At 42.8% G+C, this 230,686-nt stretch carries 185 protein-coding genes, 4 tRNA genes and 3 rRNA genes; 75 read left to right on the forward strand and 117 right to left on the reverse strand.

Translation table 11 applies throughout. The annotated features are described in order from the left end of the window. Window positions 1-45: 45 nt before the first annotated feature. From rrf to ACNURT_RS00025, 5 genes are all read right to left on the reverse strand, one after another. Window positions 46-157 (reverse strand): 5S ribosomal RNA (gene rrf, locus ACNURT_RS00005). Between the two features lie 238 nt (window positions 158-395). Further along, window positions 396-3,276, reverse strand: a 23S ribosomal RNA gene (locus ACNURT_RS00010). 262 nt (window positions 3,277-3,538) lie between these two features. Then, window positions 3,539-3,612: transfer RNA gene (locus ACNURT_RS00015), tRNA-Ala, on the reverse strand. A gap of 96 nt (window positions 3,613-3,708) precedes the next feature. Continuing rightward, window positions 3,709-3,783: transfer RNA gene (locus tag ACNURT_RS00020), tRNA-Ile, on the reverse strand. Between the two features lie 205 nt (window positions 3,784-3,988). Next, window positions 3,989-5,510, reverse strand: a 16S ribosomal RNA gene (locus ACNURT_RS00025). Together the 16S, 23S and 5S rRNA genes with 2 tRNA genes alongside form the textbook arrangement of a ribosomal RNA operon. An 824-nt stretch (window positions 5,511-6,334) precedes the next feature. On the opposite strand from ACNURT_RS00025, the gene ACNURT_RS00030 reads away from it, so the two are divergent. After that, a complete protein-coding gene (locus ACNURT_RS00030; protein WP_419700000.1) occupies window positions 6,335-7,738 on the forward strand; it encodes a methyltransferase RsmF C-terminal domain-like protein in 1,404 nt (467 codons plus the stop codon). Between the two features lie 92 nt (window positions 7,739-7,830). On the opposite strand, the gene ACNURT_RS00035 is transcribed toward ACNURT_RS00030, so the two are convergent. From ACNURT_RS00035 to ACNURT_RS00045, 3 genes are all read right to left on the reverse strand, one after another. Next, window positions 7,831-8,196, reverse strand: a complete 366-nt coding sequence (locus tag ACNURT_RS00035) for a CoA-binding protein (protein ID WP_370998555.1) — start codon at window positions 8,194-8,196, stop codon at window positions 7,831-7,833. Window positions 8,197-8,295: 99 nt separating this feature from the next. Then, complete coding sequence (locus ACNURT_RS00040) at window positions 8,296-8,781, reverse strand: DinB family protein (RefSeq protein ID WP_419700001.1); 486 nt, start codon at window positions 8,779-8,781, stop codon at window positions 8,296-8,298. Continuing rightward, on the reverse strand, window positions 8,778-10,328 hold the full coding sequence (locus ACNURT_RS00045) for an NAD(P)/FAD-dependent oxidoreductase (protein ID WP_419700002.1): 1,551 nt from the start codon (window positions 10,326-10,328) through the stop codon (window positions 8,778-8,780). The genes ACNURT_RS00040 and ACNURT_RS00045 overlap by 4 nt, the downstream gene beginning before the upstream one ends. A gap of 403 nt (window positions 10,329-10,731) precedes the next feature. On the opposite strand from ACNURT_RS00045, the gene ACNURT_RS00050 reads away from it, so the two are divergent. From ACNURT_RS00050 to ACNURT_RS00075, 6 genes are all read left to right on the forward strand, one after another. Further along, window positions 10,732-11,301, forward strand: coding sequence for an RNA polymerase sigma factor (locus tag ACNURT_RS00050; RefSeq protein ID WP_419700003.1), 570 nt, complete (start codon window positions 10,732-10,734; stop codon window positions 11,299-11,301). 431 nt (window positions 11,302-11,732) lie between these two features. Continuing rightward, on the forward strand, window positions 11,733-12,311 hold the full coding sequence (locus ACNURT_RS00055; protein ID WP_419700004.1) for a LemA family protein: 579 nt from the start codon (window positions 11,733-11,735) through the stop codon (window positions 12,309-12,311). A 121-nt stretch (window positions 12,312-12,432) separates the two neighbouring features. Continuing rightward, a complete protein-coding gene (locus ACNURT_RS00060; RefSeq protein ID WP_419700005.1) occupies window positions 12,433-12,867 on the forward strand; it encodes a TPM domain-containing protein in 435 nt (144 codons plus the stop codon). A 12-nt stretch (window positions 12,868-12,879) separates the two neighbouring features. Then, window positions 12,880-13,683, forward strand: coding sequence for a TPM domain-containing protein (locus ACNURT_RS00065; RefSeq protein WP_370998549.1), 804 nt, complete (start codon window positions 12,880-12,882; stop codon window positions 13,681-13,683). A gap of 192 nt (window positions 13,684-13,875) precedes the next feature. Beyond that, the gene (locus ACNURT_RS00070; RefSeq protein WP_419700006.1) at window positions 13,876-14,421 is read left to right on the forward strand and encodes an NUDIX hydrolase; all 546 of its coding nucleotides are present in this window, start codon (window positions 13,876-13,878) and stop codon (window positions 14,419-14,421) included. A gap of 83 nt (window positions 14,422-14,504) precedes the next feature. Then, on the forward strand, window positions 14,505-14,825 hold the full coding sequence (locus ACNURT_RS00075; RefSeq protein ID WP_419700007.1) for a hypothetical protein: 321 nt from the start codon (window positions 14,505-14,507) through the stop codon (window positions 14,823-14,825). A 280-nt stretch (window positions 14,826-15,105) separates the two neighbouring features. On the opposite strand, the gene ACNURT_RS00080 is transcribed toward ACNURT_RS00075, so the two are convergent. Then, window positions 15,106-15,564 carry a nuclear transport factor 2 family protein gene (locus ACNURT_RS00080; RefSeq protein WP_419700008.1) on the reverse strand — a complete coding sequence of 153 codons (459 nt, stop codon included), beginning with the start codon at window positions 15,562-15,564 and terminating at the stop codon, window positions 15,106-15,108. Between the two features lie 34 nt (window positions 15,565-15,598). Between ACNURT_RS00080 and ACNURT_RS00085 the strand changes: the two genes are divergently transcribed. Then, window positions 15,599-15,826 (forward strand): DUF433 domain-containing protein, encoded by a 228-nt coding sequence (locus ACNURT_RS00085; RefSeq protein ID WP_419700009.1) that lies wholly within the window; start codon window positions 15,599-15,601, stop codon window positions 15,824-15,826. Beyond that, window positions 15,823-16,161, forward strand: coding sequence for a DUF5615 family PIN-like protein (locus ACNURT_RS00090; protein ID WP_419700010.1), 339 nt, complete (start codon window positions 15,823-15,825; stop codon window positions 16,159-16,161). Before ACNURT_RS00085 ends, ACNURT_RS00090 begins: the two co-directional genes overlap by 4 nt. Before the next feature lie 332 nt (window positions 16,162-16,493). Here ACNURT_RS00090 and folP read toward each other — a convergent pair whose 3' ends face one another. Continuing rightward, the gene (gene folP / locus ACNURT_RS00095; RefSeq protein WP_419700011.1) at window positions 16,494-17,357 is read right to left on the reverse strand and encodes a dihydropteroate synthase; all 864 of its coding nucleotides are present in this window, start codon (window positions 17,355-17,357) and stop codon (window positions 16,494-16,496) included. A gap of 156 nt (window positions 17,358-17,513) precedes the next feature. Here folP and ACNURT_RS00100 point away from each other — a divergent pair, with 156 nt between their 5' ends. From ACNURT_RS00100 to ACNURT_RS00115, 4 genes are all read left to right on the forward strand, one after another. Continuing rightward, a complete protein-coding gene (locus ACNURT_RS00100; protein ID WP_419700012.1) occupies window positions 17,514-17,996 on the forward strand; it encodes a DUF1599 domain-containing protein in 483 nt (160 codons plus the stop codon). A gap of 127 nt (window positions 17,997-18,123) precedes the next feature. Then, window positions 18,124-19,275, forward strand: coding sequence for a BT_3928 family protein (locus tag ACNURT_RS00105; protein ID WP_419700013.1), 1,152 nt, complete (start codon window positions 18,124-18,126; stop codon window positions 19,273-19,275). A gap of 2 nt (window positions 19,276-19,277) precedes the next feature. Beyond that, window positions 19,278-20,336 (forward strand): ABC transporter permease, encoded by a 1,059-nt coding sequence (locus ACNURT_RS00110; RefSeq protein WP_419700014.1) that lies wholly within the window; start codon window positions 19,278-19,280, stop codon window positions 20,334-20,336. Window positions 20,337-20,444: 108 nt separating this feature from the next. After that, window positions 20,445-20,951 carry a shikimate kinase gene (locus tag ACNURT_RS00115; protein WP_419700015.1) on the forward strand — a complete coding sequence of 169 codons (507 nt, stop codon included), beginning with the start codon at window positions 20,445-20,447 and terminating at the stop codon, window positions 20,949-20,951. Here ACNURT_RS00115 and ACNURT_RS00120 read toward each other — a convergent pair whose 3' ends face one another. From ACNURT_RS00120 to ACNURT_RS00155, 8 genes are all read right to left on the reverse strand, one after another. Then, window positions 20,952-21,461: a phosphoribosyltransferase family protein gene (locus tag ACNURT_RS00120; protein WP_419700016.1), complete on the reverse strand. Its 510-nt coding sequence runs from the start codon at window positions 21,459-21,461 to the stop codon at window positions 20,952-20,954. A gap of 113 nt (window positions 21,462-21,574) precedes the next feature. Continuing rightward, a complete protein-coding gene (locus ACNURT_RS00125) occupies window positions 21,575-21,970 on the reverse strand; it encodes a hypothetical protein (RefSeq protein ID WP_419700017.1) in 396 nt (131 codons plus the stop codon). 138 nt (window positions 21,971-22,108) lie between these two features. After that, window positions 22,109-23,518 (reverse strand): 23S rRNA (uracil(1939)-C(5))-methyltransferase RlmD, encoded by a 1,410-nt coding sequence (rlmD, locus tag ACNURT_RS00130; protein WP_419700018.1) that lies wholly within the window; start codon window positions 23,516-23,518, stop codon window positions 22,109-22,111. Window positions 23,519-24,073: 555 nt separating this feature from the next. Then, window positions 24,074-25,426: a cell envelope integrity protein CreD gene (creD, locus tag ACNURT_RS00135; RefSeq protein WP_419700019.1), complete on the reverse strand. Its 1,353-nt coding sequence runs from the start codon at window positions 25,424-25,426 to the stop codon at window positions 24,074-24,076. A gap of 155 nt (window positions 25,427-25,581) precedes the next feature. Further along, window positions 25,582-26,163, reverse strand: coding sequence for a TetR/AcrR family transcriptional regulator (locus tag ACNURT_RS00140; protein WP_370998534.1), 582 nt, complete (start codon window positions 26,161-26,163; stop codon window positions 25,582-25,584). Between the two features lie 8 nt (window positions 26,164-26,171). Next, window positions 26,172-26,585, reverse strand: coding sequence for a hypothetical protein (locus ACNURT_RS00145; protein WP_419700020.1), 414 nt, complete (start codon window positions 26,583-26,585; stop codon window positions 26,172-26,174). Further along, window positions 26,582-27,616: a phenylalanine--tRNA ligase subunit alpha gene (gene pheS / locus ACNURT_RS00150; protein WP_419700021.1), complete on the reverse strand. Its 1,035-nt coding sequence runs from the start codon at window positions 27,614-27,616 to the stop codon at window positions 26,582-26,584. The genes ACNURT_RS00145 and pheS overlap by 4 nt, the downstream gene beginning before the upstream one ends. Before the next feature lie 437 nt (window positions 27,617-28,053). Continuing rightward, complete coding sequence (locus tag ACNURT_RS00155) at window positions 28,054-30,615, reverse strand: galactose oxidase (RefSeq protein ID WP_419700022.1); 2,562 nt, start codon at window positions 30,613-30,615, stop codon at window positions 28,054-28,056. A gap of 406 nt (window positions 30,616-31,021) precedes the next feature. On the opposite strand from ACNURT_RS00155, the gene ACNURT_RS00160 reads away from it, so the two are divergent. From ACNURT_RS00160 to ACNURT_RS00170, 3 genes are all read left to right on the forward strand, one after another. Next, window positions 31,022-31,909 (forward strand): oxidoreductase, encoded by an 888-nt coding sequence (locus ACNURT_RS00160; protein WP_419700023.1) that lies wholly within the window; start codon window positions 31,022-31,024, stop codon window positions 31,907-31,909. Window positions 31,910-31,988: 79 nt separating this feature from the next. Continuing rightward, a complete protein-coding gene (locus ACNURT_RS00165) occupies window positions 31,989-32,795 on the forward strand; it encodes a helix-turn-helix domain-containing protein (RefSeq protein WP_419700024.1) in 807 nt (268 codons plus the stop codon). A 472-nt stretch (window positions 32,796-33,267) separates the two neighbouring features. After that, entirely contained in the window at window positions 33,268-33,678 is a 411-nt protein-coding gene (locus ACNURT_RS00170) for a DUF1348 family protein (protein ID WP_419700025.1), read from the forward strand. Window positions 33,679-33,693: 15 nt separating this feature from the next. Here ACNURT_RS00170 and ACNURT_RS00175 read toward each other — a convergent pair whose 3' ends face one another. Beyond that, a complete protein-coding gene (locus tag ACNURT_RS00175) occupies window positions 33,694-33,969 on the reverse strand; it encodes a hypothetical protein (RefSeq protein ID WP_419700026.1) in 276 nt (91 codons plus the stop codon). Between the two features lie 18 nt (window positions 33,970-33,987). After that, complete coding sequence (locus ACNURT_RS00180; RefSeq protein ID WP_419700027.1) at window positions 33,988-34,158, reverse strand: hypothetical protein; 171 nt, start codon at window positions 34,156-34,158, stop codon at window positions 33,988-33,990. Window positions 34,159-34,308: 150 nt separating this feature from the next. Here ACNURT_RS00180 and ACNURT_RS00185 point away from each other — a divergent pair, with 150 nt between their 5' ends. Further along, window positions 34,309-35,709, forward strand: a complete 1,401-nt coding sequence (locus tag ACNURT_RS00185; RefSeq protein ID WP_419700028.1) for a serine hydrolase — start codon at window positions 34,309-34,311, stop codon at window positions 35,707-35,709. Here ACNURT_RS00185 and ACNURT_RS00190 read toward each other — a convergent pair. Further along, the gene (locus tag ACNURT_RS00190; RefSeq protein ID WP_419700029.1) at window positions 35,698-36,387 is read right to left on the reverse strand and encodes an ArsR/SmtB family transcription factor; all 690 of its coding nucleotides are present in this window, start codon (window positions 36,385-36,387) and stop codon (window positions 35,698-35,700) included. The two genes, ACNURT_RS00185 and ACNURT_RS00190, sit on opposite strands and share 12 nt — an antisense overlap. A gap of 10 nt (window positions 36,388-36,397) precedes the next feature. Next, window positions 36,398-36,868, reverse strand: coding sequence for a DinB family protein (locus tag ACNURT_RS00195; protein WP_419700030.1), 471 nt, complete (start codon window positions 36,866-36,868; stop codon window positions 36,398-36,400). A 296-nt stretch (window positions 36,869-37,164) separates the two neighbouring features. On the opposite strand from ACNURT_RS00195, the gene ACNURT_RS00200 reads away from it, so the two are divergent. From ACNURT_RS00200 to ACNURT_RS00210, 3 genes are all read left to right on the forward strand, one after another. Beyond that, window positions 37,165-38,457, forward strand: a complete 1,293-nt coding sequence (locus ACNURT_RS00200) for a serine hydrolase domain-containing protein (protein ID WP_419700031.1) — start codon at window positions 37,165-37,167, stop codon at window positions 38,455-38,457. 24 nt (window positions 38,458-38,481) lie between these two features. Next, on the forward strand, window positions 38,482-39,375 hold the full coding sequence (locus tag ACNURT_RS00205) for a helix-turn-helix domain-containing protein (protein WP_419700032.1): 894 nt from the start codon (window positions 38,482-38,484) through the stop codon (window positions 39,373-39,375). A 67-nt stretch (window positions 39,376-39,442) separates the two neighbouring features. Beyond that, window positions 39,443-39,853: an ester cyclase gene (locus ACNURT_RS00210; RefSeq protein ID WP_419700033.1), complete on the forward strand. Its 411-nt coding sequence runs from the start codon at window positions 39,443-39,445 to the stop codon at window positions 39,851-39,853. Between the two features lie 379 nt (window positions 39,854-40,232). Here the strand turns inward: ACNURT_RS00210 and ACNURT_RS00215 are convergent, their stop codons facing one another. The 9 genes from ACNURT_RS00215 to ACNURT_RS00255 form a co-directional block, all read right to left on the reverse strand. Further along, entirely contained in the window at window positions 40,233-41,405 is a 1,173-nt protein-coding gene (locus ACNURT_RS00215; RefSeq protein ID WP_419700034.1) for a glycoside hydrolase family 130 protein, read from the reverse strand. Between the two features lie 309 nt (window positions 41,406-41,714). Continuing rightward, the gene (locus ACNURT_RS00220; protein WP_419700035.1) at window positions 41,715-43,049 is read right to left on the reverse strand and encodes a vanadium-dependent haloperoxidase; all 1,335 of its coding nucleotides are present in this window, start codon (window positions 43,047-43,049) and stop codon (window positions 41,715-41,717) included. A 74-nt stretch (window positions 43,050-43,123) separates the two neighbouring features. Then, window positions 43,124-45,157, reverse strand: a complete 2,034-nt coding sequence (locus tag ACNURT_RS00225; protein ID WP_419700036.1) for a glycosyl hydrolase family 95 catalytic domain-containing protein — start codon at window positions 45,155-45,157, stop codon at window positions 43,124-43,126. Between the two features lie 239 nt (window positions 45,158-45,396). Further along, window positions 45,397-48,684, reverse strand: a complete 3,288-nt coding sequence (locus tag ACNURT_RS00230) for a VCBS repeat-containing protein (protein ID WP_419700037.1) — start codon at window positions 48,682-48,684, stop codon at window positions 45,397-45,399. 13 nt (window positions 48,685-48,697) lie between these two features. Beyond that, a complete protein-coding gene (locus ACNURT_RS00235; RefSeq protein WP_419700038.1) occupies window positions 48,698-49,627 on the reverse strand; it encodes a GyrI-like domain-containing protein in 930 nt (309 codons plus the stop codon). A gap of 123 nt (window positions 49,628-49,750) precedes the next feature. Continuing rightward, window positions 49,751-51,283, reverse strand: a complete 1,533-nt coding sequence (locus ACNURT_RS00240; RefSeq protein ID WP_419700039.1) for a RagB/SusD family nutrient uptake outer membrane protein — start codon at window positions 51,281-51,283, stop codon at window positions 49,751-49,753. 32 nt (window positions 51,284-51,315) lie between these two features. Further along, window positions 51,316-54,261 (reverse strand): SusC/RagA family TonB-linked outer membrane protein, encoded by a 2,946-nt coding sequence (locus tag ACNURT_RS00245; protein WP_419700040.1) that lies wholly within the window; start codon window positions 54,259-54,261, stop codon window positions 51,316-51,318. Between the two features lie 595 nt (window positions 54,262-54,856). After that, window positions 54,857-56,482, reverse strand: a complete 1,626-nt coding sequence (locus ACNURT_RS00250) for a DUF6377 domain-containing protein (RefSeq protein ID WP_419700041.1) — start codon at window positions 56,480-56,482, stop codon at window positions 54,857-54,859. Window positions 56,483-56,592: 110 nt separating this feature from the next. Continuing rightward, window positions 56,593-56,724, reverse strand: a complete 132-nt coding sequence (locus ACNURT_RS00255) for a trehalase family glycosidase (RefSeq protein WP_419700042.1) — start codon at window positions 56,722-56,724, stop codon at window positions 56,593-56,595. A 434-nt stretch (window positions 56,725-57,158) separates the two neighbouring features. Between ACNURT_RS00255 and ACNURT_RS00260 the strand changes: the two genes are divergently transcribed. Beyond that, the gene (locus ACNURT_RS00260) at window positions 57,159-57,635 is read left to right on the forward strand and encodes a YybH family protein (protein WP_419700043.1); all 477 of its coding nucleotides are present in this window, start codon (window positions 57,159-57,161) and stop codon (window positions 57,633-57,635) included. 416 nt (window positions 57,636-58,051) lie between these two features. Here ACNURT_RS00260 and ACNURT_RS00265 read toward each other — a convergent pair whose 3' ends face one another. From ACNURT_RS00265 to ACNURT_RS00285, 5 genes are all read right to left on the reverse strand, one after another. After that, a complete protein-coding gene (locus ACNURT_RS00265; protein ID WP_370998507.1) occupies window positions 58,052-58,522 on the reverse strand; it encodes a carboxymuconolactone decarboxylase family protein in 471 nt (156 codons plus the stop codon). 307 nt (window positions 58,523-58,829) lie between these two features. Next, window positions 58,830-60,860 carry a PAS domain S-box protein gene (locus ACNURT_RS00270; protein ID WP_419700044.1) on the reverse strand — a complete coding sequence of 677 codons (2,031 nt, stop codon included), beginning with the start codon at window positions 60,858-60,860 and terminating at the stop codon, window positions 58,830-58,832. 218 nt (window positions 60,861-61,078) lie between these two features. Beyond that, window positions 61,079-62,599: a RagB/SusD family nutrient uptake outer membrane protein gene (locus ACNURT_RS00275; RefSeq protein ID WP_419700045.1), complete on the reverse strand. Its 1,521-nt coding sequence runs from the start codon at window positions 62,597-62,599 to the stop codon at window positions 61,079-61,081. A 10-nt stretch (window positions 62,600-62,609) separates the two neighbouring features. After that, window positions 62,610-65,945, reverse strand: a complete 3,336-nt coding sequence (locus tag ACNURT_RS00280) for a TonB-dependent receptor (protein ID WP_419700046.1) — start codon at window positions 65,943-65,945, stop codon at window positions 62,610-62,612. Between the two features lie 204 nt (window positions 65,946-66,149). Then, a complete protein-coding gene (locus ACNURT_RS00285; RefSeq protein ID WP_419700047.1) occupies window positions 66,150-67,316 on the reverse strand; it encodes a FecR domain-containing protein in 1,167 nt (388 codons plus the stop codon). Between the two features lie 139 nt (window positions 67,317-67,455). Here ACNURT_RS00285 and ACNURT_RS00290 point away from each other — a divergent pair, with 139 nt between their 5' ends. After that, window positions 67,456-68,040: an RNA polymerase sigma factor gene (locus tag ACNURT_RS00290; protein WP_419700048.1), complete on the forward strand. Its 585-nt coding sequence runs from the start codon at window positions 67,456-67,458 to the stop codon at window positions 68,038-68,040. Between the two features lie 65 nt (window positions 68,041-68,105). Here ACNURT_RS00290 and ACNURT_RS00295 read toward each other — a convergent pair whose 3' ends face one another. Next, window positions 68,106-68,516, reverse strand: a complete 411-nt coding sequence (locus ACNURT_RS00295) for a hypothetical protein (protein WP_419700049.1) — start codon at window positions 68,514-68,516, stop codon at window positions 68,106-68,108. A gap of 3 nt (window positions 68,517-68,519) precedes the next feature. Then, window positions 68,520-69,068, reverse strand: a complete 549-nt coding sequence (locus ACNURT_RS00300) for an RNA polymerase sigma factor (protein WP_370998498.1) — start codon at window positions 69,066-69,068, stop codon at window positions 68,520-68,522. 113 nt (window positions 69,069-69,181) lie between these two features. Here ACNURT_RS00300 and ACNURT_RS00305 point away from each other — a divergent pair, with 113 nt between their 5' ends. The 6 genes from ACNURT_RS00305 to ACNURT_RS00330 all read left to right on the forward strand — a co-directional run bounded on the left by ACNURT_RS00305 (window position 69,182) and on the right by ACNURT_RS00330 (window position 78,776). Further along, complete coding sequence (locus ACNURT_RS00305; protein WP_370998497.1) at window positions 69,182-69,529, forward strand: hypothetical protein; 348 nt, start codon at window positions 69,182-69,184, stop codon at window positions 69,527-69,529. A gap of 122 nt (window positions 69,530-69,651) precedes the next feature. Further along, window positions 69,652-72,084, forward strand: coding sequence for a TonB-dependent receptor domain-containing protein (locus ACNURT_RS00310; protein WP_419700050.1), 2,433 nt, complete (start codon window positions 69,652-69,654; stop codon window positions 72,082-72,084). 149 nt (window positions 72,085-72,233) lie between these two features. Further along, window positions 72,234-72,986: an MBL fold metallo-hydrolase gene (locus ACNURT_RS00315; protein WP_419700051.1), complete on the forward strand. Its 753-nt coding sequence runs from the start codon at window positions 72,234-72,236 to the stop codon at window positions 72,984-72,986. Between the two features lie 552 nt (window positions 72,987-73,538). After that, window positions 73,539-74,774: a TolC family protein gene (locus ACNURT_RS00320; protein WP_419700052.1), complete on the forward strand. Its 1,236-nt coding sequence runs from the start codon at window positions 73,539-73,541 to the stop codon at window positions 74,772-74,774. A 1-nt stretch (window position 74,775) separates the two neighbouring features. Further along, window positions 74,776-75,723, forward strand: a complete 948-nt coding sequence (locus ACNURT_RS00325) for an efflux RND transporter periplasmic adaptor subunit (protein WP_419700053.1) — start codon at window positions 74,776-74,778, stop codon at window positions 75,721-75,723. Continuing rightward, complete coding sequence (locus ACNURT_RS00330; protein ID WP_419700054.1) at window positions 75,720-78,776, forward strand: efflux RND transporter permease subunit; 3,057 nt, start codon at window positions 75,720-75,722, stop codon at window positions 78,774-78,776. The genes ACNURT_RS00325 and ACNURT_RS00330 overlap by 4 nt, the downstream gene beginning before the upstream one ends. A gap of 124 nt (window positions 78,777-78,900) precedes the next feature. Here ACNURT_RS00330 and ACNURT_RS00335 read toward each other — a convergent pair whose 3' ends face one another. The 5 genes from ACNURT_RS00335 to istA all read right to left on the reverse strand — a co-directional run bounded on the left by ACNURT_RS00335 (window position 78,901) and on the right by istA (window position 83,695). Continuing rightward, window positions 78,901-80,343: a nucleoside hydrolase-like domain-containing protein gene (locus ACNURT_RS00335; protein ID WP_419700055.1), complete on the reverse strand. Its 1,443-nt coding sequence runs from the start codon at window positions 80,341-80,343 to the stop codon at window positions 78,901-78,903. A gap of 107 nt (window positions 80,344-80,450) precedes the next feature. Further along, window positions 80,451-80,723, reverse strand: coding sequence for a nucleotidyl transferase AbiEii/AbiGii toxin family protein (locus ACNURT_RS00340; RefSeq protein WP_419700056.1), 273 nt, complete (start codon window positions 80,721-80,723; stop codon window positions 80,451-80,453). Continuing rightward, entirely contained in the window at window positions 80,723-81,151 is a 429-nt protein-coding gene (locus tag ACNURT_RS00345) for a hypothetical protein (RefSeq protein WP_419700057.1), read from the reverse strand. Before ACNURT_RS00345 ends, ACNURT_RS00340 begins: the two co-directional genes overlap by 1 nt. A 248-nt stretch (window positions 81,152-81,399) precedes the next feature. Continuing rightward, window positions 81,400-82,146 (reverse strand): IS21-like element helper ATPase IstB, encoded by a 747-nt coding sequence (istB, locus tag ACNURT_RS00350; protein ID WP_128533444.1) that lies wholly within the window; start codon window positions 82,144-82,146, stop codon window positions 81,400-81,402. 19 nt (window positions 82,147-82,165) lie between these two features. Continuing rightward, window positions 82,166-83,695, reverse strand: a complete 1,530-nt coding sequence (gene istA / locus ACNURT_RS00355; RefSeq protein WP_419699087.1) for an IS21 family transposase — start codon at window positions 83,693-83,695, stop codon at window positions 82,166-82,168. A gap of 68 nt (window positions 83,696-83,763) precedes the next feature. On the opposite strand from istA, the gene ACNURT_RS00360 reads away from it, so the two are divergent. After that, entirely contained in the window at window positions 83,764-84,507 is a 744-nt protein-coding gene (locus ACNURT_RS00360) for a DUF4917 family protein (RefSeq protein WP_419700058.1), read from the forward strand. Window positions 84,508-84,667: 160 nt separating this feature from the next. On the opposite strand, the gene ACNURT_RS00365 is transcribed toward ACNURT_RS00360, so the two are convergent. The 5 genes from ACNURT_RS00365 to ACNURT_RS00385 form a co-directional block, all read right to left on the reverse strand. Continuing rightward, window positions 84,668-85,366, reverse strand: coding sequence for a nucleotidyl transferase AbiEii/AbiGii toxin family protein (locus ACNURT_RS00365; protein ID WP_419700059.1), 699 nt, complete (start codon window positions 85,364-85,366; stop codon window positions 84,668-84,670). Next, window positions 85,324-85,824, reverse strand: a complete 501-nt coding sequence (locus ACNURT_RS00370) for a DUF6922 domain-containing protein (protein ID WP_419700060.1) — start codon at window positions 85,822-85,824, stop codon at window positions 85,324-85,326. The genes ACNURT_RS00365 and ACNURT_RS00370 overlap by 43 nt, the downstream gene beginning before the upstream one ends. A gap of 69 nt (window positions 85,825-85,893) precedes the next feature. Beyond that, window positions 85,894-87,114, reverse strand: coding sequence for a site-specific integrase (locus tag ACNURT_RS00375; protein ID WP_419700061.1), 1,221 nt, complete (start codon window positions 87,112-87,114; stop codon window positions 85,894-85,896). Between the two features lie 750 nt (window positions 87,115-87,864). Then, window positions 87,865-88,956 (reverse strand): DUF5677 domain-containing protein, encoded by a 1,092-nt coding sequence (locus ACNURT_RS00380; protein WP_419700062.1) that lies wholly within the window; start codon window positions 88,954-88,956, stop codon window positions 87,865-87,867. Window positions 88,957-88,958: 2 nt separating this feature from the next. Continuing rightward, window positions 88,959-92,255, reverse strand: coding sequence for a reverse transcriptase domain-containing protein (locus tag ACNURT_RS00385; protein ID WP_419700063.1), 3,297 nt, complete (start codon window positions 92,253-92,255; stop codon window positions 88,959-88,961). Between the two features lie 402 nt (window positions 92,256-92,657). Between ACNURT_RS00385 and ACNURT_RS00390 the strand changes: the two genes are divergently transcribed. The 18 genes from ACNURT_RS00390 (at window position 92,658) to ACNURT_RS00475 (ending at window position 108,605) form a co-directional block, all read left to right on the forward strand. Further along, complete coding sequence (locus tag ACNURT_RS00390; protein WP_419700064.1) at window positions 92,658-92,867, forward strand: helix-turn-helix transcriptional regulator; 210 nt, start codon at window positions 92,658-92,660, stop codon at window positions 92,865-92,867. Beyond that, window positions 92,849-94,159: a hypothetical protein gene (locus ACNURT_RS00395; RefSeq protein WP_419700065.1), complete on the forward strand. Its 1,311-nt coding sequence runs from the start codon at window positions 92,849-92,851 to the stop codon at window positions 94,157-94,159. The genes ACNURT_RS00390 and ACNURT_RS00395 overlap by 19 nt, the downstream gene beginning before the upstream one ends. Window positions 94,160-94,171: 12 nt before the next feature. Further along, the gene (locus ACNURT_RS00400) at window positions 94,172-96,007 is read left to right on the forward strand and encodes an ATP-binding protein (protein WP_419700066.1); all 1,836 of its coding nucleotides are present in this window, start codon (window positions 94,172-94,174) and stop codon (window positions 96,005-96,007) included. Beyond that, window positions 96,004-96,918: a hypothetical protein gene (locus tag ACNURT_RS00405; RefSeq protein ID WP_419700067.1), complete on the forward strand. Its 915-nt coding sequence runs from the start codon at window positions 96,004-96,006 to the stop codon at window positions 96,916-96,918. Before ACNURT_RS00400 ends, ACNURT_RS00405 begins: the two co-directional genes overlap by 4 nt. Then, entirely contained in the window at window positions 96,911-97,663 is a 753-nt protein-coding gene (locus ACNURT_RS00410; protein WP_419700068.1) for a DUF5131 family protein, read from the forward strand. Before ACNURT_RS00405 ends, ACNURT_RS00410 begins: the two co-directional genes overlap by 8 nt. A gap of 5 nt (window positions 97,664-97,668) precedes the next feature. Continuing rightward, on the forward strand, window positions 97,669-99,207 hold the full coding sequence (locus tag ACNURT_RS00415; RefSeq protein WP_419700069.1) for an RNA-binding domain-containing protein: 1,539 nt from the start codon (window positions 97,669-97,671) through the stop codon (window positions 99,205-99,207). Window positions 99,208-99,578: 371 nt separating this feature from the next. Further along, on the forward strand, window positions 99,579-100,340 hold the full coding sequence (locus ACNURT_RS00420) for a hypothetical protein (protein WP_419700070.1): 762 nt from the start codon (window positions 99,579-99,581) through the stop codon (window positions 100,338-100,340). 174 nt (window positions 100,341-100,514) lie between these two features. Continuing rightward, window positions 100,515-100,784, forward strand: coding sequence for a helix-turn-helix domain-containing protein (locus ACNURT_RS00425; RefSeq protein ID WP_419700071.1), 270 nt, complete (start codon window positions 100,515-100,517; stop codon window positions 100,782-100,784). 14 nt (window positions 100,785-100,798) lie between these two features. Continuing rightward, window positions 100,799-101,062 carry a helix-turn-helix domain-containing protein gene (locus ACNURT_RS00430; protein ID WP_419700072.1) on the forward strand — a complete coding sequence of 88 codons (264 nt, stop codon included), beginning with the start codon at window positions 100,799-100,801 and terminating at the stop codon, window positions 101,060-101,062. After that, a complete protein-coding gene (locus ACNURT_RS00435) occupies window positions 101,059-101,367 on the forward strand; it encodes a hypothetical protein (protein WP_419700073.1) in 309 nt (102 codons plus the stop codon). Before ACNURT_RS00430 ends, ACNURT_RS00435 begins: the two co-directional genes overlap by 4 nt. 198 nt (window positions 101,368-101,565) lie before the next feature. After that, window positions 101,566-101,943: a plasmid mobilization protein gene (locus tag ACNURT_RS00440; RefSeq protein WP_419700074.1), complete on the forward strand. Its 378-nt coding sequence runs from the start codon at window positions 101,566-101,568 to the stop codon at window positions 101,941-101,943. Continuing rightward, window positions 101,933-102,913 carry a relaxase/mobilization nuclease domain-containing protein gene (locus ACNURT_RS00445; protein WP_419700075.1) on the forward strand — a complete coding sequence of 327 codons (981 nt, stop codon included), beginning with the start codon at window positions 101,933-101,935 and terminating at the stop codon, window positions 102,911-102,913. The genes ACNURT_RS00440 and ACNURT_RS00445 overlap by 11 nt, the downstream gene beginning before the upstream one ends. Window positions 102,914-102,955: 42 nt before the next feature. After that, complete coding sequence (locus ACNURT_RS00450; protein ID WP_419700076.1) at window positions 102,956-103,558, forward strand: hypothetical protein; 603 nt, start codon at window positions 102,956-102,958, stop codon at window positions 103,556-103,558. Between the two features lie 162 nt (window positions 103,559-103,720). Beyond that, window positions 103,721-103,924, forward strand: a complete 204-nt coding sequence (locus ACNURT_RS00455) for a helix-turn-helix transcriptional regulator (protein WP_419700077.1) — start codon at window positions 103,721-103,723, stop codon at window positions 103,922-103,924. Next, window positions 103,917-104,240, forward strand: a complete 324-nt coding sequence (locus ACNURT_RS00460) for a HipA N-terminal domain-containing protein (protein WP_419700078.1) — start codon at window positions 103,917-103,919, stop codon at window positions 104,238-104,240. Before ACNURT_RS00455 ends, ACNURT_RS00460 begins: the two co-directional genes overlap by 8 nt. A 3-nt stretch (window positions 104,241-104,243) precedes the next feature. Then, the gene (locus tag ACNURT_RS00465) at window positions 104,244-105,167 is read left to right on the forward strand and encodes a HipA domain-containing protein (protein WP_419700079.1); all 924 of its coding nucleotides are present in this window, start codon (window positions 104,244-104,246) and stop codon (window positions 105,165-105,167) included. 338 nt (window positions 105,168-105,505) lie between these two features. After that, window positions 105,506-107,299, forward strand: a complete 1,794-nt coding sequence (locus ACNURT_RS00470) for a DUF262 domain-containing protein (protein ID WP_419700080.1) — start codon at window positions 105,506-105,508, stop codon at window positions 107,297-107,299. Between the two features lie 13 nt (window positions 107,300-107,312). Next, window positions 107,313-108,605, forward strand: coding sequence for a hypothetical protein (locus ACNURT_RS00475; protein ID WP_419700081.1), 1,293 nt, complete (start codon window positions 107,313-107,315; stop codon window positions 108,603-108,605). Between the two features lie 149 nt (window positions 108,606-108,754). Here the strand turns inward: ACNURT_RS00475 and ACNURT_RS00480 are convergent, their stop codons facing one another. The 10 genes from ACNURT_RS00480 to ACNURT_RS00525 all read right to left on the reverse strand — a co-directional run bounded on the left by ACNURT_RS00480 (window position 108,755) and on the right by ACNURT_RS00525 (window position 123,515). Continuing rightward, a complete protein-coding gene (locus tag ACNURT_RS00480) occupies window positions 108,755-109,972 on the reverse strand; it encodes a site-specific integrase (protein WP_419700082.1) in 1,218 nt (405 codons plus the stop codon). Between the two features lie 253 nt (window positions 109,973-110,225). Further along, a tRNA-Asp gene (locus tag ACNURT_RS00485) sits at window positions 110,226-110,299 on the reverse strand. 210 nt (window positions 110,300-110,509) lie between these two features. Further along, window positions 110,510-112,900 carry a hypothetical protein gene (locus ACNURT_RS00490; protein ID WP_419700083.1) on the reverse strand — a complete coding sequence of 797 codons (2,391 nt, stop codon included), beginning with the start codon at window positions 112,898-112,900 and terminating at the stop codon, window positions 110,510-110,512. A gap of 50 nt (window positions 112,901-112,950) precedes the next feature. Beyond that, the gene (locus tag ACNURT_RS00495) at window positions 112,951-114,120 is read right to left on the reverse strand and encodes a DUF4249 domain-containing protein (RefSeq protein ID WP_370999083.1); all 1,170 of its coding nucleotides are present in this window, start codon (window positions 114,118-114,120) and stop codon (window positions 112,951-112,953) included. Between the two features lie 92 nt (window positions 114,121-114,212). Continuing rightward, window positions 114,213-117,008 carry a carboxypeptidase-like regulatory domain-containing protein gene (locus ACNURT_RS00500; protein WP_419700084.1) on the reverse strand — a complete coding sequence of 932 codons (2,796 nt, stop codon included), beginning with the start codon at window positions 117,006-117,008 and terminating at the stop codon, window positions 114,213-114,215. 91 nt (window positions 117,009-117,099) lie between these two features. Then, a complete protein-coding gene (locus ACNURT_RS00505; protein ID WP_419700085.1) occupies window positions 117,100-117,849 on the reverse strand; it encodes a hypothetical protein in 750 nt (249 codons plus the stop codon). Between the two features lie 311 nt (window positions 117,850-118,160). After that, the gene (gene infB / locus ACNURT_RS00510; protein ID WP_419700086.1) at window positions 118,161-121,187 is read right to left on the reverse strand and encodes a translation initiation factor IF-2; all 3,027 of its coding nucleotides are present in this window, start codon (window positions 121,185-121,187) and stop codon (window positions 118,161-118,163) included. Window positions 121,188-121,246: 59 nt separating this feature from the next. After that, entirely contained in the window at window positions 121,247-122,482 is a 1,236-nt protein-coding gene (nusA, locus tag ACNURT_RS00515) for a transcription termination factor NusA (RefSeq protein ID WP_370999087.1), read from the reverse strand. 3 nt (window positions 122,483-122,485) lie between these two features. Then, window positions 122,486-122,950 carry a ribosome assembly cofactor RimP gene (gene rimP / locus ACNURT_RS00520; RefSeq protein WP_419700087.1) on the reverse strand — a complete coding sequence of 155 codons (465 nt, stop codon included), beginning with the start codon at window positions 122,948-122,950 and terminating at the stop codon, window positions 122,486-122,488. Between the two features lie 133 nt (window positions 122,951-123,083). Further along, window positions 123,084-123,515, reverse strand: a complete 432-nt coding sequence (locus ACNURT_RS00525; RefSeq protein ID WP_419700088.1) for a hypothetical protein — start codon at window positions 123,513-123,515, stop codon at window positions 123,084-123,086. 121 nt (window positions 123,516-123,636) lie between these two features. Here ACNURT_RS00525 and ACNURT_RS00530 point away from each other — a divergent pair, with 121 nt between their 5' ends. After that, a complete protein-coding gene (locus ACNURT_RS00530; RefSeq protein WP_419700089.1) occupies window positions 123,637-123,966 on the forward strand; it encodes a DUF2185 domain-containing protein in 330 nt (109 codons plus the stop codon). Between the two features lies 1 nt (window position 123,967). On the opposite strand, the gene ACNURT_RS00535 is transcribed toward ACNURT_RS00530, so the two are convergent. Continuing rightward, window positions 123,968-126,331 (reverse strand): prolyl oligopeptidase family serine peptidase, encoded by a 2,364-nt coding sequence (locus tag ACNURT_RS00535; RefSeq protein WP_419700090.1) that lies wholly within the window; start codon window positions 126,329-126,331, stop codon window positions 123,968-123,970. 88 nt (window positions 126,332-126,419) lie between these two features. Between ACNURT_RS00535 and ACNURT_RS00540 the strand changes: the two genes are divergently transcribed. Then, window positions 126,420-126,938 (forward strand): GNAT family N-acetyltransferase, encoded by a 519-nt coding sequence (locus ACNURT_RS00540; protein ID WP_370999092.1) that lies wholly within the window; start codon window positions 126,420-126,422, stop codon window positions 126,936-126,938. Window positions 126,939-127,047: 109 nt separating this feature from the next. Here ACNURT_RS00540 and ACNURT_RS00545 read toward each other — a convergent pair whose 3' ends face one another. Continuing rightward, complete coding sequence (locus ACNURT_RS00545; RefSeq protein WP_419700091.1) at window positions 127,048-128,874, reverse strand: FAD-dependent oxidoreductase; 1,827 nt, start codon at window positions 128,872-128,874, stop codon at window positions 127,048-127,050. A gap of 89 nt (window positions 128,875-128,963) precedes the next feature. Here ACNURT_RS00545 and ACNURT_RS00550 point away from each other — a divergent pair, with 89 nt between their 5' ends. Then, window positions 128,964-129,521 carry a YfiT family bacillithiol transferase gene (locus ACNURT_RS00550; RefSeq protein WP_370999094.1) on the forward strand — a complete coding sequence of 186 codons (558 nt, stop codon included), beginning with the start codon at window positions 128,964-128,966 and terminating at the stop codon, window positions 129,519-129,521. A gap of 105 nt (window positions 129,522-129,626) precedes the next feature. Here the strand turns inward: ACNURT_RS00550 and ACNURT_RS00555 are convergent, their stop codons facing one another. The 4 genes from ACNURT_RS00555 to ACNURT_RS00570 all read right to left on the reverse strand — a co-directional run bounded on the left by ACNURT_RS00555 (window position 129,627) and on the right by ACNURT_RS00570 (window position 135,507). After that, on the reverse strand, window positions 129,627-133,358 hold the full coding sequence (locus tag ACNURT_RS00555) for an ATP-binding protein (RefSeq protein ID WP_419700092.1): 3,732 nt from the start codon (window positions 133,356-133,358) through the stop codon (window positions 129,627-129,629). A 105-nt stretch (window positions 133,359-133,463) separates the two neighbouring features. Continuing rightward, window positions 133,464-134,348, reverse strand: coding sequence for an ACP S-malonyltransferase (fabD, locus tag ACNURT_RS00560; protein ID WP_419700093.1), 885 nt, complete (start codon window positions 134,346-134,348; stop codon window positions 133,464-133,466). 88 nt (window positions 134,349-134,436) lie between these two features. Beyond that, the gene (gene folE, locus ACNURT_RS00565; protein ID WP_370999097.1) at window positions 134,437-135,081 is read right to left on the reverse strand and encodes a GTP cyclohydrolase I FolE; all 645 of its coding nucleotides are present in this window, start codon (window positions 135,079-135,081) and stop codon (window positions 134,437-134,439) included. A gap of 9 nt (window positions 135,082-135,090) precedes the next feature. After that, the gene (locus ACNURT_RS00570; protein ID WP_076373999.1) at window positions 135,091-135,507 is read right to left on the reverse strand and encodes a 6-pyruvoyl trahydropterin synthase family protein; all 417 of its coding nucleotides are present in this window, start codon (window positions 135,505-135,507) and stop codon (window positions 135,091-135,093) included. A gap of 184 nt (window positions 135,508-135,691) precedes the next feature. On the opposite strand from ACNURT_RS00570, the gene mqnB reads away from it, so the two are divergent. Together mqnB and ACNURT_RS00580 are read left to right on the forward strand one after the other, a co-directional pair. Continuing rightward, window positions 135,692-136,312 carry a futalosine hydrolase gene (gene mqnB, locus ACNURT_RS00575; protein ID WP_370999098.1) on the forward strand — a complete coding sequence of 207 codons (621 nt, stop codon included), beginning with the start codon at window positions 135,692-135,694 and terminating at the stop codon, window positions 136,310-136,312. 96 nt (window positions 136,313-136,408) lie between these two features. Beyond that, window positions 136,409-137,269, forward strand: coding sequence for a menaquinone biosynthesis family protein (locus ACNURT_RS00580; protein ID WP_419700094.1), 861 nt, complete (start codon window positions 136,409-136,411; stop codon window positions 137,267-137,269). A 153-nt stretch (window positions 137,270-137,422) separates the two neighbouring features. On the opposite strand, the gene ACNURT_RS00585 is transcribed toward ACNURT_RS00580, so the two are convergent. The 8 genes from ACNURT_RS00585 to ACNURT_RS00620 all read right to left on the reverse strand — a co-directional run bounded on the left by ACNURT_RS00585 (window position 137,423) and on the right by ACNURT_RS00620 (window position 144,394). Continuing rightward, complete coding sequence (locus tag ACNURT_RS00585) at window positions 137,423-138,118, reverse strand: fatty acid desaturase (protein WP_419700095.1); 696 nt, start codon at window positions 138,116-138,118, stop codon at window positions 137,423-137,425. Window positions 138,119-138,148: 30 nt separating this feature from the next. Beyond that, complete coding sequence (locus ACNURT_RS00590; protein ID WP_419700096.1) at window positions 138,149-139,000, reverse strand: 4-hydroxy-3-methylbut-2-enyl diphosphate reductase; 852 nt, start codon at window positions 138,998-139,000, stop codon at window positions 138,149-138,151. Between the two features lie 107 nt (window positions 139,001-139,107). Then, a complete protein-coding gene (locus ACNURT_RS00595) occupies window positions 139,108-139,764 on the reverse strand; it encodes a carotenoid biosynthesis protein (RefSeq protein ID WP_419700097.1) in 657 nt (218 codons plus the stop codon). After that, window positions 139,761-140,849, reverse strand: coding sequence for a glycosyltransferase (locus tag ACNURT_RS00600; protein ID WP_419700098.1), 1,089 nt, complete (start codon window positions 140,847-140,849; stop codon window positions 139,761-139,763). Before ACNURT_RS00600 ends, ACNURT_RS00595 begins: the two co-directional genes overlap by 4 nt. A 2-nt stretch (window positions 140,850-140,851) precedes the next feature. Continuing rightward, window positions 140,852-141,478: a 1-acyl-sn-glycerol-3-phosphate acyltransferase gene (locus ACNURT_RS00605; RefSeq protein ID WP_419700099.1), complete on the reverse strand. Its 627-nt coding sequence runs from the start codon at window positions 141,476-141,478 to the stop codon at window positions 140,852-140,854. A gap of 128 nt (window positions 141,479-141,606) precedes the next feature. Beyond that, window positions 141,607-142,230: a lysophospholipid acyltransferase family protein gene (locus ACNURT_RS00610; protein ID WP_419700100.1), complete on the reverse strand. Its 624-nt coding sequence runs from the start codon at window positions 142,228-142,230 to the stop codon at window positions 141,607-141,609. Window positions 142,231-142,233: 3 nt separating this feature from the next. Then, window positions 142,234-143,043 (reverse strand): alpha/beta fold hydrolase, encoded by an 810-nt coding sequence (locus ACNURT_RS00615; protein ID WP_419700101.1) that lies wholly within the window; start codon window positions 143,041-143,043, stop codon window positions 142,234-142,236. Window positions 143,044-143,152: 109 nt separating this feature from the next. Beyond that, window positions 143,153-144,394: a 3-deoxy-D-manno-octulosonic acid transferase gene (locus ACNURT_RS00620; RefSeq protein WP_419700102.1), complete on the reverse strand. Its 1,242-nt coding sequence runs from the start codon at window positions 144,392-144,394 to the stop codon at window positions 143,153-143,155. 173 nt (window positions 144,395-144,567) lie between these two features. On the opposite strand from ACNURT_RS00620, the gene ACNURT_RS00625 reads away from it, so the two are divergent. The 4 genes from ACNURT_RS00625 (at window position 144,568) to ACNURT_RS00640 (ending at window position 148,561) form a co-directional block, all read left to right on the forward strand. Beyond that, window positions 144,568-145,554, forward strand: a complete 987-nt coding sequence (locus ACNURT_RS00625) for a UDP-glucuronic acid decarboxylase family protein (protein WP_419700103.1) — start codon at window positions 144,568-144,570, stop codon at window positions 145,552-145,554. Between the two features lie 14 nt (window positions 145,555-145,568). Further along, window positions 145,569-146,588: a UDP-glucose 4-epimerase GalE gene (gene galE, locus ACNURT_RS00630; RefSeq protein ID WP_370999109.1), complete on the forward strand. Its 1,020-nt coding sequence runs from the start codon at window positions 145,569-145,571 to the stop codon at window positions 146,586-146,588. Between the two features lie 125 nt (window positions 146,589-146,713). Continuing rightward, window positions 146,714-147,766, forward strand: a complete 1,053-nt coding sequence (gene rfbB / locus ACNURT_RS00635) for a dTDP-glucose 4,6-dehydratase (RefSeq protein ID WP_419700104.1) — start codon at window positions 146,714-146,716, stop codon at window positions 147,764-147,766. Window positions 147,767-147,814: 48 nt separating this feature from the next. Further along, window positions 147,815-148,561 carry a tyrosine-protein phosphatase gene (locus tag ACNURT_RS00640; protein ID WP_419700105.1) on the forward strand — a complete coding sequence of 249 codons (747 nt, stop codon included), beginning with the start codon at window positions 147,815-147,817 and terminating at the stop codon, window positions 148,559-148,561. A gap of 82 nt (window positions 148,562-148,643) precedes the next feature. On the opposite strand, the gene ACNURT_RS00645 is transcribed toward ACNURT_RS00640, so the two are convergent. Together ACNURT_RS00645 and ACNURT_RS00650 are read right to left on the reverse strand one after the other, a co-directional pair. Next, window positions 148,644-149,882 carry an ABC transporter permease gene (locus ACNURT_RS00645; protein ID WP_419700106.1) on the reverse strand — a complete coding sequence of 413 codons (1,239 nt, stop codon included), beginning with the start codon at window positions 149,880-149,882 and terminating at the stop codon, window positions 148,644-148,646. Window positions 149,883-150,049: 167 nt separating this feature from the next. Then, on the reverse strand, window positions 150,050-150,397 hold the full coding sequence (locus ACNURT_RS00650) for a HesB/IscA family protein (RefSeq protein ID WP_166092793.1): 348 nt from the start codon (window positions 150,395-150,397) through the stop codon (window positions 150,050-150,052). Between the two features lie 91 nt (window positions 150,398-150,488). Here ACNURT_RS00650 and ACNURT_RS00655 point away from each other — a divergent pair, with 91 nt between their 5' ends. From ACNURT_RS00655 to dnaA, 3 genes are all read left to right on the forward strand, one after another. Continuing rightward, window positions 150,489-151,019, forward strand: coding sequence for a hypothetical protein (locus tag ACNURT_RS00655; RefSeq protein WP_419700107.1), 531 nt, complete (start codon window positions 150,489-150,491; stop codon window positions 151,017-151,019). A 4-nt stretch (window positions 151,020-151,023) separates the two neighbouring features. Beyond that, entirely contained in the window at window positions 151,024-152,571 is a 1,548-nt protein-coding gene (locus ACNURT_RS00660) for an acyl-CoA mutase large subunit family protein (protein ID WP_419700108.1), read from the forward strand. A gap of 434 nt (window positions 152,572-153,005) precedes the next feature. Then, window positions 153,006-154,430: a chromosomal replication initiator protein DnaA gene (dnaA, locus tag ACNURT_RS00665; protein ID WP_076371801.1), complete on the forward strand. Its 1,425-nt coding sequence runs from the start codon at window positions 153,006-153,008 to the stop codon at window positions 154,428-154,430. Window positions 154,431-154,641: 211 nt separating this feature from the next. On the opposite strand, the gene ACNURT_RS00670 is transcribed toward dnaA, so the two are convergent. The 4 genes from ACNURT_RS00670 to recJ all read right to left on the reverse strand — a co-directional run bounded on the left by ACNURT_RS00670 (window position 154,642) and on the right by recJ (window position 159,608). Beyond that, complete coding sequence (locus tag ACNURT_RS00670; RefSeq protein WP_419700109.1) at window positions 154,642-155,172, reverse strand: transposase; 531 nt, start codon at window positions 155,170-155,172, stop codon at window positions 154,642-154,644. Between the two features lie 174 nt (window positions 155,173-155,346). Beyond that, the gene (locus tag ACNURT_RS00675) at window positions 155,347-156,870 is read right to left on the reverse strand and encodes a GH3 auxin-responsive promoter family protein (protein ID WP_419700110.1); all 1,524 of its coding nucleotides are present in this window, start codon (window positions 156,868-156,870) and stop codon (window positions 155,347-155,349) included. 207 nt (window positions 156,871-157,077) lie between these two features. Further along, on the reverse strand, window positions 157,078-157,818 hold the full coding sequence (gene lptB, locus ACNURT_RS00680) for an LPS export ABC transporter ATP-binding protein (RefSeq protein ID WP_370998465.1): 741 nt from the start codon (window positions 157,816-157,818) through the stop codon (window positions 157,078-157,080). A gap of 92 nt (window positions 157,819-157,910) precedes the next feature. Continuing rightward, complete coding sequence (gene recJ / locus ACNURT_RS00685; protein ID WP_419700111.1) at window positions 157,911-159,608, reverse strand: single-stranded-DNA-specific exonuclease RecJ; 1,698 nt, start codon at window positions 159,606-159,608, stop codon at window positions 157,911-157,913. Between the two features lie 132 nt (window positions 159,609-159,740). Between recJ and ACNURT_RS00690 the strand changes: the two genes are divergently transcribed. Beyond that, complete coding sequence (locus ACNURT_RS00690; protein ID WP_419700112.1) at window positions 159,741-160,508, forward strand: MBL fold metallo-hydrolase; 768 nt, start codon at window positions 159,741-159,743, stop codon at window positions 160,506-160,508. On the opposite strand, the gene ACNURT_RS00695 is transcribed toward ACNURT_RS00690, so the two are convergent. From ACNURT_RS00695 to ACNURT_RS00705, 3 genes are all read right to left on the reverse strand, one after another. Further along, window positions 160,505-160,903, reverse strand: a complete 399-nt coding sequence (locus ACNURT_RS00695) for a response regulator (protein ID WP_370998462.1) — start codon at window positions 160,901-160,903, stop codon at window positions 160,505-160,507. The two genes, ACNURT_RS00690 and ACNURT_RS00695, sit on opposite strands and share 4 nt — an antisense overlap. A gap of 633 nt (window positions 160,904-161,536) precedes the next feature. Then, a complete protein-coding gene (gene gcvP / locus ACNURT_RS00700) occupies window positions 161,537-164,428 on the reverse strand; it encodes an aminomethyl-transferring glycine dehydrogenase (protein ID WP_419700113.1) in 2,892 nt (963 codons plus the stop codon). A 280-nt stretch (window positions 164,429-164,708) separates the two neighbouring features. Then, a complete protein-coding gene (locus tag ACNURT_RS00705) occupies window positions 164,709-165,440 on the reverse strand; it encodes a pyridoxine 5'-phosphate synthase (protein ID WP_419700114.1) in 732 nt (243 codons plus the stop codon). Between the two features lie 70 nt (window positions 165,441-165,510). Between ACNURT_RS00705 and ACNURT_RS00710 the strand changes: the two genes are divergently transcribed. Then, window positions 165,511-166,032 carry a hypothetical protein gene (locus ACNURT_RS00710; protein ID WP_419700115.1) on the forward strand — a complete coding sequence of 174 codons (522 nt, stop codon included), beginning with the start codon at window positions 165,511-165,513 and terminating at the stop codon, window positions 166,030-166,032. Next, window positions 166,013-167,014 (forward strand): polysaccharide deacetylase family protein, encoded by a 1,002-nt coding sequence (locus ACNURT_RS00715; protein ID WP_419700116.1) that lies wholly within the window; start codon window positions 166,013-166,015, stop codon window positions 167,012-167,014. The genes ACNURT_RS00710 and ACNURT_RS00715 overlap by 20 nt, the downstream gene beginning before the upstream one ends. Before the next feature lie 15 nt (window positions 167,015-167,029). Here the strand turns inward: ACNURT_RS00715 and ACNURT_RS00720 are convergent, their stop codons facing one another. The 5 genes from ACNURT_RS00720 to ACNURT_RS00740 all read right to left on the reverse strand — a co-directional run bounded on the left by ACNURT_RS00720 (window position 167,030) and on the right by ACNURT_RS00740 (window position 171,738). After that, window positions 167,030-168,025, reverse strand: coding sequence for a serine hydrolase domain-containing protein (locus ACNURT_RS00720; protein ID WP_419700117.1), 996 nt, complete (start codon window positions 168,023-168,025; stop codon window positions 167,030-167,032). A gap of 170 nt (window positions 168,026-168,195) precedes the next feature. Then, the gene (locus tag ACNURT_RS00725; RefSeq protein WP_419700118.1) at window positions 168,196-168,753 is read right to left on the reverse strand and encodes an REP-associated tyrosine transposase; all 558 of its coding nucleotides are present in this window, start codon (window positions 168,751-168,753) and stop codon (window positions 168,196-168,198) included. 153 nt (window positions 168,754-168,906) lie between these two features. After that, the gene (ahcY, locus tag ACNURT_RS00730; RefSeq protein WP_419700119.1) at window positions 168,907-170,223 is read right to left on the reverse strand and encodes an adenosylhomocysteinase; all 1,317 of its coding nucleotides are present in this window, start codon (window positions 170,221-170,223) and stop codon (window positions 168,907-168,909) included. A 181-nt stretch (window positions 170,224-170,404) separates the two neighbouring features. Continuing rightward, window positions 170,405-170,785 (reverse strand): bactofilin family protein, encoded by a 381-nt coding sequence (locus ACNURT_RS00735; RefSeq protein ID WP_370998453.1) that lies wholly within the window; start codon window positions 170,783-170,785, stop codon window positions 170,405-170,407. Window positions 170,786-170,874: 89 nt separating this feature from the next. Continuing rightward, the gene (locus ACNURT_RS00740) at window positions 170,875-171,738 is read right to left on the reverse strand and encodes a M23 family metallopeptidase (protein ID WP_419700120.1); all 864 of its coding nucleotides are present in this window, start codon (window positions 171,736-171,738) and stop codon (window positions 170,875-170,877) included. Between the two features lie 211 nt (window positions 171,739-171,949). Between ACNURT_RS00740 and ACNURT_RS00745 the strand changes: the two genes are divergently transcribed. After that, a complete protein-coding gene (locus tag ACNURT_RS00745; RefSeq protein WP_370998467.1) occupies window positions 171,950-172,360 on the forward strand; it encodes a BrxA/BrxB family bacilliredoxin in 411 nt (136 codons plus the stop codon). A 63-nt stretch (window positions 172,361-172,423) separates the two neighbouring features. On the opposite strand, the gene ACNURT_RS00750 is transcribed toward ACNURT_RS00745, so the two are convergent. The 6 genes from ACNURT_RS00750 to ACNURT_RS00775 form a co-directional block, all read right to left on the reverse strand. After that, window positions 172,424-173,962, reverse strand: coding sequence for an alpha/beta hydrolase-fold protein (locus ACNURT_RS00750; RefSeq protein WP_419700121.1), 1,539 nt, complete (start codon window positions 173,960-173,962; stop codon window positions 172,424-172,426). Window positions 173,963-173,973: 11 nt separating this feature from the next. Next, window positions 173,974-176,349: an ABC transporter permease gene (locus ACNURT_RS00755; RefSeq protein ID WP_419700122.1), complete on the reverse strand. Its 2,376-nt coding sequence runs from the start codon at window positions 176,347-176,349 to the stop codon at window positions 173,974-173,976. Window positions 176,350-176,394: 45 nt separating this feature from the next. Beyond that, complete coding sequence (locus ACNURT_RS00760; RefSeq protein ID WP_419700123.1) at window positions 176,395-178,767, reverse strand: ABC transporter permease; 2,373 nt, start codon at window positions 178,765-178,767, stop codon at window positions 176,395-176,397. 83 nt (window positions 178,768-178,850) lie between these two features. After that, window positions 178,851-181,232: an ABC transporter permease gene (locus tag ACNURT_RS00765; protein ID WP_419700124.1), complete on the reverse strand. Its 2,382-nt coding sequence runs from the start codon at window positions 181,230-181,232 to the stop codon at window positions 178,851-178,853. Between the two features lie 49 nt (window positions 181,233-181,281). Next, window positions 181,282-183,678: an ABC transporter permease gene (locus tag ACNURT_RS00770; protein ID WP_419700125.1), complete on the reverse strand. Its 2,397-nt coding sequence runs from the start codon at window positions 183,676-183,678 to the stop codon at window positions 181,282-181,284. A gap of 88 nt (window positions 183,679-183,766) precedes the next feature. After that, the gene (locus ACNURT_RS00775; RefSeq protein WP_419700126.1) at window positions 183,767-186,139 is read right to left on the reverse strand and encodes an ABC transporter permease; all 2,373 of its coding nucleotides are present in this window, start codon (window positions 186,137-186,139) and stop codon (window positions 183,767-183,769) included. A 295-nt stretch (window positions 186,140-186,434) separates the two neighbouring features. Here ACNURT_RS00775 and ACNURT_RS00780 point away from each other — a divergent pair, with 295 nt between their 5' ends. Beyond that, complete coding sequence (locus tag ACNURT_RS00780) at window positions 186,435-188,939, forward strand: M1 family aminopeptidase (protein ID WP_419700127.1); 2,505 nt, start codon at window positions 186,435-186,437, stop codon at window positions 188,937-188,939. A 230-nt stretch (window positions 188,940-189,169) separates the two neighbouring features. Here ACNURT_RS00780 and pyrH read toward each other — a convergent pair whose 3' ends face one another. From pyrH to rplM, 6 genes are all read right to left on the reverse strand, one after another. Next, window positions 189,170-189,874: a UMP kinase gene (pyrH, locus tag ACNURT_RS00785; protein WP_090469938.1), complete on the reverse strand. Its 705-nt coding sequence runs from the start codon at window positions 189,872-189,874 to the stop codon at window positions 189,170-189,172. A gap of 229 nt (window positions 189,875-190,103) precedes the next feature. Next, window positions 190,104-191,225 (reverse strand): N-acetylglucosamine-6-phosphate deacetylase, encoded by a 1,122-nt coding sequence (gene nagA, locus ACNURT_RS00790; protein ID WP_419700128.1) that lies wholly within the window; start codon window positions 191,223-191,225, stop codon window positions 190,104-190,106. Between the two features lie 173 nt (window positions 191,226-191,398). After that, window positions 191,399-192,250: a translation elongation factor Ts gene (tsf, locus tag ACNURT_RS00795; RefSeq protein WP_370998439.1), complete on the reverse strand. Its 852-nt coding sequence runs from the start codon at window positions 192,248-192,250 to the stop codon at window positions 191,399-191,401. 216 nt (window positions 192,251-192,466) lie between these two features. Then, on the reverse strand, window positions 192,467-193,327 hold the full coding sequence (gene rpsB, locus ACNURT_RS00800; RefSeq protein WP_370998438.1) for a 30S ribosomal protein S2: 861 nt from the start codon (window positions 193,325-193,327) through the stop codon (window positions 192,467-192,469). A gap of 18 nt (window positions 193,328-193,345) precedes the next feature. Beyond that, window positions 193,346-193,732: a 30S ribosomal protein S9 gene (gene rpsI, locus ACNURT_RS00805; RefSeq protein WP_076371737.1), complete on the reverse strand. Its 387-nt coding sequence runs from the start codon at window positions 193,730-193,732 to the stop codon at window positions 193,346-193,348. Window positions 193,733-193,757: 25 nt separating this feature from the next. Further along, complete coding sequence (gene rplM / locus ACNURT_RS00810; protein WP_370998436.1) at window positions 193,758-194,195, reverse strand: 50S ribosomal protein L13; 438 nt, start codon at window positions 194,193-194,195, stop codon at window positions 193,758-193,760. A gap of 603 nt (window positions 194,196-194,798) precedes the next feature. On the opposite strand from rplM, the gene ACNURT_RS00815 reads away from it, so the two are divergent. After that, entirely contained in the window at window positions 194,799-196,043 is a 1,245-nt protein-coding gene (locus tag ACNURT_RS00815) for a BamA/TamA family outer membrane protein (protein WP_419700129.1), read from the forward strand. A gap of 106 nt (window positions 196,044-196,149) precedes the next feature. On the opposite strand, the gene ACNURT_RS00820 is transcribed toward ACNURT_RS00815, so the two are convergent. Next, window positions 196,150-196,560, reverse strand: coding sequence for an SPW repeat domain-containing protein (locus ACNURT_RS00820; RefSeq protein WP_419700130.1), 411 nt, complete (start codon window positions 196,558-196,560; stop codon window positions 196,150-196,152). A 316-nt stretch (window positions 196,561-196,876) separates the two neighbouring features. Between ACNURT_RS00820 and ACNURT_RS00825 the strand changes: the two genes are divergently transcribed. After that, the gene (locus ACNURT_RS00825) at window positions 196,877-197,014 is read left to right on the forward strand and encodes a hypothetical protein (RefSeq protein WP_419700131.1); all 138 of its coding nucleotides are present in this window, start codon (window positions 196,877-196,879) and stop codon (window positions 197,012-197,014) included. A gap of 119 nt (window positions 197,015-197,133) precedes the next feature. Here the strand turns inward: ACNURT_RS00825 and ACNURT_RS00830 are convergent, their stop codons facing one another. Both ACNURT_RS00830 and ACNURT_RS00835 read right to left on the reverse strand, forming a co-directional pair. Then, a complete protein-coding gene (locus ACNURT_RS00830) occupies window positions 197,134-198,987 on the reverse strand; it encodes a TonB family protein (RefSeq protein ID WP_419700132.1) in 1,854 nt (617 codons plus the stop codon). 2 nt (window positions 198,988-198,989) lie between these two features. Then, the gene (locus ACNURT_RS00835) at window positions 198,990-199,361 is read right to left on the reverse strand and encodes a BlaI/MecI/CopY family transcriptional regulator (RefSeq protein WP_370998429.1); all 372 of its coding nucleotides are present in this window, start codon (window positions 199,359-199,361) and stop codon (window positions 198,990-198,992) included. Between the two features lie 168 nt (window positions 199,362-199,529). On the opposite strand from ACNURT_RS00835, the gene ACNURT_RS00840 reads away from it, so the two are divergent. Then, window positions 199,530-200,933 (forward strand): MBL fold metallo-hydrolase RNA specificity domain-containing protein, encoded by a 1,404-nt coding sequence (locus tag ACNURT_RS00840; RefSeq protein ID WP_419700133.1) that lies wholly within the window; start codon window positions 199,530-199,532, stop codon window positions 200,931-200,933. 53 nt (window positions 200,934-200,986) lie between these two features. On the opposite strand, the gene ACNURT_RS00845 is transcribed toward ACNURT_RS00840, so the two are convergent. Next, entirely contained in the window at window positions 200,987-201,316 is a 330-nt protein-coding gene (locus ACNURT_RS00845; RefSeq protein WP_419700134.1) for a hypothetical protein, read from the reverse strand. Between the two features lie 141 nt (window positions 201,317-201,457). Next, on the reverse strand, window positions 201,458-203,020 hold the full coding sequence (locus ACNURT_RS00850) for a M28 family metallopeptidase (protein ID WP_419700135.1): 1,563 nt from the start codon (window positions 203,018-203,020) through the stop codon (window positions 201,458-201,460). 215 nt (window positions 203,021-203,235) lie between these two features. Here ACNURT_RS00850 and ACNURT_RS00855 point away from each other — a divergent pair, with 215 nt between their 5' ends. Continuing rightward, window positions 203,236-203,739, forward strand: coding sequence for a hypothetical protein (locus ACNURT_RS00855; RefSeq protein WP_419700136.1), 504 nt, complete (start codon window positions 203,236-203,238; stop codon window positions 203,737-203,739). A gap of 96 nt (window positions 203,740-203,835) precedes the next feature. On the opposite strand, the gene ACNURT_RS00860 is transcribed toward ACNURT_RS00855, so the two are convergent. Further along, on the reverse strand, window positions 203,836-204,489 hold the full coding sequence (locus ACNURT_RS00860) for a metal-dependent transcriptional regulator (protein ID WP_419700137.1): 654 nt from the start codon (window positions 204,487-204,489) through the stop codon (window positions 203,836-203,838). A gap of 124 nt (window positions 204,490-204,613) precedes the next feature. Here ACNURT_RS00860 and ACNURT_RS00865 point away from each other — a divergent pair, with 124 nt between their 5' ends. Further along, on the forward strand, window positions 204,614-207,079 hold the full coding sequence (locus ACNURT_RS00865) for a TonB-dependent receptor (protein ID WP_419700138.1): 2,466 nt from the start codon (window positions 204,614-204,616) through the stop codon (window positions 207,077-207,079). Between the two features lie 63 nt (window positions 207,080-207,142). On the opposite strand, the gene ACNURT_RS00870 is transcribed toward ACNURT_RS00865, so the two are convergent. The 5 genes from ACNURT_RS00870 to ACNURT_RS00890 all read right to left on the reverse strand — a co-directional run bounded on the left by ACNURT_RS00870 (window position 207,143) and on the right by ACNURT_RS00890 (window position 211,985). After that, entirely contained in the window at window positions 207,143-207,766 is a 624-nt protein-coding gene (locus ACNURT_RS00870; protein ID WP_419700139.1) for a hypothetical protein, read from the reverse strand. Between the two features lie 219 nt (window positions 207,767-207,985). Beyond that, window positions 207,986-208,495, reverse strand: a complete 510-nt coding sequence (locus tag ACNURT_RS00875; protein WP_419700140.1) for a hypothetical protein — start codon at window positions 208,493-208,495, stop codon at window positions 207,986-207,988. Between the two features lie 121 nt (window positions 208,496-208,616). Next, entirely contained in the window at window positions 208,617-210,356 is a 1,740-nt protein-coding gene (locus tag ACNURT_RS00880; protein ID WP_419700141.1) for a S41 family peptidase, read from the reverse strand. Window positions 210,357-210,424: 68 nt separating this feature from the next. Next, window positions 210,425-210,640 (reverse strand): hypothetical protein, encoded by a 216-nt coding sequence (locus ACNURT_RS00885; protein ID WP_090472749.1) that lies wholly within the window; start codon window positions 210,638-210,640, stop codon window positions 210,425-210,427. 703 nt (window positions 210,641-211,343) lie between these two features. Further along, a complete protein-coding gene (locus ACNURT_RS00890) occupies window positions 211,344-211,985 on the reverse strand; it encodes a pyridoxamine 5'-phosphate oxidase family protein (RefSeq protein ID WP_419700142.1) in 642 nt (213 codons plus the stop codon). A gap of 463 nt (window positions 211,986-212,448) precedes the next feature. Between ACNURT_RS00890 and ACNURT_RS00895 the strand changes: the two genes are divergently transcribed. Both ACNURT_RS00895 and ACNURT_RS00900 read left to right on the forward strand, forming a co-directional pair. After that, window positions 212,449-213,948: a PLP-dependent aminotransferase family protein gene (locus tag ACNURT_RS00895; protein ID WP_419700143.1), complete on the forward strand. Its 1,500-nt coding sequence runs from the start codon at window positions 212,449-212,451 to the stop codon at window positions 213,946-213,948. Between the two features lie 263 nt (window positions 213,949-214,211). Next, on the forward strand, window positions 214,212-214,784 hold the full coding sequence (locus ACNURT_RS00900) for a porin family protein (RefSeq protein ID WP_370998415.1): 573 nt from the start codon (window positions 214,212-214,214) through the stop codon (window positions 214,782-214,784). 417 nt (window positions 214,785-215,201) lie between these two features. Here the strand turns inward: ACNURT_RS00900 and ACNURT_RS00905 are convergent, their stop codons facing one another. Together ACNURT_RS00905 and ACNURT_RS00910 are read right to left on the reverse strand one after the other, a co-directional pair. Continuing rightward, window positions 215,202-218,630: a ThuA domain-containing protein gene (locus ACNURT_RS00905; RefSeq protein ID WP_419700144.1), complete on the reverse strand. Its 3,429-nt coding sequence runs from the start codon at window positions 218,628-218,630 to the stop codon at window positions 215,202-215,204. Window positions 218,631-219,176: 546 nt separating this feature from the next. Beyond that, window positions 219,177-219,288 (reverse strand) — tRNA-Asp (locus ACNURT_RS00910). A gap of 152 nt (window positions 219,289-219,440) precedes the next feature. On the opposite strand from ACNURT_RS00910, the gene ACNURT_RS00915 reads away from it, so the two are divergent. After that, on the forward strand, window positions 219,441-219,917 hold the full coding sequence (locus ACNURT_RS00915; RefSeq protein WP_076373882.1) for an Lrp/AsnC ligand binding domain-containing protein: 477 nt from the start codon (window positions 219,441-219,443) through the stop codon (window positions 219,915-219,917). 108 nt (window positions 219,918-220,025) lie between these two features. On the opposite strand, the gene ACNURT_RS00920 is transcribed toward ACNURT_RS00915, so the two are convergent. The 4 genes from ACNURT_RS00920 to ACNURT_RS00935 form a co-directional block, all read right to left on the reverse strand. After that, a complete protein-coding gene (locus tag ACNURT_RS00920; RefSeq protein ID WP_419700145.1) occupies window positions 220,026-222,299 on the reverse strand; it encodes a Tex family protein in 2,274 nt (757 codons plus the stop codon). Window positions 222,300-222,380: 81 nt separating this feature from the next. Further along, entirely contained in the window at window positions 222,381-222,974 is a 594-nt protein-coding gene (locus ACNURT_RS00925; RefSeq protein WP_419700146.1) for a hypothetical protein, read from the reverse strand. After that, window positions 222,975-223,757 (reverse strand): GDSL-type esterase/lipase family protein, encoded by a 783-nt coding sequence (locus ACNURT_RS00930; protein ID WP_419700147.1) that lies wholly within the window; start codon window positions 223,755-223,757, stop codon window positions 222,975-222,977. Between the two features lie 410 nt (window positions 223,758-224,167). After that, window positions 224,168-226,288: a prolyl oligopeptidase family serine peptidase gene (locus ACNURT_RS00935; protein ID WP_419700148.1), complete on the reverse strand. Its 2,121-nt coding sequence runs from the start codon at window positions 226,286-226,288 to the stop codon at window positions 224,168-224,170. A gap of 416 nt (window positions 226,289-226,704) precedes the next feature. Here ACNURT_RS00935 and ACNURT_RS00940 point away from each other — a divergent pair, with 416 nt between their 5' ends. After that, window positions 226,705-227,457, forward strand: coding sequence for a hypothetical protein (locus ACNURT_RS00940; RefSeq protein WP_370998409.1), 753 nt, complete (start codon window positions 226,705-226,707; stop codon window positions 227,455-227,457). A gap of 75 nt (window positions 227,458-227,532) precedes the next feature. Here the strand turns inward: ACNURT_RS00940 and ACNURT_RS00945 are convergent, their stop codons facing one another. Together ACNURT_RS00945 and ACNURT_RS00950 are read right to left on the reverse strand one after the other, a co-directional pair. Next, on the reverse strand, window positions 227,533-227,874 hold the full coding sequence (locus ACNURT_RS00945; RefSeq protein ID WP_419700149.1) for a hypothetical protein: 342 nt from the start codon (window positions 227,872-227,874) through the stop codon (window positions 227,533-227,535). A 209-nt stretch (window positions 227,875-228,083) separates the two neighbouring features. After that, window positions 228,084-228,332, reverse strand: coding sequence for a hypothetical protein (locus ACNURT_RS00950; protein WP_419700150.1), 249 nt, complete (start codon window positions 228,330-228,332; stop codon window positions 228,084-228,086). A gap of 115 nt (window positions 228,333-228,447) precedes the next feature. Here ACNURT_RS00950 and ACNURT_RS00955 point away from each other — a divergent pair, with 115 nt between their 5' ends. Together ACNURT_RS00955 and prfA are read left to right on the forward strand one after the other, a co-directional pair. Further along, on the forward strand, window positions 228,448-229,197 hold the full coding sequence (locus ACNURT_RS00955) for a UDP-2,3-diacylglucosamine diphosphatase (RefSeq protein WP_419700151.1): 750 nt from the start codon (window positions 228,448-228,450) through the stop codon (window positions 229,195-229,197). Between the two features lie 276 nt (window positions 229,198-229,473). Further along, the gene (prfA, locus tag ACNURT_RS00960; RefSeq protein ID WP_370998404.1) at window positions 229,474-230,547 is read left to right on the forward strand and encodes a peptide chain release factor 1; all 1,074 of its coding nucleotides are present in this window, start codon (window positions 229,474-229,476) and stop codon (window positions 230,545-230,547) included. Window positions 230,548-230,686 lie beyond the last annotated feature (139 nt).

A 230,686-nucleotide genomic window follows, 5' to 3' on the forward strand; every position in this document is an offset into this window, starting at 1 on the left:
ACACAAAAAAGCCCTTGACTGTTTCCAGCAAGGGCTTGATTTAAGATTGGGCACCGACCTACTCTCCCACGTTTTACCGCAGTACCATCGGCTCTGGCGGGCTTGACTTCTCTGTTCGGAATGGGAAGAGGTAGACACCGCCGATATAGGCACCTGAATATTTTATAGTTTACTATTGGAGTAAGGATTCGGGGAGTAAGGAGCAAGGATTATTTGTCCTTGATCTTTGTTCCATTCATCTTTTATCCTCAATAAACAATGACATATTATTGAAAGAAGTGATTGAGTTAAGAGAAAACAACAGACATTGTTGTTTAGTTTGTGGTTGATAGTTCATGGTTCATGGCACATATTACTATGATCTATGTTCCATTTGCTATCAACCCTTTTTCTATCTGAAGAAAGCTTCGGGCAATTAGTATTACTCGGCTATGATGTCACCACCTTTAGACCTGTAACCTATCAACGTAGTAGTCTCCTACGACCCTCAATGGAAGTCTCATCTTGTGGCTAGTTTCGCACTTAGATGCTTTCAGCGCTTATCTATTCCCAACGTAGCTACTCTGCAATACAGCTGGCGCCATAACAGATTCACCAGAGGTTAGTCCAACCCGGTCCTCTCGTACTAAGGTCAGCCCCACTCAAACTTCCTACGCCCACAACAGATAGGGACCGAACTGTCTCGCGACGTTCTGAACCCAGCTCGCGTGCCACTTTAATGAGCGAACAGCTCAACCCTTGGGACCTTCTCCAGCCCCAGGATGTGACGAGCCGACATCGAGGTGCCAAACCTCCCCGTCGATATGAGCTCTTGGGGGAGATCAGCCTGTTATCCCCAGCGTACCTTTTATCCTTTGAGCGATGGCCCTTCCATGCAGAACCACCGGATCACTATATCCGTCTTTCGACCCAGCTCGACTTGTCTGTCTCACTGTCAAGCAAGCTTATGCTATTGCACTCCACGTACGGTTACCAAGCGTACTGAGCTTACCTTTGAAAGCCTCCGTTACCTTTTTGGAGGCGACCACCCCAGTCAAACTACCCGCCAAACAATGTCCTCCGCTGTGCAGAGTTAGACACCAAATACAGAAAGGGTGGTATTTCAACGTTGACTAACCGACTCCTAGCGAAGCCGGATCACAGTCTCCCACCTATCCTACACATCCTGTATCCGATATCAATGTTAAGTTGTAGTGAAGGTGCATGGGGTCTTTCCGTCCCGTTGCGGGTAACCGGCGTCTTCACCGATACCACAATTTCACCGAGCTCATGGCTGAGACAGCGCCCAGATCGTTACACCATTCGTGCAGGTCGGAACTTACCCGACAAGGAATTTCGCTACCTTAGGACCGTTATAGTTACGGCCGCCGTTTACCGGGGCTTCGATTCAATGCTTCGCCTTGCGACTAACATCCCCTCTTAACCTTCCGGCACCGGGCAGGTGTCAGGCCATATACGTCATCTTTCGATTTTGCATAGCCATGTGTTTTTGTTAAACAGTCGCCTGGGCCTTTTCACTGCGGCTGACATTGCTGCCAGCGCCCCTTCTCCCGAAGTTACAGGGCCATTTTGCCGAGTTCCTTAGCCATGATTCACTCGAGCACCTTAGGATTCTCTCCTCGACTACCTGTGTCGGTTTACGGTACGGGTTTTTATAACCTGAAGCTTAGCGGGTTTTCTTGGAAGTCTGATTACCTGAACTATCACCTCGTCCGAAGATTTGGTGTACTATCAGCTTTCAGCAAGGTCTGCGTACTTAACTACAAACCCTATACCTACGGCCTTTAACGAACTATTCCGTCAGTTCGCGTCAGTGTCACTACTCCGTCACCGCATCGCAGTTATAAAAAGTACTGGAATATTAACCAGTTGTCCATCGGCTACGCCCTTCGGCTTCACCTTAGGCCCCGACTAACCCTGATCCGATTAGCGTTGATCAGGAAACCTTAGTCTTTCGGTGGGCGGGTTTCTCTCCCGCCTTATCGTTACTTATGCCTACATTTGCTTTTCTATAACCTCCACAGTCAGTTGTCCTTCCTGCTTCGCCGGCATATAGAATGCTCCCCTACCAGATGCATTGCTGCAAATCCATAGCTTCGGTATACTGCTTGATGCCCGTTTATTATCCATGCCCGATCGCTCGACTAGTGAGCTGTTACGCACTCTTTAAATGAATGGCTGCTTCCAAGCCAACATCCTAGCTGTCTGTGCAATCGGACCTCGTTAGTTCAACTTAGCAGTAATTTGGGGACCTTAGCTGATGGTCTGGGTTCTTTCCCTCTCGGCCCTGGACCTTAGCACCCAGAGCCTCACTCCAGCGTATATTAATAAGCATTCGGAGTTTATCTGGATTTGGTAGGATTTGACTCCCCCGCACCCAATTAGTAGCTCTACCTCTTATTAACTCAACCGCCAGGCTGTTCCTAAAAACATTTCGGGGAGTACGAGCTATTTCCCAGTTTGATTAGCCTTTCACCCCTACCCACAAATCATCCGGAAACTTTTCAACGTTTATCGGTTCGGTCCTCCAGTACCTGTTACGGCACCTTCAACCTGTCCATGGGTAGATCACAAGGTTTCGCGTCTACCTCCCCTGACTATACGCCCTATTCAGACTCGCTTTCGCTTCGGATCCGTGTCTTAAACACTTAACCTTGCCAGGGAAGAGTAACTCGTAGGCTCATTATGCAAAAGGCACGCCGTCACACATTACTATGCTCCGACCGCTTGTAAGTACACGGTTTCAGGTTCTATTTCACTCCCCTGTTCGGGGTTCTTTTCACCTTTCCCTCACGGTACTGGTTCACTATCGGTCTCTCAGGAGTATTTAGCCTTACCAGATGGTGCTGGTAGATTCCCACAAGGCGTCTCCGACCTCGCGGTACTCAGGATCCCACTATCCTATCATTACTTACCCGTACGCAGCTCTCATGCTCTATGGCCGGGTTTCCCACCCCGTTCCGGTTCATTTTGATATTCATATTGTGGTCCTACAACCCCTGCTATGCCGTAACATAACAGGTTTGGGCTTCTTCCATTTCGCTCGCCACTACTCTGGAAATCACTATTGTTTTCTCTTCCTCTGCTTACTTAGATGTTTCAGTTCAGCAGGTTCGCGCATTTATGCAACTAGTCTTCAACTAGTTAGGTTTCCCCATTCGGAAATCCGCGGATCAATTCATATTTGCTGATCCCCGCGGCTTATCGCAGCTTATCACGTCCTTCATCGCCTCTGAGAGCCAAGGCATCCCCCGTGTACCCTTTCTTACTTTCTTCTACTCTTGCGCCTTTTGCGCCGCAAGGTATGTCTTTATTTTAGTTAGTTATGATTCGGAGCAAGGATTTCTGGAGCAAGGAATAAGGACCGAAGTCTTTTATCCTTGTTCTTTCCGTCTTTGTTCCAAAGTCCACAACGTCCCTATTCTGTTGTTTTCTCTTGTTTCAATTACTTCTTCCAATATGTCAAAGAACTTTACCCCATTCCAATTAAATGGTCATTTGCATGATATCCTATCCTTTTCAGGAAACGGAGGGTGTGTGGAGAATAACGGATTCGAACCGTTGACCCCCTGCGTGCAAGGCAGGTGCTCTAGCCAGCTGAGCTAATCCCCCTAAAAGATGTGTTTGTAGTGAGTGGTTTATTAAGTGAGTGGTTTTAACTACTCTCTATTCAACCATTCTCTATGAACCCGCAGCTGTGCTGCGTTGTAGTCCCGAGCAGATTTGAACTGCTGACCCCTACATTATCAGTGTAGTGCTCTAACCAAGCTGAGCTACAGGACTTTTTTGATTTCGGATGTCGGATGTTCGATTTCGGATTCTTCTCGTCAATTCGGCAATCGTCTATCGTAATCGCTTACAATCCAGCCTCTCAGATGATCAAAGCCGCTATGCTGGCTTCATCTTTTGGGTTTTCTTTTGTTTTTTATTTAAGAAATAATCATGTAGGTAACACTTGTTATAGTACTTACTGTGGAAACTGCTCCAGAAAGGAGGTATTCCAGCCACACCTTCCGGTACGGCTACCTTGTTACGACTTAGCCCCAGTTACCGACTTTACCCTAGGACGCTCCTTGCGGTTACGCACTTCAGGCACTTCCAGCTTCCATGGCTTGACGGGCGGTGTGTACAAGGCCCGGGAACGTATTCACCGCGTCATTGCTGATACGCGATTACTAGCGAATCCAACTTCACGGGGTCGAGTTGCAGACCCCGATCCGAACTGTGAACAGCTTTAAGAGATTGGCATCCTGTTGCCAGGTAGCTGCCCTCTGTACTGCCCATTGTAGCACGTGTGTAGCCCCGGACGTAAGGGCCATGATGACTTGACGTCGTCCCCTCCTTCCTCTCTATTTGCATAGGCAGTCTGTTTAGAGTCCCCACCTTGACGTGCTGGCAACTAAACATAGGGGTTGCGCTCGTTGCGGGACTTAACCCAACACCTCACGGCACGAGCTGACGACAGCCATGCAGCACCTAGTTTCGTGTCCCGAAGGACTAAAGCGTCTCTGCTTTATTCACTAACTTTCAAGCCCGGGTAAGGTTCCTCGCGTATCATCGAATTAAACCACATGCTCCTCCGCTTGTGCGGGCCCCCGTCAATTCCTTTGAGTTTCACCCTTGCGGGCGTACTCCCCAGGTGGAATACTTAACGCTTTCGCTTAGACGCTGACCGTATATCGCCAACATCGAGTATTCATCGTTTAGGGCGTGGACTACCAGGGTATCTAATCCTGTTTGATCCCCACGCTTTCGTGCCTCAGTGTCAATCAAACCATAGTAAGCTGCCTTCGCAATTGGTGTTCTGTGACATATCTATGCATTTCACCGCTACTTGTCACATTCCGCCTACCTCTAGTTCATTCAAGTTCTTCAGTATCAAAGGCACTGCGACAGTTAAGCTGCCGTCTTTCACCCCTGACTTAAAGAACCACCTACGCACCCTTTAAACCCAATAAATCCGGATAACGCTTGGATCCTCCGTATTACCGCGGCTGCTGGCACGGAGTTAGCCGATCCTTATTCTTACTGTACATTCAGCTTGATTCACGAATCAAGGTTTATTCCAGTATAAAAGCAGTTTACAACCCATAGGGCCGTCTTCCTGCACGCGGCATGGCTGGTTCAGGCTTCCGCCCATTGACCAATATTCCTTACTGCTGCCTCCCGTAGGAGTCTGGTCCGTGTCTCAGTACCAGTGTGGGGGGTCATCCTCTCAGATCCCCTAAACATCGTAGCCTTGGTAAGCCGTTACCTTACCAACTAGCTAATGTTCCGCATGCCCATCTTGTTCCTATAAATATTTGATTATTAAACGATGCCATTCAATAATGTTATGCGGTCTTAATCTCTCTTTCGAGAGGCTATCCCCCTGAACAAGGTAGGTTACATACGTGTTACGCACCCGTGCGCCACTCTCATGGAAAGCAAGCTCTCCAATCCCGTCCGACTTGCATGTATTAGGCCTGCCGCTAGCGTTCATCCTGAGCCAGGATCAAACTCTCCATTGTAAAATGTTTTGTTTGTCTCTGACCCTATTATTAATAATAGAATCTGTATGGTGAGCTGGCAGTTGGCAGTTGTCAGTTTGCACTAACCACTATCTCTTTTCCACTCACCCTGTTATCTTTATACAGCTTCCCGCTTTCTTATAACGCACCGGAAGGGTTTAGTTTCCGATCGTTACGCTACATGATTTTCTATTTCTTAAAAGAACTTGGCGCTTCACTATCTCAGATCCGCTTTATAATCTTGAAGTTTTTATACTCCTTAACTTTTCATTTTTGTCCGCCGGAATCGCTCCGGCCTCTCTTTTGTTACTCGCTTCCTTTCGTCCGCTTTCTCTCTTTTGTTACTCATTAACCTTCGTTAACTTTCTCTTTGTTTTGCTACCAAAATCGCTTTGGCTTTTCCCCTTATCTCTCTCAGCGTTTCCGCTTTTTTCTTTCCTTCGTTTCGGGAGTGCAAAGGTAGAAACCTTTTTCTATTTTCCAAAACTTTTTTTTCTTTTTTTTATTCTAAAGTTTTGACCGCCTTTCCTCTCTTTTCTCTTCCTCCCCAGCGGGCTGCAAAGGTGCGAATCTTATTTCAATTTACCAAGTGAAATTTTCACTTTTTTAAACTTTTTTTTATTCGCTAAATCTTCAAAAAACAACGCCCTTTTTCCTTGAGCGGCCACAAATGTACAGAGAAAAACACTTACGCTCCAAGAGAAATTTTGAAATAATTAAAACTATTTTACAACTACCTGTAAACTAACCCTAAATTCATTCACCACACCCTTACTTCAGCCCATAATAATAGCATTTACCTTATTTGTATATTTGAAAAGTATATGAACAAGCACCCATTTCCCGAAAACTTCCTGGCCTCATTGAGCGCAGAAAACGGATTTGATGAGCAAAATTTTATAAATGCTCATGAAAATTCTGATGCGCCTACATCTATAAGGTTAAATCCTTTTAAACCTTCGGCCTTAAAAACGGGCGCGCAAGTGCCCTGGTGCGCCGATGGTTTTTATTTAGATACCCGCCCGTCCTTCACTTTTGATCCGCTTTTTCATGCCGGATGTTATTATGTACAGGAAGCATCATCCATGTTTATTGATCATATCATCAAACACATCAGGCAAAACAAGCAGCAACCTGTTAAGGTGCTCGATCTTTGCGCGGCGCCGGGCGGTAAAAGCACCCTGCTTAATTCAGCTATCGGGGCCGACGATCTACTACTGGCTAATGAGATCATTAAAACACGCGTACCTGTATTAACAGATAACCTGAGCCGCTGGGGTCAAAGCAATGTGATTGTTAGTAATAACGACCCGAAAGACATCGGTCGTTTGAAAAGCTTTTTTGATATCATCCTGGTTGATGCACCCTGCTCCGGCTCCGGCATGTTCCGGAAAGATCCGCAGGCCATGAACGAATGGTCTGAGGCCAACGTCAATCTTTGTCATCAACGGCAGGAACGTATTCTGGCCGATATATTACCCGCCTTAAATGAGGATGGCTACCTTATATATAGTACCTGCTCTTACTCACACCAGGAAAACGAGGATATACTGGATTGGCTTTGCCAGGAATTTGACCTCGAAAGTATTCGCATACCTATATATAAGGACTGGGGTATTGTTGAAACCGAATCGCCCCTGCAAAAAGTATGGGGTTACCGCTTTTATCCGGGCAAAGTAAAGGGCGAAGGTTTATTTGCCTCCTGCCTGCGCAAGAAAAACAATACCGGCGAACTGGGCAATTTTAAAAACAACATGCAGCAAAAAATAAGCAGCAAGGAAATTGACCAAATAAAGGCCTATCTTAATAACCCCGAAAGTTTTTATTATTTTAAAGTGAATGAAGACTGGCTGGCCATTAACCGCGCTCATAAAGAAAGCCTCAATATTTTGCAGCGCCATCTGTATCTTAAAAAATCCGGCGTGCGCGTTGGTAAACTGATGGGGAAAGATCTGATACCCGATCATGAACTTGCCCTAAGTACTATTATAAATAAGGACGCGGTTTTACAAACAGAGCTTAACTATGATCAGGCTATCCAATACCTGCGCCGGGATAACATCGATTTGAATCCTACCCAAAAAGGATGGAGCCTCATGACCTTTGAAGGCCATACGCTGGGCTGGGCCAAGCTATTGCCCAATCGTATTAACAATTATTTCCCAAAAGAGATCAGGATCATCAATCAGGCTCAAGCCCCCCAGCCCCCTAAAGGGGGGAGCTTTTGATTAGCATGATCCCTAAAAAAAAGAGACACATATAATGTGTCTCTACATAAAAAATCATTTGCTAAGAGTTCCCCCTTCAGGGGGCTAGGGGGTTAATAATCACCTATAGATAACAACACCAGCGTACAGGCATTCTCTGTTTGGATACCTTTCTCGTTGGCCAGGCGGCGCAGTTCGGAGTTTTCGGTGCCAGGGTTAAATATGATGCGTTTGGGATTGGTATCTAATATATAATTATACAGCGGCGGTTGGTTTTGCGGGCCAACGTATAAAGTTACCGTATCAATATCGTGATGGATGGTTTCGGGCTTTTCAATGGGTACCCCTGCTACCTCACCTGTTTTTATCCCTACGTTTACTATGGTGTGTCCTTTGCTTACCAACCGGTTCGAGGCCAGGTAAGCGTATCTGCTGGGATCAGGTGTAGCACCCAATACCAATGTTTTTTTATTATCCATATAATTGAGGCGATTTCACTGATTGCTTTTTGATTACACCGACAATCAGTGTAATCTTTCCAAAATCAGTGTAATCTTATTTAATCGGTGAAATCCTGCTTAATTAGTAATTATCCTTTTTAATAGCGCTATCTGGGCCGAGTGGTATATATGATGTTGTATCAATCCGTTGATCAGTTCTTCATAGGTAACACCGGTTCCCTGTTCGCGGTTCCTTTCGTCGTTTGTTGGCTCATTCCATTGATCCGGAGGGAAGTTTTGGATGATGCCAATCAAATTTACGTTAACCAGCTTCAAATCTTCAACATAATTCTGCCATTTTTGCTCCTCAGGTTTCCCGGTTGTGGGCCAGTCGCCACTGGTGGGTACGCCAGATGGCAAACCGTTCATCCTGTCCATAACTTCTTCTGTCCAGGCAATCATATGCAGTACTATTTCGGCTATGTTATGTACGGAACCCGGCGGCTTTTCGTAAGCAGTTTCAAAACTGATGCTTTTTAGAATGGTATAAACCGGGGAGCCATACCAGGGATCGCCTGACAATACGTTTTGCAATTCATGCGAAAGATTTTCTGAGGTGCTCATGCTAATATTTTTAAAGTTGCCAAAGCGCAGTTGATACCATCAATAGCAGCAGAAATAATGCCACCCGCGTAACCGGCACCTTCGCCACAGGGAAATAAGCCCTGGACCTGCGGGTGCTGCAGCGTTCCTTTATCGCGCGGAACTTTTACCGGCGATGATGTGCGCGACTCTACGCCTACTAATATAGCTTCATTTGTATAATAACCTTTCATTTTGCGGCCAAATGCAGGCAAGGCTTTTTGCAACCGTTGGTGTATCCATAAAGGTAACACTTCTTTCAGCTCCGTACTTTTGGTTCCGGGCAGGTAGGAGTTTACTGGCAGATCATTTGATAGCCGTCCTTCTACAAAATCAACCATGCGTTGCCCGGGCGCAACCAGGTTACCGCCGCCAGCTACAAAAGCTGCTTTCTCAATCTCCTGCTGAAAACGCAGCATCTTGAACGGATCCGCATCATCACCGGCCACATCTTCCATATTAATTTGTACTACCGTACCGGAATTAGCGAAAGGATTGTTCCGTTTGGATGGGCTCCAGCCGTTCACTACAATTTCATCAGGCTCTGTAGCACAAGGTGCTATGATACCACCGGGGCACATGCAAAAAGAGAACACCCCCCTATCCTCCACCTGCTCCACCAGGTTATAATAGGATGGCGGCAGATCCGGACCGCGGTATTCGCAATGATATTGAGCACGGTCGATAATTTCCTGCGGGTGTTCTATCCTCACCCCTAAAGCGAAAGGTTTAGCCTCAATCAGTATATTTTGATGATGCAGCATTTCAAAAACATCACGTGCCGAGTGACCCGTAGCCAGTATCACCGCGTCGGCTGTCAGCTTTTCGCCATTGGCCAGTTTTACACCTTTTATTTTACCAAATTCCACCAGTAAACTGGTCACTTTGCTATCAAATAAGATTTCTCCACCAGCGTTCAGTATGGTTTCGCGCATGGCGGTAATGATCTGCGGCAGCTTATTGGTGCCGATGTGCGGCCGGGCATCTATCAATATATTCTCTTCAGCCCCGTGTGCCACAAACATTTTCAGCACCTGGTTCACATCACCGCGCTTGGTAGACCGGGTATATAATTTACCATCGGAGTAAGTACCCGCTCCCCCTTCGCCAAAACAATAGTTCGATTCGGGATTAACCAGGCCTTGTTTGTTGATATTGGCCAGATCACGGCGGCGCTGTTTTACATCTTTACCGCGTTCCACAATAATGGGCTTTAATCCCGATTGGATACATTGCAGTGCAGCGAAGATCCCCGCCGGGCCCGCGCCTACTATAATAACAGGCCGGCCAAACTGCACATGGGGATAATTAACAGTAAATATTTCGGGCTGATACGGCTGGTCTAAAAACACCTGCACCTGCATCCGGTAAACCACCTTACGGCCGCGCGCATCGATAGATCGTTTTAAAACTTGTACCGCCGAAACTTTTTGGGGTTGAATATTTAAAGAAGCCGCCGCTAAGCGGGTTATTACGGCTTCGTCTTCCTGGTGCCCGGGAGGGCATATTATTTCTACTTCTTTGATCATAATTTATTGCCGGGTTTTTATCCCGGATCGGTGCAAAGGTAGTGAAAAAAGGCCTCACCAAAAGGGTCGACTCACCCCGTCTTCGCTCCGCTCGACACCTCTCTCTGCTACGCATAGAGGGGAACAGAATTAGTTACATTTTTCTCCCTCTTTCCGCCGAAGGCGAAGAGAGGGATGACGAGCGAAGCGATGTCAGGGTGAGTCTAAACCGCGGGGCATTCCCCTCCCCCCAAAAGGGTGATATTCGCTAAATCACCAGAAAATAAACTGTCCGCCCGTGCACATTAACCGTCCGCTATCGAACAGTTTCAAATGGCCATTAAAATTTATTTCTCTGAAAATCAATAATTTATGATATGGCATTCATATTGGCATAGGCTCGTTATAAAAATTACAACACAAAATGAATATCGCCGAAGACCGCTTGATGACCCTATGGGAAGGATGTTTGAAAAACGACCGCAAGCAACAGGAACAATTATACAGGGCCTTAGCCCCAAGAATGCTGGCAGTTTGCATGCGTTATGCAACTGATAAAGACGGAGCGCAGGATATACTGCAGGAAGGTTTCATAAAAATGTTCAAAAACATGAACAACTATCGTGGCGATGGCAGCCTCGAAGGATGGATCCGCCGCATCATGGTACATTGCGCTATATCACGTTACCGCAAATTAAAACCCATGGTTTTGGTTGAAGATTTTGCTGCCGAAAACAACATGCCCATGAGCAAATCATACAACGATAACGGCCTGGAAGCAAAAGACCTGATGAAACTGATCCAAAAACTACCCAAAACTTACCGCTCAGTATTTAGCATGTATGCTATTGAGGGCTATTCACATCAGGAAATTGGTAATTCATTGGGCATGACCGAGTTGTTGTCACGCACTACCTTATATCGTGCACGTAATATTTTAAAAGACATGATCAGCCAGCTTACCATGCGTGAACAGCATTGCCTGGCAGGGTAATCAGCCTCTTACCCTGCCTCCTTTTTGAACCTCCAATTCTGAATCAACCGCTAATTCAGTTATACACTTATCACCGCCGCAGTTCAGGCAACCCGCCTGAACTTATCCTCAGTAACAATAAAAGCTCATTTCATAATCACCATACTTGTTTGTCATCCTGAGGAACGAAGGATCTATTCTACAATTGAAAAGTTCAATAATAGATGCTTCACTCCGTTCAGCATGACAAATCTATTTTTCTATCAACGAAATGCCGAGGGGCGAGACATCCCCTATCATAAAATCATATCAGTCCTTTAATCGTGTACCACAAATGTTTTGACTATCTTTAGCAATGCGTATCTTGTCATGTTGTCATAACTATTAGCTGTTGTAACAACGGTACGCCTTTTGTAATCTAAAATCCAAAACATCACTAAAAACATCATTAAATGAAAAAGTTATTCTCGGTAATATTAATTATAGCGGCGGCTATGTCATTAAGCTCATGCAGTTATAACAGCATGGTTAAAATGGACGAAAACGTAAAAACCAAGTGGGCGGCCGTTCAAAGCCAGTATCAGCGCCGCAGCGATCTGATCCCTAACCTGGTAAATACCGTTAAAGGAGCTGCCAATTTTGAAAAAAGCACTTTGACCGCCGTTGTGGAAGCACGCGCCAAAGCAACATCCGTACAGGTTGACCCTACCAAGCTAACTCCTGAATCTATCAAAGCTTTTCAGGCAGCACAGGGTGAATTGAGTACCGCATTGGGCCGCTTACTGTCGGTAACCGAAAACTATCCAAACTTAAAAACCAACGAAAACTTCCTGGGTTTGCAGGCGCAGATAGAAGGTACCGAAAACCGCATACAGGTAGCCCGTCAGGATTTTAATACTTCTGTGCAGGAATTTAATACCAAGATCCGCTCATTCCCGGCCAATATAACTGCCAAAATGTTTGGCTTTAGCGAAAAAGGCTATTTCACCGCCGAACCCGGAGCTGATAAAGCGCCAAAGGTTCAATTTTAATTATTATTGAATTACTGAGTTATTGAATTAGTGATTTGGGCTTCAGCAATACGTCCAGTCACTAATTAATTACCTCTTTAATTCAATAACTCAGTAATTCAATAATTCAGTAATTAAAAAGATGGCAGTATTTACCGATGAAGAGCAGTTGCGGATACGCAAAGCTATACAGGAGGCCGAGAACCGCAGCTCGGGCGAGATCCGGGTATGCATCGAAAAAAAATGCAGCGAGGATGTGCTTGACCGTGCCGCTAAATATTTTTACCAGCTTAATATGCACAAAACCAAACTGCGCCATGGCATATTGATTTATGTAGCTACTGTCGACCGTAAGTTTGCTATTATAGGCGATGCCGGTATCAATTCTGTAGTACCTGCCGATTTCTGGGACGCTACCAAGGAGGATATGCTGCAGCATTTTAAGTATGGGGATATTATAGAAGGCATTGTTACCGGTTTAAAAATTGCCGGCGAACAGTTGCAGAAATATTTTCCGCATACGCAGGACAATAACAATGAATTGCCCGATGACATTGCCTTTATGGATGGCGATTAACCCTTAAAACTCATGTTCAAAAAAATCATATTGTTCTTTAGCCTGGTGTTGTGCGCCTTTGTGGCCTTCGCGCAGGATTTCCCGGAACGATCAACCACGCTGGTTACCGATTATACCAATACCCTATCGGCCGATGATAAACAACGGCTGGAAAGTAAACTGGTGGCCTTTAACGATTCTACCTCTACTCAGATCGCTATTGTGATCATCAAATCGGTAGGGAATTATGACATCGCTGAATACGGCGCTGCACTGGGGCGTAAATGGGGTATCGGGCAAAAAGGAAAAAATAATGGCATACTGATTCTGGTAGCCCTTGCCGATCGGAAACTTACCATTCAAACCGGCTACGGTGCCGAAGGTGCATTGCCCGATATTGTAACCCAGGAGATCAGGGTGAATGATATTAACCCACGTTTTAAACAAGGCGACTATTATGGCGGGTTAAATGCCGGCGTAGACCAGATCATTAAGTATACCAAAGGCGAATACAAGGCCGATAAAAAACCGCAGGCTAAACAAAATGGCGGCGGCGGTGGCAGTGTACTCATTGTCATTATCATCGTTATTGTGATCATCATACTTATCTTCCGTAACCGGGGTGGTGGCGGTGGTCGCCAGATCATTGGCAGTCGTGGCGGAGCCAGTCCGTTCTGGTGGTTCCTGGCTGGCAATATGCTGGGTCGCGGCAGTGGCGGTGGTGGCGGCTGGGGAGGTTTCAGCGGTGGCGGTAATGATAGTGGTGGCGACAGCGGAGGCTTTGGCGGTTTCGGCGGTGGTGATTTCGGCGGTGGCGGCTCCAGCGGCAGCTGGTAGCGAAGCAATTAGTGAGTTATTGATTTATTGAATTAGTGATTTGAGGAATTGCTCTTATAGGAGATTTTCATTCATTTACTAAATCAATAATACTTTCTTATTCGCTAATTTAAATTCTCCAATCTCTAATTCACTAATTAAGCATTCCCCCAAATCACTAATTCAATAAATCAATAATACACTAATTAAATAATGGATCTCACCTGGAAACTACTTTCATCACATTATATACATAAAGGCCCTTGGGCTACCTTACGGCTCGATAAATGCGAAATGCCCGATGGCCGTATTGTTGATGATTACTACGTATTAGAGTACAACAACTGGGTTAACGGCGTAGCCATAACCGAAGACAATAAAGTGCTCATGGTAAAACAATACCGTCATGCGGCCGGCATCATATCGCTGGAAATCCCCGGTGGGGTGATTGATGGCGACGAAAAACCTGTGGAGGCCCTGCGCCGCGAATTGCTGGAAGAAACCGGCTACCAGTTTGATGATTTTGAGCTGATCTGTACTGTTTACGGTAATCCTGCAACGGCCAATAATCAAACTTTTACTTACCTGGCTAAAGGCGGCAAAAAAGTTCAGGGCCAGGCCTTGGATACTCATGAAGAACTGATTGTGGAAGAATACACCCTCGCCGAAGTAAAACAACTGCTGCTGGAAAACAAAGTAGTACAGGCCATGCACTGCGCCGGGCTGTTTTATGGCATGATGAAACTGGGAGTATTGTAGAACTTTTAAAGCCCCACTCGAGCGGGGCTTTCTCTGCATTCGCTTAAACCGTTTCAAAATTTTTATTATAATCAATGAGGGAAATGATAATTTATAGACCTGATATTTTAAAAAGGGTTGTAATATTTGGAGTTATTGGAGCTATAGCTTTAATAGGGCTTTGTATTTGGGGCCATTATAGTTATTTATCATCTAATTTTAATGGTCGTATCGATAGTGTAAGAGAGGGAGAGAAAGGGGATGCGATAATTATTATTAAACAAAAAGAATATGTTTTAGATGGGGCATGGAGTTACAGTTCGGGCAATAAAGTAGATATACAAAAAGGAGATTCGATTGTAAAATATAAAGACTCTACCCAAATTAAATTAATAAAGCCAAATGGAATGACTATCATTCATTAAATTCATTTTAGCCTGTGGTCGGTATTCTCACCGCACCACTCATAGCTGAACTTGAAAACATATAGTATGAAGCATGTGCAGTAGTGGTACGGTGAAAACACCGACCACAGGCTGAAAAAAGGGTGTCATGCTGAGCCCGTCGAAGCATGGTGGGCAGGCCTCTGCGCTCGACCTTCGACGGAGCTCAGGGTGACAGCCCTAATACCTCTTCAACATGTAAAGCCCTAAGTCGAAATTCCTCCTTTTATCAGCCCCAACTCACTACTCATCATTCAGGATACTACTCCGGGCAATTATCCTTCCGCCGCGTATCAACAATATAAATGATCTTCCAGCCATCTTTGGTTTTCAGCAGTTGGAAAACATCCACGCCACAATGACTGAATTTATCACCAACGTAAAATTTATAAGGCGTCCAGACACTCGCCAGGGGACCATCGATCTTGATGCTGTTAAAAACAATCCGTTCATCATATACCTCTTTATGCGGTGTACCTACTGATTTCAGAAAACCACTGGGATCTTCGTTAACCAATACCGGTGCTCCGGCCTTACTATCATTGATACTCTGAAAAACGATATGTTGATCAAACGTCGATCGCAACAGGGTACTATCTCCCTTGCGCATGGCATCAAACAGGGTATTAATAGTTTGCTTCACACCGGCCTCATCCGTTTGCTGGGCAAAAGTTTTGGATGACAGGAGTAATACGAATAATAGGAGTGGTAGATTTTTCATGATTAAATTTGATACAATTTAAGTAAATTTGAATATGTCACAAATTGATTTCAAACAATATATTGAAGTTAACGCCGAAATAAGATTCGGAAAACCGGTAATTAAAGGCACCCGAATTACCGTATATGATGTTTTACAATGGCTGGCGTCGGGCTTAAGCCATCAAGATATCTTAAATGACTTCCCTCAATTAAACGAGAATCATATTCTGGCCTGTCTTTCTTACGCAGCTAATAAAGAAAGAACTATAAAAGTGGCATGATCCGATTAATTGCTGATGAAAATATTTCCTGGCGCTTAAAAAAATCATTATCGCAATGGGATATATTGCCTTCAAATGAGATTAAACTGAACGAACGTCTGAGCGATTCTGCAATATGGCAGTTCGCAAAAACAAACAACTATACAATACTAACTTTTGATGAAGATTTTTGTGAGCTGCAAAATCTTTATTCTTTTCCCCCTAAAATTATCTGGTTGCGTACAGGAAATGTGAGTACCAAACAAATAGCCAACTTATTGATTTTTATGGAAGATGCTATTTTAACTTTTTTATCTGATGAAACTTTAGGCGTTTTTGAGTTATACCTTTTATAATCGTCATTCAGCTTAGTCCAGCGCTGGTTATAGCAATGCTAAAATATAGTTATTTAAAAGCATCGTTAATATTTCGTACCTTTATGTCAATAACGGCCCGGTTCTCCTTTTTTAAGGGAGCCGGGCTGTTTTATTAAGGGAAAAAACAGCCCAAAAACAGGCCATTTGGTAGGTAGTTATTTGACCATCAGCAATCTAATACTTTTTAGACCTAAAAAAACACGCTAAAACAGCGTTAAAATTTGTTAAAAAGTGTTAAAATCGACGTTTTCCGAGCGTTTTTTGATGAAAAACAGGCCGTTTTCGAGTCGAAATTTGTTAAAATTTGAGGTTTAAAAAGTTTTTGAGCTGTTAACCGCCTCCCAGATCTTCACCGTCTCGATGGCTTCTTTAACATCATGAACTCTTAGGATATTAGCGCCTTTCGTCAGGCCTATAGTATTCAAAACCGTGGTACCGTTCAGAGCTTCGGCAGCGGTTGTTTCGAGTAATCCATAGATCATCCGCTTGCGGGAGATACCTACTAAAGTGGGGAGGCCTAAAATATCAAAATCGTGCAGGCGGTTCATCAGGGTGTAATTATGTTCGCTCTTTTTAGCAAAACCAAAACCAGGGTCGATGACCACATCATGTACACCCAATTGCTTTAGCTGCTGATATCGTGACACAAAATAGTCCAGCACCTCGGTAAAAACATCATCGTACCGGGCCAATTGGTTCATAGTCTGTGGCGTTCCCTTCATATGCATCAAAATATAAGGAACCTGTAAACGGGCAACGGTGGCAAACATAGCCTCGTCCAAAGCTCCGCCCGATATATCATTGATGATATGTGCCCCGGCCTTGATAACAGCTTCTGCAACCTGCGCCCGAAAAGTATCTATGGACAGCACCGCATCTGGAAAAGCAGCCACAATAGCCTCAACAACAGGCAATAGTCGGTCGGTTTCCTCAGTAATGGAAATATCTTGGGCATTGGGGCGCGAAGAATACGCGCCGATATCTAAAAAAGCGGCGCCCTCGGCCAGCATTTTTTCGGCTTGCTGCAGGGCTTCGTCCACACCCGGCTTACGACTACCGGCGTAAAAGGAGTCCGGCGTAATATTAATGATCCCCATAACTTTGGGGGTCGACAGGTCTATCAGTTTACCTCCCGCGTTAAGGGTGATTTTTTTATGAACTGTATCTTTAGTCATGCGTTTTTACAAAGTTTAAATATTGTAATTTAGTTTAACTTTGCAGCATTGGCGTAAGCACGCTATATTCAAACGTTTCAACATTCAAATATTTCAAATTTGGCTAATACATCAGCAGAGTACGACGCAGTAATTAACACATGTAAGGGCCTTTTCATGAAAAAGACCCGCGACTACGGAACCGCATGGCGCATACTGCGCCCGCAGTCTATCACCGATCAGATATTTATAAAAGCCCAGCGCATACGCACGCTGGAAGAAAAAAAAGTATCAAAAGTAGGTGAAGACATTACCGGCGAATATATTGGCATAGTAAACTACTGCGTGATAGCTATGATGCAGCTGGAATGTAGTGCCGAAACCGCCATGGAACTCGCTCCCGATCATGTGGAACGCCTGTTTGACGATAGGGTAAAGGAAACCAAGGAACTCATGTTTGCCAAGAACCACGATTATGGCGAGGCCTGGCGCGATATGCGTATCAGTTCACTAACCGATCTGATACTGATGAAATTGCTGCGTGTTAAACAAATTGAAGATAACCAGGGCCTTACCGAAGCATCTGAAGGCGTAAAAGCCAATTACCAGGACATGCTCAATTATTCGGTGTTTGCTTTAATAAAATTAGGAGTACAATAGCACTTTGGGAACAAGGATTTTTGGAGCAAGGATAAAAGGAACAAAGAGCAAGGATTTTTAGAACAAAGAGCAAAGAAAAAGTCTTTGCTCCTTACTCCCAAAATCTTTGTTCTCATAAAGAACAACTATGAAAAACAGCTTTATTTGGTTTTGCAGGATAGCGGTTGGCCTGCTATTTATTTTTTCGGGACTGATCAAAGCCAATGATCCACTGGGTTTTTCGTACAAGCTGGAAGAATATTTTGAGGTTTTCCACATCATGTTCCTTAACAACTTTGCTCTTACTATAGCTATATTGCTATGTACATTGGAAATGCTTTTGGGTTTTGCCCTGCTTATCGGTGTTCGTGCGGTAAAAGTGGCCTGGGGTTTATTGTTGCTCATTATATTTTTTGGCTTTTTAACCTTCTACTCGGCGTTCTTTAAAGTAGTACAAACCTGCGGTTGCTTTGGTGATGCTATTCCGCTTACGCCATGGCAATCCTTTAGTAAGGATATGATCCTGCTGTTGCTGGTTTTGGTGCCTTTTATCAACCGCAAAAAAATACAGCCCATATTTAAGCCAAAAACAGCCGATAGATGGCTTATCGGAGCCGCCGTTATCGCATTAGGTTTTGGCATATATACTTATAATTTTATGCCGGTCATCGACTTTTTGCCTTATAAAATAGGTGCTAATATCCCCGATGAAATGAAAATTCCACCGGGAGTACAGCTGGATGAGTTTGAGGTAACCTACAATCTCAAAAACAAAAAGACCGGCGAAACCAAAACCATGAGCGATAAGGAATACCTGAAAACCAATATCTGGAAGGATGCTAATTGGGAAGTTGTAGGTAACCCGGAAAGCCGCCTGGTGAAAAAAGGTTTCGAACCTAAAATTCGCGACTTATCTATACAAGATGGGCAGGGTAATGATTATACCAAAGAGCTATTATCCAACCCGTTTTACAGCCTGGTTATAGTTGCTCATGATCTGGATAAAACCAATACCGAAGCAATAAACCGTTTAAACGCCCTGGCAATAAACGCTACCGAAAATTATAATATCCGTACCATATTGCTTACATCCAACTCGGCTCAAAGCGCTGAGGCATTTGCCAAAGCCCATAAACTGGTTACCGAAATTTTTTATGCCGACGGCGTTCCGCTAAAAGAAATGGTACGGGCCAATCCGGGTGTGCTGCTGCTTAAAAACGGTACGATCATTAATAAATGGCATTACCATACGGTACCAACTTATGATGGTTTAGTAAAAAAATACTTTCAGCAACAATAGCCATGATCCGTTACCTCATCCGCAAATTATTTTACGGACTGGCGGTAATGCTGGGTGTGGTGCTGGTGGTTTTTTTCCTGTTTAATATTTTACCTGTAGACCCGGCACGGATGACACAGGGCCAGCGTGCCGATGTACAATCATTACAAGCGGTACGTAAAGAATTTGGCCTGGATAAACCTATACCCGTACAATTTGCCTATTATCTGAATGATCTTTCGCCGGTGGGTATCCATCTAAATAATGCCGAAGAGCAGCAGCGCTATCATTATGCCAAATTGTTCGCGGTAGGTGATACCAAAGTATTGGCCATCAAATGGCCTTACCTTCGCCGGTCGTACCAAACCCGTAAGGATGTAGCTGGCTTGCTGATGGATGTGATACCCAATACATTGGTACTGGCAACCACGGCGATGATATTTGCCATTATTATAGGCGTGTTTCTGGGGGTACTAAGCGCGGTGAATAAAGATACGTGGATAGATAAACTGGCCATCAGTTTCTCGACATTGGGTATATCGGCACCGTCATTTTTCGCGGGGATCATTATTGCCTGGATCTTTGGATTTGAATTGAGCAAATATACAGGTCTCAACATGTCGGGCAGTTTATATAGCTATGATCCATTCAGGGGCGAAGTGATCAGCATCCGCAATTTAATACTACCCATGATTACCCTGGGCTTGCGCCCCCTGGCTATTATTGTACAGCTTACCCGCAACGCCATGCTGGATGTACTGGGGCAGGATTATATCCGCACCGCGAAGGCAAAGGGCCTTGGCAACCGGGCTATTATTTATCGTCATGCCTTAAAAAACGCATTGAACCCTGTGATCACCGCTATAGCTAACTGGTTTGCCTCATTGCTGGCGGGTTCGTTTTTTGTGGAATATATTTTTGGATATAATGGCCTGGGCAAAGCTACGGTGGATGCCCTGGAGATGTCGGATTTTCCGGTGGTGATGGGATCTATCCTTTTTATCGCCTTTATTTTTGTGGTGATCAGTATTCTGATCGATATTATTTATGTTTGGATCGATCCGCGGGTTAAATTAAGCTGATATAGTAAAGATGTGCAGATCTTAGATGTGCAATATGCAGATGAAACGGCCCAAAGCAGATGAGAATTCACTAATTCAATAACTCATTAATTCAATAATTACTACTGGATGAAGTACTTTTTAGTTGGTTTTATGGGCTGTGGCAAAACCACCTGGAGCCGTAAACTGGCAGCCAAATTAGGCTATGAATTTATTGATCTCGACCATGTACTTGAAGCAAAGGCTGGCATGAGCATTGCCGAATATTTTTCGAGTTTTGGCGAAGATGCCTTCCGCAAGCTGGAATCAGAAGTACTGAAAAAAACCGAATACCCGGAGAACGTGGTGATATCAACCGGTGGCGGGTTGCCCTGTTTTTTTGATCACATGCAATGGATGAATGCCAATGGCAAAACCCTTTACATTAAACTATCACCCAAAACACTGGCCGACAGGCTTAGCAACAGCAAAACCGTACGCCCGGTATTGCAGGGTAAACAAGGCGATGAACTGGTGGAGTTTATAACCGGCAAACTGGCCGAGCGTGAAGGTTTTTATTTACAGGCCAGCCACATTGTAGAAGGCATTGACATGTCTGTAGAAAAGCTGGAAGCGGCGCTGGGAATTGAGAGCTAATTACCTCAAATAAACCGCGTCTTCCTCACCATCTTCACCCAATACCACATCAACATGTTCTTTGATCACGGTCGAGAGGGCTACACCGGCAAAGTCGGTAGTTACGGGGAAGCTTTTATGATTACGGTCGATCAGTACGGCAGTACGTAGTTTTTTAAGGGGTACATCTAAAAACACAGCCAGACCATAAGCCAGTGTTTTACCGCTGTTCAGTACATCATCAACCAGTATCACTACTTTATTGCTGCATTCCTGAACATCAAAATTAACTTTAGCCTGCAGGGTACTGCTTTGCTTTTCCAGCTCAATGGTAAGTAGTTTGCTGGAGAAAGGCGCTATACCGTCTAAAATAGTTTTGATCCTTTCGGCAATATGATTACCACGGGGCAGTATGCCTGCTATCAGTATTTCCTGTTCGTCAAAGTTATCTTCCAGTATCTGGTAAGCAATACGGTCGAGCTTTTGCTCTATCTGGTGCTGATTTAGTATCAGGAGTTTCTTTTCAGACATGTGTGCTTTTTGTTGAAATGTTCTAATGTTCGAACGTTGTAATGTTTTTAAGTATCAACCTTGTAAATATACACCTTAACCTTTCAACTTTACAACATTGAAACCTTGCAACATCATTTCCCATACGGGAAATAAACAAAATTCGCACCCTCGGGTACCACCACAAAAACGCACATAAAATCGTTGGGATTTTTATAGCTGTTGATAAAACGGTCTTTCAGCTCGGGTTTAATGACGCCCCGTTCTTCAAACTCTTCGAGGGTTGATGCGTGGATGCTCCAATCGGTATTCAGATCGTTTCTGTCCAGGATAACCTCACCCAGTTTCAGTTCGTGCTGATGGGCTATAAAAATAGGATAAGAAGATAATCCCTCCATCATAATTTCGACAGCCACTTCATGGATCGATTCCTTAAAAATTTTAAGCTCACGTTCCAGGCTCAGCAGCGGGCTGTCATGAGCTGGTTTAGGGCTTTCATTGCCTTCGTTTAACAGATCTTCGGGTTGCATATTGACCGTTGATTTATTTGATTATGTTGATTTCGTTGATACTTCTTTTGTCCGAACCTTGATCCGTTGTATTAAAGTATTACCTAAATTTTTCTCTTTTGGTTTTTACTCTTTTTACTATGAACCATGATCTACGAACTAATTCCCCCGTAACACCAGCAACACTACATTTTCCACATGCTGTGTGTGGGGGAACATATCAACAGGTTGTATTTTTACCGTATCGTATTTCTCTTTGAGTACCAGCAGGTCGCGGGCCTGGGTAGCGGCATTGCAGCTTACATACACAATTTTCGGAGCCTCAATTTCCATCAGGCGGTTTACCACATCAGGGTGCATGCCCGCCCGCGGCGGATCGGTGATGATCACATCGGGTTTACCGTGTTCGGCCACAAAATCGGCAACCAGCACATCTTTCATGTCACCCGCGTAAAACTTGGTATTGGTGATATTATTGATGGCTGAGTTCACTTTAGCATCTTCAATGGCAGTAGGCACATATTCCACCCCCACTACCTCTTTTACATGGCCTGCAATAAAATTAGCTATAGTGCCGGCGCCAGTGTACAGGTCATATACCAGCTCATCACCTTTAAAACCAGCGAAATCGCGGGTTATTTCATACAGACGCAGGGCCTGGATGCTGTTGGTTTGGTAAAATGATTTTGGCCCAATGCGAAATTTGATGCCATTCATTTCTTCGTGAATATACTCCGGCCCTTTAAAGGCGATCACATCCTGGTCAAAAATGGTATCGTTCTTTTTTTGGTTGATGATGTACAGCAGCGAAGTGATCTCCGGGAAACCGGCATCAATAAAGTTCATCAGCTTGTTGACTTCCTCTTCGCTCACATAAGCAAATACCACAATAACCATTACCTCGCCGGTTGATGAAGTACGAACGATGAGGTTACGCAAGGCACCTTCGTGGTTACGCAGGTTATAAAAAGTATAACCCTGTGCTATCACAAAATCGCGGATGCTGTTACGCAGTGTGTTTGACGGTTCGGCTTGTAGATAGCAATGCTTTACATCCAGTATCTTATCAAACCTACCGGGGATATGAAATCCCAGCGCGTTCATGTTCAGGGTTTCATCTTCCTTGTTCTCGCCGTCGTACAGCCAGCGTTTATCAGAAAATGTATATTCTAACTTGTTGCGGTAATAACGGTCGGCTGGTGATGGCACAATATCCATGATACCCTCCACATCAACTTTGGCTATCCGACCCAAAGCATCAGCCACCGATTTTTGTTTGAATTTGAGCTGGCCGGTATAATCCATGTGCTGCCATTTGCAGCCTCCACAGGTGCCAAAGTGTTCACAAAAGGGTTCAACCCGGTATTCGGATGGTTGTTTAAGCGCGACTATACGGCCCTCGCCAAAATTCTTTTTGCTTTTGTAAACCTGTACATCGGCTATATCGCCGGGGATGGCTTTATCTACAAAAAGCACAAAATCGTCGGTTTTACCTACGCCTTTGCCTTCTTCGGCAATATCAATGATCCGGACATCCTCAAAAAACTTCTGTTTGGCAACTTTATTCATCAGGCTGCAAAGTTAACCGTATTTATTTAGGATAAAAGCAGGAGGTTAGAGATAAGCACAAAGTGGGTTTACATGGTTTACACTTTTCATGGTTAACACTGATTCAATTAATTGACAATCAATATATTAAATTAATTTTTATACAAAAAACTGGGTTTACATGTAAACCCAGTGTAAACGCATCTTGCTAAGGAGATAAGAGCCGGGAAATAAGAAAATGGCTAATTCCCCGACTCGCTTTTTGATTAAGGTTTAGGGTTTATAGATTCGGATTCATGAATTACCGGACAAAAGAATATCCGTTCCGCTTAAAAGCGAACCACAGAGAATACAATAAGCAATCAGGCGAACAAGCTTAGGATATAGGATACAAAATCATCGGTATCCATATCGGCTATATCAAATTGCTCATCAATCATGTCTGAAAATTCTGTTAGCTCGGGACTCATGATAAAATATTTGTTATGCTAACATAGTAAATATTATACTAAAAACCAAATTGGTATACGGTATTTTATAAAAAAGGGACAGATTTTTTACCATCCCCTTTTATAATTAATGCTTATCCCAGTTTATTTTACGCGAGAAGTACATCAATATGGCCACTACCATAAATAAAGCGATACTGCCAATGATGAGGGCGAAATCTTCCAGTTGGATGATCACAAAAATGAACGCGTAAAAAACTGACAGGATAAAGGCAAATAACAAGGCCGCCATTTTATTTTTTAACAAGGATGCGATAAACACCGACACCAATGCTATGGTTGAAACCGAGGCAATGAGATAGGCGTAATTATAACCCACCTGCTCCGAAAAAGAAAGCAGCAGGGAATAATAAATGATCATGGCTATGCCAATGAGTACATAATTAAATATATGGATCCTTTGCTTGCGGATCACCTCGGTTAAAAACAGTGATATGAATGTTAACGCAATGATAAGCAGCGCATACTTGCTGGTGCGCATTGTTTTTTGATACTGATCAACCGGCAGGCGCAATTTTATACCAAATGTAGCATCGGTAAGCTTTTTATCGTTGCTGAGGAGCCTGTCATTGTCTATCCATTGTTGTGGAAAAGGGCGGTTATAATACAACATGCGCCAACGGGCCTTAAAGCCATCTTTGTTTACGGTGCGTTCGTCGGGCAGGTAGCGGCCATCAAAGCTGGGGCTGCTCCAGGTTCCGCTTGCTTCCACATCGGTAGTTTTACCCAGGTGCAAAAAGCTTAAGTTCTGACTTCCTTTCAAGTCCAGGGCGTATTCAAAAGGTACATTCCCATCTTTAGCGCCTGAAATATCCACAGCTACCTGTAAGCCCCCGCCAAATACCGATGCGTTATCAAATACAGGTTCGGTGGTTAGTGTTTGATCATTGGCTTTGATCACCGGGTTGTTTTTCAGGCCTTTCAGATCACTGATACTAAATACGATCCGGGCCTTATTCAGCAAAAGCTGATCGGAAGTCAGGGATAGGCTACCCAGATCGGCTTTGGAGAAATTGCCTGATATCTTTACCTGCGAATTATAAACAGCCACATCAAATATGCCCCGGTGCAGAATCTGAGTGCTTAACCCGGCTTTAATATGCAGATTATCAGGCAAAATGTATAAATTCCCGGTATGCTCTCTGATAACTTCCTTGTTTAATGCATCCGTTTCTTTAATCTGTTGTTTGTAAGGGATGATCAACACAGGACCTTTGATCACCTGGCTGCCCGACCATTTGTCGGATACATCGCGCATCATTTCATCCTGCCGGCTGGCTCGTTCATCAATCAGGTTATTAACCAGCGATGATGGTACCAACAATACCAGGATCAGCGTACAAATAAAGAGCAATTTAATGGTTATCGACTCCTTGAGCCCGTCCATTATTCCTTGTTTTGGTGATTCGTTTTCGGTCATGTTATTTTTATTATAAAGTACTTTGCAATTCAAAGCATCACGATCAAAAAGAAGGCCCTGAGAGCCTTATCGCATTTTCTATTAATATAATAGTACTTTGAAACTCAAAGTAACAAAGAAGAATTAAACAATCCAAATAATTTCTTTTAAAAAAATTAAACCGAAATTGCCGCCTTCACCAGGTAAGGAAGGATCTCCTTTTGAAAAGAAACAAAATTCTTGCGTACGTCTGAGTCGCTTACCGAAGTGAAAGCAAAGCTAAACACAATGCTCTTACTGCATTTTATTAAAAAGCGCAGCCTTTGCTGGTAGGTTTCGTGCTTACGGATGCCGGGTAATTGTATAAACGAGGCCATCAGCAAATCCTCCAGTTCGTTGGAAAGATTCTTCAAAAAATCCTGTGAATTGGTCGACTCCCTGATAAAATCCCAGCCGATGAATTCATTACATATGGTGTATGATAACCGGCAGGTTTTCATGATGAGATTGTTCAAATACTCTTCCTCGTCAATATCAGGGGCATTGTGCTGTATCAAGTCGTCAACACTGGCTTTGATGTAATCCATCAGCAGTACATGTAAAACGGCCTCTTTACTATCAAAATATTTGTAAATAGTAGCCTTGGCAATTTTAGCCTTTTTGGCTATCTCGTTAACACTGGTTTTATGGTAACCGAATTTGCGGAATAACTCCTGTGCCGCCCTCTTTATACTATCTTTTATTTTATCGGCTTCCATTTATTAATTTAATTGACAACTTGGATTGTGAACTGGGTTTGAACAACCTCATAGGACCTAAGGGAGTGTGTCGCTGGCGCTTTTACTGGAGAGCCATCTTCTAAAGAAAATTTTGATCCGCTACATGGATCAATCAGCGTAAGACCACTATCATCTACATTAACTGCGCACTTTTTTTCGGGCTGATAACTACTACACCGGTCATAAGCAATATACCTTCCTTGAATATTCTTATAGATTACTAAACCTGCAACACCATAGCCACTAATAAACTGAGGTGGGCCCCCATTGCTAAGCTTATTTAATGGGGGTGAAAATAACTGACCAGTATAATTTATTGGCACACTGGGCACAACACTACCTCCCTTGCCGCATGAAAATAAACAAATACCTGTTAGCATGACCAGTATAAACTTTTTCATAGTATTTCGGTTTGAAACTGTTTTAAAAAGCGCACATCGTTTTCAGAAAATAAACGCAGGTCGCGGATAACATATTTCAGGTTGGCTATCCTTTCCATACCCATACCAAAGGCAAAGCCGGTATACTTTTTACTGTCGATACCGCAGTTTTCCAGCACGTTAGGATCAACCATGCCGCAGCCTAATATCTCAACCCAACCACTGTATTTACACATATTGCAACCCGACCCGCCGCAAATGGTACAGGATACATCCATCTCGGCCGATGGTTCGGTGAACGGGAAATACGACGGACGGAAACGCACTTCGGTACCCTCACCGTATAATTCCTGCACAAAGTGATACAGCGTTTGTTTCAAATCGGCAAAGGATACATTCTCATCTACATACAAACCTTCAATCTGGTGAAAAAAGCAATGCGCACGGGCCGATATAGCCTCATTTCGGTAAACCCTGCCCGGCATAATAGCCCTGAACGGTGGTTTACCATGCTCCATCATCCGTACCTGAACCGATGAGGTATGGGTACGCAAAGCGATATCATCCTTACCACTGTTCTTTTTGATAAAGAAAGTATCCTGCATATCACGCGCGGGGTGCTCTTCGGGGAAGTTTAACGCCGAAAAGTTATGCCAGTCGTCCTCAATTTCCGGTCCTTCGGCAACCACAAAGCCCAGGCGTTTAAATATATCGATGATCTCATTACGTACCAGTGAAAGCGGATGGCGTGAGCCAACAGCAAAATCTTCACCAGGCAAGGTGAGGTCAAGTCCTAAGTCCTGAGTTTTAAGTCCGGAGTCAAAACTTTCCTTTAGTTCATTGTATTTGGTTTCGGCCAGTTGTTTAAACTGGTTAAGTACTTTACCAAAAACGCGTTTTTCTTCGGGGCCAACGGCTTTAAATTGCTCAAAAAGGTCTTTTATAATTCCCTTGGTACCTAAAAATTTGATACGAAATGTTTCCAGTTCATCGGCATTAGCCGGCGAAAAAGCATTTATTTCGGCTGTATACTGGTCAATTTGAGCTTGCATTATTCTGGTGTTATTAAAAAATTACTGGCGGTAAGCCAACTTCCTGATATCGCCTGCGGTGTAAACCGGTTGGGCATCTGACGCCAACAAGTGTGCAAATATAAAAAAACGCCTCTAATGTGTTTAGCGATTGCAGGAATATATAGCATCAGGCGCGTGCAGGTAACGCCATTATTACCCAGCTTTAACAAAGGCACGCATTATATAAAACCTTTTTAAAGCTTTATTTTAACATTTTTTGCTTAAAAGCGCAGGTTGTGCGAACGAAGTAGGGCAAAATAATTGCAACTTGTGCTTCTGTCCGGCATCAGCAAAAACTTACTATGCCCTCTGCAGCCGCACAAGCCAACATGGTTCTGCCCGTTTTCATCCAAAGCTTATGCTGATGGGAAACAAAATTCAGTAATTCACTAAATCGCTAATTCAATAATTAAGCCCTACTCCAATATCGAATGAAAATCACGTTCAAAACCTTCGCCATAGATCACTTTGTACTCTTTGCTGAAATTCTCGAAAGTATTTTTAGCCAGCGAATGTTTGCCCAGATACGAGAGGGCCTTGCATTTCAGTATCATAGCGTCTTCGTTTACCGGGTCGAAGTAAAAAATATCATTGGCCAGTTTGATCAGGAACTCGGCATCGTCGGCAATCTCAACCGATCCGGCAAACTGGATATAGGAATCGATGATCTCGTTGGATACTTCAGATTTAAAGGCATCGAGCCATTCGTACTCGATGTTTGATAAAAAGTTGCCGCGCTGGGTGATGTGTGTAAGCTGGATGATCTTTTGTTTGTTGAGCTTACTTTTGTTAGATACAATGTTGAGATAGTTATGATAATCAACCATGATCTGGTTATAATCGATCTCAATTTTCCAGTAACCGGTATCTTTCGACAGGTGGCAATTTCCCATTTTATCCAACAGGGGTTTGAGCTTGGCTATATTAACCGAGCGGTTGTTGCGGGCGCTTTTTTCTGATTTATCAAACCACAATATCTCGTTCAGCTTTTCGGAACTTACCCCCCTGCCCAGTTTCACCGAGTACAATAAAATCACCAGGAACAGCTCTTTAAGCAGTGGTGTAAAATATTTGGTGATCTCGTGGCCATCTGGTGTAAACAATTGCAAATCGCCAAATAAAAATATGGCGTTCTTGTTATTATTCACCCGGTTGTCATGATCGGGTTCAATGGGTAGTCCGGTCTGCTCGGTATTATGGGGCAGAGGTTCCGTAACAGCTTTTGTTACTAATGGCGGCGGCTGTACTTTGCTTTTCCTGCGATAAACAATTACCACGACCGCTACACACAGGCCTGCCACAAACAGGCCGCCGATCCATAAAATATAGTTATTGCCGGCTTCGCTGAGTGCAGGGCTATCTAATGGCTCGGGCGGACTCAGCAACGAGTACACCTTAATTCTGGTTTGCTCTTTATCCTTAAAAAGGGTAACCGTTAAAAATTTATTGCTGTGCGGACAGTAGTAAATATCGGCATAAGCACGGGCGTCATGAAATAAATAGGGAATGGTATCGCCCACCAGTTGGTAAGTGGGTTTATCCAGCGATCCTTTAATTAACTGCAGGTTGGAGTTAAACTTATGCTGCGGAAATATCAACCCGTAATACGTTTTGCTTTTATTGTTAATGATGAGCGAATTGGCAAATACAAAGTCCTCGTTTTTAACATTAATACTGAATAATTTCTTAAACGTTTTAGTCGCGGGGATAAAACGCATCACATCATACAAGTTACGTGGATTTACAATCTGCTGGCCTGATGCACTGCCATAACCGCCTATCACATACACGGTATCGCCTGCCGCGCTGGCCCCTAATCCAGCCATGTAGCGGGGCGTAAATACATCACCGTTAGTTTTTATCTCCTGCCAGGCGCCGGTGTTTACGTTATATCGTTTCACACTGTCTTTATAAACCAGCTGCCCGTAACCGCCAATCGTGTATACCGATGTATCTGCCTTACAGAAAAACTTATTCAAGTGCCCGGTATTGGTTTCCTGGGGCATATTTTTAAAGCTTTTATCCCACTGCCGGTCGCGGATATTATAAGTGGCGATAACTTTTTGGTCGATAAAAAGATAATATAGCTTACCATTATTAAACAGGGCCTGATCGCCGGGGATAAGTTGTTGCCTGCCGGTTTTGTAAACTTCGCTCTTTAAAGGACTGATTTTGTTGACCGAATAAGAAAGCAATGAGTCGGCTGTGATCATGTAAATCGTTTCGGTGGCCGGGTCAAAAGCCAGGCTGGCATCACCGGCAATACTAAACTCTTTTTCCATTTGCCAGTTACGGTGACGCGCCTTGATCCATAGTGGATTGCTGACTGTGCCATTATTCTGATTTACGGTTTCGCGCACTATATCGCCCTGCCATTCGTTCAGCGGCCACCAGGATAGCAGCTTATCCTGCTGCGCTACCTTTACATCGCGCAGCTTAAACGGCGGCAGATCGGTGGTTTGATATTGCCGGTAGGCATTGGCCCCGAACAATAATTTATAGTTCGCGCTTTGCTTTAAGTGTACCCCTACCTCGCTGTAAGAAGCTTTGCCGGCAGATACGGTAAGCTTGTTGTTCTTAAAATCGATAAAAATTTTGAGTTTGCTCCAGTTATCAAACAGCTGCTTATCATCAATATTGAATGATATTTTGGAAAGCTTTTCGCCAATGATGATCTTGAAATGTTTGGTATTATACTGGTTATCATATACCAGGTCGATGTTTTGCTTATCGTCGCCCACCAACCGGAGCATATAGCCAAAGTATATTTGCCGGTTAGGAATGAACGATAGATCAAAGGATACCTCGAGATTATCTTTTGCCGCAACATTGCTGATGCCCAGGTTTAAGATGGTGCGTTTATCCTGTACTACCTCATGACTATAAAAACCAAGCCCGTATGATTGCGCATGAACAGGCGGTATCCATAGTATATTTAAAAAAATAACCGAAATTATTCCTGAAACAAAAAATCTCATGTTGATCAGTACTTACTATTAGGATTTAAGTACCCGTATTGTATTTATAATCTGGCCAAAAAACATCACCTATTTAGCTGGCGGCAATGGCTAAATTACAATAAAAACAGTTCACATTCAAAGTGCAATGTGATTATATCAGGAAGGATACGGGAGCTGGTTCACCGGTCGTTGCTTCGCTTATTATATTTGTAACACTCAACAGAGTGAAGCATCTGTTATACCTCCACGGTCGCTCGCCTCCAGCTGAGTAACGATTATTGCAGCGGACAACAGTCTTTGTTCCCTAATCCAAAAATCCTTGCTCCTTTCCCATGAACGTTTCAACAAAGCAACTTGAACGTTTCAACAAAGCTCCCCCTTGAAATACTGCCGACCTTTGTTATACAAATTAAAGTAAAAGACAATGACAAAGATTTGGTTTATAACAGGCAGCTCCCGCGGATTGGGGCGCAGCCTAACAGAAGCAGTGCTGGCCAAAGGCGATAAAGTAGCCGCTACAGCACGCAAACCCGAACAATTAAAAGATCTGGCCGACAAATATCCAGGGCAGCTATTGCCGGTACAACTGGATGTAACCAACAAGGCGCAGATCATTGCGGCTGTAGCAGGCACCATCGCGCATTTTGGCCGTATAGATGTGCTGGTGAACAATGCCGGTTTTGGCATCATTGGCGCCGCCGAAGCTTTTACGGATGAGCAGGTACGCAGCCAGCTGGAAACCAACCTGTACGCGCCTATCGAGATTACCCGTGTGGTATTGCCATATATGCGCAAACACCGTTCAGGCCGAATTTTACAGATCAGTTCGGTTGGCGGCCGTGTAGGTAATGCCGGACTAAGTATGTACCAGGCTGCCAAATTTGGCCTGGGCGGTTTCAGCGAAGCGTTATCCAAAGAGGTAGCCGATCTGGGCATCCATGTAACCAGTGTGGAACCAGGCGGCTTCCGTACCGATTGGGCCGGCGACTCCATGAGCTATGCCGAGCCTGTTGAGGGTTATGAATCAACTGTTGGTGCCCGTGTAGATTATTTCAAAAGCGGTAAATTTGTACCTGTAGGAGACCCGGATAAAGCCGCTAAAGTAATGGTTGAACTGGTTGATCATCCCGAGCCGCCAACCCACCTGGTATTGGGCAGTGAAGCTATTGCCTTATTAAAAAATGCCGACAGCCTGCGCGCCGCCGAAATGGAAAAATGGATGCCGGTAAGCCTATCCACAGATCACAACGAGGCGGAGAACTTTCTGGAATCAGAAATGGGTAAAAATCTAATCAACCGTAAGGGTAATTAACCGTTATACAGCTTATCCCCAAACAGGATCATCTGCCAATTGCGGATGGTCCTGTTTTAATTTTTTAAATTTGATCAATATGCTTAAAGAGAACGAGCTTAGTGCGCAATCAGAGATCCATTACTCCTGCTACTATACCAGGAGCCGCGGCGGCGAACAGTTTATTCCGGAGCATGCCTTCAGCTTCCAGATCTCGGGCGATCTTACACTTACTGGTACGGATAAAGTATACCACTCCGGTCCCGGCGATTTCAGGCTGAGCCGCAGGAACCAGCTGGTTAAATTCCTGAAACAGCCACCACCCGGCGGTGAATTTAAATCGGTTTCGGTATTCCTGGATCAGCAAACGCTCCGTAATTTTAGTATGGAGTACGGCTACACGGCACAAAAACAATATGAGGGCGACAGCATCATCATTCTAAAACCCAACCCGCTTTATAAAAGCTTTATGGATTCGCTGCAACCCTATGAGCATTTGCAGCAACCGATGGATAAAAACCTGCTGTCGCTCAAATTGCGTGAAGCTATCCTGATACTATTACAGGGTAACCCCGAGCTCAAAGATGTGCTGTTTGATTTTAGCGAACCCGGCAAAATCGATCTGGAAGGTTTTATGAACAAAAACTTTCATTTCAATGTACAGCTCAAAAGATTCGCTTATTTAACCGGCCGCAGCCTGGCTACTTTTAAGCGCGATTTTGAAAAGATATTTCATATTACGCCCAGCCGTTGGTTACAGCAAAAAAGGTTGCAGGAGGCTCACTATCAGATCAAGGAACAGGGCAAAGCACCATCCGATGTTTACCTGGAACTGGGCTTTGAGGATCTGTCACATTTCTCCTACGCCTTTAAGAAAACTTTCGGCGTAGCGCCATCAAGGGTTTGAGATAGTTTCTACTTGTGCTCATTTGTAATCACAAGTGTTGGGAAGAATTAAAAAAGCGGGAGGCAGTGCGATTCCCCTCTTGAGAGTAATAGCCCATGAAAAGGCGGAGTTTAAACTTACAAGGTTAAAAACAAGTCGCATAGCCAACTCACCCGGTCTACGCTTCGCTGGACCACCCTCTCTGCGGCTTTGCCGCAAAGAGGGTAAAGAAAAAAAGAATTAAAAATCCCCTCTATTCGCGAAGCGGAGAGAGGGGTGACGAGCGCAGCGACGTCGGGGTGAGTCGATAGATGCTTAATTTTCACTTATGCCTTTTCATGGGCTATTACTCTCAAGAGGGGCGCTTAATAGGCACTATATAACATCAGTGGCACAAATGAGCGCAAGGTTTTATATTTTCCATCATCTGCACCACACAATCAGTAAATGATACCATAAGGATTGCTATTACCCTGACTATATTTGTAGCATCATGGAACAAAAACTACCATTACCGCCATTCACCTTTGAAACGGCCACCCAAAAAGTACAGCTGGCAGAAGATGCCTGGAACAGTCAGGATCCTGAACGGGTATCCTTAGCTTACACCATCGACAGCGAATGGCGCAACCGTTCCCAGTTTATCAATGGCCGGGCCGAGATCGTACAATTCCTCACAGCCAAATGGCAAAAAGAGCTCGACTATAAACTAAAAAAGGAGCTTTGGGCATTTACCGGCAACCGGATAGCCGTACGCTTTGAATATGAGTATCACGATGCCGCCGGGCAATGGTACCGCGCCTACGGTAACGAGAACTGGGAATTTAATGAGCATGGCCTGATGCAAAAAAGATACGCCAGTATCAACGATGTGCTTATTAACGAAGAGGATCGCCGGCTGTAACCTGCTGGTTAGGGGCTAATTAATTAATGTAGGGGCTTTCACAATCTGGCATATCATATTGATGATAGCCGTGGGGCCTTTGCCTCTTTTGGCCATCTTTTTAAACTTTTCCCAGGCCTCTTCTATATCAATAGTGCTTTCGGGTTTTACCAGCTCGCAGATCTCCCATACCAGTTTAAACTGTGTAAAATATTTTAAATTCTGCTTACTGGCGGCTATCCATTTGTCAATCGTTTCTATCTCGGTCAGCCTGGCTTCGCCCAGCATATATTTGGTTAATAACCTGTCCATCGTGTTCATATCGGCAAATTATAAGCTGCTGGTTACGTACCAGATGATCATGGGCAAATCGTCAACCAGTTTAAAATGAAGTGCCTTTAAGGCCTTGTCTATATGGTCTTCAATTATTTTCATTGGGTTATTACTTTCATACTTTAATCCAGCAAAACTATCTGGCGTGCAATGGCTTATATCATTCATAGTTTCTATTGATGCTTATTTCCACTAAAACACTTTCAGGACAATTTACCCCTACCTGGATATAAAATTTATTTGATCTGAACCCGATCACCTGTAACGAATTTGAAATCGCGGCGTCTTTTAATTAGTTCCCGTACTAATCCTCATTACATGAAAAAGATAAGCTGTGCTGTTATTTTACTCCTGGCTTCCATCCATGCATTTTCACAGGAGAAAAAAATAAGATCTTTCGCCGCTGAATACGGCATTCAAGGCTTACAACTGGTTTATGTGAAGGGCAATAAGACCCAGGTCTATAACATCGGTACAGTAAGCAAAGGTTCTGATAAAAAAGTAGGCGCGAATACCGTTTTTGAGGCTGCCTCATTAAGTAAATGTGTGTTCGCCTACACGGTAATGCGCTTGTACGACAGAGGCATCATTAGCCTGGATACGCCGCTGTTACATTATACGGGCATCTATGAACGATTTGATCCTAAAGATGCCCGGTACGCCAAAATAACCGCGAGGATGGTATTAAGGCATACCACAGGTTTCCCCAACTGGGGCGACGACAAAGGCGCCCGGCTATTATTTACCCCCGATAGTTGTTTCTCCTACTCTGGCGAAGGGTATGTGTTTTTACAAAAAGCGGTTGAAAAACTAACGCGGAAATCACTGAACGACCTGGCGCAGGGAGAAGTGTTTACCCCTTTTAAAATGACCAGCAGCAGTTATGTGTGGGAAAGTAAATTTGATACTGTATCTGCATTTGGCAACAGCCCGGAAGCTATCAACCGGCATAAAAATGCCAACGCGGCTTATAGCCTGCTCACCACCGCCCATGATTATACGCTCTTTTTACAGGCTTTATTAGCCGGGCAGGGATTAAAACCGGCTACCCGCCAGCTGATGTTTGAAAAATCAAGTTCGGGAGCGCGCTTTGATCATCCCATCATCGAAGCAAACCAGCATATTGACTGGGGACTTGGTGTAGGCTTACAACAAAATGAACTGGGAAAATCAATCTGGCATTGGGGCGACAACGGTAACTTTAAAGGTTTTTTTATCGCTTTTCCAGATCGGCAGGAGATCCTGGTATATTTTACCCATAATCCGTACGGCTTAAATATCACCGCCGATATATTGAATACATTTTTTGGCAAGCAAACCTGGTGGCAGGCCCAATGGCTCGATTATGGATTTAAATCGCCCAAAGCAATTAAAGCTTTGCGCGCCAAACTGGCCAAACGTGGCTACAGTCACGCTATTGAAATAGTAGAAAAAGAAAAGAAGAACAATCCTGCCTATCAACTGCCCGAAGACGATTTAAACAGCCTGGGGTATATACTGATGTCTGATAACAAACAGCGGGAAGCGGCAGAAGTATTTAAACTCAATGTTAGTTTGTATCCAAACAGTGCCAATACTTACGACAGCCTGGCCGAAGCATATGAAGCTTTGGACGAACGGGAACTCGCCGTTAAAAATTACAAACATTCATTGGAGCTCAACCCTAAAAATAACAATGCGGCGGAGCATATCAAGAAATTAAGCTTATTACCCCTTTAAATCAATGTTCAATCGTTGCTTCAGTTCAAACTCTCCTTTGGAGGTGATGAGGAGGCTTCTTTTTTGATAAACTTTCCGGAACCAGCCCTCTTTTAGGAAATATTGCAGCATGGCAGCACCGAGACCACCCGCCAGGTGCGGGGTTTTCTCTGTCCAGTCGATGCATTTCAAAGCGAGCGGTCTTTTGGCAAGGGTTAGCTGTGGGATGTCTATCTCCAACTCTTTAAACCAGCTGAGGCCCTGCGGAGTAACGCTGAATTGTTTGAGATGATCCGGGTGATCGGTGATCAATCCCTTCCTCAGCAGCGCTTCGGTTACCTGTACTCCCGCCAGTCCGGCCAGGTGATCGTAACAACTGCGTGCCGCACGTACTTCCCGTTGGGCATGGTTAAGTTCTTTGGACGCCGAAAAAACATTACTAAGCGTTTCAACAGCTACCGCAATCTCGGAATTAGCGTATACAAAGTATTTATGTTTTCCTTGCTTCTGCACCTTCAATATCCCCGCCTCTACCAGCTTTTTGAGATGGCTGCTGGCCGACTGCGGCGTAATGTTTGCCGCAATGGCCAAATCGCCTGCAGATACCGGTTTGCCATCAAACAGCTCCCATATCATGGCGGCGCGGGCCGGTTCGCCAAACAAAGCCGCCGCTTGTTTAAAACTACTCAGGTTACTCATCTTTTACTAGTTAATCCCAAATTTGGGGACGGTCAATATTCATTGTTCTCAGGTAGGATAGCAACTGCCCGGTATGTATAGCTTCGTGATAGGCTATTCTTTGTAAATAGTTGCCCAGCTTACGCCTCAGGTTGGCTTTAGATCTTACAATCTCTATCTCCTCCAATTGTTTTTCCGAAAACCCGCTGATCACTTCTATAAAAGCTGCATGATGAGGCGCTGCAAACGCAATTTCCTCCTCAATGCTCATATATGGTTTATCCTGCCATGGTGTAATGAATGCTCCCGGATCTCCCCGGTTAATAACGATCTGCTGATAAATATACTGGCTTTCGATGACATGGCGGATAGTTTCTATGCAGCTCATTGCTCCGGCATCGGGCCTCCAATCATATTTATCCTGGGGTATGCCGAGCCATACTTTGATACTCCGGCGTCTTATTTCATTAAAATTTAAACAAATAATTTTCTGGCTATTCATATTGCATTATTATTTAATGCAAAAATACAAGGGCTGAATAGCTTACACTTCGGATTGGATTTAACTGTACGAAAAAAGCAGGCAGCCCACCCTTTAGGGGCCGGGCTGCCTGCAACACACAAATTAAAAAATTAAACCTTTGTATATACAACACGAGAAAGTGCTTTTACCCTTATTATGGGCTGAAAATTATTTGATATGACATTTAACATCTGGCTTGTTAATCATACCGAAAAAACCTATTTTGGATTGTACCTTTAGTGTGATCTATTGCATCATACAGTAACATATCCCACATGAAACGACTTGCTTCTTTATCGGTCTTGCTGTTTATTAGTCTCACAACTTTCAGTCAATCCGTAAACCGCGCCCAGTTAGACAGTTTCTTTAATGCGCTGGATACACATCACCTGGCTATTGGTAGCATAATGATCACTTCTGCCGGGAAATCGGTGTATCAACGTTCCTTTGGGAAAGATCAGACCGACCAAGCCGAATACCGCATCGGCTCTATTACGAAAGTATTCACTGCGGTAATGATCTATCAATTAATTGAGGCGAAAAAGCTAACCCTTGATACTAAACTCGCTGCTTATTATCCCGAGTTACCCAATGCAGAGAAAATCACGATTGCCGAGTTATTAGGCCATCGGAGCGGGTTGGCCAATTTTACCAATAATACCGGCTTTGACAATTGGAAAGAGCAACCTAAAACGCATGATGAATTGCTGGCCTTCATTAAAAATCAAAAGCCCGATTTTGAACCGGGCGCCAAAGCCGACTATAACAATTCCAATTACCTGCTCCTGGGCTATATTATGGAGAAGATCTATCAAAAGCCTTATAAAGATATAATCACCGAAAGGATCATCAGAAAGCTATCGCTTAACCAGACCTATTATGGGGTAAAGCCGGGTTTCCAACCGGGCGAAGCCATTTCTTATAAATATTTTAATAACGAATGGAAACCCGATAAGGCGGTGTACCTGGATAATTTTGGCGGAGCCGGAGCCATCATTTCCACCCCGGCAGATCTGTGTAAATTTATCAATGCCCTTTTTGCCTATAAGCTCATTGGCCAGCAAAGTGTTGACCGCATGAAGACCATAGTGGATGGCTACGGCATGGGTATGTTTCCTTACGGGGACAAACAGCATCAGGGTTTTGGGCATAACGGAAAAACGGAAGGCTTCGGATCATCTATGCAATATTACCCGGAGAACAAACTGGCTATAACCTATTGCACCAGCGGCGAGGTTTATCCCAAGAGTAATATCCTGGACCATGTATTTAAAAGCTGTTTTAATCTTCCAGACACGATCCCGGATTTTAAGATCAGGCACTTAAATATAAAACTGTTGAAAACCTATACGGGCACTTATAGTGGCAATTCGGGCTTGGAAGTAACCAATACACTTGATGATGGGCAATTAGTACTATCGCTTAAAGGACAACCGTTTAAACTGGATGCTATCTCTGAGCAGGAGTTTTGGAACGCTCCTTTTGGCTTCTTCTTTTATTTTGACCAGGACGGAAAGCAACTATTTGTTGAGGATGCAGGTACAGTATATGAATTGCATAAAAAGTAAGTTTGCTGTTCCATTTCAAGCATTATGACACTATCCGCAAAAGATCATATTATACCGCAATACTCCTTTCAGGAAATGTTTCCGGCGGGTAATGGCATGTTGGAGCTGATTGAAGCCAAAGGTCAGTTCAATAAGCACAGGGCGATGTTCCTGGTGCCGCACCGGCGCGATTATTACCAATTGGGCCTGGTTGATGAAGGTGATGGACGGCATTGGGTCGATTCTGCCTTGTATCAGCTTAATCCCAATTGTTTCTATTTTTCTACACCTCAGCAGGTTCATATTAAGGAGCAGGCCAAACCCTTTATGGGTGTAAACATTTGCTTTACCCGCGAATTTATTGAGCTGGAAAATAACCGGGTATTCAGGGATTTGCCTATCATCACCAATCCGCAAAACGGTCATGAGCTGAAACTACAACCTGCCGACCGTGATTTTATACGCCGTATAATAGGTCTTATGCTGGATGAACAACATCAGCACCAAAGCTGGAAGAATGCCGCTTTACAAGCTTACCTCCATAACCTGCTCATTTATCTTAGTCGGCTTTATGAGCAGCAGTTTATCGTCTCAGAACAAAATTCCGACAGACAATTACTTCACCGTTTTACCACCTTGATAGCGGAGCATTACCTGCAGTTGCATGAAGTAGCTGCTTATGCCCAATTGCTGCATATTTCAACAGGGCATTTAACCGCCATTGTGAAAGCCCAAAGCGGCAAAACGCCCATTCGGCATATCCATGAGCGACTGGTGGTCGAAGCCAAACGTTTGCTTTTTCATACTGGGCACTCTGTAAAAGAAATTGCCTTTGAGTTGGGCTTTGAGGATGATGCCTACTTTAACCGTTTCTTTAAGCGTCTGGAAAATTCAACCCCTACGGAATACCGCAGATCCATCGTTGAAATTTACCGTTAATGCATGGTTTTGTACCATATCCTTTAAACCTTGCAGGATAATTTTGCCGCTACATAAAGATAAAAACATGACAGAACAGGAATTAAATAAAGCTGTAGTAACCCGCTTTAACCAGGAGGTTTTAGAACAAGGCGATTTTACTACTTACCAGGAAATTGTAAGCCGGGATTTTATTAATCATACTGCTCCTGCCGGTACAGACAATGGTTTCCAGGCCACTTTTGATTTTATAGAACAAGTAGTTAGAAAGGCATTTCCGGATCTCCGCATAGAGATCAAAAACATGGTAGCCGAAGGCAATAAGGTATTTACCCACAAACTATTGCATGGCACACATATCGGTGAATTTATGGGAATAAAAGGCAGTGACAAACAAGTGGTGATACCTACTATGGATATTATTTATTTAAAAGACGGCATCTATACCGACCATTGGGCTATCAGGGATATACAGGATGTGCTGAAGAAGGCGAATTAGGTTTTAACAGATGTTGTGCCGGAGCCAGTCGAAGCATGGTGAGTAGGCCGCTTTTTAGGTTGTCATCCTGAAGAACGAAGGATCTTCTTCAATATGCGTGTCGCAGATCCGCTCTTGGCCGCTGGAAGGCCAGTTACTTTCCTTGATGTCATTTCGATAGAACAGGGAAGGCATGAGCGTTGTGCGAAAGAGAAATTATTTCTTGAACGAAGTGAAAAATCTTATACACGACACAAAGCTTTAATTGCAAATTGTACAAGATTTCTCCTCGTTCCTCGAAATGACAACGGGTTATGTCTTCCCAACACTTGTAGTTATAAACGAGCACAAGATTAATTCAGAAAAAACTCAATAATTCAATAAATCACTAACTCAATAATTATTTAACGGCACTTGTGGCCACGGCTATTTTTGAATCGGCGGTGCCATAATACAGGTACCAATGATTGTCGAATATAGCCAAACCCTCTACAAAACAAACTTGGTTTACCTGACCCGAGCGTTCATATGGCTTTTCGGGTTTCATAAAATAATGATCCAGGCGTTTGATGAGTTTAGTAGGATCGTTCTTATCAAACAAAGCCTGCGAAGCTGCATAAGTACCTTCGGCCAGTGTTTTATCACCGAAGGATGGCACGTTCCGGCTGTTGTAGATCAATACAATACCCCTATCCGTCAGAATAGCCGGAGGACCGGATTCCACCAAATCACTGTCGAACTTGCCTTCGCGCGTGGGCAGGGTTATTTTTAGTTCGGGCATGTTAAGGGCCTGCGATCGTAATTTTACGGGAGGCTTTTCGCCGGCCTGCATTTTTACCGGCGTCCAGTTGATCAGATCTGTTGAAGTAGCCGCCCAGATCTGGGTATCGCCCCAATACATCCAGTACTTGCCATTAATTTTGGTGGCGATCACCTTGCCGCTTTTTTTATAAGTAGATACGATAGAACCCGATTTACTCCATTTACCGGCATACTTACCGCTATCGGCTTTGGCAAACACGCTGCCATGTTTTTTCCAGTTGATGAGATCTGTTGAGGTAGCTATGAGCAGGCGGGCTGTGGTGCCGTCAAAAGCAGTATAGGTCATGTAATAAGTGCCGCGCCCATCTTCTACCACCCGCGGATCTTCGCAGCCACCCTGCCATTCCAGTTTTTGGTAATCGTCTTTATCAGGATATAATACCGGTGTTGGCTTGCGCACAAAATGTGTGGCGTCGGTACTCACTGCCAGGCCTATACGCGATGTACCCGCTGGTTTGCCGGTGCTGTCCTGCGCCCGGTAAAGCATCCAGATCTTGCCGCCACGATTCACGATGGCCGGATTAAACACATCTTTCGATTCCCACAAAACTTTCGTTTTTAATATCGGATCGATAAAGTTACCCCTGCCCGGACCTAAAACCGGGTTAACACTATCCAATTTGGTGAAAGGTAAAATAGCCCAGTTATTGGTTGTATCAACCTTAACCGCGACTTTCTTTTGATTGCTTTGGCAACCGGTAACCGTTAAGGCAGCAGCGATAAACAAAGGAATAATAGAACTTAGTTTCATAGATGATATTATTTATAATCATTTATGCGGTCGCTCGGCTCTCCCTGCAAATATTGAAAATGTCATTTCGAACGAGGAGAAATCTTCTGCAACGTGCTATTGTAGCTTGTTTGATGCAGAAGATTTCTCTTTCGCCCCAACGCTTCCTCCGCCTCTGCTCTATCGAAATGACATCTTTTATATAATTTTAATCTTCTTAACATTTGCGGCTGGAGCCGAGCGACTGCGTGATAATCAGAAGTCAAGATAACAAACAAAAAACCTAATCATAAAGTTCTTGGTTTGAATTATTTGTCTTAATTCTTGACTCTAATCTCTTGATTCTTTCTTCATTATCAGCTTTATCGCTACTGAATCGCCAACTACTTTACCATATTGATTAGATACGATACAGGAATTATGAAAATGGATACCGCCATAAAACCGGGCCCAAACGTTTTCATTCGCTGCATCACGGAATGATTTGTAAGAGCGGCTTTTGATACCAAATTCCAGTTCGGAGGTATCGGTATAAGCCACGTTATCGCCCAGCGCACTGGTCAGCGCTTCGGCAGCGGCAGCAGATATGGTACAATGTCCGCAGGTATATTCGGGGAAAGGCGGTGTTTGCAAGTGTGGCCGCCATTCATGATCGATGTATTTGTTGATCACCGTTTCGGGGCGAGCCGTAGCGTAGATGTATTTGGCTGTCCATGATTCTATAAAAGCATCAAACAGCGCGATGGCGGTTTTGGCATAAGCATACACGGTGGTATTAAAATCGGCCTTGACCTGTTTAGCACCGATACCTACAATACTGAGCCAATGCCCCGGCGGCGAAAATTTCTTGGTCACAAACATCAGGTGTCCGCTTACATTGAGCTTACCGGGATTATCGTCCCAAAAATCAGCCATGTGCACCTGGTCGTGAGTCAGACTGTCGCCCGCATGTTTGATGTACATAACCTCCTGATAGTATTTGCTGTTTTTGTCGGTCACGTTAAACGGTGGAGGCGGGGGTACGCTGTATTCTTTGGCATTGTGCATTACCATGGTACGGATCTCGCTCCAGTGCGGTTCAACGGCTTCACCGTACAAAGGAGGCGTAGGTGTCCACCGGCCGGGTATATTGTTGATGGCAAATTTAGGGGCGCTGCGGGTTTTCAGGTAATTATCCTTTTTGCTCCAGGCCATAACAGAGCCTGCCACCGCTTTTGCGAAAGCCTCGGAATTGTTTACTACCTCTGGTGGCATCCCATGCAGTACCGCCATATTGTGCAGGCTATCGGTATAATATTTTAAACTCCCTTCAGGAAAAGTAACGGCCTCGCCTACTTTGCAAAAGGCCAGCAGGGCGGCGTACTCAAAATCAATAGTTTGGCTTACCGGTGGTTTAGCTACGGTTTGCAGGCCGTTCAGTTGTCCGGCCAGTGAACGGTATTGTTTAGGGTTACCAGCTGCAACCACCTCATAAGCAGCCACGGTAGCATAGGCATAATTACGTGAGGCTACCACCGGCGTAAAGTTATTACCCATCACCACCCGGTTGAGCTCATGCACCGTTCGACTAAACAATGCCGGATCATGTAAAACGGCCTTGTAATCTGATCTTTTGCAGGAGGTGAGTAACAGCGTAGCGGCTATAAAAATCAATAATGGTTTCATTCGTTAATTATTGAATTAATGATTTAGTGAATTAGTGATTTTCTCCTTTATGAGCATCAACTTGGTTCCATCTATCACTTTACAACATACGTTTTTTTATCGATACCCACACCGGTTATGGTTAACGATTTCCAGTTTTTGGGTAGTTTACTTTTGATCTGCACAATACCTTCGGGTGTAATATCCAGGCCGCCAAAACCCATCAGTAAACTTTGAATAATACCTCCGGCCCCGGTCGCGAAATACGGATTGGTACCGCCCTTTGTTTCGGCAATAACCCGGAACGGTGGTAGCAGGTTGGGCTCATAAGCATCTTTAAAAAAATGATAAGCCTTATCTCCGTTGCCCAAACGTGCATACAGTAAAGTAAATATACCTTGTGTCATGGCGGGTGTACCTTCGTTTGGCACACGGGTTTCGTAATACTCCAGGTCTTTTTTGATCTGCGCCGGGTCGGTTATAGTTTTCAGCGGATAGGCCAGCAGGTTTACATCGGCCTGCTTAATGCCTTCGCCCTTGTAGCTGGCAAACTCTTTGGTAACACCATCCGGGAATTGCAGGATCGGAATATTTTGTTCTACCTGCTGCCAATCCGGATCGGCAGTGATGCCCAGTATTTTGGCTGCGGTTGTTGCTGCCTGCAGATTGGCCCTGGCAGCAGCATTGGTGTAAGCGTTGTTATCCACATTTTCGGCCCATTCATCGGCGGCTACTACATCTTTAATATCATAGTGCCCCTCGCCGTTACGCTCTACGCGGCTCGCCCAGAAGTCGGCTGTTGCCGACAGGATCGGCCATCCTTTTTCCTGCAGCCATTGTTTATCCTGGGTAACACAATAGTAATTCCAGGCAGCCAGGGCTACATCGGCGGTAATATGATGTTCAAACGGGCCGCTTAGTGCCCAAACGGGGGTTTCCTCTACGCCGCTGTCGGCACTTTCCCAGGGGAACATCGCGCCCTTGTAACCATGCGAAAAGGCATTTTGTTTTGCGGCTGATAATCGCTGAAAACGATACTCGACCAGTGACTTGGCAATATCCGGGTGCATTACCAGCAATGCCGGATACATCCACAGATCGGCATCCCAAAAAACGTGACCATTATAGCCTAAGCCAGACAGTCCCATAGGCGATGGTGAGTAAGCCGTACCAGCACGCGAAAACGAATACAAATGATACAACATGCTATGCACATCCTGCTGTGCCTGCGCGTCGCCTTCAATTTTGATGTCACTTTTCCAGAGCTCGTCCCAGGCTTGCTCATGATATTTGATCAGGCGATCCCGGCCTTCCAGCTTGGCAAACATGGTGAGTCGCTCGGCCTGGTTCAAGGGGTCGGCATCATGTGCTGATGTGATGGAAGAACCAGTCAGGGCGTACTGATAGGTTTGCCCTGCGGCAATACTCTTGCTAAACTTCATCAGGTGCATATTGTTATCCCACATCTCGTGGATCACCCTTGGTTCCTGGCCATGCTGCTCATTAAACAAAAATGTATTAGAGGCGCAAAGCTGTAATTTACCTGTCGGACTTTTAGCGGTTGATGTGAGCAGACTGATGGTTACATGCGGCCTGTCTATCTCGTTATAATAGTTTTGCACATCCTTCAAGGCATCTGGCGCTTCCATCACGCTGGCAGCAGTGATATTGATAGCCTTTTTAGCCGTAATGCTGATATCCATTAATACGGTAAACGGAAGTTGCCTTAGGGAGTAATAGGTGTATTTAACAGAAGCAACATCGCCATAATCAAAAGTGGTAGTGAAAGCCGCGTGCTGCATATCCAGTTCCTGTTTAAAATTGCTGATGTTTTTAACATCAATGCGTTTACCATTTATTTCCAGGTAACTGTTCAACAGGTTAAAGCTGTTCAGGAAATTACTTACCCTTCCACGACCGTACAAGTCATACGCCCCCGCAAGTACCACATTTTTCACCTTAAATGGCTCGGGCGATGATACTATACCAATCATGCCATTAGCCACCGTAATACCATAATAGTTGGTGGGGTCTATCTTATCGGCTTTTATTTTCCAGGCATCCTGGGCTTTTGCCACCACACCTAAACAACAAAAGCCTACCAGCAGTAATATATATATTCTGTTCATATCAATTAATTAAACCGAGTTTTACTGATCGACTCTGAGAGAGTAATAATCCTTCAAGAGACTACAGTAAGAACTGCATGCAGTATCGACTCACCCCAACATCGCTTCGCTCGTCACCCCTCTCTAGGCTTCGCGCATAGAGGGGATTTTTAATTCTTTTTTTCTTTACCCTCTTTGCGGCAAAGCCGCAGAGAGGGTGGTCCAGCGAAGCGTAGACCGGGTGAGTCGCTTTATTCATATCAATTATTCCATTTAAAAAACCGGAGCGGCTTGTTATTAATCGCGACTACGTATATGACGCCCCTTGCCGTTTTTATCGTTTTAATATCCCGCACCTCACCAAGGAGTAAAAATCCGGAGGATACGACAGAGTTATTGATGAATTCCTTCTTATTATTCAGCAGCATCACATCGCCATAATCGGCATCGTACTTGCCCTCATAGGGTAATACGCCGCTAAAATTACCGCCGGCCAATACACCTTTATTGTTTCCTGCTGTAAATGCAGCGAGACTAAAAAGCGGCGCTACTTGTGCCGACGATGGGAAAGTTTTAAATTCAAAATGCCCCTGCCCTTTGTTATAAAAAATGCCCGACTGGAAAGATGCAGCTTTTAATGGCTTACTGTCATTTAATGAATCGCCAAAAAGCTGTTCAACCGTTTTACCAGCAAAATCATGAAAGTATAAAAACTTCTTTTTAATGAGCGGTACCTGCTTTTCAATATCCCCTTTGCCTAAAAATGTATAATATTTTTGATCGATCCCATAAGCGATTATTGGATCAATAGTGCCGTTCTTATCCAGATCCGAGAGGTAGAGTTTTAATGGATTATCAAGTGTTGGTTTTAGCTTGGAATTGCAGCCATAGTTACCGGCCAGTATATCTATTTTACCATCGCCATCCACATCGGTTAATACCACTTTTTGCCACCAGCCCGATAGCTGATCCATTTCGGTTTGATGCTGCTGCACCAGTTTACCTTTTTTGTTGAGGTATATTTTTATGGGCATCCATTCGCCAGCCACTACCAGGTCGGGCCAGCCATCGTTATCCAGATCGGCAAAGGCGGCAGAGCGCAGCATTCCGGCATATTTCAATTCATCGGGAACTTTTACCTGATGATATACCCCATGCCCATCATTCATGAACAGGTACGACTCTGGAATCTTACCGAAACCAAAACTATCCGGCGCGCCGCCCACAAAAATATCAGGGTAACCATCATGGTTCAGGTCCGCAACGGCTACAGCTGCTTTATTTACGTTGATAGATGGAATGTTTGCAGAGCGCGTAAAATGGCCTTTGCCGTCATTCATATACAGCCTGTCGGCCAGTTCCGGTACTCCGGTCTGCAGTTCGTTGCCGCCGCTGGCTACATACAGATCGGGGAAGCCATCATGATTGGCATCCAGAAAAACGGCATCCACATCCTCACTTGCCGAATCTGTTACAAAAGCCGGTTGCACCGAAGATTTAAAATCGCCGCCTGCTGTTTGAATAAACAAAGCGCCGGGCTGGTTACGGGCGCTGCATACATAAAAATCATCCAGGCCGTCGTGGTTTACATCGGCAACAGCTATCCGCGGTCCTTCGGCCGAAAGCATGTGCGGAATGAGTGGCTGCGGGTTAAAATCCACAAAATCATCTTCCCGGTGCTTCCAGTTGGTATGAATGGTATTGGTAATTTCCTGAAGCAATGGTTTTGGCGACGGGAAGAATTGTTTATAATCAAACTGACCTGTCACGTTACGCTGATCGATTGTTAATTGCTGATTAGCTTTTACATTTTTGAATAACTGCATTGCCTGATTGGGCCAAACGATCAGCACACTATCCACACTCTTGCTGTTACCTAAACCAAAATGCAGCCTTGGTTCCACCGCCGACTCGAAGCCACGGGTAAGCATCAATTGTTCATATTGCATTTGCCCGCCGCAAAAAACATAAGCTTTTACACCTATACCAAAATCATTATCAAACCTGCCCGTAAATTTGAGACTGAGATAGGATGTTTGGGGCGAATTATTTTTATAGATCCCGGCTTCGTGGTTCACGTTATTGGTCACAAGGTCGAGCCGGCCATCGTTGTCCAGGTCGGCGTATACAGCACCATTGGCTAAGCCGGGGTTTCCCATTCCCCAGTCGATACTTTTATCGGTAAACTTTTCATTGGCGTTTCCTTTAAATAAATAGCTGTGTACGGCACCTATTGGCATTTTATCCAACACCGTGCTATCAAAACCCCGGCCGCTGTTCAGCATTCCCTGTACCTGATCGTTGGAAACATAGGTTACGTAATCCATATCCAGTGCGCGGCGTTTGATGCCGTTAGCAATAAACAGATCTTTAATACCATCGTTATCAAAATCGGCCAATAATGGGCTCCAACTCCAGTCGGTAGCATAAACGCCATCCATCAGAGCCACGTCGCTAAAAGCCTCGCCATTGCCCATATTTTTTTGCAGGGCGTTGCGCGAATATTGATCCTGAAAACCATTGCGGGTGATCTTGAATTTATACTGATCATAAGACTCATCGCCTCCATAACTTTTCAACACGGTTTCTTCGGAGGGAAGCATATCGGCGGTGATAATATCCAGCTGACCGTCATTGTTAAAATCGGCCATATCATTACCCATGCTGAAGCGGCTATAATGATTAAAATGATTGGCTCCCGATTCGGTGAAAGTTCCGTTATGGTTATTGATGTAGTAATAATCATTCTCATGAAAATCATTACCCACGTAAATATCCTCCCAACCGTCGTTGTTCAGGTCGCCAATAGCTACCCCTAAACCATAACCCAACGCACTGCTGTAAATACCCGCTTTTTTGGTTACATCTGTAAAATGACCGCCGGCGTTCATAAATAATTTACTTCCCGCCAGTTTATTTTCGATTTTGCGTGATGCCGTATCCCCATAAACCGCTACGGAGTGGTCCGACTGGTTAAGCAGGTAACAATCCAATTTGCCGTCGTGGTTATAATCAAAAAATACAGCCTGTGTAGAGAAACCCGAAAAATCAAGCCCATACTCGGCCGACCGTTCGGTAAATGTGCCGTTATGGTTATTGATGTAGAGCAGGTTATGCCCCTTTAAACCCAGCTTCCCGGCCACTGCGCATACATAAATATCCAGGTAACCATCGTTATTCACGTCGGCCATGGTAACGCCGGTGCTCCAATCGGCAGAACCCGTGATACCTGCCTTTTGGGTAATATCTTCAAACTTGAAATTACCTTTATTGAGATATAGTTTATTACCACCTTTTTGATTGGATGTAAAAAACAGGTCGGGTAGCCCATCGTTATTGATATCACCAACAGCAACACCACCGCCATTATAATAATACAGGTAATCCAGAATACCCGGTCGTTCGTTATCGCTTATGCGGTTTACAAAATGGATATTAGTTTGCGTGGATGATAACTGCTCAAAAAGCGGCGGAATGGTTGGTTTCTGTTTACATGCTATCAGGCATAAAAACAATAAGCCTAAAAAATAAAATGATCTGTACCGCATTGTTTGAGCGCTGTTAAAGTACCGGATAATTAAGCTGCATGTTAACTATATCATCGTCGCCTGTGGGCGTTTTATTATCTAAATATTTTTCAAATGGCGCAACCTGTTTTTGCAAGATATGATCACGCAGGTATTTTTCCATGGCGTTATACAGTTGTTGTCTTTCGCTGTATTTGCCCTTGTAATTGCCAACCAGCACTTTTCCGCCTGGCATATGCATCAAGGTAATATCACCGGTTGAATTTAATTTTTTATCTACAGTGATTCCTACCAATAGTTGTAATGAATCTGTTTTTCGCGGGTAGCCAACTGAAAATAGCCCCGGTAAAGCTTGTATATTGTTTTGTGTTATAAAGCTATGCAGTTCTTTTACTGCTTTTGCCATATCGGGATATTTGTTTTTAGCCAGGATAGTTTCTTTTTTTACAGCCAGATAGCTTTCATCAACATTTTTCTCACGGATGTTAAACCCGTAATATAATCGGGCATTTTCCATAAAGCTTTTCAATTCTTCGGGTATATTCAAAATACTTCCCGATGAGCTCAACTTTAAAAGAAACCATTTACCAACATTGTTTTTAACATCAACCATTACCGTGGTAGTATTATTCTTACTCCCCGGAATTACCGTGTAAAAATATTCATGATCAATGTGGTTTAATGTTCTGATAACCTTAAAAGTATTGGCGTTTATAATTTCAACTTTAAACGTTTGTTCCGGTGTATTGATCAAAAACCCTGAGCTATCTGCTACTGATTTATCTTGTTTAGTAAGGTTATATTCATTACGGATATCGGGCTGCCAGCGTTTCCAGTTATTGGCTGATATAAACTGTTGACAAACATCGAAATAATTGGCCCCGATGTCGATGCTGGCATGTTGCCTAAACGGGATAAAACCTATGATGATAAGTAATACGAGTGCAATTACCGTTGTTTTCATGTTATGCGTAAGCTGAAAACCTTTATTACTGCCATATGCCTGGTTTTGTTCAGCATTTTAGTAAAAACAATGGAACAGTTTTAGGCTGTTCCATTGTTTTTATTGGTATATCAAATATAGTAATCAATAACCCGGATTTTGGGTTAGTTTAGAATTAGCGATGATCTGTAAATTCGGGATTGGGAAGATGTAGGTATGGGTATCAGCATCCTGTGTTTTACCAGGAAGACGAGCCCCACTCCAGTATTTGGTACCGGTTGCTACTTCAAAGCGGATCAGGTCATTTCTCCTCCAGCCTTCCCAGGCCATTTCGCGTCCACGTTCTGCCAATAAATTATCATAAGTCAGATCGGCAGGAGTCCAAATCGGCACACCCGCTCTTTGTCTTATCGCATTAATCAATGGCAAAGCTGTGGCAGTGTTACCCTGATGCAGATCTGCCTCGGCTTTCATTAAATAAGCATCAGCTAAACGAAACCTAACACCATCATTACTTGAGTTTGGGAACGAACCCGGTTCTGGTGCGTACTTAACGCTACGCACACCAGCAAATTTGAAGCTATCGGCTGGGTTTGAGAGTTCATTAACATATGGGCTGAACGATACTTTCAGACCAGTGCCCTTATCCGTTAGTGGTGCACCTGCAGAGCTAAACTGCTGCCCTACAAGAAACATTTTCTTGCGAACGTCGGCGTTTGTGAATGACAGGTAAAATGCCCGCGGTGAGCAAAACCCATTGTAAGGCTGGCCCAACAGATCAAATGTAAACTGGCTGTTGTAGTTAAGCGTATAAGCTTCGATCTGGTTACCGGTAATATATGTTTTATCAAATGGGATCACAAATATATTCTCAACGGACCCATCATTAGAAACCGCAAAGTTGTCCAAGAAATTAGGCTGCAAACTATATAAGCCCGACTTAATAACAGAGTCTGCCATGATAGAAGCATTTGCCCACTGAGGGGTGCCGGTATAAACCTGCGCATTAAGGTATAATTTAGCTAATAACATATAGCCTGCGTAACGGGTCATGTGGCCATAGTTACTGGCCGCTTTTACCGATAATAATGGCACATTAGCTTTCAAATCGGTTTCCAGAAAAGCATATACATCCTTACGCTGTACAGTTACCACCTTGCTCGGGTCTGTATTGAAATCGGTTACCAAGGGTATATTTCCATACATATCCATCAGATAGAATATATAGTAATCCCGTAAAACCTTTACTTCGGCATTAATAGAAGCTATGTTGGATGGCTTTGTAGGCAGGTTATTTAATATATTCAATATAAAGTTTGCCTTGGTAATACCTGTACTCAGGTTGTTCCAACCATCATTAAACGTTCCGATATCCGGTGTAAAGGCATGTTTCCATAGCGCCTGCCATTTACCTCCGTCAAACCAGTCGCCACCGCGTGTCGGCACGATCATTTCGTCTGTGGTTGCCTCATTTGATTGAAAAACTGCTTCAGTTTGTAAAGGCACCAATGCCGCGTAAGCCGGGGCAACACCAGCAGCTATTTGAGCAGGCGTTTGGTAAAAGTTTTCCGTCGGTACGTCGTTATATATATTTTTTTCGAGCTTTTTACAAGACACGATCATACTGCCCAGGGCAACCATGGACATTGTGAAAATTAAAAATCTATTTCTTTTCATCTCTTTATAATTTTAATTACAAACAGTTTTACCTATTTGAATGAAATATTTGTTCCCAAAGTAAACGTGCGTGTTTTTGGATAATAACCATACCCGCCGTAGTTGGCATCTATATAAGCCTGGTCGTTTTCTGCAACGGTAACCTCAGGATCAAGACCCTTATATTTTGTAATTACAAACAGGTTGTTGGCAGCCACGTATACTCTCAGGGTACTAAATCCTTTCACATTTTTAAAGTCGTAACCTAATGATGCATTATCCAAACGGAGGAACGAAGCGCCTTGCAGCCATCTGTCAGATGATACCGGACCATCTTTGGTTCCATTGGTTAAAGCTTCTTTGGTGGTATTATTACTTGGGAGGCGCGTAACCGTTTCCACATTCAGCAAGCTGTTGTTGAATAATTTCTGCCCGTAAATGCCTCTGATAAAGAAATTCAGGCTCCAGTTTTTATAATTAAAGCTGTTACTTAACCCATAATTAAACTTAGGACTTGGATCGATATAATATTTTTTTGGAGAGCCGTTTTGCGCCAAAGTCTGGCCATCAAAGGTCTGGTTTCCATTGGCATCATTTCCGGTATAATGTGGCAGATAAAATAAGTTAGGCGCATAACCGGGTCTGAGGTAAGTGATAGGATCCGCACTTAAGCCGCGGCCCTTGGCGTAACCAACCGGTATTTCATCGGTTGTCAGCACATTACCATTGTAAGTACCCGACAGGCTTGTAATACGTGTTTTACTAAAGGCGATATTACCATTAGCGGTCCAGTTTAATCCCTCACCTGTAAGTATTTTGCCGGTTAGCGCAATTTCGATCCCTTTGTTGGTCAATGAACCTACGTTAGCCAAAATACTATTATAAACAAACGGAGGCGTTGGCACCGAGTAATTATACAGCAGGTTTTTGGTCTTATCGTTGTAATAGTTAATGTCACCCGATAAACGATCATTGAATAAAGAGAAATCCAAACCTATATTACGGCCATGTCTTTCTTCCCAGCGTAAGTCGGGGTTAGGATTTTGAATTGGCGAATAAGCCGAAAGGTAACTTTTAGTTACCGGGTCATAGAAACGGGTTGGGGTACCGCCCGGAGTTTGTGAATTAACTAATCCCAGTGTTGAATACGGACCAATAGCTTCGGAGTTACCTACCACGCCATAGCCGGCTCTTAACTTCAGATCATTGATCCAATCCACATCACCTAACAAGTCCCTTTTAAAGCGGTAAGCTAAATCAAAAGATGGGAAATAACCAACCTGGTGGTTTGATCCGAACTTGTTTGACTCATCACGACGAATAGATGCAGTTACGTAGTATATACCATCGTAGTTATAGTTTACACGGGCCAGGTTCGATCTGATCTTGTATTCGCTTTTGTTGGAGCCAATAACGTTAAAGGATGGGTTACCACCACCCAGATTATTATCCAAATTTGCAGGCACCAGAAATTGTTGTCCGCCCGCATTAAAAGTACTGTACAAATAATCATTATACTCACCCACTAAGGCTGCAGATATGGTGTGTTTACCAAAGCTCCTGTCATAATTGATGTGCACATCGCCTTTATAGGAATTGGTGTTATAGTTATTATCAGTGGCGGTGTTAACATTGCCCTCATCCGGGAATACAGGCACAAAATAATGGGTTTGTACGTTGTTACGTGAAGTTGTTCCAAATACGCCAACTTTCAGGCCGGGGGCCAATGTGTAATTGATATTGGCATTAATGAGCGTTAGGTACTCATTATTGGTATTTAATATCTGGTTAAGGTGTTCAACCGGATTAGCCAGGTTAAATCCTGTGAAAGTGTAATATGACCCGTTAGTATTATACACAGGAAAAGTTGGCGGCGCGTTAAACACATAGCTTATACTGTTATAATCGGTTAATTTACGTGTAGTGTTTACGTTTGATATGCCAAACTGAATATCCAACTTATCATTAAGCGCCTTTTGCTCAGCAAAAAAACGGATACCCAATTGTTTTTTACCGCTGTTGATTACTACACCTTCCTGATTCTGGAAATTAAGTGACGCACGATAAGTGAAGCCACTGGCGCCACCTGATATAGCCAGGTTATTGCTATGGGTATAAGCTGTACGTGTTACGGCTTTTTGCCAATCGGTATTACCGCCAGCCTCTAAACTTTGCTGAAAGTTAGGTAAAGCACGAAATTCACTTGAGGTTAATAAATCATAATATTTGCTTTGTTTTGACAAACTTCCGTAACCATTATAATCAACCTGGGTTTTGCCGGCGCTGCCTCTTTTGGTATTAACGATGATGACACCGTTGGCACCCCTTGCACCGTATATAGCGGTTGCGGAAGCATCTTTTAGCACATCATATGACGCAATATCACCCGGAGGAATATTCTGAAATTGAGTCGGATCATCTAATTGGATTCCATCAACCACAAATAATGGCGACTGGCTTCCGGTAAGTGATGTTTGCCCGCGTAAACGAACGGTCGCATTCTGATTGGGGTCGCCACCACCCTGGGTAATTACCAAACCTGCTACTTTACCCTGAACTTGTTGAAGTGGGTTGATGATAGCTCCCTGGTTAAAATCTTTGGCGCTAACATTGGAAACGGCACCCGTTAAATCCTTTTTACGCGAAGATCCGTAACCCACGCTCACAATCTGCACTTCGCTTAAGGCGGTTGCACTGCCTACCAAAGCAATATTTATGCTTGTTTTACCGGTAATGTCAACTTCCTGCTTAACATAGCCAATAAATGATACAACAAGCGTATTATTTGAGGCCGGCATGGAGAGTTTAAAACTACCATCGGGGCCTGTATTGGTGCCAATGGTTGAGCCTTTGGCTACGATGGATACGCCAGGCATCGGCGAACCATCATGAGAGTCTGTAACCTTGCCGGTTATTACCTTATTTTGTGCCAATGCAGGCACAGCAAAAAAGCAAAAAATGGCAAGACAGCTTACTTTAAGTAAATTTTTTAGCTGCATAAATTTAGATTTAGTGTTTAATTGGTTTGTTATAAATGTAAACTATTAATTTATCAAAATAAAATAACTATAAATGTTATTTTGTACTAATAAATATTAAGTAACTGGCAATTAATTTATTGCGAGAGCTACAGTTTCATTATTACGGAGGGCTGCATGTTTTAGTAGGCTTAATATTCATATTCAGGTTTGTTTTCAAATCAAAAATTACATCAATACACCATGCCAATAACCGGCAAAAGCATTTAGTCCATTTACTGCAAGAGATATGATCTTTTGCAAGGCTGGTGGTAAACCACCTACATGAAAATTTAATTTATTATGGGTTTATATTTATTAGCTGGATGGATCATTTATCATGAAATATTTAAATTATTTTACATGATATAAGATCACCTCATACAAAGTAATATGCAGATGAGGGCATTACCTATTTTTTTTGTTAAAATATAAAAATATATGGCTTTTTTAAAAATCAAATAACTGACAATGAATGCTTTAAAAAAACAAACCTTTTAAAAAGTATAAATAAAATTTAAGCGTATTTAAGCAGGTTTTAAGCGCATTTTATGCCTAAATCAGTTATTTACCCGGGCTATGTTTTGCTTAATACCTCTACTGCTTTTATAGCCATTATTTTTTGATCGAACTGATCGCCTGGAAGTATGGATTTTGCCTTAATACGCATTCTATACACATATATGGTATTTACAGAATATTCCAAAATATTGGCAATGGTTTCATTATCGCTTATCCCCATGCGTATCAGCGCAAATATCCTGAGGTCGGTATTCAATACTTCATGATCACGGGGCCATATCTGGTCTTCCTGTTTAAAAAGGGAATTAAAAACAGTAATAAAATTGGGGAATATTTTTAAAAAAATATGATCGAAAGTATAGAATAATAATTCGCGCTCTTTTTTAATATTTATTTCATTAACAGCCAGTTGTATATCGTCATATTTTCTGGACAGCAGCTTTCTGTCAATATTTCTTTTCAATTTTTCGAGCTTGAGAATATAGCCCGATATCACATTAAAAAAATAGCCGATGTACTCTTCTTTGATGTGCGTATCCTCAATCAGCTTATCGTTGATGCTTTCCAGTTGCTGATTTTTTTCTTCGATGATCTTTTCTTTTGCTTTTAGGCGCTTGAGCTGGTTAAATATGATAAAGGCTACCATGAGCACCAAAAGCGAAACCGCGGTAATAGATAAAAGATATACCAGGAATTTGTTTTTCTCCTTTTCCATCAAAACCAGCTTTTGGGCGGCTACCACAGGTAATACCGCGCCTATCTTTATTTTGCGGAGCCGGGCGCCATAATATTCTGCATCGTTCATGGCCTGGTCAACAAAGGTGTAGCCATCTATAATATTACCGGTACGGTACAGCAAGTTGCCCAATTCAAAACTGGCTACGGTTTCTTTTGTTGATGACCGGATGTCATTGATAACACCGATAATCAGCAAATTGGTGCGTTCTTCTATTTGCGAAGGATCACGGTAAAAATTACTTAAAGCTGTAGCTATCATAGCTATCTGATGTGTGGTTAATGGGACATGGTAAAGCAAACGGCTATAATATACCGATGGCCTTTTTGTATCACCTAACCTTACCTGTTTATCACCCTGATTCCTTAACCATTCATAGGAGTTGGGTTTACAAAGCGCTATGGTTGAATCGAGGTATTTGAGGGACAGAGAGTTATTATACTGGCTATAAAACGCGTTATCGTCATAATCTGCGATGTCTGAGTGTGCCCTGGCTTTTAGCGAGTAATATTCAATTTTGCCTTCATTATTCAATAATTGAACGTTGATACCATTAAAACAATCAAAGGCTTCTTTAAACATCCCGGCCGAAAGCAAAATGAAACCCAGCTTCATCTTGCAATCATTTTGTTTCGGCGTATCTTTCAGTACTTCACTGATATCCTGCATTTTATGAACATAAACAAAAGCCGAATCGAACTGATAAACCTTGAACGCTTCATATATTTTGTTGCATAGCCTGTACCTGGTGTTTTGATCAGTTAAAGGGGTAGCCGCTAACGCTGTTCTGAGATTTTGTATGTCGGCCTCTTTTTTATCGTCGTAAATTTTTTTCCTTGTAAGTTCCTGCTTTAATACGGTCAGCAGGCTATCTGTTTTTGATGATGCAAATGTGGTGATGGATCCAAAAAGTACAAGAAATAAAATTAGTATATAAACTCTCATAGTAAATCGATTAACTGATATGGCGTACTGCAATGGCTTAAATTTGTATTAAAAAAAAACGGCGTTATCATTAATTACACACCAAAAAAAGGGTATTTGTTTAAAAACTGTTATAACTGGTCAACCTGGTAATGATTTAATAAATTAAGCAGCACGCCGTTTGTCCACCCAAAACCATCCTGCAGCGGATACTCATCCCCACCGGCCTTTGATCCTGTATCCAGCACATTATATTTTTCCATGAGCTACGCTTAGGTATGGCATCAACAAATATCTTATTATCCGGGAATATATCGGTAAGCTGCACCGTCTCAAACAAACCCGGATATAATTGCCCGGGAGTACGGTTTTGGGAATATGTTAATAAAAAACCAAATAACAGTACTAATGTTAAAAGCGCTTTTCTCATGCCTCAGTCAATACAAATGGAAATATGAAGGTAAATAAAAAGCGCAAAATATGTCAAGAGGGGTCAATAATTAACATTTTGGCATGTGATGAGTCAATTAACAACCCGGCTGTTTAAAAACAGGAGGCAATTACTGCAATTACGCTAAGGATCAAAATATTTAACTCTTACCGCACCTGTTCCGTTTTGTACAATTTATCGGTTTAGCGGCTCATTATTTTTGAAACAGATTATTTAACAGATCAATAAAAATTAATTCAAAAAAAGATGAACCAGTTTTTAGGAGCGATGCCCATATGGGCTATATTTACGATGTGTTTCCATATTCAAAACCCGAAGACAGAAACGCAATCAAACTTAGCGGAGGCTAAAAAAGCTATAGCTGCAAGCAATCAGATCTATTTCCAGGCTTTTGTAAAAAACGATCCGGCCATTTTTATTAACCGGTATGCAGACGACTGCCTGATCATGCCGCCCAACATGGAGCCGCTGCACGGAGCTGCCGGGGCACGTCAATTTTTCAAAATGGCATATGAGCAGTTTGGCTTACGCGATGGTAAATTTATTACCACAGCCGTTTATGGCGACGGAAGGACATTTGTTACCGAAGAAGGATTATGGCAATCATTTGATGCAAAACACCGGCTTTTTGATAATGGAAAATTCCTGGTGCTTTGGAAAAAAACAGTAAAAGGATGGAAAATGTTCAGGGATTCTTTTAGCAGCAACCGCCCCAGGAAGTAATAAGAGAATTTATCAGTGCTAAACTTGCGCCCGGCTGTACCCATAGGAGCCAGGAAGAATAGTATGTTTCCGATCAAACTCCTCTCTTGAGAGAGTAATAGCCCATGAAAAGACAGCTGTCCAAAAAAGGGTGTCATGCTGAGCTCGTCGAAGCATGGCGGGCAGGCCTCTGCGCTCGACCTTTCGACGGAGCTCAGGGTGACAGCCCTCCTTTTTCGCGTTTTTCTTTCATTATGCCTCTTCATGGGCTATTACTCTTGAGGGGGGTCCGTTGAGTTGTGTAGTAACAGGGGTGTGTTAATGAAGTAAATAACACACCCCTTCACCCCTCTCAAGAGGGGAATCGCGCAGTCTTCCGCTTTTTTCGATCTTCCCGGCACCTGTGGGTACAGCCACGCAAATTAGGCGGCTATTTTTTATGCCTGTACCTTATAAGCCCCGGGCTGATAGGTACCAACCTTTGCCGGAAACGCGATATTAAGCCGGTTATAACTATTGATAGTAATGATGGCCATAGTCAGGTCAATCAGTTCCTGTTCTGAGAAATGCTTGCTGGCCTGCTGATAGAGTTCATCAGACACTGAACCTTCGGCAACTTTGGTTAAGGCTTCGGCCCAGGCCAGCGCAGCGCGTTCACGTTCGGTATAAAAAGGGACTTCGCGCCAGGCACTCAGCAGATATAAGCGCTGTTCGGTTTCGCCTTCTGCACGGAGATCTTTGGAGTGCATATCTAAACAGAAAGCGCAGCCGTTAATTTGTGATACGCGGAATTCAATTAAATGTAAAAGTGATTCCTCAACCGGTGATTTGGCCAGGTAAATAGCTAAACCATATATAGCTTTCATTGCGGCCTGGCCTTTTTGATGTACATTAAGTCGTTGTTCCATTTTTTTGATCTTTAATAATTATTGAAATATTTGATTTATATACCAATGATGAATGAGATCAGGAAAACTGGACATTATAGAATAAAAAAAGTTAAAAATTATTTTTTATGGCTACCCATGGAAAACATAGGGCGCAGAATCGACTCACCCTGACAGCGCTACGCTTGTCACCCCTCTCTCCGCTGCGCGCATAGAGGGGTTTGCTTTCTTTTTTTCTTTACCTTCTTTGCGGCAAAGCCTTAGAGAGGGCGGTCCAGCGAAGCGTAGACCGGGCGAGTTAATTCTGCGAATGCAATTGCGTAAAGTATTATATATTGAGCGGTATCTCGAAGAAAAATGTGGATCCCTTTTCCGGCTCGCTATTCAGCCAGAGCTTACCATGATGGCGGCTGATGATCTCTTTGCTGATATACAAACCTATACCAAGCCCCGATATATGGGAGGCCAGTTCTTCTACCCGGTAAAAGCGCGAGAATATGCGCTCCTGGTGTTCTTTCTGAATCCCCATCCCATAGTCCTCCACTGATACCCTAACTTTATCAGGCGTCACAGCAATGGCCACATTCACTAATTTTTCGTTGGGCGAATATTTTATGGCGTTTGAAAGCAGGTTTACAATAACCTGTTCAATCCGTTGTTTATCTGCCGAAATGATGATCTCCTGTTCTGGCTGCTGCAATATGATCTGGTGCGTTTTGGTTGAGTACTGGATCAGCTCAATAGTTTCCTGCACAATTTGCGTTATGTTGAAATTGCTGAAAGACAGGGGCAATTGCCCCGTCTCTATTTTTGAAACATCCAGTAAGTCTGATATCAGTTCTGACAGTTTTTTAACCTGTAACAAGGCTTTCTGCAAAAAGGGTTTATTACGGTCTGTATCCGGAAGCGTACGGTTCAATATTTGTAAATAACCACTCAAGCTGGTTACCGGTGTTTTTAACTCATGACTTGCCAAACCGATAAATTCTTCCTTTTTATCGTTAAGCTTCCTAATTTCCTCGTAAAGTTTGGTGTTATCCAATGCAATAGCCGCCTGGGTAGCAACGCCCGATACCAGCTGTTCATGTTCCCTGGTAAATTTAGCTGCTTCGGGATGCCCATAAAACAGACCGCCTATTACAGTACCCGACTTGGAAATTACAGGCACGGCCAGGTAACTCACTACCTGTAAGTGGCCTTCAGGCATTCCAAAGAAAGGACTATTATGCCCATACCTCGGATCTTTGGTTATATCATCGGCACGAACAATAGCTTCCCCTGTAAATGTAGGATGAAAGACGGCCGTGTTCCGGGGTATCCCGAACCGCTCAAAGGCTTCTCTTGGCGCGCCCGATAAAGCAAACAACATATAGGATTCTCCGGCCTCGCTCTCATCATTATAAAAAAATGCGCCAAATGCCGCGCCGATCAGCCGGGTGGTTGCGTCGGTTACTTTTTGGAGTATCTCACTTACATCCATGCGCTCCGAAATAATTTTCCCCAATGCATTCAATACTTCCAGATTTTCCGCATAGCGTAATAACCTGGCCTCCGTTTCTTTCTGATGGGCATTATTACGAATGATCTTAGCCGCCCCGATAACCCGGCCTGTATTATCCCTGATAGGAGAAACCGATATAGAAACCGGGATCTCCAGGCCAGCTTTAGTTACCCTGAAAGTTACATAATGCTCCACCTTTTTGTTATTCCGGATCCTTTCCAGAATAAGGTCCTCCTCCTCCAAGCGGTCCTCGGGGATCAGCATGGTAATATGTTTCCCGATAACGTCTTTTTCGGTATAACCCAGCAAATGCTCTGCCGCCGGGTTCCAGCTGGTAATAATGCCTTCCAGTGTTTTACTGATGATGGCATCGTCTGACGACTCCACAATAGCCGTGAGCTTGGCACTTTTTTCTTCGGCCAGTTTGGCCTCGGTTTGGTCAACAATGGTGCCTATAAACCGCTCGGGCTCCTGTAACTTATTAAAATAGACTTTCCCCTGTGCCCTTAGCCACCTTATCTCCGGCTTATCAAACCTGATGATGCGATAGGTCATATCATAGCTATGATCACCAAGCGGATCCATAGCTTTTTTCATAGCACACTCCAGGGCGTCCCTGTCGGCCGGGTAAATATGTTCGGTAAACAGTTCAAAATCTATTTCGGCTTCCGGCGGTAAGCCGTACAGATGTTTACATTCATCAGACCAGGTAAGTTCACCGGTCAGTGGTTTGTAATCCCATGTACCTAAATTAGCAGAAGCAATGGCCATGCGTAACCTGGCCTCGCTCTTTTCGAGTTCGGCTTCACGTTGCTGATACTGTGCAAGCTGTTGCTGTAAATAGGTAAGGCTTTCCATGGTATAGATACAAAACTAAGTTATTGAATTTTGATTTCTGCCAATAAAAACCATAAAAATTGATTATTTTATCATTATTTAATAAGCTATTTGCTTAATATGAAAAGACCGCAACAAATAACTTAATTAAAGGGAAACATTCCTGATCGCTTTTTATAAAAAAAACCGGCAGTAAAACTTTCACTGCCGGTTTTTGTCCGTTAATAGTTAAGTAGCCATTATTTATAATCCGGATTTTGGACCAATACACCTCCGCTCTTGTCAATTTCTGTTTGAGGCAGCGGCCAGTGATAAAACTTATCTTCAAAGTGATAGTTGATAAGGGTGCTTTTTACCGCGTTAAGCACCGGGCCGGCAATGTGCCATCTTAACAGATCATAATGACGCAGGCCTTCAAAAGCAAGCTCAACGCGGCGTTCATGCCGTATCCTTTCGCGCATTTGATCTTTGGTGTAGCCTGCCGGGTATGGCGGCATATTTACACGAGCACGCAGATCGGTCATCGCCTGGTAAACGGTGGCATCCGGACCAGCGATCTCGTTCTGAGCTTCGGCATACATCAGCATCACCTCGCCCAAACGTAATACTACGGCATCCTGCTGGCTCAGGGTTGAGAAACCATAAGGCATATTATTAGGCTCCAGGAATTTGATGGTACCGTACCCGGTAGGCCTTAAGTTAGATGGGTGATATACTTTTCCCGGACCAAAATTAACAGAATCGGCATATACGGTTTTCGCCAGCCTTGGGTCGCGGTTATTGAACTGGTTTTTGGTATCGGTTAACGGAGATGTGCCATAAGGCTGACCATCGGTACATTCAAACGCATCAACCATATTTTGCAGCGGAGCACAAGCGTCCCAGTCGCCATAGTACATATCCCAGGGTGTAGTATTGTTTGGCGCCAGGAAATTAATAGAGAAGATGATCTCCGTATTATTTTTTTGTGTGGCATCCCTAAAGATATCCTCAAAATTGGCGCTCAGTTTATACTGTCCCATCAGGTCCTTGCACAGATCCCTTACTTGGGTAAGTATAGCTGGATCAGGAGTACCGGTATTACCGAAAGCGGCAAATAACAACACCCTTGCTTTTAAGGCTTTTGCCGAAGATGCAGCCGCATGCCCGCCATTGGCATAATAGGCGGCGGTGTTCAAATTGGCAATACTATAATCCAAATCGGTAGTGATCTGGGCCAGGATTTGCGAAGCCGGTACTTTAGGCTGTTTCTGGGTACTCAGATCAAGCGGCTGCAATACCAGTGGTACATCGCCATAAATGCTGTATAACTGAAAATAGTAAAAAGCGCGAATAAATCTGATTTCGCCTTCGTACACTTTTCTTTGCGCATCAGATATATCACCTCCCTTGTAATTAGCCAGGTTTTGGAGGAATAGATTTCCCCGCGCGATGCCGGTATAGCTATCATTATAAATACTGGTTTCGTAACCGCCTGTAGTGGGGTTAAAATTACCCTGAACAAAATCTTTAGAACTACCCGAGTTAAATTGATTATATCCATTGTCTGTAAAACAATCCCTGAAGCCGATGCCAACGGCAAACTCCTCTGCCTGTAAAGAAGCGTAAACCGCTGCGAGAGCCTGGTCAAAATCAGCTTTTGTTTTGTAGAAGGTTGGAGTAGCTATCTGATCTGTGGGGTTTAGATCGAGCGCCTTTTTACATGCGCCTAAAAACAGCGATGTAATTAATATGATGGTTATTATAATTCGATTTTTCATGTAGGGCTAATTATAAAGTAACATTTAAACCAAAGGAGTATATCTTGTTTTGCGGGTATTGTACCCCGTCGCCGCTGCCATAACGTTCAGGATCAAGACCCTTGAATTTGGTTATGGTGAATAAATTATCACCGGCAAAATAAACCCTCAACCTGTTAATACCTATCTTTTTGGTTACCTGTGCAGGAATGGTATAACCAAATACCAGGTTTTTAAGCCTTAAATACGATGCATCCTGCAGGAAGAAAGTAGATCGGCGACCGATCTTATCCGGCGCGCTCTGACCAAAATAAATGCGCGGCATAGTGGTTGACGGATGTTCAGACGTCCAGGCATTTAACCAATCTGTTGTTGGTGCAGCGCCCTGGACAAAGGGGATAGTTCCCCAACCAGATACATATGATTTAACCCCGTAAACTCCCTGGAACATGGCTGACAAGTCAAAGCCTTTGAAACTTGCGCCAAGATTAAATGAATAGTTCAATTTAGGGAAAACGCCACCAATGATGGTACGGTCATTCTGATCAATTTTACCATCACCATTCACATCCTTATATTTCAGGTCGCCCGGCAGTGTTGAGTCAGAAAATTGCTTAGGAGAATTAGCTACCTCTGCTGCTGATTGGAAAATACCGATCACCTGCAACATATAAAATGAATTTAGCGGTTGCCCGTTTTGATTAATGGTATAATCGCCGATCTCTGTTTGACCAAATTTTACCAGCTTATTAGCATTATGATCAACATTAACACCCACGTTATAAGCAAAGCCGCCTAAAGCGCCGTCGCGTATAACATTATTGTATGACAGGCCAAGCTCAATACCACGGTTGTTAACTACACCATCATTAATAGTAGGAGCGCCTAAACCTAATACCGCGGTAACTTGCGCGGTCCTTAAAATATCTGATGTGGTTTTATTGTACCAATCGGCAGTTAAACTAAGGTTTCTGAAAAGGGTTATATCCAAACCAATATCGGTCATGGTGGTAGTTTCCCATCTGATAACCGGGTTGTTCAGGGCTTGCTGCGCTACACCTGTTATAAGGGTTGAATTATCAAATGAGTAATTTCCGGTCAGGTTCAGCAAAGCCTGGAACGGATAGTTACCAATATTCTGATTACCTACCTTACCCCATGATCCCCTAAGCTTAAAGTTATCAAGCCAGGTTAAATTCATAGCTTTTACAAAAGGCTCTTCTGTGGCCCGCCATCCAGCAGAAAAAGAAGGGAATACTGCCCATTTATTAGCAGGCGGGAATCTTGAACTTCCGTCATCACGAATATTACCTTCCAATAAATAGCGGCCTTTATAATCATAATCCAATCGGCCGAAGTATGACATTAAAGCCCATTGATTAGATGTACCGTATGCATTTTGTATATCAGAACCTCCCGCGTTTAATTCCTGCAGATCCAGATCAGGGAAGTTTTTGCGATAGCCTTGTAAATATTGATATTTGCTTTGCTCAATACTGTAACCAAACTGTGCTTTAATGTTATGACCATGAAAATCATGCGCATAATTTAAATAGCTATATAAGTTGGTATAAACGGTTTGCTCATCCTGGTCGGTTAAGCCTTTACCCAGGTCCAATGTAGATTGCAGCTGGTTGGTCTTGAAATTGTATTCATCAAGGGTTGCTTTAAAATCCATGTATTTATCCATATTAAAGTTCACGGCACCTTTGGTATACCAGGAAAAATCCTTATTGAACTGCACTTCAACCCAGCCTTGCGCGTTTACCGCATAATCATTAGTCACCCGCTTATAATTTTGATCCAGTACTGCTATCGGATTCTTATTGTTATATTCAAAGTCATAGGCTTTGTAGGTGTAATGTCCGCTGCCATCAGTTAGGTAAGGCCCATAAGTAGGCGCTTGTGACATGGCCGAAAGAAAAAGGTCCATAGAGGAACCATCCCATTGGCTGGGTGATGAAGGGTTACCTGCTACAGCATCCCTTGTACCTGATTTTAATAATACGTTGGTACCGAATTTAATATGATTGTTAACCTTAGAGGTTAAATTGATACGGGCACTATAACGTTTGTAATCAAAGCCGCGCTCAATACCATTTTGATTAACATAACCCAACGACACATTATAAGTGGTTTTATCATTACCGCCGCTAAAAGTAAGGTTATGATTTTGAGTAGGCGCTGTTCTGAATATCAGGCTTAGCCAATCGGTATTAGGGTAATGCAGCCTGTCTGTACTGTTACGGTACAGGTCGATCTGATCCTGTGGATAAAGGGAACCCGGATCTGTTGTACCGCTGTTAATACGGGCCTGGTTAAACATCTCCATGTACTGGGCAGAGTTGGTTACCAGTTTATACATATTGGTAGGGCTGTAAAAACCCACATTGCCATCATAACTTACCGACATTTGTCCGGCCTTACCTTGTTTGGTAGTGATGAGCACCACACCATTGGCTGCCCTTGAGCCATATATAGCTGTGGAAGCAGCATCTTTTAATACGGATACATTATCAATATCAGTTGGGTTAAGATCACTGAAATTGCCGGGTACTCCATCAATTAACACCAAAGGATCTGTACCGGCGCCGCTAAAGGTACCAGTACCACGAACCCGGATGGATACGCTCTCATTACCGGGTTCACCAGAACCAACATTTACCGCTACACCGGGAGCTAACCCCTGAAGCATAGAGGCCGGATTCACCACCGGACGTTTATTCAGGTCATTACCATTTACTGTTGATACCGCTCCTGTAAGGTTTACTTTCTTTTGTGTACCGTAGCCTACCACTACAATTTCATTTAATGCCGATGGTTGCTCTTTAAGCATCACATCAATTTGGGTTTGGGTACCTACCGCGATCTCTCTTGACGCGAAACCCACAAAGCTGAAAACCAATACAGCACTGCTGTTGCTTACCGATACTTTATAACGGCCATCGATACCGGTTTGGGCGCCGGCATCGGTACCTTTTACCTTAACGGTTACACCCGGCAAAGGCACACCTTTATCGTCTGTTACCTGTCCGGTAACCACAATATCCTGGGCAGCATGGGCCTCGGTCAGCTTGGGGGTAACCACAATGGTATTGTTATTCACTACATAACTAAACGGCTGATTCTGGAAGCATTGTTTTAACACGTCGCTCAGGTCGGCGTTTTGCAGGTGCACGTTTACCGGTACCGCCTTTTTAAGTAGCCTGGCGTTATAAAACACACTGAAGCCGCTTTGCAGGTGAATTTCCTGCAGGGTTTCGGCCAGGGATGCGTTATTTTTATCAAGGCTGATCTTTTGTGCAAATGACGTGGCTGCGCTCACTTGCAGTACGGTAATCAGGCACAAAAAAAACGACAATTTCATAATCAGAAATAATTTAGATCTAAGGCAGGGCCATTCCCTGCATCTTATTGCAGCAGATTTTTTATACATTTGAATGTTAGGTTAAATAATTGGTTATGAGAAATATGATCATTAATTGATACCTGACAGCTATTCAAAGCTTTATACCAGGGGCGCTGCGAACGCTCCTGGTTATAAACAGGTAAACATTATAGGTAAGGAAAGTTACTTCATAATGATTACCCTCCTTCCCTCTATCTTATAGTGAATAGAACGGGTAAGTACCATCACATCCAGCAACTCATTTATGCTTTTGTATTTGGATACTGTACCGCCAAATTCATTGTTTTTCACTTCGTCATCGCGATATTCCACGTCAACATCATACCAGCGGCTTACTTGCTTCATCACGTCGGTAATATTCAGATCATGGAATATAAAAAGGCCGTTTTTCCAGGCCATTATTTGCTGAATATCGGCTGGGCTTACCTTGATGGTGGCGCCGTTAACAGCATCGCCCTGTTGGCCAGGCGCCAGCATTACCGCCGAACCGCCGCTGCTCATCCGCACCGAGCCTTCCAGCAGTGTCGTAGTTACCTTATTGTTATCTCCGTAAGCGTTTATATTAAAGTGGGTACCAAACACCTGCACTTTTGTGCCGTTTGCCTGTACAATAAATGGTTTAGCTTTATTCTTGGCTACCTCAAAATAGGCTTCGCCGCTTAGTTCAACCTCGCGGGTAGCACCAATAAAGGCTTGCGGAAACTTAATAGATGAAGCCGCGTTGAGCCAAACCCGTGTACCGTCTTCCAGTACAACCTGGTATTGCCCGCCCCTGGGTGTAGTAATGGTATTAAATTCGGGCGTTGCAGCGGCGGCAGTATTGTTGTTTGAATTGGTGAAATGATACACCAGCATACCATTCCCGGTTTTACTTACGGTAACACCAGGCCTGGTTGCCAGCTTGCCGTTTTGGGCATCATCAAGCACAATGCGCGAGCCATTGGCTAAGGTTAAATATGCTTTGTTGCCGCCGGGTAATATGGGCGGCTGTACTTTATTTGTCAGCTTTACAGTACCAGTTTCCTGATTTTTTTTACGCTGCATAAAAAACAGCCCCGCCAACAACACGGCCACAAAAACCGCGGCCACCTGCAGCCAACGGTATTTGGTAACCTTACGTGAGGGCAATTGAACTATTTTACGGTTATCGTTTAATCGCTGCCATATGCGTGTACGCACATCTTCTTCCTTCACCAGGTCATCATCCAAGCCCTCTTCGGCCAATGTCATTTCATCTCGGTATGTATCCAGCAGCTTTTTTTCGTCGGCTGTACATTGTCCGCTCATGTACTTTTCGTACAAAGCAAGGAATTCTTCTTTGGTTATCATTAGGCTGTAATAGCAGGTTTATACTTTGTTAGTGTAAATTTTATATAGACACACACATCAATTTTTAATTTTTTTTTCGGTTAATCATTAATTGTCGAATTATTTGGCAGGCTTTTTCTAATTTTATCCAACCAGTTGTATGTACAATTCCCCGATTAATGACGCTGAGCTGTGGCTTGCCATCCGTAGTGATGACGAACAGGCTTTTGCCGTGCTTTTTGACAGGTACTGGTTACGGCTGTATAAAACGGCTCTGCGCTACCTGAAAGACCGCGAAGCCAGTGAAGAAGCTGTACATGATGTATTCCTGAATATTTGGAACCGAAGGCATGAACTCGAGATTGAATCATTTCCCAATTTTTTATTGACAGCTATCCGTTACCAGGTTTATAACCGGTTGCGGGCGGTAAAATCGCCGGTTGTTTTAAGTATTTCCGATGATGGGATCAGCGAGTTATTGGATCACAACAAGGGCGAAAGCCGGATCAGCGATCAGGAGTTGCTGTATGAATTAGGACAGTACCTGGAGCAGTTACCTAAACGCTGCCAGGAGATTTTTCAGATGAGCCGTATCGATCATCTTTCCAACCAGGAAATAGCCGGTCGCCTGGGTATCTCTAAGCGAACAGTCGAAAACCAAATCACCATGGCGCTTAAACATCTGCGGGGTTGTTTCAAACATGTGTCGGTTATTATGGCATTGTGGTATATTTTTAAAAAATAGGATTGTCGCATAGCCAACTCACCCGGTCTGCGCTTCGCTGGTTTTTAATTTTAACATATAAACTCTCAGTTCTCTTCAACAACCCTCTGCTCAAACATCAAAGTACCTACCAGTATCAACGAGCCGAAAATAAGCAGCCATTTATATCTAAGCATAGCCAATAAAAATTGGTTTCCGGAATTAAGATCTATCAGGGTTAAAATACCGTAAGCCATGCCCAAGCCTGCTATTATGCCAAACAAGGCCAGTAAATTAAAGCGAATATCGCTTCGTCTTTTTAGTTTTATTTGGAGCTGACGACTAACTGTTGAGACAAAATTAAAAGGCAAACCCTGTTCTGGTTCTGTATTTAATTTTTGAAATAAAGACTGATAGCTTTCCATCTGCTGTTTTTCTGAAGCAGATAACATATCGCCGGATGGCTTTAACTCACTATCCAGCAGTGCCTGGATCTGTTCATCGGTCAGCTTTTTCATGATTTAATTTTTAAGATCGTGTTCAATTTTTTCTTTCAATAATTTGCGGGCCCTGAAAAGGTGGCTTTTAACCGTTCCTTCGGGAATGCCGGTGATCTGTTCAATTTCGGGGCAGCTAAACTCGTTTAAATGGTATAAGGTTAAAACTGTGCGGTATTGCAGCGGCATTTGCGCAATCAGCAGGTTAACATAAGCTGCTGTATCTTTTTTCACCAGTTCAGACTCAGGGCTATCTTCACTAAAATGATAATGATCTATATTTTCCGGATAATCAGCCTGCCGGGCTGCCTTGCTTTTTTTTACATGATCAACAGCAGTTAAATAGGCTATCCGTGCAATCCAGGTGGCTAACTTGGATTGGAAACGGAATTTAGGGAGGCTTTGATGTACTTTAATAAAAACTTCCTGGCAAATGTCCTCCTTATCCTGCAGGTGTTGCACCAGGCGATTCACTACAAAGAAAACCAGCTTCTCATATTGTTTAACCAATAATTCAAAAGCGTGGAAATCTCCCTTTAATATCCTGGAAACAACTTCCTTTTCATTAAACATATTATAGTAGTCTGTTTCGGCCAGCTAACGGTTGCAAAAATTAAAGAAAAATATTTGCAACCGTTCTGTTATTTTTAAAGACTACTGTATCAAATCATTTAAATTAAAACATCATGAAACAGTTAATGCCTTTTATCATTCTTATCATATTCTTTATCCTCATCGCCATATTCATTCTTGCCCTGTATAACTACCGCTTAAAGAAACGCATTATTGATGCAGGCCCCTTAGATGAGATTGGTCTTAAATTTTTACAGCAGCTTTCGGGCTTTGGCACCGAAGCCATGAAATGGGCTATCATCCTGTCAACTACAGGTTTGGGGCTCATCGTTATGCAGTTTATCCCTTACAGCGCCGAAGATTCACCGCTTCCGTACGGGGTAGAAATGTTATTTGTGGCTGCCGGGTTCTTCCTGTACTATCTTTTCATCCGCAATCATCGCGATAAGCATCCGCTTTAATTCAATCATCGGGTAGTTTACCCTAAAAAGCATTCCCGGTAAATACTGCAAATTTTAAAGGCTGTTAGTCTTTACGGGGATTGCTTTGTCAAAAAAATTCCAACCCCCAAATCTTAATCACCATGAAAACTAAACAACATACCTTTAGCATAATTTTACTGCTTGCTTTGCTGATCATGCAACCCGGTAGTATCCTTGCCCAAACCAACAGTGGTAATTTGATATTAAAAGGAATCCTGTCTGATTCGACCACACACGATAAATTGGCTTTTGTAACGGTAAAACTAAACGATGACAAAGGCCAAACCATCAGGGCCGGTGTAACCCGTGAGGACGGCTCATTTGTTTTTTCAATGCTGGCGCCCGCAACTTATCATGTGGTGATGGTAACTATAGGTTACGCGCCAAAAACATGCCTGCTTGATTTGCAAAAAGACACGGATCTGGGTTCTATCGGTCTGAAACAGCAGTTTAACCGTTTAAAAGAGGTTGCTATAACCGGCACAAGACCTATCATCAAACAAAAAGCGGATCGCATCATTTACGATCTGCAGGCCGACCCTGAAAGCAAATCCAACAATGTTTTGGGAATGATGCACAAGATCCCATACATCACGCTTGATGGCCAGGATAACATCCTGTTAAAAGGTAATTCCAGCTTTAAAATTCTTATAAACGGAAAGCCATCCCCCAGTATCGAAAACAATTTAAACGCCATACTGAAAAGCATGCCGGCATCTACTATTGAAAGAATAGAAGTAATCACTATACCGCCATCTAAATACGACGGTGAAGGGCTGGCCGGCATCATCAATATTATTACCGTAAAAAAACTAAATAACGGGTACAGCGGATCAGTAAACGTCAACGAAAGTTTCCCGGTTGGCGGCCCCGGAGCCGGGGGAGCTTTTACTGCTAAAAGCGGCCGTTTTGTTATAGCTGCTTTTGGCGGCGCAAGTATTGCTAACAACCCTAAAACCACCTTTACTAATAGCAGGGAAACATTTGGCACAGCCTCAACCAGCCTGCTGCAAACGGGAGATCGCCGGTCAAACAATAAAACAGCCTACTTTGGCACCGAAATGAGCTACGAGATCGATTCGCTTCACCTGTTTTCGGGGCAGTTTAACCTAAACGGCAGCCGTACAAGCGCTCATATGACCCAGGTATCCGGCCTGAACGGCACCTCCGGGATAAACGAAGCTTATGATCTGCTGAATAATAACAAAGGAACAGGCTATGGCTGGGATGCCGCCCTTAATTACCAGATCGGCTTTAAAACGGCTAAAAACAGGCTACTGACCTTCTCGTATCAGTATTCCAGTAACCGGAATAACCGTAATGGGGACGTAACCATCACCAACCCGGTAAATTTTAATACCCCAGGCTATACCCAAAACGACCGGCAAAAATTCAATGAGCATACCTTACAAGTTGATTTTGTAACCCCGGTTAAACAGGTGAACATTGAGGCTGGTGTAAAAGGCATCCTGCGTACCAGTAACAGCAATTTTGGCTACAATAGTTTTAATAGTGCTACGGGGCAGTTTGATGCAGACGCGGCATTATCCAACCAGTATACCAACAACCAAAATGTGTTCAGCGCGTACAATTCTTATCAGGTTAATTTAAAAAGCTGGAATATCAGCGCCGGGATCCGGGTAGAAGAAACCGTTATCAGGGCCGATTTTATCAGTACGGCAACAGTTGCCAAACAAAATTATTTTAATGTACTGCCATCCATCGCTGTAAGTAAAAATTTCAGTGATCAAACCGCGCTTAACTTTGGGTTTTCACAACGCATCCGCAGACCGGGTATCAACAGGCTTAACCCCTACATCGACCGCTCTAATCCTAATTTTGAATCGACCGGAAACCCCAACCTGCGCCCGGTACTGCTGAACGATGTACAGGCAGGATACAGCAGCAATAAAAAACTCTCCCTAAACATAGGCCTGGACTATTCCTTTATGAACAACCTGGACTTGCAGGTAGCCGACTTTGACCCATCAACACAAATTACACGTACAAGTTATGCAAATACAGGCAAAGCAAGCAGCTTTGGCGGTAACCTGTCACTCTCCTACCCGGTTAGTAAGCTGTACAATATAAGCCTGAATGGCAACCTGATGTACCTGTGGCTGCAGGGAACCGCGGACAGGAGTATTGTACATAACGACCGGCTGATGTATTCCTTCTCCCTTTCAAATGGTTTCCGCTTCAATAAAGGATGGGCAGTAAATGCCGATCTGAATGTAGTTAGCCGCAACCCTACAGGCTTGCAAGGCTATTCGAACGGATTTGTTAGTACTGCTTTCAGTGTAAATAAAGAGCTGATCAAAAATAAACTGGGCTTTGCTGTGCGTGTGAATAACCCATTCACCGGCTCCAGGAATAATATTAACCGTACCTTCGGACCCGATTTTAACCAGTTGTACACCTCCCGTGATTATTACCGGTCGTTCGGCATCAGCCTTAATTATAAATTTGGCGGGCTTAATGATGGTGTTAATAAAAGCCGGAAATCTATCGAAAATAATGATGTGGCCAATTAGTATAGATTCTCTAACCCTCAATGAATCATTCCTTTTTCCCGGGTAAAAATTGTGACACATCTCACACAGTTTTCAGACTGCGGCATGATAGATTTGTTTTAAGATACACCAATCAAAAATCGTTTACGACACATCACGATATTAAAAACATGAAAGACATAGCTAATGTAACCTACCTGGGCGGGCCAACTATTATTCTTGAAATAGGAGGACTAAGATTAATAACCGACCCGACGCTTGACCCCGCAGGTGAAACATTTATGATAGGTGATAAACCAGGCTACTGGAAAACTTCGGGACCGGCCACCGCCGATGTTGGGCATATTGATGCCGTTTTACTCAGCCATGATCAACATGGCGATAACCTTGATCATGCCGGCCGCCGGTTGTTGGAGGCTGTTGGCAAAACATTCACAACGCCCATTGGTGCGGAGCGCCTGGGACTTAATGCCACCGGTTTATCGCCCTGGGAAACCGTCCGCTTAAATGACCGGGTTACCATAACCGGTACACCGGCAAGGCACGGGCCCGCTGGCAGCGAGAAACTGACTGGAGACGTGACCGGATTTATTGTAGAGAGCCCGGAACTACAGATCTATATCACCGGCGATACCGTTTTTTACGAAGGGATCAGGGAAATAGCCTCCAGATACAATCCGCAATATGTTTTTATTTTTGCAGGCGCCGCTAAACCCCGTGGGCCGTTCAACGTAACCATGGGAAGCAATGATGCTATTGATACCGCCTTCGCTTTTCCGAACGCCACCATTATCCCGGTGCATTTTGAAGGATGGTCGCATTACACAGAAGGCGGAGAGATCCTTCAGCAATCTTTTACCGCCCTGGGAATTGCCGATAGACTCCGGATTTTAACACCCGGTGAAAAAGCGAACCTGGTGTAACCGATCCCATCCCAACCTGCTAACGATTCGTATTGCGCTAAGCATATATACCCGGCAAGCCCGGACAACAGAAAAAAATATTTGTCTATACAACAGCCCGGCTTCTTTCCAAAAAAAGAAAACCGGGCTGTTATGTTAAGACCAAAACAAGTCCACAAACCGACCGTTTGACATGTTTTACTGGCACTCAATTATTAATACTTTTTAAACTTTTCAAAACACATCAAAATCGCGTTGAAATTTGTTAAAAAGTGTTAAAATAGATTTTCTCCCGAGTGTTTTTAGCGGTTTTCATGTCGTTTCCGATCAGAAAAGTGTTAAAATTCAAGGTTTAAAAAGTTTTTAGAGCAGCACATTATACCAGCCGTGGATTTTACAAGTTTTCTACAGAATCAAAGTTGAAATTTAGCCCCAAATCAACAAATTGAAAAGACAGACCTTTGATAAGTATTGTACACAAACTGTTTACAATTAATAATTATAAAGCTTAGATTTAAACTATCGGTCGCTAAGCTCAACCCATCTGAATAACCGGTATGGGTATCTTGAATTATGAAACATCTGCTCGTATCACTCCTATGCTTAATGATGAGTTCTTTTTGCTTCGCGCAGCAAAAAACACTGGACGATTACTTACAGATAGCTGTAAAAAACAGTCCCCTGCTCAAGGACCTCAACAACCAAATACTATCGGCACAACTGGATAGCGTCCGTATAAAGGCCGGCTTAAAACCACAGGTAAGCGTTGGGAGCGCCGGTTTATATGCTCCTGTTATTCATGGTTATGGCTATTCCCAGGCTATTACCAACGGGCAAACACTTGATGCGCTGCTATCGGTAAATAAATCGTTCATTAGCAATGGTTACCTGAAAGCGCAATATAACGGCATAGGGCTTCAGCGCGATTCTTTACGCAATAACATTAAACTCTCTGAGCAGGATCTGCGCCGTACAATTGCCGCGCAATACATAGCCGCTTACGGGAGCCTGCAGCAGGTAAAATTCAATAAAGAAGTGGTAACCCTACTGAGCGGCGAAGAGGGCCTGCTTAAAAAACTCACCCGCAACAATGTGTACCACCAAAGTGATTACCTCACCTTCCTGGTTACCTTAAAGCAGGCACAGCTGCAACTCTCGCAGGCCACATTGCAGTATAAAACAGATTTTGCCACGCTTAATTATCTTACGGGCGTTACGGATACCACCATCACTGAGTTACAAAAGCCCGAGCTGCAAAGAGCCATTACTGCTGACAAAACCAACAGTATATTTTTTAGGCAATATGCGCTTGATAGTCTTCGATTGCTCAATACCCGCAAATTGATAGACTACAGTTACAAACCCCAAATAAAAGCCTTTGCCGATGGCGGTTATAACTCGGACCTCACTGCCCTTTACTATAAACATTTTGGCACCAGTGTCGGCTTTAGCATCAGCGTACCTATTTACGATGGCGGGCAGCGTAAGCTATCGTACAAAAAACTTTCGCTGGAAGAAGAATCGCGCAAAAACTATAAGAGCTTTTTTGCTCAGCAGTACAGTCAACAGATCATCCAGCTGAACCAGCAGATAGATGGGTACGATACCCTGATAGCCGATATCAATAACCAGTTCAAATACTCTGAAACCTTAATAAAGGTAGATACCCAACTACTGCAAACCGGTGACCTCCGAATGGCCGATCTGATACTGGCTATCAATAATTATCTCACTATCCGTAACCTGCTTACGCAAAACACCATCAGCAGATTGCTGCTCATTAACCAACTCAACTACTGGAACCGATAATATGAAGAATTTATCATCGCCATATTTTAAATTTTTAGCACTTGCGTGTGTATGCCTGGTATTGACCGTATCGGCATGTAATCATGATACTGCTGCTGCCGACGAAGATGCCGCGGTAAAGTCGCAAACGCCAGTTACGGTAACTTCCATCAACAACGGTACAATGGCCGATTCCATAACGCTGAATGCGACTTCGTCATTTATGCAAAAGAGCTATGTGAAGGCTAATGCTATAGGCTATATACAAAAGGTATACATAAAACCAGGGCAATATGTAAGTGCGGGCCAATTGTTATTCACCATCAAAACAAAGGAGGCGCAAAGCATTGGCAATACCATCAATGTGCTGGATACTACCTTCAAGTTTTCGGGCGTAAATCGCATCAAGGCAGCAAGCAGCGGTTATATTACCCAACTGCTGCACCAGGTTGGGGATTACGTGCAGGATGGTGAACAACTGGCAGCCATAAGTGATAAGGAAAGCTTTGCCTTTGTGATGCAGTTGCCTTACGAGCTTCAAAGCACTTTACACAATAACCAGGATATTACCCTCACCTTACCTGGTGGTCGTACGCTCAGCGGTCGTGTAGCGTCGGTTTTACCTTCGGTTGATACTTTGTCGCAAACACAGGGCGTGGTGATCAGGGTAAACAGCGTTGACCCTATCCCTGAAAACCTGGTGGCCCGTGCGCACATCATTAAATCCGCCAAAAGCAATGTACCTTCTCTCCCGAAATCAGCCGTGTTAGCCAATGAAACACAAACCGATTTTTGGGTAATGAAACTCATTAATGATACCACCGCCATCAAGGTACCGGTGCAAAAAGGTATTGAAACCACAAGCCAGGTAGAAGTCCTCTCGCCAAAATTTAGCCCGACTGATAGAATTGTGGTTACGGGTAATTATGGATTGGCCGATACCGCCAAAGTGAAAATTGTGAAACCATGAAGAACCTGAACAACTTTTTCATTACGCATAAAAAGCCCATCAGCCTGTTGCTGTTCATCATATTGCTGGGTGGTGGTTTCGCCTATTCACGCTTACAAACCTCCTTGTTCCCGGAGATTACTTTCCCTAAGATCAAAATTATAGCCGATGCCGGTTTACAACCGGTAAATAAAATGATGATCACGGTGACCAAACCGTTAGAGAATGCCGTTAAGCAGGTGCCTAACCTACAATATGTACGCAGTACTACCAGCCGCGGTAGCTGTGAAATATCTGCCTTCATGAACTGGGATGCGGATATCGACCTGAGCCAGCAGCAGATCCAATCACGTATTGACCAGATCAAAAACGACCTTCCCCCAGATGTGAACATCAGTGTCGAAAAAATGAACCCCTCTATCCTGCCGGTAAGCGGGTATACGCTGGAGAGCCATAGCAAATCGCCCATTGAGTTAAAGCAATTGGCAACCTATACCGTAAAACCTTTTCTATCGCAGGTAGATGGTGTGTCCGAGATCAGGGTCATCGGCGGTAAAACCAAGGAATACTGGTTGGTGCTGAACACACAAAAGATGGGATCCCTGGGGCTCACACCAGACATTATCACCAATACCCTCGCCCAAACAGGCTTTATCAAATCAGAGGGCTATCTGTCTGATTATAAAATGCTGTACCTAACCGTTACGGATGCTTCTGTAAATACCCGTGAGCAACTGGAAAATATGGTGATCAGCAATAACCGTAAGCGGGTAATACAACTCAAAGATATAGGCAGTATACAGATCAATCCCGGCATTGAGTATACTAAGGTAAACGCCAACGGACATGAGGGCGTACTGATAGCGGTGATCAAACAGCCTAACGCCAATTTGATTGACCTTTCTGATGCGATGACCCAAAAGGTGGCCGACCTGCAGAAATTACTTCCAGCCGGTGTAACCATCAAACCATATTATGTTCAGGCTGATTTTGTAAACGCCTCTGTAAAAAGCGTAGGCGATAGCTTATGGATCGGACTAGCGCTCGCTATTATTGTAGCCATTATTTTTTTATGGTCGATAAAGGCCAGCGCCACTATACTAATCACTATCCCGGTTACGCTCTGCCTGACCCTGATTGTTCTGTATGCGCTGGGCTATACTTTTAATATTATGACGCTGGGGGCCATAGCGGCCGCCATCGGACTCATCATTGATGACGCCATTGTTGTTGTGGAGCAGATCCACCGCACGCACGAGGAACACCCTGAAGAGCCAACACTGACATTGCTTCAACGGGCGGTTGACTACCTTTTTCCGGCTATGGTGGGTTCTTCCATCAGCACCATTGTTATTTTTATCCCGTTTGTAATGATGAGCGGTGTTGCCGGTGCTTATTTTAAGGTAATGACCAACACCATGATCATTACGCTGGTTTGCTCCTTTTTTGTAACCTGGATAGGTTTACCGGTCATATATCTGCTGCTTACCCGCAATCACCAAACCAACAGTGTGCAGGTAAAAGAAGCACACGGTGTAAAAAAACAGCGCTGGGTATCCTTTTTCATTCTGCGCCCATATCTGAGTATCATGATGATGCTGGCACTTGCCGCCGTAATTATTTTTATACCAGCTGGCTTAAAAACAGGCTTTTTACCAGACATGGATGAGGGCAGTATCGTACTGGATTACACTTCACCTCCCGGTACATCGCTCGAAGAAACCGACCGCATGCTACGCGACATTGAAAAGATTATCATCAAAAATCCCGAGGTGGCAGCCTATTCCCGCAGAACAGGCACGCAAATGGGTTTTTTTATAACCGAACCCAATACCGGAGATTACCTGATACAACTTAAAAAAGGTCATAATAAAACCACCGAGGAAGTGATCGGCGATCTGCGGCAGAAGATCGAATCGACCCAACCTGCCCTGAGGGTAGATTTTGGACAAGTGATCGGTGATATGCTGGGCGATCTCATGACATCTACCCAACCCATCGAGATCAAAATTTTCGGTGATGATCAGGTTAAATTGCAACAACTCTCCAAACAAATAGCCGCCGCCGTAACCAATGTAAAAGGCACGGCGGATGTATTTGACGGCATTGTGATTGCCGGGCCATCGGTAAACATTATACCCGATTATACCATGCTGGCTCAATACAACCTTACACCTGCCAATCTGCAAACGCAGATACAATCGGCCTTACAAGGTAATGTGATCGGTAGTTTGTTTGAGAAAGAGCAACAATCGCCTATTCGTATGGTATATCCCGGCAACCGCTCTTTAGATGTGGCCAGTCTTAAAAAACTAACCATCTTTTTACCCAATGGCAAGCCCTTGCCCATTAGTCAGCTGGCTAATGTAGAGTTAAGAACAGGCGATGCGGAAGTACAGCGCGAAAACCTGCAGGCCATGGGTGTTATCAGTGCCCGGCTGGATAATGTAGATCTGGGCTCGGTTATACCAGCTATCAAAAAAAATATCAGCGCCATCAATCTGCCAACAGGATATCACGTAGAATACGGCGGTGCTTATGCCGAACAGCAGCAATCATTCAAGGAGCTATTGATCATTCTGATCACTTCAAGTCTGCTGGTTTTTGGTGTGATCCTTTTCCTGTTTAAACAATTCCGCATAGCGCTGCTTATACTGGTGGTGGCGGTATTGGGTATCGGTGGTAGTTTCCTTGCACTATGGCTAACGCAAACGCCGTTAAACGTGGGCAGTTATACCGGTTTGATCATGATTGTAGGTATCATTGGCGAAAACGCCATTTTTACCTTCTGGCAGTTCAGGGAAAGTACCCGGCACAAAAATATCAATGAAGCCATTATCTATTCTATCTCCACCCGTTTACGCCCCAAATTAATGACGGCGCTGGGAGCCATTATTGCCCTGCTGCCGTTGGCCTTGGGTATAGGCGCGGGTGCTCAGCTGCATCAGCCACTGGCCATCGCGGTTATTGGTGGTTTTCTGGCTGCATTGCCGCTATTGCTAATCGTGCTGCCCAGTATGTTATGGCTGCTTTACCGCAATCATAAATTTGTGCATCCGCCCGCAACTGCATAATTTAACATAGTTAAAGCTGTGCCGAAGAATTGGCTCTAAGGAATAAAAGCACATTTTTCTCTTATACGGTTCTCCGTTTTTTACAATAAGTATTGTCGCAATAAGTTGCTGTGATCTGCAAGTACTACTTTGGAAGAATTGTCACGATTACCCGCTTATAACGGCTTAGCCTTGGCACACCCTTGTCGGTCACTTTCAGTATAATGTGAACAGTTTGCGGGCTATCTACTTCCGGAGCTTTCAAATCATTGTAAGCGGAGATGTTTTCGGGAAATATGATGACGCTTTTCTTTGATGTTCCAGCTTCGGGATATTGAAACCACAAATAACTCAATCCGTCTCCGTCCGGGTCATAGGACGCACTGCCATCAAGGGAAAAAGTTCCACCTGATTTCACTGTGATTCGTTCGGGCGTGGACAGCTTAACAACAGGCGGGTGATTTGCATCTTTGTAATTTTTATGGCACCAGGTCATTCTCGCTGCGAAATCGTTTTGAAAATCTTCGCGCCATCTCCAGAGCGTCACATGATTACCTTTGTAAGTCGCTGTATCTTTTACCAGCGCCAAGCCCCATTTGCCTGCTTTGTATGGCTTGTAACTATCTTCTGCGTTCGTCCAAAACGGCCTTGTCTCTTCTTCCAGCGGCACAATCCATTTTACTTTGGGGTCATAGGCCGGTTTATAATATTCGTAGCGTCCTCCCCAGCCGCCCCAATTAGGATGCTCGGGCTCGTTCAGGCCGTTTGGAATAAGCATCAGCCAGGATGGCGTGTCGCCTTCCATGCCCCAGGCCACATCTGGATAAATGGCGCCTAATGGTCCATGCCCCTCCTGAACATTTTTTTCAAGCCAGTCATTAGAAATCACCTCGTTATTAGCACCTGAAAATACCCGGTTTATAGCAGACCAGGTCGCATTGTAGTAATTTCCCGGGCTCGCGATGTAGAACAGATCCGGGAAATTGCGGCGGATCCAGGGTCCGGTATTATCCTGATCGGAAATTGTATACACCCTCAATTTGCTGATCAGCCGTTTTGCAGTTGCTTCGCTCCTCGTCTCTTTTATTTTCCAAAGTGCCTGCGCCAGTGTATTGGGGCCGCCCCAGACAGCGATCCATAATGGACGGCTGTCTTTTTTCTCCAGCATTTGAATGATCCATTCCGAGCCCTCTGAATCTTTACCTTTGCCTACACCTTCCATACCATAGACTGGCAGTCCTTTTTTTATCAGCCCTAAAAGTTTTTCGGCTGACGGAAAACCAGGTTCATGTTTGAGCAGGTTCGGCTGGACCTTAGCATAAGCATACACCACTTTTTTAATAAGCTCAGGACTGACCTTTGTTGACTGGTGAACCGAGGTTGATGCGATGAGTCCTTCTATATCGATCTGATTGGAGTATAACATTAACCGGATCATCGACATAAAATCGTCCGGTTCATTTCCGATATCGGTAACTACGATCAGACGGTTTTTGGTAAGTATTTGTGCCGATACAGAAGCACCTGTAAAGAGCACAATACTCAATACATAAAGCAGAATTACTGTTTTAATTGAATTTTTCTTCATTATTTACTCGTTTATATCGCAGGCTTTCTTCCTGCATCAAATGGTCACTGTAAGATAAACATTTAGTGCAAATTTGAACTTTAAGCATCATCCTGACCGAAGGCTTTTCACCTTTTAGCCAGCCGGCTGTCAGTGTCACCCGGTCTGCGGATCACTACGATATCAATATCTTCTGAAAATCGCTCTATCAGCTTGTAACATTTGGATAAGGCGGTCCCGCCTTTAAAAACCGCATCATGGGCAAGATCGGAGCCGAAAACTATTTTAAGGGCCAGCGTTACCCAGTAGTCTTTTTCGACGTAAATCTCGGCAATATTCATTTGCTGCGCGGTCGCAGTGATCGCGTCTTTAAAAAGTTCAGGATTTTCGTGTAAGGTCATTAGGTAATATTCCAGGTGGCAGCGTTTGGCAAAATTTCTTTGCCCAGGCCGAATTCAAAATCACTTAGCGGGTTCATGCTCTTGCGCAAGGCTGTAAGGTCTTCTAAGGGGTTTATTAGCCCCATTAAAGCCCCTGCCAAGGCCCTTGCACGAGGTGGGTATTTTAGAGCGAGCTGCAAGAAGAGCTTTTTGTCTTCCAGTTGGCTTATACCGTCGGTTAATAACTTGATAGCAGCCTGCTTGTTTAGGTCCGGTATGCTCTTCAGGTCTTTTAAGGCGTCCAGATATTCCAGGTAACGGTAATTGCTATCGTTAATATCTACATTGCTTTTTATAGAGGTAACCTTTAGGTTACCGAGTTTTAGCTCCAGCCGTTTATCCCGGGTTGCGATCTTGACGTTTTTTGGCACCTGAGTGGTCAAGCCCATTCGGTTATATAGCGATAGCCCGGTGATATAGGCGACCCTTTTTCCGCTTTCAAATAAGTAAGGTTTTAGCAGCTCTTGTTCATCAGGTTTTAGCACGCCGAATGCTGAGCGCTTTGGTTTATATGTATGTTATGGAGATGTTGACCACCTGATTCCGGGCCAAACTGACCAGGCAATTAGCTGACGTGGGGCGTGCAGCAAACGCTATAAAAGCGTGTACAAAAATAGTTATTTAAAAGGTATTTTCATTAGTAGCTGGTTTCCGGTTCAACGTTACGTTTTCTTCTCATAGATTCTCCCTTTAGTTCGATGCGGTGCGCATCATGAACGATCCGGTCCAGGATCGCATCAGCAACCGTTTTTTCACCGATCACTTCAAACCATTTGCTTACCGGTAGCTGTGAGGTTATGATCAGCGAGGTCTTGCCGTGCCGGTCCTCGATCAGTTCCATTAGCGCAGCCCTGCTTTGTGCATCAAAAGGCTGGATACCGAAGTCATCCAGTATGAGCAGCTGTGTCCTTTCCAGTTTAGCGAGTTCCTTGATATAAGAGCCGTCTGCCTTAGCCATTTTCAGTTTAGCGAATAGCTTAGGGGTGCTGGCATAAAATACCCTGTAGCCCAGCATACAGGCCTGATAGCCGATAGCAGAAGCCACATAGCTTTTACCGATACCGGTGCTGCCGGTAACCAGTATGTTTTCATTGCGGTCAATGAAGGTACAGTCTGCCAGGCGCATGATCTGGTTGCGGTCGATACTTCGGTCGGCATGGTAATGAACGTCCTCCACAGAGGCTTTATAGCGGAACTTGGCATACTGTATCTGCCGTTCGATACGCCTGTTTTGCCGGTCGTCCCATTCTGCATCTACCAGGTGGGCCAGCAGTTCATCCGCTGTATAATCATTCGTTTTACCCGTTTCCATGCTGCTTTTGAAGGCATGGAACATGCCGAAGAACTTCATCTTCCGCAGTTTGTCTAGTGTACTTGTGTTCATGTTATTTGTTGTTTAATGGTTATTTGTAATAGTCTTTTCCCCGGATATTATCATGGTTAGGCATAGGCAACTCATCTGCAAACAGGCTTTCCTCGTAGCCATCCATCTTGTTCTCCAGGATGGTTTGTATCGTTTTATAGTTATGAATACCATAGCTGAGCGCACGCTGGCAGGCCATCGTTAACCGTTCGTTACCTGCTTTCTTGGCGAAGCCAAGTACACCCAGGCAGGACTTGTAGGCCTGCTCCGGGTGTTGCTTCCGGTCAAGGATCTTCAGGATATACAGCCTCACATCCTCATGGATGGATGCGGCCCAATCCAGGAACTTATCAGGTGTCCAGTCAGTTACAAAGCGGTGTGTAGTGGCCATGTGGTCTTTATCGGTTGTATAGCCGTAAGGGTTCTTTGCCCGCTTATGCAAAGCGATACGTTCATAGTTGGAGTAGATCTCCACGATAGTGCGGGAATACAATAGCTTTACCCGCTTGCCGATGAAGCGGTAAGGCACACTGTAATAGTGTTTATCAGGGCCAAGATTGACATGGCCGTTCTTGATCACCTTAGCGTAGAAGTGCTTTTTGAACTGGTAAAGCAGGACAGGCAGCGGCATCAGGGTATGCCGTTCGATCTCTTCAAACTGTAGCCTGCGGCTATAGTTACGTCCTTTGAGCAACTGGCTGTTATGGGTTTCCAACGCTTCCCATATACCTGTATTCAGCTCTTTTAAAGAGTGATAGGTAACCCGGTTGATAGGCGCGTAGATCTTGGTATAAATGATCTTAACAGCACCTTCTACCAGTGCTTTATCACGCGGGCGGTACGCCCGCGCCGGTAGTATGGTGGTACCGTAATGGTCTGCAAAGTCCTCAAACGTTTCGTTCAAAGTGGGTTCATAGCGACTGCTTTTGGTCACGGCTGCCTTCAGGTTATCGGGTACAATGGCGGCAGGAACGCCGCCGATAAAGTGCAGCGTATTCTCGCAAGCTGCAATAAAGTCTTCCTTTTGCTGGCTCGGAACCGCCTCTACATAGGTAAGCTGACTGGCTCCGAGGATAGCCACAAAGACCTCTACTGCAATAACTTCACCGGTATCCTTATCGGTATAGCTTAGCTTTTCGCCTGCAAAGTCCACATAAAGCTTATCACCGGCTTTGTGATCCATGTGCATGGTCGGGTTGACCCTGGCCTTCCATTGGTTGTAATAAAAGCAGAATTGGCTGTACTGGTAGCCGTCAGGGAACTCTTTGCGGTAGGATTCCCATAACATATACCGGTTGACACCGGTGCGTTTGAGTTCTTTATCTACTTGGGGAAAACAGCGCTGCATGGACTGCATACGGCTGGTGGGCGGGTGTTCTTTGCTTTTACCGAAGAGATCTTCGAGTTCCTTATCGTTAAGGGCATCGATCTCTTCAAAGGTAAAGCTGCTGGCTTTAAAGGCGGCCAGGTACTTCTTTACGGTATTCCGGGATGCATCAGTCTGGGCAGCGATGGTCATTATGGGCCGCTGCTGGCTGTACATCCTTAAAATCTTTCTAATCTTACTCATGCTGATCGTCGAATTGGCCATGTTTGGAGGTATATGTTGCCTCCAAAAGATGGTTGCTTCTACAGCATTTGCTACACGTTGAGGGTGGTCAGTTTGTCCCGGAATCCCCTGGTCAGTTTGCCCCGGAATTGGTGGTCAGCTTGCCCCGGAATCAGGTGGTCTGGTTCATCAGAATCTCCAATGTGTTTTCTACAAATTACGATTTATTGCCTTATTGGGTGTTAATGAGGAATCATGCAAAAAATGCCATTGATGGATTTGGTAGGGATTTACTGACAGATATTGAGAGTGGTACTTATGTTCCCAAAGAAGATTTAGAATATTCTGAATTACGCTGGGGTAAACACAAAGACGAACAAAACATTTATTATTTACATGGCACCCTACCAATTTTTGACGATGGTATTCTCATTGTCAAAGAGGAGTATGATACAGAACATTATCTTTTAGAAAATGTAAAAAGCAAAATTGAAAATAACGAGTATCCTATTTTTGTAACTGCTGGGAATGGAAAAGAGAAGTTGTCTCATATTATGCATAATAAGTATTTAACTTTTTGTTATGATCAGTTGTCAAATATAGAAGGCTCACTAATAACATTTGGTTTCAATTTTGGTGATTACGATACACATATTATTGATGCCATTAACATCGCAACCAAACATGGAATGAAGATAAAGGAGAAACTTTGGAGTGTTTATATTGGTGTGTTTTCAGACGACGACTTAAAACATATATTGGAAATAGAAAAAAAATTTAAATGCAAAGTTACTCCTTACAATGCCAGAACAGCAAATATCTGGAATAGCTAAATTTCGTTTTTGTCCAAGTGCCGTATTATTACCTTTTATTATATAGCTGTATATCTGATTATACAGATACACAGCTATATAGTTACTAAATAATATTCTCCGCAAATTTGCGGAGAATAAAACAGTCATTCTCCGCATCTCTTAAAATTGACAAGATCTACTATCTCTTAGGACCACCTCTGTTAGGTCCTATATCTTCAGAATTATCATCGTCCCGATTAAATCCCGGATTTTCCTGTTCCCTATCATGTTTTGCTATGGCATTGTTAATACTTGCACTTACATGTTGCCATCTTAGGTTTTTATCTTTAAGAATCACAGGAACATTAAAATCAATATCCTTATGGTAGAGAAGCGAGTTACGGGCTTGAGTTTGATTCACATTGGGATATTTACTAAAATAAAATTCCAGAATGTCTTTATATTCAAATTCCTGTAGCAGGTAATGAATATCAATAAAGTCTTTGATTCGCTGCCCGCTATGAACTATCGCATTTAATTTCATGGCGGCAATATCTTCTAAGGACATCATCCGAATACCTTGAATGGTTTCGATTTGTTTAACTGCAGGGTATTTATGACTAATCAGGTCAAAATCTACGTTAGAAATACTCCCGCTGACATAGTTGCTTTGTTGCCTTCTGATTAATGCGTGATATTGTCTTTCCAAATGGGCCGCTAATATTGCGGCATCAAAATCCCCAATATTAAATAGATCTATATCAATGGATTCTCTATGGCCTAACTTTAATGCTAAAGCAGTTCCGCCAACAAGGTAAAAAGAGTTGAATTGCTGATCTTGCATCAGCTTTTGAATTAGATCCAGTGTCCCTGGTTTAACTGTTTCTTCGTGTAACATTTGAGCTCGGTTTTGCTCAATTGAAAATATTCACAAACAGCTTCTACAGTCATATCGGTTAAATAATTGATTTCTTCTTTTAAAGCATGAACTAGATTATCTCTGCCATAAAATCGTATCATTTCTTTCCAATCTGAATGGTTGCCTTTATCAAGCACCCGCTCCATAATAGTCAGTCTTGATCGCCTCCAATCAATTTTATCAAACTCAAAATCCCAGAATAACACGGGCGAGAGATTGGGCCTGCTGATTTTTTGTATCAGCGGTTGCCGTTCTATTTTAACCTCCTCGTTTTCAAATGGGACCTTTTTTTTTGAAAGGTAATTATTAAGGGTATGATAATTAAAATCCGGGTAGCTATCGCAAAAACCTTTCAGACTTGAAAATACATCAATATCAATGCCTGCAAAACGTTTCCATTGCACCAACACTACTCGTTTATTGATTTCTTTTATCATACCCAAATCTAACCATAACTAAATAAACTGCCTAATATTTGTGAATATTTGTCACTTGATGGTTAATAATTAGTTAATTGATGACAATTTGATTTTAAGTGCGGCCATATCAGAACTAATCTTATGATCCATTACTTTAGCATAGATCTGTGTGGTCTTGATGCTGGTGTGTCCCATCATCTTAGCCACACTCTCTATCGGAACGCCATTATTAAGCGTTACGGTGGTGGCAAACGTATGCCGGGCAATATGGAAAGTCAGTAATTTGGAAATGCCGCACAAGTCGGCTATTTCCTTTAAATAGGCATTCATTTTTTGGTTACTCATCACCGGTAGCAAAAGGTCATCGACAATGCATTGCGGATTGTCTTCGTACTTTTCAACGACTTTTAATGCGGCCGGCAAAATGGGAATGCGGGATAAAGTATCTGTTTTCTGGCGGTTAGTATGAATCCATAGGTCGCCGTCGATTCCCTTAGACATTTCGGAACGTTTAAGCTTTTTAACATCTACATAAGCAAGCCCGGTATAGCAGCTAAATAGGAAGATGTCCCTAACCAATCTTAGTCTGTCTACGGGAAATTGCTTTTCGGCAATCGCTGTCAATTCTTCTTTAGTCAGCACTACCCGATGAACTTTCTTTGTTTTGGGTTTATAATTTAGATAGGGGTCAACAGTAAGCCAGCCGTTTCCTAAACAGATACGGACAATCTTGCCTAAGTTCTTGATATACTTGATCGCAGAATTATTCGCACACTTGCGCACGCTCCGCAGGTAGTATTCAAAGTCATTAAGGAATTCGAAATTGATTTTTGTGATAGGTATATCAGAAACATTGTGCTGCCACTGTATAAAATCTTTGGTATGCATTAAAGCTGTTTCATAACGTTGTAGTGTGCTCTTCTCAAATTCCTGTCCTACCAGGCTATGCATCTTTTGGTTATGATCTTCAAAAACGGTAACCAAGGTGCGTACCTTTTCTGTTTTACCAATAAAGCGATTTTTGAGGCTTTCGGCGGTAACCATTTCGTCATTAGCCGTCATCCAGCGATGGAACTCCTGGGCTTTGGCCTGCAAGGTGTCGAGATAAGAGTTGAGGGTACGAACGTCTTCTTTGGTGCCGATAGCACGGCCTGCTTGTGTATTCCAGCGGGAAGGGTCGCAAGTTTTACCGGTTGAGGCTTCAGCTCTTTGGCCGTCAACGGTAAATCGGAGATAGATGGCCACTGGACCATGCTTGTAGGTAGAGCGCTTCTTTAAATAAAAAAGCAAATTGATGTTAGTTCTCATTACAAATGAATTAAATAGTGAAACAAAATTGATTATTCCATCACTTGCAATCAAGATGTTCACTCGCTGAACATCTTATAAATCAGTTACTTATGGTATTTCTGGTGAGCATCTTTTTAGCTTTAATATGCTCACCGAATTGCTCACCTTTTTTATGCTAAAACATGCATATTTTGGTATTTTCGGCCAAACAAAAAAGCCTGTAAATCGATGATTTACAGGCTTTTAGGCAATTTTGACATTGTTTTCAGCGGAATGGACGGGACTCGAACTTATCCCTTTAATATTCTCTATTTCAATATCTTACAAGTTTGCAAAAGTGGCAATTCCCGAATTTTCCACAAATAATTTGCAACAGTTTAATTCCTAATGACTTACATAAAGATACGCATTAATACCGATTGATGCAATTTATTCTTAATTAACGATTAGCGTAAAGTGGCACTAAAGGCGATCTCGATAGTGAAGATTGGCTTAATAAACGAATTGTTGGTATCCAATTAAGTTTATTTGTCTGTCGGTTTCGGTACAATCAAAACATAGCATTTTGCTTTGACACTTTAAAATGAAATCGTTTGCCTCATTCATTCATGTTGTATATTTAAAAAAAACATGTTTCTACGTTTGATAATGTTCAGTTATACTTTACCCGAAGATGTTTATGGCTAATATCACTCAATATATCTTAAACTTTGAAAGTCTAAAGTCGATAACAGCTTCCTTTCTTACCTCATTCGATGTTAGAGGGTGTTAGCTTTTATTTGGTGGCGTTTCTCCAAGCTGTCCAATCAATTTTTCATAAAGTTTGTCCAAAATTGATATGTTCGCTTCAAATTGGTGATCCGGTGAAAAAATAGCTAACATTTCCGTATTAATTTCCTGAAAGCAAGCCATGGTCAATTGCATTGGATCTACGAAAGCTTGTAATTCATGCTCCTGTGCGGTAATGCGGTCCATAATCATTTTATCACCATTCCAAAAGTCTGTCAGTCGTTCAAAATTTGGATGTGTAAAACTCGAAGCCCAAATGTAAAACGGTCTGAATTTACTCAAGCCTACATGGGCTTCGATCGCGCGGAATGTTGGCTTTTCAGCAAGCACTTTCGCAGCCCATCCATAGTCCTGCTTAAAGAGTTGTGCTTCGAAATGTTCACGCAACCAAGCGCCGCGCTGTTCAATATCCATCACCTCTTGCTGGTCTAACGGATCGAAACCAAGTTCGCCATGACGTTTTATATAACTCTCCGCTCTTACTTCTAAATCACGATGCCCTGCCGCATCGAAACGGTCGGCTAATTCATTCGAATTTTCTCGGAGTAGCAATAGGCCCACCACAGTATGTTCATAAAATGTACGCCAAAGCGTAAGAGCAGCCGAAGTATAACCATGTGACAATAAAATTCCGATCTCATCGGCCATACGGCAAAGATTACCATACATACAAAGATGTAGAGTGTGCCGCTTATCAAGAATCGCACCCTGCAGACCCAAACGCAGTTTTTCGTAAATCAAAAAACAGGTATGCAGATATCCAAAAAAATAGAGAAAAGCGCGTCGATGTCGACCGACTATTTCCGCCTGACTACGGCGCTTCATCATTCGCCAATCCTGAAGATAACTACTACCAAAGGCATGGTCAGCTACCATTTGTGCGATTGAATCGTACATATGTGCATAGAACTCTTCATTAAGAAGGTTCATGCGTTCTCTAAATTCTGCTTCCGGTATTTTCAACTCTCTTCTCGCGGAAACCAGCGCGTTCTCAATAATCCCGTCCAGGTTCTCGATTATAAGATTCTTGACCTTAACATTTTTTGTTAGCTGACTTTTGGCTACATCCATACTCATAAAAAATCAGGCGTTAAGACATTTTGATTATTTATGCGTTTAACAACGTCTGTTAAGGAAAAATCAGGAGGAAGGGGTTTGAAATCTTTTCCACTGGGGTCATACTTTTTCAATTGAAATTGACGTAACTCTTTGATATTAATCTCACCAGTCAGTATCGCGTCGTTTTTGCCGCCTTTTAACTTCAAAATATCTTTTCTGGCCGTTTCCACTGGCTGAGTTAAACGTGTGTCGCCATACTGACTTGTATTAACCTGCGCGACGAACACATGCAGGTCTCTTGAAGCCGCCTCGACAATATTTGAAAAATACGGCGTGTCTTTATTCCACTCTACACCGATTAATATATCTAACTTCGACCTGAACATGCTACGGTGCAAGGCATTTGCTAATTCAAAACAATAGTAGCTGGAAAAATAAATATTTTTCCAATTGAACAGATCGTAGCGATAAGGTGCAGGCTTTGGAACCTTCATGTGATATTGTTCGATCAAATGAATCTCAGCATGAGCGTAATGATTTTTCAATCTAAAGACAGGCACCGCATCTTGAACACCGCCGGCTACTACCGGAAGAATTGTTACGATAAAGTTGTGAGCATAATTGCCCATTGAAACATGTTCTAACCCAGTTACCACAAGAACGTCATTCTTTGCGCTGTAGCGTACCAAGCTTGACAGCAAATTTATATTCGTAAAAAACTCAGGAAATAACAGCATATCAGCCTTTTCTTTTCTGGCTTTTTCTAAAATCTCAGCCATCTTACGATAACGCGCTTTGTCTAATCGCGGGCGACCCTGAATGCTGGCTGCTATATCTTCTACAGGGATTGCTGTATTAGCAAATGCTAGAATAGGACTGCTTAGTCTTTCTTTGCCAGAAGAATTAACTCTAATTTCTTGCCCCCACACAGGTGTGGTTCCGTCATAACTTAAACCACTAGTACTTCGGTTGAAAAAGGTGTCACGCAGCTCTGGGTCTCGAAGTACATAGTCAGGAAAGTGGTTGGCATTGATTTTTTTATATAGTTCATATGCCTCATTTAAATAAAAATCTGGCTGATTGCGGCTCTTTGCTTTTATTGCTAAGTTTAGCAAGTTACTTTGATTTTGTTGCTCGTGTGTCTTAATGAGATAGCTATCCGAACTGCCGATATGCTGAGAAGTCACCGCCAAACAACATTCCCAGAACTTTACAGGTCTTGGTGAATTATCTATAAGTCCTGGATCGAGCATGAATTGCTTGAAGTCGAGCGCCAAGGTGTTGAACTTTAACCAGTTGTTCTTGTTCGCTTTTGTATAATTTAATAAAGGATGGACGACGTAACTATGTCTTATCATATTACTTTCTCTAAACCTCCGAACCCAAAACGATTCTGTTCTTGTAGGCTCAAAATTGGTTGAAAAAAAGGCAAAGTCTTCCGCCTCAATTTTACTGACCTGAAATTCAAAGTTCCTATACGCAGCTTTGGTGTCCTCGATAAATCGGGGATTTAGCGAAAGTGTTAATTCATGGGCGCAATCAAGAAAATCCACCATTGTCTTGTGCAAAGCTTCATCTAATCGAAGCGACTTGCTGTCTTTCACACGGAGTTTTTGAATTTGTTCAGCACAATGGAGATAGAATTTCACATAAGCTTCCGGCGCGTTCTTCACCAAAAAGTAAGTCAGAACACGCTCCCAAAGGCGATAGAAACTGATACAGTTAATTCCTCTGAAAAATTTAAGCACCTGATCAGTCTCATCTCCAGTTGCAATAGTTTCGTGCCGCAAAGCGCTGAATATTTTATTGGCTAGGAAGATTGTTAGTCCAAATCTATTTTCTTTATAGTCCTTTAAAGTCCGGACCTTACCTTCTGTGCCATCATATAATAGATGGTATGCGCTCTCTTCAAATGTTTCCTGATTTTCTTTTTCAGTTGGAAAATCCCGGAACTCGCTGGTTCTGGCATCTAACTCCTTTTTTAATTTATCGATTACTAAATCTGATTCGCGGTGATCAAACCAGTAAAGTAGTGTTTTGGAACTTTGACAGTATAAATTAGTGTAGCCGAGTAACTTAAATGCTTTCTCAACTGGTTCGCATTCGGGATTAACGGATGGAGAAGGATAGGGTGGGTCGACCAGTAATAGCAATGGGTAGAAATTGTGCAATATAAATTGCTCCGTTTTAGTCAGTTGATCCTCTCTAAAAGATATATCGGCGTTGTTTTTCTTTGCTGTCTCTTTCAGCTCTTCGAAAGAAAATTTCAACTCTTTTAACACCTCATCTTTATTATATTCCGGATTAGGGTCAGTAATAACGATTAGGATATCATCTACGTAGCGACCATAGTAAGCCGGCTTAAACTTATCAGTGATTCGTTTATCAAAGTCCTTTAAATAATAATTAGCTAATACATAAGAAGAAAGCAGCCCTATCGGTAAGATCAATTCCTGATATTCCCCATTAGCATTTCTCGATAATTCTTTTGAAAAATCATACGGTGTTTTGTATACATCGGCAATTAAATGCGTGTAATGTTGATGTAGTTTCAGAAAAATCTCTCGAAGGTTATTTTCGGCCTGATTGCCCCTGCTTTTTTTATTTCCTATCAATTCTTCTGAAGTCATCCGGACCGAATGAAAATAATCCCTTACATCCAAGTTTAAAAAAAGAATGTCTTTACCTTTTGCTAACTGTGTTTTGGCTGTCAATACCGATTCATCGCGCCATTTTTGATATTGATTAAAATATGGCTTAAACAAACCCGACCCCTGTACTACAGCGCCTCTTTCCTGGTTAAGTAATAGGCGATTTCCGTAAGAACAATCTTTCTGACAAGCGTCATAAGCGACCCCAAGTGTCATTAACCATAATACACTGAGTAAATGGATTTCAATAGGGGTATCGATAAAAGCGGTTTCCCGTTCTACAGGATAATTAGCATTTACACGACGATTTGTAATAAAATTAGGTTCGGGCTTCTCCTCCTGTATTTTTTTTGGGTAGATGTTTACGTCTGTTTTATCTAACCAAAAATTCCAGAAAGTGCTGTCTTTGTGATATTCATTAAGTTCTTTATGGATTCTGTTTAATTTATGTTCAAGAATATCGCTAACCGTTCGAGCTTTTTTGACCTTTGTAAAACCATATCCATGCGACGGGCCTCCCCCGAATAATGAATTAGTTTCTTTTGTTCGGTTTGTCTCGAACTCTACCAATTGCCGCCTAAGCAGAATGTCAGTATTATCGTAATAGATGTATGCTTTAAGTTTGCTATAAGCAGCGTTAATTTGGTCTATGGTGTACATATTTGCGAAAGGTTTGACAGTTTATCAGTATGTTAAATTTATGGTTTTTATCTCCAATAATTCAAATACACCTCGATAACTTTATGTATATTTTATTATTGATTAACTGATAATCGCAATTTTTAATTACGCAACAAATAGTTATGCCAAGTCGCGACAATTTCGTAGCCAAGTATGGATGAAACACTATATGTTGACCAAAGTTGGCCAATTTGAAAGTGACAATTTTGCCAAAAAATAAACTCTTTACAAATATCAATTGGATTGGCGAAAAGGGGTTAATCAAAACTATGTCAAGATTCCAAAAAATTTTGGCTTAAAATACTTGTTTAAATTAACTTATTGTAATTCTATTATTTTTTACCGATTTTAGTCAATAAATTTGCGTATTAGGCTAAAGATATGACAAAAAACGGGATTAACAGGATTCGAGTTGTGTTGGCAGAAAAAGGCTTGACCAATAAATGGCTTGCTGAAAAAACCAATAAAAATGCCACTACTATTTCACGGTGGTGTAACAACGACATGCAGCCTTCTTTGGAAACGTTACTTGACGTGGCCAATGTATTGGGTACGGATATAAGAGATCTTTTATGGCCAACAAAACAATGATGGAAAAAGCTTCCAAGGATATACTAAACGCTTTTGACGGAATTCTGGATAATTTGGTTGAAGGACGGGAGTATGATGCTTTGCCACCAAGGGGCCCCTCTGACTTATCATTTTCCTCGGTTTCCGACGAGGAACTTAAATCTTTGGATCAAGATATCTACGGGCAGGACGAAGAAGAAACCATTGGTTTGCCAGTTGCTGATGACCGGATTAAGTTGGTGGAATCTTCGCCAATTAAAGAAGTGTTATTACCCACAGAAGATCAACTAGACGGCTTGAATATTATTGGTATATGCGGGTCAAATAACAGATTACTGACAACGTCCTTTCATATGATCTTGGCGAGGTCATCAGTCGTTAATTTCAAATACACGCGAGGATTTGAGAAGCCCTATTTTTATACTAAGAATCGGGATGTGTCCGCATTACTAGTTTTGGATAATAATATATTTAATAGCGCATATACCCTGCATACTTACAATGAACTGATTGATAAAACTGATAGCCCGATTTATGATCATTTAACCAAATGCAAGGGCAAACCATTTATATTCAAATATAATTATGAAAAATTTAAAAAAGCACCTGGATCGCAGTCTTTAGGCTTGGCTGTTAAATTTCAGCACTCACTGGAACTGCTATCAATTGAAGACATCGAGGTTGATAATGATAGCCCTTTGGTTTGTATTAAAGATGGCGCTTTGTTTTCAAATAGTAGCAAACCGGCCGATATTCGAAATGGCTTACAAAAACTTTTTTCTTGGTCCAATAAAAAAAAGACCTATATCGCCTTGTCTTCTAAAATCGCTGAGTCCAGAGTGCTCATTAATGCGCTAAACAAATTTCCGCATTTGATCGAAGACTATTTTCCTAACCAAAATATTACTGTCGGCATCATCAATTCATTCGGTACGGATTCCTTGCTTTTGAAAAAAATACTGAAACCTGGATTTCGAACACCCCTAATAGAATATATAGAGATTACCCGGGAGCCAATCATTAAACAGCCGGGCCTCGAAGGCTTAAAACCACTGACTTGCTATTATCATAAACGTACCAAACCCTATAACTTTATCAGGATTGAGATCCCGAAATTTATGTGGGATGAAAACCCTGCACAAATAGAATTTGCAATTTCCGCTGCTATTTGGCAATATGAATTAGGTGGCGATCAACCGTTGGTGATCAAAGTAGCAGGCGAACGTTGTACTTTAGATCACGAACATTGGGTCATTGATCAGCAGATGAAAGCAGCCTTTGAGAAAAAGAACCTGGGTCTAATCGAATTTTAAACTATTGTATTCATGGAAGAAACTAAAACTATAGATAATAATGTCGAGGTCGCTAAACCTTATCATGACATTAACACTCCTTTCTCGATTGATGAAAACGGTGCCTTAGCCGAATATATCATCAACGATCCGGAGAAAATGCCGCAATTGGCTTTAGGTGCCTCGATCCTAATTAGGGACCGGAAAACCGAAGGTCTATCTTCCAATGATTATAAAGACTTTTGGTACGCCGGGCGAATTATCGGGCTCAAATCTGTTTCCCCGTTCAATCCGGAAAGGACTAGCATGCTGTATCAGCAAGACACTCTAATGGACCCGACCATACCGCTGGATAACATCAACGGCCCCCATACGCATCAGCCTATGGTTATACAGGTTGCGCTGACACGCGAACTTTCACCGCGCGAAGATAAGCCCGACGAATTTACCGAATCAGCCATTCAAAGACCACCTTCAGGTTACAGCAGATTATTTTTTCCTAAATTGGAACGGTCTGCAAATGATCCTTCACCAACGCTGAAAGATATTTTAAGGGTTAAGGACGAAGGGCTTAACTTGGGCATGATTGGTTTTGGAAATAAGCCATACGGTTGGAATACAGGTGATTTTATCGAATATAAATGGGATATCGATAAATTGGATAACAAACACATTTTCATTGTAGGTGAGAGTGGTTCCGGAAAAACTGTTTTTTTAAAAAACCTCGCTTACGAAATCCGAAAACATGATGCCAAAAATAAGATCATCATGACGGATGTACAAGGTGATATTTCTCAATTGTTGTTTTGGGATTTTGTAAATCATATTCCAACCTCGGGATGGCAACCATCAATTAAAGAGGATGACTACAAAGCAGCGAAAGGCGTTTTTGGAAAATTTCGCTTAATTGTACCATGGACAAAGGATCCTTACGCTGAAACAGAAGTCATTTCCATTGTTGAGTTAGCCAGAAAAAGATCAGTTGATGTTCGACGGATTAGTTTGCGTTTCCAAGATCTGGATTCACCTAAAGATGCGGAATATTTATTTAGAACAAGCTCAGATCAGGCTGTGCTTTTAATTGAGGATTTAGCTGAAGGTTTGAAATCAAGTGGTGAACCAGCTTCTTTATCTAGGTTGCAAACCGCCATATCCCGTTTATTGACGAGAAATACAACGCCACAAATTACCATTCCAACTAATGGCGTATCTTATTACCGGAGCACTTTCGAGGCGTCGCGTCGAGCACTGCGTGGGTTGGAGGAATACTTTGACATGGACCCCGATGGCTTGCAGTCGGATCAAAACCCATTAGACGATTTTGATTTTGATGGCACAACTATTTTGTATCTTGATCATTTAAACCAGGACGAACGCCTGATGTGGGAAATGCAGTTAGTCAGCTGGCTCTACCGAAAAAAGAAAGCAATGCAGAATACCTATGTCTTTTTTGATGAAGCACACCAGATTATCCCGGCAAACAAATCGGGCGGTTCTAGCAGCAGCGCCGAAGTATTTGCCCGCTTGCGTTCTAACTTCGAAAGGTTAGCTCGTGAAGGCCGTAAGTTCCGGTTGAATTTGGTATTGAGTACGCAAAATCCCCAGGATTTACATCCTATCGTGCCTGAACAATGCCCAACGCGGGTTGTGATGAAGATCAATCCTAAAAATGCGCAGTACGCTTTCCTTGATAAAGAATTGGCCCACGTAGCTAACAGCTTTAGTCAAGGGCAATTCTGGATACAGAGCCCATTCAACGGAACGCCTGATTGGGTCAGGGTGCATAGTATAGCACCGCCGGTACCACATGCTTCCATGGAAATTTTCAGAGCAAGTATTACAGAAGCTCAAACAACTGTTACAAAATGATACTTGAAAGACGAAAAGCGAATACGATACCAACCGACTGGAGCGCGGAAGATGAAGCTGTGCTTTTAACTTTCCTTGAAAATGAATCATTTGATGCCAAATTACTGAAAACATTATTTCCAAATAGAACCCTGCCCAGTATACGAAGCAAAGTGCGTAAATTGCGGATCAAACATGATCTTTTTGGTGCCTCATATCGTGACACCAAAGAAAAATTCACGGAAAAAATAGCTAGTGAAGTTAAACCCAAAATAGTTTTCGATGCTTATGCGGGGGCGGGCCACCAAACCTTTAAATGGATTGCTAGAGCGAATACTGTTTATGCTTCCGAGTTGATGAAATCGAAGCTCAAACAGTTCGAAAAAATGGCAAGTGACCATTTGTTTGTTAAAATCGACACTAAAGATTGTACCTGGAATTTATTCCAAAAGGACGATAAAAAGATTTATTTATTTATTGGGGACGCTGTGTCAGCCGCTGCTGAACTTAAGGTAAATAAGGTAGTGGTAGATCTTATCGATTTGGATACCTGTGGATCGACATTACCGACCTTACCCACGCTACTTGTTTTGTTACGACCAAAACACTTGGTTATCACTCATGGTGAATTTCATTCGATGCGTTTTAAACGAGAAGACGTATTGAGAAGGCTTCTTGTTCATAGAGATATTGGCTCAAATCCCCTGCCGATGGGGGTTGATCAAATGAGTGACGAACTTGATAAAGCAGTAAAGACCGCCGCCCTGAGAGCACACAATGAAACATCAGATTCTTTTTGGTTAAATTTGAAAGATGAAATTTGGCTTGGTGGCAGAATACATGGAATGTTAAGACGCTACTACAAAGTGTCTAAACCTTCAGCAACTGCGGACTGTATTAATGAACTTTCAAGTTTGATCAAGCATGCCTAAATCTCATATTGAATGGACAGAGGTCACATGGAATCCAACCACAGGATGCAGTAAAGTTTCAAGTGGTTGTAGAAATTGTTATGCAGAGCGTTGGGCAAATATGCAGTATAAACGAGGAATTGCTCAGTATCGCAATAACTTTGAATTGACGTTATCGCCCAGCCGGTTAACAGATCCGCTAAGTTGGAAAAAACCACAGTTAGTATTTGTGAATTCTATGAGCGATCTATTTCATGAAGCAGTACCTGATAGTTATATATCAGCAGTATTCGTAATTATGAACCAGGCTACACAACATACTTTTCAGGTATTGACTAAAAGGATCGAGCGTGTTCAACTATTAGCGAATCAATTGAATTGGTCAGCAAATATCTGGTTAGGAGTATCAGTGGAAAACAGTGAATTCATCTATCGTGCTGAACGGCTAAAGCTTATACCGGCGAAAAAGAAATTTATATCCTTTGAACCATTAATCGCTCCCATAGCTGATTTTAATTATGAGAAGATCGATTGGGTTCTAGTGGGCGGAGAATCGGGTGGTAGTGCCAGGAAAATAGAAAAAGACTGGGTGCTTGCGATTCAACAAGATTGCCAAAATGCTCAAGTACCTTTCTTTTTCAAACAATGGGGCAAAAGACAATTCAATCCCGACATAAATGACCCGTCTTTACATAAAAGCCATCCTTTTTACGCAAAGGGAGGTTGTATGATTAACAACCAAATTTATAGGGCTTATCCTAATTAAAAGTAATGGCATTACCCATAAACATTGACGACTTAATTAACGCAAGAACTGTTGAATCGGTGCGTATTGAGTTTAAAAAAGGCTGGAATCCTTATAGTATTTTAAAAACTGTCTGCGCATTTGCAAACGATATAGACGCGTATGGAGGCGGCTATGTCGTGATTGGTATTGAAGAAAAAGACGGGAGTCCGATTTTACCTCCGGCGGGTCTAAGTCAAAATGACATCGACAAAATACAAAAGGATTTTTTTAAACTTTGCCAAGACGACATCAGGCAAAGTATATTTCCTCCCATTGAAGCATTTGATTTTCAAGGAAAATGGATATTGGTGATTTGGGTCATAACAGGAGAGCAACGTCCTTATTACGCGGCCGACTCGGCTGGTAAAAACCCGCGAATGAAAATGTTCGTCAGGCATGGCACGGTTACAAAAGAAGCCAGCCAAGATCAAGAAATAAGGTTAAGAGAACTAGCGGCTTATAAACATTTTGATGATCGTACTAACCCCGCAGCTAGTGTTACTGACCTTGACTTGGGAACTCTTTTATCTTACCTCCAAGGAATTAATAGTCAGTTATTTGCAGAAGCTCAAGGGATGTCGTTAGTCGACTTGTGCTTGAAAATGCAAATAATCAGAGGCCCCAACGAAAATTTAAAGCCCCTAAATGTTGGCTTACTATTGTTTAGCAAAAATCCCGAAAAATTCTTTCCTGGTTGCGTAACCAATTTGGTAGAATTCGAAGACGAAGCAGGTACACGATTTTCGGAAAAACAATTCAAAGGCCCAATCCATTTACAGATACAAGCTATCCTGGCATATTTGAGTTCCTCTGTGATTAAACAATATGTAAAAAAAGATGCCTCAAAACCGGAATCAGTTAGATTTGATAATTATCCCTATCAAGCTTTAAAAGAAGCCGTCGTGAATGCGCTGTACCACCGGAGCTACGAAAATGAGAATCCGAACGAAATTCGAATTTATAAACAACCTTCCAAACATCAAGATGCCTCAGTCAACAATGACGGCCGACGTATCGAGATCCTAAGTTATCCTGGGCCATTACCTCCAATTGATGAAAACGCTTTGGCTTCACTGAAGATCACCGCAAGAAATTACAGAAATTTGAAGTTGGGTGACTGGCTTAAAAATATAAGCCTGGCAGAGAAATTTGCCACAGGAATACCTTCAATTGTCGATGCCCTATACGACAATGGCTCACCTAAGCCGATATTGTCCACAGATGCAGATCGATCGCATTTTTTGGTAGTTTACCACATACATCCAGATACTCCTGTTGAAAATAAGGACGGGGTCTCTGAATATATTCCCGTTCACTTATCCAACATACAACAGAAAATCTTGGAAAAATTGGCGGAGGAACCAATGGTTGACTCAGAATTAATTGCGATGATGGGTGATATAAATCAAACAGATATTAAATATCTATATGGTCATAGACTTTTACGATCGAAAGATAATAGTGGCGAATCACTGTATTTCATCACAGAAGCAGGTAGAATCGCATTAAAAAATGTTTTCTAATTTTTAAATAATCAAACATAACCAGGATCTATTATCTACTTCGTTATAGACTTGAATAGACGTTATATACAGTGAACTGTCTTAGCAGTAATAGCCCAAACGACAGATAACTATTTATTATCAGGAAGATAATCACAATTAGGAACACATTGGCGTTCCAATCACCGATCAAACGCCCAAAACATTAATCTTCTACAATGTAGTTCGAAATTTGTCTAATGTTGGCTCTAAAATAAACAGACTCCAACTAACTACATTAAATCACTATTGATAACCTTTTTTAATTAACCTCATTGTTTTTTTGATGATGCCCTTTCATCAGCCTTTTTTCCAATTGCAGAAACGTTTATTTTTGAGTAAATCACTTACCTATGAGCGTCACCTACTTCAGACCCCGCGACCGCTTTGACTTTTCAAATGACACGCTGGATATTGGCAATCCGGTGCAATGGAACCGGTCACATTTTTTAAAACACTTTTTTAAACGCGTGTTCGCCATTCCTGAGGATCGTTTAGCGGAGTTTTACCGGCGCCATCTGGCTTATTATTTATCACATCATCCCGAAGGTACAGAAGAGGTGTTCTTCAAGTATTTCTGGTCACTTGTCGAAAGGCAGCTAAATGTTTTATTGAAGAAAGATGTTTACGATAAGAACCATTTACGCAACGAGCGTGAAATAGCACGACTACAAAAATTTACAGAGCTGCTGATCTCACTCGACTGCTGGAATTTCCATAAATCCAATGACGCGGTAATCGCACAACAGGATTCGGAAATCTATGTGCTTAAACAAGAGGTTATCCGGCTAAAAGCCGCCCTCAAAAAAGCGACAGCGCTGGATACCGAGGGTTATATCAACATTCCGGAAGGCTACCGAAATACCGTTTTAGACCTGCATTTGCAAATGCAGGAATTGAAGACTCCAGAAGGAAAAGAACTGATGTTTTCACAAACGCAAAGCGTTTGGACGAAAATGATCTGCAAGTACTTTCGCGAGGGGGATAAAGAGATCAATATCGAAACGATACGTCGTTATTTCCCCAGTGATAAGCGTGAACCGGGTGATAAGCATGCCGATATCCCAGCCAAATCAAAGGTATTTACCATCAATCCCGCAAAAAAGCGAAGTTGAGTTATCGTTTTGCCAGGCACGTAGCAAGATTCTTTGCCGCTACGTCATTAAACTGATTATCAATATTTTGTAAGGTTCTTTAACTTGCCTTAAACCACTCCATTTTAACCACGCAGATTTGCGTGGTCAAGAAATCTACTCGGCGTAGCACACATTTGTACCAAAACAAATGCTATGCAGATCATTAATCACGAAGCCCTTAGCCAATGCATCAGGGAAGCAGTCAGGGCAGAACTACAACAACACTTTAAAACAGGCGGCAGCCAGCCGCTAAATTCAGAAAAATTATTATCCAAGCAGGAGCTTGCCGCCGAACTCGGCGTGTCGCTGGTAACGCTTACCGACTGGATGAAAAAAGGCTTACCCTATTTGCGCCTGCATAAACGGGTGTATTTCAAAAAAAGTGAGGTACTCAATGCCATGCAACAAACAATTAAAAATTAAAAGGAGGACGACAGATGAATGTGGAACTAATCACCCGCGAGGATCTACGGGAATTTAAAAACGAATTGCTCAATGAACTTAAACAGATCATGCAGCCTGGGCAAGGGCAATCCAAGAAATGGCTGAAAAGCAGCGAGGTCAGGAAGATGCTGAATATATCACCCGGCACCTTACAGAACCTACGCATCAACGGCACCCTGCGCTTTACCAAAATAGGCAGCATCATGTATTACAAATTGGAAGACATTAACAAGGTTTTGGAGGGTAACGGAAGATGATTATCTCAAAAAAATTAGCAAGCTATAACGACCTGATCAAACGCATGGGAAGCGATAAACGGATATTGGCAACTCATGTAAGTTTATTCACAGCTGTATTTATTTTTTGGCAGCGCGGAGGTTTCGCCAGCCCTTTTGCCATCACCCGTAAAACGGTGATGGCTTATGCTAAGATCGCATCCATTGCGACTTACCACAAGTGTATTAGGGAGCTGGATGCGTATGGTTATATCCGTTACCAGCCCTCTTTTCACCCGGCAAAAGGGAGCCTTGTTTATTGGCCGGATAATCTTGAAAAAAATTAATCGAATCAGTAAATGCGGGCTTTGCCCGCAGCAGCACAACCAGACAACTGAACAGCTGGGTAGCACGAGGAGCATGAGCGACGAAGTGGAGCGAGTTAATGTTTTTGCTATACAAAAACCCGGATACACCCTAAAGGGATGATCCGGAACTCGCTCCCGTTGGTCGGTTTTTTTTAAGAACAGGAAAGGAATCAGCACATGACAGCAACCACTGAAAATAACAATTTACCGAAACGGCGGGCACCGGGAAGGCCGAAAAAAACGATCCGGCGAAGCGATCTTTTGATGATACGGTTAACACCTACGGAAAGGATCCTGATCGAGGGCCGTGCTAAGAACGCCGGGCTGAAACCGAGTGAATGGTTTCGCAGGGCTGCTAAACGCGCCAAGGTTTTTCCACGCTTTACCGCCGAAGAAAGCAGCTGGTTCAGGATGCTGGCAGGACTGGCGAACAACCTGAATCAGTTGACACATCTGGCACACGTGGCAGGACTATTTTCCCTGGCTTTAAAATGCCAGGCTATGCTGCGGCAGATCGAAGAACTGTTAACTAAAATCAGTAATCATGATGGGTAAGCCAATTACAGGAAGAAGCTTTGGCGGCTGTATACGCTATGTGGTGGAAAAGCAGCAGGCAAAGATACTAACAGCCGAAGGCGTGCGGATGCAAAACGCCAGTACCCTGGCGCACGACTTTAACCTGCAACGGAAGATGCGGCCGGAATTGGGCAAAGCAGTCGGACACCTAGTGCTGAGCTGGAGTAAGGAAGATCTGGCCAAGCTGAGTGATGACATCATGGTAGAACGGGCTAAGGAGTACATGGAAAAAGTAGGTATCCGTGATACGCAGTATGTAATCGTTCGCCATAGCGACCGCGCTCACCCTCACCTGCACCTGATTTATAACCGGGTAGACAATAAGGGTAAGACGATTAATGATAAGAACAACTTCGCTAAGAATGTCAAAGCCTGTAAGGAAATCACATTGAAGTATGGCTACCATTTGGGCGAAGGCAAAGAACAGGTGAACCGCCAGGCCTTGAAAGGCAAAGAGAAGATCAGGTATGAACTCTATGATGCTATTAAAGCTGCAATGAAAACGGCCACCACCTGGAAAGGATTGGAAGCTGAACTGGCTAAGCAAGGTATTAAGATCGCCTATAAATTCCGTAGCGGTACCAGCGAAGTACAAGGCATATCTTTTGAAAAGGGCGACCTCAAAATGAAAGGCTCTGCCATTGATCGCAGTTTGAGTTATGCTCGCATCGATGCGATTTTAAACCGGAACCAGCAGGTACAACAATATTATGCAGCAAGGGAAGCAAATCAACCATTCGTGGCTAACCAGCTGCGCGAATCTATCCGGCAGAGCGTACAGGCGGAATATCGCCATAGTCCTGATGGTGGTAAAGGCTTGCTGCAAATTCTATTGGAACCGCAATTTGTAGCTGCAGCACCCGACCCGATGGGGGATGCGGATATAGCACACAGGAAACGAAAGAAACATGAGGCGGAACAATCCCAATCTCAAGGAGTAAGCAGGTAACGATCAATTAAACTATTGGATGAACATCAAAAAATTAGTGTGATGCAAAATGAAGAATTAGAAGAAAAGATAACGATGCTGGAAGAATTGATCCAAGGCTTCGTTGAAAGAATGACGATAGTAGAGACTGAAATGCCGGAGTTTCTGAAAACCTTTTTACAACAGTACAAGGAAACATTAGACCGGATAGCCTCCCGAATTGAAAAGGCTAACAAACGTTATGATGATGCGAAGATCCAGGAGCAGATAGATGAGGTAAAAAAACTGGTAGCTACTATGCCTAAAGTGATAGGGGTAAAAACCAGTCACCACTTCGGGGTCTGGTCAAAAAGCCTGATCATTGGTATAGTAGTATGTTTTGTGGTTACATCCTTATCCTTTGGTACAGCCTTATACCTAAACCACGAGAATGATAGGCTGAATAATGATGCCTATAACTTCTGGCTGATTAAGGCGCTTTATCCTGAAGTATCCAAAACCATCGAAAAAAAGTTAACGGAAGACCCGAAGAGTTTAAACCAACAGGCAGAAAAAGCGATGGAAAAACAGGAGGCGGTTATGGCAGCTCAGGCCCAGGCTGAGCAAGCGGATAAAGAATTGAAAGCGGCCAGGGATAAATTGGAAAAAGTAAAGTCTGATAAATAGATGTATTTTTTAGAATGATGCCGATGGCGTCAAAAGCATAATTGATTTTTAAACCGACTACTAACCCCGATAGGGTATACTATTGAAGTCAATAGTAAATATAATCCCGATAGGGTATAATTAATAATTTTAATTTATATTTGTACCCGAAAGGGTATAAATATGTTATCGGAATATTTAAAGAAAAAAAGGAAGTCGTTAAATCTTACACAGGAAGACCTGGCGGCAAAGGCAGGTGTTGGGCTTAGGGTTGTTCGTGAGATGGAACAGGGAAAATCAACATTACGCATGGATAAAGTGAACCAGGTCTTGAGCTTATTTGGCGCAGAACTTGGGGTGGTATTAAAAGCAAAAAACGATGAGTAGGAAAGGGTTGGTTTATTTTCAGGATACACTGGCCGGTGTACTTGCGGAAACTGATGATGGTTATGAGTTTACTTACCAGGCGGATTACTTAGAGAATAAGAATGCAAAGCCGGTGAGCTTGACGCTACCCTTGTCAAAACAGAAATATGAAAGTAAAGTATTGTTTGCCTTTTTCGATGGCTTGATACCAGAGGGCTGGCTATTGGATCTGGCAACGACACACTGGAAGGTCAAAAGTAATGACCGGTTTGAATTATTACTATTAACATGCAGGGACGCGATCGGAGCGGTAACGGTTATTCCCGAAATAGATTAAGCTATGGCAAATTGTTGGTTTTGTTATCAGGATGCAGGTGAGTCGTCTTATCATGAAAAATGTTCAAGGCGGTTTTTTGGTTCGGCCAAAGTACCGGAGCTGGAATTGAACAATAAACTTTTGAAAACGTTGGCTGAACAAACCATCAACGAAAGGATCGCTGTGACCGGAGTTCAGCCTAAACTTTCTGTTACGCTGGAAAAGACGAAGGGACATAGCCGGCTGACTGTAGTAGGGCTTTGGGGAGAATACATACTTAAACCACAACATCCTGATTTTCCGGAAATGCCGCAATCAGAAGATGTGACTATGCATTTGGCGGGCTTGTTTAAAATGCCTGTTTGCGATCATACTTTAATAGAAGCGTCAGATGGCAGTCTGGTTTATCTGGCCAAGCGATTTGACCGGGTGAAAGGCCATAAAATCCACATGGAAGATTTCTGCCAGCTTTCTGAATTTTTAACGGAAAACAAATACAAAGGATCTTATGAAAAGATCGGCAAGCTTATCCTGAAATACTGTACGCAAACTGGGTTTGATGCACTGACTTATTTTGAGCTGGTGTTATTTTCTTTTTTGACAGGCAACAATGATATGCACCTGAAGAACTTTGCTGTGCTGCATACTGACGAGGGTGTAAGTCTAAGTCCAGCCTATGATCTGCTTAATGTAAATCTTGTTAATCCAGCCGATGATGAAGAACTGGCCTTGACGATAAACGGCAAAAAGAAAAGAGTTAAAATATCTGATTTTGATGCGTTGGCCAAAAGTATGAATATACCTGAAACCGCCGTTAGGAATACGTATAACAAATTTTCTTCCGGTAATAAAGAAGTTGCTGAAATGATCACGGCATCTTTTCTAAGTCCCGAAAAAAAGGAACTATACCTGGAAATTTGGAATAAAAAGCAACAGTTGTTTAACTAACAGACCGCAGGTATACATTGTGGGTTTTTCCTTCTGGTGAAGGAAAAACAAAAATCCTTATTCCCCGCACTCGCGAAGATAGCCCACGCCGGAATCAAACGTCAAGGGTATACAAGCGGGCCGGTGTGTCCGCTTTCAGCGGTTGGCCCGCCCTTGACATTTGATCCGGCTAAGCGCTCTTGGTTGCTTAAGCGTTGAATAAGGATCAGGCGTTCATTGATTACTTGAACCTGTTAAATGGTTACTTGCATAAGCATGACACTAACATCAGTCAATAAATAAATCTGTTATGTTTGTCGAAGACATGCCTATCTTTAATGAAATTATTATCCTAAATCATGTCCATTCATCAACCTTTTGAAATAAATGCCTCTACCTATACTTTGAAATTCAATGATCAGGTAAATGGGAAAGTCATATTAGATCAAGAAACAAATTTTGAAATTCCCATTTTCCAGCGTCCTTATTGCTGGACGGCCGATCAAATCAAAAAATTTATTAGTGCCCTTTTATTTTCATTTTGTAGTGCCGATGGTGTATTAGTAAATGAACCCATGTTTATTGGTACCATGCAACTTGCTGCAAAGCGCAACGGCAGGCATGAAGTCATCGATGGACAACAGCGCCTAACCACAATGTTGATTTTGCTCAAAGTTTTGAAGAAAAAATTTCCCGCTGAATTGCAACTGGAAAATATTTCTTTGTCGTGGCTTACCTCTAAGGTAAACAATGGTCTGCAGCAGCAATACTTACAAGATTTTATCCATTCAGATTTTACGGAGTTAACTCCCACACTAAATCCATATTTGCTCAATGGCTATTTTGTAAAAAAATTGATCGATGAGGCTTTTAGCGACGAAAGAAATTATCTGGGAGATTACGTCAAGGATTTTGTTGGGCATTTGATGAGTAAAGTATATTTTGTAGTGATTGAAACGAGGGCAGGACTTTCAAAAACCCTTCAAATTTTCAACGCTATCAATACTACCGGACTTGACTTGAGTGGGGATGACATTTTCAAAATCCGCATGTATGAATATTTGACTACAAAACAGGGTTTTGACGAAAAAGCTTTTGTGGAAATCAGTGCCTTATATGAAAATATTGACCGGGCAAATGAAAAGTGTAACCGGCAGGTGACGACAATCCACGAAATATTGTCGGTTTATCAAAGCATCCTGATTGCGCGTTATAACCTGCCAATAGTACTGCACGAATACAACGCGAATACTTTTTTCGAAAGACTATTCGATACATTGTTCAATATTGAACAATGGGAACATTACAAAAATAATCTGACTAATCTAACGCTTAGTCTCGTTGACTTACAGCGGATCATTGAGGTACGCTATGCCTGGAATGATGATCATGCCGAATCTGCTGAAGACATTTGCGCAATCAATATTATTTGGTGGTCGAGGTATGGGCGTCACTGGAAAATCATCCTGATATTTATATTTCAATACAAAGAACGATCTGATTGCAAAAACTTGATGTTTCGGTTAACCCGGCAGCTTTCCAAGTTATATTCAATTTACAGTATCCGTTTTGCCAAGGGGATTTATGAACTGCATCGCTTTAATTATGATTTAATCAAAATGATGGTAGACCAGCCAGCCGAAAATATCATCCGGAAGGTCAATCAAAAAATTGGTGCTGAAAATCAGGACAATTACAAAGATCTTAACTGGCGTCTGGATGGAGATATAACAGCTAATGGAAAGGTAAAAAATATCCTTTGCCGCATGGCTGCTATGTTAAGCGAAGATTATCGCGCATCTGACAAGGAAACGATTAGCAGAATTTATAAAAAGATATTTACAGAAGCGATTGATATAGAACATATCCAGGCATATCACGACCTTGACGAAGCTTTGCGGCCGGTAATCTTTAAAGAATGGGGAGAGGACCTGGGCAGCTTGGGTAATTTAGTTGTTTTGGAACCTCATATCAACCGTTCTATTAAAAATCAGCCCTACGCCGAAAAAATAAAATCCTATATCGATAGTGAACATAGGACAATCCATGAGCTTTTAGAACAGCACCCTGAATGGAACCTTGACCGTTGCCAGCAACGAAAAGATTTGGTTGCCGGAAAAATCATGCATTACCTTTTTGACCCGGTTAAATAATAAATCTTTCAAGATGCAGACGATCCTTGTACACGCCACGGAAAAACATTTAGGAAATCTTTATTGGGCGCCGCCATATTTATTCCCTGAAGATGAACTCGACGTGGGAATAGAACAATTAACTGAAAAGGGGTATTGGGCTAGCGCTTTTCCGGAAGGGGATGGTTTCTGTTTTAAAAAGGATGGAATAAGTCGGAGTGATATCGAAAATGATTTCAGGATCGCTTTTCCATGGATGGAAATAAAAATTAGCCAGACCGATAATTACGACTCTTCGGAATTGTTGAAATATCAGACGATTGTGATGCCGCTTTCCAGACTGATGGTTGAAGATGTCATTCATACTGAAAAATACAGTATTTATCCTGCTGGTTATTTTTTTACCCAAGAAATGAACCCTGTGAATTTTGACGGAACTCCATTTGACCCAAAAGAAAGTTCAACAAAATTAAGAGACCATATCAATCATCTCACCGGAATAAGTCTTGAAGTATTCGATACCTGCCCCTTGATTATATTTCAAGTCCAGCTGATGACATATATGGAGTTTAGAGCAAAAAGCCAAATTGAAGACCCATACATTATCAAGAAACTTTCAGTACTTGCCGATGAAATACTTCATGTTGTACGTTTTTACTGCGGTGATTATGTGCATCCTGAATTTATGCCTGCGAAACCTGGCCTCTGGTTTGATCGGTATTCTGCTGCAATGATCTACTACCCTGATTTCAAAACTTCCCATGTACTTTCAAGGGAAGTGGAGGTCAAAACCTTTATTAAAAGTATCGGTATGGAAATCACCCGACTGGACTATATCCGCTATTGTATGTTATTAAATGGAAGTACGGCTGAAACAGGTATGATAGCCAAACACGCATTAAAGCTTAATACGAATATTATGGAAATGGATGACCCTACGGTTAAATTTATCCAGATCATGAATCTGTTTGAATATTTGGGCAATCCGTTCGAGTTTGAAAAAATGCAGGACATCAAAAAGAAAATAGCTCCTCTTTTTGCAAAAGATAAAGCTGATTACCAATCAATCCTGACACGTTTCGAAGAATTGACAAAAGGGATAAAAGACGCGCAAGGTAATTTGGTCGTTGGCTATCGTACAGAAATTGTTCACAACGGCAAGTTGCTCGAAGATCTGGTGCCTGCAATTCAAGACAGAAATGCACTTTTTGAAGAACTCCACGGATATACCTACGCCATTATTCAAGCGATGATCATGAACAGTTATTTATCATGGGAAGATTTCCGAATCAATTGCGATCAGTTGAGGGCGACCTTTATAAATTAGCGGTAACAAAAACATCCCTAACTCGTTTGGGACAAAACCGTGGGGAGTTCATCAAATTTCCACAGGCATCCGAAACGGATGTTTAAGGGTTAAGTTTTTTATGAAAAATTTCGACTACCGAGTTTTGCTCGGTAGTCGATCGCAACTGGTTAACCAACTGCTAGTTTTTCTCTTAACTGCTGCATGTCCGAGCTAATCTTATGATCTAAGACTTTGGCATATATCTGAGTAGTTTTTATACTGGTATGCCCCATCATCTTCGCAACACTTTCTATTGGTACGCCATTGTTTAGGGTTACAGTTGTGGCAAATGTGTGGCGGGCAATGTGGAAGGTTAACGGTTTGCCTATTTTGCACAGGTCTGCAATCTCTTTGAGATAGGCATTCATCTTTTGATTACTCATTACCGGAAGCAAGGTATCCTTTACCACACATTGTGGATGATCTTCGTAAGCATGAATAATTGATAAAGCAGTGGGTAATACAGGTATTCTTGACAATGTGTCTGTCTTTTGCCTGTTGGTATAGATCCATAAGTCGCCATCAGCACCTTTAACCAGCTCTGAGCGTTTCAGCTTATGTACATCGACATAAGCAAGGCCTGTGTAGCAACAGAAGACAAACATGTCTCTAACCGTGCTTAAACGCTCCACACCGAATTTCTTTTTGCTTAGCCTGTCCAATTCTTCTTTCGTCAATACTTCCCTGTGTACCGCCTTTTGTTTGGGCTTATAGTTCAGGTATGGGTCTACCGTTAGCCAGCCGTTGCCCAGGCAGATGCGGACGATCTTGCCTAAGTTTTTGATGTATTTGATAGCCGAGTTGTTACCGCACTTACGAACGCTTCGCAGGTAGTATTCGAAATCTGTCAGAAATGCGAAGTTGATCTTGGTTACGGGAATATCTGAAATGTTATACTGCCATTGCATAAATTCTTTGCAGTGCATTAGGCATGTTTCATAACGTTGAAGTGTACTCTTTTCAAACTCCTGTCCGACGAGGCTTTTCATCTTGGTATTATGATCTTCAAAGATCGCCAATAGTGTACGTGCTTTCTCTGCCTTACCGACAAAGCGGTTCTTAACGGTTTCTGCTGTTATCAGCTCATCCGCGTCTGACATCCGGCGTTGAAGTTCATGGATTTTAAACCGAATATCGTCCAAATATGCGTTCAATGTCCTGGATTCTGCTTTTGATCCGATAGCTCTGCCTGTTACTGCATCCCATCTTTCCGGGGCGCATTTTCTGCTGATGGCCATTTCCGTGCGCTGGCCATCTACTGTAATACGTAAATAAATCGGCATCTCACCTGATTGATAATTTTTTGGCTTTCTCAGGGAAAAAAGCAAAGAGAGTGTAGTTCTCATGACTTTTGATTAATTAAAAGTGAAACAAAATTGATTAATTAATCATCAGAAATCAAGATGTTCAATAGTTGAACTGGCTGTATATCAAGACATTGTGAGCAAATTCGGGAGTTCGTAAGCAGACTTGTAAATGACTCCCGAATTACTCCCGAATGCTATGCGAAAACGTGAATAATTTGGTATGTCCTGAAAATGAAAAACCCCTTAAATGACATCATTTAAGGGGTTTTTACTGTTTTTGATATTGAAAAAGCGGAATGGACGGGACTCGAACCCGCGACCCCATGCGTGACAGGCATGTATTCTAACCAGCTGAACTACCACTCCGTTTTTGGGTCTGCAAATATACGCAGCTTTTTGTATTACGCAAATGGTTTTGAAAAAAAACTTATTTATTGTGGATACAGTATTCTTTATGTGGCTTATTTAGTATAGCCACATACAATCTCCCCCCTTTATAACCAACTCACTATCAAACAAAACCAACCATAACACCTTCGATATTTTTGCTCTGGCCGTCTTTAAATATTTTTTAATTTATTTTACTTCAAAGGTAAAATACTTGCTGCCAGCATCCCCATTTGGGGTCAGCCCTTGTATTAATCCTATAAATTTCCCGGTTTGATCTGAAATATAAAACGTCAATTGGCTTTTGCCGGCTGTGCTAATATTGACATTTGGCTGCCAAAATAAAAGATTGCGAAAATCGGGGACCCGGCTTTTAATTGCCTCATCCGTATCATAAACAGGTGAATAAAATTCCCGCTGTAACTGCAAACCTTCGTAATCAAGCACTACCGCATGTGGGTCCATTTCGGCTCCACCCAAATCGCCTTTATAGGTTGTATAACTTAATATACCCTCCTGCACCGACGGTCCATAATAATATCTTTCTCTTATCACTTCCAGTTTTTTCACTTTCAATGGGTCGATAGCTATTACCTTATCGATATTAAACACCGGTACATCATCAAGCATAACAAGGGGATCGCCATCTAAAAAGCCCCGATCATTTAATACTTTTATATGATATCTTTTATGCGACTGTACAACATTCACTTCTCTTATATATTCGCGCAAAACTTCTTCCATTGTTGTAAAACGGGTATAATTATCTAAAAGATACGTTTTATACGGCTTCCCAAAAAAACCAGAGCTATCAACCCCCGGGTCATAAAACTGTTTTATTTTATTACCTGCATATATATTTTGTGCCTGCATGGCCAGGCTATGCTCTTCCAGTGTTTTTTGTATACCAGGTGTCAGATTTAGACCTGGCAGGTTATACTTCGCATACTGTTCGGAAAAGGGGCTCAAAACATCTATCCGGTAGGTTGTATCCCGCTCGGAGTTTGTTTGAGCGATGATCTCGCCGGAGCCAAACAGTTGTTTGGTATTAAATACCAAACGCCCTAATGAATCACTTTTTGAGGTATATAACTGAACTCTTTTTCCAGGAACGCTTAAGTATACCAATACGTTCTCTGCGGGATGGCCGGTAACTGTATTTACTACTTTTGCGGTAATCAAATGATCATTATACTCAGGCAAAAAGTTGAGTGTTACGGGTTTATCGCTCAGCACATTGCTCCACCGAAACCTCCTCCAACCCTGTGTAAGCATCAAGTTATCAAGTGCTGTATCCGTTTCTGTATTAACATTTTTAAAGTAGTAAGATGGCGATTCGATATTTCCGTGCAGATCTGATTTCAGCCATAGGTAACTCATAATATCATCCCTATCTACGTGCTCCAAGGTATCCACCCGGAAGACCGACAAGGATAAATTGGCTGACAAAGGATCACCTGCGGGGTTTTTAGCCGAAATATTTATATTAACCTTTTTACGTATGCCATATTGCGGTTGATCCGCAGATGCATCAATCAGCAATTCTTGTTTAGGACGTTTAAAATAAAGTCGCTCACAAACAGGCTGCTTAGCGTTGTTAAAGATGGTGATGTGCGATACGCCTTCACCAAGTTTTATTTTATCAATTATAAAACTGGCAGTCCCTGAATTAAGACTGACACTTTGAGCTATTTTAACTATTTGCCTGGTATGTGCAAAAAGATATACTTCTCCGCTACCAATGCCGGCGCCATTTACAATGACCTCCAATTGCGATCCTCCATTATCTTTCAACTGCATGGTATAACCCTGGCTATTGATAGTTGGTAACTCTTTTGTGATCACATTTCCTGAGGTTGGCTTAATAACGGCCTTGTAAGAAGCGTTGGCCCCCGGGGTAAATATAAAGCTCCCCATACCAAATTTCAACGGCTCAAACCGGGCTACTGTGTCATTATATCCATCAACAATAAAACCCTTATAAGCGTCAAGCCCTGTACCATTAGGCGTTGTTACCTTAAAAGCTATTTTACTGGTAATACCGCTGATCAAATTTCCTCCTTCCGGAAAAAACTGAACATCATAGCCTGCCTGTGCCTGCCGACTTACCGCCTCTGGTGTTTTTAGTGGATTTACGATAAGAATGGTTTTATCAAAATAATAATCAGCACTGAAGTTTTTCATCCAGTTAGTGTAGCCTCTTAATTTATAATTGCCGCTGTTTAACGACACCGGAATATACAAAGAACCACTCCCAGCACCATTTTTCATGGCAATTTTTGCTTGTAGTACGGCATTTTGCTCATGATCAAGCACATCAATATACACAACTTTACTTAGGTTGATGGGTTTATGGAGGCTGGCATCAACATTATAAATCTTAAACCAGATGATCTCACCAGGCAAATAAGCACTCTTATCGGTATGAACAAATATTTTTTCCTGTACAGATTCCTGCTCATACTGATTAAAGCTATTTTTAATTTGATCTAATACCTGTGCCGAGCAATTCGTGTGCAATTGCAATAATCCTCCAATCAATAAAGCTATAGTTTTAGCAATCGCCTTAATTTTTTTCATAACCGGTACAGGTATTTAGTTCTACTTTTATATAGCAATATATTTATCTGTTAATTATCTATCCAAAACGAAGGCTTTTTTACCTTGCCTCGTATGGTACAATCTGTGCACCCGGAGGATGAATAGGTGTATCCAAGGATGCCAAAAGGGCCATATATTGCATCTACGGCTATTCCCCCGCCCTGAATAATGTAGTATAGTACATCATTGGATCCTGTTTTCGGATGAGAAAAGAAGGCCGAATCGGCCATACCACAGTCATAAGGATATTTTTCTATCCAGTCATTTGGTAATTGCCCTTTATTGATATATATTCTTTTTGATTGCACATTTGTAACACTTACATATCCAATAACAGGTTCTGTAGGGTCACTCATATTGTGAATATTTCCTTGTAGTTGAGTAGGCTGGGCATCAAATATACTTCCCAGTTGTTCGGTATTTTTCTTCATATTTTCCCAAAACTGGTAGCCATCCTTAGTTAGTGCATATTGTTTAAGTAAAATGGAATATCTCAATTCCAATTTTTCGGAATTACTGGCAATAGTATTAATCGGTGTCTGAAATATTACATCCTGGGTAAGTTTTTCTGATGAACCTAACACTATATTGCTGGATTTGTCACTCGCATAGCAATAATATATTGATTCATCTGCACGTCTGCCTCTTACCGCACCACCATCAACAATAAAGCTTGATTGAAATTTAGTATGGAAGCGCCAAGCCTCCGAATAATCCCACCTATAGTAGCGGGTATTGTTAGTTGCGTCGTGCGTATTTGCATATATCTGCAGGTAGTTATTTTTAGGAGTAAAACCAATACTGTCTATAGGTGGTGTTTGCTTTACTTCCACATAATCTGACACGTACTGCTTACCTTCGGGTGTTGTGATATGCAAGCGATACTTCTTTGAAGCATCAAGATGCATTGGGCCAATATCATATCGGCCGTTCCCTTCGGATTGTAAAGCGTAATTGCCGCCTTGCTCTCCCTCAATAACCACCGTGTAATTAGTTACTATCTGGGTACTTACATCTTCTGACAACTTTACCGTTCTGCTTAGGTTAATTATAGTAGAGTCATTGCCACTATTGATCACCCCTTCCACAACCAGGTAATGGTTATCGCTACTCACAATGGCTGGATTATATGGCTTCTTACAGCTTATCGCAACCCCTATTACCACAAATAAGTACCATATGTATTTACTTTTGCTCATGTTGCTTTTCATTTTACTACCCATAGGTTTTTGTTCGATTTTTGCAAAACTTTATATGCATAATTCATATTGATATCGGAACCCTTATATTGCTAAAACCTGATGTTATAATTAATAAATGGTATTGGTTTGGCAAATATGGATAGTTTAAACCCGCTAATTATCCCTGCTTGCTGGGTAAAATATGCGGAATAAGCATTTTGCCTTCCTGTAAGATTATAAACCCCTAAAGTGAACGAATTATGTGTTCGTTGATATATTTTATGATTACCTTCAATATTCATCGAAAAATCTGATCTGAAATAGTCTGGTATACGATAAGTATTCCTGTCAGAATAAAGCACCCTTTCAGAACCGCCGTATTCATATTTGGCTATTGGCAGCGTGATTGGCCTTCCCGTACTATAAGTTACATTTAACGACACGCTAAACCGGTGCGAAAACCGGTAATTGCCAATAAAATTAAAATCATGCGGCTTATCAAAGTTAGCCGGATAATAAGCTCCTCCGTTAATTAATTCACCTTCGTTGATATTATCCTGCCTCAAAAACGTACGGGAATAGGTATAGCTTATCCATCCATTGGCTTTACCTGTAGTTTTTTTGATCAAAAATTCAATACCATAAGCTTTACCCTGGGTACCCAGTACATCATTTTCAATGTGATGGTTGAGCACCAGATTGGCACCACTTCTGTAATCCAGGTAGTCCCTTAATCGTTTATAATAAACCTCAACCGAGGTTTCAATGGTATTTTCTTTAAAATTACGATACAAGCCTAATGATACCTGATCGCCATATTGTGGTTTAATATTAGGATCGCTCAACTGCCATACATCCGTTGGCGCTATTGCTGTAGTATTTGAAAGCAGGTGTATATATTGCCTCAAGGTATTATATCCTGCTTTTACAGATGTATTATCCCCCAGGTTATACCGGGCAGAAAGCCTGAACTCGGGACCCGAATAGGTTTTGATCACTTTATTTTTGGAATAGGTGGTACTATCTAAAAAATTTGAACTTGTTTTTGGCAAATTGGGCGCATAGTTATAAACTGTTTGTGGTCCCAGGTAATTGTAGAGCGAATACCTGATACCCGCGCTTAATGAAAGATCATCTGTAATATCATATTTATCACCGAGATAGGCAGCGCTTTCTAAAGCCTGTTGCGCCGGAACAACATCTGGCGTTACTAATGATTTTACATCATTAGGCTGAAAATTACCAGGATGCAACTTATAGTAAATAGTACTTACACCAAAGTCAACCGTATTTTTCCGATTGAGGTAATAAGTAAAATCGGCTTTAAGATTAGTTTGGTTGATATTAAAATTAAGTTTGTAGGCATTTACCGGATTATCAAAACTTGCAATATTATATTGATACCTATCAATGCCGGTTGTTATCAGGCTAAATAGCTTATCGTTAAAGTTATGTTTCCACTTAATGTTGATATTTCTGTTGCTGTAACTATAAGCTGTGTCGCTGTTGAGCTTAAACTGGTCGTGGCTCAGGTAACTGGTTAAGTAAAGATTGTTTTTATCATCTATCTGGTGACTTATATCCAGATTAAGATCGTAGAATGAAGCCTGGCTATGTTTATATTCTTCGGGCAACAGTTTGAGCAGCCAATCCGAATAAGTAATGCGCCCACCAAATATAAATGAGGTTTTATCCTTAATAATCGGCCCTTCCACATTGAGCCTGCTGGTTATTAAACCAATACCCGCCGAGCCTGTGAACTTCTTTTTGTTGCCTTCCCGATCTGTTATATCCAATACCGACGACAAACGACCGCCAAATTTTTCAGGAATACTGCTTTTGTATAGTTCAATATCTTTAACAATGTCGGGGTTAAATGCAGAGAAGAATCCAAAAAAGTGTGCCGGGTTATAAATGGTGGCATCGTTAAGCAATATCAGGTTCTGATCGGCAGAGCCCCCGCGAACATTAAACCCGGTTGTAGCCTCACCTACAGACTGCACGCCGGGTAACGTTAATACCACCCGCAATACATCAGCTTCGCCAAATACGGTTGGTACCTGTTTGATGCTTTTAATATCCAATCGGTTTACACCTAATTGTACATTACGAACATTGGCCACCTTTTCGGCAGATATTTTCACTTCCTTTAAGCTGGTCACCTGCTCCTGCATTTCAATGATCAGTTTACCGTCAGAGTATAATATTATCTGGCGGCGGGTATCACGCATGCCAATACCTCTTACACTTAAAATTTGCCTCCCTTTTGGTAACACAATAGTAAAGTATCCAAACTGATCTGTGGCTACACCCGTTTTTGTATTGGTAACATAAATACTGGCGCCTACCACCGATTCGCCCGATTTGCCATCACGTACATAGCCAGATAGTGTGGCTTTACCCGGTTGAATAGTGTTTGTTTTAATCCCTATTTCATACAATTTGTTTTCTGTGGTGGCTTCAGGAACTTTTTTTTCTTTTTCATCAGTAAAATCGGCAACTGCAGCATTAGTAGAAACACTTTTAGACTGATTGGTTATTGACGGTGTTGTTCCTGGCTTATTTTCGAAAAACCCAGCAGGCAATCTGATTTGTATCTCGCGCCCGCGGGTAAGAAATATCTGGTGTTGGGAGGTAATAGCATAATGAAAATCGGTATTCTTAAAAGCCAGATCCAGCACCGTTTCAATGGGCTTATTATTTACATCAACAGAAACTTTTAAACTATCGAATTGAATGGGATTATAGTAAAAATAATACCCGGTTTTCGCTTCCAATTCTGTTACAAATTGGCCGATGGTAGCCTGATGAAAGTTTACACTTATTGATACTGCTGTATTTTGCTGAGCAAAACACAACTTAACAAGTACCAGGAAACAGAAACTCAGAAAGTAAATTTTTTTCATCTATAATTTTATTTTTTACCCATACCGGTAAAATATTATATGACGCCATTATCACCAGGGTACTATTTTTGCCGCTTAAGTTTAAGACATCCTACCTGGATAACTCATCATACCGGCCGGCTATAGCAACCATAGCTTCTTCCGGGGCCTTCCTATATTTAATCTTCTTGGTTTTAATGTATTGTTGTAGCTCTTTCTTTTTATCTTTTAAAATATCAAGTAAGGCTCCCTGCCCGCTAATACTATAATAATTGTTCCCTTTCTTCAGGTAAAAACTTTTACGTTGTGAAAAATAGGTTTCGATAGCATTTGAACCCGAGTTTGTTTGGATTGATTTTGAATACTTGGCCAGCACAACAACATGACCATGGTATAACTCATCATAAAAACCCGGGTCGATACCGTTATTGGTATGTAATGAGTCTGATAAGGTGTTTACAAAATGATGATTGAGCAGGTCAAAACGCTCAACCCGCTCATTTAGTAGGGTATACATGGAAAATTTATTATATAAGAGCACTACTACAACGTCTTTATTCAGATCATACATCATCGGCACATCCTTAAAAAATAAGCCATCATAGGTAACTGTACCTGGAGTAAATTTATTGATATCCTGAAAATACGCGGTCCCTTTTATAGCTGGATTATATGGTTCGTATTCGGGTCCATTATACAAACGGGATTGCTGCCCTATAGCGCTATTGTAAGCATCGGCCAGTCGGGTGATACTGGTCTGATCCCCACTGCTATTATCAGCAGTTGCGGTCTGCGCCCGAACATGTTCGGCAAGAAGAATAAAAATGACTATAACAAGGTTTAGGAAATGTTTTTTTATCATTTAAGGTTATATAAAAATGGAATTTACATTTCTTTTATTTAAAAATCAAAAGGTTATGAGGAATAATCAAATCTGCCTACTTATTGTATTAATTATGTTACAATAAATATATCTGTTTATCTTATACATGCTGCTTGGCTAACATGCTCTTGAGCGCTGCGGAGAACAGCTTTTATCCCCAAATTATAACATTTGCATGTATAGTGGCCAATCTACACTATGTAGAATACTATCTGCTCTACTAAAACACACTTAAAAATAAAAGGGCCCTTTTTAAGGGCCCTTTTATTTTTTATATATGAAAACTGCTATTACAGCTTACGTTTCACTTCTACATTTTCATAAGCTTCAACGATGTCGCCTACTTCAATGTTATTAAAGTTTTGGATATTTAAACCGCACTCATAACCGGCGTTTACTTCCTTAACATCATCTTTAAAGCGTTTTAACGAAGCTAATTCACCTGTGTAAATTACTACACCATCGCGTATGATGCGGATCTTGCTGTTACGGTTAATTTTACCATCCAATACCATACAACCTGCTATAGTACCTACTTTGCTGATCTTAAAGGTTTCACGTATTTCCACATTGGCCACGATCTTCTCTTCAAATGTTGGTGCAAGCATACCTTCCATCGCAGCTTTGATCTCATTGATGGCATCGTAGATGATAGAGTACAACCTGATATCGATCTGCTCAGCTTCAGCCAGTTTGCGGGCACTTCCTGACGGACGAACCTGGAAACCGATAATGATCGCGTCAGACGCGGAAGCCAGCAATACATCAGATTCAGAGATCTGACCAACTGCTTTAGATATGATATTAACCTGTATCTGCTCGGTTGATAGTTTCAGTAATGAATCGGATAACGCTTCGATTGATCCATCCACGTCACCTTTAACAATAATGTTAAGCTCCTTAAAGTTACCTACTGCCAAACGACGGCCGATCTCATCAAGGGTAATATGTTTCTGCGTACGTAAACCTTGCTCACGTTGCAGTTGCAAGCGCTTATTAGCAATTTCACGGGCTTCAACTTCACTTTCCAATACGTTAAACTTATCACCTGCTGTAGGCGCGCCCTGCATACCTAACACCTGTACCGGTGTTGATGGCCCTGCAGATTCAACCCTTTGACCACGCTCGTTGGTCAATGCTTTAACACGACCACTGTAACAACCTGCCAGTATCGGATCACCCACTTTTAAGCGACCGGCTTGTACCAGGATGGTGGTAACAATACCACGACCTTTATCAAGGGCTGCTTCAATAACAGTACCTACGGCACGCTTATTCGGGTTGGCTTTCAGTTCAAGTAATTCGGCCTCAAGCAATACTTTTTCTAAAAGCAGCTCAACATTTAAACCTGTTTTAGCTGATATTTCCTGGGTTTGGTATTTACCGCCCCACTCCTCAACCAAAATGTTCATGGCCGAAAGTTGTTCACGTACCTTATCGGCATTAGCGCCTGGCTTATCAATTTTGTTGAAAGCGAAAATGATAGGCGCTCCTGCTGCCTGCGCGTGGTTTATAGCCTCGCGGGTTTGCGGCATCACGCTATCGTCTGCGGCAATTACTATAATTACAATATCCGTTACCTGTGCACCCCTTGCACGCATGGCGGTAAACGCCTCGTGACCCGGAGTATCCAGGAATGTTATTTTCCCTTTATCGCCTGGCAGGGTTACCTCATAAGCACCAATGTGCTGGGTAATACCACCTGCTTCGCCGCCTATTACATTTGTTTTACGTATAAAGTCGAGCAGGGATGTTTTACCGTGGTCAACGTGGCCCATGATGGTCACTATCGGCGCACGCGGTACCAGATCAGCAGGATCATCCTCCTGTTCCAGATTGGCTTCCTCATCCTGCGGTTTTACAAACTCTATCTGGTAACCAAACTCATCGGCAACAATGCTTAGGGTTTCGGCATCAAGCCGTTGGTTAATAGACACAAACAAGCCAAGGCTCATACAGGTAGATATGATCTGTGTTACAGAAACATCCATCATTAAAGCCAGCTCATTTGCTGTTACAAACTCGGTAACCTTTAATACTTTGGATTGTAATTCCTGCTCTAATGCCAGCTCTTCGGCGGTTGAGGCCACATCATCACGTTTTTGACGACGGAATTTAGCTCTCTGTGCAAATTTACCCGACTTACCAGCCCCGCTTAAACGCGCCAGTGTAGCCTTGATCTGGTCTTGTATATCTTTTTCAGATGGTTCTTCTTTTGGACCGCTATTTTGAGGCGGATTGTTACGGCTGTTCCTGAAATCAGGACGATTACCACCACCCTGGCTTGGCCCACCGTTTCCGGGAGCACCGTTACCACGGTTCCTGAAATCAGGACGATTTGGATTAATGGTTCCGCCTGCTGCAGGTGGGTTGTTATGCCCTTGGCCTTGCTGCGGCTGCTGGTGATTGCCACCGTGTTGTCCACCGCCATGTTGCGGGTTACCCTGGTTATCCTTACGTTTCCTCTTGCGTTTATGATCGGCACTGTTGGCATTTGATGATGATGCCACCGGATTACGTTTCGGCGTGTTAACCGGTAATTGTATTTTACCGATCACATTTGGCCCTGTAAGTCTTTCGGCTTTTGCCCTGATCACATCAGGCTCCTGGCTTTCATCGGCAGTTGCCTCGGTAACCGGTGCTTGCACAGCCGGAATAGCCGGTGGTGTTACCGGAACTTTCGGAGCTTCCGCTTTTGGAGTTTCAACAACAGGCTGTTGCTTTGGCTCCTCTGTTTTTGGAGCTTCAGGAGCTTTTTCTACCGGGGTTTCGGCCTTTGGCTCAGGCTTGGGCTCAGGAGCCACAATTTCCGGTTGTTTAGCAACCTCTACAGGTTTTGCTACCTCTGCAGGTTTTTCGGCCGCTGGCTGCGGTTTTGCGTTCAGATTATTAAGGTCAATTTTACCTACTACTTTAACGCCCGGCAAAACATCATTACGTTCGTCAGACTTGTCAGCGGCAGGTTCAACCGGCTTTGGTTTTTCTGCCTGCGGCGAGGTATAGTTGCCCGCGTTCTTGATCAGGATCTCTTCGTTCTCAAAGTCCCGGGAACGGCGATTCTCAACCGGCTTTTCCGGAAACCCAGCAGGCTCTTCTTTTCTGATCTTTCCGATACTGATCTGCTTGGCTTCCTCCTTAATACTTTTGTCAACAGCAAACTCCTTCAACAATGCGGAGTACATGTCGCTATCCAGCTTCGCCATAGGTTGTTTTTCAACCTTATAGCCTTTTGTAGCCAAAAAATCGACAATGGTACCCATACCAATGTTGAGTTCTTTTACTGCTTTAATTAATTTTATTGATTTGTCTTCTGACATTTATTATAATTTCTCTGCTTATTATCGCAAAAATACGATTTTAATTTTGGTTTCTATGCTTATTCAAACTCAGCACTCAATATTGATAACACTTCTTTTACAGTTTCTTCTTCCAGATCCGTACGTTTTACCAATTCGCCTACTGTTAAAGCAAGTACCGATTTCGCGGTGTCTAAACCTATACGTTTAAACTCATCGATGATCCAGCTGTCAATTTCATCTGAAAACTCTTCGATGTCCACATCCTCGTCATGCTCATCTGCTTCGCGGTAAACGTCTATTTCATAGCCGGTTAACTTACCGGCAAGTTTAATGTTATGACCGCCGCGGCCAATAGCCAGTGATACCTGATCGGGCTTTAAATATACCGCCGCAGTTTTTTTATCATCATCCAGCTTAATAGAAGTTATTTTAGCTGGTGATAATGCGCGCTGAATATATAATTGAACATTATTGGTGAAATTGATCACGTCAATATTTTCATTTTTTAACTCGCGAACGATACCGTGTATACGTGATCCTTTCATACCCACGCAGGCGCCTACCGGATCAATACGGTCATCATATGACTCAACAGCCACTTTAGCTCTTTCGCCTGGTTCACGTACAATTTTCTTGATCGTGATCAGTCCATCGAATATCTCTGGTACTTCCAACTCAAACAAACGCTGTAAAAACTCAGGAGCTGTACGTGAAATGATGATCTTAGGGTTACTGTTCAGCATGTCTACCTTATGCACAACCGCTTTTACGCTGTCGCCCTTTTTAAAGTAGTCCGCCGGAATTTGCTCGGTTTTTGGCAGCAGTAACTCATTGCCTTCATCGTCAAGTACCAGGGTTTCTTTTTTCCAAACCTGGTAAACCTCGCCGGTAACAATTTCGCCAACACGGTCTTTATATTTTTTAAAGATCTCGTCTTTTTCCAGTTCCAGGATTTTTGAAACCAGTGTTTGGCGCGCGGCTAAAATAGCACGGCGGCCAAAGCTTTCCAACGTGATCTGCTCAATGTAATCATCCCCTACTTCCAGGTCAGCGTCAATCAATTGTGCTTCGGCTAATTCAATTTCCAGGTCGTCATCCTCACTAAAACCATCTTCCATCACCTTACGGGTACGCCAGATCTCCAAGTCACCGTTGTCCGTGTTTACAATTACGTCGCAATTTTCATCGGTGCCATACTTTTTCCTGATCATGCTTCTGAAAACGTCTTCCAGAACGCTCATCATGGTTGGGCGGTCAATGTTCTTGAAATCTTTAAATTCCTGAAAAGAATCAATTAAATTAATATTGCTCATTTTCTACTTGAATGATATTAAAACTTTTGTCTCTGTTATTTTATCAATAGGGATCACGCTTTCAACAGTTTCGGCTTTTTTCCCTTTTTCTTTTACTTTTTCTTCAATAATAACGGCATCCTCTGTTATAGCCGTCAGCTTGCCTTCTCTTTTGCTTCCATCGGCCATTTTGATGCCTAAATTACGCCCTATGTTTTTGGCGTATTGCCTGGTTGACGATAGCGGGTAATCAATGCCCGGCGATGATACTTCCAGGTTGTATGCCGTTTCTATCACATTCTCCTCTTCCAGGTGGAAGCCAACGTGCCTGCTTATCTGCACACAATCATCAATCCCCAGGCCGTTATCACCATCTACCAGCACAATCAGCTTTCCGTTTGAGTGCATTTTGATGTCCACTATAAACAAATTTGGCTTATCGGCTATCTTCTCTTCAACCAGCTCTCTTACTCTTTTTTCAATATTCATTACCCTCCGGTATTATGATTGATAATTTGATTGATAAAATAAAAGAGGGGACAAATCGCCCCCTCTTTTATTAATTAGGTGCAAATATACATAATATTATTTGATTTTCAAGCAATTCACGGCGGTTTATTACTTAAAATGTTAAATCAATGTAGTGTAAACTACCCGGCCGGTTGCGCCCTCCGATAAAATCTGTCAGTTGATTATCGCTATCCAATTTATAATACCTTACAAAATAGGTTCGGTGGCTTACAAAGGGGGTATCCGGTGTAAAAATAACGGCGCCATCAGCTATATGGTATGTACCGGGCTGCATAGGCTGATAATTTTTCATATCCGTATCGGCCGGCATTTTATATACAGGCATCAAGCCCTGCCAGTTCGCTCCCGCAGAATCACGGGCGATGTCCTGGATAACGGCCACATCTAAACCACTTATTTTGATAGAACGTTCCTGATCAATCTTATCGATATGAATTACGGGCGACTTGGACGTATTGCTACAACTTATGCAGGAAAAAACGAGCAATATTGATAATTTATTTATGGAAATGTTTTTTGACATGATTTGATAATTTGTAAAATTAAACAGAAATTGGGAGAAGCTATCCTACAGCAAACCTTTTAATTAAACTATCACAAATGCGAAAAACATAGGTCAATCATCTCACTTATGACGACAACACATGAAGAACTTTAAACTCAGGGCCGATCAGATTTTAAATCTTATCCCTCCAATGGGCGGATGTATGGCCACCGACAAGATCACTGTTGATGGTCTTAAAGTGATATACATGTACCGACAAGAATCAGACTTTGAGAAAGATAGCGGTTGGCGCTTTTTTTCGGGCACCGAAGCCCAGGATTATGTCGACGATCCGGACAATACAATGATCTACAACGTAAATACCATCGCAAATTATGATAAAGCTATTATTCCATATCTAAACCTTCCTTATGGAACTGAGTTGGAAAGAGTAGAAGGAACCGATGAATTCCGGATCCTTTTACCTTAAGTCACTTTTTCAGCGTTTGCTCAAATAGTTTAAATATTCGTTTATACTCATCCGTCCAGCTGCTGGCTTGTTCAAAGCCATGATCTTCTACCGGGTATGATGCCAGTTCCCAGTTCTCCTTATGCAGCTCAATCAATTTTTGGGTAAGACGGATGATATCCTGGTAATTCACATTCTGGTCTATCATACCATGCAGCATTAGCAGGTTGCCTTTTAAGCCATTGGCAAAATAAATAGGCGAACTTTTACGATAAGCCTGCTCATCGGTAAAGGGCTCATTTAAAATATTGGAGGTGTACCCATGATTATAATGCGCCCAATCAGTCACCGACCTGATGGCCCCGCCGGCGGCAAAAACATCAGGCTCGGTAAACATACCCATAAGGGTAATAAAACCACCGTAGGAACCGCCATACAAACCCACATGCTTAGGGTTAACACCAAGTTTTTCAACCAGGTATTTTACCCCGTCTACCTGATCGGTCAGATCTTTACCACCCATGTGGCGATAGATCCCTGTGCGCCAATCGCGACCATAGCCGGCACTGGCTGTATAATCAATATCCAGTACCGTATAGCCATTATCAGCCAGCATATTATTGAACATAAACTCGCGGAAGTAGTAGCTCCAGGAATAAGTAACCTCCTGCAAATATCCAGCACCATGTACAAATAAAACTGCGGGTTTAGCCGGATCGGCTTTTTTTGGCAGATACTGGCGAGCATAAACATCAGCACCATACCTGTTTTTAAAGGTGATGATCTCCGGATTGCGCCATGGATACGAATTAAATTCGGCCGAAACCGAATGTGTTACCTGTATTGCCTTTGCCCCCGGTTTGTTGGGTTGTAGATACAGTTCCCAGGGTTTGTTGGAGTAGGAATAACGGATAGCCAGCCATTTTTCATCAGGCGACAGGGTTACATCGTTACCGCCTTTCATCCCGGTAATTTTAACCGGATTGCCGCCGCTTACCGGGATGCTATAAAAATGGGTAATACCCGGATGTTCTATATTCGCAGTAAAGTAAAATGTTTTTTTATCGTTTGATAATTGCAGGGTTTGTACCTCCCATTTACCGCTGGTCAGCTGCTTTTTAGCGCCGCTGATCACATCAACCAGGTAAATATGCGAATAGCCGCTGGCTTCACTCTGAAAATAAAAGTGGGTATCATCTGTAAAACCAACATTACCTGCGGCACTGGTTTCAATACCCGGCCCACCGATCCAGGCTTCATCATGCTGACGGTCAAGCAGGCTTAGCTTCCCTGTTACCGGATCAAGACGCATGATCCATCTGTCCTTATTATCCTGCGCGCTGATCACTACAACAGCATTTTTACCATCCACACTCCAGAATGGGCCTTCTATATCTACTTTTCTGTCTGCATTCGCTTTTTTACGTTCTGCCAGTTCTGTTGGGTAATCCTTCAGATAATCGGGCAGATCTTTAATGCCAGGGATATCCTGGGTAAGCACCGGGTAAAAGGACTGGCGACGGGTATCAAACACCAGCATTTTTGAGGTAGATGATGGCCTGCCAACCTTTGAGCGGTTCGGGATATCCTCTGTAAAGCCCGAAGCTGTGACATAATTAGGAACGATTGCATTTTTTACGCCATCGGCAGCTTTGGTTAACCGATAGGTGATGTACTTACCATCAGGACTTATTTTTACCAAGCCCACACGATCGCCTCCTGTAACCAGCTCTTTTAATTGCTGAGGCTCCAGGGCTGCGGTTTGGATTGAATCCAATTTATCTTCTTTCGCTTCTTTTTTGATGATATCAAAAAGTTCCAGCTGTTGCTTTTTGAGCCATGCCTGCTGATCATTCAGCTTTTCGGCATCTTTTTTATCCGTTGAGGAGCGTACAAAATTGGTCAGCTGTTTTAACTGCCCACCGTTAAGTTTCAGGGCAAAAAGATTATTGTTTTGTTTAAATATGACCTCATGTTCGTCACCGCTAAAAATGGGATTGTCCTCGCGCTGCTCGGTATTAGTAAGTTGAATAACCTTACCACTTTTAATATCAGCCAGAAACAGATCTCCGTTTTTTTCAAAAACCTTTTGTGTATGGCTTTTATTCCACTCGCCATCAGTCGTTAAACCGCGCTGCTCCGCCATACTTACTTTTTGCGGATTGGTGTTACCTGTATTGATGGCATATAGAGCATCCGCCTCATCATGACCAGGGTTCCATTTAAAATAGATCTTTTTACTGTCGTCGCTCCAGCGGATATTGGATGGCGATACGCCTATCCATTTTGGGTCACGCATGATCTTTTCGATGGTTAGGGTATCCAGTTTCTGAGCGAACGTGGCGGCGGTATTAACTATAAGTAGTAAAGTGATCAGTCTTTTCATGTAAATCAATATGGCAAATGCCTTAAAATGTCTGCAATTTAACAGTTTCGGTTATCATTGTTAATTTTAGGCATTTTATTGTTACAAAATGGAAATTCGGGGTTCAGCGTTTATTTTAAGGGGATGGTTTGATGGCGATGAGGCATCATTGCAAAAACATGCGGACAACCCAAATGTATCTGCTTTTTTATTGGATCGCTTTCCGTACCCATACACGCTGAATGATGCCTTTACCTGGGTGGCCTTTATGAAGAAACAAGAGCTGCTAACCAATTTCGCGATAGCTATTGACGGCCAGGTTTGCGGCGGTATTGCCTTGGATTTAAAGGTTGATGCCAACCATAATGAAGCCGAAATAGGTTATTGGCTGGCCGAACCTTACTGGGGCCGCGGCATTATCACCGAAGCGGTACAGTTGCTTACCCGTTATGCCTTTGAAAATTTAGGTATCATCCGTGTGCAGGCCGGTGTGTTTAGCAAAAATACCGCATCTATGCGGGTACTGGAAAAGGCAGGCTATATTAAAGAGGGTATTATGCGCAACGCGCTGATCAAAAAAGGGGAAGTGATGGATAAGCACCTATACGCCATTTTGAAATCCGAATAACCAGACCGTCTTCCTGAATTCCCAAAAACAGAATACTTCACGCTGCGCTCGACGCGGCTTTTAATATCTCTTTTCGCCTGCGGCGAAAAGAGATGCATACTGTTTTTTTTCAATTCACCATCCTCCCGGAAAGATCAACCGTACGGGCGAAGGGGTTTAAAAACTTATTGGCCAAAACGGCAAATTCCCGCCGGGTAACCGGTCGATTCAAATCAAAATCAGAGTTGAATTTATACTGCGTTTTCCAGGCTTTCTGCAAGCTTACCTGCAGGGTTTTAGGTTCGGTCAAGGTAATCTCGCTGATGAACGACAGCAGATTACCCTGTGTAAATTTTTCACCTGGCTTTTCTTTATTAAACCATAAAAAAGCACGGGTGTATATTTCCTTAAAAAAAGGCTCCACTTCCGCAGTACTCACTACAGAATCGGGCATAAATAGCAGCTGTGCGCTGTTGCCATTTATTTTTGGTACCCCTTTAAGTAAACCCGTAGCCCCTATCTGCTGCATCGACCTCAAATAAGGGTCGTTTGGTTTGATATCCGAAAAAGGCAATAGCCAGGCTTTAAAATCAAGCAGTTCGCCTTGTATTATGCGCACATTTAGTTTTTTGGTCGTGGTTTTAAAGAAAGCGCAAAAAGCAGCCGTTGCTCCCGCACCCTGCCCTATGGCCATTTGGACAGAAGGATACATACTGCTGGCATTCACTAAATGCGATACCGACAGCGCTTTCTCTGTTATCAGTAAATTGTCAAGATCTTTAAGCACGATAGATCCCAGCGGGATACTGTAGGCCATAAACGGCGGATAGTTTGTTTTTGGCGCGGTGCCTTCTCCATAATGTTGTCCCGGCGAAGCATCGCCAACTGCTATGGCGGTACGGTACAATTTTACAGGGCGGTCGTAAGGCTGATACAGGTCGTCCAATGTCATGCGGACCAAGCCTTTGGCACGGCCGGCCTCCCGAATGTAGGGAAGGTAAGGCAAATGATCAGGCGTTGGATATTCATCATCCAATCCCAGGTTTTTAAAGCCGAGTTCTGTTTGCAGGTAGTATATCAAGCCCAGGGTATGCAAACGAGCCTTAGCATAAAAGGCATCCCGGTTGGCGGGTTTCAGATCATCGGCAGTGGTTGGGTATTGATTACCGCATCCTGCCCATTTGATCATGTATTTATCATTGGGCAATCTGCCATCAGCCAGCATTTTGTTAATATTTTTCCCTTTCAGACAGGCGTACTCCGCAGCATCATAACCCTGTGGTTTGGGCATCGTTTTATCGGCTGTTTTCCCAAAGTCTTTTACAATGGCTATCCAGGTAATATCCTGTATACGGGGCAAAGCTGTGGCCGGGGCTAAACTTTCGCCGGTATCCTGCGCGCTGTCAAAACCCGATATGAGTACTTCGCCGGCTTTGGCTGCTACATCGCCGGTTTCAGTGGCATCAATTACTACCCTGGCTTTTATGGTGGTGGTTCGGTTATTTTCGGTAATACTTACCTGCCAGCCCGTGCCATCTTTTTCAATGGCGGTAAACGGGGTATTTAATTTTACTGTGAGATTTTTAACAGTATCAGTCATTTTTTTGAGGATAGCCGCACCGGTGTAGGGTTCAAAACGCAGGGTGGCATTATAGGTGGTATCATAACCCAGCCTGTTCTTATAAAAATCGCGCACATGCCTGCGGAATTCGCCCCAGATACCCGTTGGCAGGTTCCTGTTGCCTTCCACTACACACATGCCGGCGGCGGTCATGCTGCCACCCAGCCATGGTCCGGGTTCAACCAATACGGTTTTTAGTTTACTGCGTGCACCCTGTATAGCAGCCGCGGTTCCGGCAGCCCCGCCACCTATAACCACTATATCGGTTTTGATGGTTTGCGCATATAAAAATGAGGCATTTAAAAGCAGGAGTACTAATAATATTTTTTTAACCATCGGTTTATTAAATAGGTACAGAACGCTAATTTATAGCAAAAGCTTGTGGTAGTTTTAAATTATGCCTAAATTAAATTTTTTTACAGCACATGACAGACGAACAAATGAAATTCCCGATCGGGAAATTTACGCCGCCGGCATCATATACCAACGAGGATATACGCGAATGGATAGAGGATATACGGACCCTGCCCGGTAAATTAAGACATGCCATTGCCGGCTTAAACTACCAGGAACTGGATACGCCTTACCGTACCGGAGGCTGGACACTTCGCCAGGTGATACACCACCTGGCTGATAGCCACATGAACTCTATTACCCGCTTTAAGCTTGCTTTAACCGAAAACAACCCGGTAATAAAGCCCTATGAAGAGGCCGACTGGGCCCTGCTGCCAGATTACCGCCTGCCGGTTGAACCATCCTTAAAAATGCTGGAAGGTATCCATCAGCATTTTGTTGCCTTGTTTGAAAGTTTTACAGAAAATGAATGGTCGCGCACCTTTGTTCACCCGGCATCAGGTGATACTGTTTCCCTCATCAAGGGGCTTGGACTTTATGCCTGGCACAGCAATCACCACCTGGCTCATGTTACTGAAACAGTGAAAAAATTCAAGAAGAAAGCTGAAAGCGAAAAGCTGAAGGCTTAAAGCAAAAAGCTGAAAGCGAAAGGTTCAAAGCCGAAAGCCTTTTATAATTGTTTATTAAAAATCACCATGTTCTTTGCTTTGGGCTTTTTGCCTTAGGCTTTTAGCTTAAATGGCGGCCGGGAAGCTTAGGTAAAAAGAGGTGCCACTGCCTATGGTTGTTTCGAACCAGATTTTGCCGTTAGCGTTTTCGATGGAGTTTTTAACAAAGGCAAGTCCCAAACCGGTGCCGGAGCTTTTGGTGGTGAAGTTAGGCTCAAATATTTTTTCACGCATGTTTTCGGGGATACCATTCCCATTATCCTTAATAGTGAGCAGTACGTTTTTGCTGGTGACCAGGTAGTTAATATCGATAACCCCTTGCCTGTCTGGCGGGGTTGCTTCAATAGCATTTTTGAGCAGGTTATTAAAACAACGCAGTAGTTGGTCGCGGTCGGCATTGATCATAAATGGGGTTTCGGGAGGCTGATAGGCTATCAGAATATTATCCATTTGTTTAAAAATAGTAACCGCCTGCCCCAGCATTTCAAAAATATTGATCTGTTCAATGCGGGTATCGGGCATTTTGGCAAAGGCCGAAAACTCCGATGCAATGGACGAAAGGCTTTCGATCTGCTCTACAAACGACCGGCTAAAACGCTCAAATTTCTGATCAAACTTAGGATCTTTATCCTTCCACGATTTATCCAATAGCTGTAAGCCCAATTTTAAGGGTGTTAGCGGATTTTTAATTTCATGGGCCACCTGTTTGGCCATTTCGCGCCAGGCGCTTTCCCGCTCAGACTGGGCCAGGCGGTGCGCGCTGTTCTCCAGTGCCGATATCATTTTGTTATACTCAGATATCAACGCCCCAATCTCGTCATTACGTGCCCATTTGATGTGTTCGTTCTTTTTACCGTATATAGTTTTACTTAAACTTTCCTGTATAAAGTTTAGTGGCGCAGTAATTTGCCGGGCTATAATAACCGCGAACAACCCGATAGCCAAAAACACCACCGCATACACATTGATCATTACATTGAGCAAGGAACTGATACGCTCCCGGTAATCAGCCTCGTTCGAAAAATAAGGCAGCTGAATATACGCTATGGTTTTATTTGAACTGATAATAGGCGCATAGGCCGCCTTATAACTTAAGCCTCCTATTTTTTCTTCATTTACAAACTCAGATTTTTGTAGCCTGCTCAGATAAATAAAGGCTTTGGCATTCATTCTTTTGGCAGTTAACCCATACTCATAAATTTTAGGCTGGGTGGTTACCAGCGGCACCCCGTTGGTATCAAATAAGGTAAGATCGGTTGAGTAATTATTGGCCAGCTCATTAAAGCTTACCTGGCTTTCTTCGTTAACATTATATATATATTTGTTGAACGCGCCGCTTTCAAAAGCTGTAACTATACGGGTTATCTTATCGCGGATCATTTTATCCTGCTGGGTATGATATTGCGTGCTGATGGACACAAAGGTGATAAAACCAACCATCAGGAGGGTGATCATTACAGCAAATACCATTGAGAACTGGATCCGCGTTCGATATAATATCCTGTCGAAGTTTATTTTAAAGCCCCATTTTAGTTTATGATCATGGATGCTCCAGATCCTTGTGCGCATTCTTAACCACCTGATGGTTAAAATAATAGTGCTAAAAACCAACAGTACTACAAAAAAGAAGGTAACAGAGGTGATCCCGTTATACAATGGATTTTCCTCTTTACTTACCACAATTAAATTACGTTTGCTGGGCTTATATATTAAATGGCTGTAGCTTGTAAAGCTATCATACCACTCGGCGTTGTTACTACGGGTGGTTTTAATAATATACTTTTTAATAACGCCCTTGAACTCGGTATTATCCAATGTATAAACATAATTACCCTTTTGGCTCAGCAGTTTATTATCAATATAAAACGCGTACGAATAATCCTTAAACTCATCCTCCGGTTTTATATGCCCATCAACCAGCAGCTCCGGAAAGGTGCCGGATGGCTGCAATGGCTTTGATTTTAATTCAATTACCAGGGTACCTAATTGCTTGCCGCTGTAATTAACGGGTAAAATGGCAAAGTAATTCTGAAACCCGAACGATTCATTCTCCCGGTAAAAATAATCTGATACCTTAAATGAACTATATAATACAAGATCCTTAAATACATTTAAAGCATAATTATCATCCGTTAAGGGTTGCTCCAGCTCATTATACTCGTGTACTTTAAATTCATATTTCGACAAATAACCATCAAAATATAGCTTCTGGAAACGGGTTTTCAGGAAATCCTTATTATGTACAGCATTCGGGGTAAAGTATGCCATAATGGCGGTATCGGTAATAATCTGTCCTTCTATTTTTTTGAAAATATAATCGGCTGTCGCATCATCCGGCACCTCCAATTTCTGAACAAGCGCTTTACGAGTCTCCCGTTCCTTCACACTTTCAAACTGGTTAAGTTTAATGGCCGAAATAAGAGCACATATCAGTATAATAGCCAGGAGTGTTGTACCATTAAGCCGCCCCTTGTGAAATAAATGTCCGTAAGCCCGGATAATAACGATGATGCTCCACAAAAGATAGAACGATGTATATTCCCTGTATAGGGCAAAAACCATGGTTGTTGCAACTACCCCCAGCAACAGCAGGAATAACTGATGTGACCTGGGTACTAATAGCCGGAGACAAATAGAAAGGATGATCTCATCAACAATATAAAATATCAGGAAACTGAAACAGAGCATTATTACGCCAAGTAAACTGAAGCCCGAAAGACTGAGTACATTATTTACATTAAAACTTATTTTTGAATTGATGATGAGTCCATAAAACAAATTTAGCAGCAGTGTTGAGCTGGCAATAAGTATTAATATGCTGGCTATTACAATAAAATAGCCGACCGTTTTGGTGGGTACAACCGTAAATAGCCTCCGCCGTTGCAGATAGATAAAAGTAATCCACCAGCACATACACAGAATGTTGATACAAAAATCGCCAAGGGAGGGATATACTACACTGGAAGCATAATATATTGGGTTAAATACCGATAGTGTATAAGCAAAATCGGGCAGGTTATAATGCAGGTTAATATACCTGAACAATACGATAAATGCCGCCAGCAATATAATGGATAATACCGAATAACCTTTTAAAGCAATATAACTACATATTTTGTGCATCAGAACACACAACACCATCACGGTTAATATCCAAAACGCCAGCTCATAATAAACAAAAGCATAATTAACGCTGTTAGCCTTTAGTTTTATGGAGAATAAATAGCGATGGTTGCTGCTATGTACCTCATAGATGTTATTGTCGGTATAATCAGCTATTTCAATATTGTTATATTTAACCAGGTCCTTATCAAATGTGTTTTGCAGATACTGGTTTTCAAACGCGTAGTTGATCTTTATAGGAATAAAAAAGATAACTGAAAAATCGCCTTTGGTTTTTCTGATGGCTTCGTAGTAGCCGTTGGATTGCCTGATAAAGGAATAGCCCTCTTTTATAGCTCCCGGATTATCCGGAATAGCCCTTATACCACTCCAAAACCGCAAATTATTGTTTTTCAGTGTTATAAACAATATACGGTTATTAACCGTGACATCGTTTATATCGTTAAGGGCATCCTGCTCATTATCTGGCAGGTATTTTAGCAATCTGAAATTCAGCCTGTTATTGATCAGCTCATTTACATAAGCCTCCTTTTTATGCAGGTTATGTTCCAGCGTAGTGCCGGCTTTTACGAGGTTGTTTACAGGTGAGTACTCTTTTTGAACAATAATGGCCGTAATTAATAAACTAAGGCCTATTAAGGTAAGCAACAAGCGTATTTTTCCTGAGATAGTCAAATTCCCTGTATATATAGTGTTTAGTCTGGTATCAGGCAGTTAGCATCAAGACTTTGAAACCTCAAATAAATCGTGATACTTGATACTAACTGCTTGATACCGGATTTATTGTAAAATTGCGCTGCTGGTGGGCACCGCCATATCCACCTTTTTTACCAGTCCTTGCAGTACTTTGCCCGGCCCTACTTCGGTAAATGATGTTGCCCCATCTTCCAGCATATGTTTTACAGTTTGCGTCCATCTCACCGGTCCAGTAAGTTGGGCTATTAAATTTTGTTTTATCGATGCCGTATCCCTATAAGGTTTGGCATCAATATTTTGGTATACCGGGCAAACAGGTTCTTTGATCTCGGTAGCAACAATGGCTGCTTCGAGCTCAACTCTTGCCGATTCCATCAGCGGGGAGTGGAATGCGCCGCCAACTTTAAGTTTCAATGCCCTTTTGGCACCCGCTGCCAATAACTTTTCGCAGGCCTCGTCAATCCCTTCTATACTTCCTGATATTACCAACTGCCCAGGGCAATTATAATTAGCGGTCACTACTACAGCAGCTGCACGTTGGCAAACATCTTCTACCGTAAAATCGTCCAGGCCTAAAATAGCCGCCATTGTTGATGGCTGTAGTTCGCAGGCTTTTTGCATAGCATTGGCACGTGCGGCCACTAAACGTAATCCATCTTCAAATGATAATGCACCGGCAGCTACCAAAGCAGAGAACTCGCCCAGTGAATGACCCGCAACCATTTCCGGTTTAAAATCATCGCCCAAAACAGCAGCTAAAATAACCGAGTGTAGAAATATGGCCGGCTGGGTAACGTTGGTTTGTACCAGGTCTTCGGCTGTGCCATTAAACATCACTTCGGTGATACGGAAACCCAGTATCTCATTAGCTTTTTCAAATAATTCACGGGCTTTATCTGATTGTTCATACAGATCTTTACCCATGCCTGGAAACTGGGAGCCTTGCCCCGGAAAAATATATGCTTTCATTTATTTAGTTAAATTGGTTGATTGAGTTGATTAGGTTGGTTGGTTAAATGAGTTTTAAAAACTACTCACTTAATCAACTACTCACCAATCAACCCAACTTAGCTGATATCAAATTTAAAAATTCTGTACGGGTTTTCTCTTTTAAAAACTCACCGGTAAAAGCCGACGTTGTAGTTACCGAATTTTGTTTTTGTACCCCACGCATGCTCATGCACAAATGGCGGCATTCAATAACAACCCCTACACCAATAGGGTTCAGAGTTTCCTGTATACAATCGCGTATTTCATTAGTTAAACGTTCCTGTACCTGCAGACGACGGGCAAAAACATCAACAATACGCGGTATTTTGCTCAAACCAACCACATAACCGTTAGGGATGTAGGCAATATGCGCTTTTCCAAAAAAAGGCAGCATGTGATGTTCGCACATGGAGTATACTTCAATGTCCTTTACAATCACCATCTGGCTGTAATCTTCTTTAAACATAGCCGAGTTCAGGATCTCCTTTGCATCCAGGTCATAGCCATGGGTAAGGTACAGCATGGCCTTAGCCATACGCTCTGGTGTTTTTAACAAACCTTCGCGTTCGGGGTTTTCGCCAATTTGTTTTAAAACGTCGAGGTAATTCCTGGATAGGTTTTGGATAAGCGTAGGGTTATAACGGTCAACTTTAGTATATCCATCCAGATCGTCATCATCATCGCGATGAGGGAGGTGCTCTTTATCTATCATCTTGTCAAATTATCCACCAAAGTATTCGGCAGAATTGTTTTCGGTTTCATACAATTTAACCGAGTGTAAAAAAACACCCTCGTAAGCTTCAATAGGCGCTTTAAGCTGGTTAAATATCTCAATACATAATAATTCTGTCGATGCCATTTTGCCTTCCATAAAAGGCACATCCTTATTGATGTTCTTATGATCAAGTTTTTCGATCACGTAATCGTTAATGATGGTTTTCAGCTCTTTCAGGTCTATCAGGTAACCTGTAGCGTGCGTAACTTCGCCTTTAACGGTTACAAACAGGTTATAATTATGTCCATGCCAGTTTGGGTTGGCACATTTGCCAAATACCTCAAAGTTTTTTTCAGCGCTCCATTCCTCACGGTACATCCGGTGAGCGGCATTAAAATGTTCTTTGCGCGTAATATGTATCATCATAATATTTGTGGGTGCAAATATACAAAACAAAAATAGCTGAGTTGTTTTATCTTAGCGGTCAAAAAAACCAATACTTAGCTTCACCCTGCCCTCTCCAATGGAGAGGGTTCAAAAAAATAAAGTTAAAGTCCTCTCCAAGGGAGAGGATTTAGGTGAGGCCTGTATTATAAAAAAAACCAATATGCTCATATTAATTGTAGCAGCCACCTCTTTCGAGGTTGAACCTTTAGTAAATTGTTTTGGAAATAAACTGGATGTATTAATAACCGGCGCAGGCATGGTACCCACCGCCTTTGCCCTTGGCCGCCAGTTTAATATGCACAAGTACGACCTGGTGATCAATCTGGGTATTGCTGGCAGCTTCGACCGCAGCATTACCCCGGGTTACGTTGTTGAAATTACCGAAGATACTTTTGCCGAAACCGGAGCCGAGGATGACCAGGAATTTATCCCCATTACCACACTGGGCTTTGGCGAAAATATGTTTAAACCTACTACTACTTTGGAGCAGGTTTGCAGCAGCCTTTACCTGGCTAAGGCTAAAGCCATTACGGTGAATACCGTGCATGGCAACGAAGAATCTATCCAAAAGATACAGCGGAGATTAAACCCGCAGATAGAGACGATGGAAGGCGCTGCCTTTTTTTATGCCTGCCGCCAGTTTAACACACCCTGCCTGCAGATCAGATCAGTGTCAAATTATGTAGAAAAACGTAACCGCGACAACTGGGACATACAGCTTGCCATTAAAAATCTGAATAACTTTGCCATTGAGCTGGTTACCCGGATCATTAATAATTGATATTTGGAATAAGGATTTTTGGAGCAAAGAACAAGGACGAAAAGGTAAAGAAAAAATCCTTGCTCCTTACTCCAAAAATCATTGATCAAAAAAAACATGAAACTAACTCTCGGCTTTTCGCCCTGCCCTAACGATACTTTTATTTTCGACGCCCTGATACATCATAAAATTGATACCGAAGGCCTCGACTTTGAGGTGTTTTACGACGACGTGGAAACCCTGAATCAAAAAGCCTTTCGCGGTGAACTGGATGTGACCAAACTGAGCTACCATGCTTTTGCCTATGTGGCCGATAAATATGTATTGCTCGATGCCGGCAGCGCCCTCGGTTATGGCGTAGGCCCTATGCTGATATGCAACAAAGATCCTGAAAAGCTCCATTTACAACTCACCACTCGCCACTCACCACTCACTATCGGCATTCCCGGCAAATACACTACCGCTAATTTTTTGTTGGGCTACGCATTCCCCAATGCTATCAATAAGGTGGAATTGGTATTTTCGGATATTGAAAATGCCGTACTGGAAGGTCGTGTTGATGTGGGTTTGATCATCCACGAAAACCGGTTTACGTACCAGGACAAAGGGCTAAAAAAGATCCTGGACCTGGGCGATTACTGGGAAAAACAAACCGGCTGTGCCATACCTTTAGGCGGCATTGTAGCCAATCGCAACTTACCCCTTGGTGTTCAGCATAAATTAAACCGGGTATTACGCAAATCGGTAGAGTTTGCTTTCGCCAATCCAAAATCAGGACTGGAGTTTATCCGCTCGCACGCTCAGGAAATGAGCGAAGAGGTAATGTACAAACACATCGAGCTTTACGTAAACAAATACTCTATTGACCTGGGCGAAGAAGGCCGGAAAGCCATCAATCTGCTTTTTGATACCGCGCTGGCCAATCAAACCATCCCGGCAATAAAAGAGGAGCTATTTTTGACTTCACTTGCACATTAAAAAGGCGAAACTTTAGTTTCACTGATAAAGGGCCTGTCAGTCTGAACTTCTCGAAGGATCAGGCGCAGAGGCTTGCCCATCATAGTTCGACAAGCTATTCACGACAGCCAAACCTATGCGTAATTGACGTTGCTTTTGACCCTTTCCCGTTAATCAAAAGTCTCCCCTTTCAGAGGACTGAGGGGCTCTCCATAATTTCCACCAGGGTATCCCCGGTGAATCGTGGTGCTCATAATGATACCCGAAAAAATAACAACTCAAAAAAGCCAGCACATGATTGCGCCGCTGGCTCCTGGCAAAATATTGATTATCATGTTCGCCTTTGTGTGGCTGATAGGTCCCAAAATAAAACAGCTGTAATGTGCTTAACAGCGATGGCACTACCCAAAACATAATCAGGTTTGGCTGCGGTACCCACAACTTTAAAATATTGAACAAAAGAGCCATCACCACAACTTGCCATACGGATAAATAATTACGGATAAACCTTACATACCAGCTCCAGAAACCGCCCTCATGATAATCCGGATCATCGGCGGTATGCACATGGTTATGGTGTTGGTGATGTTTAGTATATAACTGGGGATACCAGAACGAGGCATATAAAAAAGTACAGATGTATCCTGTAAGATTATTTAGTGCCCGGTTAGGTGACACGGTTCCATGCATGGCGTCATGAGCGGTGATGAACAAACCCGTGTACAGGTGCATTTGAATAAGCACAAACAGGTAAACCAGGGGATTAGCAAAGCTGAAATGCCAGCGCATTAATAAAATAATGCTGACCGCCCAGCTGCCAATAACGAGCATGGCAATAAATAAACCTGTATTTGAAGGGCTTTTTGGCATGATGGTTATACAACAGCAAAAAGCGTGCTGTTAAAATTGTTCGAGCGCGGCCTTTACGTCCTGCATCAGCCACATGGGGGTTGATGTGGCCCCGGCTATACCAATGGTATCATTTGGCGAAAAAGTGGTTTTATCCAATTCGCTTGCTGATGATATAAAGTATGTATTAGGGTTATGCTTGCGGCATACTTCAAACAACACTTTTCCGTTTGATGATTTACGGCCCGATACAAAAACGATCTTATCAAACTTGCTGGCAAATTTGGGCAGATCCTTGTCCCGGTTGGATACCTGGCGACAAATAGTATCATTGGCTTTAAGATTGTATCCCCGGGATATCAGCTCATCCTTTATACCATAAAACTTTTCCATGCTTTTGGTGGTTTGGGTATACAGGGTAATATTTTCAGGAAGCTCTACATTGTCCAACTCGGCAATATCCTGAAAAACGATGGCCTCGTTATTGGTTTGCCCTTCCAGGCCAATAACTTCGGCATGCCCGTGTTTACCAAATATCAGTATCTTCTCGTTAGCATCGTACGATGTTTTGATACGGTTCTGCAGTTTTAAAACCACCGGGCAGGAAGCATCTATCAGTGTAATATTATTTTCTAAAGCGATGCGGTACGTATCAGGAGCCTCGCCATGTGCACGGATAAGTACCTTTTCGTTACGCAAGTTTGCCAGTTCGCTATGTTCAATGATCCGCAAACCCAGCGCTTTTAGGCGTTCTACTTCTTCATCGTTATGCACAATATCGCCCAGGCAATACAGATAGCCATCTTCGGCCAATATTTCCTCGGCCATATCAATAGCATATACCACCCCGAAACAAAAGCCCGAATCCTGATCAATAGTAACCTTTAACTGATACTCTCCCATGGTGTTGCAAATTTACAGCAAAAAAAAACGTTGATGGTAATGATTATGTGATTTCGTTGATTTTTGTTAAAACGATATCCTTTTTTAGCGCAAGTCTTGTGCAGCCCTCAGTTCAGCAATTCCAAGCCCATAAAAAAGATAAACTGCATAATAAGCAACACAGAAGCTACTTTACTTTGCGGCTTAAACTTAAACTGATCAAAAACAAAAAGCAGCAATGCGCTTAACCCAAACCAGCAAACATAATTTTTTAGGGGGATATGGTTATCGATCCAATGCCAGTAATCAAAATGCATGGCCATAGGTTCTATCAGTATATCCAGCAGTACCAGGATAAGAGCGCCAGCTAAAATCCGAATAATGCGGCTCTTGATACGACTTCTTTGCAGCAGTACCCCGGTTGAGTAGGTGAGCAAAAACCAGTTTACACCGATCATGAGTGGCACACGGAATAGTTGGGTACCCAGCGTTTCGCCATAAGCATAGTTGCCAAACAGCCAACCTGTATGCACACCAATCAGCTCTGCCACAAAACCAATAACGAAGATGAGCAAGCCAAAAACAAAAAACCGGCTCCTTAACTGATCGTGGCTGTATATAATTACAACGGTCATCAACAGCAAATGCCAGGGCACCAGTTTTAAAAATAATATATCTGTTGCCGGCAATGAGCATCCTATTAAACCCACAGCATGAAATAATATAATGATGATAATAGATATGCGCTGTGGCCGCGAAGTGGCTTCTTTTAGTGAATTTTTCAAATCCGGCGCCCTTTCCATACCGTTGTTTTGGTGAGATATTTTTGTATGGATAGAACTGCTATAACAAGCATATTGAACATTTGTACAGGGTGCATAATAATATTGCTTACCGGGTTTTGATCTGATAAGAGCGAGATCATGATGCGGCTTAGGGCTATTAAACCCAGCATAAACAACAACAGGGGTAAATTCAGTGTCATGATCACGATCATCGGTCCACCGATGATGAGTATGATATAAATTAAAAAGCCGATGATGCTGTAATTAAAAGCAGCCAGAAAATTTTTACTAAAGCCCTTTATAGCCTCGTTATAACTTTTATACATGCGGCAGCTGATCATGCCGTTCGCCAGCAAGGCCTCGCCGTTATAGGCGTTGGCCTTAATTAAGCGCATGATCTCTACATCCTCCACCACTTTATTTTTTACCGCTTTGTGCCATTGGTGCTGGTGATATGTAGCGGCATCAAAAAGCATAAACTGCCCGCTTGCTGCGGCTACCGAAGCATTTTTCACCAGATATATGAGCCGTACAGGCAACAAGTTTAATAATATAAAGTGCATGAGCGGCACAACAGCCCTTTCGCCGGGGCTTTCCATTTGCTGGTTGGTGAACAGGCTTAATAGGCCTAACTGATGCAGGTGCATCCGGTGTACCGCGCTGTTGATCAAACCTTCTTTTACCTCTTCATCGGCATCAAGGAAAAGCAGATACTTGCCATCGGCTTGCTGAGCCAACTGATGGCAGGCGTAGTTTTTACCTATCCAGCCATCGGGCAATTTGCTCCCTTTGATTACCCGGAAACGCGAATGGTTTTCGGCGAAAGCTTCACAAACCGCATAAGTATTATCTGTTGACTCATCATCCAATATGATCACCTCATAATTTTGATACTCCTGCCGATGGATAGACTGTAGCAACAAAAGGATATTATCAGCCTCATTACGGGCCGGTATGAGGATAGATACTCTATCCGGATAGGCCTTAGCTACCCGGTGCAGTTTGGGATTGGATATAAAATTAAACAGGGTTACTGTAAAACGCAGAATAATAAAAAAGAAGGTTATTGATATGGCAATGATCACTTTTATATATCAAATTTAGTTTGAAGAAGTTTTGAATTGCTGTAATGTTGCTGATATGCTTCTTTTAATTCAACTATTGTTTTATCAGTAAAATTTTCGGTTTCGCTTTTTAAATAAACGGTAGCAGTTGGTCTTTTGTGTTTAAAGTATTGAATAAATATTGAAGAAAAAACCAGCTGGAACTTGCCAACCGCTTTTTGCATGATTCGCAATACGCCTTTATCAAAATGAACATCCTCCACATAATTGGAAAACAGTTTCCCCTGTGGGAAGATAAGTACCAGATTTTGCGGATCATTTAAAAGTTCAGCGGCATAATTAAGCGACTCAATAATATCTTTTGATTTTTTAGTGATAGAAAATGCCCCTACAAACTTTAAATAGTTGAGTTTATGAACCGTTTCTTTCTCCACCATTACATGATACTTTTTTTTCAGCAGTTTTTCATTTAAACAATACAAAATCAATCCATCCCAAAAACTAAAGTGGTTTGCTATCAGTAATATCGATTTGCTTTTATCCACTTCAATAACATTGAACAACATTTCATGAAAATGCCGACCTACGGCCCACTTCACATAGTAATGAATGACACGGTTAAAAAATATGTTCTTCTTGTTGTAGACCATTTTTTTGATTTCGGAATTCGGATGTCCGATTTTGGATTTATATATTTAAATGTACTCGGACTTTTGTTTAGTTCATGTTCAAAATCAAAATTAAATCCGAAATCGAACATCCGAAATCCTAAATTTAATCAGTGCTTCATATTGGCCTGTTTTTTTAAGGCCTGCTGATGAAAATTATTGACGCGTTGTTTCAACTCCTCAAACGGCACCTCGCTGGCAACACCACAGTCAAAATGATGTATATAGGCCCGTGGTTTCAGGCCCTCAAAATAATCAATCAATGTACATTGATAAACTACCTGGCAGGGACCTTTGATCTGTTTGATCAATCGCTCAATACCATTTTCTACATGAATATAGGTTTCATGATTGGAGTACAATGCCCCCTGCGGAAAAATAGTGACCAGGTTTTCCGGATTGTTCAACAGTCCGGCCGAATAGGTAAGCGACTCCAGCATTTCGCGCGAGCCTTTTTTCATAGAAAAAGCGCCCAGGTATTTAAAATACCAGTGCTTCAAAAAATGATCATGCTGCATCATGATATAAAGGCGGCGCTTTAAATTATTAAAGGCGGCATAGTTGGCAAAAAAACCATCCCACCAGCTAAAGTGATTAGTAAGCAGCAATATGGAATGCCCCGGGCGCGGCTCAAACGGCTGTATGTTGATCTCCTTAAAATTACGGCTCATCCACCAGCGCATAAAGCGGTAAAACATTCGGCTTAAAGTATCATTCTGGCGCGATGGCAACATAATTTATCGTACTAAATATTCGTCCAATGCCTTAATAACCAACCAATGACCCAGGGCCAGTTCGTGCACCTCGGCGTTATCCAGCTTTTCAATAAAAGGCATCGCTGCAGATTTGGGGAACAGTTTATCATCTTTACCAAATATCAGCTGGCAATTTATTTTATACTGATTGATCTGGGCGGCTATTTTTTCTACATCGGGTTTCAATAAACGGATCAAATTTAAGGTATAATAAGTATCCAGTCGTTTTTGTTCGGTATCAATTTCATTATAGGCTATCTGGTACAGGTTATGATCTATCAAACCTATCCGTTTTACAGTTTTTAGTACAAAGGGAGCCAGCCACTTGCTTTTGGTTACTCGCCGAAACAGGAACTTACCCATCGGGTTGTGCAGCAAAAAATGAAACCCTTTATATACCGACAGTCCATCCGGAGCCATTAATATCACATCATCAATTAAGTGAGCATACTCTTCCAAGAGTATCAGGGCCAGGTTGGCGCCAATGGAGTAACCCATCACCGAAAACCGCTGCTCGCCATAGGCTTTAAACCATTCCTCCATATATATACACACCATATTTTTGGGCATACCGGCGGTGATCTGCTCTTCTGTCCAGCCTTCCAGCTTACTACCCCCGTGAAAAAAATGATCGAATCCGTAAATATGGTATTTGGGCAGGATAGAGCGCTCGAGCACATGGAACTGCTTACCCGTCATGCCATAGCCATGAAAAGCCAGCAGCGGTTTTTCGCCGGTACCGTATTCATGAAAATGCGCTTTACCCAAACCGGGCAGATATAAAAACCCCATTATTTTTTGATGTGCAAATATGTAGATGTGCAAATGTGCAGATTATAATTATAGATGTGCAAATTCTATTAATTCATAAATTCCGGTTCAGACAAAAACATCTGCACATCTATAATCTGCACATCTGCACATCTATATGCTCCATGATCATTTGGGTAGCACCGGTATGCTCCTGTACATAACTATATATCTTTTTGCTGGTTGTGCTGTAAAAAGCTTCGTCGGTAATCAAAGTATCTACAATACCTTTTAGTTGTGTTTCATCGCTGATACTAAAACCTGCTTTCAGCGCTATCAGCTCCCGTGCTTCATTAAACTTTAAATAATGCGGGCCAAAAATAACAGGCAGGCCAAAAGCCGCGGCCTCGAGCGTATTATGGATACCGGCACCAAAACCACCACCAATATAAGCGATATCGCCATAGGCATATAAAGATGACAGCATACCGATGTTATCTATAACAAGAGATTTGAGATTTGAGATTTGAGATTTGAGATTCGATTGGGTATCTTTTAATTGAGAATATCTTATTGCCGAACCCTTTGGTAATAAGTTCATCAGGTTGTTTATTTTTTCCTCTCCAATTTCATGCGGGGCAAAAATAAATTTCCAGTCGGGGTATAGTACAGGCAGGGTGGCCAGTAGTTTTTCATCTTCGGGCCAGGTGCTGCCAGCTATAAAAAGCTTTTGCCCGTTCTTAAATTCACTTATTCCGGCTATCTCTTTTGGGTTTTGCGCATTGGCCCACACACGGTCAAAACGGGTATCACCGCTCAAGGTTACGTTGATAATTCCGAGGTTATTAAGCAGTTGTTTGGAACTTTCGTCCTGCAAAAAAAAATGCGTAACAAAGCTCAACATTTTACGGTGCAAACCGCCATACCATTTAAAAAACACTTGTCCGGGTCTGAATATACCAGAGACAATATATAACGGAATATTCTGCCTGTTCAGCTCTTTAAAATAATGATACCAGTACTCATACTTGGTAAATATGGCCATATCCGGCTTTATAGTGTCAATTAAATCATGGGCATTTTTTTTGGTATCCAAAAGCAGATAGTAAACGGCATTGGCAAGGGGGGTGTTCTTCCTGATCTCATAGCCCGATGGAGAAAAAAAAGTAACCACAATACTTTTGCCGGGATACTGCTCACGCATAGCTTCCAGAATTGGCCGACCCTGTTCAAATTCGCCAAGGGAGGCAAAATGGAACCAGATACTCCCGTTCAATGGCTGTATTTTTTGTTGCCGGCGCCCATTTACCCACAAGTTGGCTTTGGTGTTAAAAAACGAGGCGAACCATACAGCGAAGTAATATAATTTGATCCCAATGTTATATAAAAACATCAATTTAAGTATGAATGATTATCTTAGCCGGGCATAAAAGTAATAACAATAGTTTAATGTTCATTGGCTCACTGGTTCATTAGTTTATTGGTACCTGCCCTTATATCGATAGTCTGTTGCCGCGTTCACCAATGAACCGTGAACTAATGAACCAGTGAACTAAACAATAAAATATGTCAACTCGTAAACAGATATTAATAACCGGAGCAGCCGGCTTTCTGGGTTCGCACCTGTGCGACAGGTTCATCAAAGAAGACTACCATGTAATTGGCATGGATAACCTGATCACCGGCGATCTGCGTAATATTGAACACTTGTTTAAACTGGAGAATTTTGAGTTTTATAACCACGATGTATCCAAATTTGTACATGTTCCCGGCGAGCTGCATTACATACTGCACTTTGCTTCACCGGCAAGTCCTATTGATTATTTAAAGATCCCGATCCAGACCTTAAAGGTAGGTTCATTGGGTACACATAACCTGCTGGGGCTGGCCCGGGCCAAAGGTTCCCGGATGCTGATCGCTTCAACCTCTGAAGTTTATGGCGACCCGAACGTTAACCCCCAACCCGAAGAATATTGGGGTAATGTAAACCCGGTAGGTCCAAGAGGTGTTTATGACGAAGCCAAACGTTTCCAGGAAGCCATTACCATGGCTTATCATACTTTTCATGGCCTGGAGACCCGCATTGTGCGGATCTTTAATACCTATGGCCCCAGGATGCGCTTAAATGACGGGCGTGTATTACCCGCCTTTATTGGCCAGGCGCTAAGAGGCGAATCATTAACCATGTTTGGCGATGGTTCACAAACTCGATCATTTTGTTATGTAGACGACCTGGTTGAAGGCATTTACCGCCTGCTGCACAGTGATTACGCGCAACCGGTAAACATCGGTAACCCGGATGAGATCACCATTAAACAATTTGGTGAAGAGATCATCAAGCTAACCGGTACCGATCAAAAGCTCATCAGTCTGCCTTTACCGGTTGATGACCCTAAACAACGCCGGCCGGATATTACCAAGGCCAAATCTATTTTAGGATGGGAGCCCAAAGTATCCCGGAGCGAGGGCTTAAAGATCACCCTGGATTATTTTAAATCCTTGCCCGAAAAAGAAATAAACCACAAGGATTTTGCGTACTATAATAAACGTTAATATACATACTTAAAATGAAGATATTAGTAACCGGCGGTTTGGGTTTTATTGGATCGCATACCGTTGTTGAATTGGTAAATGCAGGTTATGAACCTGTTATTGTTGACGACCTATCAAACTCCGACCCTAAAATACTGGATCAGATAGCCCGGATAATAGGATATAAACCTGTTTTCCACAAGCTTGACCTGAGCGATGAACAAAGCGTAAAGGAACTGGCCGTTAACGAACCCGATATTGATGGCATTATTCATTTTGCCGCTTTTAAGGCAGTAGGCGAATCGGTACAAAAACCGCTTAAGTATTACCGTAATAATTTTTACTCCCTCATCAACTTACTGGAAGCTTATTACGGTAAACCACTAAATTTTGTTTTTTCATCAAGCTGTACCGTTTACGGGCAGCCGGATATACTGCCTGTTACCGAGAACGCGCCGGTAAAACCTGCAGAATCGCCTTATGGCAACACCAAGCAAATAGCCGAAGAGATATTGACCGACATGGTAGCCTCCGGCAGTAACTACAAAGTAATATCGTTAAGATATTTCAACCCGGTAGGCGCTCATGAAACCGCGCTTATAGGTGAATTACCTATTGGCGTACCCCAAAACCTGGTGCCTTTTATTACCCAAACCGCTATTGGTAAGCGTGAAAAACTAACCGTATTTGGCAACGATTATGATACTGCCGATGGCAGCTGTGTACGCGATTATATCCACGTAGTTGATTTGGCCAAAGCACATGTGGCAGCCTTGAAACTGGCCGAAAAGGAAAGCTTTACCGGGTATGATGTATTTAATATCGGTACCGGCAATGGCAGTACCGTATTAGAGGTGATACACGCGTTTGAACGTGCTACCGGTGTTAAATTAAATTACCAGATTGGCCCGCGCCGCCCGGGTGATGTAGAAAAAGTTTGGGGCGATGTAACCAAATCAACAAATAAGCTGGGCTGGAAGGCCGAACTGGGTATTGATACTATGATGCTGTCGGCCTGGGAATGGGAAAAATACATATCACAAAATCCGTTATAAAAACAAAACAAACACTAATTGCACGAATTTAATCGAATTTCGCCAATCAAATTGTCTGCTTAAAATGCGCCAATTAGTCAAATTCGATTAAATTCGTGCAATTAGTGTCCATTAATATTCTACCGATGAAAAAAATAATTATTACAGGTGGTGCAGGTTTTATAGGATCACATGTAGTGCGCCGTTTTGTAAAAAACTACCCCAATTATACCATTATCAATTTAGATAAACTGACTTATGCCGGTAACCTGGCTAACCTGGTTGATATTGAAAATGAACCCAATTACCGGTTTGTAAAAGGCGATATTGTTGACATAGCTTTTATTAACGAGTTATTTGCCGCCGAACAACCCGATGCAGTGATACACCTGGCTGCCGAATCGCATGTTGACCGCTCAATTGTTAGTCCGCTGGAGTTTGTGATGACCAATGTGGTGGGCACTGTTAACCTGCTTAACGCGGCCCGCGAAAACTGGAAAGGCCGCTACGACCAAACCCGCTTTTACCATGTTTCAACCGATGAGGTTTATGGTTCCCTGGGTGATGATGGTATGTTTACCGAAGAAACGGCATACGATCCGCATTCGCCTTATTCGGCATCAAAAGCCAGCTCAGATCACTTTGTACGCGCCTACCAGGATACTTATGGCATGAACACCGTACTATCCAATTGCTCTAACAACTATGGATCCTATCACTTTCCCGAAAAATTGATCCCTCTGGCCATTAATAATATTAAACAAAGTAAACCTGTACCGGTATACGGCAAAGGCGAAAACATACGCGACTGGCTTTGGGTAGAAGACCATGCCCGCGCCATCGACTTGATTTTCCATAAAGCAAAAGCCGGATCAACCTATAACATTGGCGGCCATAACGAATGGAAGAACATCGACCTGATCAATTTGTTATGTACCATACTCGATAAAAAACTGAACAGGCCTGAAGGAGAATCGGCCAAACTGATCACTTTTGTAACAGACAGGGCCGGTCACGATCTAAGATATGCCATAGATGCCTCCAAACTTAAAGATGAATTAGGATGGGTACCCGGAATAACCTTTGAAGAAGGATTGGAAAAAACTGTCGACTGGTACCTGGCTAATGAAGAGTGGTTGGAAAACGTTACATCGGGCCATTATCAGCAATATTATAGCGAACAGTATGCCAATCGCTAACCATACCGTACGCATAGTCACCAAAAAAATAATTAACTGCGCATAATTATGTTTGGGTTATTTAAGAAGAAACCGGAAAAAGAAAAGAGACATACGAACTTTAATTATGACTTGATCATGGTTGATATGCACTCGCATGTATTACCCGGAATTGATGATGGTGCTAAAACGCCGGAAGACTCCATTGTCCTGGTCCGTAAGATGATGGAGCTGGGGATAAAAAAAATTATTGCTACCCCGCATATTATGGTTGATTTTTACAGGAATACCCCCGAAACCATTAATAATGCGCTCCATATATTAAAAACCGAACTGGCAAAGGAAAACATTGATATACCCGTTGAAGCAGCAGCCGAGCACTATTTTGACGAAACCTTTGAAACCCGTGTTGAGGAACACAGACTGCTTACCATGGGCGATAATTATGCTTTATTTGAGTTCTCGTTCATTAATAAACCTCCTAATGCCATATCGGTTATTCAAAAAATGAACGACAGGGGCTATAAGCCAATCCTGGCTCACCCTGAAAGATATCCTTATATGGATCTGGAACAGTTTAAAAACCTGCATGACTGGGGCTGTAATTTTCAGCTGAATACAATTTCGCTAACCGGGTATTATGGCCGCGAATCAAAAAAATTGGCCGAAAGCCTGATAGATAATGAATTGATTGATTTCATATCAAGCGACATGCACCACCCTAAACACGCCGCTGCACTAAAGGATGCCCTGCATACTACTTACATTGAGAAACTACTCTTTGATTACCCGCTGAAAAATACTTTGCTGATGTAGGGAGAAGCAAGAAATAAGAGTCAAGAATCAAGATGTGAAAAATGGGTCTTAATTCTTGACTCTTATTTCTTGCTTCTTTTTTCTATTCGTATCTCAACGCCTCTACCGGATCAAGCCTGGATGCTTTTTTTGCCGGATAATAGCCCGATATCAAACCAATAAAGGTACATAACAGCACAGCAAAAAAGAGCCATGCCCATGGCACCACAAAAGTTCCGCTAATTTGAACAGCTATCAGGTTACCTATTGCCATTCCTAATAATATACCAACCGCTCCCCCTATAAGGCATATCACAATAGCTTCAATTAAAAATTGTTTGCGGATAACGGCAGGTGTTGCCCCGATAGCCTTGCGCACGCCTATTTCGCGGGTACGTTCGGTAACTGATACCAGCATAATGTTCATAAGCCCAATGGCCGCCCCAATCAGGGTTATAATACCTATGGCAAAACCCGCTATAGTAATACCCATTAACTGGCCTGAGAGTTCCTTTTGAATAGAATCGCTCCGCGTAATATCAAAATTAGTATCGTTGGCTATATTGAGCCCCCGGATATTCCGGAATAACGAGGTAGCCTCACCTATGGATGCATCAAGCGCGCCTGGACTGGCAACCTTGATAGTGATAGTATAGGATACGTTACGCGCCGTATCTATCTGCTTAGCTTTCAATATCGGTATAATACAGAATTTATCGCCCCCAAATGAACTGGAGCCTTTTGATGCAATTACGCCAACTACACGGTACTTATTATTGCCTATAAAAAGCGACTTATTAATAGGATCTTCCTTTTTAAAAAGTTTTGATTTGATCTCATCCCCAATAAGCACCACATTAGCTCCATGCTCCAGTTCGGATGATGAGAAATTACGACCAAAGGATAGTTTTTTGCCAGCAGTGATCAGATAATTTTCATTGGATCCTGAAATAGAAATATTAGGGTTTGTTTTTTGATTGCCATACTTAGCCACTGCCGTACCGGTAACATCCAGATTTATGGCGGTTAAAACCGGTAATTTAAACGTCTTTTTAAAGCGTTCGGCCTGGTCGTAAGTAACTGCCGGGTATGCTTTATGGTTCCCGCCATTGCCAAAGTTTAGTCCCTGGCCGCGATTTTGGATGGTGAATGAATTAGCACCCAGATCGGCAAAAGCATCATTGGTAAACTGCCGTATCCCCTCAATAGCGGTTAAAATACCTACCAGGGCCATAATACCTATAGCTATAATTAACGAGGTTAATGAGGTACGCAGCCTGTTGCCGGCTATAGATTGTAATGCAATAGAGACATTTTCTTTGTAGGACGTTTTTACCGGCATGGTATAAAAATAAAAAAACTTTGCGGTTTGACTGTGCACCGCATCATTTTGTTACAGCAAACTCAACCGTTATAAAATAAAATCGCGTTTTAATATTAAGTAAAAAGCTATAAACACAAAGGGCAGCCCATAGGCTGCCCTTCTATATAATATCTTAAAACTGTAGTTTATACCGAAAACGAAGTACCACAGCCACAGGTGCTGGCGGCATTGGGGTTATTAAAGGTAAATCCGCGGGCATTTAAACCGTCCTGGAAATCAATTTGCATACCAGCCAGGTACAAGCCATGGGCTTTATGCATAAATACTCTTATACCATCAATATCATATTCCTGGTCGCCATCCTTTTTCTGATCAAAGCCCAGCACATAGTTCATGCCCGAGCAGCCACCACCTTCAACACCAACACGCAGGCCAAAATCGTCGCCTATCTCTTGCTGATCTTTCAATTTAAAAAGTTCTTTAACGGCTCCCGGAGTAAAGGTTACCGGTGCAATTTCAACAGCAGTACTCATCTTATTTTTATTTAACTATACAAATATAATGTAAAATGTAGATTTTTGTTGCAACCGGTATTTTATGACCTCAGTTTAACATTTTATAAACATGCAAACACTACCCTATTTACTTGATATTTTAAAATATACCGTTGCCGGCATTGGGGTAGTGTGGGTGGCGTTGTACTTATTTAAACCTTATCTGGATAAAGCAGAACAAATACAGGTGCTTGAATTAAAAAGGGCCGTTAGCAGCCAAACGCTGCCTTTGCGTTTGCAGGCATACGAGCGTGTCATTTTATTTATTGAAAGGATTAACCCTGCCAGCATGCTTATCCGCCTTAATGCTTCTGGCCTGTCGGCGGCCGAATTACATATGATGGTTGTTACTGAGATCAGGAATGAATTTCAGCATAATGTTACGCAACAGATTTATGTGAGCGTACGCGTATGGAATGTGGTGAAAAGGGTAAAAGACGACACCCTGACCCTGATGAACAATACCATGAAGACCCTGCCTGCAGATGCTTCGGGTACCGAGATGAGTAAAACCATATTGATCCATTTAAGTAAGCAGGAGCAGGATCCGTATGAAATAGCCACCGGCCTGGTACGGCAGGATATAGAAGAATTATTTTAACCTCATGGCCGAAAAAAAGTTCACCACCACATCGGGTATCGAAATTAAGGAAGTTTATACCCAGCCATCCACAATGGATGAACTGCCTGGTGAGTTTCCGTTCACCCGCGGCATACAAAAAGACATGTACCGGGGCAAGGCCTGGACTATGCGCCAATACGCGGGCTTCTCCACTGCCGAAGAATCAAACAAACGATACCACTACCTGCTGAGTCAGGGTACAACCGGGCTTTCCGTAGCATTTGACCTGCCCACCCAAATCGGGTACGACTCCGATCATGAACTTGCTGAGGGCGAAGTGGGTAAGGTAGGCGTAGCTATTGATTCTTTAAAAGACATTGAGATCCTGTTTAATGGTATAACCCTCAAGGATATTACCACCTCCATGACCATCAACGCCACGGCACCCATTTTACTGGCCATGTACATAGCCCTGGCTAAAAAACAGGGAGCCGACCTAAAGCAGATCTCCGGAACCATACAAAACGATGTATTAAAGGAATACGCCGCACGCGGCACCTATATATATCCGCCCGCGCCATCTATGCGGCTCATTACCGATGTATTTGAATATTGCAGCAGGGAAGTCCCTAAGTGGAACACCATATCTATATCCGGCTATCACATCCGCGAAGCCGGTTCAACTGCTGTGCAGGAGCTGGCCTTTACCCTGGCTAATGGCAAAGCCTATTTAAAAGCAGCCCTGGACAAGGGATTAGATATTAATGTATTTGCCAAACGTTTATCTTTCTTTTTTAATTGCCACAATAATTTTTTTGAGGAGATAGCCAAGTTCAGAGCAGCCCGCCGCATGTGGGCACATATCACCAAACAACTGGGCGCCACAGATGCCGGCGCACAAAAGTTACGCTTCCACACCCAAACAGGCGGATCCACCTTAACCGCGCAGCAACCCTTGAATAATATTATTAGAGTTAGCAACCAGGCTTTGGCTGCGGTATTGGGCGGCACCCAATCCTTACATACTAATGGATACGATGAGGCCCTATCCTTACCTACAGAAGCTGCGGCCAAAATAGCGTTGCGTACCCAGCAGATCATTGCTTTTGAAAGCGGTGTTACCGATACGGTCGACCCATTGGCTGGCTCTTATTTTATAGAGGCACTGACCAACGAAATAGAAGCCGCTGCACAATTATACATTGACAAGATAGATGCTATGGGCGGCGCTGTAAAGGCTATTGAGCAGGATTACATCCAGCAGGAGATAGCGGCATCGGCCTACCAGTATCAAAACGATATTGAAAGCGGCGAAAAGGTATTAGTAGGTGTAAACCGCTTTACCCAGCAGGAGGCGGCCGAGCTGAATATTTTCAGGGTGGATGACAGTATCCGTAAGATGCAAACGGAAAAATTATCAACATTAAAAAGCAGCAGGGACAATCAGGCGGTAGCTACCAGTTTACAGGAATTGAAGGAAGCGGCCCTGGGCAGGGGAAATTTAATGCCCTTTATCCTCACTGCTGTAGAGTGTTATGCCACACTCGGGGAAATTGCTGACACACTGCGTCACGTTTTTGGCGAATATTAACACAATGTGTAAATTTTTACAGACACACGATATAGCCTAATGTTGATAAATAAATCCTGTACCCTATTTTATTTAGCAGTATACCAGAACATTATTTTTTAACTGTAGCGTTAATGTTAAATTGGCTCAACTATTGTGGCGTGCAACCGTATAAAAAATAATTATCCCCCTGGTAATTATCCTGATTTTTTATTAAATTAATCGGTTCATATTAATTGGGACTAACGGAAATATAATTGCAATTTTTGCTGTTAAAATCAATATTTAATGAGTTTTTTTCATTAAAAAGCTGATTATCATGCCAGAAATTTATTTGCCAAAAAAGTGAAAATTTAATTTTTTTATAAGCTTTTTTTGGCAATATTCGATGTTCCGTAGCAGGCCCAAAAATTGTTTCGCTGGGGGTTGGAAATCAATATATTACTATTATCTATATGGAAAAAACCTGTACTACTGTTTGGAATAGCTGCCTCCAGATCATCAAAGATAACATACCAGCACAAAGCTTTAAAACTTGGTTTGAGCCAATAAAAGCTTTACGCATGGAAGGAAGCGTTCTGACGATACAGGTACCAAGTTTATTCTTTTACGAGTGGCTCGAGGAGCACTATGTAGGTTTACTGCGCAAAACAATCAAAAAACAATTAGGCGACGAAGGGCGTTTAGAGTATAATATAGTTGTTGAGCAATCATCAAGTAAACCATACACCACTAATATGCCTTCGAACGGAAATGGTGCCGAGTCCAAAAATCAATCAATGCCGATCCCAATCTCGATCAATAAGGACATTAAAAACCCTTTTGTGATCCCTGGTTTGAAAAAATTAAATGTTGATCCGCAGCTAAACAGGAATTACACCTTTGAAAACTTTGTTGAAGGTGATTGCAACCGTTTAGCCCGCTCTGCCGGTTATGCCGTTGCTGCAAAACCAGGTGGTACTTCTTTTAATCCTTTAATGATATATGGCGGTGTTGGTTTAGGTAAAACCCACCTGGCCCAGGCCATTGGTAACGAAATAAAGCGCTCATTGCCCGATAAACTGGTACTTTATGTATCGTGCGAAAAATTTACCCAACAATTTGTTGACGCGCTTAAACACAATAACATTAACGATTTTGTGAACTTTTACCAGGCTATTGATGTACTGATCATGGATGATGTACACAACTTTGCGGGTAAAGAAAAAACACAGGATTTCTTCTTTCACATCTTTAACCATTTACATCAATCGGGCAAGCAGCTGATCATTACATCAGATAAAGCACCTAAGGACCTTGCAGGTTTAGAGGAGCGTTTGCTTTCACGGTTTAAATGGGGCCTATCTGCAGATCTGCAGATCCCTGATCTGGAAACCCGTATGGCTATCCTCAAAAACAAGATCTATCAGGATGGCATTGAGCTTTCAAATGATGTAATTGAGTATGTTGCCCACAACATTGATAACAATGTGCGTGAGCTGGAAGGCGCTATGGTATCCCTGCTGGCACAGTCAACGCTGAACCGCAAGGAGATCGACCTGAACCTGGCTAAGCAAATGCTCAAGAACTTTGTAAAAAACTCATCTAAAGAAATTTCGATGGAGTATATTCAAAGCCTGGTTTGTGAATATTTTGAAGTGCCTATTGAAATGGTAAAATCACAAACCCGCAAACGCGAAATTGTACAGGCCCGTCAAATATCCATGTACCTGGCCAAAGCTCACACCAAAAGTTCATTAAAATCAATCGGTCACTTCTTTGGCGGCCGCGACCACTCTACCGTAATATACGCCTGCCAAACCGTTGAGGACCTTATTGATACCGATAAGAAATTTAAAGGTTATGTTGCCGACATTCAAAAGAAGCTTAAAATGTCGTAACTGACCTATTATCATATTACTATGGGCCCTGCATATTATTTATGCAGGGCTTTTTTTATGTTGGTTGCTTTTTGATATCGGCCGGAGGCCGGGTAATAGTTTCCACTCGGCTGGAGCCGAGCGGCGGCAAGTGGAATATAAAAAAAGCTTAGCAGTCGCTCGGCTCCAGCCGAGTGACGACTATCTCCCGGCCTCTGGCCGACGAAGACATTCAACTTTCATCAACCTTAAAAATAGAATCAGGATTAGCACTGCTGTATACAAAAGCTATTTGATCATTCACAGTCATCGACTGTACCGGGTTATTATGAATATATTCAACCTTTTGATCAAACACATTCGCGGTGATTAGTTCCGTGGGATGGTTTGTTTTCTGCCAAAACTGATAATCTTTGTTTTGTAAGGAGCTATTGGCAAAATACCTGAACAAATACAGCAGCCACTCCTTCCTGCTTTCGCCCAGATCGTTACTAATCATCTCAATCAATCTTTTAGCAGTATAGCTTTTAAGATCACGGAGAATTTGGGGAAGCTTGGTCTCGTCACAACTTATTATCAAATGAACATGGCTACTCATGATACAATAAGCATATACTTTTAAGCCTTTGTTTATACGGCAAAATTCCAGGTTCTTTAAAAACTCTTCGCAATATTCACTTCTGGTAAATACATCTATCCAGCCAACTACTGTAAGCGTAATAAAAAATGGCCGGTCGGTATTGGCTTTGCGGAGTTCGGACATTTTGGTTAATTCTACATCGGCCGGAGGCCGGGTAATAGTGGTCACTCGGCTGGAGCCGAGCGACGGCTGTTGTTTTTTATTATTTTATTTCTCGTTTACCTCTCCAACCTCATACTTGCAGTCGCTCGGCTCCAACCGAGTGACGATTATCTCCCGGCCTCCGGCCGACGAAATCTAACTCCCCACCGGTTCCATTATTTTCAAAATGGCATCGATGTATTCGCGGTTATTGGCCAGGCGGGGTACTTTATGCTGACCGCCCAGTTTACCTTTTTCTTTCATCCAATTGAAAAAAGTGCCTTCGGGGGCGCGACGCACGATGGGGCGGCGCAGGGCCATATCTTTAAAACGTTTGGCATCATAGTCTGAATTGATACGCCGCAGGGTTTCGTCAAGCAGGTCCACAAAACGTTCAAATTCGGCGGGTTTCTTTTCAAACTCAATGATCCATTCATGTGCGCCACAATCATTACCATTAAAGTAAACGGGCGCTGCGGTGTATTCCCTGATAATGGCGCCGGTTTGGCGGCAGGCCTCTTCCAGGGCTCGCTCGGCGTTGTCAATGATCACCTCTTCGCCAAAGGCATTGATGTAATGTTTCGTTCGCCCGGTTACCTGAATACGGAATGGCGACAGCGACGAAAATTTAATGGTATCGCCGATCATATAGCGCCATAAGCCGGCGTTGGTGGTGATAATGAGGGCATAATTCTTATCCAGTTCCACCTCATCAAGTGTAAGGGTTTTAGGGTTTTCGTCGTGCAGGTTTTCCACGGGCAAAAACTCGTAGAATATACCATAATCCAGCATCAACAGCATGTCGCCAGGCTCTTTGGTATCCTGGATTCCAAAGAAGCCTTCTGAGGCATTATAGTTCTCCAGGTAATACATGTCATCGCTCGGGATCAACGTTTTAAATTGCTCGCGATAGGGAGTAAAATTAACCGCGCCATGAAAGTACATTTCCAGGTTGGGCCATACCTCAAGCAGGTTTTTTTTACCGGTAATTTCCAGTATGCGTTTAAACAACACCAAATTCCAGGTTGGTACTCCGCTGATGCTGGTCACGTTTACATCTTTGGTAGCCTGCGCTATCTTTTCAATTTTTTCCTCAAAGTTCTCCAGCAGGGCTATATCCAGATCGGGGGTGCGGTGAAATTCGGCCCAAAGGGGCAGATTTTTCATGATCACCGCCGAAAGATCGCCAAAAGAAGTATCTGCACTCAGCTGACTCATCTGGTGACTGCCGCCAAGCGTCAGTATCTTCCCAGTAAACATCCGGGCATTGGGCTGATTATTAAAATAAATGGTGAGCAGATCCTTACCACCTTTAAAATGACATTCTTCCAGGGCCTCTTCACTCACGGGGATGAATTTGCTCCTGTCGTTAGTTGTACCTGATGATTTGGCAAACCAACGAATCTCTGAGGGCCACAGTACATTTTTTTCGCCCATAAGCATCCGCTCAATATAGGGCTTTAGCGTATCATAGCTCTGTATAGGCACCCGTTCTTTAAACTGATTGAGGTTCTCGATGCTTTTATATTGGTATTTGCGCCCCCATTCGGTGCTTTCGGCGCCGGATATCAGTTGCTCAAACCACTCCTCCTGCACCTCATTGGGGTACTTCATAAAAAGCTCTATCTGATGGATCCGCTTTTTCATGAACCAGGTAAATACAGAGTTAAAGATTGTCATAGTGTAGCAGAGTCAAGAAATTAGAATCAAGAGTCAAGATAGGAAAAAATACAATTAATCGTAAAAAGCCTATCCATTGGTTTTATGAATAAGGATTTTTGGAGCAAAGACATTAAACAGATAGAAGCTAAGTTTTTAAATACAGGACAAATGAATCCATATTCTCAAAATCCTTGCTCCTTGTTCCAACAATCGTTGCTCCCCAAATTATTGCGGAAATACTTTTCTTTTCAAAACAAAATTCGATCCCAGGTACACCTTACGCACCATTTCATTTTCGGCCAGTACCTCCGGAACGCCCGATTCCAGTATCTTGCCTTCAAAAAGCAGGTAAGCCCGATCGGTGATGGATAATGTTTCCTGTACGTTGTGGTCGGTGATCAGGATACCGATGTTTCGGTGCCTTAATTTAGCCACCATAGCCTGGATCTCCTCTACCGCTATCGGATCCACACCGGCAAAGGGCTCATCCAGTAAAATAAAGTTGGGTTCGGCAGCCAGAGCACGGGCAATTTCGGTACGTCGGCGTTCGCCACCCGATAGCAGATCGCCCCGGTTCTTGCGGACTTTGTGCAAACTAAATTCGTCAATGAGCTCTTCCAGTTTTTCGCGTTGCCTTTCTTTGGTCATCTTGCCCATTTCCAGCACCGCTTTGATATTATCCTCTACAGAAAGTTTGCGGAATACTGAAGCTTCCTGGGCCAGGTAACCTATACCCTTTTGCGCCCGGCGATACATTGGGTCCTGGGTAATGTTTTGATCATCCAGGTGAATAAGGCCTTCATTTGGTTTTATTAGTCCTACGATCATATAAAATGAGGTGGTTTTTCCGGCGCCATTCGGCCCAAGCAAACCTACTATCTCGCCCTGTGATACCTCAAACGATACATCGTTAACAACCGTGCGTTGCTTATATTTCTTTACTAAATGGTCTGCTCTTAATATCATTCTAAGTCTTGAGTTCTGAGTCTTAAGTTTTAAGTCTTAAATTCTGAGTTATGCTCTCCTGACTTGAGACTCAGAACTCCCGACTTTAAGACTTAAAACCTTATTCCTTTTATATTCAATTGTATAGTGCGCCTTTCGCGCCATACGTTTTCTTCAATGCTGTAGCAAATGTCAAACGGCATACCCGGCTTTAATTGCGGCAGGTATTCGCCATGGTTAAAGGCGATACAATCAAACGCTGCCGAGCCTTCCTGCATTACCGACATTTTAATATGGGCAGCGCCTACTAAAGCCGCATTGCCACTAACATACACATTTTTACTGATGAAAACCGGCGACATATTCTCGGGTCCGAACGGTGCAAATTGGTTCAGGATCCGGAAGAATTTCGGTTCTATCTGGCTTAAACGTAATTCGGCGTCAATTTGTATCTGTTGTATTAATTGTTCCGGCGCTATGGTGGCGCTTACCACCTCTTCAAAGCGTGCTTTAAAAGCTTCTACGTTTTCGGGCTCCATGGTTAGGCCTGCGGCATACTTGTGACCGCCAAACTGAATGAGCAGATCTTTACACTCGCAAAGCGCTTCATAAAGATCATATCCTAATACCGACCGGGCCGAACCTGCCACATGTCCGTTGGAACGGGTAAGCACAATGGTTGGCCGGTAATATTTTTCGGTGAGGCGCGAGGCTACAATACCGATCACCCCTTTATGCCAATGCTCATTAAAAACCACGGTTGATTTACGACCGATCAGTTCCTCGTCATTATCAATCATATTTAAAGCCTCGCCGGTAATATCCAAATCGTGCCCTTTACGTTCGGCATTATGGGTATTGATCATCATGCCTTTTTCGCGGGCCAGTTTTTCGTCGCAGGCAATCAGCAGTTCAACGGCGTGTTTGGCATCATCTATCCTGCCGGCGGCGTTAATACGGGGGCCCAGCAAAAACACTACGTCTGATATGGTCAGACTTCCTGTTCTGCCGGCAATCTCTACCAGGATTTTTACGCCCATGCACGGATCACTATTGATCTTTTGCAGACCAAAATGGGCCAGCGTGCGGTTTTCGCCGGTGATGTGTACAATATCGCAGGAGATGCTGATAGCTACCAGGTCCAGATAATGGGCTACTTCCTCAAAGGGAATATCATGTGTTTCGGCATAAGCCTGTATCAGCTTAAAACCAATACCACAGCCCGAAAGTTCCTTGTATGGGTATTCACAATCATTGCGTTTGGGATCAAGTATCGCAACGGCCGCGGGTAACTCAGCGCCTGGAAGATGGTGATCACAGATAATAAAATCAACACCACGGGTGTTTGCATAATCAATTTTATCAACCGATTTAATGCCGCAGTCTAACGCTATAATAAGTGTAAAACCATTATCGGCGGCATAATCGATACCTTGGGTTGATATCCCATAACCTTCTTTATATCTATCGGGGATATAATATTCCAGGTTTTCATAGCGCTCTTTAAAAAAACTATAAACCGTAGCAACCGCAGTGGTACCATCCACATCATAATCACCGAAGATCAATATTTTTTCGCCGGCTGCTATGGCATCTTCAATACGTTCAATAGCCTTTTCCATATCCTTCATCAGGAATGGATCATGCAGGTGCAAAATGTCGGGCCTGAAAAAGTAACGGGCCTCATCAAATGTGCTTATCCCCCTGTTAACCAGCAGGGTACTTAAAACGGCATCAATATTCAGGTCGGCGGCTAATTTTTTGACTACTTCATGATCAGCATTTTCCCTTACCGTCCAGCGTTTATTCATACATTTGCAAATAAAAACAGTAAAGATAACTATAGTTAGTATCAAGTAGCGAGTATCAAGTATCAAGATTTTTGAATACTTGCAAAAGATTTTTGTCGTGCTACTTGATACTCGCTACTTGATACTAAAAAAATGGAAATTTTCGCGTTAGGTGAGGGCTCTTATTCGGTTGATGCAAGTAAGAAATTTATTCCGTTTGATCCGCAAACTGACAATCCGAAAGATCGCCCCGCATCCTTATTTATCCACGTAAACCCGTTTCTGATCAAGACTGACCATGATCTTATCGTACTGGATACTGGCCTTGGTTTTAAAGATACACGGGATGAGTTACTGCTCCATCAAAATATACGCAATGCCGGTTTTGATCCGGAGGATGTTACCCTGGTACTGATGTCGCACCTGCACTATGATCACTCCGGCGGTTTGGTTGTGGAGCGGAACGGCAAACTGGAGCCCAGCTTTCCGCAAGCAAAGCATGTGATTCAACGACAGGAATGGGAAACCGGTTTAGCGGGTAAAACCTCATCCTATCATAAAGAAATATTTGAAGCGCTTCAGGGAGTCAACATTACGTTCGTGGAGGGCAGTGGAGAATTACAGCCTGGTATCAGGTATGAACATTCAGGAGGGCACTGCCCCTATCACCAGGTATTCTGGATTGAACTGGAAGGCAGGAAAGTGTTTTTTGGAGGTGATGAGCTACCTGAACCCGAACAGCTGATCAGAAAGTTTATTGCAAAATACGATATGGACGGCCGTAAGGCAATGCAATTACGCGAAGAATATGGAAAAAAGGCAGCCACTGAAGGATGGATCTGCCTTTTTTATCATGCTAAATCTTTTGCTATAGGCAAGGTAACGCGTAATGACGAGCATTTTAAAGTTGAACCTGCTTAATTGTGGGCATTTACCTCAAAAAGTTCTTTTATTTTTTCGACATTAAGGGGCTTTGATATAAAATCTTTTACCAGCGGATATGATTTAGCTTTGTTAATATCGTTACTAAACACCGATGATGAAATGATATAGATTTTGCTTTTACCCTGAGGGTCGATGTTCAGACGCTTATACTCATCTAAAAATTCCCAGCCATTCATAATAGGCATGTTGATGTCCAGCAAAATATAATCGGGCATTTTAGCCGGATCTTTCCGCTGTATATCGGTTAACTGTTCAATGGCAAACTTTCCATTTAAACACGCCATGATTTCGGTATTCAGCAACGCTTTTTTTATTAACTTAATGGAGATGAAATTATTGATCTCATCATCATCAATTAATAATACACTCACAGGTTTATCATTAATGGTCATAAGGCATTTAAAATAGATGTGCTTTTTATAGATGTATTTATACGCTACGTGAAATTAAAAAGTTATATTCCTTCAAGTTGTTAAGTCTGGTATTGTTTTAACCGGGTGTATTAATAACCGCAAAGTGGTATATTTATTTTAAACCTTCCGGCTTTTTCCAGTAAAAATACCAGATTAAAGTGTATTGAATTTTCCAGATTGCGTTTCAGCAAATTTCTTCTCAAACAATAAAAATACCCCTAAAAAAGCTAAAAACCAATAATTAAAACACGAAAACCGCATTTTAATTATCCAATATAACAGCTATTGGTGTATTGAAAGTTTTAAATAAACACAAATAATGTCAGAAAAGAACACAGTGAATAAAATGACTAATCGCATATTAAATGATTAAAAAGAGAAGACGAGAAAGATGTGCAGATATGCAGATGTGCGAATGTGCAGATGAGCTTGAAGATGTGTGGATTCCAAATGTGTTGATGAAATCATTAATTCAATAAATCAATAATTCACTAATTAAATGTGCAGATGATCTTTAAACCACCTGCACATTTCTTTATTGTTCCTCATTTGCACATCCGCACATTTGAAATCCGCATATCTGCACATCTGTTACTCAATCACACTTTCTTCAAAGGCGTAATCTTCCAGCGGCGGACATGAACAGATCAGTGTCCGGTCGCCATGGGTATCATTAACCCTGCCTACAGATGGCCAGAATTTGTATGCGGCCACGTAAGGCAGCGGAAATGCCGCTTTTTGACGGGTATAGCTATGCTCCCATTCGTTGCCGGTAATAACGGCGGCGGTATGAGGTGCATTTTTTAAAGGGTTATCTGTTTTATCCGATACGCCTTCGGCAACATCGGTAATTTCATGGCGTATAGCGATCATCGCATCACAAAAACGGTCAAGCTCGTGCTTTGGCTCCGATTCAGTTGGCTCAACCATCACCGTACCCGCAACCGGGAAAGATACAGTTGGCGCGTGGAAACCATAATCCATCAAACGTTTAGCGATATCAGTTACCTCAATACCAAACGATTTAAATGAACGGCAATCCAGTATCATCTCATGCGCGCAACGACCATTGGCTCCGGTGTATAATACCGGAAAGTGATCCTGCAGGCGTGCTTTGATATAATTGGCGTTCAAAATCGCATAGCGTGTAGCATTGGTTAAACCATCAGCACCCATCATAGCGATATAAGCGTGTGATATGATCAGGATAGAAGCCGAACCCCATGGAGCTGCTGATACCGCGTGGATAGATTTTCCCCTGTCTATATCAACCACCGCATGACCTGGCAAATAAGGAACCAGGTGTTTGGCCACACCGATAGGGCCCATACCCGGACCACCACCACCATGTGGGATACAGAAAGTTTTGTGCAGGTTGAGGTGACAAACATCGGCACCAATATTAGCCGGACTTGTCAGACCAACTTGTGCGTTCATGTTGGCACCGTCCATATAAACCTGGCCGCCGTTCTGGTGTATAATATCGCAGATCTCGATGATCGACTCCTCAAATACCCCGTGGGTAGATGGGTAAGTAACCATTAAGCAGGAAAGTTCATCTTTATATTGCTCGGCACGGGCTTTCATATCAGCCACATCAATGTTACCGTTATCGTCGCATTTTACTACCACTATCTTCATACCGGCCATAGCTGCTGATGCAGGGTTGGTACCGTGTGCCGATGATGGGATTAAAGCGATGTTACGGTGATGATCGCCGCGGTCGTGATGATAAGCGCGGATCACCATCAAACCGGCGTATTCGCCCTGGGCACCAGCGTTTGGCTGCAAACTCATGGCCGCAAAGCCGGTGATCTCGCTCAGCCAGTTGTTGATCTCATCAAACAACTGCATATAACCGCCTACCTGGTCGGCAGGGGCAAATGGATGGATCTTACTAAACTCAGCCCAGGTAACCGGCACCATTTCGGTAGTGGCGTTCAGCTTCATAGTACATGAACCCAAAGCGATCATGGAATGGCAAAGCGAAAGATCTTTGGTCTCCAATGATTTGATATAACGCAGCATTTCATGTTCTGAATGGTGCGTATTGAATATGGCGTGCGTTAAATAAGCCGACTGACGTTGCAGATCAGCTGGGATAACCGTTTGCAGGTCAGCTTTCAGCTCATCGATATTAACATCGGTAAGTGATTTGCCTTTTACTTTGGCAAAAAACCTAACCAGGGTTTTAACATCTTCAACAGAAGTAGTTTCATCAAGCGAAATAGTAACCACCGAACCGTTATAGCTCAGGTTCATTTCGTTGTTTAAGGCCTCCGAGTGGATAGGACTGGCTAAGTGAGCAACATCAAACTTTAAGGTATCAAAGTATGATTCATTTAGTTGTTCGTAACCTAATTCGCCAAGGGCTTTGGCCAATAAAACAGTAAGGCCATGGATACGTTCGGCAATCAATTTAACCCCTTGCGGACCATGATATACCGCGTACATACCAGCCATAATAGCCAGTAAAGCCTGCGCAGTACAAATATTTGAAGTTGCTTTATCGCGGCGGATGTGCTGCTCGCGGGTTTGCAGCGCCATGCGCAGGGCATAGTTACCGGCGCTGTCAATAGTAACTCCGATGATACGGCCCGGGATAGAGCGTTTGTATTCTTCTTTAGTAGCAAAAAACGCGGCATGCGGTCCACCAAAGCCCATAGGTACGCCAAAACGTTGTGAAGAACCCACCACAATGTCGGCGCCCCATTCGCCCGGAGGCGTTAGTAATACCAGGCTCATGATATCGGCAACAACGGTTAATTTAATGCCTTTTTCATGCCCTTTGGCGGCAAAGTCGGTATAGTTGTAAACCGCGCCATTACCAGCCGGATACTGTACAATAGCGCCGAACATATTTTCGGTTAGCTCCACGGTACGGTGATCGCCTATCTGCAGTTCGATACCATAAGGTTCCGAACGGGTTTTTAAAATATCAATAGTTTGAGGGAACAGTTCCTCAGATACGAAGAACACATTGGCGTTGTTATTTTTACGCAGACTGTACTGCATAAACATCGCTTCGGCAGCGGCAGTACCTTCGTCCAATAACGAAGCATTGGCAATTTCCATCCCGGTAAGGTCGATGACCATGGTCTGGAAGTTAAGCAATGCCTGTAAACGACCTTGCGCAATCTCGGCCTGGTATGGCGTATACTGCGTGTACCAGCCCGGATTTTCCAGGATGTTGCGTTGAATTACACCAGGTACGATCACATCGTAATAACCTTTACCGATGTATGATTTAAAAACCTTGTTCTTGGAAGCGGTTTGCTTTAAAGTGTTCAGGTAATCAAATTCGCTTTTGGCAGGCGGTAAGTTAAGCGGAGCTTTCAGCCTGATCCTGTCAGGCACGGTTTGCGATATTAATTCATCCAGTGAATTTACACCGACAGTTTTTAACATTTTTGCCGTATCGGCTTCATTTGGAGCAATATGTCTCGACTGAAACTTCTCCTGGTAGTCTGCGTTCAACATCATGAATCAAGTGTCCCTCTAAATTTAGCGCAAAGGTACAGTTTTACAACATGAGTAACAATTCTCTAATATATTATTGACAAAGGATTTACAGGGGAGGAAGGGGATTTGGGAATTCGGATGTTGGATTTCGGATTTTTTCCTTTGAACTTTATCTGAACCGTGATTTATAGGATTACAAGATTGCCCTGATTCAAATCAACAAAATCCTTTAATCCTATCATCAGGAAAATCGAGGTTCAGATAAATCCGAAATCCAACATCCGAATTCCCAAATCAAAAATCACTCAATTTCCACCGGGACCAGTTGCCGCAGGTATTGTTGAATGGTGTTCTCCAGGCCGTAATAAAGCGCATCGCAAATGAGCGCGTGGCCTATGCTTACCTCCTGCAATCCGGGAACCAGCTCGGCAAAATATTTTAGGTTGTTCAGGTCAAGATCATGCCCGGCGTTGATGCCCAGGCCTGCGGCCTGTGCGGCTTCTGCAGCTTCAATATAGGGTGCAATAGCCAGTTCGCGACCCTGATGATAGTGCGTGGCGTAGCCTTCCGTGTATAGCTCAATGCGGTCGGTACCTGTTTTTGCGGCGCCTTCCACCATTTTTGCAATCGGGTCAACAAATATGGATACGCGGATCCCGGCCTCTTTAAAAACTGCTATCATATCTTTCAGGTAATGATAATTCGTGATGGTATCCCAGCCGTGGTTGGAGGTGATCTGTCCCAATACATCGGGCACCAGGGTCACCTGCTCGGGCTTGTTGGCCAGCACCAGGTCAATAAATTTTTGTTCCTGGCAATTCCCTTCAATATTAAACTCGGTGGTCACAATCCTTTTCAATTCAAAAACATCGTTATAGCGAATGTGTCTTTCGTCGGGACGGGGATGCACGGTGATACCCTGCGCGCCAAAACGCTCGCAATCTTTGGCAACCTGTATCAGGTTGGGGTTATTACCGCCGCGCGAATTGCGCAGGGTGGCTATTTTATTGATATTGACAGATAAGCGGGTCATGGTTCAAAGTTAATACATCCTTTATACAATAATAAACCTATTCTTATTTACTAAGTTTTATATTTAAGTTATGAAACTTAAACCTGTTATCATAGAAGTTATTATTCTTGCTGTTATTTATATAGCGACGTGGTTACTCATCCCTTTCTTAACCGCATTATGGGGAGGAAATGCCTCTCTCGATATTAATTTGCATGACACTTATTTTGTTATCGACCGGTCAGTTATCAATATTCCGATATTTTTAATGCTTACCACTCTCGTTTATTTGATTAAAGAAGGCTTTTATCGTTATAAAAAAAGATTGCAAAACCTAATATTGATAATCGCTAACTTTCTATTCCTTATCATAATATACCCGTTTTCTGCATTATTGAATATGATGCCTAAACCAGGCTGGACAGTTTATCCACCACTATCGGCCTTGCCAAAAGCAGAACCTTCTTATGAACAGAAAATGGAAAATACACTTTACGCTATTAAGCAGACGACCTTAATTGTGATCATTATTTTTATGCTGATATTGGTGATAACCGCTATACTTACAGGCAAAAATTGGAATTTGAATAAGCATGAACAAACCCCTTCTTAAATACCTGCTTGCTATATTGATCTTAGGCAGTCTACAACACAAAGCTGCCGCGCAAGCCAATTATCGCAAAATAGAAAACTACAAGCCTTTTTATGGCTGGGCGCATCATGCCCCGCAGGATTGGATGATACTGCGTCAGTTTGAGAACGAAGACAAAACCTACTACCTGCTGGTAAACCCGCAAAACCTGGTAACCAAAATTGATGAGCCCGGCTTTTACCAGGTGAAGCCCATGAGCATCACAGAAGCACGCGACTTTTTCAAAAGTACCCCTTACCAAAAAGCGTTGCGCAAAGCCGAAAAACAATCTGTAGCCCTGCAGGACGCGGGCATCGAACGCGGTATTCCCAAGGAAACTGGCATCAGTTTAACGGCCGATCTTTGTCCCTCCCACCGCCCGCTCGACAGGCGCATATTTACCGACATTTTTACAGAATTCCAGAAAGTAGAGCGCCCCGCACCTATCGCCCTCTCCGTTACCGGCGTTTGGATGCGCCAGCACCCGCAGGATCTGGAATGGCTCAAACAAATGCAGGCCAAACATGAGATCTATATCACCTGGATAAACCACTCCTTTAATCACCGGGTAAGCGCGAAAGCGCCGCTCAAAGAAAATTTTTTGCTGGAGCCTGGCACAGACATGAACTACGAGATACTGGAAACCGAAAAGGCCATGCTCAAGAATGGTCTGCTCCCATCAGTATTTTTCAGGTTCCCGGGTCTGGTATCGGACCAGCAACTGGTATATAAACTAACCGACTATGGCCTGATCCCCATTGGTACCGATGCCTGGCTGGCTAAAGGGCAGCAACCGCAGGCGGGCAGTATCGTGCTCATCCACGGCAATGGCAATGAACCTACCGGTGTAAATGATTTTATCAAATTATTAAAATCAGAAGCAGGCTCCATCGCCAAAAAACAATGGCTGCTATATGATTTAAGGGAAAGCATGGAGGATGAGTTTAGCCCCCCTGCCCCCTGAAGGGGGAGCTTTTGATCAATCTTTCAACTGCTTAAACAGTTCAGGAAAAAGTCTGCCGGTGATCAAGGCCGCTTCTTTAATGGCAGTGGCATCGGCAACATTGGAGTTGGTCATGATCACTGCTTTTAAGGATGGGATTACAAACATAAATTGTCCTCCCCAACCCAGGGCGTAGGTTATTTCTGTCCCCTGGTAATCGGCATGATACCAGCATAAGCCGTACACCGAATTATCCAGCCCCCATGTTGTTTTGTAGGTGACTTCTGGGTTGATGATGGAGGCTATCCATTTGGCCGGGATGATTTGCCGGTTATCGTAAACTCCTTTATTTAATACGAGGTTACCCAGTTTCAGCATATCAACAGAGCGCAGACGGATACTTAATAATCCGCAGCCATCATAATAGCCATCGTTCATTTTTTTCCAGTCGAACGTGGTAATACCCAGGGGATCGAACAGGAACTTTTTGGCAAATGCGCGTGTATCCATTCCCGTGCTTTTGGTAAGGATGACGGATAACAAATGCGTAGCCGCGTTATTGTACCGAAATACCTTGCCCGGCTCCGACACCAGCGGTGCTTTGATCACATAACCCGATGGATCAGGAATGTTCAGCAAGGCGCCCACATTAACACCTTCGTGATAAAAACCGGAGGCCTGGTTCATGACCTGGCGGATGGTGATATCCTGTTTCCGTTTATCGGTATCCATTTTTAGCTCAGGAAAAAAATCGGTAAGCTTTTCATCTACCGATCTGATATAGCCTTTATCAATAGCGATACCGATGAGTAAAGCAGTTACACTTTTGGTAAGCGACTGATCATTAAACAAAGTGGTGCTATCCTGCCCGTTAAAATACTGCTGGTAGATGATCTTATCGTTCTTTGAAATGACCAGCGAATATAGGAGGGGATTGTTTTTGATATACCCCGTGGTATCAATATGGATTTGGGCAAAGCTTTGAACATAACTGATAAAGCACAAGACCAAAAGTATCGCGATTCTTTTCATAGATTAAAGGTAAGCACGGATCTATGTAGTCGATTTTTCTTTTTGACGAATGGGATAAGACTTTTGACAAGTGGGAGATAAAAAGTATATCCAACTTTCTCTGGCGCAAGTCTTGTGCGGTTGCCAGTGCGGGGATGACTTGTGACTATCAGACAAGATTCCCTCTCTTATCAATACAAAAGCTCAACGTCCATCAATACTCCACCCTTCTCCATATAGTTACTCGCATTACTATAAATATAAGCGGAAGCCTCAGTAACCCACCCAGCTTTAACTGGATTTTGATGGATATAATCCAATTTTTGAGTAAAAATGTTTAAATGCGGATGAAGCTCAATAGGATGATTGTCTTGCTGCCAAAACTGATAGTGCGTATTATTCCCGTTTGCTTTGCCAGCATCAGATAAAAGATGAAGCATCCATTGTTTTCTGCTTTCTGTTGGATTCTCTATAATTTCACGAATTAACCGTACAGATGAAAACTTTTTCATATCACGCATAATTGCGGATAACTCCTGTTTTCCTTTGCTACTTATGATCATATGAACATGATTGCTCATAATCACATAACCATGAATAGACAACCCTTTTTCTTTTATACAATATCGAAAACTATCAAGCAATAGATCCTTATACACATTGCGTGTAAATACGTCTATCCAACCGACTACGGCAAAAGTCACAAAATAAATGGCTTCGGGATTTGCGAATTTGTATTTAATGCTCACTTATTAAAATTACATAAAATGGCGTAGAAGCACAAGTCATCAACCCACGATCAGCCGCACAAGACTTGCGCTAAACTTGAGATAAAAAGTGTATCCAACAAAAAAGGCATGATCCGAAAACCATGCCTTTTGACTTTTTATTTTGACTTTGACTTAGTACCTGTAGTACTCAGGTTTAAACGGACCTTCAACAGTTACGCCAATGTATTCTGCCTGATCCTGGTCAAGTACTTCCAGCTCCACACCAATTTTGGCCAGGTGTAAGCGGGCAACTTTTTCGTCCAGATGTTTTGGCAGGGTGTATACTTTGTTTTCGTATGCGGCTCCATTTGTCCAAAGCTCTAACTGGGCTAAAGTTTGGTTGGTAAACGAGTTACTCATTACAAAGCTTGGGTGACCGGTTGCACAACCCAGATTCACTAAGCGGCCTTCGGCCAGCACAATAACATCTTTACCGTTAATGGTATATTTATCAACCTGTGGCTTAATTTCAATTTTGGTATTACCGTAGGCACCGTTTAACCAGGCCATATCGATCTCATTATCAAAGTGACCGATGTTACAAACAATGGCTTTATCTTTCAAAGCACGGAAATGCGGCTCACGAACGATGTTTTTGTTACCGGTACAGGTAACTACGATATCAGCCTCGGCAATAGCGGTTGAAAGTTTTTTCACTTCAAAGCCTTCCATAGCTGCCTGTAATGCGCAGATAGGGTCAATTTCGGTAACAATAACACGCACACCAGCGTTACGTAAGCTATCGGCAGAACCTTTACCTACGTCGCCATAACCGCAAACAACAGCCACTTTACCGGCCATCATCACATCGGTAGCACGGCGGATAGCGTCAACCAATGATTCACGGCAACCGTATTTATTATCAAATTTTGATTTGGTAACCGAATCGTTCACGTTGATAGCAGGCATTGGTAATGTACCGGCCTTAACACGCTCATATAAACGGTGAACACCAGTAGTGGTTTCTTCTGATAGACCTCTGATATCGCCGATCAGCTCAGGGTACTTATCAAGCACCATGTTGGTTAAGTCACCACCATCATCCAGGATCATGTTCAGTGGTTTGCGGTCTTCGCCAAAATATAAGGTTTGCTCAATACACCAGTCAAACTCTTCGGCATTCATACCTTTCCAGGCATAAACAGAAATACCGGCAGCGGCGATTGCAGCAGCGGCATGATCCTGGGTTGAGAATATATTGCATGAAGACCAGGTAACTTCGGCGCCAAGGGCAATTAAGGTTTCAATTAAAACAGCGGTTTGGATGGTCATGTGCAAACAGCCTGCAATACGGGCGCCTTTTAAAGGCTGCGACGGGCCATATTCTTTGCGCAGAGCCATCAGACCTGGCATTTCGGCCTCGGCCAGCTCAATTTCCTTGCGGCCCCATTCGGCCAGTGAAAGGTCTTTTACTTTGTATTTAACGAATGCAGTTTCTACTGATGACATAACATTTCGGGTTTTTATGAGGCACAAAAATAACTCATAAAAACATCAAAATGAAATGACGGGTTGAGCAGATGAAATTAGTTGCCATAGGATAATTGGACGTTGCAGATAATAAGTGTGACGTATTATCTTTACCGTCCGAGAAAAAACGTAAAACGTATCACATCCAACGTAAAACCTATTACGCCCCCAAAAGTTTTTTATCGCCTTGTTGCATGGTGAGCTTGCCGTTGTACACGCCACCGGTTTCAACCAACAGGGTTTGCGTTTTTATTTCGCCGGTAATTTTGCCTGTGGCTTTTATCTCGAGCGAATCGGTTTGGATGTCACCCAGAACTGTTCCGTATACAACAATTTCTTTGGTTAGGATATTTCCGCTGATCACGCCTTTTTCGCCCAGGATCAATCCTTCGTCAATGGTCACGTTTCCATTTACCTGACCATCAATACGGACAAAAGCTGGAGCTTTAAGGTTACCATCTAAAATACCGCCATCACCAATCAGCGTGGAGATAGCCTGAAGATCAAGCGCAACTTTGTCTTTTTTTCCGAAAATAGCCATCGTTATTTAATGAATTGGTGAGTAGTGAGCAGTGAATGGAGAGTGGTGAATGAAAACTACTCACTACTATCTATTCACTACTCACCAATTTATTTATTAAGCGTTAAAAAATTAACGGGATTAATTGGTTTGCCATTTTTGCGTACTTCGTAATGCAGGTGTGCGCCGGTGGAATGACCAGTAGAGCCAACAAGGCCTATCTCGTCCCCTACACTTACTTCCTGACCTACTTTTACTTTGATCTTTGACAGGTGGCCATATACAGTCTCCAGGTTATTGATATGCGCAATGCGGATGCAATTGCCATAACCACCGCTCCAGCCTGCAAAAACTACTTTACCGCTTGCGGTGCATTTTACTTCATCACCTTTGTGCCCTTTAAAATCGATGCCTGGATGAAACTCGGCATGACCATCATCGAAAGGATCATTGCGGTAGCCAAAAAATGAAGTAAAAGAGCTTATACGCGGGTATCCCATCGGCGTAAAGGCGATGGTACCCACCAAACGGTTCAAGTAATCGTTATACAAAGAATATACTTCCTTATCACTTAGTTTTTTACCCTCGGCATTATTATCACCGCCAACACTATTGGTTGCAAAGCCTTTCAGGCCCCGGCGTTTTAAATAACTGTTAATGGTTTTTAACTTTCCCTCAATAGCCTGAATGTATGATTGGGCGCTGCCTTCTTTCCCTTCGACAGATACAACCGGAACGGCTCCCTTTAATTTTACTATCTGCGCCAGTAACTGTTGTTTTTCCTGTTCCTGCCTGGTATTTTGTGCTCTTAAATAAATCACCAAACCTACCAACACTACCACAACACTCAGTGTGCTATACACATAGTGCCGTATTCTGTTCAAATGTTTGGTTTTTATTTGTACCGATTTGGTATGCTGATGGTTCTTGCTAATAATAACAACCGTACTAATCTCAGAAGGTTTTTTGTTCATCCAATTCATTACTTAGGGTACGCAATATACTTATTACTATTTATAAATCAACCCCTGCTTTGAATAAAACAATAACTAATAAGCAATTAACGGTTGTGCTTTTTGACGCGTTCATCGTCAGCAAAGTGTTATTATTGTGTTTTTTACATATAAGCTGCCAATCATTTATTATTTTTGTTTGAAGTAAATTTTAGTGTAAACAAAAAACATGATGTATCCGGAATATTTAGTTGCCCCAATGCGGGAAGATTTGACAAGAGTTGGCTTTGAGGAGCTTAAGGATGCCGATGCTGTAAAGCATGCTATTGAAAGCGAAGGCACTGTATTTGTAATGGTAAATTCGGTTTGTGGTTGTGCAGCAGCCAACGCACGCCCTGCAGCCAGAATCGCGGCAGCCAATGAAAAACACCCTGACAAACTGGTAACTGTTTTTGCAGGTATGGAAAAAGAGGCTGTTGATGCCGCCCGTAACTACATGCTGCCATATCCTCCATCATCACCAGCTATGGCTTTATTTAAAGATGGCAAACTGGTACATATTATTGAGCGCCATCAAATTGAAGGTCGCCCGGCACAAATGATTGCCGATAACCTGATTGGCGCATTTGAACAATATTGCTAATTAAGCTCAAGGCTTAAAGCAAAAAGCTGAAAGGATGATCAACTCCTTTCAGCTTTTTTGTTTCTATTGATGGTGGTACTGCAACTCAAAAGGCACCGAAATAAGCTTTTTAATATCGGAAATGCCGGGTGTGAGGTAAAGTAGGTCCAGATCAGCGTCTCCTTCTTTCTGGAAGTACTCCACCCGGATAGGATAAAAGCCCTTCTTTAATGGCGCTATATATGATCTGGCTCCATCACCACCATGTAATCCATCATAGTCAATCACCAACTGGTTGTTAATGTAAAATCTTGAGCCATCATCAGAAACCAGCGCAAAAAAATAATAGCCATCTTCTTTTATTTGCAGCCAGCCATTAATAAGCAGGGCAAAGTTATTTTTGGCAGGAAGTTTATTGAGTTTGAAAGCTGTATCTGTAAGCCCCGATTTAAGGGGCTTTAATTTACTAAAATCGGGTAGTTTATCCCATTTACCCTCATAATAAGCATAATGAAAGCCACCCGGTATTGAATTTTTCACCTTCGAAAGGCCAGGCAGATAGGTTCCTTCTTTAAATTCGGCGATACTGGAAATATCATACTTACCATTATTCGAAAACCTTTTTGCAATTAGTTTGCCCGGCGCTGATAAAGTAAACTCCTTTCTTATTTTTTCAGATGCTAAAGTAGGTTCCGTGCCATCGGTAGTATATCTTACATTTGATGAATCGCCAAAAAACCACATTTTAATCGGCTTATTCTTTAAGAAGATCCCATTTGTTGGATGAATTGTGGGGCCTTGGGCGCCATACCCCTTGTAGATAAATTTCAACCCGTCGTGCGTGAGCTTTAGTCGTACTGAGCTATGCGTTTCATCAGGATACATCATTGTTTTCCAGGTAAAACCTGCGGGGGCCATTTTTTTTAGTATGGTATCCATGGTATCAATCTTCATACTTTTACCGTCTTCACTATCACGGCCGCCCATAAAAAGGGTGGTATTTAAACCGGCTAAAGCAGGTAATTTACCGGCGGCCATTTTGGGCAGATAAACCTTATCCCACCAAAGACTGGGATCAGCCGCGATATATGATTTAAAAGTTTTGGGTTCATTTAACAGCGCGTATACTACAAATAAGCCACCCAATGAATGCCCCCAGAGTGTATTATTACCATTGGAGGGGTATGTTTTATTAACATGGGGGATCAATTCATTTTTAAGAAAACTCAGGAAGTTATCTGCCCCGCCCGAAGTTTTCCAATCATCCGCATGAGTTGGTGTAAAATCTTTGATGCGATCGACATTTAAAACGCTGACAATGATGATTGGAGGCACATAAGGTTCTCCTTCTAAAAAACTCTGGAGCTGAAGGATCAAGCCTGTATTCCAGTTGCCGCCATCAAGTACATACAGTACATCATATTTATCGGTACTGCCTGGTTTGTAATTAGCAGGAGTAAATACTTGTATCAACCTTTTTTGTTTTAATACGCCTGAGTTTATGGAGTCGAGCTTCCCGTGATAGGTTTTCGTGACAACGGTATCCTGAGCTTTGGCCTGATTAATCAAGCTGCCGATCATGAATATGAACAGTATCAGGAAAAGGTAGATTTTATTTTTCATTTGAAGGATCATTACTCCGTTTTTAAACTCTTTATCGGGTTGATCAATGCTGCCTTAACCGCCTGAAAGCTTACGGTAACGAGGGCGATGAAGACGATGATAACTCCCGACAAGGCAAACATCCACCATTGCACCGGCGTGCGGTAGGCAAAGCCCTGTAGCCACTTGACTGCAGCATACCATGCAATAGGCGATGCAATAAGCAGGGCGATAACTACCAATATCAAAAACTCTGATGATAATAAAGTAAACAATGAACTGATACTGGCGCCCAGCACTTTGCGGATCCCGATCTCTTTAACCCGTTGTTCAGCCGTAAACATGGCCAAGCCAAGCAGACCCAGGCAAGAAATAAATACAGCCAGGAAAGCAAATCCATTTGATAATTTACCAACTATCTGCTCATTTTGGTATAATTTCTGATATTCCTGATCCGAAAAATTATAGGTGAACGGGAATGCGGGATTTAGCTGGCGGCATAGTTTTTCCATACCGGCCAATGCCTCCCGGGTTTTGCCGGGCTGGGTTCTTACCAATATACTTCCATAGGTTTCATGTTCTCTCAATCTTAATATTAACGGCCGTATTTCATCATGCATCGAGTTAAAATGAAAATCTTTTATTAAGCCCACTATCTTTCCACGGTTTCCCCAAAAAGTAAGTGGTTGACCTATGGGATCTTTATAACCTATCCTTTTCAGAGCCGCCTCGTTCAGTATGTAACCAACTGAATCCGTTGGGTAATCCTTTGAAAAATCACGACCCGAAAGCACTTTCAGCTTCATGGTTTTCACAAAATCATAACCTACAGAAGCCTGGGTAAATTGAACATTTACAGTTGTATCTTTCCCTATCCAATTTACCCCGCCCGTGCTATTTTGGATGTTGGTGGGTTCGATACTGATACGGGTTACCGATTGGATCCCGGGCATGCGTAAAGCTTCTTCCTTAAATAGGTTGTATTTAGGCAGCAGGTCGCCTTCAAGCCGTATGTAAACCATGTTTTCGCGGTCATATCCCAGATTCTTTGACTGGATATAATTCATCTGCCGCGAAATAACAATGGTGCCGGTAATGAGTATTACCGACAGCACAAACTGAAATACGACCAGGCCTTTGCGGAAAAGCGTTGTGCCTGCATCTAACTTCAAAGTGCCTTTTAAAACCCTCACCGGGTTAAATGACGATAAAAACAGAGCCGGATAGCTGCCTGATACCAGCCCGGTTATTAAGGTGATCAGCCCTAATTTAACCCAAAACGAGATTTGACTAAAAGGTAGTTCTATTTGTTTTTGAGTAACCTGGTTAAATATAGGGAGCAACAGCACCAGCAATAACAAGGCTATGCCCACCGAGATGGTAGTGATCAATAACGACTCACTGATAAATTGCTGGATTAAAACCCAGCGCTCGGCGCCTACTACCTTACGTACACCAATTTCCTTAGCCCGCTTAACCGACCGGGCTGTGGTTAGGTTCATAAAATTAATGCAAGCTATCAGTAAAATAAATATGGCAACAATGCTAAAAATGCGCACATATTCTATGCGGCCGCCTACAAATTTATCCCCTTCAAAGGTACCATGCAGGTACCCTTCATCATAACGCTGTATGCCAAGGTCAATAAGAAAAGTTGATGTTTTGCGATTGGTGCCGTCATAGGTATCCAAAAAATGTGCTATCTTTTTTTCGAAGGCAGCGGGGTTAACATTGGGCTTCAACAGCACAAAAGTGGCAGGGCCTTGATTGCCCCATTCCCTTGCCCAGGCATTCTCATCCAGAAAAGTATACCAGTTAATCAGGTAATCGAATTTTTGCGAAGAGTTTTTAGGCAGGTCTTCAAATACGGCGGTTACCGTAAAATTCTTATGGTTTTCATAGCGTATAGTTTTACCAATAGCTACTTCCGGGCTGCCAAAAAAACGGTTGGCCATTCTTCGGGAGATAGATAAACTTACTGGTGAGCTTAATGCAGTTTGCGTATTACCCTGCAGCAATTTAATGCTGAAGACCTTAAAGTAATCAGCGCTCGCCGATGAACCTTGCTGTTTTATTATTTCGTCTCCAACTTGAAATGTATTCCACTGATCAAAACCAAAACTCACTGCATACTCTACTTCGGGCAACACCTTTTTCATCTGTTCAGCAGTCGGACCCGGGGTATTATAAGAGCCATGCATCTTATGATCAAAGTTCTGATGCTCATATATCGAGTACAAACGCGAACGGTTTTTAAGAAAACCATCTACACTCAATTCATTCTGTACCCATAGCAAAATAAGCAGACTGCATACTAAACCCACCGATAAACCGGCCACATTAATAAAAGTGTGCGCCTTGTTCCTGGCGATGTTGCGCAAGGCAATTTTTAAATAGCTCTTTAACATGTTGTACGTTTTAAGTTGTACGGGATATATTTTTGCTTTTAGCTTTTATTCGCTTCTTAAACTCTTTATAGGATTAACAAGAGCAGCTTTAATGGCTTGAAAACTAACTGTTATCATGGCTACCATGATAATAATACCACCTGCCATACCAAACATCCACCACTGCATGGGTGTACGATAAGCAAACGCCTGTAGCCATTTGCTCATACTATACCAGGATACCGGTAATGCAATTAATAAAGCAATAAGCACCAACACCAAAAACTCCATTGATAATAACGTAAGCAATGAACTTACGCTGGCACCCAGCACTTTGCGGATGCCGATCTCTTTTAAACGTTGTTCTGCCGTAAACATGGCCAACCCTAACAACCCCAAACATGATATAAATATGGCCAGAAAAGCAAACGCGTTTGAGAGTTTGGTTACGATCTGTTCATTCTGATATAATTTCTGATATTCCTGATCTGAAAAATTATAAGTAAACGGAAACGCAGGATTAATTTGCTTACACAAAGCTTCCAATCCTGCCAGCGCCTCGCGGGTTTTACCGGGCTGCGTTTTTACCAAAACGTTACCATACTTTTCGTCCTCACGAAGGCGGATCACCAATGGTTTGATCTGCTCATGCATGGAAGTAAAATGAAAATCTTTGATCACCCCAACAATAACCCCTTTTTTATCCCAAAAAGTGAGTGGTTTGCCTATAGGATCGGCATATTTTATTCTTTTTAAAGCGGACTCATTGATCAGGTATCCTATCGAGTCGGTTGCAAAGGCCTTTGAAAAATCGCGCCCGGATGCCATTTTTAATTTCATGGTTTTAGCAAAATCATAGCCAACTGAAACCTGCGTAAACTGTATAATTACATTTGGGTCTTTACCGGGCCAGCTAACGTCGCCTGTCCAGTTTTGAATATTTGTTGGGGTATTACTGATGCGGGTAACCGATTGTATCCCGGGTAAGTTCAAAGCTTCGTCCTTAAAGGTGGTATATTTATTTATAAGCTCACCACTCATGGGTATATATATGAGGTTCTCGCGGTCATATCCCAGGTTTTTCGATTGGATATAGGCCATTTGCCTGGAAACAATAATAGTAGCGGTTATCAGGATTACCGATAGCGCGAACTGAAATATAACCAGGCCTTTGCGAAACAGCGTGGCACCTGAATCTAATTTCATAGTCCCTTTTAAAACCTTCACAGGGTTAAACGACGATAGGAATAAAGCAGGATAGCTACCTGATATTAAACCCGTAATTAAAGTGATCCCGGCCAGCTTTAGCCAAAACAAGGGCTGCTGAAACGGCAATGCTATTTCTTTATGTGTAACTTGATTAAATACTGGTAATGAAAGCGTTAGCAGCACTAATGCAACCACTACGGCCAGCGAAGTAATCATTAACGATTCGCCGATGAATTGCTTGATCAAAACCGGGCGAACGGCGCCCACTACTTTCCGCACGCCAATTTCGCGGGCGCGCTTTACCGACCTTGCCGTGGTGAGGTTCATAAAATTGATACAGGCTATCAATAAAATAAAAATAGCGACAATAGTAAACAAACGCACATATTCTATACGACCGCCCCGGGGTTTCCCGCTTTCAAAATTGCCGTGCAGATAGCCATCGCCAAAGCGTTGCAGGCCTAATTCTTCGGTAAAAGTGCCTTTCTTTTGGCTTTTGTTTAAGTTATCTAAAAAGTGCGCTACCTTTTTTTCAACCACATCCGGATTAGCGTCAGCACGCAGCATAATAACTGTGGCCGGCCCGTTATTACCCCAGCTTTTGGCCCATTGGTTCTCTTCTATATAATTATACCAGTTCAGGAGGTAATCATATTTCTGGGAGGCGGTATTGGGCAGATCTTCATATACGCCGGTAACGGTAAAGTTTTTCCGGTTATCGTAACGGATAGTTTTACCTATAGCGGCTTCCGGGCTGCCAAAAAACGCACTGGCCATTTTGCGGGATATAGCCAGACTTACCGGCGAACTTAAAGCTGTTTGCGCATTCCCCTGTAAGAGAGGGATACTGAACATTTTAAAGCAATCGGTGCCGGCATCGGTGCCATTCATCTTTAATACTTTATCACCCACCTGAAAGGTATTTTCTTCTCCGTAACTGATCCCGGTGCTAGCTTCAATCTCCGGAATCTGTTTTTTTAATTCTTCTGGCAGCAATCCCGGCGTGCTGTACTGGCCCTCTACCTTATTATCAACATATTGCGTTTCATATACCGAATACAAGCGCTTGCCATTAACATGATACTGATCGATACTCAATTCGTTTTGCACCCACAATAAAATGAGCAGGCTGCAAGCCAACCCTACCGACAAACCCGCGATATTAATAAAACTATGCGCCTTATTCTTAATCAGGTTTCGCCATGCAATTTTTAAATAATTCTTTAACATGATCTCTTAAATTCTAAATACTAACACCTAAACTCTAAAATGGGCTACGTCTTTTTCCTCAAAACTCACCACTCACTACTTCCCTACTCGCTCCTCAAACTTTTTACCGGGTTAGCCAGTGCTGCCCTGATACTCTGATAACTTATAGTTAACAGGGTTATCATAATAGCCCCTGCGCCAGTTGCTGCGAATACCCACCAGGAAAGTTCGGCCCGGTAAGTGTAATGCTGCAGCCAGTTATGCATAAAATAGTAAGTAACAGGTGTGGCTATAAACAATGCAATAAGCACCAATAATACAAAGTCCTTAGACATTAAGCGCCAAAGACCAAACACACTTGCACCCAAAACTTTGCGTACTCCAATTTCCTTTACCCGCTGCTCAGCTACAAATGATGCCATACCAAATAAGCCCAAACAGCTGATAAAAATAGCCAGCATAGCAAATGAGCTTGCCAGCTTGCCTATGCGTTCTTCAGTAGCAAATTTTCGGGCGTACGCATCATCCGCAAAGCGATATGTGAACGGCACCGAAGGTGAATAAGTTTTACAAACCGCTTCGATCTTGCCAAGTGCCTCATGTGTGCTTATCTTCGGATTTATTTTGATCAGGATATCATCCATGGCACCTCTACCTATTCGGAAGATAGTTTGCTTCACCGGCTCATAAGGCGATTCCATCACCATATCTTTCACTACGCCAATTACGGTCATATCCCATTTCCCTATCCGCACTATTTCGCCAACAGGGTTTTTCAGCCCCATATATTTTACGGCAGCTTCATTCAACACAATCGCTGTAGAATCGGCAACAGATTGGCTGGAAAAATCACGGCCATTTGTAAATTGCCAGCCCACCGTTTTACCGTAGTTTGTGGTAACGTTGATATTGCCAAAGAAAGAGGTCATGGATGGATCTTTTCCTTTCCAGCTAACATCGCCCCGGTGATTGTTTACCCCGGTAGTTGAACTGGATGATTCCGCTATTTCGGCTATTGCCCCTGATTGAAGCAAGTCGGTACGCAAGGCATCAAAATGTTTATGCAGGTCATCGTTAGTCACCTGGATATCAACAAGACCATCCCGGCTGTATCCCACCGGTCTGTTCTTGGCAAATTGTACCTGTTTAAAAACAATAATAGTCCCAATGATGAGGATAACAGACACCGTAAACTGCGTCACCACCAAAATTTTACGCGGAAGCGCTGCGAAGCGGCCCGCCTTAAAAGTACCTTTCAACACTTTAACCGGGTTAAATGACGAAAGATACAAAGCCGGATAAAGCCCGGAAATTGTACCCGTAAACAGTGTAAACCCGATACCAGCCGCCCAGAAAAGCGGAGCGCTCCATAAAATAGTCATCTGTTTATTGGCAACATCGTTAAACCACGGCATAGCCAGCCAAACCAACACCAACGATAAGGTAAAAGCTAAAGCAGCTATCAGGAACGACTCACAGAAGAATTGTTTGATCAACTGTCCTCGCAATGAACCTACCGCTTTGCGTATACCTACCTCTTTGGCCCTCTTTTCGCTGCGGGCTGTACTCAGGTTCATAAAATTGATACAGGCCAGCAATAACACAAATATGCCGATGATACCAAAAAGCCATACATATTGGATAGCGCCGCCCGTGTTAACGCCATTTTTAAATTCGGCATATAAATGCCATTTGCTCATCGGTTGAAGAAATAGTTGAGGATTGAATTTTTTATCTTCCCGCTCCAGTTTATCGAGCTTAACATTTTTTATCTTTTCGGAAACTTTGGCCATATCCGCATGATCGGCTATCTGCACATACATAAACAGGGAGTTATCGCCCCAATCAGTCGGTGATCTTTCATTGCCCGGAGCATGAATGTAATATTCCCAGGGACCAATAAATGCAACATCGTGCAAGGTGGTATTGCCAGGCAGATCTTCATAAACCCCCGAAACTTTAAAACCGTCCTTATTATCCATCCGGATGATCTTATTCATGGGGTCGGCGTTCCCAAACAATGCTTTAGCCACCGACTGCGAGATGAGTATAGAAGAACGGTCTTTTAATCCGTCGCGTGAGCCTTGTACCATCCTAAGCGAAAATATCTCCGGCGCTTCGGCACCCATAAAATTCCCTTTAAAGGAAAGCTTCTTATCAGCAACATTCAAAATATGGCTGCTTGTCCATGACAATAAGGCTATATGTTTAAAATCGCTTCCATAACTTTTGCGCAGTTCGGCATCTAAAGGTAAAGGAATGGGCTCGCCTGTGTTGATAGTACCATTAAAAACTTCGTTTTGCATCACTATGGCTACACGGTCGTAGTTCTGATGGTATTTATCAAACGATAACTCATCCCAAATCCATAACCCAATGAGCATAGCTACAGCCATGCCCACGGCAAGCCCACCAACATTAATAAAGGACGAAGCCTTATTCTTGATCAGGTTTCTCCAGGCGATCTTTAAATAGTTTTTGATCATGTTGTACGTTTTATGTTGTACGTAATACGTTTCTTTTGCTTTCAGCTTATCATTCGCTTCTCAAACTCTTTACCGGATTTGCCAGTGCCGCCTTAATAGCCTGGAAACTTACCGTAACCAGGGTTATGGCTATAGCGCCTGCTGCTGATACCCCGAATATCCACCATGGAATTGCTGACCTGTAGGTATAACCTTGCAGCCAGCCATGCATAAAATAATAGGCTACGGGTGATGCGATAACGAAGGATATTATAACCAGTATTACAAAATCTGTTGATAGCAGGCGCCACAGATTAAATACCGATGCCCCTAAAACTTTGCGGACACCTATTTCTTTAACCCTTTGCTCGGCCATAAAGGTGGCCATACCAAATAAGCCCAAACAGCTAATGAATATAGCCAGGAAGGCAAAAAAGCTGGATAACTTACCTATCCGCGTCTCTTCGCCGAACTTTTTGGCGTATTCCTCATCGGCAAACTTATAATCAAACGGCGCTGCCGGTGAGTATTTCTGGAAGATAGCCCCAATCTTTTCCAGCGCCTCATGCGGGCTTGATTTAGGATTGAGCTTTACCGTTATCACCCCGTCGGGATCTTTATCCAGGTAAAAAAATGTTTGCTTAACCGGCTCATAGGGCGAACTCATGAGCATATCTTTAATAACACCTATCACCCTGAATGGCTTGTCGCCCCATTTCACAATTTCGCCAACCGGGTTTTTAAAATTCATGAATTTCGCGGCGGCTTCGTTGATAACAATGCCCGATGAATCCGTCAAAAATGCTTTTGAGAAATCGCGGCCGTCTTTAAACTGCCAGCCAACTGTTTTTCCAAAATCATCAGTTACGCCAACGGTCGCAAAATCATCCTGCATACCGGGAGCTTTTCCTTTCCAGTCGAACCCGCTGTTATTGCTCCATACACCGGTCACAGGGCTTCCCGATTCGCTTGCCTGCAGCGCGGCACCCGATTGTATTAACTCATCTTTAAATGCGGCATAATGGCTATGTATATCGTTTGTTTTTTCTACCACGTATATCAGGCCGTCCCTGCTATAACCTATTGGCCTGTTTTTGGCAAACTGTATCTGCCTGAAAACGATAATGGTGCCGATGATGAGCGTTACAGAAACCGTAAACTGCAATACCACTAATACTTTACGGGGTATAGCCGCCAACCGGCCAACTTTAAACGTACCTTTTAATACTTTAATAGGCTTAAATGAGGACAAATAAAGAGCCGGATAACTTCCCGCGATAATACCCGATATCAGGCTGAATAGAAGGCCAAGCGTCCAAAACCATGGATTGCTCCATAATATATCCATTTTTTTATCTGCCACCCCATTAAACCAGGGTAGCGCCAGCATAACCAGTATAATGGAAAGCACAAAGGCAAAAGCCACGATCAGCATCGACTCCATAAAAAACTGCCAGATGAGCTGTACACGCTGCGAGCCTATAGCCTTACGGATACCTACTTCCTTTGCCCGCTTTTCTGACCGTGCCGTGCTCAGGTTCATGAAGTTGATACAGGCCAGTAACAATACAAACACACCGATAATGCCAAACATCCACACAAACTGGATACTGCCGCCGGTGTTGATCCCATTTTTAAACTCCGAGTATAAATGCCATTTATACATGGGATGCAGGAAAACGGCTGGCTTAACATCGGCCCCAAACTTATCACCCTGGGCGGTTATATTGATCAGTTTGACGTCCTTGATCTTAGCCGACACCTTTTGCCAGTCGGCATTGGGAGCTAATTGCGCAAATATTTGCCATGAATTATTGCCCCAGCGGGTTGCGGCATTTTTAAGCCAGGGCATGCTGGTCATGTACAAATCCCAGGGTGCAAAAAAGGTGATATCCTTAAACTGGGTATTATTGGGCATATCTTCATAAACGCCAGTTACTTTAACCACCCATTGGTTGTCAATTTTCAGCGTTTTATCCATTGGATCGGCATCTCCAAAAAGTGTTTTTGCCAATGATGCATTAATGACGATAGATGAAGGGTCTTTTAATCCGCCGCGCGTACCTTTGATCATTTTAAGGGTAAGCATATCAGGCATTTCGGGCTGCACGTAATTGCCCAGTTGGGTAAACTTCTTATCGCCATAAGTGATAATGTGCTCCTGGGTCCAGGTAGAAAGCACTATGTGTTTAAAGTCACTTTTATATGATTCGCGCAACTTTGTACCCAGTGGAATGGGCATAGCCGTCTGACTGCCAACTTCGCCGTTAAAGGTTTGATGCTGCCAAACCTGTACAAGCCTGTCATAGTTGGCAAAGTACTTATTATAGGAAAGCTCATCCCAGATCCATAAACTAATGAGCATCACCACTGCCATGCCAACCGACAAGCCAGCTACATTGATAAAGCTGTGGACCTTATTTTTGATGAAGTTACGCCAGGCAATTTTTAAATAGTTCTTGATCATGATTTTTAAAATTCTAAAATCTAAACACTTAAACTCTAAAAACTAATTTCTAAATCCGAAATCGAGCATCCCAATTCCGAAATCAAGCTTATTCGCTCCTTAAACTCTTCACCGGGTTTATCAGCGCCGTTTTCGCAGCCTGGAAACTTACGGTCGCCAGGGCTATCAATATGATCATCCCCCCCGAAAGGGCGATCATCCATAATTCAATACTGGTATGATAGGCAAAACTCTGCAGCCACTTGTTCATGGCGTACCAGGCTATAGGCGAAGCAATAACCAGGGCAATAAATACCAGTACCAAAAATTCAGATGATAACAGGTTGAAAAGCGACCCAACACTGGCACCCAACACTTTGCGGATACCGATCTCTTTTACCCGTTGCTCGGCAGTAAACATAGCTAAACCTAAAAGTCCCAGGCACGAAATAAAAATAGCCAGGAAAGCAAACGCATTGGCCAGCTTACCTACTATCTGTTCGCTGCGGTACAGCTTCTGATATTCCTCGTCAGAGAAATAATAATTAAACGGGAACGCAGGGTTGATCTGTTTGCACAGCGTTTCCAGGCTGGCAAGCGCCTGTTTGGTTTTACCCGGCTCTGTACGGATAAGTAAATTGCCATAGGTACCACTTTTACCCAGCCAAATGATCAAAGGATTGATCTGCTCGTGCATGGAATCGAAATGAAAATCCTTAACCACGCCAATGATAGTACCTTTATTATCCCATAAGGTTAATGATTTACCGATAGGATTAGTGTAGCCTATTCTTTTTAAAGCCGTTTCGTTGATGATGTAGCCGGCAGTATCTGTAGGGAAATCTTTGGAGAAATCGCGCCCGGCTGCCATCTTTAATTTTAGTGTGCTTATATAATCATAACCAACAGCGCTTTGGTTAAACCTGATCCGGAGATCGGGGTCTTTCCCGGCCCAGTCAACACCAACTGTTCCACTGGTTATTTGTGTAGGTCTCGCGCCCGAAACACTGACCGCCTGGATCCCCGGCATTTTTAAAGCTTCCTGCTTAAACAGATCATATTGTGATGAAAGCTCGCCATCTACCGGTATAAAAATGAGGTTCTCCCGGTCATAACCTAAATTGCGCGATTGAATAAAGTTCATTTGCCGGGCCACCACAATAGTAGCCGTTACCAATACTACAGAAAGCACAAACTGAAAAACCACCAATCCTTTACGGAACAAGGTGGTACCAGCCTCAAGTTTAAGTGTACCTTTTAAAACCGCAACCGGATTAAATGACGACAGGAACAGAGCAGGGTAGCTACCGGAAACAAGACCGGTAATAAGTGTAAGCGATATAAGTTTTAGCCAAAACCCGGCTTGATCAAATGGCAGTGCAATTTGTTTTTGGGTTACCTGGCTAAATAAGGGCAATAGCAAAACCAATAACATTAAGGAAATGGCTACCGCAAGCGTAGTAACAAATAACGATTCGCCGATGAATTGTTTGATCAGTACCGATCGTACCGCACCAACAACTTTCCGTACGCCAATCTCGCGGGCTCTTTTTACCGACCGTGCCGTGGTGAGGTTCATAAAATTGATACAAGCTATCAATAAAATAAAAACAGCCACAATACTAAACAGATTTACATATTCAATACGCCCGGCACTCAGTTTACCGTCTTCAAAAGTACCGTGAAGATACTCCTGATCATGGCGTTGTATAGCTAACTCAACTGTAAAAGTCCCTTTCTTTTGGCTCTTGTTATAGTTGTCCAGAAAGTGGGTTATTTTTTTCTCAAACAAAGCGGGGTCAGCATCAGCGCGAAGCATAATGCTGGTGTAAGGCCCGTTATTGTTCCAGTCTTTTGAACTTGGGTTTTCCTCAAGGAAGGCATACCAGTTCATTACATATTCAAATTTATTAGAGGCGTTGGCAGGTACATCATCAAATACCGCCGTTATTTTTAAATCTTTTTTATTTTCATAGCGTATGGTTTTACCTATGGCGGCTTCAGGGCTTCCAAAAAAGTCGCGGGCCATTTTACGCGATATGGCTAAACTAAGCGGTGAATTTAAAGCGGCTTTAACCGTACCCTGTAAAAGCGGATAACTGAACATTTTGAAAAAATCGTCGCCGGCGGCCGCGCCATCCAGTTTTAATATTTTATCCCCAGCCTTAAAGGTACCTTGCTCGTAATAAGTGGCATTAACAGCATATTCAACCTGCGGGAGCACCTTTTTCATTTCATCGGCCAAAACACCAGGGGTGCGGAATTGCCCTGAAATTTTATGATCAAAATACCGGCGCTCGTATACATTATACAAGCGGGATTTATTTTTATGAAAAGCATCAACACTTAACTCATTCTGCACCCAAAGCATAATAAGCAGGCTACAAGCCAAACCAATGGAAAGACCGGCGATGTTTATAAATGTATGTGCCTTGTTTCTGAGCAGATTACGCCAGGCAATTTTTAAATAATTCTTGATCATATTAAAAGCTTGTATTGTTGCGTCTTCCACTTAGGCTAAAATATTGTGCCATTTATTTAAACTTCTATAAATCAATCAGTTAAATAACAAAAACAACTCATACTGTTCGAATCCGTACAGGTGGTGTTCGCTTTTATGCGGATGTATACCGAAATAAATTTTATCCGTAGTAACATATAGTACACATAAAGCGTCATAACTACTTAACGTAATCCGTTTAAACCGGGAATGTGCCAAATTCACAATTACGCCCCTTGTTTTATATTTTTTAAAGGCAAAATACTAATATTGCTCTATGACTGATCTCAAACCATTTTCAACACTGCTGTTAGCCTGTGCGTTAACGGCAACTCTCATCCCATCGTACGCCCAGCAGGCGCCGAAACCGGACGATCCGGAAATGAAAATTTACCGTGCAGTACCAACCAAGGTTAACGACCTGGTACATACCAAACTCGATGTGCGTTTTGATTATAAGAAACGTTACCTGTATGGCAAAGAGTGGGTTACCTTAAAACCCCATTTTTACCCGACCGACAGCTTAAGGCTTGATGCCAAAGGCATGGATCTTAAAAATATATCGGTGGTAAAAAACGGTAAAAATATCCCGCTGAAGTTTACTTACCAGGATAGCCTTTCGGTAGCCATAAAACTGGATAAGGTTTATCATAACAACGAAAACTATACCATTTACATTGATTACACGGCTAAGCCAAACGAGCTAAAATCAAAAGGCAGCGCCGCTATCAACGATGCCAAGGGTTTGTATTTCATCAACCCGGACGGTACCGAAAAGGATAAACCAACACAGATTTGGACACAAGGCGAAACCGAAAGCTCCTCGGCCTGGTTCCCGACCATTGATAAGCCAAGTCAAAAAACTACCGAAGAGATCACCATGACCGTACCCTCCAGGTACGTTACCCTATCCAACGGAAAACTGGTATCACAAAAAACCAATGCCAATGGTACCCGTACCGATTACTGGAAAATGGATCTCCCACACTCGCCATACCTGTTCATGATGGCCGTTGGCGACTTCAAGATCTATAAAGACAAATGGCGCGATAAAGAGGTAAACTATTACCTGGAGCCCAAATATGCTCCTTACGCCAAGGAAATATTCGGATTTACGCCCGAGGTGATCGAGTTTTACTCCAAAACCTTAGGTGTTGATTATCCATGGAACAAATACGCCCAGATAGTGGTACGTGATTATGTAAGCGGCGCTATGGAAAATACCACGGCTACCTTACACGGTGAATATGTACAGGGCACACACCGCGAATTGCTTGATGCATACTATAACGATGGCCGCAGTACCATTGTGCATGAGCTTTTTCACCAGTGGTTTGGCGATTATGTTACTGCCGAAAGCTGGAGCAACCTAACCGTGAACGAATCATTTGCTAACTTTAGCGAAACCCTTTGGGCCGAACATAAATATGGCAAAGATGCCGGCGACGAGCATAACCATAATGACATGTTAACCTATTTCAGGTCGCCTGAGGGCAAAAACAAGGATCTTGTACGTTTTCATTATGACGACAAGGAAGATGTTTTTGATGCAGTTACCTATCAAAAAGGTGGTCGTATTTTAAATATGCTGCGTAACTATTTGGGCGATGCCGCCTTTTTCAAAGGGCTGGGTATTTACCTCAAAACAAATGCCTTCAAAAATGGCGAAGCCCAGCAATTACGCCTGGCATTGGAAGAAGCCAGCGGCCTGGATCTGAACTGGTATTTTAACCAATGGTATTATGGTGCCGGTCATCCAATTTTAACCATCAGCTATAAATGGGACGATGCTACCAAAACCCAAACCGTTTACCTGCAGCAAAACCAGGATGGCCAAACCTTTAAATTGCCTATGGCTATTGATATTTATGCCGGCGGTAAAAAAGAACGCCATAAAGTGTGGATGAATGATAAGGCTGATACGTTAACCTTCCACGTGGCTACCAAACCCGACCTGGTGAATGTGGATGGCGATAAAATTTTGCTGGCCAAAAAAACCGACAATAAAAGTATAGAGGAGTTCTCCTACCAGTACTTTAACGCGCCTTTGTATATGGACAGGTTTGAGGCCATTGAGGCTGCTGCCACCAATCAAAAGGAAAAAGCTAATCAAAAAATTATCATAGCCGCTTTAAAAGACAAATACTATGGCTTGCGTATCAAAGCTATCAGGGCATTGAACCTCACCAATGACGATATCCGAACCGCGGCACAACCGGTATTGGCTTCATTGGCACAAACCGATGATAATAACCTGGCCAAAGCGGCAGCTATCTCCGCTTTAGGTAAGTTAAATGCTTCTGGTAATATAACCTTGTTCAAACAGGCCCTTAACAGCGAGTCATACGCGGTGCAGGGAGCCGCATTAACAGCGCTTAGCCAGGTAGATGCACCCGAAGCCTTAAAACAAGCCAAAGCATTCGAGAAAGATAATAAAGGCGCTTTAACAACCGCTATATTTAGCCTGTACGCCACAAAAGGAGGAACAGCCGAGTGGCCTTACGTATTTGATACCTTTAAAAATGGTACTATTAACAATAAGTTCGCCAGCGTAAGAGTATTTGCCGATATGATTGGCAGGGTTGAAAAGCCGGAATATGCTCAACAGGGTATTGCTGAACTTAAAGAGTTTGGTATTAAATATAAAATGTACGGTGCCGACAAATTTATAGCGACCACAATGCAAACTATCAAAACACAACGTACACAGTTAAATGATACCGCATCGGCCACCGCTGCAGATAATGTAGCTAAGGAACTTGGTGGTGCTGACGTTAAATAATCTCACTGCTATTTAAACAAAAAGGCCGCCATTTTATGGCGGCCTTTTTCGTTGTTTCATCCCCCACGTCATTTGCGAGGCATAGAGGAAAAGCCTCACCCAACCCTCTCCAAAGGAGAGGGCTTTAAAATACTTTTTTGAAGTCTCCCCCTTTGGGGGAGATTTAGAGGGGGCTTCTGCTTCGTACCTCGCAATGACGCGCAGAAAGGAAGCTCTTGTTGAAATTCTTTTTAGTGTACCAGCGTACCCACAGCTTCGCCCTGGGCTATTTTCATGAAATTACCTGATTGGTTCATGTCAAACACAATAATTGGTAGTTTATTTTCGCGGCAAAGGGTTATGGCGGTCATGTCCATTACGTTGAGGCCTTTATCATAAACTTCCTGGAATGAGATCTCGTCGTAACGTGTAGCTGATGGATCTTTCTCTGGGTCGGCAGTGTATATACCATCAACACGGGTACCTTTCAGTACCACATCGGCTTTAATTTCAATAGCACGTAGTGAAGCTGCTGTATCGGTAGTAAAATAAGGGTTACCTGTACCGGCGCCAAATATCACAATTTTGCCCACCTCTAAATGGTGCATGGCACGACGGCGAATATAAGGCTCACAGATCTGCTCCATCTTTATGGCCGATTGCAGGCGTGTTTCCACCCCAATGCTTTCCAGCGCGTTTTGCAGCGCCATGCAGTTAATTACTGTCGCCAGCATGCCCATGTAATCAGCCTGGGCACGTTCCATACCCGATTTCTCGGCACTTAATCCTCTGAAAATATTACCGCCACCAACAACAATCGCAATTTCAATACCTGCATCATATACGTTTTTAATGTCATGGGCATATTGCAATACCTGGTTGTTATCAATACCGTATTGCCTTGCGCCCATAAGCGATTCGCCCGAAAGTTTGAGTAAGATTCTTTTATACTTCATCTGGTGTGGTTTGTTATGAATAGAAATAGATGTAATAGGAATAGACAGAACCTGCTTGCGTTTATATCATGAATTGATAAAGCTCTGTTCATATAATGGGTAGTTCGGCAAAAATAAAGAATAAAAGCCAGTGTTAAAATTTTATGTTGTCTTTGTTAAAAAAATAGACACGAATTAGCTCCAGTTTTTTCGAATTTCACAAATAAGAAGGCCATTCGTGTAATTCGCTTCAATTAGTGTGCTTAATGCTTATTCCTTTTAGTATAGTCTCCTTTACTTCAAACTCCGCATTAAAAACAACCAGATCTGCATCAAAGTTTTTCTCAATTTTACCTTTTTTTGTTTGTTTGGCTAATTGCGCCGCATATAAGGATGCCATGTTTACCGCCTCGGCCAAGTCAATGCCAACCTTTTTTACACAGTTTTCAACCGCCTTTAACATGGTTAAGGTAGAGCCTGACAGCGTGCCATCGGGCATGGTATATCTATCGCCCCTTAATTCATGCTGATAGGCCCCTTCTTTAGTAGAGGTAACGGCATCAGTTATTAAAAAAAGCTTATCACCCAATTCGCGTTTAGCCAAGCGGATCATCGCAAAATCTACATGGATGCCATCAGCCACCACGCTGGTATATGGCCGCTCTTCAAAAATAGCAGGGATATAACCCGGCTCACGGTGGTGCATCTGCGGCATGGCGTTAAACAGGTGAGTTACCGCTTGTACCGGTTTATTTAAAAATGATTTCCCTTCGGCATAAGTAGCATTACTGTGGCCTGATGAAATAATGATGCCCTGGTTAAACAGGTAATCGATTACCTCCTGATCCTGCAGCTCGGGCGCTATGGTGATCATTTTTATCACGCCATCGGCACGTTCCAACCAGCCCTTCACTTCGACCAAGGTAGCTTTCTTGATAAATTTTTCAGGATGCGCCCCTTTTTTTACCGGGTTCAGGTAAGGCCCTTCCAGGTGTAAGCCCCAGAAAGCACCTTTACTTTGGGTACGGTATATTTTGGCAGCATCGATTCCCGCCTCCACAATATCATTGGTATTGGTACCAATGGTAGCAAACACACCGGTGGTTCCCTGGTTCAGCAGGTCGTTTTCCAACTGCGCCAACGCCTCAACCGTGGGTTTACCTGCAAACAGCTGTCCGCCGCTGCCGTATATCTGCAAATCGATAAATCCGGGAGCAAGGTAGTTACCCTGCAGATCCTTCTTTACAGCATCCTGCGGAATGGCAGTATCTGCAATAACATCAATGATCTGGCCATCTGAAATTAAAACGGCTTTACCTTCGGTGATCTGGCCACCAGAAATCAGTTTAAGATTGTGAAGCGTTGTTATCATGATATTTTATTTCACCAAACCGTCATTGGGAGGTACGAAGCAATCTCTACGTAGGCAAATCAAATGTGCATATTTCCTCTGTAAAGCATAAAGATTGCTTCGTACCTCGCAATGACGCGCGGATTTTTATTGCAAAAAAAATCCCCCTCGTTAAAACGAGGGGGATAAAATATTTAAGCTCCTAAAGCTACTCGCTTAAAGGCGGTTACTGTTAACCCCTTTTCAACAGAGCTCAGGAACTGAGCAACGCTTTTGGATGAATCTTTTACAAACTCCTGGTTTAACAGGGTTGAGTCTTTGTAGAATTTGTTCAGCTTACCTAAAGAAATTTTTTCAACCATTTCTTCTGGTTTGCCTTCTGCACGGATCTGATCTTTAGCGATCTCTAATTCGCGCTCAACAGTAGTAGCATCAACACCGTCTTTATCAACCGCGATTGGGTTCATAGCGGCAATTTGCATTGCTACGTCTTTACCAGCTTCATCGGCACCTTCAGGGTTAGCATTTAAAGCAACCAATACACCTAAACGGAAGTTACCGTGTACATAAGCGATAATTTTTTCGCCTGTGATCACTTCTAATTTAGATACACCAATCTTTTCGCCTATTTTACCTGTTTTGTCGATAACCGCTTCACCAATAGTAGTGGTGGTAGCATCAACATCTATAGAAAGGGCATAAAGCTCTTCGATACTTTTGGGTTGGTTTTCAACTGCTTTGTTTGCAATTTCATTTGCAAAAGCAATAAATTCAGCATTTTTAGCCACGAAATCAGTTTCGCAGTTAAGCTCAACAATAACGCCGGTTTTACCATCAGCAGAAGTGCGTGAAATAACAACGCCTTCGTTTGATTCCCTGTCCTGACGGCTTGCTGCAACTTTAGCGCCTTTTTTTCTTAAAAAATCGATAGCTGCTTCAAAATCACCGTTAGTTTCGGTTAATGCTTTTTTGCAATCCATCATACCGGCACCAGTTTGCTGGCGCAGTTTGTTTACGTCGGCTGCAGATATTTGTACTGTAGACATCTTTATTAGTTTTAAGTAGTGAGTTTTAAGTTATCAGTTGGCCGCTAAATTAGAGCCTCACTATAACCTGTAACTATTTTTATTATTAAAATTATGGGTCGTGAATTGCAGATATAAAAACTTATAACGCACAACCTCTAAAAGTTAAAAGTCGTAAGTATGAAGTCCAAAGTCTAAATACTTCAGACTCGCGACTCCGTACTTACGACTTCAATATTACTCTTCTGTTTCGGCAGCAGGAGCTTCGGTATCGGCATCTGCTACAACGTCTGCTACTTCAGCAGTTTTGCGGGCTCTTTTACCACCTTCAGCTCTGTCAGCTACTTCAGGAGCATCAGCTTTTGCTTTAGCAACAGCTGCTTCTTTTTCAGCTTCGTCTTCTTTCTCACGTTTGCGTTCGTCCAAACCTTCTTCGATAGCTTTGATGATAATGCTGGTGATCAATGAAATTGATTTGGTAGCATCATCATTCGCAGGGATCGGGAAATCGATGTTTGAAGGATCAGAGTTGGTATCAACCATAGCAAATGTAGGGATGTTCAACTTTAATGCTTCAGAAACCGCGATGTGCTCTTTCTTAACGTCAATCAGGAATAATGCTGCAGGTAAACGGTTCAAGTCAGAGATACCACCTAAAAGGGTTTCTAATTTGATACGCTCACGCTGAATCATCAGTCTTTCTTTTTTAGAAAGGTTGCTGTAAGTACCGTCTTTAGTCAATTTATCGATGTTTGACATCTTTTTGATCGACTTACGTACAGTTGCAAAGTTAGTTAACATACCACCTAACCAACGCTCGGTGATGTATGGCATGTTTACGCTTTTTGCATAATCGGCAACAATATCTTTCGCTTGTTTCTTTGTAGCTACGAATAATACCTTACGGCCTGATTTTACAATTTGTTTTATAGCTGAAGCAGCTTCTTCAACCTTAGTTAAGGTTTTATTTAAATCGATAATGTGGATACCGTTGCGCTCCATGAAAATGTACTGTGACATTTTCGGATCCCATTTGCGGGTAAGGTGACCAAAGTGTACACCTGCATCCAGTAAATCCTGATATGTTGTTCTTGCCATTTTGTTGTCCTCCTTTGATTAACGTTTACTGAATTGGAATCTCTTACGTGCTTTCTTACGACCTGGTTTTTTACGCTCAACCATACGGTCATCACGTGTCATAATACCTTTAGCGCGTAGTGAAGGTTTCTTTTCAGGATCAAGTTCAACAATGGCTTTCGCAATAGCTAAACGAACGGCTTCTGCCTGTCCTTTAATACCACCACCTGCAACATTTACTTTAACATCAAATTTTCCGGTTGAACCAGAAACCTCAGTGCTCTGAGTAACGATGTATTGTAATGGCAATGTTGGGAAGTACTCTTTGTAATCTTTACCATTTACGATGATCGCACCATTTCCTTCTGAAAGGTAGATGCGGGCAACGGCTGTTTTTCTTCTGCCTGAAGTGTTAGTTGTTGGCATTTTTTTTCTCCTTTAAAATAAAAAGTTAAATGGTTGTTGGGTTTTGTGCTGCATGAGGATGCTCAGAACCTGCATACACATGCAGATTACCAAATAATGCTTTACCCAAACGATTTTTAGGTAACATACCACGCACCGCTTTTTCAATTACGCGTGTTGGATGTTTCGCCATTAACTCCTTAGGAGAAATGAAACGCTGACCACCTGGATAACCAGTGTAAGAAACATATTGCTTTGCGCTGAATTTGTTTCCGGTCAACTTTACCTTGTCTGCATTGATAACTATTACATTATCACCGCAGTCTACGTTCGGGGTGAAATCTGGCTTGGTTTTTCCACGGATGATCATGGCGATCTTCGTAGACAAGCGCCCCAAAATCTCGCCTTGTGCGTCAACAACAACCCATTGTTTGTTAACGGTTTTTTTGTTGGCTGAGACAGTTTTGTAACTTAACGTATTCACTTGCTTTAAATTAAATTGTTTAAACGTTTATTATACCCCGCATTTTCGGGACTGCAAAGATACAGCTATTTATGTTATTTACAAATGGTTTTGAGCTTTTTATTAAAGAAGTTATAGCAGCAAAAAACAATGGGCATATTCCTCTCCACGCGTCATTGCCCTAACGCTTTTTAATTATTGAATTAGTGAGTTAGTAAATTATTGATTTTTCTTTCCCCGTCAGCAGATAAGCTTCGGGCGAAAGCGGGCAGAACAATGGTGACCTGTGCGGCTGTACGAGCATTGTGACTGGCTTTCCCACGGGGATACTTTTTAAAGTTTTAAAAACATATTAAAACCGCTTTAAAATTTGTTAAAAAGTGTTAAAATCGATGTTTTTCGAGAGATTATGAGCGGTTTTTATGCTGTTTCGATAATAAATTTTTTAAAATTTAAGGTTTAAAAAGTTTTGCAGACCAAGATGTCTCTCAAAATTTAACAATCAATTATCCGGGTAGTATTTTAATCGTAACCATATAATTCTATATTAGCACTAACTCTAATTAATAAATCTAATTGACCCTGTTGATTTGCCGCTGTCGCTATGCGCTTGCCTTATGCTTAATGATCCTGAGCGCGAACATCCTGTTGGCACAAACAAGCTCCGTGGACGCCGATTCGCTGGAAACGCAAAGGGACGCCAATGGCATTTTAAGTTCATTTTTTGGAGGCAAAAGCCCCAAAGTAGATACCGGCAAAAAAAAGAAGCCCTCTACCTGGTCGGTATTACCATCAGCAGCTTATAATCCCAGCGTTGGTTTCGCCATTGGGGCTATTACATCGGGCGGTAAGTATTTTGGCAATCCGGAAAATACCACTATGTCTGTCATTAATGCGGGGGCTTATATCTCTACCAATAAGCTGTCTACGTTCGAGTTTAAGCATAACGCATTCTCGTCAGAAAATAGGTGGAACCTGCAGGGAGTGATGCAAATTGGTAAAACTATAGCTAAAGACAACGGTTTGGGCACCGGGCGCCGCAGCTTTGGCGAGGGCGATTTTCATATGGGTGGTCAGCATTATGAAAACAACCCGGATGAGTACCCGGTTCGGTACGTATACATCAAAATTAACGAGCGGATATACCGTAAACTGGCCAACAATATTTATGCGGGCGCTGGTTTAAGCTTTAACTTTTACAGTCATATTGATGACGACCGCAAAAACATACCCATAACAGCTACCCATAATTTCAGGTACAGCATTAAAAACGGTTATTCGCCGGATGCATATGCGGCCAATGGCATACTGGTTAACTTTCAGTTCAACAACCGCGACCAACCCAACCGGCCGTTCCGAGGCATTTATGCCGATGTTATTTTAAAGGAAAATGAAACCTGGCTCGGCAGCGACCGCAAAGCACTACAGCTAAAAATTGAATTCAGGAAATACTGGAGCCTGTCTGACAGTAACCCCGAGAAAGTTTTGGCTTTCTGGCATTGGGCCAATTACCTCCTTAGCGGATCCTTGCCTTATCTTGATCTCCCGGGCACGGGTAGCGATGCTTATGGCCGTATTGGGCGGGCCTTTATTATTGGGCGTTTTAAGGGGCTCTCATTTGTATATAACGAGATGGAATACCGCTTCCCGATCACGGATAATAAACTCCTAAGCGGCGTTACTTTTGTAAATATCGAATCGGCCGACAATCAACGCAACATCAAACTGCTTAGGTATTGGGAGCCGGGAGCTGGAGTAGGGTTACGATTGCTGTTTAACAAATACACCCGCTCCAACCTATGTATTGATTATGGCAGAGGCAGCTATGGCTCAAGTGGCTTTTTCTTAGGCCTTAACGAGGTATTTTAATATAAAGCTTGGCTTAGAGTCGCCTTTTTTGTAATGCCTGGAATCTGGTAAAAGAAAAGGGATGCAAAAATTTGCATCCCTTTTCTTTGTATATCTTAAATCTTACTTAGTCCTGGTAAAGTGTAGCTAAACCGCCATCGTGATGATGAACAGCTGGAGTTGAAAACCTTGAACCTTTGGTAAATGCGCCAAAGACCACGAGTAAGCCGCCCATAATTACCTGCGGCCAAAATGTAATGTGAGCGTAATCATATATCCATGGTGAGCAAAACAGGAATGAGCCGCCCAGTACATCCAAAAAGAAGTGCATTTGCAAAGGGAATTGTTTAATAAAACCAAACTGGTGATTACTAAAAATCGCCATGATCAACTGAAACCATCCTAAGATCATGGGTAACAATAAAGCTGCTCCTATTTTATGACCTTCAAAACCAAATAACCATGGTGAAATCAGTAATACAATAGCGATCACGTAGTTAAAAGCCGCATAAAGTGTTGGTGAAATAAAACTTTTCATTTTAAACGAATTGTATAATTTATCTGTATAATAGTATATGTATCAAAAACTGTGTCAAAGCTAAGAAATTATGCAGTCATTTGGTACTAAAATGTGCATAATATAAAAAGCTATTATCAATTTAAATAAGCTATCTTTAATCAGTTGCTATAAAAACCGGTCAAAGATATTGCGTTTTTAAATTAATGCAACCATTTTCTGCATTAAACCGGTCATCAACTGAATCGTCCCGGAAAAACACCTCAGTCAACAGTACTTTTTAACAGATGTAAAAATCTGCATCCTGCTATAAAAAACATTAACAAAACATAAAACTATGAGCAAAGACAGGCAAGCTATTAAGGAAAAAAAGAAACCCGCGGCCGAAGGCAGCAAAAAAGCACCCTCAGATTATCAATCCGGAAAAAAGGATTTTGTAAAGCCTATTACTGAAGGCGGTAAAAAGAAAAAATAATCCACTAAACATAAAAGCCTTTCATATATAACTATGAAAGGCTTTTTTGCGGATAAGGTTAAGGATAATATTTTCTTGTTGTAGCCAATCGTTTTTTAAGCACGATGCGACTTTCAATATTATTTGAGTGTAAAAGGCGCTGCAACCTTATTATCTATTAGATGTACTGCATCGGTTTTCAGGATACTCCCATCGCTAAAAGTAATAGGAGAAGTGCCACGACCCGATTTGCCTGTATTTTGCGCGATCAGGTTAATTTTGTCCTTGTTCTGATCGGCTCCGATGACTCCCACTTTATCTGGCCCGGGCTTACCTGATTTATCATCATTAGCTAAGGTAAAGCTAATTGGTACAGAGTATTGAACCCTTACGGCTTTACCATTTTGTATGCCCGGCTTCCATTTAGGTGATATCTCCAATACCCGCTCGGCTTCTGCATCAATAGTTTCACTAAGACCACGGGTAATTTTGATATTTGATAATGCCCCATCAGGTTCTACAATAAAGGTGGCGATAACCCGTCCTTTGATACCTTTTTCACGGTCGGCTTTTGGATATTTGACATTCTCACCCAGGAATTTTCCAAAGGCTTCCAGGCCACCTGGAAATTCAGGCACTTGTTCAACTGAGGTAAATACAGTATTGGTATCCTCATTTGCAGGTTTAGCAGCAACATCATTTAAGGTAAAACTGATCGGAACGGTATATTGAACCCTTACTTTTTTATGATTTTCGATACCGGGCTTCCATTTAGGCGACAATTTCAATACCCTGACGGCTTCAGCGTCTATTGTTCTACTAACACCTCTTAATACTTTTAATCCTGACAGGGAGCCGTTTTTTTCTACCACGAAGGTTACAATAACCCTTCCCTGTGTGCCGTTCTCACGATCGGCTTTGGGATACTTGATAGTTTTACCTAAGAATTGACCAAAGGCATCAAGCCCTCCAGGAAATTCCGGCACTTTTTCAACAGAAGTATATACATCACCTTTTTTTCTGATAGTATCCATTCCTATTTCATGAATGGAATGAGAGACCTCCTTTTTTTCTAACGGCTTGTCTTCACGAAGCGCATCACTTAAAAAACCCGGTGTCGCAGGCATAGTAAATAGTTGGTGAGCGTTATTATTGATAACAGAAACCGGTTTGCTATTATTAATAGTTGCTGATGATAAAATAAGCATCAATATAAACAGAGGAGCAGAAAGACCATATTTAATGAGCGATATGCGCTGTGATTTATTTTTTTGTAACATGATAATACGCTGTTTTAATAAACTGTGATTAAAAAATGGATTAACCAGCTGATGCGCCGGTGATTCAAACGTTTGGCTCAACAGTAATAAGGCGTATTCGGCTTTGTTGGTGCCAGCTTGTACAGCCTGCCTGTCGGCAATGTATTCATGAATGTGTTTAATAGCGAAACGGTACATATATACTACCGGATTAAACCAGTTAACGATCATTACCAGTTCAATCAGCATTACATCTGCCGAGTGCCATTGCTGTGCATGAACCTGCTCATGAGCCTCAATGATGGTATTATTTGAACTCGCCTCATCCAGCCGTACCGTACCAAAAAAAGAGTAAGCGGCAGTTGCCTGCGGTTGGTTGATCACTCTTTTTAATTTGATAAGCTGCCAGATGAGCCTTACCGATAAAAACAATATACCCGTGCCATACAAAACGGCCAGTATCTGACCAATACTAATGCGACTGGCGGCAACCGGTTTAAAACTGTAAATGATTACGGGGCTGCTGTATATGGTATATTTTACCTGCTGTGTAATAAACAAATTTTGCACCCAATCTGCCTGGATCATTGGTATAACGAACGATAGTAACGCGGCCGTTACCAGGTAGATGCGGTTAAGCTGAAAAAAGGTTTCTTTGCGCAGCAGTAAAACATAAAATACATAAAACAGTACCAGGTAAATATTTACCAGTAATAAATATTGCCACCAGCTCATAACTATTGGTCTTTAAGTTTTTCAATCAGTTTCATAATGGCATCAGCCTCTTTCAGGTCTATTTTTTCCTTTTTTACAAAAAAGGATAACATCCGGTTCACCGAGTTGTCAAAGTAACCACTCAATAACTTATCGGCAGCAAAGTTCTGGTATTGATCTTTGCTTACTACAGGATGATACTGATGGCTTTTACCAAATGCCTCATGCCCTACAAAACCCTTTGTTTCCAATATCCTGATAATAGTTGACACCGTGTTATAAGCAGGTTTGGGTTCGGGTAGCTGATCGATCACATCTTTTACATACCCTTTCTCCAATTGCCATAATACCTGCATAATTTGTTCTTCGGCGCGCGTTAATTCTTTAATTTCCATAGTACGTGAGTAAATTTTTCCTGATGCATTAACCAACACTGCATCAAATTATCCAATTGGTTAATCTAAGTTAGATACTATAAATCAAAATAACAACTAAAGTTTTAGTTTTTATTTTTTATCCGCTTTATTGTGCATCTTCGTTAAGTACTTTCATACCTATTATAAATGAATATAACTTTTCATGGCGCCGCCCGTAATGTTACCGGCAGCAAACATTTGATCCGCCTTAAGGACGAAACAACCATTTTATTGGATTGCGGCATGTTCCAGGGCATGGGCGAACACTCGGAAGACCTAAACGAACATTTTGGCTTCAACCCCAAGAAAGTAAATTATCTGGTACTCTCACACGCGCATATCGATCATTGCGGATTGATACCGCGCCTGGTAGCCGAAGGTTTCACTGGTCCTATCTTTTGTACATCAGCCACGATGGATCTCGCAAGGATCCTTTTGCTTGATTCGGCACATATACAAATGCAGGACGTTGCCTATAGCAACAAGCACAGAGCCCGTAAAGGTCAGCCATTATTGGAGCCTCTGTACACCGACGAGCAGGCGATGGCAGCCCTACGCCTGTTTAAAATTGTTGAATACCACGAAGAATACGAAATAACTCCCCGGGTAAAACTCACCTTTACAGATGCCGGGCATATCTTGGGTAGTGCCGCTGTACATTTATCAATACTGGAAGATGGTAAGATCACGCATATTACTTTTAGTGGTGATGTAGGTCGTTATGACGATATGTTACTGAACGACCCGGAAACATTTGAGCAAGCAGATTATATTTTGCTGGAATCAACCTATGGTGATTCACTCCATAAGGAGCAGGGGCCCATTGAAGACGCCCTGCTGGATATCATCAGGCAAACTTGCGAGATCAAAAAAGGGAAAGTGATCATTCCGGCATTCAGCGTTGGCCGTACCCAGGAATTATTGTATGCACTAAATGCATTGGAACTAAGGGGCGTATTGCCAGATATTAATTATTATGTAGATAGTCCGCTATCGCAAAAAGCAACCGAGGTGCTTATGAATCACCCGGAAGTGTATAACAAAGGAGTAAAAGAGGTTTTAAAAACCGATGCCAATCCTTTTGGCTTTAAAGGTTTACGTTTTATACAATCAACAGAAGAATCAAAGGCCTTGAACAACGACCAGCGCCCTTGTGTTATCATCTCTTCATCTGGAATGGCCGAGGCTGGCCGGGTAAAACATCACATTAAAAATAACATCAATAATGATAAGAATACCATTTTAATGGTAGGCTACTGTGAGCCGAATTCACTGGGCGGTCATCTGCTTAATGGCGACTACGAGGTGCATATATATGGTGAATTGTATGAAGTAAAGGCTGAGGTAAAATCAATCAGATCCATGAGCGCTCATGGTGATTATGAAGACCTATTACATTTTCTGGCCTGCCAGGATGTTGAAAAGGTTAAAAAGATATTTTTGGTTCATGGTGAATATGAAGTACAACAGCACTTTAGCAATAAGCTGAAAGATGCAGGATTTAAGCAAGTAGAAATACCATTCCAACATCAAAAGATAGAGTTGGAGTAAAATAAAAAAATGCCTTATATAATTTATAAGGCATTTTTTTGAGAACTAATTCTTTAAAAATAATCGCCCGAACCATCATAGGTTATTTGAGACGAGCCGGTAGGTATAAATTTTATCAGGAAATTGGTAACGGTAACAACGCCCGCGTTATCTACTGCTGAACTATAGGTATAACTAACAACGGTTCCATCAGGGCTATCAGCACTTAGTACTTTACCAGATGCGCTACTGAAAGTTATGGTAACTTCATAACCATAGTTTCCCGTTTTTTGAATCACTACCCGTTTAGCAATAGAACTGGTTTTAGCCTGACTTCCATTTACGGGCACCAAAAAATACGCCAACACAAATACAGCTGCAAATAATACAATTAGTTTTTTCATGATCTATCAGTTAAAGTTAATTTATAATAATAGCAACAAGATAATTATAATAAATACAAAAATAACCTGCTCAATAAGAATTTTATTGAGCAGGTTTACTTTATCTTACGCAAGCTCTGCGTTGAGTATAGATCGTGATTTTTACCTTGCCGGTTGTGGCTTTGGCAACTCCTTGCGCGGTATCATGTCTTTGCGTTCGGAGGTATTGTAAACAAATGATGCGATAATAGTAGCGGCTTGTTTCAGATCGTCTTCTATCAACCGGTCATAAGTGTCCTGATTACTGTGGTGCGTACGTGATCCATAATCAATAGCATCCTGTATAAATTGAAAGCCTGGAATACCAACCGCATCGAACGACTGATGATCGGTACCCCCAGTGTTGCGGATGGTTACTGTGGTAGCGCCCAGATCTTTAAAAGGCTCCAGCCATGTTTTGAATATAGGGCCGGCTGCGGAATCGCCCTGCAAATAAATACCACGTATTTTCCCTGTACCATTGTCGAGATTATAATAGGCTGATAATTTAGCTTGTTCTGGTTTCAATTGCATGGTTTTAGGATCACCAAAATGATTCAATACATATCCACGTGATCCGAATAAACCTTGCTCTTCCGAACTCCACAGCGCTATACGGATGGTGCGTTTTGGTTTAAAGTTGATGGCTTTTAAAATGCGCATGGCTTCCATCATTACCGCGCTGCCTGCGGCGTTATCCGTGGCGCCGGTGGCAGCATGCCATGAATCCAGGTGGCCTCCTATCATAATTACCTGGTCTTTTAATTTTTTATCCGTGCCCGGAATTTCGGCAACCACATCATAGCCCTGCAGATCGTCAGTTAAAAACTGGGTTTTGATATCGGCCTCCAACTCCACTTTCTGACCGGCCTTTACTAAACGTAATATCCGCTGATAGTCTTCACTGCTGGTTTCCAACTCAGGCAATACCGCTTTCGCAGTATCCGCATATGATGCGCCATTGGTGGTAAATACTGTACCATCGGTTCCGCGGGCCTGGCTTAATATCAGTGCCGCTTTTTCATCATGTATAAATGCTCTTAAAGTAGTTTGAAAAGCACGCAACTTACGCATAGCGGCAAACTGGGGCGAGTTGGCATCAAATTGCCGGCGCCCTTCGGCTGGTTGCATAGTAGCATTGGCCATTTCGGCAAGTTCTTCGTCTGTATAGCGGGCCGCATCTACCTTAAAACTACGCTCAACCAGTGGCTTGATATCAAATATAACCACCTTACCCTGCAGCTTACCTTTATATTGATCTAACTCTGCAGCCGAATCAGCCTTTACTATTGTAACATCTCCCTTGATTAAGCCACCTGTGCCTGGCGTCCAGGCTTTCGGGATAGCAATAATGGCATGGTAATAGGGCAATGTGATGGCGGCATAGTTTTTTTGAACTTCCCAGCCTTTGCCAAATTTGCCCCAGGCTTCCAGTTTGGCGTTGACCAGTCCCCAGGTTTTCAATTGGTTAACCGCCCAGTTCTGCGCTCGCTTTAAGCCGGGTGAGCCTGCTAAACGCGGCCCGGAAACATCTGTAAGGTAAAAAGCGGTTTCCATTACTTTGGAGTGGTTTAAGCCCTCCTCACGGATCTTTTGAACAATGGCCGGGTCAACGGTTTCCTGTGCGAATACAGGTAAGGTAATGCCTACAGAAACGAGGCATGAAAAAAGTAGTTTTAATTTCATGAATAATAAATTATGTGATCAGTCAATAACAAATCTATCCATTAATCATTAGAAAAAACAGCAACTCAATCCTAACAAATTTGTTACAAGTGATCGCTTTAGAACTTAGAAGTCATTCTGTTAAAAGTGACTTCTAACAATAAATTTACCATCATTTTACCATGAAGACGGACTCCTATTATTTAATTACTTATTTTAGCTAATAAATCATCAGTATGCAATACTTCAATCCTAAAGCATTAAAATCAATATTTCTGTTAGCCATAGCTTTTATTATCTGTAACAGCGCTTATGCGCAAACATCAGCGGCTACAACCACCTCTACCAAAGCGCCTGCCGCCACTGTTACCGGCGCGACCGCTTACATTGATAAATTTTTTAAAACATATGAAAAAGATGGTACTTCAAGGGCTATCATCAATATTTTTAAAACCAACCCATTAGTTGATTCCACCAGTTTGCGTGGATTAATAGCCAAAATTGATACCACCCGTTCTTTGATCGGTCTGTATATAGGTAAAGAACTGATTGTACAACGCAAGGCATCAAACAGCCTGATATTATACAGCTACCTTGTAAAACACCAAAACCAACCAGTACGTTTTACCTTTATGTTTTACAAACCAAAAAATGATTGGGTAATATACCGCCTGTATTTTGACGACCAGGTTGATAATGAACTGGAAGAATCGGCCAAGATAAACGGGAAAACACCATAAGCAAGCTTAAAGCAAAAAGCTAAAGGCCCAAAGCTTCTCCGTCTTGGGCCTTTCTATTATTTCTTATATTGCTTTAGGCCTTAAGCTTTCAGCTCCTCAATCTACCAGAATATTTTCGCCAAATTTTTGTGATACCGTGGTATTATCTTTATCGCTGATACTGATCACCAGGGAATTATCGTAGGGTATTTTTTCCAGCAGCTTAATGTTGGTACCTATACCTATATCTAATTTTTGCAGGTATTGTAAAAACGAACTACTGGTATCTTTTACAGCTGCTACCCTGCAGGTGTCTCCTGTTTTCAGATCGGCTAAGGTTACGGAGTAAGGTTTGGGTACCTTACCATTTGCTTTTGGGATGGGGTCACCATGCGGATCATATTCCGGAAAACCCAGAAATTTATCCAGCCTGTCGGCCAGGGTAGCATCACTGATGTGTTCCAGTTCTTCAGCAATATCATGGATCTCATCCCAATGATACCCTAATTTTTCCAACAAGAACACCTCCCAAAGCCGATGACGGCGCACAATCAGCACCGCGTCTTTTAAACCAACCGGGGTCAGTTTTACACCTTTTTTCTTGTCGTACTCTATTAACTGCTTATCGGTCAGCTTGCGAATCATATCCACTACCGATGCCGGGTTGTTCTTTAACGACTCTGCAATAGCGGTAGGCGTTATCTTAAAATTAAGTTGCTGACTAAGCCGGTAAATTGATTTTAGGTAATTCTCTTCTGATAATGTGTACATCCATCTTTATGATTACACACAAACATAGCTAAAATCATTTCGTTTATTATAAAATTAGCCTTATCTAATTTTATATATTTAATTAATCAAATTATTTAAATATGTTTGCATAAATTTATGTTATATGCGAACACTGCTTTTACTTTTTATATTATTGATAACCAATAAGCTTTTTGCCCAAAATGGCATTTTAAAAGGTCGTGTTATTGCCAATAATGAACCCTTATCATACGCTTCGGTGAGCATCAAAGGGCTTGGGAGAGGCGCAAGCACCAATACTAAAGGCTATTTTGAGATCAAAAACATCCCTCCGGGCACATACGGTATCACCATTACCAGCATCGGCTATGAAGCCGACACCATCCGTATTACCATCAACAACGATGAACCGGTTATAAAAAATGTTACCCTGAAAGAAAAGCCATCAAAACTCAACGAAGTGGTAGTAACCGGCGTATCACGGGCCACGCAGCTACGCAGCAACCCGGTTCCTATAACGGTAATGGGTAAAAAAGAGATCGAACAGCATGTCAATAACAATATCATTGATGCTATTATCAAAGGCGTACCAGGTGTAAGCGCGGTTACCACCGGACCTAATATCTCCAAACCTTTTATTCGTGGCCTCGGCTATAACCGGGTTTTAACTTTGTACGATGGTATCCGACAGGAAGGCCAGCAATGGGGCGACGAACACGGTATCGAGATAGATCAGTACGGTATTGGTCGCGCCGAAGTGGTAAAAGGCCCGGCCAGTTTAACTTACGGTTCCGACGCGCTGGCAGGTGTGATCAACCTGATTCCCTACATTCCCAATGGCGACGACGGCAAGCTCAACGGCGATTTCATAACCGATTACCATACCAACAACGGCATGATCGGTACTTCCGTGGGCTTATCCTACAAGCAAAACAATTGGAAATATGCTTTCCGTGCTACGGCTAAAACAGCCCATGATTATCAGAACAAGATCGACGGCTTTGTTTATAACACCGGTTTCCGCGAATTTAACCTGTCGGGCATCGCCCGTGTCGATAAATCATGGGGGTACTCACAAATAGGCGCTACACTATATGATAACCGGCAGGAGATCCCTGATGGCAGCCGCGATTCGCTCAGTCGCCGTTTTACCAAACAAATCTATGAGGCCGGACAAGACAATATCAAAAATCGCCCTATAGTTTCTAACGACGAATTGCGATCTTATGCCATTACCGCATTACACCAGCGTATACAGCACTATAGGGTATACAACACCAACTCTCTCAAAATTGGTGATGGCAGCATTAATACTTCATTGGGCTTTCAGCAAAGCATCCGCCGGGAATATAACCACCCCACTATCCCGGAGCAGGCAGGGCTGTACGTGGTGCTGAATACCATTAATTACGATGTGCGATATAATCTCCCTTCATTTGGCGGAGTTGAAACTACGGCGGGCATCAATGGCATGTATCAAAGCAACCGCAGTAAAACGGCTACCGATTTTCCAATACCCGATTACAACTTGTTTGATGCCGGGGGCTTCCTGTTTGCCAAGAAAAGCTTTGGCCATATTGATATTTCCGGTGGCTTAAGATATGATACCAGGCACGTAACCTGGAACAATTTTTATGTAGGCACTGATGCGCAAACCGGTTTTGGAAAACAAGTACATCTACCCGATACGGCGGGCGCGAGTCTGCAATTTCCGGCCTTTACACATAATTATCGGGGCTTTTCGGGCAGTTTAGGCCTTACCTATAATATCAGTGACCGTCTGCTGCTTAAAGCTAATATTGCCAGGGGCTACCGGGCGCCGAATATTACCGAGATTGGTTCAAACGGACTTGATCCTGGTGCACATATCGTTTACCTGGGTAACCGCAATTTTAACCCTGAATTCAGCCTGCAACAGGATCTTGGGTTTATCGCTTATCTACCTGATATGGACATTATTGCCGAAGTATTCAACAATAACATCAACAATTATATTTACCAGGCTAAATTGAATGATGCCAATGGTAATCCGGTTATTATTGTACCCGGCAACAGTACCTACCAATACCAGCAATCAAAAGCCCGCCTTTATGGCGCTGAATTAACGCTAAACCTGCATCCCCAAAGTATTAAATGGCTGGCAATGGACAACAGCATATCATACGTAAACGGGTTAAACAAAAACCAGGCGCTCATAGATAAATATGGCGAGGCTGCTAAATACCTCCCTTTCATACCGCCTTTGCATATCCGGTCGGCATTGAGAGCTACCTTGCCCGGAACTTATGGCGTATTTACCAAGCTAAATGCCCGTATCGAGGCCGACGCTTATGCTAATCAGAACCATTTTTATGCACTGGATAATACCGAAACTTTTACCAAAGGATACACCCTGTTTAACGCGGGTCTTGGTTTTACGATTAAAGCAGAAAAGGCAAAAACTTCTTTTTATGAGTTTTTTATACAGGGTGATAATTTATTTGATACCGCATACCAGGCAAACTTAAACCGGTTAAAGTATTTTGAATATTACCAGGCATCGCCCAATGGGCATATGGGTATTTACAATATGGGGCGGAATCTGAGCTTTAAAGTTATTTTGCACTTTTAATCAAAGCCAAAAAACGGGCTCTCATTAATGGAGAGCCCGTTTTTATATATTCAATATTTTTAATTAATGATGGCCATGGTCTCCGTGACCACCGCCATGGTTTCCGCCGGGACCGTGTCCCCCACCGTGGTTTCCATGATCACCACCAGGACGTCCACCGCCCCAGTTGCCATTACCATGTCCGCGATTACCACCCCAATTGCCCCCTCGGTTGCCCCAATGGTTGCCGTTATTGTAGTGTGGACGGGCATAAGTTGTTCTGCGGGCATAGTTACCATGCCAGTAGTTGGCATAACGTGCATCACGGCTGTTACGGATGATCACCTGGTCATGACGGCCACGGTAGCCAGCATAATGATCTCTGTAATATCCGTGCCTTAACCATGGGTTACGGTCATTGATCACCACTTTATACCCATTATATAAGTTATAGTGACGATAACGCACCGGTAAATAAGCACGGTGTACCCATATATTGTTGTCAAAGTACACATATTGATGGGTTGGTACATCATAATAGGTATCAATATCGGGCATGTAATAATAATTGGCATAATCGTAACCTACAGGGCCCCAGGCCGGCTGACTGCCAATGTTTACGCCTAAGCTTACGCTTACCTGGGCACTGGCGGTTTTAATTGCAAAGCAGCTTAATAACAATACTGCCGATAAAATGAGCTTTTTCATTATAGATCTTTTAAGTGTTGATAAGGATCATGGTAAAACTTCATTTAACTGAATTAGCAGGCCATGATCACCTATTTTATAACGTTGTTTGAATGTATGACATTATTTACCGCAAAAAGTTTAAATATAATGCTTGTACATTCATTTAAGATAACATTAGTACAAAAAATGGGCCTGCTATCAAGGCAGGCCCGTGATATAAAAATGTAACAATAATAATTAGTTCCTGTGCCCATCGCCATGGTGGTCACGGTGATCATCGTCGCGGTGATCTTCTTTAACGGTTTTGTGTACTACAACCCTCCTGCCATTTCCACGGTCACCTCTCCAATGGTTGGTGTATTTAACCTCTTTGCTGTCGCGGATAATGGTTTGGTCACGACGGCCTCTATAGCTTACATATTTCCTCCTGATCACATCATTATGAACCCATGGAGTTGGTTGGTTTACTACTACTTTATAGCTGTGGTAAACATCATAATTGCCAAAGCGAGGAGGCAGAGCGGCGCCATGCACCCATACATTATTATTTAGGTAAACATACTGATGGGCATTAATATCGTAATAAGAGTCTACGTCGGGCAGGTAATAATAATCGGCATGATCATAACCTGTAGGGCCCCATTCTGGCTGGTTACCAATGTTTATACTTAAACTTATTTGAGCGCTGGCTATTTTTACTGATAAACAGCTTAGCAATATAGCAGCTGTTAAAATGATCTTTTTCATTGTTTTTCGTGTTGTTTGTATGTATGACAACAGGCTTAAACAAAAGTTTAGCCAGTGCACTGCCCTACGTAGTAACTAATCAGTTACAAATACACAACAATATGATTAACAATTTATTAGGCTATTGATCGTCATCGATATCTTTATCCGCTGCCTTTTTACCGGCCATGGCCAGCACGGGTTTTCCGATCACTTTATAGTTACCTTCACCCTTTAATATCGACGCCAGCTGGGCTTTGTCCTGCATGGTTTTTACCGCCTGGGCCAGCTCTTTATCGTATTTAAAATTGGTTTCGTAACGGCCACGTTCAAAATAATAGCGGGAAGCTATCTCATTTTCAAGTACCTGTTTTATTTCGGCTTTGTGCTGCTGCAGATCGTTCTTTTTGCTGGCCAGCAGTTTTGCCTTTAAAATATCGTATTCGCCCTGAATATCATTAAACTGTTTTTCTTTGGTAGCTTCCGTTTTTAAACTGGTCAGTACCTTTTCGGCGGTGGTGGTATAACTGTAATTTTTATCGGCCAGGTACTTTACAAAATCACCGTAATCGGCATCCGACAGGGCAAATTCCTTTGGTTCAGCTATTTTAGGGTGCGCATCGCGATAAACGGTGGCATAATCAAATATCAGCAATTTACCTACCAGGGCCTGGGTTACATTGGCAAATTTTTCCTGTTTGATGAAAATATCCGGATAAATACCGCTGCCGTCAAAAACCGAGCGGCCATTTTTTGTTTTAAACTCGTGGATCAGTGAATCGGCAACTTTTACCACGCTGCCATCATCCTTGCGATGCGTGTAATCCAACGCCTGTATACAACGGCCCGATGGCACGTAGTATTTGGCGATGGTTATTTTAACCAGGCTGTTATAAGGCAGGTTAAAGGTTTGTTGTACCAGGCCTTTACCATAGCTACGTTGCCCAATGATAATAGCCCTGTCAAGATCCTGCAAGGAGCCCGCCACAATTTCTGAAGCCGAAGCCGAGTGACTATTAACCAGCACCACCAGGGGCAGATTAGGCTCTAATGGCGTACTTACCGTACTGTAAGTAAAGTTTTTGTCCTTAATCTTCCCTTTTTGCGATACAACCTCCACATCTTTTTGCACAAACAGGTTCACGATCTTCACCGCTTCCTGTAGTATACCGCCACCATTTGAGCGCAGATCCAATATGATGCCGTTGGGATTGCTCTTTTTGAGTGTTACCAGCGCGTTGGTTACCTCGGCGGCTGAATTTTCCAGGAACTTATCCAGCTTAATATAGCCCATATTACCGTCAACCATACCAAAGTAGGATACGTTGGGTTGTTTGATCTCATCGCGGATCAGGTTCTTTTCAAAGGGCTGCGGCGTATTATCGCGTTTGATGAGCAGTTTTATAGGCGCTCCTTTGGATCCTTTCAACAATTGACTTACCTGGTCGTTATTTTTTCCTGTTAAATCAATGTCATTTATTTTCAGGATCTGGTCGCCGGGGTGAATATCGGCCTTTTGGGCAGGAAAACCTGCAAAAACATCAGATACAAATACTTTACCGTTGCGTGCGAAAATGCTGGAACCGATGCCTCCGTACTGGGTACTTACATAGTGTAGCTTATAATCTTCAATTTCCGATTCGGGAACAAATTCGGTGTAGGGGTCGAGCCCATCGAGCATGGCATCAACACCTGTTTTTACCAGCTTGGCCGAATTAATGTCATCTACATAATTGATATTCACCTCTTTATATACCGAGGCAAAAACATCCAGGTTTTTGGATATCTGGAACAGGTCGTCATTAAAAGCCAGCCCGCCGCCTGCCAGCAATGCAATACCGGCAAATAAACCTATCTTTTTGTATCTTTTATTGATCGCCATACCCTGTTACGTCATTAAGCCTATAAAAATACAAAAAAGCTTATTGTTTTTTACAAACCGGGCCTTATTTACAGTCGGTTATTGTCAATATTTACCAAAGCCTTCTTTAAAGTGAACACTACATACTGCCTGTCGCGGTTCACCAGATCCATTAATTTGGTTATCAGGCTTTCTTCCTGACCTTCGGCGTATTGCAATTGCTCGTCGGTAAGGTGGTTATATTTGCGTTGTACTTTTATTTTGATGCGCTCCCAATCTTTGTTGGTGATACTGATCTCAGCCATGACTAATTATTTTCAGCAAAAATATAAAAAATACATCGCAGCGTTATTTTAAAATATCAGCTGCCTTACACATGCCTCCAAAAAACTTTTTAAACCTTAAATTTTAACAAATTCCTGGTCGAAAATGGCATAAAAACAGCGCAAAATTCATTCATAACCGTCGATTTTAACACTTTTTAACAAATTTTAACCCGGTTTTAGCGTGTTTTTAAAACTTTAAAAAGTATTAATTTCTTGACTTTCAAATAACTGCACTTAAAACCGTCTGTTTTTGGTCCTATTTTTCTTTAAACCAAACAGCCCGGATGTCTGGTAAAAGACGCCCGGGCTGTTGATTAATATAAATATACGAAAACTTTGGCGGAAATGGAAATCCTGCGTATCGACTCGTCTGCGGCAGGCTTCGAGTCGCCTGGCTAACCCCCTTCCTCCCCTTCCCCCAATGTCATTAAGTTAAGGAATTTTGCAAACCCCATGGGGGTTAAAGCTTTGTAGAAAAAAGGCAATTTCCAATTCAGTGCCGTAGGTACTGCACTCAGGTTGCATACCTACGGCTTGCTGAATACTTATTTTTGCTTTCTACAAAGCTTTTACTCCTACGGAGTATCCTTAAATAATGACATTGCCCCTTCCCCTGGGAAGGAATTGCACGTACCCTTGCTTTTTTCCTATAGACTCAAGACTTTGGACTCATGACTTCTAACTAAAGCCCCACACCAACAAGGTGCTCCGGCAAAGGTATTTTCTCACTAAAAGAATCCGGCACCGGCACTCCACGTCCATTTTGCAGCGGGATTAATCCCGACCAGATGTGGAGTGCCTCATCTTCCTCCTCATCAACCGGCATCCCCGAACGGATCTTGGCCGACGCCTCGTCGATCTTGAAAGCTAAGGCGGTTGTTTTACGCACTTCGTTTTCTTTGATAGGGCGTAGGTAATCCCAACTGCCTGGTACAATTTTATCGGTGAGCCATTTAAAGGCTTCTATTTTATCTTCCAGGCTTTCCACCTTTTCGGCCTGCGCAAATATCACTACCGAACGATAATTAACCGAATGGTGAAAAGCCGATTTGGCCACCACCAGGGCATCCATAAGCGTTACAGTAATACAAACCGGGATACCTTTTTCCAGTTCGCGGATAAAGTGGCTGCCGACCGAACCATGGATGTAAATTTTTTCCCCGTACCGCACAAACGCGGTGGGGATAGAAAACGGCTTATTCTTAAACGAATAGCTGACGGTGCAATACAGCGCTTCGTCCAATATGCTATGGATGGTTTCCGGTTCATAATTGGCCCTTTTGGCCGAGCGGCTCGGAACGAGATGTGATTTTTGGGTTGCCATTGTTTCTATTTGTTTATGTATTTAATGATCATTTATTTAAATATATCTGCGCTTAATAATCGCGTGACTACTCTTACCGGTGAGTGAACGCCAGGATATGATTAATGCTATTTCGTCCACATGGGGGCTCTCCCAGTATGCACTTACCCATGGTTATAACCCGATTTAAAAGCCTCCTGATCACTTTCAGAAGACCTGAAAAGGGCAATTGAACACGATGTGATTCCTGAGTTGCCATACTTTTGTTTTTTGTTGTAATTAAATATCGTCGAAGGCGACTCACCCGGTCTACGCTTCGCTGGACCACCCTCTCTCCGGCTTCGCCGCAAAGAGGGTAAAGAAAAAAGAATAAAATCCCCCTCTTTGCCCAAAGGGCAGAGAGGGGTGACAAGCGTAGCGATGTCGGGGTGAGTCTATACATTACCCTTGCCGCCATTTTGTTTTTTATAAAATTATGCGTTTATTGGATCACACAAATCATCCAATTTTTATAAAACGGGTAGTCCAGTTTACCATGCAGATACTTTCGTCTCTTTTAAATATCGATAAAAACGCTGCCTTGTCGGTTTATTTACAGATTGGCAATCAGCTGATGGCATTGATCAAGGCAGGTACCTTACCAGCTGGTTACCGGCTGCCAGGCACCCGCCAGCTGGCACTTTCATTAAACGTTCATCGCAAAACGGTAATACGGGCTTATGATGAATTGCTGGCGCAGGGCTGGCTGGAAAGCCAAACCGGCAGCGGTACATTTGTAGCCCGGCATTTACCTGCTGTTAAGCCGCAGCCTTTAGTCGCCGTTTCTGCAAATACCACGAAAGTGGCCGGTTTTGCCATTCAAGGCGCCCCGCACCTTAACCGCAAAGTGGCCGATTTGAGTACATCATTACATCTTGATGATGGCTTTCCGGATACACGCCTGGTGCCGGTAACCGAACTGTCAAGAGCATACCGCACCCAGTTGTTAACCGGTAATCCTTACACCCGTTTAGGTTATGGCGACACCCGGGGTACAGCCTGGCTGCGCGAAGAACTGGCGACATACCTGAACCAAACACGGGGTTTACGTATTACGCCCAACAACATCCTTATTGTACGCGGAACAGTGATGGGTTTGTATTTGACTTGCACCGGCTTGCTACAGCCCGGCGATACGGTAGTGGCTGGAGAACCTGGCTGGGCGGGCGCGCAAATGAACTTTTTACAAGCAGGCGCCAACCTGGTCAAAATACCTGTTGACGATCACGGTTTGGATATCGATCAGCTCGACCGTCTTTGCCGGCAGCAGCCGGTACGCTTGGTTTATGTAACATCGCACCACCACTACCCCACCACCGTAGCCTTGCGGGCCGATCGCCGGATACAACTGCTGGCATTGGCCCAGAAACATGGTTTTATTATTTTTGAGGACGATTTCGATTACGATTTCCACTATCAGAACAAACCGCTGATGCCCTTGGCCAGCGCCGACGAAGCAGGTATGGTATTGTATTGCGGCTCGTTTTCGAAAAGCATATCACCCGTCATCCGGGTGGGGTACCTTGTCGGTCCCGAAAACGTGATCGGGCATCTGGCCCGTCTGCGCCGTATTATTGACCGCCAGGGGGATGCTTTACTGGAGAATGCCGTTGCTGAGCTACTGCAAAACGGTATTATTCAGCGTCATTTACGCAAATCATTACGGGTATACCGGCAACGGCACGATGTTTTTTGCGATCTGATGACCAGCCAGCTGCACAATTATGTACAATTTAAAGTACCCGACGGGGGATTGGCCGTATGGACAAAGTTTGATGCACGTATCGACCTGACCGCGCTATCCCAAAAAGCCTTAAAGCAAGGCCTGTACTTTGGTGGCGAGAGTGCTGGTACTAACGCTATCCGGCTTGGCTTTGCGTCATCTACCGTTGAAGAATTGCAGCTTTGTATTGAAATTCTGGCCAAATTGCTGAGCGATATTTAAATAATTAACCTATTCTTTTTTTGTAGAGACGCATACTTGCGTCCCGTTGCTAAACGGCCCTGATTACCAATCTGGAGACGCAAATATGCGTCTCTACAGTCTTTGATAAAAACAAATTCTACAGGCAACATCCAAATTTTTGGCGTGTCAATTGATAGGTTATGTATACGTATTTGTTACAAAACCCGTTTTATAACAAATTTATTTTAAAACAGCCGCCTGTGTAAGTCAAAACTCATGCGGCATCACCAACATCAACAATTATGAAAAAGTTACTATTAAGTGCGGCATTACTGATAGCGGTAAGCATCGGGGCCAAAGCACAGGTTTCATTAGGTATTAAAGGCGGTGTCAACTTTTCGAGGATCAGCACCGATAATGTAAAAGAATCAACCCTTACCGGTTACCAGGCCGGTTTATTTGCCCGTGTAGGCAACACCTGGTATTTTCAGCCCGAGCTTTATTTGAGCGGCACAGGCGGTAAATTTGAATCGAGCGATAACAATACCGCGTTTAACGGTAAAGTTCGGTTCACCAACCTCAATGTGCCTTTATTAATTGGCAGATCATTTGGTCAAAAGGATCTGAATTTCCGCGTCATGGGTGGACCTATTTATACCTACCAGCTGGATAACAGCGTAAGTTTAGGTAGTAATATCAGCGGAGCCGCCAATAACTTTAACAAAAGTAACATTGGCTACCAGGTAGGCGCCGGTGTTGACATTGGCTCTATTACCGCTGATCTTCGCTACGAAGGCGGCTTAACCAAGGTAAGCGACAGCTTTGCCAAACGCCAAAATCTTTGGGCGCTTAGTGTAGGGTTTAAGATACTGTAAGGGTTCATTAAAACTAAAAAAGGCTGCCATGCTGAGCCTGTCGAAGTATGGTGGGCAGGCCTCTACGCGCGCCCTTCGACAAGCTCAGGGTGACAGCCCCTTTCAACTAATCTATAATATTAAGTCATGCCGAACTTGTTTCGGCAACCCATTAGCAAGGTAAACTACCTAACGGACAACTGTCCCGTGGGATCCTGAAACAAGTTCAGGATGACCTATTTTTATACAACAAAAGCCCCAGCAGGTTACCTGCCGGGGCTTTTGTTTATTCTTATACCACGTCATTGCGAGGCACGAAGCAAGAGCCTCACCCAACCCTCTCCAAAGGAGAGGGCTTTAAAACGTTTTTTAAAGTCTCCCCAATTGGGGAGTTTAGAGGAGCTCTTGCTTCTTCGTTCCTCCACGGGGTTGTTTTGCTTATTTCGCATTAAACTGCAAGCCTGTAACACCGGCTACTAAAGCCACTTGTTTTACCGGTTTGTAAATAAAGTACAGCTTGTGCATTTTACCATCTGTTACCGGGTTAATGGTTACATGGGTAAGACCAGCTTTCTGATCAGCCGCAGGTACCGGCATGCTTCCTTTACCTACCAGTTCCCCATCGGGTGCATCTAAGCGGGCCTCAAAATCAAGGCTGGTGCTTGGCGGCGCCTGCCAGAAGTTGGTCATGTCTACCGAACGTACGCCGGTCAGGTCAATATCATCCACTTCAAACCAGCCGCCGTTTTGTGGCATGATCATTAAATTGATGCCGTTATATTTAAACGCGGTAAAGCCGCTCACTTTTTCGTTGCCGGCAAATAAATAGCTATTACTTTTTAGCGTTGCCACACCGCGACCGGTTAAGGCTTTGATGTTTTTTCCACCATTATCTGTATAAGCAGCTGATAATACCATTGTAGCATTTGGCTGTTTGCCCGGTTTTGGTATGATACTACCCACAGCAGGTAATGATTTCTTTTTACTGCCCTGGTTATTTAACGATAGTACCCAGGTAATGATCTGCTCCACATCGGCTTTCTTGATACTTGGGTGTGCAGACATGGGAACCTCGCCCCAAACACCGGCGCCGCCTTTAATTACCTTTTGGGTCAGTTTACCCATCGCCTTAGCGTCTTTTTTATATTTAGCAGATACCTCGGTAAATGACGGACCTACTGATTTACCCACTTCTTTATGACAGCTTTTGCAATCCATGCTCAGCATAATAGCTTTGCCGCTGCTTTCTGGAGTAGATTGTTCTAATTGCGTTGCCGATACCGGCTTTTTATAGTCATCAATATAATCAACGGCTACAAAAATGCGGCTGCGGTCAACACTGGCAGTTTTAGTACCATCTGTTACCTTAACCGCGTATTTAACCGGTACACCCGGCAGGTAGAAAGACTTGTTGCCGCCGGTAAACTTTACCGTTACCTGCGGCTCTTCGTTACCGGCGTATACATTTATAGGTGTGCTTTTGGTTTTAGCATCGTGACTATCCTTTGCAGTAACTGTAATGTTATAGCTGCCTGCTTTTGTGTAGGTGTAATCCAATTGCGGAACTGAGGTTTCTTTAGTAACACCATTACCCAGGTTCCATGAGTAAGTAACCGGGTCACCTTCCGGATCAACGGCTTTAGCGCTTAGTTTAATAGCAAATGGCAAATTACCTGATGTTTTATTCGCCTTCACGAAAGCTATTGACGGCGGTCTGTTACCACTGATATAATCAATGCGGAATAATCCGGCATCGGGATTTTTACTAAACCAACCACTGCCATACTCTAAACCATATAACCTGCCGTCGGGCCCAACTTCCATATCGATCATGGAATTCACTTTCAGTTTCGGGAAAAAGGGCTCCATTTTGTCAAAGTCGCCCTCAGGGGTCATGGTAACGGCCTTTATCCAGCCACGCATCCAGTCGTAAGTAAGGAACTTACCATTATAATACGCGGGCAGGCGTGTTGAATCCGGGAACATATCCGTATAGTAAACCGGACCAGCCATAGCGTTACGACCGCCAGTACCTACCTGCGGAAAATCGGCCGAAGGCCCGTACGGGTACCATATAAATGCAGGGTGCGCCGGCGGCAGATCCCTCAAGCCTGTATTGTTGCGCGATTCATTAACCGGATGCTCCGGATCAAATGCAGCGCCGGAAGTACCGGTGGCGTAATCATAAACATGGTAGGGTTTGTTATCGGCCACAAAATACGGCCAGCCATAGTTGCCGGCTTTGCGGGCCTGGTTCACTTCGTCGTAACCCATTGGGCCGCGGGTATCTAAACTATCGTTATGCGCATCGGGTCCAACCTCGCCCCAGTACAGGTTGCTATTCTTTTGATCGACCGAAATACGATAAGGGTTCCTGTCGCCCATTACATAAATTTCGGGCCGGGTTTTTGGTGTGCCTTTCGGGAACAGGTTGCCTTCGGGGATATCATAAGAACCATCATCATTGATCTTGATACGCATGATTTTGCCACGCAGATCGTTGGTGTTACCGGCCGAGCGGCGGGCATCAAACTGGTAGTGCCCTGGTCTGTCGTCTAAAGGTGCATAACCGCTGGTTACATATTTCTGTTTTTTCTCGTCAAATGGCGTAGAATTATCTCCCGCCGAGAAGAACAATATCTTATCGGGCCCCGGACCAAAAGCGATGGAACCACCAGTGTGGCAGCAGATCTCGCGCTGGGCTTTTACTTCCAGTATTACTTTCTCGGTTTTTTTAGTGATGGTATCGCCCTCAAAAGTAAACCTCGACAGGCGGTTAACCGAACTATCGGCAGGGCTGTAATAAATATAGATCCAGTGGTTTTTGGCAAAATTGGGATCTTTAGCCAGGCCCAGCATGCCTTCTTCGGCATTTACACCGGGGGTGTGCAGGGTTTTATAATATACATCAAAAGCACCTACCTGTTTTACTTTTTGAGTGCCGTGGTTATACAGCATAATTTCGCCGCGGCGTTGCAATACCAGGATATCCAGGTTTGGCAAAATGGTCATTTCGGTAGGTTCATAAAACTTACCTGTTGATAATTGCGTCTTTTTAAAGCGGTCCTCATCTGGTGCAACCTGTGTTTTAACCTTTGAATAATCAAGGTCTTTGTTATCGCCAATGGCATATTTTATACCACCAAGCAGCATTTTAAGATAGTCGGCATCTTTATAGGTTTCGTTGGTGTGGCCCAATTCGGTATAAAAGGCACGTCCGCCATCATAATCATGATACCACACCATAGGGTGATAGCCCATTCTTTTACCGCCGGTATAGCTGCTTTCATCGATAGTAACCAGTACATGCACATCGGGAGCAAGCGCTTTTTTAAAGCTGTAAAACTCGTCGGTATGTTTCCATACTTTGGGCAGGTGTTTGGTGGCGGCATTATTATTATCAACTACGTTTAAAACACCCGGTTGTACGTTAGGGCTCTTATCATGAATACCCGGGTGGTCATAAAACCAGGCGCCAGCTAAACGGCCATACCAACCCCAATCGTACTCGGTATCGGTAGCGGCGTGTACGCCAACATAACCGCCGCCCGCCTGTATATAGCGTTCAAAGGCAGCTTCCTGGCGATAGTTGAGCACATCGCCGGTGGTGCTTAAAAAAATAACGGTGGCGTATTTTTTAAGATTTTCATCGGTAAACATGTCGGCATTTTTGGTAGTATCTACATCAAACCCGTTTTCGCTACCGAGTTTCTGAACGGCTGCAATACCGGCATCAATAGAGGCGTGGTGGTAGCCCATTGTTTTTGAAAATATAAGCACACGGGGTTTACCGCGCCCGGCTATATTGAATGCAAGATATGTGATGCAGCAACAAGCCGTAAGAAACAGAAGTAGGATTTTTTTCATGATGCTATTACAATTGGTTTTTTTGGGTTTAATGATCAGGAATGGGGCGCTTCGCAATCGATTACAATAATAAGTAATCAATCAAATTTATCATAAAATTATTAAGATAATAATATCAATGCGTAAAAATGACACAATTAAAGAAAGAATCAAGAAATAAGAGTCAGGAATCAAGAGAGAAAGTGCCTTAAACGCAAGAATAAAAAAGTGAAGTATGCTTTTTTTATCTTAATTCTTGATTCTAATCTCTTGGCTCTATTCCAAAAAAGTCTTAAAAACAGCAAAGCCCCTGATGGGCAGGGGCCTTTACTAACCAATTATAAACCTAAATTATGAGAAGAGCTGTAGGAGAAGGAGTCGAACCTCCACGGAGTGGTTATTTTTATTGCTAAAAGTTTCCCAATTTCTCCGCCACCGCGACAAGGAGGTGTGTCTGCCAAAATTTCACCATCCTACAGTAAAGTATTAAGTCTTCAGTTCGAAGTTTTAAGTCTTTAGTCTTTTTACTGACTTCGGACTTTCGGCTTCTGACTTTATACTTAATCGCTGTTGGGGAAGGATTCGAACCTCCACAGAGTGGTTAGCCCGCTTCGGGTTTTCCATGATCTCCGCCACCGGGACAAGGAGGTGTGTCTGCCAAAAATTTCACCACCCAACATTGTTTTTTTGTTTAAAGAACAGAAAGCAATTGTCATTTGCTTGATACAAATTTAATAGACCCATCAATTCCTTGCAAATATTTCAACAAAAATATTTTATTTTTATTCAAATTTTAATTAAACTTGTATTTCAATATAGATATTCAAATTTATGTCCCACAGAAAAGCTCAAAATTTAGAAATTGATAATCTTGATATCCAGATTTTATCAATATTAATGAAGAATGCTACCACTCCGTACACCGAGATAGCTAAAGAGTTAATCGTTTCTGGCGGAACCATACACGTGAGAATGAAAAAGTTGGAAGAGATGGGTGTAATAAAGGGAGCCAGCCTGGAAGTAGATCCTCAGAAATTAGGGTATGATATTACAGCCTTCCTGGGTATCTACCTTGAAAAAGGCTCTCAGTATAACGAAGCGGTTAAGCAACTAAAAACCATAAAAGAGATTGTTGAGCTGCATTATACTACCGGCGAATGGAGTATTTTCGCCAAAATAGTATGTCATGATACCACCCACCTGCGCGAGGTTTTGAACGAACAGATCCAGGGTGTTAAGGGTATTCAACGTACCGAAACTTTCATCTCGCTTGAAGAAAGCATCAGGAGGCAGATCACTTTGGAATAAAATTTTACTTGATATAAAAAGCGAAGGCTGTCATCCTAAGCTTGTCGAAGGATAGGGCGCAGAGGCCCTACCCACATACTTCGACATGACAGCCTTTAATTTATTCCCCTATTTAAATTTGTTCTTCAGCGCCGCCAGTTTTATGGCAATATCTGTTTCCGGTTCCTGTGCCGGTTTTTTGTTATATGTAGGTTTATTATTGCTATTACCGGCGGGCCTTCTGTCGTCATTCCGTCTTTCCTGCGGGGCGCTTTTATCATTTTCTTTCATCGATAAAGCTATGCGTTTGCGGTTCACATCAACTTCGGTTACGGTAACTTCCACTTTCTGGTGTACTTTCAATACTTCGTTAGGATCTTTGATATACCGGTTGGTGATCTGGCTCAGATGAACCAATCCATCCTGGTGAACACCGATATCTACAAAAGCCCCAAAATTGGTAATGTTGGTGACGATGCCGGGTAGTTTCATGCCTACCTTCAGGTCGCCTATGGCATTTACGCCATCGGTAAAGCTGAAAGCCTCAAATTGCTCGCGCGGGTCGCGGCCTGGTTTGGCCAGCTCGGCCATAATATCGTTCAGCGTAGGTAAGCCCACGGTTTCTGAAGTATATTTTTGCAGCGGAATACTTTTACGCAGCGGGGCATTGCTCATCAGATCTTTCACCGTACAGCTCATATCTTTGGCTATTTGCTCCAGCAGGCTGTAACGCTCGGGGTGTACCGCGCTCGAATCCAGCGGGTTTTCGGCCTGGTGGATGCGTAAAAAACCGGCGGCTTGTTCAAAAGCCTTATCACCCAGGCGGGGAACTTTTTTCAGCTGATCACGGCGTTTAAAGGCACCATTCTGATCGCGGTATTCCACAATGTTTTGCGCCAGTTGCGGACCAAGGCCCGATACGTAAGCCAGTATTTGTTTAGATGCGGTGTTCAGCTCCACACCTACGGCGTTCACGCAGCTCATTACGGTATCGTCCAGCGAGGTTTGCAGTTTGTTCTGATCCACATCGTGCTGATATTGCCCAACACCTATTGATTTTGGGTCGATTTTTACCAGTTCAGCCAGCGGATCCATCAGTCTGCGACCAATAGATACTGCTCCCCTTACGGTGATATCTTTATCCGGAAACTCCTCCCTCGCCACATCTGATGCTGAGTAGATAGATGCCCCGCTTTCGTTCACCATCACAATAACCACGCCCGGCAAATTCAGATTACGTACAAACACTTCCGTTTCGCGACCGGCGGTACCATTGCCAATAGCAATAGCTTCGATATTATATTTTTGGAACAAATGCTGAACCGTTTTTTCGGCCTCGCGTGCCTGCCCGGCCCCGGTATGCGGGTAAATAGCGGTATTTTCCAACAGTTTGCCCTGCTCATCCAAGCAAACCAGCTTACAGCCCGTACGGAAACCCGGGTCGATAGCCATCACACGTTTTTGACCCAGCGGTGCACCTAATAAAAGCTGGCGGGCATTCTCGGCAAATACGCGAATAGCCTCTTCGTCGGCTTTCTTTTTGGTAAACAGGCGCACTTCTGTTTCCATTGATGGTTTCAGCAAGCGCTTGTAACCATCGGCAATAGCTTGCTTTACCTGGTCGGCTGATGCATTGATGCCTTTTACAAAGGTATCCTCCAGTATGGCAATGGCTTCATCCTCTTCGGGCTTAATATCCAGCCACAGGATCTCTTCCTTTTCGCCGCGGCGCATGGCCAGGATGCGGTGTGATGGCGCCGATTTCACGGCTTCTGTCCAGTCGAAATAGTCTTTATACTTGATACCTTCTACTTCCTTCCCATCAACCACTTTCGATTGAAAAATTCCTTTTTCAATAAACAATTCGCGGATGCGGGTACGTACTTCGGCATTTTCGCTGATGGTTTCGGCGATAATATCCCTTGCACCGGCCAGGGCCTCTTCTATACTGTTCACGCCTTTTTCGGCATCTATATAGGTTTCAGCAGCGGTTTCCAGGTCAACCTTGTTTTGCTCCAGTAGCAAGTCGGCCAGGAGCTGCAAGCCTTTTTCGCGGGCCGTGGTAGCACGGGTTTTGCGTTTAGGGCGATACGGCAGGTAAATATCCTCGAGCGATACCATGGTTTCGGCTTCGTTGATCTGTTTTTCCAGTTCGGGCGTTAGTTTGCCCATGTCAGTCAGCGATTTGAGGATGGCCTCACGGCGTTTATCCAGGTCGCGCAGTTGTTGCACACGGTCGCGGATCTCGGTTACCTGCACTTCATCGAGTGTGCCGGTAACCTCTTTACGGTAGCGGGAAATAAAGGGAATAGTAGCGCCCTCGTCAAGCAAATCAACTGTGGCACTTACCTGCTTTTCGGCAATGGAAAGCTCCTGGGCTATTTTTTTATAATGCGATATCATAGTAAACTTTGGACTGCGAAGTTGGGTACTCTTTGGTTAAAAAGCAAAAATGGTTTGTAAAAAGAATGGTGGTTAATTAGATTATCTATTTGTGGATTTTCTGTGAGCTATCTTAAACCCCCTGCATTTATTATCATCTGGAATATATAATTCCGTTTGAAGAATTGCTTCATTGAACACAATGTCCGCCTCTTTATTCAGTGTGCTGAAATGAATATTTCCGTATTGACAGATACTTATAAGCACGTTGAACTCGGAATCGCTAAAATGTGGAATAAACACAACTCCATTACACCTAACTAACCAAAAGATATGCCTCAAAAAATCTGGTAAATCAACAACATCTACCTTAAGCGCTCCACTAAAGCTTTTACTCACTTTTTTCTGTACCAAATAATCCAATCCCTCTTTTACTGGTTTATAATCATGATCTCTAAATAACCAAGGTATGTTTGCATCACCTAAGCATGAAAGATGATCAAAATTTAAAACCTGTATTAGTTTTGATAACTCTTTGGTCAAACTCCTACACAAAGAAACTGCCGATTTAGCATCGGCATATAAAATATAACTATCATAAGTTTCTGGAAAGAAATACCTATTTCGATAAGGGCTAACCGTTGGAAAGTTTGGATACTTTTCCAAAAAAGATTTTCTCGCGATCTTTTTTATCATCTATTGAATAATATTAGAAATACGCTTCACAACCTTCTCAATCGCCTTACCCCAAAACTCACCCAGTACCAAAGCTCCCTGTTTGTTGGGATGCAGGTAAAAAGTGCCCTGGTTGCCTTTTTCGGGTATCAGATGGGTAAGGTGATGTTTCTTGAAATAGTTGAATGCCTTTTTATCGCCTGCAAAAACATGCTTAGGGTTAGTTGCGCCGTAAGCAGCTACCAGGCTATCCAGTTTAGGCACATAGCTTTGCAGACGGGATAAGCCTTCCTGTAAATACCTGGCGCCATTATAGGTGTTTGGGCTATACCAAATGGGATGATGATAAATAACGATAGCTTTTGGAAAATCGGCCAGCAGCTTCTCCGTAATGGTTTTTACGTTTTGGATATAATCCGCTGGCGATACGGGCGCACCATGAGGGCCCTGTATAGCGCTGTCGTTAGTACCCAGTTTCATGGAAAATATCAGCAGGGCTTCTTTATCCGTAAAGGCACCAGCGGCTTGTTCCACCTGGGCAAAGGTGTTAGTGCCGGGTAAAAAATCGAGCGTGGTATAACCGCTGTGTCCCTGGTTGCTAAATTCAACCGTGCCCAGGTTTGCTTGTTTACGCAGCCAGGCTATGGTGGTAGAGGGTGGCGCTTCCGTAGCTGGGTCACTCAGTTGCGCACCTTGTGTAATGCTATTACCTATAAAAACAACGTTAATGTTTGCTTTTTTGGGCTGGGCGAAGGTTGATAAAATACTGCATAGTAATAGTGCAGCAATAAAGAAATATTTCATAAACTTATTTAATTTACTCCAAAACTCTCATCTTGAGAGAGTAATAGCCCATGAAGAGGCAGAAAGCGAAAATTAAGCATCTATCGACTCACCCCGACGTCGCTGCGCTCGTCACCCCTCTCTCCGCTTCGCGCATAGAGGGGATTTTAATTCTTTTTTTCTTTACCCTCTTTGCGGCAAAGCCGCAGAGAGGGTGGTCCAGCGAAGCGTAGACCGGTCGGCTATGCGACTTGTTTTTAACCTTGTAAGCTTAAACTCCGCCTTTTCATGGGCTATTGCTCTTGAGAGGGGCGCACTGACTGGTGTATGTTTATACGCGCAGAAGAACACACCCCTCCGCCCCTCTCAAGAGGGGATCACACAATGCCCGGCTTTTTCATTCACAACTCACAATTCACTAATCACAACCCTTACCACTTCACGCCCATATTCCAGAACATGAATGCCCATTTATCAACCTGACCACTGATCACCTGGGCCGTACTTTGCCCTGCACCATGGCCTGCCTTAGTCTCGATACGGATCAGTACCGGGGCCGTGCCTTTTTGATACTCCTGCAGACGCGCGCCAAACTTAAAGGAATGGGCTGGAACTACACGGTCGTCATGATCGGCTGTAGTCACCATAGTAGCAGGATATTCCTGTGGCTTTAAGGCATGATAAGGCGAGTAGTTATACAGGTATTCAAACATTTCTTTCGAATCTTCGGCTGTGCCATAATCATAGCTCCAACCGGCACCCGCGGTAAATTTGTTATAACGCAGCATATCCAGAACGCCTACCGCGGGGAAGCCTACTTTAAACAGGTCGGGCCGCTGGGTGATCATGGCGCCTATCAGTAAGCCGCCGTTGGAACCGCCAGATACCGCCAGATGTTCTTTAGAGGTATATTTATTTTTGATGAGATATTCGGCAGCCGCAATAAAATCGTCAAATACGTTTTTCTTTTTCATTTTAATGCCTTTACGGTGCCAGGTTTCGCCATACTCGCCGCCACCACGCAGGTTTGGTACCGCGTATATACCGCCATGCTCCAGCAATATAATGTTCGATGTACTGAAAGCCGGTGTTAAACTAATGCCAAAACCTCCGTAGGCATATAATAAGGTAGGGTTTTCACCATTCAGCACGGTACCTTTTTTATAGGTAATGATCATCGGAATCCTGGTTTTATCCTTCGATGTATAAAACACCTGTTTCGATTCATATTGTTCAGGATCAAATTTCACCCCCGATTTTTTATACAAGGTTGATTTGCCCGTGGCAATATCCAACTTAAAAATGGTGGAAGGATATACATAACTGGTAAAAGTGTAATAGGTTTCTTTCTCCGCTTTCTTGGTGCCAAAACCAGAGGCTGTACCCACCGATGGCAGGGAGATGGTTCGTTCCAGCTTACCGCTCATATCATATTGCTGCACAAAGGAGGTTGCATCCTGCAGATATTCCGCGAAGATTTTGCCACCGCCGGTTGTAGCGCTCAATACATTTTTGGTTTCGGGGATGAGATTTTGCCAATGGGTAACCGTTGGATTCGCGGCATCAACGGTAACAATTTTAAAATTGGGAGAATAGATATTGGTAAGGATATACAGTTTGCTGCCCACATTATCCAGTATGGAATGCTGGTTATCAAAATTATCAACCACATTTACAATATCGCTGCCGGGCTTGCTCAGATCCTGGATATATAGTTCGTTGCCGGTGGTTGATGTCGCGGCGGTGATTACCAGGAAGCGTTCATCTTCGGTAAGGTAAGCGCCAATGTAGCGACGCGGGGTTTTATCGCCACCAAAAATAAGTTTGTCGGTACTTTGTGGTGTGCCCAGCTTGTGGTAGTATAGCTTGTGATACTGCGTCATGCCCGATAGCTGACTGCCTGCTTTGGGCTTATCATAACTGCTGTAATAAAAGCCATCGGTACCTTTCCAGGCCAGGCCGCTGAATTTAATATCGGTGAGCGTATCGCCCACCACGCTTTTATCGGCGGTTTTAATCACGATCACCTTGCGCCAGTCAGATCCACCCTCGGATATCTGGTAAGCGGCCAGGTCGCCATCTTTAGTAAAATCTATTCCCTGTAAAGAGGTGGTGCCATCGGCCGAAAATTTATTGGGATCTAAAAACATCTCGGGCGTACCGTTATCACCTATCTGCCGGTATAATACCGACTGGCTTTGCAAACCATCGTTCTTATAAAAATAGGTGTATTTACCTTCTTTAAACGGCGCGCTGTATTTTTCATAGTTCCACAAAGTTTCCAGCTGTTTGCGTATTTCTTCGCGGTATGGGATTTGGTCCAGGTAGTTTTGGGTAACCTTATTTTCGGCTTTCACCCATTCTTTGGTATCCGCGGCCTGGTCATTTTCCAGCCAGCGGTATGGATCAGGTACTTTGGTTTCAAAGTAAGTATCAACGGTATCAACTTTTTTGGTTTGGGGGTAGGGTAGCGTTTTTATAGTCATTTGTTGTGCATGAGTATAGCTGCAAAATAAAACAGCCATTGCAAATAAACAGGTATTTAGTTTCATGTTGATTTTAAATTACAGGAAAATTAAAGGTAGGAATTTGGTTCATTTGTTCACTGGCTCATTTGTTCATTAGTCTTAGCAAACTGGAGCTGCAAGTTTATCCATCTTGCACCAATGAACAAATGAGCCAGTGAACTAATGAACCAATGAAAGTTAAAAGTTGTTAATTTTAGCCAATCCTGCTGTTTAATTGAGCGGGGCGAGCTATATTAGCCCCCGATTATGAAAATAAGCTCAAACCGGGTCATTTAATCCAGTTTATATTGATAACAGATACTGAGCGTAATTATTTATTTACAAATGGATTTTTACTATCTGTCTTCTTATTAACAATAATGCTTTTTTTTACACGTTTGCTAAACCGAACAGGATAATAAGCGGCAAACGTATACAAGTTGTTAGTACAAATTTATAACATGAAAAAAATCTTTACATTACTTACGGCAGCCCTCATGATGCTGATAGTGTTGAACGCAAAAGCCCAGGATAGTCAGAATGATGGCGACGCCCCGGCCAAGCTTAAAAGCTATGTTGGCATATTTGGTGGTCAGTCGCGCCCGATGAGCGACTTTAAAAGCACTAACTACAGTAACCTGAAAGCCGGTTTTGCCAAAAATGGTTTTGTAATGGGTATTGATGGGGCTGTTTATTTTTATAAACATTTTGCCATAGGCTTTACCGTGTCAAAACAAGATCAGGGTAATTTAACTTTTGATGACGATCAAATAATTTCACAGGGGTATACGGATGATTTTAAAGCCGACGGTTCCACCGTTACTGCCGATAAGCGGTACAGAAGTTATAATATTTTGCTTGGCCCGCAGTATACATTCGTATATCACCATTTCAAATTTGACCTAAGGGCATCGGCCGGCGCTATTAAAAACACCGCCACACCAAGTATAGCGGTTGTTATTACCGGGGTACCGGCACAAACCGGCACATTTACCCAACAAAGCTCAAAAGGTACAGCCTTTGCTTACGGTGGTAGTGCAGATGTTCGCTTTGATATGGGTTCTGGCTGGGACCTACTGCTGAAAGGCAACTATATTAACTCCAAAGGACCAAATATTTCTACCACCGGCCGTACCAGCAACCTGGGCCGTATAGTTACCAAACAACCTATGACCGAAGGTCAGATCGTGCTTGGTTTAGTAAAAGAGTTTTAATTGAAATAAAACAGACAAGATCTGTTTAGCATAAAAAGAGGGCTGTATCATAAATTATGATACAGCTTTTTTATTTTAATGAACCTCTATCTGTTGAGGCTGGCTGGCCACTACTTCGGGCTGTTCTTTAAACATCTCAAAAGTGCCGGTTACGCATACTTGCTTGCCTTTAATATGCGGCAGATCCAATGTTGTTTTGCCTTTTACCGCGACGGTATACTTTTGATGTGTATAAGCCCCGCCCAGATTTAGCAGGGTCAATGTATCGTTTACCATTTTCGTGGAATAAACGGTATCGCAAAGGGTGCCGGTTTTACCCAGGTTGTTTTTAAAATCTGCCGCGTTAAACGCGTGCTGCGCATTGGCCGCGCCTGCAAAAGCGAACAGCAAAGCGGCCAAGGTTAATATCTTTTTCATGAGCATTATTGGTTCGATGGTTTCACTACTGTAATTATAATTCAAAGCACCGAAGTTATGGTATAAGTCATAACATATTTACAAATATTCAATCTCACTCATCCTCTCAAAAGGAGAGGATTTTGACTAACAAAATGAATAAAACAACTATTTAAGCCCCTCTCCTTTGGAGAAGGGTTGGGATGAGGCTTTTGGGATGTTTATTACTATTAAGCACCGGGTTTGCTATCCTTATTCTTATCAGCCTGCTGATCGGCCATGGGAGCTATCCCGTCTTCAAAATTCAGCGTAAAGGCCGATTCTGAGGCACGGCTTGCCCTTTCCAGGCCGCTGATATTAGGCTCGTCGGCATCAAGCAGTTGGTTGCCGGTATCATGCTCTTCGCCCTGTTCAAATTCATTGCCGGGGTCTTTATCCTCCTGAGCGTCGTCGAGGTTTGGGTTTTCTGGGTTTGCCATAATTTTGTGGGTTTAATAGTTATACAACGATAAACAGGTCCGGATGTTTGTTTGACTAAACATAGCGGCGAGCCGGGCTTTCTGCTTTCGTGCTTAAAATGTATTTTTGCCGGGTATGCCAACCCGTAACAAACTTTACTTCGCTTCTGATTTTCATTTAGGCACAGGCGGTTATGCCGAAAGTCGTAAACGCGAAGACAGGATAGTTCGCTGGTTGGACAGCATAAAAGCTGATGCCGCAGAACTGTTTTTAATGGGCGATGTATTTGATTTTTGGTTTGAATACAAAACTGTAGTGCCCAAAGGCTATATCCGCTTTTTGGGTAAACTGGCCGAACTTACCGATGCCGGCGTAAAGCTTTACCTTTTTAAAGGCAATCATGATATGTGGATGTTTGATTATTTTGAAAAGGAACTGGGAGCAACCATCATCAGTAATGAGTTGAAGATAGAACGGAATGGCAAAAGGTTTTTCCTGCATCACGGCGACGGACTTGGGCCTGGTGACGGCTTTTACAAAGTGCTGAAAAACTTTTTCAGGAGCAGCTTTTGCCAATGGCTTTTTGCCCGTATACACCCCAACCTGGGGGTCGGCATCGCCAATTACTGGTCGACCAACAGCCGTATCAGCAATCAAAAGAAAGAAAACCCCAAACCAGGCGAACAGGAATGGCTGGTTACTTTTTGCCGCGAAGAACTTCAAACCAATTTTTACGATTATCTTATTTTCGGTCACCGGCACCTACCGCTTGATATACAGCTAAACCCCAACAGCCGCTACATTAACCTGGGCGAATGGGTAAACTACAATACCTACGCCGAATTTGACGGAGTTATATTGAGTTTGAAAAGTTTTGAGCAGTAAGGTGGTGAATAGTGATTGATGAATTTTGACTTGCCAATCCACATATATTATTATTTGCATAGCGGTTTTGACTCACCACTCACTATTCACCAATCACTATTTACCCACTCACCATTCACCGCACAATACTTACAATACACTGAATTATATATGCCTGAAAATATGTACTTTTGTGCGCTTTTTGCAGTAAGCCTGTATCCCGTACGAAAAACATAAACAACTTTCCTGTCCGGACCACCATTAACTGTAATAAGCTAAAGATATTGAGGATAATATATGTTAGAGAAATTAGAACTGATATTTCAACGTTGGAAGAGTGTAGAAGGCGAACTGAGCAATCCGGAAGTAATGTCGGATATGAAACGCTTTGCCCAGCTGAATAAGGAGTATAAAGACCTTGCCAAAATTGTTGATGAGTACCACATCTATCGTAACATCATCAGCAATATTGATACAAATAAAGAGATCCTGGCTACAGAAAAAGACGAAGAATTTCGTGAAATGGCCAAAACCGAACTGGATGAGTTATTGATCCGGCGCGAAGAAAAAGAAGAAGAGATCCGCCTGATGCTGATCCCTAAAGATCCCGAAGACAGCAAAAATGCTATCGTCGAGATCCGTGGTGGTACAGGTGGTGATGAGGCAGCCCTTTTTGCCGGCGACCTTTACCGCATGTATATGCGCTATTGCGAAAAACGCGGCTGGAAAACCGAACTCGTTGATTATACCGAAGGTACCAGCGGCGGCTACAAAGAGATTGTATTTAATGTAAACGCCGAAGACGCTTACGGCAATCTAAAATATGAGTCGGGTGTTCACCGGGTACAACGCGTACCGGATACCGAAACACAGGGCCGGGTGCATACTTCCGCTGCCACGGTTGTGGTATTGCCCGAGGTAGATGAGTTTGATATCGATCTGCAGGTGAGCGATATCCGCAAGGACCTTTTCTGCGCGTCGGGACCAGGCGGACAGTCGGTAAATACTACTTACTCCGCGGTGAGGTTAACCCACCTCCCTACCGGTATCGTGGCGCAGTGCCAGGATCAAAAATCGCAGTTAAAAAATTACGATAAGGCTTTACAGGTATTGCGCTCACGTGTTTACGAAATGGAATTGCAAAAACACCTGGAAGAAACCTCTAAAAAACGTAAAACCATGGTATCAACCGGCGACCGTTCTGCCAAAGTGCGTACTTATAATTATCCGCAGGGACGCTTAACCGAGCACCGCATTGGCCTTACCATATACAATCTGCCCGGCGTAATGAACGGCGACCTGCAGGAAATTATGGAAGCTTTACAGTTTGCAGAGAATGCCGAAAAGTTAAAAGAAGGAACAGTAGTTTAAAGACCCTTATCCGGTTTTTCAAGGCCGGGGCTAATCTTTGGACAATATATAAAATGCCATAAGTGTGCTACTTATGGCATTTTAATTTACAGGCAATCCTTTTGATCTAACCAATTGTAATCCAATTGTTAAAAAATGT

It is taken from the genome of Mucilaginibacter sp. NFX135 (assembly GCF_048565145.1).
Classification (GTDB): domain Bacteria; phylum Bacteroidota; class Bacteroidia; order Sphingobacteriales; family Sphingobacteriaceae; genus Mucilaginibacter.

Coding starts and splice junctions, on each gene's coding strand:
- ACNURT_RS00110 (WP_419700014.1), top strand. CDS start 19,278: ATGATCCGTTACCTCATCCGCAAATTATTTTACGGACTGGCGGTAATG.
- ACNURT_RS00370 (WP_419700060.1), bottom strand. CDS start 85,824: ATGATAAAAGAAATCAATAAACGAGTAGTGTTGGTGCAATGGAAACGT.
- ACNURT_RS00295 (WP_419700049.1), bottom strand. CDS start 68,516: ATGAAAAAGCTGACCGATGAACAGATCCAGGCACTGCTGGATAGTGAG.
- ACNURT_RS00240 (WP_419700039.1), bottom strand. CDS start 51,283: ATGAAAAGAAATAGATTTTTAATTTTCACAATGTCCATGGTTGCCCTG.
- ACNURT_RS00715 (WP_419700116.1), top strand. CDS start 166,013: ATGAACAAACCCCTTCTTAAATACCTGCTTGCTATATTGATCTTAGGC.
- ACNURT_RS00745 (WP_370998467.1), top strand. CDS start 171,950: ATGTATCCGGAATATTTAGTTGCCCCAATGCGGGAAGATTTGACAAGA.
- ACNURT_RS00820 (WP_419700130.1), bottom strand. CDS start 196,560: ATGAAAAGTTTTATTTCACCAACACTTTATGCGGCTTTTAACTACGTG.
- ACNURT_RS00255 (WP_419700042.1), bottom strand. CDS start 56,724: ATGGAAAAATATAATGTGCTGGATACAGGATCAAAGGCCGGTGGGGAT.
- ACNURT_RS00615 (WP_419700101.1), bottom strand. CDS start 143,043: ATGGGGTTTTTATATCTGCCCGGTTTGGGTAAAGCGCATTTTCATGAA.
- ACNURT_RS00440 (WP_419700074.1), top strand. CDS start 101,566: ATGACAGCAACCACTGAAAATAACAATTTACCGAAACGGCGGGCACCG.
- gcvP (WP_419700113.1), bottom strand. CDS start 164,428: ATGATGTTGAACGCAGACTACCAGGAGAAGTTTCAGTCGAGACATATT.
- galE (WP_370999109.1), top strand. CDS start 145,569: ATGAAGATATTAGTAACCGGCGGTTTGGGTTTTATTGGATCGCATACC.
- ACNURT_RS00840 (WP_419700133.1), top strand. CDS start 199,530: ATGAATATAACTTTTCATGGCGCCGCCCGTAATGTTACCGGCAGCAAA.
- ACNURT_RS00435 (WP_419700073.1), top strand. CDS start 101,059: ATGATTATCTCAAAAAAATTAGCAAGCTATAACGACCTGATCAAACGC.
- tsf (WP_370998439.1), bottom strand. CDS start 192,250: ATGTCTACAGTACAAATATCTGCAGCCGACGTAAACAAACTGCGCCAG.
- ACNURT_RS00550 (WP_370999094.1), top strand. CDS start 128,964: ATGACAGACGAACAAATGAAATTCCCGATCGGGAAATTTACGCCGCCG.
- ACNURT_RS00190 (WP_419700029.1), bottom strand. CDS start 36,387: ATGAGTAACCTGAGTAGTTTTAAACAAGCGGCGGCTTTGTTTGGCGAA.
- ACNURT_RS00120 (WP_419700016.1), bottom strand. CDS start 21,461: ATGTCTGAAAAGAAACTCCTGATACTAAATCAGCACCAGATAGAGCAA.
- ACNURT_RS00935 (WP_419700148.1), bottom strand. CDS start 226,288: ATGAAACTAAATACCTGTTTATTTGCAATGGCTGTTTTATTTTGCAGC.
- ACNURT_RS00260 (WP_419700043.1), top strand. CDS start 57,159: ATGAACCAGTTTTTAGGAGCGATGCCCATATGGGCTATATTTACGATG.
- ACNURT_RS00740 (WP_419700120.1), bottom strand. CDS start 171,738: ATGAACAAAAAACCTTCTGAGATTAGTACGGTTGTTATTATTAGCAAG.
- ACNURT_RS00065 (WP_370998549.1), top strand. CDS start 12,880: ATGTTCAAAAAAATCATATTGTTCTTTAGCCTGGTGTTGTGCGCCTTT.
- istB (WP_128533444.1), bottom strand. CDS start 82,146: ATGAACACAAGTACACTAGACAAACTGCGGAAGATGAAGTTCTTCGGC.
- ACNURT_RS00125 (WP_419700017.1), bottom strand. CDS start 21,970: ATGCAACCCGAAGATCTGTTAAACGAAGGCAATGAAAGCCCTAAACCA.
- ACNURT_RS00545 (WP_419700091.1), bottom strand. CDS start 128,874: ATGGTTAAAAAAATATTATTAGTACTCCTGCTTTTAAATGCCTCATTT.
- ACNURT_RS00605 (WP_419700099.1), bottom strand. CDS start 141,478: ATGGTCTACAACAAGAAGAACATATTTTTTAACCGTGTCATTCATTAC.
- ACNURT_RS00590 (WP_419700096.1), bottom strand. CDS start 139,000: ATGGGAGAGTATCAGTTAAAGGTTACTATTGATCAGGATTCGGGCTTT.
- ACNURT_RS00720 (WP_419700117.1), bottom strand. CDS start 168,025: ATGAAAAGAATCGCGATACTTTTGGTCTTGTGCTTTATCAGTTATGTT.
- ACNURT_RS00315 (WP_419700051.1), top strand. CDS start 72,234: ATGAAAGACATAGCTAATGTAACCTACCTGGGCGGGCCAACTATTATT.
- ACNURT_RS00400 (WP_419700066.1), top strand. CDS start 94,172: ATGGAAGAAACTAAAACTATAGATAATAATGTCGAGGTCGCTAAACCT.
- prfA (WP_370998404.1), top strand. CDS start 229,474: ATGTTAGAGAAATTAGAACTGATATTTCAACGTTGGAAGAGTGTAGAA.
- rlmD (WP_419700018.1), bottom strand. CDS start 23,518: ATGAATAAAGTTGCCAAACAGAAGTTTTTTGAGGATGTCCGGATCATT.
- ACNURT_RS00650 (WP_166092793.1), bottom strand. CDS start 150,397: ATGAGTACTGCTGTTGAAATTGCACCGGTAACCTTTACTCCGGGAGCC.
- ACNURT_RS00460 (WP_419700078.1), top strand. CDS start 103,917: ATGAGTAGGAAAGGGTTGGTTTATTTTCAGGATACACTGGCCGGTGTA.
- ACNURT_RS00050 (WP_419700003.1), top strand. CDS start 10,732: ATGAATATCGCCGAAGACCGCTTGATGACCCTATGGGAAGGATGTTTG.
- istA (WP_419699087.1), bottom strand. CDS start 83,695: ATGAGTAAGATTAGAAAGATTTTAAGGATGTACAGCCAGCAGCGGCCC.
- infB (WP_419700086.1), bottom strand. CDS start 121,187: ATGTCAGAAGACAAATCAATAAAATTAATTAAAGCAGTAAAAGAACTC.
- ACNURT_RS00060 (WP_419700005.1), top strand. CDS start 12,433: ATGGCAGTATTTACCGATGAAGAGCAGTTGCGGATACGCAAAGCTATA.
- ACNURT_RS00530 (WP_419700089.1), top strand. CDS start 123,637: ATGAAGAACTTTAAACTCAGGGCCGATCAGATTTTAAATCTTATCCCT.
- ACNURT_RS00815 (WP_419700129.1), top strand. CDS start 194,799: ATGATCCTGAGCGCGAACATCCTGTTGGCACAAACAAGCTCCGTGGAC.
- ACNURT_RS00570 (WP_076373999.1), bottom strand. CDS start 135,507: ATGATACATATTACGCGCAAAGAACATTTTAATGCCGCTCACCGGATG.
- rpsB (WP_370998438.1), bottom strand. CDS start 193,327: ATGGCAAGAACAACATATCAGGATTTACTGGATGCAGGTGTACACTTT.
- nusA (WP_370999087.1), bottom strand. CDS start 122,482: ATGAGCAATATTAATTTAATTGATTCTTTTCAGGAATTTAAAGATTTC.
- ACNURT_RS00690 (WP_419700112.1), top strand. CDS start 159,741: ATGGAAATTTTCGCGTTAGGTGAGGGCTCTTATTCGGTTGATGCAAGT.
- ACNURT_RS00215 (WP_419700034.1), bottom strand. CDS start 41,405: ATGAAACTAAGTTCTATTATTCCTTTGTTTATCGCTGCTGCCTTAACG.
- ACNURT_RS00870 (WP_419700139.1), bottom strand. CDS start 207,766: ATGAAAAAGCTCATTTTATCGGCAGTATTGTTATTAAGCTGCTTTGCA.
- ACNURT_RS00275 (WP_419700045.1), bottom strand. CDS start 62,599: ATGAAAAATCGAATTATAATAACCATCATATTAATTACATCGCTGTTT.
- fabD (WP_419700093.1), bottom strand. CDS start 134,348: ATGAAAGCATATATTTTTCCGGGGCAAGGCTCCCAGTTTCCAGGCATG.
- ACNURT_RS00875 (WP_419700140.1), bottom strand. CDS start 208,495: ATGAAAAAGATCATTTTAACAGCTGCTATATTGCTAAGCTGTTTATCA.
- ACNURT_RS00755 (WP_419700122.1), bottom strand. CDS start 176,349: ATGTTAAAGAGCTATTTAAAAATTGCCTTGCGCAACATCGCCAGGAAC.
- ACNURT_RS00230 (WP_419700037.1), bottom strand. CDS start 48,684: ATGCGGTACAGATCATTTTATTTTTTAGGCTTATTGTTTTTATGCCTG.
- pheS (WP_419700021.1), bottom strand. CDS start 27,616: ATGCAAGCTCAAATTGACCAGTATACAGCCGAAATAAATGCTTTTTCG.
- ACNURT_RS00415 (WP_419700069.1), top strand. CDS start 97,669: ATGGCATTACCCATAAACATTGACGACTTAATTAACGCAAGAACTGTT.
- ACNURT_RS00500 (WP_419700084.1), bottom strand. CDS start 117,008: ATGAAAAAAATTTACTTTCTGAGTTTCTGTTTCCTGGTACTTGTTAAG.
- ACNURT_RS00905 (WP_419700144.1), bottom strand. CDS start 218,630: ATGAAAAAAATCCTACTTCTGTTTCTTACGGCTTGTTGCTGCATCACA.
- ACNURT_RS00655 (WP_419700107.1), top strand. CDS start 150,489: ATGCAAACACTACCCTATTTACTTGATATTTTAAAATATACCGTTGCC.
- ACNURT_RS00080 (WP_419700008.1), bottom strand. CDS start 15,564: ATGAAAAATCTACCACTCCTATTATTCGTATTACTCCTGTCATCCAAA.
- ACNURT_RS00195 (WP_419700030.1), bottom strand. CDS start 36,868: ATGAATAGCCAGAAAATTATTTGTTTAAATTTTAATGAAATAAGACGC.
- ACNURT_RS00915 (WP_076373882.1), top strand. CDS start 219,441: ATGTCCCACAGAAAAGCTCAAAATTTAGAAATTGATAATCTTGATATC.
- ACNURT_RS00320 (WP_419700052.1), top strand. CDS start 73,539: ATGAAACATCTGCTCGTATCACTCCTATGCTTAATGATGAGTTCTTTT.
- ACNURT_RS00835 (WP_370998429.1), bottom strand. CDS start 199,361: ATGGAAATTAAAGAATTAACGCGCGCCGAAGAACAAATTATGCAGGTA.
- ACNURT_RS00855 (WP_419700136.1), top strand. CDS start 203,236: ATGCAATACTTCAATCCTAAAGCATTAAAATCAATATTTCTGTTAGCC.
- recJ (WP_419700111.1), bottom strand. CDS start 159,608: ATGAATAAACGCTGGACGGTAAGGGAAAATGCTGATCATGAAGTAGTC.
- ACNURT_RS00210 (WP_419700033.1), top strand. CDS start 39,443: ATGACAGAACAGGAATTAAATAAAGCTGTAGTAACCCGCTTTAACCAG.
- ACNURT_RS00775 (WP_419700126.1), bottom strand. CDS start 186,139: ATGATCAAGAATTATTTAAAAATTGCCTGGCGTAATCTGCTCAGAAAC.
- ACNURT_RS00200 (WP_419700031.1), top strand. CDS start 37,165: ATGAAACGACTTGCTTCTTTATCGGTCTTGCTGTTTATTAGTCTCACA.
- ahcY (WP_419700119.1), bottom strand. CDS start 170,223: ATGTCATCAGTAGAAACTGCATTCGTTAAATACAAAGTAAAAGACCTT.
- ACNURT_RS00280 (WP_419700046.1), bottom strand. CDS start 65,945: ATGAAATTGTCGTTTTTTTTGTGCCTGATTACCGTACTGCAAGTGAGC.
- ACNURT_RS00285 (WP_419700047.1), bottom strand. CDS start 67,316: ATGATAACCAAAGAAGAATTCCTTGCTTTGTACGAAAAGTACATGAGC.
- ACNURT_RS00335 (WP_419700055.1), bottom strand. CDS start 80,343: ATGAAGAAAAATTCAATTAAAACAGTAATTCTGCTTTATGTATTGAGT.
- ACNURT_RS00145 (WP_419700020.1), bottom strand. CDS start 26,585: ATGAAAAAGTTTATACTGGTCATGCTAACAGGTATTTGTTTATTTTCA.
- ACNURT_RS00185 (WP_419700028.1), top strand. CDS start 34,309: ATGAAAAAGATAAGCTGTGCTGTTATTTTACTCCTGGCTTCCATCCAT.
- ACNURT_RS00770 (WP_419700125.1), bottom strand. CDS start 183,678: ATGATCAAGAACTATTTAAAAATTGCCTGGCGTAACTTCATCAAAAAT.
- folP (WP_419700011.1), bottom strand. CDS start 17,357: ATGACTAAAGATACAGTTCATAAAAAAATCACCCTTAACGCGGGAGGT.
- ACNURT_RS00865 (WP_419700138.1), top strand. CDS start 204,614: ATGCGAACACTGCTTTTACTTTTTATATTATTGATAACCAATAAGCTT.
- ACNURT_RS00070 (WP_419700006.1), top strand. CDS start 13,876: ATGGATCTCACCTGGAAACTACTTTCATCACATTATATACATAAAGGC.
- ACNURT_RS00735 (WP_370998453.1), bottom strand. CDS start 170,785: ATGGCTATTTTCGGAAAAAAAGACAAAGTTGCGCTTGATCTTCAGGCT.
- ACNURT_RS00860 (WP_419700137.1), bottom strand. CDS start 204,489: ATGTACACATTATCAGAAGAGAATTACCTAAAATCAATTTACCGGCTT.
- ACNURT_RS00375 (WP_419700061.1), bottom strand. CDS start 87,114: ATGAGAACTAACATCAATTTGCTTTTTTATTTAAAGAAGCGCTCTACC.
- ACNURT_RS00480 (WP_419700082.1), bottom strand. CDS start 109,972: ATGAGAACTACACTCTCTTTGCTTTTTTCCCTGAGAAAGCCAAAAAAT.
- ACNURT_RS00945 (WP_419700149.1), bottom strand. CDS start 227,874: ATGAAAAAGATATTAACCTTGGCCGCTTTGCTGTTCGCTTTTGCAGGC.
- ACNURT_RS00825 (WP_419700131.1), top strand. CDS start 196,877: ATGAGCAAAGACAGGCAAGCTATTAAGGAAAAAAAGAAACCCGCGGCC.
- ACNURT_RS00505 (WP_419700085.1), bottom strand. CDS start 117,849: ATGATAAAAAAACATTTCCTAAACCTTGTTATAGTCATTTTTATTCTT.
- ACNURT_RS00220 (WP_419700035.1), bottom strand. CDS start 43,049: ATGAAACCATTATTGATTTTTATAGCCGCTACGCTGTTACTCACCTCC.
- rfbB (WP_419700104.1), top strand. CDS start 146,714: ATGAAAAAAATAATTATTACAGGTGGTGCAGGTTTTATAGGATCACAT.
- ACNURT_RS00420 (WP_419700070.1), top strand. CDS start 99,579: ATGAGCGTCACCTACTTCAGACCCCGCGACCGCTTTGACTTTTCAAAT.
- ACNURT_RS00155 (WP_419700022.1), bottom strand. CDS start 30,615: ATGAGATTTTTTGTTTCAGGAATAATTTCGGTTATTTTTTTAAATATA.
- ACNURT_RS00930 (WP_419700147.1), bottom strand. CDS start 223,757: ATGAAATATTTCTTTATTGCTGCACTATTACTATGCAGTATTTTATCA.
- ACNURT_RS00425 (WP_419700071.1), top strand. CDS start 100,515: ATGCAGATCATTAATCACGAAGCCCTTAGCCAATGCATCAGGGAAGCA.
- ACNURT_RS00165 (WP_419700024.1), top strand. CDS start 31,989: ATGCTTAAAGAGAACGAGCTTAGTGCGCAATCAGAGATCCATTACTCC.
- ACNURT_RS00385 (WP_419700063.1), bottom strand. CDS start 92,255: ATGTACACCATAGACCAAATTAACGCTGCTTATAGCAAACTTAAAGCA.
- ACNURT_RS00625 (WP_419700103.1), top strand. CDS start 144,568: ATGTCAACTCGTAAACAGATATTAATAACCGGAGCAGCCGGCTTTCTG.
- ACNURT_RS00955 (WP_419700151.1), top strand. CDS start 228,448: ATGCCAACCCGTAACAAACTTTACTTCGCTTCTGATTTTCATTTAGGC.
- rpsI (WP_076371737.1), bottom strand. CDS start 193,732: ATGCCAACAACTAACACTTCAGGCAGAAGAAAAACAGCCGTTGCCCGC.
- ACNURT_RS00340 (WP_419700056.1), bottom strand. CDS start 80,723: ATGACCTTACACGAAAATCCTGAACTTTTTAAAGACGCGATCACTGCG.
- ACNURT_RS00035 (WP_370998555.1), bottom strand. CDS start 8,196: ATGGATAATAAAAAAACATTGGTATTGGGTGCTACACCTGATCCCAGC.
- ACNURT_RS00760 (WP_419700123.1), bottom strand. CDS start 178,767: ATGTTAAAGAATTATTTAAAAATTGCATGGCGAAACCTGATTAAGAAT.
- ACNURT_RS00170 (WP_419700025.1), top strand. CDS start 33,268: ATGGAACAAAAACTACCATTACCGCCATTCACCTTTGAAACGGCCACC.
- ACNURT_RS00890 (WP_419700142.1), bottom strand. CDS start 211,985: ATGGCAACCCAAAAATCACATCTCGTTCCGAGCCGCTCGGCCAAAAGG.
- ACNURT_RS00645 (WP_419700106.1), bottom strand. CDS start 149,882: ATGCCGGTAAAAACGTCCTACAAAGAAAATGTCTCTATTGCATTACAA.
- ACNURT_RS00365 (WP_419700059.1), bottom strand. CDS start 85,366: ATGTTACACGAAGAAACAGTTAAACCAGGGACACTGGATCTAATTCAA.
- ACNURT_RS00780 (WP_419700127.1), top strand. CDS start 186,435: ATGACTGATCTCAAACCATTTTCAACACTGCTGTTAGCCTGTGCGTTA.
- ACNURT_RS00750 (WP_419700121.1), bottom strand. CDS start 173,962: ATGAAAAATAAAATCTACCTTTTCCTGATACTGTTCATATTCATGATC.
- ACNURT_RS00580 (WP_419700094.1), top strand. CDS start 136,409: ATGAAACTAACTCTCGGCTTTTCGCCCTGCCCTAACGATACTTTTATT.
- ACNURT_RS00270 (WP_419700044.1), bottom strand. CDS start 60,860: ATGGAAAGCCTTACCTATTTACAGCAACAGCTTGCACAGTATCAGCAA.
- ACNURT_RS00465 (WP_419700079.1), top strand. CDS start 104,244: ATGGCAAATTGTTGGTTTTGTTATCAGGATGCAGGTGAGTCGTCTTAT.
- ACNURT_RS00180 (WP_419700027.1), bottom strand. CDS start 34,158: ATGAATGATATAAGCCATTGCACGCCAGATAGTTTTGCTGGATTAAAG.
- rimP (WP_419700087.1), bottom strand. CDS start 122,950: ATGAATATTGAAAAAAGAGTAAGAGAGCTGGTTGAAGAGAAGATAGCC.
- ACNURT_RS00475 (WP_419700081.1), top strand. CDS start 107,313: ATGCAGACGATCCTTGTACACGCCACGGAAAAACATTTAGGAAATCTT.
- ACNURT_RS00470 (WP_419700080.1), top strand. CDS start 105,506: ATGTCCATTCATCAACCTTTTGAAATAAATGCCTCTACCTATACTTTG.
- ACNURT_RS00430 (WP_419700072.1), top strand. CDS start 100,799: ATGAATGTGGAACTAATCACCCGCGAGGATCTACGGGAATTTAAAAAC.
- ACNURT_RS00925 (WP_419700146.1), bottom strand. CDS start 222,974: ATGATAAAAAAGATCGCGAGAAAATCTTTTTTGGAAAAGTATCCAAAC.
- ACNURT_RS00075 (WP_419700007.1), top strand. CDS start 14,505: ATGATAATTTATAGACCTGATATTTTAAAAAGGGTTGTAATATTTGGA.
- ACNURT_RS00090 (WP_419700010.1), top strand. CDS start 15,823: ATGATCCGATTAATTGCTGATGAAAATATTTCCTGGCGCTTAAAAAAA.
- ACNURT_RS00140 (WP_370998534.1), bottom strand. CDS start 26,163: ATGGAAGCCGATAAAATAAAAGATAGTATAAAGAGGGCGGCACAGGAG.
- ACNURT_RS00900 (WP_370998415.1), top strand. CDS start 214,212: ATGAAAAAGTTACTATTAAGTGCGGCATTACTGATAGCGGTAAGCATC.
- ACNURT_RS00850 (WP_419700135.1), bottom strand. CDS start 203,020: ATGAAATTAAAACTACTTTTTTCATGCCTCGTTTCTGTAGGCATTACC.
- ACNURT_RS00115 (WP_419700015.1), top strand. CDS start 20,445: ATGAAGTACTTTTTAGTTGGTTTTATGGGCTGTGGCAAAACCACCTGG.
- ACNURT_RS00085 (WP_419700009.1), top strand. CDS start 15,599: ATGTCACAAATTGATTTCAAACAATATATTGAAGTTAACGCCGAAATA.
- ACNURT_RS00675 (WP_419700110.1), bottom strand. CDS start 156,870: ATGACAATCTTTAACTCTGTATTTACCTGGTTCATGAAAAAGCGGATC.
- ACNURT_RS00345 (WP_419700057.1), bottom strand. CDS start 81,151: ATGGGCTTGACCACTCAGGTGCCAAAAAACGTCAAGATCGCAACCCGG.
- mqnB (WP_370999098.1), top strand. CDS start 135,692: ATGCTCATATTAATTGTAGCAGCCACCTCTTTCGAGGTTGAACCTTTA.
- ACNURT_RS00105 (WP_419700013.1), top strand. CDS start 18,124: ATGAAAAACAGCTTTATTTGGTTTTGCAGGATAGCGGTTGGCCTGCTA.
- ACNURT_RS00450 (WP_419700076.1), top strand. CDS start 102,956: ATGCAAAATGAAGAATTAGAAGAAAAGATAACGATGCTGGAAGAATTG.
- ACNURT_RS00100 (WP_419700012.1), top strand. CDS start 17,514: ATGAAAAAGACCCGCGACTACGGAACCGCATGGCGCATACTGCGCCCG.
- ACNURT_RS00225 (WP_419700036.1), bottom strand. CDS start 45,157: ATGAACAGAATATATATATTACTGCTGGTAGGCTTTTGTTGTTTAGGT.
- ACNURT_RS00040 (WP_419700001.1), bottom strand. CDS start 8,781: ATGAGCACCTCAGAAAATCTTTCGCATGAATTGCAAAACGTATTGTCA.
- ACNURT_RS00290 (WP_419700048.1), top strand. CDS start 67,456: ATGTACAATTCCCCGATTAATGACGCTGAGCTGTGGCTTGCCATCCGT.
- ACNURT_RS00540 (WP_370999092.1), top strand. CDS start 126,420: ATGGAAATTCGGGGTTCAGCGTTTATTTTAAGGGGATGGTTTGATGGC.
- ACNURT_RS00325 (WP_419700053.1), top strand. CDS start 74,776: ATGAAGAATTTATCATCGCCATATTTTAAATTTTTAGCACTTGCGTGT.
- ACNURT_RS00455 (WP_419700077.1), top strand. CDS start 103,721: ATGTTATCGGAATATTTAAAGAAAAAAAGGAAGTCGTTAAATCTTACA.
- ACNURT_RS00920 (WP_419700145.1), bottom strand. CDS start 222,299: ATGATATCGCATTATAAAAAAATAGCCCAGGAGCTTTCCATTGCCGAA.
- lptB (WP_370998465.1), bottom strand. CDS start 157,818: ATGATATTAAGAGCAGACCATTTAGTAAAGAAATATAAGCAACGCACG.
- ACNURT_RS00525 (WP_419700088.1), bottom strand. CDS start 123,515: ATGTCAAAAAACATTTCCATAAATAAATTATCAATATTGCTCGTTTTT.
- ACNURT_RS00495 (WP_370999083.1), bottom strand. CDS start 114,120: ATGAGCAAAAGTAAATACATATGGTACTTATTTGTGGTAATAGGGGTT.
- ACNURT_RS00620 (WP_419700102.1), bottom strand. CDS start 144,394: ATGTTTTTATATAACATTGGGATCAAATTATATTACTTCGCTGTATGG.
- ACNURT_RS00490 (WP_419700083.1), bottom strand. CDS start 112,900: ATGAAAAAAATTAAGGCGATTGCTAAAACTATAGCTTTATTGATTGGA.
- ACNURT_RS00045 (WP_419700002.1), bottom strand. CDS start 10,328: ATGATCAAAGAAGTAGAAATAATATGCCCTCCCGGGCACCAGGAAGAC.
- ACNURT_RS00055 (WP_419700004.1), top strand. CDS start 11,733: ATGAAAAAGTTATTCTCGGTAATATTAATTATAGCGGCGGCTATGTCA.
- ACNURT_RS00175 (WP_419700026.1), bottom strand. CDS start 33,969: ATGGACAGGTTATTAACCAAATATATGCTGGGCGAAGCCAGGCTGACC.
- ACNURT_RS00765 (WP_419700124.1), bottom strand. CDS start 181,232: ATGATCAAAAACTATTTAAAGATCGCCTGGAGAAACCTGATCAAGAAT.
- ACNURT_RS00310 (WP_419700050.1), top strand. CDS start 69,652: ATGAAAACTAAACAACATACCTTTAGCATAATTTTACTGCTTGCTTTG.
- pyrH (WP_090469938.1), bottom strand. CDS start 189,874: ATGAAGTATAAAAGAATCTTACTCAAACTTTCGGGCGAATCGCTTATG.
- ACNURT_RS00710 (WP_419700115.1), top strand. CDS start 165,511: ATGAAACTTAAACCTGTTATCATAGAAGTTATTATTCTTGCTGTTATT.
- ACNURT_RS00305 (WP_370998497.1), top strand. CDS start 69,182: ATGAAACAGTTAATGCCTTTTATCATTCTTATCATATTCTTTATCCTC.
- ACNURT_RS00380 (WP_419700062.1), bottom strand. CDS start 88,956: ATGGATGTAGCCAAAAGTCAGCTAACAAAAAATGTTAAGGTCAAGAAT.
- ACNURT_RS00235 (WP_419700038.1), bottom strand. CDS start 49,627: ATGAAAACAACGGTAATTGCACTCGTATTACTTATCATCATAGGTTTT.
- ACNURT_RS00405 (WP_419700067.1), top strand. CDS start 96,004: ATGATACTTGAAAGACGAAAAGCGAATACGATACCAACCGACTGGAGC.
- ACNURT_RS00885 (WP_090472749.1), bottom strand. CDS start 210,640: ATGGCTGAGATCAGTATCACCAACAAAGATTGGGAGCGCATCAAAATA.
- ACNURT_RS00250 (WP_419700041.1), bottom strand. CDS start 56,482: ATGAGAGTTTATATACTAATTTTATTTCTTGTACTTTTTGGATCCATC.
- ACNURT_RS00610 (WP_419700100.1), bottom strand. CDS start 142,230: ATGTTGCCATCGCGCCAGAATGATACTTTAAGCCGAATGTTTTACCGC.
- ACNURT_RS00030 (WP_419700000.1), top strand. CDS start 6,335: ATGAACAAGCACCCATTTCCCGAAAACTTCCTGGCCTCATTGAGCGCA.
- ACNURT_RS00705 (WP_419700114.1), bottom strand. CDS start 165,440: ATGACCCGCTTATCTGTCAATATCAATAAAATAGCCACCCTGCGCAAT.
- ACNURT_RS00160 (WP_419700023.1), top strand. CDS start 31,022: ATGACAAAGATTTGGTTTATAACAGGCAGCTCCCGCGGATTGGGGCGC.
- ACNURT_RS00535 (WP_419700090.1), bottom strand. CDS start 126,331: ATGAAAAGACTGATCACTTTACTACTTATAGTTAATACCGCCGCCACG.
- ACNURT_RS00640 (WP_419700105.1), top strand. CDS start 147,815: ATGTTTGGGTTATTTAAGAAGAAACCGGAAAAAGAAAAGAGACATACG.
- ACNURT_RS00585 (WP_419700095.1), bottom strand. CDS start 138,118: ATGCCAAAAAGCCCTTCAAATACAGGTTTATTTATTGCCATGCTCGTT.
- ACNURT_RS00390 (WP_419700064.1), top strand. CDS start 92,658: ATGACAAAAAACGGGATTAACAGGATTCGAGTTGTGTTGGCAGAAAAA.
- ACNURT_RS00300 (WP_370998498.1), bottom strand. CDS start 69,068: ATGTTTAATGAAAAGGAAGTTGTTTCCAGGATATTAAAGGGAGATTTC.
- ACNURT_RS00245 (WP_419700040.1), bottom strand. CDS start 54,261: ATGCAGCTAAAAAATTTACTTAAAGTAAGCTGTCTTGCCATTTTTTGC.
- ACNURT_RS00410 (WP_419700068.1), top strand. CDS start 96,911: ATGCCTAAATCTCATATTGAATGGACAGAGGTCACATGGAATCCAACC.
- ACNURT_RS00940 (WP_370998409.1), top strand. CDS start 226,705: ATGAAAAAAATCTTTACATTACTTACGGCAGCCCTCATGATGCTGATA.
- ACNURT_RS00445 (WP_419700075.1), top strand. CDS start 101,933: ATGATGGGTAAGCCAATTACAGGAAGAAGCTTTGGCGGCTGTATACGC.
- ACNURT_RS00950 (WP_419700150.1), bottom strand. CDS start 228,332: ATGGCAAACCCAGAAAACCCAAACCTCGACGACGCTCAGGAGGATAAA.
- ACNURT_RS00880 (WP_419700141.1), bottom strand. CDS start 210,356: ATGGCGATCAATAAAAGATACAAAAAGATAGGTTTATTTGCCGGTATT.
- ACNURT_RS00330 (WP_419700054.1), top strand. CDS start 75,720: ATGAAGAACCTGAACAACTTTTTCATTACGCATAAAAAGCCCATCAGC.
- dnaA (WP_076371801.1), top strand. CDS start 153,006: ATGGAAAAAACCTGTACTACTGTTTGGAATAGCTGCCTCCAGATCATC.
- ACNURT_RS00660 (WP_419700108.1), top strand. CDS start 151,024: ATGGCCGAAAAAAAGTTCACCACCACATCGGGTATCGAAATTAAGGAA.
- nagA (WP_419700128.1), bottom strand. CDS start 191,225: ATGATAACAACGCTTCACAATCTTAAACTGATTTCTGGTGGCCAGATC.
- ACNURT_RS00670 (WP_419700109.1), bottom strand. CDS start 155,172: ATGTCCGAACTCCGCAAAGCCAATACCGACCGGCCATTTTTTATTACG.
- ACNURT_RS00395 (WP_419700065.1), top strand. CDS start 92,849: ATGGCCAACAAAACAATGATGGAAAAAGCTTCCAAGGATATACTAAAC.
- ACNURT_RS00265 (WP_370998507.1), bottom strand. CDS start 58,522: ATGGAACAACGACTTAATGTACATCAAAAAGGCCAGGCCGCAATGAAA.
- ACNURT_RS00830 (WP_419700132.1), bottom strand. CDS start 198,987: ATGAGCTGGTGGCAATATTTATTACTGGTAAATATTTACCTGGTACTG.
- folE (WP_370999097.1), bottom strand. CDS start 135,081: ATGATAGATAAAGAGCACCTCCCTCATCGCGATGATGATGACGATCTG.
- ACNURT_RS00205 (WP_419700032.1), top strand. CDS start 38,482: ATGACACTATCCGCAAAAGATCATATTATACCGCAATACTCCTTTCAG.
- creD (WP_419700019.1), bottom strand. CDS start 25,426: ATGACCGAAAACGAATCACCAAAACAAGGAATAATGGACGGGCTCAAG.
- ACNURT_RS00845 (WP_419700134.1), bottom strand. CDS start 201,316: ATGAAAAAACTAATTGTATTATTTGCAGCTGTATTTGTGTTGGCGTAT.